Origin of the sequence: Streptomyces sp. NPDC087440 (assembly GCF_044744005.1) — a bacterium.
Lineage (GTDB): Bacteria > Actinomycetota > Actinomycetes > Streptomycetales > Streptomycetaceae > Streptomyces.
Genome location: NZ_JBIUXN010000010.1, coordinates 1 through 228,075, shown reverse-complemented (window position 1 = coordinate 228,075; position 228,075 = coordinate 1). Strand labels below are relative to the sequence as shown.

Here is a 228,075-nt window from a genome sequence, read left to right as displayed (position 1 = left end):
CCACCGTCTGGGCGAGCAGCGCGTCCCCGACCCCGAGCGCCTGCGTCGCGGTCAGTAGCATCGCCAACTCCCGTGCGGCTGCGACGGATTCGTCCGCGACCGGCAGTGCGTCCCCGGCGCCCTCCACCGCGTACAGCCGCCGCGCCGTGTCCGCCGACACCCGCAGCTCCCCGCCCGCCGAGCCCATCCGCGTACCCAGTACGAAGACGGCCTCCGCCGCGTCCGCGTCCAGCGCGTACCCGCCCTCCTCGGCCAGCGTCACCACCGCCTCACCGGCGGCGATCCTCGGCAGCCACTCCTTCGCCAGGCCTGGCGAGTCGGCCAGCAGCACCGCCGCCGCAGCGGTCTCGACGTACGGACCGGGAACAGCATGCCGCCCCAACTCCCGGAAAGCGAGGACGAGTTCGACGGGCAGCAGTCCCACCCCGTCGTACGTCTCGGGGACGGCCAGTGCGAAGACCCCGGCCTCCGCGACCCGCCGCCACACCTCCAGGCCAGGGCCGTGGTCCCCAGCCTCCCAGGCCCGTACAACGGCCGGCGTATCGGCGGCGGTGAGCATCGCGTCCAGCGAGCGGGCGAAGTCGGCCTGCTCGCGGGTCAGCAGGAAGCGCATCAGCGACGTCCCTTCGGCAGGCCGAGCAGGCGCTCGGCGATGATGTCGCGCTGGATTTCGTTCGTACCGGCGTAGATGGGCCCGGCGAGCGAGAAGACGTACCCCTCGGCCCACTCGCTCTCCGCCAACTCCCCGTCCGCACCCAGCAGTTCGAGCGCGGTCTCGTGCAGGGCGATGTCGTACTCGGACCAGAAGACCTTGTTCAGGCTGGACTCCGCACCGATGGTCTCCCCGGCGGCGAACCGCGAGGCGTTCGTCCAGGTGAAGAGCTGGTACGCGCGTGCCCCGACGACCGCGTCCGCGACCCGGTCCCGTACCGCCGTGTCCGCCGGATCGCCGTGCGTGCGCCAGTCGGCGGCGAGGCGGTCGGCGGCGGCCAGGAAGCGGCCGGGGGAGCGGAGCATCAGCCCGCGCTCGTTGCCGGTGGTCGACATGGCGATCCGCCAGCCCTGCCCGACTTCGCCGATCACGTCCGCGTCGGGCACGAACACGTCGTCGAGGAAGAGTTCGGCGAAGGCGGGCTTGCCGTCGAGGCGGCCGATCGGCCGGACGGCGACGCCCGGCGCGCGCAGGTCGAACATCAGGTACGTCAGCCCCCGGTGCGGCCTGTCCGCGTCCGGGTCGGTGCGGAAGATACCGAAGGCGCGATCGGCGAAGGCGGCCCGCGAGGACCACGTCTTCTGTCCGGAGAGCAGCCAACCCCCCTTCGTGCGTACGGCAGTTGAGCGCAGCGACGCCAGGTCGGACCCCGACTCGGGCTCCGACCAGGCCTGCGCCCAGATGACCTCGCCGGTCGCCATCGACGGCAGTACCCGGGCCCGCTGTTCGTCCGTCGCGTGGTCGAAGAGGGTCGGGGCGAGGAGGTTGATGCCGTTCTGCGAGACCCGGCCGGGGGCGCCCGCCGCGAAGTACTCCTCCTCGAAGATCAGCCACTGGAAGATGTCCGCGCCCCGGCCCCCGTACTCCTCGGGCCACGACACCACCGACCACCGGTCGGCGGCCAGCCGCGCCTCCCACGCCCGGTGGGCGGCGAAACCCTCCTCCGTCTCCAGGGAGGGGAGGGGCTCGGCCGGGACATTGGCCGCCAGCCAGGCCCGGGCCTCGGCCCGGAAGGCGTCCTGCTCGGCGCTGAAGTCGAGATCCACGGCGCTCAGCCCTCCGCCTTCTGCCGCGAGGCGTTCTTCATGGCCGCCACGTCCATCCCGCCCAGCGAGTCCTTCGCCGTCTCCGCGTTGTGCGCGTGCGCGAGGTGGTGCAGCCCGAAGACGGAGTCCATGCCGGTGTGCAGGCCCTGGAGGTCCTCGGCCTGGTTGACGGCACGCTTGGTGAGGGCGAGCCCGAGGCGCGGCATCTCGGCGATCTTCTCCGCCAATTCCCGCGTACGGTCGGCCAGTTCGGCCCGCTCCACGACCCGGTTGACCATCCCGACCTCGTACGCCCGCCGGGCGCTCATCCGGTCCCCGGTGAACAGGAACTCCTTCGCGATGCGCGGCGGCATCACCCACGGGTGCGCGAAGTACTCGACACCCGGAATCCCCATCCGTACCACCGGATCGGCGAAGAAGGCGTCCTCCGAGGCCACGATCAGGTCGCACACCCACGCGAGCATCAGCCCGCCCGCCACGCACGCGCCCTGCACCGACGCCACCACCGGCTTCGGCAGCTCGCGCCAGCGGCGGCACATCCCGAGGTACACCTCGGACTCGCGGGCGAAGCGGCTCTCCGCCCCCGCCTTGTCCGAGTGGCCCCACCACAGGCCCGCCTTCCGCTCGAACGGGAGGTGGGCGTCGCGCTCGGGGGTCCCGATGTCGTGCCCGGCGGAGAAGTGCTCGCCGGACCCGGCCAGCACGATCACCTTGACCTCGTTGTCCTCCGAGGCCCGGTAGAAGGCGGCGTCCAGGGCGTAGGTCATGGCGGAGTTCTGGGCGTTGCGGTAGCGCGGCCGGTTGAGGGTCACGTACGCGACCGGGCCCCGGCGCTCGTACAGAACGGGCTCAGAGCCTTCGGGGGCAGCGGTCGTACCGGACGTGTCGGGCGTCTCGGCTGTCATGGCGGAACCATCCTTCCCTAACAAGTGTTTGGTAGGTTAACGTACGGCCATGAGCAGCGTCGAGGAGTTCCGCACCGAGATCCGGGACTGGCTACGGGAGCAACTCAGCGGAGAATTCGCCGGGTTGAAGGGCAGGGGCGGACCCGGCCGCGAACACGAGGCCTTCGCCGAGCGCCTCGCCTGGGAACGCCACATGGCCGCCCACGGCTGGACCTGCGTCGGCTGGCCGAAGGAGTACGGCGGCCGGGGCGCGAGCGTGGAGGAGCAGATCGCCTTCCACGAGGAGTACGCGCTTGCCGACGCCCCCGCCCGCGTCAACCACATCGGCGAACAGCTCCTCGGCCCGACCCTCATCGCGTACGGCACCGAGGAGCAGAAGGCCCGCTTCCTGCCGCCGATCGTCGCGGTCGAGGAACTCTGGTGCCAGGGCTACAGCGAGCCCGACGCGGGCTCCGACCTCGCGAACGTCCGCACCCGGGCCGAGCGCGACGGTGACACGTGGCGGGTGAACGGCCAGAAGATCTGGACCTCCCTCGCCCACGAGTCCCAGTGGTGCTTCGTCGTCGCCCGCACCGAACCGGGCTCCCGCCGCCACGCGGGCCTCTCCTACCTCCTGGTCCCCATGGACCAGCCGGGCGTCGAGGTCCGCCCCATCGTCCAGCTCACCGGGACCTCCGAGTTCAACGAGGTCTTCTTCGACGACGCCCGCACGGACGCCACGCACGTCGTCGGCGGGGTCGGCGACGGCTGGCGGATCGCGATGGCCACCCTCGGCTTCGAACGCGGCGTCTCCACCCTCGGCCAACAGGTCGGCTTCGCAAGGGAGTTGGACGGCCTGGTGGCGCTGGCCCGCCGCACCGGAGCGCTCGCCGACCCGCTGATCCAGGACCGTCTCGTACGCGCCTGGACCGGCCTGGAGGCCATGCGCGCCCATGCCCGACGCGGCGACGTGTCACCGTCCGTGGCCAAGAACCACTGGGCGCGCTGGCACCGCGACCTCGGCGAACTGGCCATGGACGTCCGGGGCGCGGCCTCCCTGCTGGCCGAGTCCGGACCGTACGAACTGGACGACTGGCAGCGCCTGTTCCTCTTCGCCCGCGCCGACACCATCTACGCGGGCTCCGACGAGATCCAGCGCAACATCATCGCCGAGCGCGTGCTCGGTCTTCCCAAGGAGGTACGGGCGTGAGCACAGCTCCCGCGTACGTGAAGGGGCACGGGCTCCTCGACGGCCGCAGCGCGGTCGTCACCGCCGCCGCCGGGGCCGGGATCGGCGGAGCGACCGCGCGCCGCTTCCTGGAGGAGGGGGCCAGGGTCGTCATCGGCGACGCGCACGCCCGGCGGCTCAAGGAGAGCCACGAGGCGCTGGCCGAGGAGTTCGGGGCGGAGCGCGTCGCGTCGCTGCCCTGCGACGTGACCGACGAGCAGCAGGTGGGCGCGCTCTTCGCGCTCGCCGAAGACACCCACGGCCGCCTCGACATCGTCGTGAACAACGCCGGGCTCGGCGGCACCGCCGACGTCGTCGACATGACCGACGAGCAGTGGTCGAAGGTGCTGGACGTGACCCTGGGCGGCACCTTCCGCTGCACCCGGGCGGCCCTGCGCTCCTTCAAGTCCGCAGGTCGAGGCGGCGTGATCGTCAACAACGCGTCCGTCATCGGCTGGCGCGCCCAGGCCGGACAGGCCCACTACGCCGCCGCGAAGGCGGGCGTCATGGCGCTCACCCGGTGCGCGGCGATCGAGGCGGCGGAGTTCGGCGTACGCATCAACGCGGTGTCCCCGAGCCTGGCGATGCACCCGCACCTGGTGAAGGTGACCACGCCCGAACTGCTGGAGGAGCTGACCGCGAAGGAGGCCTTCGGCCGGTACGCGGAGCCGTGGGAGGTGGCGAACGTCATCGTCTTCCTGGCGAGCGGCTACTCCTCGTACATGACGGGCGAGACGGTCTCCGTCAGCAGCCAGCATGCGTGAGCGGGGCCCCGCCGGGTGCGGCCGCTGCCGGACAATGAGCGGGTGCCTACCAACAAGAAGCCCCAGGTGACCGCGTCCCCCCAGCGCCGCCGTGAACTCCTCGACACCGCTGCCGAGGTGTTCGCCGCGCAGGGGTACAACGCCACCACCGTCCGCAAGATCGCCGACGCGGCGGGCATGCTCGCCGGCAGCCTCTACTACCACTTCGATTCCAAGGAATCGATGCTCGACGAGATCCTCTCGACCTTCCTGACCGAGCTGTGGGAGGGGTACGACACCGTGCTCGCCGCCGACCTCGGCCCCAGGGAGACCATCGAGGCCCTCGTCACCGAGTCCTTCCGGGAGATCGACCGGCACCGCGCCGCCGTCGCCATCTACCAGAAGGAATCGCGCCACCTTTCCGCGCAGCCCCGCTTCCACTACCTCGCCGACTCGCAGACCAAGTTCGAGAAGGCGTGGCTGGGAACGCTGGAGCGCGGAGTCGCCGACGGGGTCTTCCGGGACGACCTCGACATCCGCCTCACCTACCGCTTCGTGCGCGACACGGTGTGGGTGGCGGCGTCGTGGTACCGGCCCGGCGGACAGCACAGCCCCGAGGAAATCGCCCGCCAGTACCTGTCGATGGTGCTGGACGGGATCGCCGTACGCACCGAATAACTCTCGTGATCTGGAGAAGTCGTCATGGCTGAGGCCTACATCGTTGAAGCGGTACGCACCCCCGTCGGCCGGCGCAAGGGCGGCCTCGGCGCCGTCCACCCGGCGGACCTGGGCGCGCACGTCCTGAAGGCCCTGGTCGAACGCTCCGGCGTGGACCCCTCCCTGGTCGATGACGTCGTCTTCGGCTGCCTGGACACCGTCGGCCCGCAGGCCGGTGACATCGCCCGTACGGCATGGCTGGCGGCCGGACTCCCGGAGGAGGTGCCGGGCGTGACCATCGACCGCCAGTGCGGCTCCTCCCAGCAGGCGGTGCACTTCGCCGCGCAGGGCGTGATGTCCGGCACCCAGGACCTGGTCGTCGCGGGCGGCACCCAGAACATGACGCAGATCCCGATCGCCTTCGCCTCCCGGCAGGCGGCGGAACCGCTCGGCCTGATGGAGGGCCCCTACCGGGGCTCGGAGGGCTGGCGCGCCCGGTACGGCGACGCGCCCGTCAACCAGTTCCACGGGGCGCAGTTGATTGCGGACAAGTGGGGGATCTCGCGGCGTGACATGGAGGAGTTCGCCCTGCGCTCGCACCAGCGGGCGCTGCGGGCGATCGACGAGGGTCGCTTCGAGCGGGAGACCGTGGCGTACGGGGATGTGGCCGTTGATGAGGGGCCGCGTCGGGACACCTCGCTGGAGAAGATGGCGGGCCTCCAGCCGGTGATGGAGGGCGGCACGATCACCGCCGCGTGCTCCTCGCAGGTGTCCGACGGGGCGGCGGCGATGCTGATCGCCTCGGAGCGGGCGGTACGGGAGTACGGGCTCACCCCGCGCGCCCGCATCCACCACCTGTCGGTGCGGGGCGAGGACCCGATCCGGATGCTCTCCGCGCCGATCCCTGCCACCGCGTACGCCCTGAAGAAGACCGGCATGTCGATCCACGACATCGACCTGGTCGAGATCAACGAGGCGTTCGCGCCGGTGGCGCTGGCGTGGCTGAAGGAGACGGGCGCGGACCCGGAGCGGGTGAATGTGAACGGCGGCGCGATCGCCCTCGGGCACCCGCTGGGTGCGACCGGGGTGAAGCTGATGACGACGCTGCTGCATGAGCTGGAGCGGACGGGTGGGCGGTATGGGCTCCAGACGATGTGTGAGGGGGGCGGGCAGGCCAACGTGACCATCATCGAGCGGGTGTAGCTGGCGGTTCCCCGGTGCGGGGTGGCGGGTGGTCGCCGTTCCTGCCGGGGGCGCTGCCCCCGGACCCCCGGTTTGTGCCCCTGCCCCGCCCCTCCACCTAAAGCGCTCGCCGCGCGGCTGGGTGGGGGGCTGGCGTTTTGCGCAGTTCCCCGCGCCCCTTACGGGGCGCGGCCATTCATTCAGCCCGTCCGGCGTTTGAGGACGCGCGGGCGCAGCCCGTGCAGGGGTCCGGGGCTTGCCCCGGCATGAACAGCAACCCACCCACGCCCCGCAGGGTTTAGGTGAAGGGGCGGGGCTGGGGCGAAAACACCCCCGTACCAGGTGCGGCACAGACAGGGGCCCGCCCCCAGGGGCCACAAAGCACCGGGGACGGACCCGGACCGTAGGACCAACAGGGCAGGAATCACCCATGAGTTGGGATGCAGAGACCGACGTCCTCGTCATCGGCTTCGGCGGCGCCGGCGCCTCCGCCGCCATCGAGGCCGCCGACTCCGGCGCACGAGTCGTCGCCGTCGACCGCTTCTTCGGCGGCGGTGCCACCGCCCTCAGCGGTGGCGTCGTCTACGCGGGCGGCGGCACCCGCCCCCAGCGCGAGGCCGGGATCGAGGACAGCGTTGACGCGATGTTCGCGTACCTGAAGGAGGAGGCGCAGGGGGTCGTCTCCGACACCCTCCTCCGCGACTTCTGCGAGAAGAGTTCCGGGAATCTGGACTGGCTGGCCTCGCACGGGGCCGAGTACGAGGGCAGCCTCTGCCCCTTCAAGACCAGCTACCCCACCGACGACTACCTCCTCTACTACTCCGGCAACGAGCAGTTCCCGCCCTACAGCGACGCCGCCGCCCCCGCCCCCCGGGGACACAGGACCAAAGCGAAGGGGCTCGCCTCCGGGAAGGTGCTCTTCGGGCACCTCGCCGAAGCCGCCCGTGCCCGGGGTGTACGTCTCGTGCCGCAGACCCGGGCCGAGCGGCTGGTCGTGGAGGACGGGCGGGTCGTCGGGGCCGAGGTCCGGCAGCTCACCGGGGCCGCCGCCCGCGCCCACCGGGCCCTCTCCCTCGCCCTGGGCAAGGGCAACAACTACGCCCCCGACGCCACCGGCCCCCTCAACAAGGCCGTCGAGCGGCTGGAGCGGGGCGGACGCCTGGTCCGGGTCCGCGCCCGGCGCGGGGTCGTCGTCACCGCGGGCGGGTTCGTGTTCAACCGGGACATGCTGGCTGCCCACGCTCCGGACTTCCTCCCCGGCCAGGCGCTGGGCACCATCGGCGACGACGGGTCGGGGATCCGGCTGGGGGAGGGGGCGGGAGGAGCCTCCGCCCACCTCGACCGCGTCTCCGCCTGGCGGTTCTACTCCCCGCCCGTCACCCTCGGCCGCGGCCTCCTCGTCGACCGCAAGGGGCAGCGCGTCTGCAACGAGCTGCTCTACGGGGCCGCCGTCGGCGAGCGCATCGTCAGCGCCCACGAAGGACAGGCGTATCTCCTTGTCGACAAGGCCGTCCTCGACCGGGCCTGGAAGGAGATGGGAACCCAGACCGTCTTCTTCCAGAAGGCCCAGATGGGGTACCTCTTCACGGTCGGGCACAAGAAGGGGCGGACGGCTGTCGAGGCGACGGCCGGATTCGGCGTCGACCCGGTCGGCCTCGCCCGCACCCTCGACACCTACAACGCCGCCGCCCGCGCCGGGACCCCCGACCCCCTCGGCAAGCCCGCCGCGTATGTCCAGGCCCTCGACCACGGGCCGTACTACGCCTTCGACTGCTCGCTCGACACGTCGATGTTCTACCCCATGCCCATGATCACGCTGGGCGGCCTGCGCGTGCACGACACGAGCGGGCGGGTGCTGCGGGAGGACGGGACCGAGATCGAGGGGCTGTACGCGGCCGGGCGCAGCGCCGTCGGAGTGTGCTCGCACGCGTACGTCAGCGGGCTGTCCATCGCGGACGCGGTGTATTCCGGTCGGCGGGCGGGTGAACATGCGGCGGCCCAGAAGGGGCGATAGGCCGTGCGGCGCCTGACCGGGCGACTTTCGCCGCGCGCCTGGCGCGGGGGCGTGCTACGGTAGGCGAGTTGCAGTTTTGGTACCCATGAACTTTATGTGCGCCTGACGAGAACTTCGGCAGGCGCACATTTGTTTTTCCGGTCATTGCCGGTTTCCGGCTCTCCGGATGGGGTCATTGCGGCGACGAGGAATTCGTAAAGTGCGGATTTCCGGCTCTGCCCCTGTTTTAGGAGATAAAAATGGCTACTGGCACCGTGAAGTGGTTCAACTCGGAAAAGGGCTTCGGCTTCATTGAGCAGGACGGCGGCGGCGCCGACGTCTTCGCCCACTACTCCAACATCGCCACCTCGGGCTTCCGCGAGCTCCAGGAAGGCCAGAAGGTTTCCTTCGACGTCACGCAGGGCCAGAAGGGCCCGCAGGCGGAGAACATCGTCCCGGCCTAGTCTGCCCGGACGCGCGAAGCCTCGAGCCGGGGCCCGCACCGTGAAGGTGCGGGCCCCGGCTTGCGTTGCGTTCGCGCAAGCTCGCGGAACGCGGTCGTATTCCGCGACCGGCTTCCACCCCCTTGGGTGTCCCCAGGAAGAAGGCATTTACTGCATGACCCGTTTCGAACGATCCTCCTCCGAGCGCACCGGCCGTCCGGCGCGCAACCGACCGTCGAGTGCCGCCCCGTCCCGGGGCCGCGGCAAGGCTTCGACGAAGAATTCCGGCAAGGGCCCCGCCCGCCGGTCCACGCCGCCCCAGGGTGAATTCGCACTGCCGGAGACCATCACCCCCGCGCTGCCGTCGGTCGAGGCTTTCGAAGCGCTGGACATGCCCGCCGCACTCCTCAAGACGCTCGCCGCGCAGGGGGTGACGGAGCCGTTCCCGATCCAGGGCGCGACCCTCCCGAACTCGCTCGCCGGCCGGGACATCCTGGGCCGCGGCCGCACGGGCTCCGGCAAGACGCTGGCCTTCGGCCTGGCGCTGCTGGCCCGCACCGCCGGACGCCGCGCCGAGCCGCACGCGCCGCTCGCGCTGGTCCTCGTACCGACGCGCGAGCTGGCGCAGCAGGTCACGGACGCGCTCACCCCGTACGCGACCTCCGTCAACCTGCGCCTCACCACGGTCGTCGGCGGCATGTCGATCACCAAGCAGGCGAACGCGCTGCGCCGTGGCGCGGAAGTCCTCGTCGCGACCCCCGGCCGCCTCAAGGACCTCATCGAGCGCGGCGACGCCCGCCTCGACCAGGTCGCCATCACCGTCCTCGACGAGGCCGACCAGATGGCCGACATGGGCTTCATGCCGCAGGTCGTGGCGCTCCTCAAGCAGGTCGAGCCCGGTGGCCAGCGGATGCTCTTCTCCGCGACCCTCGACAAGAACATCGACAAGCTCGTCAAGATGTTCCTGACCGACCCGGTCGTGCACTCCGTCGACCCGTCCGCCGGTGCGGTCACGACGATGGACCACCACGTCCTGTACGTCATGGACGAGACCGAGAAGAAGGCCGTCGCGGCGCGGATCGCGGCCCGCGAGGGCCGCGTGATCATGTTCGTGGACACCAAGCGTGCCGCTGACCGCTTCGCCAAGCGCCTGCTCTCCGCGGGTGTCTACGCGGCGGCCCTGCACGGCGGCCGGTCCCAGCCGCAGCGCAACCGCACGCTGGAGCAGTTCAAGAACGGCCAGGTCACGGCACTCGTCGCGACCAACGTCGCGGCGCGCGGCATCCACGTCGACGACCTCGACCTGGTCGTCAACGTCGACCCGCCGACCGACCACAAGGACTACCTCCACCGGGGCGGCCGCACGGCCCGCGCGGGCGAGTCCGGCGTCGTCGTCACGCTTGTCCTCCCGGAGGAGAAGCGCGAGATGACCCGCCTCATGAGCGATGCGGGCATCACGCCGCACACCGCGCGCATCAAGTCCACGGACGAGGAACTCTCCACCATCACGGGCGCCCGCGAGCCGTCCGGCGTCGCGGTGGTCCTGGAGGTTCCGACCCCGGTTCAGCAGCAGCCCGCCAAGCGCCGCCCGTCCTCCTCCTCGGACGGCCGCAGCCGCACGCGCGGTCGCCGCGGCGGCGGCTCGTCCGCCTCGTCGGGCTCGGCGACGACCCCGGGCGCCCGCCCGTCCCGCCCGTCCCGCGGCGCAGCCCCGACGGGCGGCCAGTCCCGCACGGGCGGCCAGTCCCGGACCGGAGGCCAGTCCCGCTCCGGCGGCGGCCGTACGGGCGCGGGCCAGGGCCAGTCGGGCGGCCAGCGCCGCTCGGGCGGCGGCCAGGGCGGTCGCCGCCCCGCGGCCTAGCCGGCCCTCCGCACCAGCCACAGCCCCGCACCCCTGTCAGGGATGCGGGGCTGTGTTGCACGTGCGGCTCCGCCGCGCCTTCAGGGGCGCGGGGCTGTGTTGCACGTGCGGCTCCGCCGCGCGGGCGCGCCCTTCAGGGGCGCGGGGAACTGCGCGACCAGCCACGACACACCTGCACGGAATCGTGCAATCGCCGCGCGGCGAGCGCTTTAGGGAAAGGGGCGGGTCCGGGGCCTCTTCTGCCCGAGCCGGGCGGGGCTGACGTGTCCGGTACGGGGGTGGGCCGGGGCCCCTTTGGACGTGTGCCCGGCACTGGGGCGGGCCAAGGGGCGGCACCGGGCTGGGCCGGGAGCGGGAGGGGCCGCCCCCTTGCCCGCCCGTCCCGCCCCCGGGGGGCGGCCCCGCCGCCCAAGGGGGCTACGGGGGGGGAAGCGGGGGAGGGCGGCCCCGCCGCCCAAGGGGGCTGGGGAGAGGGTGGGGAGGGGCGGCCCCGCCGCCCAAGGGGGGCTGGGGGGTGTCCCCGGACCCCAGCCACCCCGACCCCCGGGGATCAGTGCGTCAGGTGGGCCTGGAGGCGGGACAGAGCCCGGTGGTCCAGGCCCAGGCCCTTCTTCAGGTAGCCGTCCAGCGACCCGTACCGCGCACGCACCTCCGCCAGCGCCCTGTCCAGGTACTCCGAGCGCACCTCCTGGAGCGGAATCAGCAGATCCGGGTTCTGCATCATCCCGGCCTGCTTCAGCCCGTCCCGGACCTTCTTGTCCGCCGCCGCCCGGATCGTGTTCGACGCCAGGTAGTCCTGCCGTGCCGTCTGCTCCGGCACGCCGAGCGCCCGCAGCAGCACGTACGTCGTCCACCCCGTACGGTCCTTGCCCGAGGTGCAGTGGAAGAGGACGGCCGAGCGGGACGAGGCGTTCGCGATGTCCCGGAAGGTGGCCGCGAACTGCGCCGTGTTCGCCGGATCGCTGATCAGCGTCCCGTACACCTTCTTCATCAGGTCGGACCCCTTGGTCCCGCCCAGCGCCGCCTCCTGCTTCACCGGGTCCCTGGTGGCGATGGCCGCCATCATCTGCCCGTACAGCCCGCTGTCGTTGACCGGGCGAGCCGTCACCGCGAGCCCGGCCGGGAGCCGGTCCTGGCCGTCGTACTGGATCTCCACCGGCACCCGGTAGTCGACCACCTTGCCGAGCCGCAGCCCCGCCAGGGTCACCAGGTCCGGGTCGGTCAGCTTGCCGAGCGCGTCCGCACGGTAGACGAGGCCGTGCCGCACCGTGTCCCCGCCGTACGTGCGGTACCCGCCCACGTCCCGGACGTTGACCGCGCCCTGGAGCGGGATCTGCCGGATCGTGTTCGCGTGGTGGTGCCGGGAGTGCGACGTGCTGCCGGGGTGCGTGCCGTGCGCCGGGGACTGTGCGACGGCCGGGGCCGACAGCGCGCCGAGGGCGAGTGCGCCCACGGCCGCGCCCACGGCAACTCGTGTCCGATTGCGGCTCATGCGGTCAACTCCTGTACGAGAAAAGAGGGTTCACCCTGGTGTCGGCAGGGCGTGGTGCGCGTGCAGCCGTGCGAGAGCGATCTCCGCCTCCGCCATGACACGTGCCACTAGCTCGGCACAACTCGGCAGATCCTCGATCAGGCCCGCCACCTGCCCCGACGCCATGACGCCGAGGTCGGTGCGACCGTCGACCATCGAAGCTTTCAGCAACATGGGGGTATTGGCGGCCAACAGAACCTGACTCCAGGACAAACTCTTGCCGTGCTTCATGGCGAGGCCGTCGCGGACCATCTGCGGCCAGCTCAGCCCGGAGATCTTCTTGAAGGACGCCGCCCGCACCACTGCCTGTGCCAGCGCCCTCGCCCGCCCGGACTTCTCCAGGGCCGCCACCAGCTCCGAGCGGAGCATCCGGTGGGGCAGTCCGTCGACGGCGGTCGTGACGGTGACGTCCTTCACCGTCGCCGCCAGGTACTTCGCCTTCACCGCGTCCGGCACGGTGGAGTCCGAGGTGAGCAGGAAGCGGGTGCCCATTGCGACACCGGCCGCCCCGTACGCGAGCGCGGCGACCAGCCCGCGCCCGTCGTGGAAGCCGCCCGCCGCGATCACCGGGATGTCGACCGCGTCCACAACTTGCGGCAGCAGGACGGTCGTTGCCACATCACCGGTGTGCCCGCCGCCCTCGCCGCCCTGCACGATGACCGCGTCCGCACCCCACGCCGCGACCTTCTCCGCGTGCCGCCGCGCCCCGATCGAGGGGACCACGACGACGCCCGCGTCCTTCAGCTCGGCGATCAGTTCCTTCGACGGGGCGAGCGCGAAGGACGCCACCTTCACGCCCTCGTCGATGATGATCCGTACGCGCTCCCGGGCGTCCCCGGCGTCCGCCCGCAGGTTCACGCCGAACGGCGCGTCCGTACGGGACTTGACCTCCCGCACCGCCGACCTCAGCTGCTCGACGGTCATCGTCGCGGAGGCGAGGATGCCCAGCGCCCCGGCGTTCGCGGTCGCCGACACCAGGCGCGGCCCCGCCACCCACCCCATGCCGGTCTGCACGAGGGGGTGCCGGACCCCGACGAGCCGGGTGAACGCGGTCTCGATGGTCCGGGACTCGCTCATACGGGCTTCACCTCCCGGTCGCGCGTCCCCTTCGGGTCGATGACCTCGCGGATCAGCCGCAGCTCCTCGGCGGTCGGTTCGCGGGTGTACGGAACGTCCTCGGCGACCTCCAGCGCGAAGCCGGTGGCCTCGCGGACCTCGTCCACGCTCACGCCCGGGTGCAGCGAGGCCAGCCGCATCGTGTGGTCCGGGGTCTCGAAGTCGAAGACGCCGAGGTTGCTGACCACGCGCGGCAGCCGGTGGTAGCGGGTCGCTGCCGGACCGGCCGCCGCCGCGCTGTCGTACCCGACCCCGCAGATCATGTCGACCTTCTCCACGAAGACCCGCGTGGAGTGCTTCGGCACCCAGTAACTCGTCGGATTGTTCAGGGTGTTGACCGGCGCACCCCGCACCCCCAGCAACTGCCGCGTGGGCCGTTCCCAGTCGCCGATGCAGGAGATGTTCTGGTTGCCGAACCGGTCGATCTGGCTGGCGCCCATCATCACGTGCCGCTTGCCGCCGGTGACCATGGTCAGGTGGTGGCGGTACGGCAGCCAGCCCTCCGTCGTCCCGTCCAGGCCGACGAGCAGGGCCTCGCCGTCGGTGAGGAGCAGGTCGGGGGAGAAGGTGCGCTTGGCGAGGCGGGCGCCGATGCCGGGGATCAGGCCCATCGGGCTGGCCAGCACCTCGCCGTTGTCGCGCCAGGCCTCGGCGCAGGCGACGACGCAGTATTCGGCGCGGGTCACGGTGGAGGTGGGGGTTTCGGTGCTCACTTCGACTGCTCCTCGTGCCAGGTCTTGACCGCGGTCTGGTACGCCGACTCGTCCTCGCCGGAGAGGAAGCGGGCCGAGAACTCGGGCCAGGGGGTGGTCGCGTACAGCTTCTGGAAGGCCTCGTCGCGCCCGTAGTCGGGCGTGCAGGTGGTGAAGTGCGCGCCGTTCGGGGTCTCCACGACGCCTGTCACGGAGGTGCGCTTCAGCAGGAGCGACTGCGGGGCCGCCTCCTTCGTCAGCTCGGCCGTGTCGACAATGCGCTCGCAGGAGACGTACGCCGCGTCGGCGGCCTCGCAGAAGAGGTCGTCGAAGTAGGGGTCGGGGCCCAGGTACTGGCCGTTGCCGAGCCGGTCCGCGCGGTTCATGTGGACCAGGGCCGCGTCCAGGCGCAGGGCGGGCATCGCGACGAAGGTCTCCCCGTCGTCGTACGGCGAAGTGACCGTACGCAGCTGGGGGTTGACCCGCATGACGTCGGAGCCGATGCCGGCCCGGACGGGCAGGAAGGGGAGGCGGTTCGCGGCGGCGTGCAGCCCCCACATGAACATCGCCTCGTCGACCTCGGTCAGCTCGAAGGCGCCCTCCTGGCGGGCGGTGCGGAAGTGCGGCTCCAGGGCGATGGAGTCGAGCGTCGCGAACGCCGTGACCAGCTTGCGGATCTTCCCGGCGGCGGCGAGGAGACCGACGTCGGGGCCACCGTACGAGACGACGGTCAGGTCGGTCAGGTCGCTGCGCAGGATCGCGCGGACCAGGGCCATCGGCTTGCGGCGCGAGCCCCAGCCGCCGATGCCGATCGTCATCCCGCTGCGCAGGCGGGAGACGACCTCTTCGGGGGTCATCGTCTTGTCGGTCACTTGCTCTTCTCCTTGCCGAAGTCGTTCCGTACGCGGTCGGCGGTGCCGCTGAGGTTGGCCTCGAAGGTGAAGCCCTGCTCGAAGCGGTAGCTGCGGCGGACGTCCACGGGGTCGATGCCGTTGATGGCGGCCTTCGCGAGCCGGATGAGATACCCGTCCTTGAGGGCGATCTCGCGCGCCAACTCCAGTGCGGCGCCAGGGAGTTCGTCGCGTGGTACGACCTTCCACACCGACCCGTGGTGGTGCAGCTCCTGCGCGGTGGCGGTGCGCGAGGTGTAGTACAGGGCGCGCATCAGGTGTTGCGGGACGAGCCGCGAGAGGTGGGTGGCCGCGCCGAGCGCGCCCCGGTCCAGCTCGGGCAGGCCGAAGGTGGCGTCGTCGGAGGCGACGATCGCGTCCGCGTTGCCGACGAGGCCGATCCCGCCGCCCAGGCAGAACCCGGCGACGGCCGCGACGACCGGCACCTCGCACTCGTACACGGCGGCGAAGGCCTCGGCGCAGCCGCTGTTCGCACCGATCAGCGCCTGGTGGCCGCCCCCTGCGGCACTCTCGCGCTGCATCTCCTTGATGTCGACGCCCGCGTTGAAGCCCCGGCTGCCGGGCGGGGTGGTCAGGACGACGCAGCGCACGTCGGGGTCGCGGCCCGCTTCTCGTACCGCGTCGGCCAGGTCGTACCAGCCCTTGACGGGCAGGGCGTTGACCGGCGGGAAGTCGACGGTGACGACGGCGATGCCCTTTTCCGGGCGGGAGGTGGAGACACCCATGAACTGATCAGCTACCTTTCCACCAAACATTTGTTAGGTGCTTGTCGTGTAGGGAAGGTAGCAGCGAATGGAACTCGACGGGAGGGTCGCCGTCGTCACAGGCGGTACCCGGGGCGTCGGCGCGGGCATCGCGCGGGCTCTCCTGGAGGCCGGTGCACAGGTCGTGGTCTGCGCGCGGAGGCCGCCGGACGAGGTGGTCCAAGCGGGCGGCAGGAAGGCCGAGTTCAGGCCGGTCGACCTGCGGTCGGTGGATGCCGTGGAGGAGTTCTTCGCGGGCGTGGTCACGACGTACGGACGCCTGGACGTGCTGGTCAACAACGCCGGAGGCGGCCCGTACCGGCTGCTTGAGGAGGGCGGGGCGCAGCGGCACGCGAAGGTGGTCGAGCTGAATCTGATCGCCCCGATGAACGCCTCGCTCGCGGCGTACCCGCACCTCAGGGCGGCGCGCGGCTCCATCGTGATGATCGGCAGCGTGAGCGCGACGCGCCCCTCCCCGGGGACCGCCGCCTACGGCGCGGCGAAGGCCGGTCTGGACAATCTGGCCCGGTCGATGGCCGTCGAATGGGCCCCGGAGGTACGGGTCAACACGCTTGTCCTCGGCATGGTGCGCACCGAACTCGCCCACCTCCACTACGGCGACGAGGAGGGCCTGGCGGCGGTCGCGCGGACGATCCCGGCGGGCCGGATGGCCGAACCGGCGGACATCGGGAACGCGGCCGTCTTCCTCGCCTCGTCCCAGGCGGCGTACGTCAACGGGGCGTCGCTGCTGGTGCACGGGGGCGGGGAGCGGCCCGCCTTCCTGGACGCCGCGAACGTCAACAAGTCCGACTCTGAGAGGAACTGACATGGGTATCGCCGAGGGACGCGTCGTGGTCGTGACCGGTGCGGGACGGGGCCTGGGCCGCGCCCACGCCCTGGCCTTCGCCGCCGAGGGAGCAAAGGTCGTCGTCAACGACCTGGGCGTGAGCGCGGACGGGGCGGGAGCCTCGCAGAGCCCGGCGGAGGAGGTCGTCGCGGAGATCCGCGCGGCGGGCGGCGAGGCGGTCGCGCACGGCGGCGACATCGCGACGACCGAGGGCGCGGCGTCGCTGATCGAGACGGCAGTGTCGACGTTCGGCGCCATCGACACCCTGGTCAACAACGCGGGTTTCCTGCGCGACCGGATGCTGGTCAACCTGGACGAGGACGACTGGGACGCCGTCATGCGCGTCCACCTCAAGGGCCACTTCCTCCCGCTGAAGCATGCGGCGCAGTGGTGGCGGGCGGAGGCGAAGGCGGGCCGTCAGCGGGCGGCCCGGGTCGTCAACACCAGCTCCGGAGCAGGGCTGTTGGGGAGTGTCGGGCAGGGCAACTACTCCGCCGCGAAGGCCGGGATCGTCGGCCTGACGCTGGTCGCCTCCGCCGAGATGGGCCGGTACGGGGTCCAGGTCAACGCCCTCGCGCCGGCGGCCCGCACCCGGATGACGGAGTCGACCTTCGCGGACACCATGGCCGCGCCCGGCGAGGGCGCCTTCGACGGGATGGCCCCCGAGAACGTCTCGCCGCTGGTGGTGTGGCTGGGCTCGGACGGCTCCGAGGGCGTCACGGGCCGGGTCTTCGAGGCGGAGGCGGGCCGGATCACGGTGATGGAGGGCTGGCGTCCGGGCCCGACGGCCGACAAGGGTGCACGGTGGACCCCGGCGGAGGCGGGGGAGACGGCGACGAAGCTGCTGGCGCAGGCGGAGCGGCCGCAGGCGGTGTACGGGGCGCGGTAGGGGTCGCCGGGCCCTTGGGGGCGATGGTGCACGTCGAGCCGTCGGCGGGCGTTACCACCGCGTACTCGTGGTACGTGCGCCGGAAGCGGGTGTGGCCGGTCTCGCCCGCGTGGGTGAACTGCCAGGCGGCGACGCCCATCGGGGTTGCGCCCGTGCCGGACGCCGCCCCGCAGTCGGCCTCGTCCCCGGACACGCACACCGCTTCGTACTCGGGCTCGGAGAGCGGGTCGGGCGCGATGCGGTAGGGGACGAAGCGCATCGTCGTGCGGGGGGTCATCACCGGCCCCCGAACATGCGGCGCTGACGGTTGTACTCGGCGACGCGTTCGCTCAACTCCGTGAGGGTGGTGGGGGGTTCGGAGTGGTCCGGGTCCTCGCCGCCGTCCGGGGCGGGGGAGGTGGTCGGCTCGTGGGGGACGTGCAGGGCCCCTTCGGTGCCGTACTCGGCGGTCAGTGCGGCGAGCCAGGCGCGGGCGATGCTGGGCATGGGTGGCTCCTCTCCGTAGTGGGTTCACTACTGGGGGGATTCAGCGTGACGCGCGCTGGGCATGCCTTCAACTTGCGATCCACGCACGGGGAGTTGGGTGGGATGTCATGAACCGCAAAGACCTGGAACCGGCCAGCTCGCCTGCTGCGGCGTACGGCGAACGTTTACGCACTCTGCGGGACGAACGTGGCTGGACGCAGGACGAACTCGCCGTTCGCATGGGTTACTCGGGGACGCATATCTCGGCCGTGGAAACTGGTCGCCGATCCCCAACTCCCCGCTTCTCGCACAGTGCCGACAAGGCCTTCGGGACCGGCAATCTCTTCGAGCGCCGGGGGCAGTCCGTACGCAACACCTCCCTGCTGGAGGGGTTTCCGGAGTACCTCGCGCTAGAAGTCAAGGCGGTGGAGATCAGGCTCTTCGAGCTGGGGATCATTCACGGCCTTCTCCAGACCCCGGCCTACGCAGAGGCCATCACCAGAGGCTCGGTACGGCGGGGGGCGATCACCGAACAACAGGCGGAGGAGCGCCTGACTCTGCTCGCGGAACGGCAGGCGTCGATGGAGCGGACGCCGTCGCCCTTCATCCACGCGGTGCTTGATGAGAGCTGTCTCATGCGTCCGGTAGGTGGAGCGCGCGTCATGGCCGACCAGATGGACCGGCTTCTGGCCTTTGCCGAACTGCCGACCACTGTGCTGCAAGTGGCTCCGTACTCGCTCGGTGAACGGCGGTCCTTCGACCGGCCTGCAACGCTAGTCACGCTCACCGATCGCAAGGTGATCCTCTACACCGAGTCCGCTCAACGAGGCCATCTCGAAAGGGAAAGTGCGTTCGTGACGCCGATGCTGACGGCCTACCATCAGCTTCAGGCCGAAGCGCTTTCCCAAGCGGAATCCGTGGCCATGATCCAACAGTTCCGAAAGGGCGCACCGTGACCGAACCGCAGTTCTTCAAGTCCTCCTACAGCAGCAACGGAGGTCAGTGCATTGAGGTCGCGGCCAACCTCGCCGTCTCGCACGGCGTGGTTCCGGTTCGCGACTCCAAGACCCCCGGCGGCCCCACCCTGGGCCTGACTGCCCCTGCCTTCTCCGACTTCATCACCGGCATCAAGTCGGGCGACTTCCAGCCCCGTTGAACGAACAGACCCGCCGCCCCGCACCCCGCGCGGGCGGCGGTCTCGTTTCGGCGGCCTTCGGCCCCTAGGATCGGCCGCACTCCGAAGCGTCCGGAAGGGGAGCCCGATGGCCGAGTCCCAAGCCCTCCGCTGGTACAAGTCCTCGTACAGCAGCAATGGCGGCGACTGCGTCGAGGTCGCGACCGACCTCGACGCCTCGCACGGCACCGTCCCCGTCCGGGATTCCAAGGTGCTGGATGGACCAGTCCTCCGCCCGACCGTCCACGCCTTCTCCGCCTTGGTCACCGGCATCAAGTCGGGCGATCTCCAAGCCCGTTGAGCAAGGGCCTCGGCCCCTACTGCGCGACCCCCCGCTTAAGGCGCTCCACCACGTTCAGGAACACGTTGATGTTGCTGATGTCGCGCGTGCTCGCCCCGTCGCCGACCGAGCGCTTCCTGGCGTCGTTGAAGTACAGCTTCCCGTCGTACGACCAGTAGTTGGCGACATCCGTCCACGCGGCCGTGCGCTTTCTGCCCGTCACGCCGTTCCGGTCCACCGTGAACGCCCCGAACTGCACGCTCTCGCCGCGTTCGATCCGCGCCAGGACGGACGGAAGCTGCGTCTTCGTGATGCCCTCCTGGATGTAATTGCCCCAGTCGCCCGGGAAGACGAACGGGGCCCCGCTCAGCACCTCGGTGATGCCGTGCAGCTGCTTGTCGCCCTTGAGGAAGGTGCGGCCGCCGGGACCGATGCTGACCCCCACGCCTGCCGAGTCGATGAGGGTGTAACGGGAGTCCTTGGTGGTGCCGTTGACCGTACGGCGGTACTCCAGGACGCGGGTGTCCGCCCAGCTGCGCGTGACCTCGAAGCCGACCCGGTTGTCGGTGATGACCACCCCATGCGCGTAGAGGTAGAGGCGGCAGTCCTTCCACTTCTTGTAGCCCAGGCCCCGGTACGGGACGTACGTCCAGCCCGACCACTGCCCCAGGTTCGCCTGCGCGGCGAGGGCGGCGGCGGAAGGGGTGGGTGGTTCGGTCAGATCCGGCTTCCATGCCATGCGGTCGGTTCCCCCTGCGTCGGTAGAGGCTTGGGTGCGCCCCAACTCGTCTGCATCGCAAGGTAATTCAGCTGTCGAACAGATGGTGTTGATTCGGCGAAGATCCCGCACCGGCCTCGGTGCGGGATCTCGCGCGGGCTGCTCAGAGCGAGCTGAGGCCCATCGTCAGTCCGCCCGCCGCGCAGACGATCCAGCCGTACGCCGGGCGCCACAGCACACTCGTCGCGAGCGCCGCCGACGCCGGGACGAACGCGCCGAGGAAGGCCAGCGTGACGAGGGTGCCCCACCTCGTGTCGGCTCCGGTGACGAGCCATCCGACGGCGGCCGCCGCCAGGGCCGCACCCAGGTGGACGTACCGGACATCGCTCAACTGGGGCCACTGGCTGGGGCGTTCGCGTCGGCGGTGCACGAGCCGGTAGCGCAGCATGATGCCGAGCTCCGCGAGCAGGACCACGGTGGCGACGGTATTGGCGAGCATCACGGTCCTCCCGCTCAGAACTTGCAGTTCTTCTTGATCCCGTCGATGCCCATCAGCGTGCCGATCGCCTTGCGCACCGACGGGGTCATCTTGCGGCGCTTGGAGTAGTTGTAGATCAGCTTCGCGGTCTTCTTGAAGCCCATCCGCTTGGCCAGCCGGATCGCGGTGACCACACGCATCGTCGACCCGGCCGGGGTGAAGCCGAGGACGATGGGGGAGACCCCGTACACGGCGCACTTGGTGATCTTCTTGGTGGTGGACCACCAGGACGGGTCGATCACGATCGGGAAGGCGCTGTTGGCGTCGAAGTCGACCTGCTGGACCAGCTTCTTGCCGACGACCTTGTAGCGGGTCGGGATGTCCTTGCCGTTGGCGTCCTTCGCCCACGGCGCGTCGAAGAAGCCCGCCGCGTCCTTCTTCGGGGCCTGCGTCGGGTCGTCGTCGCCCTCCGCGTACAGCGAGACGGAACCGTCCTCGTGCGAGACGGCCTTCATGCCCGCCGGGACGACGAAGCCCGTCTCGTACTCGCGCGGGGCGGACGCGTTCTTGAGGATGTGCAGGGTGCGGGAGCCGCCGTCGGTGGTCGGCTGGACGACCGTGTCGACCGGGCCAGACGAGGTGTAGACGACGTTGCCGCCGACCCGGACGCCCTTGGCGCTGCCCTGCGGGATGGTCAGCTTGGCGGGCATGTCGGCGTTCTTGATGTCGATGACGTCGTTCTTGCCGTCCCACGGGATGGAGACGGTGTTCTCCTCGGTCGCCGCGATCGACGCGTACGTGCCGTCGGAGGCGGTCGCGGCCGTGATGTCGGCGGCGTCGGAGTAGAGATTGGCCAGGCCGAGCGAGGTCTCGGCGGCGGAGGGCTTCCACGCGGTGTCGACGGTGAAGCGGACCGGGGCCGACCAGCCGTTGGCGTAGTGGGTGCCGTCGTAGGCGGTGGTGCGGAAGCTGTACGTACGGCCGTTGACCAGCTTGCCCGCGGGGACCTTGAGGGTGGAGGTGCTGTTGGAGGGGACGGCCGGGGCGTTGAACATCCCGACGACCGTGCCCGTCGAGGTGTCCGTGATCTCGTACGTGCCGGTGACCGTGTCGTCGCCGTTGCTGTCCGTGGCGGAGAAGCGCAGCGTCGGGGTGGTGGAGTTGACCTTGAAGATGCCGCCCTGGGAGATGAACGGGGTGCCGGCCTGGAGGTTGGTGCCGTTCGACGGGCGGTAGTTGTAGGTGACTTCGAGGGTCGGGATGCGGTTCTGGTCCGGGGACTCGGAGGAGTAGAAGCGCTTCCAGGCGTACGTGTCGGACTCGCTGGCGGCCTTCAGGCCGATCGAGCCGGTGGTCGCCTTCGCCGACGACCAGGTCTGCGCGAGCTTGGTGATGTCGGCACTCACCCAGCCCTCGTTGTTGCAGGTGGCCGACTTGGTCTGGGTGGAGGTGGCGATCTTCTCCTTGAGCGCGGGCTGCTTGGTCCAGCGGGTGTTCTTGTCCGCCGGGTCCGCCGCCCACACCTCCCAGCCGCGCTTCTCGCACGACCACGAGTGGTAGTTCCACATCTTCAGGGTCGCCTTGGAGACCAGGGAGTCGGCGAAGTTCGAGGTGCGGAAGGTGAGGTAGGAGCGGGCGGTGCGCTTGGTGGTGCCCGCGTGGTCGCCCGGCCAGCCGAGCTTCAGGTCGGTGCTGGCGGACTGGTCCTTGGTGTCGCCGCCCTGCACGAAGGTGTCGAAGAGGACGTCGAGGGCGTCCGCGGCCGGGTCGATGGTCACCGGGTACTGGGTCTTCGGGTCGGCCAGCCAGGCCGCGTCGGGCGTGAGGGTCAGCTCGACGGTGTTGCCGCGCTGGGCGATCTTCAGGTCGATCGCCTTGGTGTTCGTACGCTCCAAGGACTTCGCGTCGACGGCCGAGTCCCACATCACCGGTGCGGGCATCAGGGCCAGCTCCTCGCCCGCCGCGTCGGTGAAGGTGACGGAACCGTCCGGGTTCTGGGTGGCCCGCACGCCGTCGGGGACCGTCATGGGGAGGACCATCGGGGCACCGGCGCCGCCCTCGGGGGCCCTGTGCAGCTTGAGGAACTGCTCGAATCCGGTGCGGGTGGACTCCACGATCAGGTCACCGCCGGGCACGGCGTTCTTGTACGTGGCGACATTGCCCTGCAACTCCGGTGCGGGCAGGCCGCCCTTCCACTGCACGGCCATCCGGTCCTTGCCGCTGCCCAGAGTGACCAGGTCGCGGGCCAGCGAGGCGGGGGCGTTCGCGGCGGCCTCGACGGAACGGGGGAGCACGCCGCCCTTCCCGGCGAGACGCAGGCCCTGGGGGTGCGCCTTCGCGGCGACCTTGCCGTCCTTGGCGGCCGCGAAGTCCGCGTCGACGTCGACCCACCTGCCGCCCTCGATCATGCGGACGGGGCCGGAGGCCATCTCGCGGGTGAGGGTGCCGTCGGGGTTGGCGTACACGGTGTCGGTCTCGGTGCGCATCTGGAGCACCTCGACACGGTGGTTCTGCACGGCGGCGGCCACCTGAGCGGCCTCGACGCTCTCCGCCTCCCTGACGGGGTTGGCGCGGAAGGCGGCGAGTGCGTCGTCCTGCGCCTTCTTCCCGTCCTTCTCCTCCTGGGCCAGCTCCTTCTCCAGGTCGGCGATCAGCCGATCGAACTCGGCCGCCTCCGGGTCCTCGACCGCCGCCGGGGCCTTGGGCTCGGCGATGGCGTGCGGGGTGGTGACGAGGACGGCGCTCGCGGTCAGCAGTGCGATGCCCGCGGTGGCGGTGCGCCAGGTGTACTTCACGTGATGACTCCAGATCCGGGTTCGGACGCGTCAGGACATGTCGGTTCACCCGACCGGGCTTCGTGGGCCTGGGGTCGGGGCCGAGTGGGGGTGGAGGGGGCCTTGTCGGCGCGGCGGGGCCCTGGTGACGTGGGCAGGGCCCTCGTTCCGGTGTGGGCGGGGCCCGTTGACGTGGTGGGCCCCGGCCGACATGACGCCGACATGGCAGGGCGATGCACCCGGTCCTCCGTCGCACCGGGGGTATCGCCTTGATCAACTCCGGGTTCATGGAACCGCTTGGCGATCTTGAATAAAAGGGACCTTTGACCTGTCCATTACTCAAACTTGGTGATATGGGGGCGGGATCGGCGCGCGAGGACGAAACCGCCGGGCCTTCCCGGCCCGCCGATATCGACTGGATGCGGACGCCGCCCCGGTGGTGGGATGGCCCGATGAACGACCTCTCTCCCACCCTTGACCTGGGCGACTACGCCACGACCCGCACCCCGTGGGACGACCCGGACTGGCAGCGGCAAGCCCTCGCCTGGGCGGAGCGGGCGGTGGCGGACGCCGGGCTCCGGGAGGACACCGGTCGGCGGCGCGGCGTACGCATCAGGCCCTGGTCGGTACTCGTCCGCATCCCCCTGCGGGGCGGCGGCAACGCCTGGTTCAAGGCGAACCCGCCCGCCTCCGCCTTCGAGGCCGGACTCGGCGAGGCGCTCGCGCGGTGGGTGCCGGAGCACGTCCTGCACCCGTACGCCGTCGACGCCGGGCGGGGGTGGGCGCTGTGGCCGGACGGCGGCACCCTGTTCGCCGACGTGCTCGACGGTGCGGGTGAGCCCGACCCCCGTGCGTGGGAGGAGCCCCTGCGCCAGTACGCAGCGATGCAGCGCGCCCTGATTCCGTACGCGGACAGGGCGGAGGCCCTGGGGGTGCCGAGCCTGCGGACGGGTGCGCTGGTCGAGACGTACGAGCGCATGGTGGGCCGGTGCGCCGGGCTGGACGGGCGGGAGCGGGCGGACCTGCTCGCCAAGGTTCCCCAAGTCGCGGACTGGTGTGCGGAGTTGGCGGGGTTCGGTGTGCCCGATGCGCTCGACCACTCCGACCTGCATGAGAACCAGGTCTTCGCCCCGAGTGCCGGGCACCCCGACCGGTACGCCTTCTTCGACTGGGGGGACGCCGTCGTCGGGCACCCCTTCGCCAGCCTCCTGGTCAACACCCGCGTCGCCCACGGCCGCTTCGGCGCCGCCGCGCTGCCGCGTCTGCGGGACGCGTACCTGGAGCCGTGGACCGGCGACGGTCTCACCCCTGCGGAACTGCGGCGCGCGGTGAGCCTGGCGTGTCGGCTGGGCGCGGTGTCCCGGGCGGGCGCCTGGGGCCGACTGTTCCCCGGGGCCACGACGGGCGCGGACGAGGGCACGGACGCGGCGCGCTGGCTGCGGGAGCTGTTCCGGGAGCCGCTGCTGTAGGGGGGCGGACCCCTGCTTGCCCCTCACCTGACCGCACTCGGCCCCCACCGGCCCCCACCGGCCCCCACCGGGCTCCGCCCGTCCCCGCCCCCCCGCCGGTACACCCGGACCCCGCCCGTTCCGCCGGGCCGTGCCGGGGCGCGGGGGTCGGACAGGGGCTCGGCGAGGTCCCCGGGGCGGGGTCCCACCGGCCACGGGACCGACGGGTCCCAGGCCCGCATCGGAGCGCCGGGTCTCGCCGGGCCATGTGCGTGTGGGGCGGACGGGGTCTCGGGGAGGCTGCGGGGGACGGGGGCCCGGCGGCCCACACCGGAGCGGCGGTTCCCGCCGGCCATATGGGTCCCTGCCGGTCCCGGTCGGCTGGCCCTACCAGCCCCACCAGCCCCACCGGTACCACTCGGACCCCGCCCGTTCCGCCGGGCCATGCCGGGGCGCGGGGTCGGACGGGGGCTCGGGGAGGTTGCCGGGGCGGGGTCCCACCGGCCCATGCGGGTGCGGCGGGCCCGCCAGTCCCGCCGGGCGCTACCCGGGCCCACCCGTCCCCCGCGGGTTAGTGCCTGGGCCCTGTACGTCCCGGCGGGCGCCCCCCCCGGGGCCCACCCGTCCCCCGCGGGTTAGTGCCTGGGCCCTGTACGTCCCGGCGGGCGCCCCCCCCGGGGCCCACCCGCCCCCCGCCGGTTACCGCCCGGGCCCTGCTCGTCCCGCCGGACGCCACTTGGGCCCACCCGCCCTCCGTCGGTTACCGCCCGGGCCCCGTACGTCCCACCGGAGCGGCGGGTATCACCGGTCCCGCCGGTTACCACCCGGGCCGTGTACGTCCCCCCCGGGCCCGCCGGGCCGTGGCCCGGGCGCGAGGGTCGGACAGGGGCGCGACGAGGTCGCGGGAGGCGGGGAATCGGGGCTTCGGCAGGTGCCGGTCGGGCTTTCCCGGTCAGTGGGAATTGGCTCTCCCGGGCCGTCGCCGGTCGCCCTTAGCCTCGCCGGAACGCACCGCCCCACCGCCCTGGAGGACCGCCCCCATGCTCGACGACCGCCGGAGGCTGGAGGCCGCGGAGCTGCTGCGCTCCGCCGAGCACAGTCGTACGCCCGTACCGCCCCTCGCCGCCAGCGATGCATTCGCGGGGATCTCCACCGAGGACGCGTACGAGATCCAGCTCCTCAACATCCGGCACCGGACCGCCGCCGGAGCGCGCATCACCGGCCACAAAGTGGGGCTCTCGTCCCCCGTGATGCAGCAGATGATGGGCGTCGACGAGCCCGACTACGGGCACCTCCTCGACGACATGGAGCTGCACCAGGACCGGCCCGTGCCCGCCGCCCGCTACTGCGCGCCCCGTGTCGAGGTCGAGGTCGGCTTCGTGCTGGGGGACGACCTGCCGGGGGAGGGCTGCACCGTGGCGGATGTCCTCGCGGCGACCGAACTCGTCGTACCGGCCATCGAGTTGATCGACAGCCGGATCGCCGACTGGAAGATCGGCATCGCGGACACCATCGCGGACAACGCCTCGTCGGCGGGTTATGTGATCGGCGAGGGGCGCGACCCGCGCGAGCTGGACCTGCGGGCCATCGACGCCACCCTGCGGTGCGGTGACGAGTGGATCACTGAGGGGCGCAGTGACGCGGTCCTCGGAGACCCCGCCGCCTCCGTCGCCTGGCTCGCCCGCACCGTCGCCCGCTTCGGCGTTCCGCTGCGCAAGGGGCACGTGGTGCTGCCGGGGTCCTGCACGCGCGCCGTCGACGTGGTCGCCGGCCGGACCTACACCGCCGAGTTCTCCGGACTCGGCTCCGTCTCCCTCTCCTTCAGCTGAGGAACGTACGCGATGAACCGTGAAGCCCCCGCCCCCACCAGGAAAGCCACCGCTGCCATCGTCGGCTCCGGCAACATCGGCACCGACCTGCTCTACAAGCTCCAGCGCTCCGAGCACATCGAGCCACGCTGGATGATCGGCGTCGACCCGGTCAGCGAAGGCCTCGCCCGCGCACGCAAGCTGGGTGTCGAGGCCAGCCACGAGGGAGTGGACTGGCTCCTCGCGCAGGACGAGAAGCCGGACATCGTCTTCGAGGCGACCAGCGCGTACGTCCACCGGGCCAACGCCCCGCGCTACCGCGAACTCGGCATCAAGGCGATCGACCTCACCCCCGCCGCCGTCGGCCCCGCCGTCGTGCCGCCCGCGAACCTCACCGCGCACCTCGACCAGGACAACGTCAACATGATCACGTGCGGGGGGCAGGCCACCATTCCCATGGTGTACGCCGTCTCGCGGGTGGTGCCGGTCGCCTACGCGGAGATCGTCGCGTCGGTGGCGTCCGTCTCCGCCGGGCCCGGGACCCGGGCCAACATCGACGAGTTCACCCGCACCACCTCGCGCGGCATCGAGGAGATCGGAGGTGCGGAGCGGGGCAAGGCGATCATCATCCTCAACCCCGCCGACCCGCCGGTCATCATGCGCGACACCGTCTTCTGCGCCGTCCCCGAGGACGCCGACCGCGAGGCGATCATCGCCTCCGTGAAGCAGGTCGCCGAGGACGTCGCGACGTACGTGCCCGGCTACCGGCTGCGCACCGAGCCGCAGTTCGACGAGCCGTCCGCGATGAACGGCGGCATGGCACGCGTCGCGATCTTCCTGGAGGTCGAGGGGGCGGGGGACTTCCTGCCGCCGTACGCAGGCAACTTGGACATCATGACCGCCGCCGCCACCAAGGTCGGCGAGGAGTTCGCGAAGGGGATGCAGGCATGACCGGCACCGGCAGGACGTACACCGCGAGCGCGACCGGGACGTACTCCGACGCCCTCGACATCCGCATCACCGACTCCTCGCTGCGCGACGGCTCGCACGCCAAACGCCACCAGTTCACGGGCGAGGACGTACGGAACATCGTCGGCGCCCTGGACGGGGCCGGGGTGCCCGTCATCGAGGTCACGCACGGCGACGGCCTCGGCGGCTCCTCGTTCAACTACGGGTTCTCCAAGACGCCCGAGCAGGAACTCATCAAGATCGCCGTCGACACGGCCCAGCAGGCGAAGATCGCCTTCCTGATGCTGCCGGGGCTCGGGGTGAAGGACGACATCCGCGCCGCTCACGGCAATGGTGGCTCGGTCTGCCGGATCGCCACCCACTGCACCGAGGCCGACATCTCCGTCCAGCACTTCGGGCTGGCACGCGAGATGGGCCTGGAGACGGTGGGCTTCCTGATGATGGCCCACTCGACCACCCCCGAGAACCTCGCCCAGCAGGCGCGGATCATGGCGGATGCCGGATGCCAGTGCGTGTACGTCGTCGACTCGGCCGGCGCGATGGTCATGGACGACGTCACCGACCGGGTCGCGGCACTCGTCGCGGAGCTCGGAGCGGACGCCCAGGTCGGCTTCCACGGGCACGAGAACCTCGGGCTCGGCGTCGGGAACTCGGTGGCCGCCGTCCGCGCGGGCGCCCTCCAGATCGACGGCTCCACACGGCGGCTCGGCGCCGGGGCCGGAAACACCCCCGTCGAGGCCTTCGCCGCGGTCTGCCAGAAGATGGGCATCCGTACCGGCGTCGACGTACTCAAGATCATCGACGCGGCCGAGGACGTCGTACGGCCGGTCATGGACGACGAGTGCCTGCTCGACCGGATGTCGCTGATGATGGGCCACGCCGGGGTCTACTCCAGCTTCCTCAAGCACGCCTACCGGCAGGCCGAGCGCTACGGCGTCTCCGGGGCCCAGATCCTCCTCCGCGCGGGCGAGCGCAGGCTCGTCGGCGGCCAGGAGGACCAATTGATCGACATTGCCGTCGAACTGGCGGCAGAATCCAGCCAGTCGCCGAACGCGATCATCAAGTAGGGGGAGAACCATGTCTGTTCAGCCCGACGTGTCGCAAACATCCGCTGTGGCGCAGCAGCCCGGCCTGTCGCAGCAGTCCAACGCCGCGCCGCAGTCCAACGCCGCGCAGCAGTCCGACGAGGAAGTCCGCGTCATCGAGGCGGCCGCGCTGCCCACCCGCTTCGCCCGCGGCTGGCACTGCATCGGCCTCGCCGAGGAGTTCCGCGACGGCAAGCCGCACGAGATCCAGGCCTTCGGCACCAAGCTGGTCGTCTTCCAGGGCGAGGACGACGGCGAACTCCACGTCCTCAACGCCTACTGTCCGCACATGGGCGGCAACCTCGCCCACGGCACCGTCAAGGGCGACGCCGTCGCCTGCCCCTTCCACGACTGGCGCTGGTCCGGCAACGGCAAGTGCGCGGGCATCCCGTACGCCCGCCGCGTCCCCCCGCGCGCCAAGACCCGCGCCTGGCCGACGCTGGAGCGCAACAAGCAGCTGTACGTGTGGAACGACCCGGAGGGCTCCAAGCCCACCGACAACATCACCATCCCCGAGATCGAGGGCATCCACGGCCCCGAGGCGGGCGAATGGAGCGACTGGTCCTGGAACGCGCTGCGCGTCGACAACTCCAACTGCCGCGAGATCGTCGACAACGTCGTGGACATGGCGCACTTCTACTACGTGCACTACGCGTTCCCCGAGTACTTCAAGAACGTCTTCGACGGGCACGTCGCCACCCAGTACATGGAGTCCTCGCCGCGCCCCGACATCGACCTGGGCACGCTCTCCGCGTCCGGCGGGCTGCGCTCCGACGCCTCGTACTACGGGCCGTCGTACATGATCGACAAGCTGTGGGCCGACGTGGGCGGCGGGCTGGAGATGGAGTCCGTCCTCATCAACTGCCACTACCCCATCGACGAGAACAGCTTCATGCTGATGTACGGGGCGATCGTCAAGAAGCTCCCCGGCATGACCGACGAGCAGGCCTCCCAGGCGGCCCGGGCCACCTCGGAGGGACTCGCCGTCGGCTTCGAGCAGGACGTCGAGATCTGGAAGAACAAGACCCGGATCGACAACCCGCTGCTCACCGAGGAGGACGGTCCGGTCTACCAACTGCGGCGCTGGTACGAGCAGTTCTACGTGGACGCCGCCGACGTCAAGGACGAGATGGTCCGGCGCTTCGAGTTCGAGATCGACACGACCCGGGCGAACGAGGCGTGGCGGGCCGAGGCCGAGGCGAACATCGCCGCGCGGAAGGCGGCGGAGGCCCAGCTCGCAGCCGGGGCCGGTGCTGCGGGGGCCGGGGCCGGTGCCGCCGGGGCCGGTGTTGAGGGGGGCGGTTCGTGATGCGTGCGGTGGAGTGCGGGACCTGTGGGAATCAAGTCCTGTGCGAGAAGTTCAGTCCCGCCCACACCCAGGTGCAGTGGACCGACGAGGCCGCCGAGGTCTGTCCCCGGATCAGGGAGAAGGTCGCGGCCGGGGTACTCAGCGCCCGGGTGCGGTCCTGCGGGGAACTCCGGGACTCCATCGACGCCGCCGTGGCCTTGGGGCTGCTGGAGGTGGGCGGGGCATGAGCGGGTCCGTGACGGTACGGGTGGCGGAGGTCGTACGGGAGACGGACGACGCCGTGTCGCTCGTGCTGGACGCACAACTTCCGTACACCCCGGGCCAGTTCCTCACGGTGCGCATCCCGGGCGGCGCCGCCCGGTGCTACTCCCTGGCCAGCTCCCCGCACACCGGGGAGCCCATGAAGGTCACGGTGAAGAGGGTGGCCGGCGGACGCGGCTCCGGCTGGGTCTGCGAGGAGGTGGCGGCGGGCGACGAGCTGGAGGTGCTCCCGCCCGCCGGCACCTTCACCCCGGCCGACCTGGACCGCGACGTGGTCCTGGTCGCCGGGGGCAGCGGCATCACACCGTGCATGTCCATCCTCAAGTCCGTGCTGACCGCGGGGCGGGGGAGCGTGGTGCTCCTGTACGCCAACCGTGACCAGGGGTCGGTGATCTTCCGGGACGAGCTGTGGGGGCTGGCCGAGGCCTACCCCGGGCGGCTCGCGGTCGTGCACTGGCTGGAGTCGCTGCAAGGGCTGCCCACGGCACGGATGCTGGGGGCGGCGCTCGCCGCGTACGCCGCGCGGGACGCGTATCTGTGCGGGCCCGCCCCGCTGATGGACGCCGCCGAGGAGGCGTTGCGGGGGGCGGGGGCGCGGGTCGTGCACCGGGAGAAGTACTTCTCGCTGGCCGACGACGTGTTCGACCGGGAGCCGGTCGCGGTCGCCTCGGACGGGTCGTACGTCGCCGGGGTCTCGCTGGACGGCGAGGCGCACGAAGTGGGGTGGGCCGAGGACGTTCCGCTGCTCGACGCGATGCTGGCGGCGGGGCTGGACGCGCCGTTCTCCTGCCGGGAGGGGGCGTGCAGTGCGTGCTGCTGCCGGGTGGTGTCGGGTGAGGTGAAGATGCTGCGCAATGACGTGCTGGACGAGGAAGACCTGGCAGAGGGCTATGTGCTGGCCTGTCAGACGGTGCCGCTCAGCGCCCGTGTGGAGATCACCTACGAGTAGGGGGAGGGAAGTGAACGTCCGGGGAATTCGCGGGAGTTCGCGTTGACCCCGGTCCGCTCTACGCGCATCAATGAGGGCATGCGAATCCCCCCACGAATGGCCCCGCGCATCGCCGGCGTCGGCGCCGCCTTCGCCCTCACGTCCGCACTCCTGGCGGGCGGCGCGGTCGCCGCACCGGCCCCCGCCGCCCTCGCTCCGGCCACCCTCGCCTCCCCGCAGGTCAACGCGGTCGGCGACATCTGCTACTCGAAGCTCCCGGCCCAGGCGCACGACACCCTGGACCTCATCGAGAAGGGCGGCCCCTACCCGTACGAGCAGGATGGGACCGTCTTCAAGAACCGCGAGGGCGTCCTCCCGAGCCAGAGCAACGGGTACTACCACGAGTACACGGTCGTCACCCCGGGCGCGCCCACGCGCGGCGCGAAGCGCATCGTGACGGGTGACAAGGCGCAGGAGGACTACTACACCGGCGACCACTACAAGACGTTCGACCTCGTCAAGTACGGCTGCTGAACAGGCTCTTCAGGTACCGGTTGCGGCCGGGTCGGTCCCGCACCACCGGTTGCGGCCGGGTCGGTCCCGCACCACCGGTTGCGGCCGGGTCGGTCCCGCACCACCGGTTGCGGCCGGGTCCGTACCGCATCCACCGGCCGCGACCCGGTCCGTCCCGCACCTCTCGCCGCGGCCCGGTCCGTCCTACATCCACTCGCTGCGGCCCAGCCACCCCATCATGTTGTCCATCGCCTGCTCCGACATCCGGTGCTCCGGCGCGGGCGGCAGCACCGGGGTGGCCTCGGCCGCACGGATCCGGGCCCGCCCCGGCCCGTACAACTCCCGCCAGACCGCCCGCGAACACGCCAGCACCGCCGGTGCCAGCCGCTCCAGTTCGCGGTGGGCCGTCGCACCCCCCTTGCACGACACCGAGATCGCGGCCACCGCCCGCCCCGCCCCGCGCAGCGGAGCCGCCACGCACGCCACTCCCCTGAACGCCTCCTCCCGGTCGAAGGCCAGCCCCCGGTCCCGGGCCGCCGCCAACTCCTGGCGCAGCGACGCCGGTCGGACCAGCGTCGAGGGGGTTCGCGGCCGCAGGCCCGCCGCGATCACGTGCTCCGCCGCGTCCGGTTCGCTGAAGGCGAGGACCGCCTTGCCCGCGGCCGTGCAGTAGGCCGGCATCCGGCCGCCCACCCGTGACGGCACGCTCGTGTCGTCGAGGCCGCCGATCCGCTCCAGGTAGACCACCTCCGTGCCGTCCAGCACCGAGAGGTGGACGAGGTGGCCGGTCTGCTCGTGCAGGGCGTGCAGGCGGGGGAGCGCGGCGCGGCGCAGCCGGTTGTGGTGCGAGGCGAGCGCGCCCAGTTCCAGCATGCGCATGCCCATCCGGTAGTCCCGGCCCTCCCGGTCCAGCCAGCGCAGGCCGACCAGTTGGTCGAGGATGCGGTGCGCGGAGGAGCGGGGGATGCCCGAGCGCCGTACGACCTCCGTGAGGGAGAGCCGGGGCTCCGGCCCGTCGAACGCGCCGAGCACCTTCGCGGCCTTCTCCAGCAGGGAGAGCGGCTGTTCGGCGGGCGGCTGCCCCTGGGCGGAATGCTCAGCGGTTGCACGTGTCATCATCTCGGCGAACGTCGCGTGCTCGGGCATGAGATCAGTCATCAGAGGAACCCCTGTGTGCGGTACGCATCCGCGACATTGCGGACGTGCGGGCGGCCTTGGAGCGACCCTGTCACGGGGTTCGCTCCGGGGGGAAGGGGTCGTACTGAGGTATTTCGTTTCGGCATACGTCGGAGGGGGTGGGGGTGATTCCCGGCCGGGGTCCCGGGCGGTGCCCGGCCGGGGGCCGGGACCGTGCCGAAACCCCCTCCCACCGCCCTTCCCGCTCAGTGGGAACCCGGTATTTCGTGCCCGAACCACGCGGCGTACGTTCTGGCCACTCCACTCGATCCCGCACATCCCGAGAGGCGACACGCATGGGTGACGAAGCAGTTCTCGAAGTCCTCGCGGCGGTCCGCGCACTGGCCCCGACGCTGCGCGAGCGCGCCGCGGAGGCCGAGGCAGAGCGCAAGGTCCCCGAGGCCAGCATCAAGGAGCTGGAGGCCACCGGCTTCTTCCGCCTCCTCCAGCCCAAGCGCTACGGCGGCCACGCCGCGCACCCGGCGCTCTTCTACACCGCCGTCAAGGAGATCGCCAAGGCCTGCGGCTCCACCGGCTGGGTCGCCTCGGTCGTCGGCGTCCACCCCTGGCACGTCGCCCTCTACGACGTCCGCGCCCAGGACGAGGTGTGGGGCGAGAACCCGAACACCCGCATCAGCTCCTCGTACGCCCCGACCTGCACGGTCACCCCTGTCGAGGGCGGCTTCAAGATAACCGGCGCCTGGCACTTCTCCTCCGGCTGCGACCACGCCGACTGGGCCCTGCTCGGCGGCATGATCAAGGACGCCGAGGGCCGCCCGGTCGACATGCGGACCTTCCTCGTCCCGCGCAGCGACTACACGATCAACGACGTCTGGGACACCGTCGGCCTGCGCGGCTCCGGCTCCAACGACGTCGTCTGCGAGGACGTCTTCGTCCCCGAGCACCGCGCCCTGAGCTTCGGCCCGGTCACCGCCCTGAAGACCCCCGGCCAGGAGGTCAACCCGGAGCCCCTCTACAAGCTCCCGTACGCCTCCGTCTTCACCACCACCATCTCCACCCCGATCGTCGGCATCGCCGAGGGCGCCTACGAGGCGTACGTCTCCGCCACCCGCGAGCGCTTCCGCGTCTCCTACGGCCAGCAGGTCTCCGAAGACCCCTTCGCCCAGGTCCGCATCGCCCGCGCCGCCAGCGACATCGACGCCTGCTGGCTCCAACTGGAGCGCAACATCAGCGATCTGTACGACCTGGCCGTGCGCGGTGCGGAGATCCCGATCGAACTGCGCACCCGCACTCGCCGCGACCAGGTCCTCGCCACCGAGCGCTCGGTCGCCGCCGTCGACCTCCTGATGGAGAACGCGGGCGGCAGCGCCATGCGCAACAAGGCCTCCAACGTCGTCCAGCGTGCCTGGCGCGACGCCCACACCGGCCGCGGCCACGCCGCCAACGACCCCGAGCGCGCGCTCGTCCTCTTCGGCCAGGGAGCCCTCGGCCTCGACATCCAGGACACGATGCTGTGAGCACCACCGACCTGACCTACGCGTCCACCTCCCGCACCGCCAAGGCCGCCGGCCTCACCCTGCACTACCACGAGGCCGCACCCGCCGACGCGACCGCCGAAACCCCCGTCGTGATCATGCTGCACGGCGGCGGCCCCGGCGCCTCCGGCTGGTCCAACTTCGGCGCCAACCTGCCCGTCTTCGCCGAGCACTTCCGCACCCTCCTCGTCGACCAGCCCTGCTACGGCAAGTCCGACAAGCCGGAACTCGACAAGGACTTCTTCTCCTACGCCGCCGACGCCGTGGCCGCCCTGATGGACGAACTCGGCATCGACCAAGCCCACTTCATCGGCAACTCGCTCGGCGGCGGCACCTCCACCAGGATGGCCCTCAACCACCCGGACAAGGTCGCCAAGCTGCTGCTGATGGGTCCCGGCGGCATCTCGATCAACCTCTTCCACGCCGACCCCACCGAAGGCATCAAGCGGCTCTTCGAGTTCAGCGGCTCGGCCACGCCGACCCGCGAACAGATGAAGACCTTCCTCACCACCCTCGCCTTCGACCCGGCCATCGTCACCGACGAGCTGATCGACGAGCGGTACGCCCAGGCCACCGACCCGGAGGCAGCCCTCGGCAACGCCCGCATGGGCGCCTCCTTCGCCAGGTGGCCCGAGGACACCATGCTCTGGCGCGAGGCCCACCGCATCGGCCAGCCCACGCTGCTCACCTGGGGCCGCGAGGACCGGGTCAACCCCCTCGACGGCGCACTGCTCGCCCTCAAGGCCATCCCCAACGCCCGCCTGCACGTCTTCCCGCACTGCGGCCACTGGGCCCAGCGCGAGCAGGCCGACGAGTTCAACCGCCTGGCGATCGACTTCTTCACCCACTGACCGTCACTGTCGCCACCGCCCACCCCCGTTCCTCTCCGATCCGACGCCTCGAAGGGCCGCCAACTCCCATGGACATCCGCGCTCTTGGCTACCTGCGCCTCGAAACCACCAAGCTCGACGAGTGGCGCACCTACACCCTCGACATCCTCGGCATGGTCGAGGCCGAAGGCTCCACCGAGCAGCAGCTGAACCTGCGCATCGACGACCGCAGCCACCGCTTCCAGATCGTCTCCGGCGAGAGCGACCGCCTGCTCGCCGCCGGGTTCGAGGTCGCCAACGCCGCCGCGCTCGCCGCCACCGCCGCCGAACTGGAGGCCGCCTCAGTCGTCGTCAAGCAGGCCGACGCCGCCACCCTCGCCGAGCGCCGCGTCCAGGGCCTCATCCACCTCCAGGACCCCAGCGGCAACCCGCTGGAGATCTTCTGGGGCCAGGCCCAGGACCACAGCCCGCTCGGCACCCCGTACGGCAACCGCTTCGTCACCTCGACCCCGAAGGCCGGCAACCTCGGGCTCGGGCACGTCGTGGTCCCCGCACCGGACACCGAGGAGACCCTGGCGTTCTACGAGAACGTCCTCGGCTTCCAGCTGCGCGACTCGATGAAGCTGCCGCCCGTGGCCGTGCCCACCGGCACGCCCGGCCAGGACTTCTACACGATGCACTTCCTCAGCCCCAACCGCCGCCACCACAGCCTGGGCCTCTACCCGGGCGCGCTGCCGCCCGGCATCGTGCACTTCATGGTCGAGCTGGAAACCCTCGACGACGTCGGTTACTGCCTGGACCGCATGCAGAAGGCCGGAGTGCCGATCGCCTCCTCTCTCGGCCGTCACTCGAACGACCACATGGTCTCCTTCTACGCCCAGGCGCCGGGTGGCTTCCAGGTCGAGTACGGCTGGGACGGACTGATCGTCGACCCCGCCGACTGGGTGGCGAAGGAAATGACCTCGGACAGTTTCTGGGGCCACCAGTGGAACGGCTGACGGGCCACCCCTCCACTGATCACCTCGTACCGGAAGAACGGCCGGGAGCCGCAGGGGAGTTCCCGGCCTCCCTCACCCCTTCGGGTGAACCGACCGACCGGGACCGGGACGCCACGAGCGTCCCGGCCGGTCCGGCCGGACCTGCGGCAGGCACGTCCGCCGAGGAGGGCCCGGCCACCGGCACGTCCGCCGAGCAACGTCCGGCCACCGGTCCGGCCCCCGGACCCGGCCCGGCCGCCGGGGACCTCCCCGTCGACCCCGCCCGCTTCCGCGACGTGCTGGGACGTTTCGCCAGCGGCATCACCGTCGTCGCCGCCCTCGACGAGGACGGCGCCCCGGTCGGCCTCGCCTGCCAGTCCTTCGCCTCGCTCTCCCTCGACCCGCCGCTCGTCCTGCTCTGCGTCGGCAAGGACTCCAGCAGCTGGCCCAAGGTCGAGCGGGCCCGCCGCTTCGGCGTGAGCATCCTCGCCGACGACCAGAGCGACACCTGCGCCGCCCTCGGCCGCAGGGGCCCCGACAAGTTCGCCGGGGTCGCCTGGGAACGCACCCCCAACGACGCGGTCCGCATCAAGAACGCGCTGGCCACGGTCGATTGTGAGCTGTACGCCGTCCACGAGGCGGGTGATCATTACGTGATCACCGCCCGCGTCCTCGACCTGGACGCGCGCCCCGACGGATCGCCCCTGCTCTACTTCCGCAGTGACTACGCCACCGGAGTGTTCACATGACCGATTCTCCGTCGACCGACTCCCCGGAGACCTCGGTGTCCCCGGCCTGGGACCACACCTACGACGTCGTCGTGGTCGGCTCCGGAGCCGCCGGGATGGCCGCCGCCCTCACCGCACGCCTGCGCGGCCTGAGCGCCCTCGTCGTGGAGAAGACCGACAAGTACGGCGGCTCCACCGCCCTGTCCGGCGGCGCGATCTGGGTGCCCACCAACTTCCACCTCGACGAGGCGGGCCTCGGCGACACCCGCGACAAGGCCCGCGCCTACCTCGACGCCACCGTCGGCGACCGCATACCCGAGGCCCGCAAGGAGGCCTACCTCGACCACGGGCCGCGCATGGTCAAGGAGTTCCACGACCGCACCGACGTGCAGTTCATGTACACCCCCGGCTACTCGGACTACTACCCCGAGGCCATGGGCGGCATGGCGCAGGGCCGCTCCATCGAGCCCCGCATCGCCGACCTGAAGAAGCTCGGGCCGCTCGCCGCCGACATGCGCCGCGCGGGCCTGCCCACGTACGGGCTCACCATCACCTCGTACGACTTCCGCTACGTCAACATGATCAGCCGCACCTGGGCAGGCCGGAAGGCCTCCGTCCGCGTCGGCGCACGTGCCGCGAAGGCCCTGGTCACCGGCAAGAAGCTGCTCTCCCTCGGCGAGGCGCTGATCGCCCGCCTGCGGCTGTCGCTGGACAAGCACGGCGCGGACCTGTGGCTGTCGGCCCCGCTGACCGCCCTCGTCCGCGACGAGGACGGCGGCCGGGTCACCGGCGTACGCGTCACCCGCCACGGCAAGGAGGTCTCCGTACGCGCCAAGGGCGGTGTCGTCCTGGCCTCCGGCGGGTTCTCGCACAACCAGGAACTGCGCGAGAAGTACCTCCCGGCACCCACGTCGAGCGCCTGGACGCACGCCTCCGAGGGCCAGGTCGGCGACGCACTGCGGCTCGGCGAGGAACTCGGCGCGGCCACCGACCTCCTCGACAAGGTGTGGGGCGCCCCGTCGGTCTGCCCGCCCGGCGAGAACTCCTTCTTCCTGGTCGCCGACCGGGGCATCCCCGGCATGGTCATCGTCAATGCGGCGGGGGAGCGGTACGCCAACGAGGCCGCCCCCTACCACCAGTTCGTCGACGCGATGTACGAGGCGAACCGCGAGGACGCCACGACCGTCCCGTCCTGGCTGATCCTGGACGCCCGCTCCAAGTCCCGGTACCTCTTCGCCGGACTCTTCCCCGGCCAGCCCTTCCCCAAGTCCTGGACACAGACCGGGTTCCTGAAGCAGGCCGCCACGATCGAGCAGCTCGCGACGCTCATCAAGGCCCCCGAACTCCCCTCCTCCGTACGGCGCTTCAACCGTTTCGCCGACGCGGGCAAGGACGAGGACTTCGGACGCGGGGACAGCGTGTACGACCGCTACTACGGCGACCCCACGCTCCCCAACCCCAACCTCGCCCCGCTGGAGAAGGGCCCCTTCTACGCGATCCCGGTCCACCCCGGCGACATCGGCACCAAGGGCGGCCTGGTCACCGACACCGAGGCACGGGTGCTGCGCGAGGACGGCTCGGCCATCGCGGGCCTGTACGCCTCCGGCAACTGTTCGGCGGCCGTCATGGGCGAGACCTACCCCGGCCCCGGCGCGACCATTGGCCCCGCCATGGCCTTCAGCTGGGCGGCGGTCAACGACATCGCCACGGTCATCGAAGCCGCGGCGACGTCCACTCCAGACGCCGCCTGACCTTTTCATCCTGTACGTGGACGAGCGCGTCCCGCGCGATCCGGTGGGCGGGGGACCCCGGCTCCCCGTCCACCAGCACGCGCCACAGCGCACTCACGGCCCGGGGGTCCTGGCACGCAGCCAACCCCCGGGCCGCTTCGGCATACACGGGATCACCGACGGCAAGGGCCCCCCTCCCCTCGCCACCCCCTGTGGCCACGCCACTTCCCACCCCGTCCCCCTCGGCCGCGCCGCTTTCCGCCCCGCCCCCCTTGGGCGGCGGGGCCGCCCCCCGGGGGCGGGACGGGCGGGCAAGGGGGGCGGCCCGCTCGGCGCCGGGCGCGCCCTGCTCCGCCCCGGCCCACCCCGCGCCACCCGCACCGACCTCCTCCGCCCCGCCGCGCCCCAGCGCCCCCGCACCCACCTGCTCCGCCAAGACCTCCCGTACCGGATCACTCACCACACCGTTCTCCACCGCCCGGGCCAACCCCTCCACCGCCGCCCCCCGCACCCCGAGATCCCCGTCCCGCGCCAACACGATCAGCGCATCCACCGCCGGTTCGGCAAACCCCACCCGCCCGAGCGCCCTCGCCACCCTCTCCCGCACCCCCGCATCGGGATGCCCCACCCTCCCCAGCACCCCCACCGCATCCCCGTGCCGCCCGAGCGCCCGCACCGCCGCCCGCGTCAAGCACACCGACCCCTCCCGCGCCGCCAATTCACGCAACAGCGGCACCGCCGCATCCCGCGCCCCCACCCTCGCCAGCACATCCGCTGCGAAGGTTTGGTGGAGGAAGCCCGAGGGAGTCGTGTCCCGCGCACACCACGAACGGGCCGCCCGGAACGTCTCCTCGTCCGCCCGCTGCCACAGCGCCGCCACCGCCTCCCGCCAGTCGTTGCCCTCCGGATTCCCCGACCGGACCGCCCGCTCCACCAGCTCCGCTGCGGGCGTGCGCACCCCGACCACGCACTCCAGGCGCGTGACCACGGCCGCATGCCCCGTCTGCTGCTCCTCCGACGCCACGGGTATCCCGTCCCGCAACAGCTCCACCACAAGCGTCGTGCCGCCCTCCTCCACCACCCGCCGCGCCGCGAACGCGTCCCCCTGACGCACCCCGTACAGCTGTTGCAACCGTCGCCTCACCGCATGCTCCACGTCACTTTCCAGCCACCCTCGCGCCTCCGCGAGTGCCGCCTTCCGGTCCACCGCCCGATGCCGCAACAACGCACGCACCGTCGCCGGGGAACCGCGCCGCGCGGCCAGCACCAGCGCCGACTCGCCGCCAGGACCCGGCAGATCGGGGTCGGCCCCGTGCGCCAGGAGCTCCGCCACCGTTGACGCGTGACCCCGGCCCGCCGCCCAGGTCAGCGCCGTGAAGCCGTACTCCTCACGCAGGTCCGGGCGCGCACCGGCCGCCAGCAGCGCCCGTACGACCTCGGTGTGGCCGCCCACCGCCGCCGCGCACAGCGGCAGATCGCCGCCCTCGGGGCCGCACGCGCGGTCCGGGTCCGCGCCCGCCGCGAGCAGGGAACGCACTGTGCCGGGGCGGTCGTTCACCGCCGCCGCGTACAGGGCGCTCGTTCCGTCGAAGTCCGTGGCCTCCGCGGGGACGCCCGCCCGAAGCAGTCGTACAACAGCGTCGTCCTCGCCACCGTGCACAGCCTCGAACAGGTCCCGCAGGCCCGCTGTCGGGTCGTGGTCCATCCTTCGACCCTACGCGGACCGCCGACCGTTCCCGCAGGTCAGGGGCTGTGTGGGCGAGAGTGACGAACGAGTCAGGTGTCGCAGGACAGCACCGTGCGGCACAGCCCGCAGCGGGCCCGCAGCGCACCGCGCACCGGCACCCGCAGCCGCTGGTGACAGGTCGGGCAGGGGAACGAGACGCGCAGGGACGCCGGCCGGCCCTCGAAGGCGTACGGGGCGAGCGGGCCCGGGGTGCCCGAGCCGCCGTTCTCCAGGGCGTGCCGACGGTCCTTGCCGTACCGGTGCCGGGCCAGCCGGCCCGCCTCCGCGAGCGGTGGCTGCCGGGTGTCGCGCAGCGCCTGCGCCATGCCCTTCGTGTACGCCGTGTACGCCTCCGCGCTGGTGAACCAGGGCGCCGGATCCTCCCCGAACAGCAGCGCCCGCTTGGCCAGCACGTACCCGAACTCCTCCGGCGTGAGATACCCCAGCTTCTGGCTGGAGGCGCCGTCCTGCCGGAAGGCGTCCAGCAGCAGCCAGCCCGCACCGAGATACGTGGTCACCGTGTCGGTGAGGATCTCGTTGTCGCGCGTACCCGGCAGCGAGAGGCCCAGGCGGTGCAGCAGGACGTGCGTGATCTCGTGCGCGAGGGCGGCGCCGATGTCGCGGCGGTGGTCCAGGAAGCGCTCGTTCAGCTCGATGAAGTACTCCGGGCCCGCGGTCAGTTCCACCCCGGCCGCATGCTCCATCTTCCGGTAGCTGACGATCATCCGGGCGTCGGGCAGCCGCAGGTGGGCGACCAGGGTGCGCGCCACCTCCTGCGCCCCCAGGTGCGGATCGTCCTGCACAGAGAAGGCGACGTCCGCCGGGAAGACGCTGGGCACGTACGCGTGCACCCCGTCCTCGCCGATCCGCCGGTACAGCGCGGTCAGCGACCTGCGCACCGTGTCCAGATGCGGGAAGCCGTGCTCGATCTCGCTGCCGGTGCTCATCTGCGCCCCCAGATCACTGCTGCCGGACGTCCGGCACGCGCTGGCCGAAACGGAACCCTTGTCGGCCCTCGGACCAACTCCACATAATCCAACAGCGCGTTGACGGGCTCATGCCAGTGCTGCGTCGGTGTGTGCTCTGCCCTGTGCCTCGTGCTCCGCCGTGTGCTCCGTGCAGCGCGCTTCCCTCTCAACCCCCCACTGAAAGGCACTCCGTTGAAGAACGTACTCCGTGCCGTCAAGAGATCCGCTGTCATAGGCGCCGTCGCCCTCGCCGCGATCAGCCTCCAGCCCGCGGGCGCCTCCGCGGGAACCACCGGGACCTCCGGCACCCAGCCCGTCGTCGGAGGAACGCGCGCCGCCCAGGGCGAGTTCCCGTTCATGGTCCGCCTCTCCATGGGCTGTGGCGGCGCGCTCTACGCCAAGGACATCGTCCTCACCGCCGCCCACTGTGTCGACGGCTCCGGCAACAACACCAGCATCACCGCCACCGCGGGCGTCGTGGACCTCCAGAGCTCCAGCGCCGTCAAGGTGAAGTCCACCAAGGTCCTCCAGGCCCCCGGCTACAACGGCGACGGCAAGGACTGGGCGCTCATCAAGCTGGCCAAGCCGATCAACCAGCCCACGCTGAAGATCGCCACCAACACGTCGTACAACTCCGGCACCTTCACCATCGCCGGCTGGGGCGCCAACCGCGAGGGCGGGGCCCAGCAGCGCTACCTGCTCAAGGCCCAGGTCCCGTTCGTCTCCGACGCCTCCTGCAAGTCCTCCTACCCCACCCTGATCGCCGGTGAGGAGATCTGCGCCGGATACACCCAGGGCGGCACGGACACCTGCCAGGGCGACTCCGGCGGCCCCATGTTCCGCAAGGACAACGCGGGCGCATGGGTCCAGGTCGGCATCGTGAGCTGGGGCAACGGCTGCGCCCGCCCGAACTACCCGGGCGTCTACACCGAGGTCTCCACCTTCGCCTCGGCCATCGCCAAGGCCGCCTCCACGCTGTAACGCTGGCGCTGGGCGGGGGGACGGGTCGTGCAGCCCCCCGCCTCGCACCGGTGCGTCGTCGGGTTGCTGCCACTGATGGGGCTACGCCCCTTGCCCCCTGCACGGGCTGCGCCCGCGCGTCCTCAAACGCCGGACGGGCTGATATGCCTGGCGCAGGCTGGGGTGCTGGCTGATGCGCTGGCGCGCCCCTGAAATGCCGCCCGAAGGGCGGGCATTTCAGGGGCGCGGGGAACTGCGCGACCAGCCACGACGCACCCGCACGGAACCGTTCACAGCCCCGCAGGGTTACGGGAAGGGGCGGGTAGGGGAGAAAACCCGCCCCGGCACCGGGTGCCGACCCAGTCCCGCCCCGCCCCGCGCCCCAAGCGGCCCGCGCCCCAAGCGGCCCGCCCCCTACGCCACCACCCCCGTCACCCCACCCTCACCCCCCTCAACCTCCAGCACCCACACCTCATTCACCCCGTCCCTCACCACCGCCCCCGGCACGAACAACACCCCCTGCGGCCCGGCCCCCGGCCAATACCGCCCCAGGCAGAACCCGTTCACCCACACGAACCCCCGCCCCCACCCCTCCAACTCCAGCCCCGCATCAGCACCCTCCGCCACCGTGAAGCCCCCCACGTACAGCCCCGCCACCACCCCCACCGGCAGCGGACCCGACCCCGCCTTCCGCACCGCCCCCGCATCCTCGAAGGCATCCAGGCGCAGCCCCCGGGACCGCACCCCGTGCAGATACTGCCGCTCGTGCAGGACACCCCCCGTCAGCCCCTTCGGCTCACCCACCCGGGGGCCGTAGTTGACCCGCCCCAGCGACTCCACCCACAGGTCCACCGTCGCGGGCCCGGCCACCGGCTCGGGAAGGTAGGCGTCCTCCGCCGTCAGCGCACCGGCGCGCACACCGTCGACGTACACCTCCGCCCGGTCCCGCAGCCCCCGCACCCCCAGCGGGTACGGTCGCCGCGGACCCGGCACCTCCACCCGGTACCGGACCAGGCCCCGCCCCACCCCCAGCTCCTCGAAGGTCGCCGGAACACCCCGCTCCGTCTCCTCGCCGCCCAGCGCGTCCAGTACGTCCTCCAGCGGCGCCCAGCCCGTGAAGTCCACCCGCGCCGGTCCCGGCAGCCGCGCGGGCGGGGCGGGCACCTCGGGCAGCGGACCCTCCGCGTACGCGGCCAGGACCTCCCGGAAGCGCCAGAACTTCTCCGTCGGACGCCCCCACTCGTCCACCGGCGCGTCGTAGTCGTACGACGTGACCGTCGGCTGGAGCTCGCCGCCGTGCAGCTCACCGGCCCGGTTCGCCCCCGCCCAGCCCGCGAAGTTCGTACCGCCGTGCGCCATGTACAGGTTCACCGAGGCCCCGCACTCCAGGATCTCGCGCAGCGCCCGCGCCGCGTCGTCGGCATCCCGTACGACACCCTCCGTACCCCAGTGGTCGAACCACCCGCACCAGAACTCCATGCACATCAGCGGCCCGGACGGCTGGTGGCGGCGCAGCGTCGCGAACGCCTCCCGCGCCCCCGAGCCGAAGTTGGCCGTCGCGAGGACCCCGGGGACCGAACCGCCCGTCAGCATGTGGTCCTCCGGGCCGTCGGAGGTGAACAGGGGCACCGTCACACCGACTTCGCGCAGGAAGCCCGCGAGGTGCGCCAGATAGGCCGCGTCACAGCCGTAACTCCCGTACTCGTTCTCCACCTGCACCATCAGGACCGGACCGCCCCGCGTGATCTGCCGCTGAACCACCTGCGGCAGCAGCCGCCGGAACCACCGCTCCACCTGCCCCAGATACGCCCCGTCGCGCGTGCGCACGCGCGTGCCGAGCGGACCGGTCAGCCAGTGCGGCAGCCCGCCGTTCTCCCATTCCGCGCAGATGTACGGACCCGGGCGCACGATCGCCCACAGCCCGGCCTCCGCCGCCGCGTCCAGGAACCGGCCCAGCGCCTCCACGTCGTGGAACCGGCCCGGGTCCGGCTCGTGCAGGTTCCACGGGGCGTACGTCTCCACACAGTTGAGGCCCATCGCCCGCAGCATGCCCAGCCGGTGGGCCCACGCCGACTCGTGCACCCGGAAGTAGTGCAGCGCCCCGGACAACAGCCGCACCGGCCGCCCGTCCAGCAGAAAGTCCTGGTCACCCACCGTGAAGTCAGCCACGGGCCCCGCCCATCTGAGTCGTTCGGACATCGTCCGGACCGCGTCCGGAAATCGTCGGCAAGGCACACACCCTCCCCCCTGGCGGGCGAGCCGGTCCATGGACAAAGATCAACAGAAGTTGGACGGTTGGGCAGAGGACCAGGACAGGTTCAGGACAGGTTCAAGACAAGTTCAGGCCGGGATCAGGCCGAGGCGAGGACGAGGGACGCGGATGTACCACACCTGGATGCGCTACTTCACCCCCAGTCCCACCCACCACAAGCTGGGCCTGGTCTGCCTCGGCGTCGGCCTCCAGCACGGCGCCCTGCCCACCGTCGGCCCCCGCACCCTCGACCACCACGTCGCCGTCGTCATCAGCGCGGGCAGCGGATGGTTCCGCGGCGCGGACGGACGGCGTACGACCGTCACCGCACCCGCACTGCTGTGGGTGACCCCCGGAGTGCCCCACCACTACGGGCCCGACCCGGACACCGGGTGGGACGAGAGCTTCGTCGACTTCACCGGGCCCGCCACCGCGACGTACACCGAACTCGGCTACATAGAGCCCGACCGGCCCGTCGTGCCCCTCGCCGACACGGCAGGCGCCCGGGCCGCCGTCAGCCGCATCGCACGGGCCGCCCGGCGCGGGAACCCACTCCTGGAGGTCGAGACCGGGGCCGCCGTGCACGAACTGCTGGTCGCCCTGCGCAGAGCGCGCGCCGACCTCGGCGCCGACGGCGACCCCGTCCTCGCCGCCCTCGCCCGCGACGCCTTCCAGCCGCTGTCCGTCGCCGAACACGCCTCCCGGCACGGCATGACCCCCGCCGAACTGCGCAACGCGGTACGGCGCGGCGCCGGTTGCAGCCCCAAGGACTACCTCCTGGGCATCCGGCTCGGCCGCGCCAAGGAACTCCTCGCCGCCACCGAACTCCCCGTCGCCGCGGTCGCCCGCCGGGTCGGGTACGACGACCCCGCCTACTTCTCCCGGCTCTTCACCCGGCGGGTGGGCACCGCCCCGGTCCGCTTCCGCGAGCAGCAGGGGCGCACCGTCCCCGGTGGCTGGAGCAATCAGATCCCGCATCCCGAACATCCCCCGACGATCCCCACGTGATCGTCGTAAGCTGCTTGACCATGACCACCAGTACCCCCGATCCCGCGGCTCCCGCCGGTCCGGCCGGACCCGTCGACCCGGCTGTACGGGCGGAGCTCGACCGGCTCCGCGACAGCATCGACAACATCGACGCGGCCGTCGTCCACATGCTCGCCGAGCGCTTCAAGTGCACGATGCAGGTGGGGCACCTCAAGGCCGAACACCACCTCCCACCGGCCGACCCGGCCCGCGAGGCCCGCCAGATCGCGCGGCTGCGGGGGTTGGCGGAGTCCGCCAAACTGGACCCCGCGTTCGCCGAGAAGCTCCTCAATTTTGTGATCGCGGAGGTCATCCGGCACCACGAGCAGATCGCGGACGCGCCTACGGAGTGACGGGGGGGCTCGGTCCCGTGCGGGGCGTTGGCTGAGGTGTTGCACGTGCGGGTGCGTCGTGGCTGGTCGCGCAGTTCCCCGCGCCCCTGATGGCATGCCCTCCGGGCAGCCATAGCCCCCCGCGGCGGAGCCGCCTCCTCGGGCTCCGCCCCTCGCCCCCTTCCCCCTCGCCCCCTTCCCCCCCCGCCCCCTTGGGCGGCGGGGCCGCCCCCCGGGGGCGGGACGGGCGGGCAAGGGGGCGGCCCGCCCGACTCCGGCCCGCCCCCGTTCCGGCCCTCTCGCCGCCGGGGCAGCCCGGCACCGGCCCGAGGTCAAGCCCCCCGCCGGACGCACGTCCAGAGGGGCCCCGGCCCGCCCCCGTACCGCACGCAGAGCCCCGTAGCCCCGGAGCCCCCCTGGAAAGGGCCCGCATCGGCGACCATGTCCCCATGCCCGTACTGACACGCCCCGAAGCCCAGACCCGCGCCCAGCTCATCCACGCCCGCCGCTACACCGTCGACCTCGACCTCACCCAGGGCGACGACACCTTCGACTCCCGCACCGTCATCCACTTCACGGCCCGCACCACCGGCGACACCTTCCTGGAGCTCAAGCCCGCCACCCTGCGCTCCATCACCCTCGACGGGCACCCCCTCGACCCCGCCGACCTCGCCGACAACCGGTTCCCCCTCACCGGCCTCACCCCCGGCGACCACGAACTCCGCATCGACGCCGCCATGCGCTACTCCCGCACCGGCGAAGGCATGCACCGCTTCACCGACCCCGCCGACGGCGAAACGTACGTCTACACCCAGCTCTTCCTCGACGACGTCCAGCGCGTCTTCCCCGCCTTCGACCAGCCCGACCTCAAGTCCGTCTTCGAGGTCTCCGTCACCGCCCCCGAGGGCTGGAGCGTCGCCGCCAACAGCGTGCCCGCAGCACCCGCGACCGACGGGCGGCACACCTTCGCCCCCACCCCCCTCATCTCCACCTACCTCGTCGCCGTCATCGCCGGCCCCTGGCACACCCTCCGCACCGAACACGCCGGCCTGCCCTTCGCCCTGCACTGCCGCCGCTCCCTCGCCCCCCACCTCGACCGCGACGCCGACGAAATCCTCGCCGTCACCAAGAACTGCTTCGACCGCTACCACGAGAAGTTCGACGAGCCCTACCCCTTCGACTCCTACGACCAGGCCTTCGTCCCCGAGTTCAACGCGGGCGCCATGGAGAACCCCGGACTCATCACCTTCCGCGACACCTACGTCTTCCAGTCCGCCGTCACCGACACCCAGCGCCAGTCCCGCGCCACGACCATCGCCCACGAGATGGCCCACATGTGGTTCGGCGACCTCGTCACCCTCCAGTGGTGGGACGACATCTGGCTCAACGAGTCCTTCGCCGAGTACATGGCCTACCAGGTCCTCTCCGAGGCCACCCGCTTCAAGGACACCTGGACCGCCTTCGCCATCGCCCGCAAGACCTGGGGCTACGACGCCGACCAGAGCCCCTCCACCCACCCCGTCGCCCCCGACCCCGAAGCCGTCCCCGACACCGCCACCGCACTCCTCAACTTCGACGGCATCTCCTACGCCAAGGGCGCCTCCGCGCTGCGCCAACTCGTCTTCTGGATGGGGGAGAAGGACTTCCTCGCCGGTATCAACACCCACTTCACCCGCCACAAGTTCGCCAACGCCACCCTCGCCGACCTCCTCGACAACCTCGCCACCGCCACCGACCGCGACGTCCACGCCTGGGCCGCGTCCTGGCTCCGCACGACCGGCGTCGACACCCTCACCCCGACCGTCACCGACACCGACGCCGGCTGGACCCTCGACATCACCCACACCGGCACCCGCCCGCACCGGATCACCGTCGGCGCGTACGACCAGGACCTGGTCGACGCCGACACCCTCGTCCTGCGCGAACGCCACGAACTCGACGTCCCCGCAGGGGAGTCCGAAGCCCCCGCAGGGGAGTCCGAAGCCCCCGCGCCCCGCCCCGGGCGGCGGCCCGCCCTGCTGCTCCTCAACGACGGCGACCACACCTACGCCAAGGTCCGCCTCGACCCCGACTCCTGGAACACCGCCCTGCGCTCCCTCGCAGGCCTCCCCGACGCCCTCACCCGAGCCGTCGTCTGGAACGCCGCCCGCGACATGGTCCGCGACGGCCAACTCCCGCCCACCGCCTACCTCGACGCCGCCCGCGCCCACCTCCCGCACGAGAGCGACCTCTCCGTCGTGCAAGGCGTCCTCGCGTTCGCCTCCCAGCAGATCGCCGACCGCTACCTCCGCCCCGACGACCGCCCGGCCGCCCTGACCACCCTCACCGACCTCTGCCGCGACCTCATGCGCCGCACCGAGGACGGCAACGACCCGGGCCTGCGCCTGGTCGCCGTACGCCACTTCATCGACGCCGCGAGCCAGCCCGACAGCATCCAGGACTGGTACGACAACGACAGCGTCCCCGGCGGCCCCCTCCTCGACCCCGAACTCCGCTGGAGCATCCTGAACCGGCTCGCCGTACTCGGCGCGACCGACGACGCGGCCATCGCCCGCGAACTCGCCCGCGACCCCAGCGCCACCGGCGAACAGGGCGCCGCCCGCTGCCGGGCCGCCCTGCCCACCCCCGAGGCCAAGGCAGCCGCCTGGGACCGCCTCTTCACCACCGACGACCTCTCCAACTACCTCTTCACCGCCACCGCCCAGGGCTTCTGGCAACCCGAACAGACCGACCTCCTCGCCCCGTACGTCTCCCGCTACTACCCGGCGGCCCAGGCCCTCGCGGAACGCCGCGGGCCCGCCATGGCAGAGGCCGCCGGAACCCACGCCTTCCCCGCCTACGCAGCAACCCCCACCGCACTCGCCCTCGGCGAATCAGCCCTCGCCACGGCCCCCCTCACCCCGGCCCTGCGCCGCAAACTCACCGACCAACTCGACGCCCTGTCCCGCGCATTGCGCATCCGCGCCACCGCCTGAGTACGGGTTACTACCGGGGCTCCGCCCCTCGCCCCCTGCCCGGGCTGCGCCCGCGCGTCCTCAATCGCCGGACGGGCTGAGGTGCCTGGCGCGGGCTGTGCGCTGACCCGCGGGCTGTGACGCTGGCGCGCCCCTGCTATGCCGCCCGAAGGGCAGGCATTCAGGGGCGCGGGGAACTGCGCGACCAGCCACCCACCCACCCGCACGGAACCGTGCAACTGCCCCGCAGGGTTACGGGAAGGGGCGGGTAGGGGAGAAACCCGCCCCGGCACCGGGTGCCGCCCCGACCGAGCCCCCGCGCAGCACCCCACCAAGCCCCCGGGCACCGCCCCACCCCGGGCCCCGCGCAGCACCCCACCCGGGCACCGGGTTCCGACCCGCCTCGGGCCCCGCGCAGCACCCCACCCGGGCACCGGTTGCCAACCCGCCCCCACCCCACCCCCCCCCGGGAACTCCGCACGCCCCCCACCCCCCTATACCAGCGCCCCCACCCCCAACCCCCCTCCCCACCACCCCCGTACCACTTTCGAGTTGCGCTCGTTGTCCACTCCGGACACCCACCCCCATCCCTGTACACCCTGGTGTGCCCGCACCCCGCACCACACCACCCCCGAAGGACCCGCATGAGCGCGCCGCCGTCGGCACACCCCCCGGCACACCCCCCGGTACAAAGCCCCACCCACACCCCCCTCGCCGGCGGCCCCACCGGCCCCCCCGCCCTGCGCCCCCTCCTCGGCACCGTCCTCACCGCCCTCACCACCGGCGCCTCCGACCGCCCCGGGCCCCTCCCCGCCGGCGGCCCCGCCCGCACCACCGCCCAGCTCAACAAGGCCGCCCAGCCCCTCTTCCCCGACACCGGCACCGGGCCCCACGAAGCGCTGCGCACCCTCGTGCACGCCCTCGCCGCAGGCGCCGCCGACCCCGCCCACCCCCACTGCGCCGCCCACCTGCACTGCCCACCCCTCGCCGTGGCCGTCGCCGCCGACCTCGCCGCCTCCGCGCTCAACCCCTCCATGGACTCCTGGGACCAGGCCCCCGCCGCCTCCGCCCTGGAAGAAGCCCTCACCCGCACCCTCGCCGCCGAGGTCTTCCCCCAAGCCCCCCACCCCGACACCCTCATCACCACCGGCGGCACCGAGTCCAACCAACTCGCCCTCCTCCTCGCCCGCGAAAAACACGGCGGCCCCGTCCAACTCGTCGTCGGCGCCAACGCCCACCACTCCCTGACCCGCGCCGCCTGGCTCCTCGGCCTCCCCGAACCCGTCGTCGTACCCGCCCCCAACGGCACCCTCGACCTCGCCGCACTCGACGAAGCCCTCACCCACCTCCACCACCCCCTCCTCGTCGCCGCCACCGCAGGCACCACCGACACCGGGCAGATCGACCCCCTCCCCGACATCGCCGACCTCTGCCAACAGCACGACGCCGACCTCCACATCGACGCCGCCTACGGCGGACCCCTCCTCCTCAGCCCCGCCCACCGCCACCTCCTGCACGGCCTCGACCGCGCCCACACCATCACCCTCGACCTGCACAAACTCGGCTGGCAACCCGTCGCCGCCGGCATCCTCGCCGTAGCCGACTCCACCGCCCTGCGCCCCCTCGCCCACCAGGCCGACTACCTCAACGCCGACGACGACACCGACGCCGGAATCCCCGACCTCCTCGGCCGCTCCCTGCGCACCACCCGACGACCCGACGCCCTCAAGATCGCCGTCACCCTCAAGTCCCTCGGCCGCGACGGCTTCGCCGAACTCCTCGAACGCACCCTCGCCGCCGCCCGCCTCCTCGCCGACCGCATCGAGAAACACCCCGGCCTGGAGCTCTACGACCGCCCCACCCTCACCACCGTCCTCTTCCGCCCCACCGACGCCACCGACGACGACGTCGCCCACCTGCGCCGCACCCTCCTCACCGAAGGCCGCGCCGTCCTCGGCCGCACCCACGCAGCAGGCCGCCTCTGGCTCAAAGCCACCCTCCTCAACCCCCACACCACCCCGGAAGACCTGGACGCCCTGCTCGACCTCACCTGCACCCACCACACCCCCGCCCACCCCGAAAGGCCCCACCACCGATGACCGCCGACCAGCCCCCGCAGGCCCCCCAGCCCCCTCAGCCCGACCAGCCCCACGACCTCGTCGGCATCGGCATCGGCCCCTTCAACCTCTCCCTCGCCGCCCTCGCCGACGGCATCCACGGAGGCCTGAAGACCGCCTTCTACGAACAGCGCCCCACCTTCCACTGGCACCCCGGCCTCCTCATCGAAGGCGCCACCCTCCAAGTCCCCTTCCTCGCCGACCTCGTCACCCTCGCCGACCCCTCCAGCCCCTGGACCTTCCTCAACTACCTCCGCGACCGCGAACGCCTCTTCCCCTTCTACTTCGCCGAGCGCTTCCACATCCAACGCACCGAATACGACGCCTACTGCCGCTGGGTCAGCGAAAGCCTCACCGGCCTCCACTTCGGCCACCAGGTCGACGCCGTCCGCTGGAACCCCGAACGCACCGCCTTCGAAGTCGACTACACCCAACTCGACACCGACGGCGAAGCCGAAGCCCTCGGCCGCACCTACACCCGCAACCTCGTCCTCGGCGTCGGCACCGCCCCCTTCGTCCCCGAACCCCTCAAACCCCTCGCCGAAGCCCCCGGCGTCCCCGTCCTGCACTCCGCCGACTACCTCCCCAACCGCGAACGCCTCATCAACGCCGAACACGTCACCGTCATCGGCAGCGGCCAATCCGGCGCCGAAGTCTTCCTCGACCTGCTGCGCGCCCGCCCCGTCGGCCGCGAAAAACTCACCTGGCTCGCCCGCACCGAAGCCATCGCCCCCATGGAATATTCCAAACTGGGGCTGGAGCACTTCACACCCGACTACACCCGCTACTTCCACGCCCTCCCCGAAGGCGTACGCGACGAACTCCTGCCCCGCCAATGGCAGTTGCACAAGGGCATCGACGCCGACACCATCGCCGCCATCCACGACGAGCTCTACCGCCGCACCCAGAACGGCGGCTGGCCCGACGTCACCATCACCCCCGGCGTCCACGTCCGCACCGCAGGCCGCGTCGCCACCACCAAGGTCGAACTCCACCTCGAACACAACCAGCAGGGCGCCCGCTCCCGCCTCACCACCGACGCCGTCGTCCTCGCCACCGGCTACCGCGAACGCCCCGTCGACCGCATCCTCGCCGCCCTCGACCCCTACATGAAGCGCGACAAGTCCCAACGCGCCCGCGTCGACGAACACCAACGCCTCGTCCTCGACCCCGTCGTCTCCGGCAACGTCTACGTCCAGAACGCCGAACGCCACACCCACGGCGTCGGCGCCCCCGACCTCGGCCTCGCCGCCTGGCGCAGCGCCGTCATCCTCAACCACCTCACCGGCACCGACGCCTACCCCCTCCCCGCCCGCACCGCCTTCACCACCTTCGGCCTCAACACCCCCGCCCGCCCCATGCTCCCCAGCCAGCGCGAAGGCCTCGTCAAGCTCAAGGTCTGACGGTACGAAAAGGGGCCGCGCCCTCCTTCGAAGGAGGGCGCGGCCCCATCACGTACAGCAAAAACCTAGAACACCGGCGTACCGTCCCGCGTCAGCTTCCAGTCCACCGAAGCGAACGACGTCGGATCCACCGTCCCCTTCGCCTTCACCCACGTGATGATCGTGTTCCGGATCTCCTCCGAATTCGCCCACAGCTGCTTCGCCGACGCGATGTGCGGGAACGCACCACCACCGCTCGCCCGGTAGTTGTTCACCGCGAACACGAACTCGGCCTTCTCGTCCAGCGGCTTCCCCCCGAACGACAGCTTCACGATCCGCGAACCCTTCGGCTTCGCGATGTCGATCTCGTACGTCAGACCCGACACGACGTCGTAGTTGTAGTCCGGGGTGTTCTCGGCGTTCGTCAGCTTCGCCGTGTCCACCGGACCACCCGCAGGCGTCTGCACGTAGTACTTCGCCGAATACTCCAGGTACTCCTTGATCTGCGCACCCGTCAACAGCCGCGCCTCCAGCGTGTTCTCGAACGGGTACAGACCCGCCGCATCCTTGATCGTGATCTGCCCGGCCGGGACCGACGCCGTACGCGAGAAACAGGACGCCTGCGAGAGCACCGGCAGCGCCGCGTACTGCCCGCCCGCCAGAGCCGCCTTCACCGTCTCCACCTGCACCAGGTTGATCAGGTCGATCAGCGGCTCGTCCTTCCACGCCGCCTCCGCCGTCGTCATCGCCGCCGTCGACGTGCCGATCACCTGGTTGACGTACGCGACGACCTTCTTGTGCTCGTCACTGAGCATCCCGGTGATCCGCGGGTCCTCGGCGACAGTGTTCGAGTTCAGGACGCTCGCCTGCACCTTCTCCACCGCCCAGCCGCCCTTGCCCCACACCAGCTGGAAATCGAACCGGGTCAGCCGCTGACCCCACTTCAGAGGCTCCGACAGGACGACCTTCTTGCCGGTCTTCTTGTTCTCGACGAAATACTCCGGGATCTCCGTGTGCGCGTGCCCGACCAGGATCGCGTCGATGCCCGGGACCTGCTCCGCCACCAGACCGGCCGCGTTCTCCACGTACGGAAGCTGGTCACCGTACGACGACGTGCCCGACGAACCCGAGTGCGCCGAGACGATCACCACGTCGGCACCCATCGACCGCAGCTTCGGCACCCACTTCGCCGCCTGCTCCTCCAGCCCCGGGAACACCATCTTCCCCTGCACGTTCTGCTTGTCCCAGATCGCGATGCCCGGGTTGGTGAGACCGAGCACGGCCACCTTCACATCACGGCCGTGCGGCGTGCGCAGACGGTGCATGCTGTACGGACGGAACGCGGGCCGCAACGTCTTCGCATCCAGCGCATTCGCACCCAGCAGCGGGAAATCGCACTGCTCCTCGAACTTCCGCAGCACCGGAATTCCGTAATTGAATTCGTGATTGCCGAGCGCCGCCGCGTCATAGCCGATCTTGTTCATCGCCTGCGCCATCGGATGCACCGGACCGCGCTTCGCCGTGATCGGGTCGACCTTGGCGTAGTAGTACGACAACTGGGTGCCCTGAATCGTGTCGCCCGCGTCGATCAGCAGCGTATTGCGGCGGCCCTTCTCCTGGCGCACCGCATTCACCAGCGTCGAGATCTTCGCCAGACCCACGTCGTTGTGCGCCTTGTCGTCGAACTCCTTGTCCGTGAAGTAGTCCCAGTTGAAGACATTGCCGTGCAGGTCCGTCGTCCCCATCACGGTGAAGGAGTACCGCTTCGGCGGCCGGCCCGGACCCTGACCGCCGTGCCCATGACCGCCATGACCGTGCCCGGCGGCCTCCGCGGACCCCGCGACACCGCCCGCCAGCGCCACACCGGCACCCGTCGCAGCGGCCTGCCCCAGAAACTTCCGCCGATTCAGCGGCATTTGAACTCCTTCGTCCACACAGCGATCCCTGCGCTGCCCATGCACAACGCGCGTAGATTCTGACCCACACCCGCCCAACGCGACACCCCTGACAGGTTTCGATCCGGTGACTCCCCGATGTCACACCCGGATGCCACAGTGGACCTACGCCACCGACCCGTGCGCGCACACCGACCGACCACGCGTGCACGCACGACCACCGCGTACGCCACCGACCGGCGCGTGCACGACGAGTACGCCGCCGACCTGCACGCGTACGCCAACCCAGGGAGCCCCCGCATGACCACCGGCATCCCCACCGCCACCGCCCCCTACGGCACCCCCGACGCACCCCGCGTCGCCGTCCGCGGCGAAGCCCGCCTCGAAGTCGACCCCGACCTCGCCCGCATCGGCATCACCGTCAGCGCCCGAGGCACCGACCGCCGCGCCGCCCTCGACGACCTCACCCGCCGCAACGCCGCCGTCCTCGACCTCATCAAGACCTACGGCGACGCCGTCGAAAAACTCGAAACCGGCTCCTTCTCCATCAACCCCGAACTCGCCCGCAAGGGCCGCGGCGAACACGTCCGCGCCTACCACGGCCGCGTCCACGTCACCGCCGAACTCGCCGACTTCACCGCCCTCGGCGAACTCACCACCCGCCTCTCCGACCTCGAACTCACCCGCGTCGACGGCCCCTGGTGGAAACTCCGCCCCACCTCACCCGTCTACGCCCAGGCCCGCACCCAGGCCGTCCACGAAGCCGTCGCCCGCGCCCGCGCCTACGCCGAAGCCCTCGGCACCCACCTCGTCGCCCTCCTCGAACTCGCCGACGACGGCAGCGAAAGCTCCCCGATGGACATGGCCGTCGGCTACGGCGGCGGCCCCCTCATGCGCTCCGCCGTCGCCGCCGAATCCGCCCCCGCCCTCGACCTCGAACCCCAGCGCCAGACCGTCTACGCCCACGTCAACGCCCGCTTCACCATGGCCCCGCCGCAACTCTGAACACGAACACGGGAATTGCTCATCAGAGCACCCCCGCGCACAATTCAACACTTGTCAATAACCTTTCATGCAAAGGTTGTTGAGTAGTCACGCAACGCCAATTACCTACCCGCCGGTAAGCCCTAGGCTCGGAGGTATGCGCCGAGCAAAGATCGTCTGTACCCTGGGCCCCGCCACCGACACATACGACCAGATCAAGGCCTTGGTCGAAGCCGGAATGGACATCGCCCGCTTCAACCTCAGCCACGGCACCTACGCCGAACACGAGGAGCGTTACCAGCACGTACGGAAAGCGTCCGACGAAACCGGCCGCAGCGTCGGCATCCTCGCCGACCTTCAAGGCCCGAAGATCCGCCTCGGACGCTTCCGCGAAGGCCCCGTACTCCTTGAACGCGGCGACGAGTTCACCATCACCGTCGAACCCATGGAAGGCGACCGCCACACCTGCGGCACCACCTACGACGGCCTCAACACCGACGTCACCACCGGCGAACGCATCCTCGTCGACGACGGCAAGGTCACCCTCGAAGTCACCTCGGTCGACGGACCCCGCGTCCACACCAAGGTCATCGAAGGCGGCATGGTCTCCGACCACAAGGGCCTCAACCTCCCCGGCGTCGCGGTGTCCGTCCCCGCCCTCTCCGAGAAGGACATCGAAGACCTCCGCTGGGCCCTCAACATCGGAGCGGACATCATCGCCCTCTCCTTCGTCCGCAGCGGCCGCGACATCGAAGACGTCCACCGCGTCATGCGCGAGGAGGGCCGGAAGGTACCCGTCATCGCCAAGGTCGAAAAGCCCCAGGCCGTCGACAACATCGACGACATCGTCGCCGCCTTCGACGGCATCATGGTGGCCCGGGGCGACCTCGGCGTCGAGATGCCCCTCGAACAGGTCCCGATCGTCCAGAAGCGCGCCATCAAGCTGGCCAAGCGCAACGCGAAGCCGGTCATCGTCGCCACCCAGATGCTCGACTCCATGATCGAGAACTCCCGCCCCACCCGCGCCGAGGCCTCCGACGTCGCCAACGCGGTCATCGACGGCACGGACGCGGTGATGCTCTCGGGCGAGACCAGCGTCGGCAAGTACCCCATCGAGACCGTCCGCACGATGTCCCGCATCGTGGAGGCAGCGGAAGAAGACATCCTCGCCAAGGGACTCCCTGCGTTGACGGAGCGGAACAAGCCCCGCACCCAGGGCGGTGCGGTCGCCCGCGCGGCGGCGGAAATGGGCGACTTCCTCGGCGCTAAATTCCTCGTCGCCTTCACCCAGTCCGGCGACACGGTCAAGCGCCTCTCCCGCTACCGCTCGCCCATCCCGCTCCTGGCCTTCACGCCGGAACCCTCCACCCGCTCCCAGCTGAACCTCACCTGGGGCGTGGAGACCTTCCTCGGCCCGAAGGTGGACTCGACGGACGAGATGGTGGCCCAGGTGGACGAGCAGCTGTTGCGGATCGGCCGCTGCCAGAAGGGCGACGTGGTGGTCATCACGGCGGGCTCCCCGCCCGGCGTCCCCGGCTCGACCAACCTCGTCCGCATCCACCACATCGGCGAGGACGACAGCCCCAAGTAGGGCTTGCTGGCTAGTATTTGGGCCCGACGTGGGCGTCCATCAGAGCGACGGACGCCCGTCGGGCCACGGAGATGTTGTATCGATTGCCGTGCCGGGTGCAGTCCTTCCACTCGATCCCGAGCTTGTCGAGTGTGTCGGTGTAAAGCCGAAGGATGTCGCTGGAAACGTTGGTGAACATGTAGCGCGGGTACTCGTACCGCTTCCGCTCACCGCCTACAAGGCGGGTAGTCCAGTTGATGTTCCGGCAGCCGTCGGAGTGGATGAGGCCACGGATGAAGGGCCAGGGGTGCTCATCGACGATGTCCTGTTGCCACTCTTCGAGGGCGATGAGGCGCTCGTGCTTCTTGCCGGGGCCGTGCTGGGGGAACATGCAAGTCCAATGGACGGTGTATGACTTGACCTCGACGCAGCCCTGCTTCTGACGGCGACCTGCACCATGGAGTGGCATCACGGCGAGGATGGCCGCTTCAGCCGCCTCGATCAGGCCGGGCCACGCGTCACCGCAGTAGATGGACAGGTGGCGCTGGCGAGGCTTCGAGACGATGTGACCGTCGCCGAGATAGAGGCCAAGGAGGTACGAGTACGCCTCGCGGTCGAAGGTGCGACCCGTGCACATGGGGCAATCGGTGGGTTGCTCGTAGAGTTCGCCACGCTTCTTGCGGTCCTCGGACCTCCACCAACCGACCGTCCCGCGTGGGACATTGAGCCGTTCGGCTACGACTTGATTGCTGACGCCTCGGCGCATAAGTGCGACCGCTTCTTCGCGGATCGAAGGGCTGTGCTGCTCCATGCCGGGAGCGTTGCGTGTCATCGATCACATGGAAGAGGCATCGAAGATCTGTTCACCGGGAAGAGTGAAGATCGCCAATTCGATTGCGACCTTGGAATCGAAGGTAAAGTGCCCTGGGTGGGATTCGAACCCACGCTGTCGGTGGTTTGAGCACCGTGTCTCTTCCGCTGGACTACCAGGGCTGGCTTCACTTCAAAGGTTAGCGGAGACCCGCTGTGTCTCAAACATACAGGAGATAGGTACGCTCGTGGGAGCTGTATCTGCCCTGGATCAAGGAGCCCCGTGACCACCCCCGAGTCGCCCCAGCCGCCCGTCGCCGACGACGACAAGTCGCACGTTCCGCCGCTGACGACCCGCGTCGTCATCGCCGAGGACGAAGCCCTCATCCGGCTCGACCTCAAGGAGATGCTGGAGGAAGAGGGCTACTCGGTCGTCGGCGAGGCCGGAGACGGCGCGACCGCCGTCGAGCTGGCCCGGGAGCACAAGCCGGACCTGGTGATCCTGGACGTGAAGATGCCCGTGCTGGACGGCATCTCCGCAGCGGAGAAGATCGCCGCCGAGTCCATCGCCCCGGTCCTCATGCTCACCGCGTTCTCGCAGCGCGACCTGGTCGAGCGGGCGCGGGACGCCGGGGCCATGGCGTACCTCGTGAAGCCGTTCAGCAAGAGTGACGTCGTTCCGGCGATCGAGATGGCCGTGTCCCGGTTCGCGGAGCTGAAGACGCTGGAGAACGAGGTCGCGGACCTCACCCTGCGCCTGGAGACGCGGAAGCTGGTGGACCGGGCGAAGTCGATCCTCCAGACCCAGTACGGGCTGACGGAGCCCGCCGCGTTCCGGTGGATTCAGAAGACGTCGATGGACCGTCGGCTGTCCATGCAGCAGGTTGCTGAGGCGGTCATCGAGGACGCCGAGGAGAAGAAGCAGGCGGCCAAGGAGCAGTAGGCGGGCCGCAGGGGTACGTGAAGGGGCCCGCCCCGCACTGTGACAGTGCGGGGCGGGCCCGTTTTCGTACACGAAGGGTGATCAGTCCTCGCCGAGGTACGCCTTGCGGACGCTCTCGTCGTGGAGGAGGTGTTCGCCCGTCCCGGAGAGGACGATCTTGCCGATCTCCATGACGTGGCCCTGGTCGGCGAGGGAGAGCGCCGCCTGGGCGTTCTGCTCGACGAGGAGGATCGTCGTGCCGCTGGCGCGGAGCTCGACGATGGTCTCCATGATCTTCTGCATCATGATCGGGGAGAGGCCCATGGAGGGTTCGTCGAGCATGAGCAGCTTGGGCTGGGACATGAGGGCGCGGCCCATGGCGAGCATCTGTTGTTCGCCGCCGGAGAGGGTGCCTGCGGCCTGCTTGCGACGTTCGCCCAGGATGGGGAAGAGGTCGTAGGCGCGCTGGATGTCCTTTTCGATGCCTGCCTTGTCGGTGCGGAGGAACGCGCCGAGCTGGAGGTTTTCGGTGATGGTGAGCCGGGGGAAGATGTGGCGTCCCTCGGGGGAGTGGGCGAGGCCCATGGCGACGATCTTGTGTGCGGGGATGCCGTCGAGGGGTTTGCCGTCGAAGCGGATGCTGCCGCCGGAGGGCTTGAGGAGGCCGGAGAGGGTGCGCAGGGTGGTGGTCTTGCCGGCGCCGTTGGTGCCGATGAGGGTGACGACCTGGCCTTCTTCGACCTGGAAGGAGATGCCCTTGACGGCTTCGATCTTGCCGTAGGCGACGCGGAGGTCCTCGACCTCCAGGAGGGCGGTCACGGGGTGTCTCCTTCGGTGCGGTCCGTGCGGGTGGTGCTGGCCGCTTCGGCCTGGGCTTCGGCGGCTTCGACTTCGGCGGCTTCTTCGGCGCCGGGGGCGCCTTCGAAGGGGGTGCCGAGGTAGGCGGCGATGACGCGTTCGTCGCCCTGGACGACCTCGGCGGTGCCCTCGACGAGTTTTTCGCCCTGGACGAGGCAGGCGACGCGGTCGGAGAGGTTGAAGATGAAGCGCATGTCGTGCTCGATGACGAGGACGGCGATGCCCATGTCGCGGATGGCGAAGACGAGTTCTTCGGTGGCCCGGGTTTCTTGGGGGTTCATGCCGGCGGTGGGCTCGTCGAGGAGGAGCAGGCCGGGGTCGCTGGCGAGGGCGCGGGCGATTTCCAGCTTGCGTTGTTCGCCGTAGGGGAGGTTGCGGGCGAGGTGGTCGGCTTTGTTTTCGAGGCCGATGAACGCCAGGAGTTCCATGGCGCGGTCGTGTGATTCCTTTTCGGCTTTCTTGAAGCCGGGGCCGCGCAGGAGGGCTGACCAGAGGCCTTCTTTGGTGCGGGTGTGGCGGCCGACGAGGACGTTTTCCAGGACGGTCATGTTGGCGAAGAGCCGGATGTTCTGGAAGGTGCGGGCGATGCCTGCCTGGGTGACGAGGTGGGGTTTGGGCGGCAGGACGGTGCCCTTGTAGGTGACGGTGCCCTCGGTGGGGACGTAGAGGCCGGTGAGGCAGTTGAAGAAGGTGGTTTTTCCGGCGCCGTTGGGGCCGATGAGTCCGACGATCTCGCCTGCGTTGACGGTGAGGTTGACGTTGCGTACGGCGGTGAGGCCGCCGAAGCGCATGGTGACGCCGCTGGCGTCGAGGACGGTCTGGCCGGTGGCCGCGGTGTCGGTGGTGGCTGTGGGAGTTGCCATGGTGTTCACGCCCCCGCCTTCGTGATGCCGACGCCGGTGCCGACGGTGGGTTGGTCGGGTACGTCGAGTTGGTCGGTTTCGTGGTATTCGAGCTGGGCGCGCCGGTTGGCGATGAGGCCTTCGGGGCGGAAGCGCATCAGCACGATGAGGGCCAGGCCGAAGCCGAGGAGTTGGTATTCGGCGAGGAATTGCAGCTTGGCCGGGATGAGGTAGAGGAGTGATGCGCCGAGGAGGGGTCCGGTGATGGTGCCCATGCCGCCGAGGATGACTGCCGCGAGGAGGAATGCGGAGTTGGGTGGTACGGGTCCGGCGAACTGGTAGGTCTCGGGGACGACGGTGGTGGTGACGTGGGCCTGGACGGAGCCGGCGAGGCCTGCGAGGGCTGCGCCGAGTGCGAAGGCGATGAGTTTGACGCGGAAGCCGTTGATGCCCATGGCGGTGGCGGCGGTTTCGTCTTCGCGGATGGCGACCCAGGCGCGGCCGATGCGGGAGTTTCCGGCTCGGCGGAAGACGAGGACGACGATGACGGTGGCGATGAGCATCAGCAGGAAGTAGTTGGTGAACTTGCTGATTTCGATGCCGAAGAGGGTGTGGGTTTCGCCGAAGTTGTAGCCGAAGATTTTGATCGGCGGGACGTTGGCGACGCCGTTGGGGCCGTTGGTGACGCGGGGTCCGGTCTGGCCGTCGAGGTTGTTGACGGTGAGGCGGAAGATTTCGCCGAAGCCGAGGGTGACGATGGCGAGGTAGTCGCCGCGCAGGCGCAGGGTGGGGGCGCCGATGAGGACGCCGAAGATGAGGGAGACGAGGGCTCCGAGGAGCGCTGCTGCCCAGAAGGGGAATTCGATCTTGAAGACGGAGGAGGTGGCTCCGGAGACGAGGGCGGCGGTGTAGGCGCCGACGCCGAGGAAGGCGACGTATCCGAGGTCGAGGAGGCCTGCGAGGCCGACGACGATGTTCAGGCCCAGGGCGACGGTGGCGAAGATGAGGATGTTGACGCCGATGAGCGTGAAGGTGTCGGTGCTCTGGGTGAAGGGGAAGGCGACGGCGGTGGCGATGGCGCCGGCCATGGTGACGCCGCGGTGTTTGTAGGTGAGTTCGGTGAGGCGGGAGAGGAGTCCGGCCTTGCCGAGGGCGGCTGCGGCGAAGACGAGGGTGATCAGGAAGCCGATGAAGAGTTCGGAGTCTTCGGCGTCGACGCCGTAGGCGATGATGCCGAGTCCGGCGGCGAAGACCGCGATGATGATGAGGATTTCGGCCCAGGAGGGGAGTTCCTTGGGTCGCTTGGGCTTGCGGGTGACGGTGCCGAGGCGGATGTACCGGGCGAGTGCGTAGAGGACGACGCCGAGTACGACGGTGAGGAAGTAGTTCCACTTCGGCAGTGAGGCCTGGGTCTTGCGGTCGAGCGGTAGGCCGAGGGTGCCGACGAAGGCGGCGAGGGAGGCCAGGAGGGCGAGGAAGCCGCCGGGGTCGAGGTGGTTGACGCCGCCGAGTTGGACGGCGATGGCGATGCCGGTGAACCAGGCGGTGGCCATGGTGCCGAGGGCCAGGAGGGCGACGGCGTTGTTGCTGCCGGAGGGGTTGAGCCAGCCGAGTCCGCGCAGGCCGTAGCCGGTCATGGCGTACAGGAGGGTGAGGAGTCCGCCGACGAGGACGACGGTTTGCAGGCCGGCGGGGCTGCCGTAGTAGGTGAGGTCTCCGGGGAACTCGTCGGTGTAGGTCCAGGCGAGGAAGGTGGAGACGACGGTGAGGACGGCGCCTGCGGCGGTGAGGTGTCGTGCGGCGGTGGTGGGCAGGGGGATGACGGGGGTGACTTCGGTGGTCGCCGTCGCCTGCGTTTCCGCGGTGTTCTTGGTGAGGTCTGTGGTCATGGTGGTCACGCCCTGTCCGCTACGCGTTCGCCCAGCAGGCCCTGGGGTCGGAAGAGGAGGACGAGGATGAGGAGGGCGAAGGCCCAGACGTCCTTCCAGCTGCCGCCGCCGAATGTGCTCATGCCGGGGATGTCGGCGATGTAGGCGGTGGCGAGGGATTCGGCGACGCCGAGGACGAGGCCGCCGACCATGGCTCCGTAGATGTTGCCGATGCCGCCGAGGACGGCTGCGGTGAAGGCTTTGAGGCCGAGGATGAAGCCCATGTTGAAGGTGAGCTGGCCCTTGCTGAGGCCGTCGGCGGTGGCGGCGACGGCGGCGAAGGCGGCGCCGATCGCGAAGGCCATCACGATGATGCGGTCGGTGTTGATGCCCATGAGCTTCGCGGTGTCGCGGTCCTGGGAGGTGGCCTGCATGGCGCGTCCGCTGCGGCTCTTGGAGACGAAGAGGCCGAGGATGAACATGCAGACGGGGGCCGCGATGAAGACGAAGAGGTCGGCGCGGTCGATGGCGAGGCCGTCGAAGATCTTGAAGGAGGGTCCGGTGAACTCGGGGAAGTTCACGGCCGCCTTGGCGCCGGGGAAGAAGCCCCAGACGAGTTGCTGGAGGACGATCGAGAGGCCGATCGCGGTGATGAGGGGTGCGAGTCGCGGTGCGCCGCGCAGGGGTCGGTATGCGAAGCGTTCCGCGGCTGTGGCGACAGCCACGGAGACTATGGCTCCGCCTATGAGCATGAGGGGCAGGGCCACCACGAGAGATGTCCCGTCAGGGAGTATCTGGTACGTGATGAGGGCGCCGAAGCCCCCGACCATGAAGATCTCGCCATGGGCGAAGTTGATGAGCTGGACGATGCCGTAGACCATGGTGTACCCGATGGCGATGAGGCCATAAAGGGCACCGAGGGCAAGGCCGTCGACCAGCTGTTGCGGCAGTTCGTGCACCGCAGGGCCTCCGATGAGCGTGTCGGATATGACACCGCGCGAGGGCGCTGTTTGCGTCCTCGCGCGGTCTGTTCGGTCAGTGCGGGGAGTGCTGGTGGGTCAGTCGTTGAACGTGTCGCTCTTGATGGAGGCCCAGGCGCCGTTCTTGACGCCGTAGACCGTGAGCTGCTTGTTCGTGGTGTCGCCGTATTCGTCGAAGGAGACCTTGCCGGTCACGCCTTCGAAGGAGACCTTGGACATGGCTTCGACGACCTTGGCGCGGGCGTCGTCGGGGAGCTTGCCGTTGTTGGCCTGCACGACTGTTTTGACGGCCTGGATGATGGACCAGGCGGCGTCGTAGGAGTAGCCGCCGTAGGCCGCGTAGGGGTCCTTGTAGCCGCCGGCCTTGTAGTTGGCGATGAAGGCCTTGGCGGTGGTGAGCTGTTCGACGGGGTAGCCGACGGAGGTGGCGAGGTCGCCGTCGTTGGCCTGGGCGGAGGCCTTGATGAAGGCGGGGTCGTAGATGCCGTCGCCGCCCATGAGGGGGATGTTGGCTCCGGCCTTCTTGATCTGGTCGGAGAGGAGTCCGCCTTCGGGGTACTGGCCGCCGAAGAAGACGGAGTCGGCGCCGGAGGACTTGACCTTGTTGGCGGTGGTGGAGAAGTCCTTCTCGTCCTTGGTGACGTGGTCGGTGTCGGCGACGGTGCCGCCGAGCCGCTTGAATTCCGCGGAGAAGATGGAGGCGAGGCCGACGCCGTAGGTCTGCTTGTCGTCGACGACGAAGACCTTCTTCTTCTTGGCGTCGTTGAAGAGGTACTGGGCGGCGAATTTGCCCTGGATGACGTCGGTGGTGGCGGTGCGGAAGTACGTCTTGAAGGTGCGCTTCTTCTCGCCCTTGCCCCAGTTGTCGCCCTGGCTGAGCGAGGGGTTGGTGTTGGCGGGGGAGACCTGGACGAGGTTGCCGGACTCGAAGACGCCCTGCATGGACTGGGCGACGCCGGAGTTGAGGGGGCCGACGGCGCCGAGGACGTCCTTGTTGCCGACGAGCTTGGTGGCGTTGGCCTGGCCGGAGGCCGGGATCGCCTGGTCGTCGAGGGCTTCGATCTTGAACTCGACGCCGGGGACTTCCTTGTTCTTGTTGGCCGTCTTGGCCGCGAGGTCCACGGAGTTCTTGATGCCCTGGCCGAGGGCGGAGAGGGAGCCGGTGAGCGGCGCGTCGACACCGATGATCACGGTGGTCGTCTTGCCCGATCCGCTGCCACCGCTCTTGCCGTCGTCACGCGAGGAGCAGGCGGTGAGGGTGAGTGCTCCGGTGGTGAGCACGGTGGTGAGTATGAGCAAGGAACGGTGTCGCACGGTGAATCCTTTCCCTGGCGCGGCCTCCTCAGCTGAGGTGCCGTGGCGCTGGCCGGGCCGAACTGGGGCGTGGTGATGGGGCATTGGAAAGACTGTTCTTGCCAGGTGCTGGCAGTCGCTTGCAGTCGTGCCCGACGGCGCGGTGACTGGCCGTGACTCTAAGCGCAGGTGAAGGACTCGGGGAGCAGGTAGCGGCAGGATGTGACTGTCTTGTTATGCCGTGGCGAGAGCTTGGTGCCCAAGTGGGGGCAGAACGGTCTTTTGGTCGCGGTGGCTGTTTCTCGCATGGTGAGAACTGGCAGTTCCGCTAAGGGGCTTGGGGTGATCTTGGTACTGACCGGGGGCAGAGCAAAGTGAGTGCCTGTTCCAGGTATTCGGCGTATGCGGTGCCGAAGGCGTAGCCGATGCGTTGCTCCGCCCGGCCGTTACTCACCGTGATGTCGAAGAGGGGGTGGGAGGCGTTTCGTGGCACGCGGTCACAGCTCTGGACGGTGATGCGCAGGACGGTCCTGTGGTCCTGCCCCGGACGCACGGTGAGCGGCGGCGAGGGGTTCGCGTGGAGGGTGAAGCCGGTGTAGGGCGGGCGGATGTTCTCGATGACGAGCGGCTTGTCGGGGGCCCCGTCGTCGAGGTGGAACCTGATCCGGAAGGCGAAGCTCCGGCTCCGGGTGTCGACGGGGCCGGCCGGTCCCTGGTAGTCGATCCGGGTGATGAGCCCGGGTACGGGAATGACCTCGGGTTCCCGGGAGGGCGGCTGTCCGAGCGCGACGACGAGGGCGAGCAGCGCGCCGGCCGCGAGGGCGGTGCGGCGCAGGGCGCGGTGCCAGGGGCGCTCCCGGTCGCCCGCGGTGTGGACGAGCGTCTCGTACGGTCGGACGTGGCCCGGGGCGGGGGGTGGGGTGAACCAGGGGCTGTCCTCGCCGCCGCCGGGCTCCACCGGGCCGATGCCGCTCATGGTGTGTGCCGGGTGGGGGTGCGGGTGTCCTTGGCGGCGGGGGTGCGATTGCCGGTGTCGCCGGTGCCGTTCATCGGGGCGGGCGCCAGGTGGGTGTCACCTGTTCGGTGGGGTCGCGCCAGTTCTCGGAGCTGCCCGTGGCGCCCTTGGTCTGCTCGCACTTCTGGCGGACCCTGCGGTCGGCCAGGCGTTCGGCGGCGGCGGTGCCGTTCTTCTTCTGCTCGGCGCGGGCCTCGGTGAGGACGGCTTCGTGGAGTTCGTACTGCTCGTTGGACAGGCCCTTCTGCTCCCAGTCGATGCCGGCCCACTTGTTGCCCCTGAGGGCCTCCTTGACCCAGTACCCGACGAGGGAGGTGCAGAGGTCGGCGGGGGTCTGGGCGGTCGGGGACGCGGTGGGGGCGGGGGAGTTGGTGGTGCGTGCCTCGGGTGTGTCCGGGGTGCTGCACGCGGAGGCGCAGACGAGTGCGGCGAGGGTGCTCGCGGCCCGGTTTCGGTGAAGGTGCATGCGACCTGAACTCACCTGTCCAGGCTAGGTGTTGGGGGAATTCCCGGCTACGGGGCGGACGGGGGCGGGGAGTTGGTGCTGTCTGTCGTGTGGCCCTCTGGTGCGGGAGGGGTGGGGGCGGTGGAATGTGCGGTGCGCTTCGCGCGTGACCGCACGTTCCCCGCAGCCCTGGAGGCCGGCACGATGGCGAGACCGACCGGAAGACGTACCAACTCCCTTCGTACGGTACGGAAATGGGGTATGGCGGCCCTTGCCGCGTCCCTCCTGACCGCGTTGCCCACCCCGGCCGCCGCGCAGGACCCCGAGCCCGCGCCGAAGGCCGCGAACGGTCTGAGGATCGTGAACAACGAGACGCAGCCGGTGTTCTCCCGTGCCGACGCCGTCTACCAGCAGGTCGACGTGGAGGCCGAGACCGACAGCGACCGTGACGGCAGGCGGGACACGATCCGGATGCGGATCCTGCGCCCCAAGGAGACGGACGCCGGGCTGAAGGTCGCCACGATCATCGAGGCCAGCCCGTACTGGGGCGGCGGCCCGGACGTCCCCTTCCACAACGTGGACCTGGACGGCGACGGACTGCCGCTGGGCAAGCGGCTGGGGGAGTCCCGGCAGCCGTCCCTGGCGGCGGCGGCCCCGGTGACGTACGGCGGCTACTACGACAACTACTACCTGCCGCGCGGTTACGCGGTCGCCGAGGTCGACAACGTCGGCTCCGGCAAGGCGACCGGCTGCTCGACCTCCGGCGGGCGCAACGAGACCCTCGGCGCGAAGGCCGCCGTCGACTGGCTGGCCGGGCGGGCCAAGGGCTGGGACGTGGACGGGAAGCCGGTGAAGGCGACCTGGTCGACGGGCAATTCGGCGATGATGGGAATCTCGTACAACGGCACCCTGCCCACCGCCGTGGCGACGACCGGGGTGAAGGGCCTCAAGGCGATCGTGCCGATCTCGGGCATCTCGTCCTGGTACGACTACTACCGGGCGAACGGCGGGGTCGTCGCGCCGGGCGGCTATCAGGGCGAGGACACCGACATCCTCGCCAAGGGCGTCAACAGCCGCAGCAATCCGGAGGTGTGCGCCGCGGTCCATGACGAGCTGACCGCCCGGCAGGACCGGGAGACGGGCGACTACGGGCCGTTCTGGAAGGAGCGGGACTACCTGAGGGACGTCGGGAAGATCAAGGCCGGTGTCTTCGTCGTGCACGGCTTCAACGACTGGAACGTCAAGACCAAGAACTCCGTGCAGCTGTGGGAAGCGCTGAAGAAGCACGGTGTGCCGCGCAAGATGTGGCTGCACCAGGGCGGGCACAGCAACCCGATGCCGATGCGCATGGAGGAGTGGCTGCGGCAGACCCACCAGTGGTTCGACTACTGGCTGTACGGGTTGAAGAACGGCGCTCTGGACGAGCCGAAGGTGGACGTGGAGCAGGCCGACTTCACCTGGAAGCGGCAGTCGGAGTGGCCGGCGCGCGGCACCCGGGAGCAGACGCTGCGGCTGAACGCGGGCGGGAAGCTGTCCTCGTGGCCGGGGCTGCCGGTCAAGGAGTCGCTGACGGACGCGGGGCGCACGGTGAGGGCCGAGCAGCTGGTGGCGGCGCCCGAGGGGAAGAACCCGAACCGTCTCGCGTACACGACGGACGCGCTGACGAAGGACCTGCGGGTCAACGGGGTGCCGGAGCTGTCGGTGGTGGCGTCGCTGAAGGGCACGTCGCCGTATGTGACGGCGCTGCTGGTGGACTACGGCACGGACACCCGGGCGACGTCGGGCATGGTCGCGGACACCTCGCAGCCGCCGGTCTGCTACGGGCAGGGCGTTCCGGGGGACACGGGGTGCACGTACCGGACCAGGCACCGTACGGAGAGCGCCGACTTCAAGATCGTCTCGCGGGGCTGGCTGGACGTCCGCAACCGGAACTCCCTCTCCCGTCAGGACAAGGTCGTGGAGGGCCGGGAGTACGCGCTGAGGTGGGGGATGCAGCCGCAGGAGTACGTCTTCAAGAAGGGGCACCGCCTGGGTGTGGTGCTGGTGTCGACGGACTTCGACCACACGCTGCGTTACCCGGCCGGGACGACGATGTCGGTCCGGGCCGGGTTGAGCAGTGTGACGCTGCCTCTCAGCCCGTGACCGCGCCCGGGTCGATCTCGCGGAGCATGCAGGTCAGGCGGGCCGTGCAGACCCGCTTGTCGTCCTCGTCGGTGATGACGATCTCGTAGGTCGCCGTGGAGCGTCCGCGGTGGACGGGGGTGGCCGTGCCGGTCACCCGTCCGCTGCGGGCGCTGCGGTGGTGGGTGCAGTTGAGGTCGACGCCGACGGCGAGCTTCTTGCTGCCGCCGTGCAGCATGGCGCCGACCGAGCCGAGGGTCTCGGCGAGGACGGCGGAGGCGCCGCCGTGCAGCAGCCCGTACGGCTGGGTGTTGCCCTCGACGGGCATGGTGCCGACGACGCGGTCCGCGGAGGCCTCGACGATCTCGACGCCCATGCGGGTGCCGAGGTGTCCGGCGGAGAACATCGAGACCAGGTCGACGCCGAGTGCGGCGTACTCGTCGACGACTTCCTGCGGGAACTTCGCGGTGGACTGCTCGCCCATGGGCCAGGCTCCGTTCGAGGTGCGGGGATGTGCGTGACCGGGTGGTCCGGTGGCTAAGCGAACGCTCAGACGGTCGGTGATTGTTCCAGACGTACTACTACGGACTTGCTGGCGGGGGTGTTGCTGGTGTCCGCGGTGGCGTCCAGCGGCACCAGGACGTTCGTCTCCGGGTAGTAGGCGGCGGCGCAGCCGCGGGCGGTCGGGTAGTGCACGACGCGGAAGCCGGGTGCGCGCCGTTCGACGCCGTCCTTCCACTCGCTGATCAGGTCGGTGTACGAGCCGTCCGCGAGCCCGAGTGCCGCCGCGTCCTCGGGGTTGACCAGGACGACGCGGCGGCCGTCCTTGATGCCCCGGTAGCGGTCGTCGAGGCCGTAGATGGTGGTGTTGTACTGGTCGTGGGAGCGCAGGGTCTGCAACAGCAGCCGCCCCTGGGGGAGTTCGGGGTACTCGACGGGGGCGGCGGTGAAGTTGGCCTTGCCGGTGGTGGTCGGGAAGCGGCGTGCGTCGCGGGGGCCGTGGGGGAGGGTGAAGCCGCCGGGCCGGGCGACGCGGGAGTTGAAGTCCTCGAAGCCGGGGACGACGCGGGAGATCCGGTCGCGGATCGTGGCGTAGTCCTGCTCGAACTCCTCCCAGGGCGTGGCCGACTTGGTGCCGAGGGCGGCGCGGGCCATGCGGGCGACGATGGCGGGCTCGGAGAGCAGGTGCTTGCTCGCGGGCGGCAGGTTGCCGCGCGAGGCGTGCACCATGCTCATCGAGTCCTCGACGGTGACGAACTGCTTGCCGCTCTTCTGTACGTCCTTGTCGGTGCGGCCGAGGGTGGGCAGGATCAGCGCGCGGGTGCCGGTGACGACGTGCGAGCGGTTGAGCTTGGTCGACACGTGCACGGTGAGGCGGGCCCGGCGCATGGCGGCCTCGGTGACGAAGGTGTCGGGGGTGGCGGCCACGAAGTTGCCGCCCATCGCGAAGAAGACCTTGGCGTCGCCGTCGCGCAGCGCCTGGATGGCGCGGACCACGTCGTACCCGTGGTGGCGGGGCGAGGTGATGCCGAATTCCTTGTCGAGGGCGTCGAGGAAGGCGGGCGCGGGCCGCTCGAAGATGCCCATGGTGCGGTCGCCCTGGACGTTGGAGTGGCCGCGCACCGGGCAGACTCCGGCGCCGGTGCGGCCGATGTTGCCGCGCAGCAGCAGGAAGTTGACGACTTCGCGGATGGTGGGCACGGAGTGCTTGTGCTGGGTGAGGCCCATCGCCCAGCAGACGATGGTGCTCCGCGACTCCAGGACCATGCGCAGGGCGGCCTCGATGTCGGCGCGGTCCAGGCCGGTCGCGGTGAGCGTCTCGTCCCAGTCGGCGGCCTGCGCGGCGGCGGCGAACTCCTCGTACCCGTGGGTGTGTTCGCGGACGAACAGCTCGTCGACGGCGCCCGGGGTGTCGAGGATCAGCTTGTTGAGGAGGCGGAAGAGGGCCTGGTCGCCGCCGAGGCGGATCTGGAGGAAGAGGTCGGTGAGGGAGGTGCCCTTGAGCATGCCCTGCGGGGTCTGCGGGTTCTTGAAGCGCTCCAGGCCGGCCTCGGGCAGCGGATTCACCGAGATGATCTTCGCGCCCGCGTGCTTGGCCTTCTCCAGGGCGGTCAGCATGCGCGGGTGGTTGGTGCCCGGGTTCTGCCCGGCGACGATGATCAGCTTGGCCTTGTGCAGGTCGTCGAGGGAGACGCTGCCCTTGCCGATGCCGATGGTCTCCGTGAGCGCGGAGCCGGAGGACTCGTGGCACATGTTGGAACAGTCGGGCAGGTTGTTCGTGCCGAACTCGCGGGCGAAGAGCTGGAGCAGGAACGCCGCCTCGTTGCTGGTGCGGCCCGAGGTGTAGAAGACGGCCTCGTCGGGGGAGGAGAGCGCCTTCAGCTCCGTGCCGATCAGCTCGAAGGCACGCTCCCAGGTGACCGGTACGTACGTGTCCGAGCCCTCGTCCAGGAACATCGGCTCGGTGATGCGGCCCTGCTGCCCGAGCCAGTACCCGCTGCGCCCGGTGAGGTCGGAGACCGGATGGGCGGCGAAGAAGGCGGGGGTGACGCGGCGGACGGTGGCCTCCTCGGCGACCGCCTTCGCGCCGTTCTCGCAGAACTCCGCCGTGTGCCGCTTGTCCTCCTCCGGCCAGGCGCAGCCGGGGCAGTCGAAGCCGTCCTTCTGGTTGACCTTCAGCAGGGTGCGGGCGGTGCGCACCGTGCCCATCTGCTGGTGGGCCATGGCGAGGGTGTGCGCGATGGCGGGCAGCCCGGCGGCGGCGTGCTGGGGGGCCGCGACCTGCGGTGCGTCCTGGACCGGGTCCCCTACGGGCGGCTTGGCTGCCATGGCGCTCCCCTTCGAGCGGTGGATCTTCGTACCGGAGTCTGACCTCTTCGATCCTGTCACGGACCACTGACAGTGAGTACGTCAGGGGAGGGGCGGGAGCGGCACGCGGACCGGAATGTCAGTGGCGCCGCCTAGGATCGGGGGCGTGGCAAAAACAGCAGCGAAGACCGCAGACAAAACCCCTGAGACCGCCGGGGTCCGTCCCCGCCTGCTCCTCATGGACGGGCACTCCCTGGCCTACCGTGCGTTCTTCGCGCTGCCCGCGGAGAATTTCACGACCGCGACCGGCCAGCCGACGAACGCCATCTACGGCTTCGCGTCGATGCTGGCGAACACCCTGCGTGACGAGGCGCCCACGCACCTCGCGGTGGCGTTCGACGTCTCCCGCAAGACCTGGCGCTCCGAGGAGTTCCCGGAGTACAAGGCGAACCGTTCCAAGACCCCCGACGAGTTCAAGGGGCAGGTCGAGCTGATCGGCGAGCTCCTGGACGCGATGCACGTGGACCGCTTCGCGATCGACGGTTTCGAGGCCGACGACGTGATCGCCACGCTCGCCACCCAGGCCGAGGCCGCCGGGTTCGACGTGCTGATCGTCACCGGCGACCGGGACTCCTTCCAGCTGATCACCGAGCACGTCACGGTGCTGTACCCGACCAAGGGCGTCTCCGAGCTGACCCGGTTCACCCCGGAGAAGGTCGAGGAGAAGTACGGGCTGACCCCGCAGCAGTACCCGGACTTCGCGGCGCTGCGCGGCGACCCGTCCGACAACCTCCCCGGCATCCCGGGTGTCGGGGAGAAGACCGCCGCGAAGTGGATCAACCAGTTCGGTTCGTTCGCGGACCTGGTGGAGCGCGCCGAGGAGGTCAAGGGCAAGGCGGGGCAGAACTTCCGCGACCACCTGGACGCCGTGAAGCTCAACCGCAAGCTCACCGAGATGGTGCGCGACGTGGAGCTGCCCAAGACGCCGGCCGACCTGGAGCGCGCCCCGTACGACCGGGACGCCGTGGCCGGTGTCCTGGACGTCCTGGAGATCCGCAACCCGTCGCTGCGCGAGCGCCTGTACGCGGTGGACCCGGGGGCCGCCGAGGAGGAGGCCGCCGCCCCGGCCGCCGGTCTTGAGCTGGACGGTTCGGTGCTGGGCACCGGCGAGGTCGCCCCGTGGCTGGACGCGCACGGCGCGCAGCCGCTGGGCGTGGCCACGGTGGACACCTGGGCGCTGGGCACGGGCTCGGTCACCGAGATCGCGCTGGCCGCGGCCGACGGTGCCGCCGCCTGGTTCGACCCGGCGCAGCTGGACGAGGCGGACGAGAAGGCCGTCGCCGCCTGGTTCGCCGACGTACGGCGCCCGAAGGTCCTGCACAACGCCAAGGGTGCGCTGCGGGTCCTGCCGGAGCACGGCTGGTCCCTCGAGGGCGTCACCATGGACACCGCGCTCGCCGCCTACCTGGTCAAGCCGGGCCGCCGGTCCTTTGCGCTGGACGCCCTGTCGGTGGAGTACCTGGGCCGCGAACTGGCTCCGGCCGCCGCTGCCGAGGGGCAGCTCGCGTTCGGTTCCGAGGAGGACGAGCGGGCCGAGGCGGACGCCCTCATGGGGCAGGCCCGCACCATCCTCGACCTGGGTGACGCCTTCTCCCAGAGGCTGAAGGAGGTCGGCGCGGCCGAGCTGCTGCACGACGTGGAGCTGCCCACCTCGATCCTGCTGGCCCGCCTGGAGCGGCACGGCATCGCCGCCGACCGCGCCCACCTGACCGCCATGGAGCAGCAGTTCGCGGGTGCGGTGCAGCAGGCGGTGACCGAGGCGCACGACGCGGCGGGCCGCGAGTTCAACCTGGGTTCGCCCAAGCAGTTGCAGGAGATCCTCTTCGGCGAGCTGGCGCTGCCCAAGACGAAGAAGACCAAGACCGGTTACACCACGGACGCGGACGCCCTGGCGTGGCTGGCGGCGCAGACCGAGCACGAGCTGCCGGTGATCATGCTGCGCCACCGTGAGCAGGCCAAGCTGCGGGTCACCGTCGAGGGCCTGATCAAGACGATCGCCGCCGACGACCGCATCCACACCACCTTCAACCAGACGGTGGCCGCGACCGGACGCCTGTCCTCCACCGAGCCCAACCTGCAGAACATCCCGGTCCGCACGGACGAGGGCCGCGCGATCCGCCGCGGCTTCGTCGTCGGCGAGGGCTACGAGTGCCTGATGACGGCCGACTACAGCCAGATCGAACTGCGCGTGATGGCGCACCTGTCGGAGGACGAGGGCCTCATCGAGGCGTTCAAGTCGGGCGAGGACCTGCACACCACGGTCGCCTCCCAGGTGTTCGCCGTGGAGCGCTCGGCGGTCGACGCGGAGATGCGCCGCAAGATCAAGGCCATGTCGTACGGCCTGGCCTACGGTCTGTCCGCGTTCGGCCTCTCGCAGCAGCTGAACATCGACGCGGGCGAGGCGCGCGGCCTGATGAACACCTTCTTCGAGCGGTTCGGCGGGGTGCAGGACTACCTGCAGCGCGCCGTCGAGGAGGCCAGGGCGACGGGGTACACGGAGACGATGCTGGGCCGTCGCCGCTACCTCCCGGACCTCAACAGCGACAACCGGCAGCGCCGCGAGATGGCCGAGCGGATGGCGCTCAACGCCCCCATCCAGGGCACCGCCGCCGACATCGTCAAGGTCGCCATGCTGAACGTCGACGCGGCGCTGGAGAAGGCCGGGTGCTCCTCCCGGATGCTGCTCCAGGTGCACGACGAAATCGTGCTGGAGATCGCCAAGGGCGAGAAGAAGAAGGTCGAGGAGATCGTCCGCCGCGAGATGGCGGGCGCCGTCGAACTGCGGGCCCCGCTCGACGTGTCGGTGGGCTTCGGCGACACCTGGGAGTCCGCGGCGCACTGACGCGGTGCGGGCTCCGGGGCCCGGCCCCGTGCGCGATCAGTGCGATCGGGTACGGGACCGGGCCTTGGCCGTGTGCGGCTCCCCGGCGTCCGGTGCGGCCGCCGACCGCCACCGGCCCGCCACCACCACGTACAGCACGAGCCCCACCAGCAGTCCCGCGCCCGCGCCGAAGCAGATCGTGGGGATGTAGTCGAACGGCCGCAGCGGCACGGTCTGTTGGGCCTGCCAGCGCAGGCACCGCAGTGCCGCGCCGAGCACCGCGCAGCCGCCGAGCAGTGCCAGTGCGACGCCCCGCTGATGCCGCTCCCACCGGGGTACGCCGTCGGGCGGGGCCCCCGCCTGCCGCCGCAGCGCCGTCACCAGGAACCAGCAGAGCCCGGCCGCCGCCAGCGCCGAGGACCCGTACTGCGCATAGGTGTAGAGAGGGAATCCGGCGTACACGTTCCCGAGCACCGGGAACAGCTCCATGCCGAGCCGTCCGGGATGGGTGAACAGGTCCCACCCCACATGGGTCACCGACCCGACCACCGCCGACAGTACGAACGCCGCCACCAGCGACGGCGATACGGCGTCCCAGCGCGCCCCGCGCACCAGGGCGTGCACGCGCCCCTGCCACCGTCGCGGCAGCAGTGCCACCAGCGGTTCCCGCGAGCGCACCCACAACAGCACCAGCAGCGCCGTGCACAGCACGTCCGCCGTGACGATGCCCGGGGCCGAGTGCGTGAAGGAGCCGAAGGACATGCCGTACGGCAGGAGGGACGCCAGGAAGTACGTCAGGTCCGGTGCGAAGGAGCCCGCGACGAGCGCCGACGGCAGGAAGGGGCCGCGTCCGGTGCCGTCGCGGCGGACGCCCGGCAGGACAGCCGCGGCATGGCTGAGCGTGAACGGCATGGGGTCCCCCCTCGGGCACAGCGTGTTCACATCTGATCGATGACGTTCAGTATGCGGGACTGCGGTGACGGGACTTTCTGGGGATACGAAAGTGTCGAAGAGGTGAAAACCGTTCAGATGCCTGTGTTCCGGGGCCAAGAGTTGTCGTAGTGTCACGTGGGTCGTCGCGCTGGGGAGCGCGTACCGCCGCCGATGGGGAGGGACCAGTCGTATGGCTGCACAGTTCGGTCGTCGCTTGCGCAAAGGAGCGACCACGACAGCGGTGGCGGCGATAGCCGTGGCCGCCCTGTCCGCGTCACAGGCTCCCGGGGCCGCCGGGACGACCTACGACGGACAGACGGCCGGCGCGAAGCCGGGACCGGAGTCGGCGGCCACCGGCAACTCCCCGTACTACACGGACCTTCCGCCGCTCGTCACCCCCGGCGCCCCCGAGACCGGCATCGCTCTGCCGGGCACGGGCAACGGGGCGGTCGCCCCGGACGGCACCGTCGAGGCCGGTCTGCCCGCGACCGTCCTGGACGCGTACAAGAAGGCGCAGGCGGCCATCGAGGCCGCCGACCCGTCCTGCCGGATGCCCTGGCAACTCCTCGCCGCCATCGGCAAGGTGGAGTCCGGGCAGGCGCGCGGCGGCCAGGTCAACGCCCAGGGCGACACCCTCAAGCCGATCCTCGGCCCGGTCCTCAACGGCATCGGCTTCGCCAACATCAAGGACACCGACAAGGGTACCTACGACGGCGACAGCACGTACGACCGCGCGGTCGGCCCGATGCAGTTCATCCCCTCCACCTGGGCCCGCAACGGCAAGGACGGCAACGGGGACGGCAAGAAGGACCCGAACAACATCTACGACGCGGCACTCGCCGCCGGGCACTACCTGTGCGCGGGCTCCCGGGACATGACGAACCCGAAGGACCGCGAGAGGGCGATCCTCAGCTACAACCAGTCGCGCGAGTACCTGCGGACGGTCCTGTCCTGGTACGACTTCTACAACCGCGGCACCCACACCGTCCCCGACGGCACCGGCGTCCAGCCCTCCACCCCGCAGCCCGACAGCCACACCCGGACGCCCACCGGCAACGGCACCGCCCCGCCCGCGCCGCCGACCCCGGGCGCCACCAAGCCCGGCACCAAGCCGGGACCGACCACCCCGCCGACCGCGCCGAACGGCGCCGCGGGTCTCAAGGCCGTCGGCGTCACCAAGCTGACCGCGGTGGCGGGCGACGACTTCGCGGACCGGCCCGGTGTGCAGGTGCTCGACAAGGCCGGCAAGCCCGTCGCGGGCGCCAAGGTCGAGTTCCTGATCGTGGGCGCCACCGAGGCCCGCTTCCCGGGCAACGCGCTGCGCACCACCGTCACCACCGACAAGAACGGCCTGGCGACCGCGCCGGTGCTCGCCGCGGGCGGCAGGGCGGGCGCGTTCGTCGTCCGCGCGGCGACGCCGGGCGCACCGGCCGCAGAGTTCTGGGCGACCGTCACGGCCAAGGAGGCCCCCGCGCCGAAGGCCGACGCGCTCACCCGCACGTCCGCCGCCGCGCTCAAGGCCGAGGCGGGCGAGGCGTTCGCCGGGGCCGTCGAGGTCAAGGCCACCGCCGACGGCAAGGCGCTCAAGGGCGCCAAGGTGTCCGCCGTGATCGTCGGTACGAAGGGCCCGTACTTCAAGGCCGCCGACGGCACCGCGGTGCGCACCGTGGGCGGGCTCGTCACGGCCGCGGACGGCACGGTGGCGCTGCCGAAGCTGTACGCGGGGACGACGGCCGGGTCGTACGTGCTGCGCATCGTCGCCGACGGGGTGGCGCTGAATGTGCCGGTGACGGTCACGGCCGCGCCCACGACCCCGCCGACCACGCCGCCGACCACTCCTCCGACGACGCCTCCCACGACGCCGCCGACCACGCCTCCGACGACTCCGCCCACGACGGAGCCCACCAAGGAGCCGACGAAGACGCCGACGACGCCTGCGACGAAGTCGCCGGGGACCGGCGCGAGCCCGTCCGCGTCGACCTCCGCGTCGTCGTCGCCGAAGCCGTAGCCCGGGAAGGGCGGGGGGAGAGGCCGGGAAGTTCCGGCCCCTCCCCCCTTCTTCTGTTTTCCGTGCCGCTTCGGTGTTCGGTGTTCCCCTCTCGTGCTGCCGTTGCTACGGTGCCCCCTCCCTGACGGAACGTCAGAAACCTTCTACCGGGAGGGAGTCGGGACATGCGTGCCCTCATCGCCGCAGCCGTGGGACTGGCCGCCGCGTTCGCCCTGGTCCTCACGATCACGGCGATCGGCGCCCCGTCCGGCGAGACCTCGCCGAAGCCGCTGCTGACCACCGTCCCGGCACCCACGAAGTAACGGGGGCGGCAGACGATGCGACGCAAAGCCGGACTGGTCCTGCTCGCCCTCGCGGTGTTCTTCACCGCCCTCGCACCGCTGATGCGGTGGTACGCGTTCCCGCGCCTGGCCAAGATCCCGCCCAGCCAGTACCAGGACATGGTCCTGGAGGCGAAGCCCGCGACCCTCCTCGACTACGCCACCATGAAGCCGAAGAAAGTCGACAAACTCACCGTCGTGCAGACCCTGAAGGGCAACGTCGAGGAGTCGGAGCGGATCGAGAAGACCGCCGGGCGGGACGTCGTGGTCTGGGACGCCCTCTCCTTCATCGCGGGACCCGACGGGAAGATGGTCTCCACCATCCCCGAGCGCTACATCTTCGACGCGCACACCCAGGACCCCGTGCACGCCACCGGGGAGATGGTCGACGGGGACCCGGTGCAGCGGCGCGGCATCGAGTTCAAGTGGCCGTTCCTGACGGAGCAGCGCGACTACGAGTACTTCGACGCACGCGCCCGCGTCACCGCACCGATCCACTACAAGGGGACACAGGAGTTCCGGGGGCTGGAGGTCTACTACTTCGAGCAGACCATCCCGTGGACCAAGGTGCCCTACCCGAAGAAGATGCCGCTGCCGGGGATCGACTCCACCAAGCTGGAGAAGCAGACCGGGACGAGCATGTGGTACACGACGAAGCGGATGTTCTGGATCGACCCGGTGACCGGGGCGCCGGTGAACGGTGAGGAGATCCACCAGGAGGAGATGCGGGGCGGCAGCCTGCTCCAGGGACAGGAGAAGGTGACGGCGTTCGCCGGGCACGTGAAGATGCGGGCGGACTACGTCGACTCGACCCTCGCCCTCGTCAAGTCCAACCGGACGCTGGTCCTGCTGCTGACGTCCTACCTCCCCTGGGGCTTCCTGGCCCTCGGCCTCGCGCTCCTGGCCCTGTCGCTCTGGCTGGAAGCCCGCAGTCGTCGGCCGGCGCCTTCCCCGGTCGCGGCCGAGCCGCCGGTGTCGGCGCCACTGGGTTAGTACGGGGCCGGCACCCCGCTGAGGTCGTACGGAGCACCGGTGCCGGTGCTCCGTACGAGCGCCGGTGCTGGTGTCGCTTTGTGGCGCCGGCACCGGTCCCGGTGCTTCCGCCGGGAGCCCCGGGCAGAAGCACCCCGGCTATTGGGGTGCCCGTGCCTTCGTGTAGCGGGTGGCCACCGCCGCGCCCGGATCCTCCGGCCACGGGTGCTTCGGGTAGCGGCCCCGCAGCTCCGCCCGCACGCCCCGGTACCCCTCCCGCCAGAACGACGCCAGGTCCGCCGTCACCGCGACCGGCCGCCCCGCCGGTGACAGCAGATGCACCAGCACCGGAACCCCGGGAAAGCCCTGGGCGACCCCCACCCTCGGTGTCTGCGACAACCCGAACATCTCCTGGAGCTTCACCGCCAGCACCGGCTGCTCGCCGGAGTAGTCCACCCGGATCCGCGACCCGCTCGGCACCTCGATCCGCTCCGGCGCCAGTTCGTCCAGCCGGGTCGCCTCCCCGGTCGCCCACGGCAGCAGCCGGTTCAGCGCCTGCCCCGCCTCGATCCGGCCCAGGTCCGCCCGCCGCCGCGCCCGCGACAGCTCCGGCTCCAGCCACTGACCGGCGCACTCCACCAGCGCCCCGTCCGCCACGTCCGGCCACGGCGCCCCCAGTTCCCGGTGCAGGAACGCCAGCCGCTCCCGCAGCCCCTGGGCGTCCCGCGTCCACCGCAGCAGCCCGAGCCCCTCCTTCCGCAACCCCTCCACCAGCGCCGAGCGCACCTGCTCCCGGGGCACCTCCTGCAACGGCCGTACGGTCAGCTCCACCGCCCCCAGCGCCTCCACCTGCCGGGCCACCACGTCGCCGCCCTCCCAGCGGACCTCCTCCCGCACCCCGTACAGGTGCTCCGCCGCCACCCGCGCGGTGTCCTCGTCGAGCACCGCCGCCAGCCGTACCCGGGCCGACGCCGCGTGCGCCGGACGGTCCGCGACCGCCACCGCCAGCCACGGCGCACTGCGCAGCCGCGACCCCTCGCCCACCTCGGCACCGGTGCCGGAGGCCATCAGGAACGCCCCCGCGCCCCGCGCCCGCGCCACCCGCTCCGGGAACGCCAGCGCCGCCACCAGACCCGCAGCGGCGTCGTCCGCCGGCGCCGGCGAACCGTCCCCGCCCACCCCCGACGCCAGCCGCCGCGTCTCCTGCTTCCAGCGCGCCCCGTACGCGTCGTTGCCGCGCCGGGCCGCCCGCCACGCCTCCGCCAGGTCGTCCCCGTACTCCCGGGGCGGCTCCTCGCTCAGCAGCGCCACCAGCTCCGCCGCCCGCCGCGCCCCGATCTCCCGGGCCCCGTCCAGCAGGGCACGGCCCAGGCGCGGATGCAGGCCGAGCCGCGACAGCCGCACACCCCGGTCCGTGGCCCGCCCCGCCTCGTCCACCGCGCCGACCGCCGTCAGGACCTCCCGGGCCGCCGCCATCGCGCCCGCCGGGGGAGCGTCCAGGAGGGCGAGGCCCGAGGCGTCGGGGTCGCCCCAGCAGGCCGCCTGGAGGGCGAATGCCGCCAGGTCGGCCACCTTGATCTCCGGGTTCGGGAAGGCGGGCAGCCGGCCCTGCTCGGCCTCGTCCCAGCACCGGTACACCGTGCCCGGCGCCTCGCGCCCGGCCCGCCCCGCGCGCTGCCGTGCCGCCGCACGGGACGCCCGTACGGTCGTCAGCGCGCTCAGTCCCCGGGCGTGGTCGGTACGGGGCTCACGCGCCAGCCCGCCGTCCACGACGACGCGCACCCCCGGCACGGTCAGGCTCGACTCCGCCACCGACGTCGCCAGCACCACCCGGCGCCCGGCGGAGGAACCCGCCAGCACGGCGTCCTGCACGGCGGCGGGGGCCCGCCCGTGCACCTGGAGCACCTCCGCTCCGACACCGCTCAACTGGCCCGCCACACGGGCGATTTCGCCCACCCCCGGCAGGAAGCACAGCACGTCGCCCTCGCGTTCGGCGAGAGCCCTCCGTACCACCGACGCCACGTGTGACAACAGCGCCGGATCAACACGCATCCCGTGCGGCGGACGCACCGGGCGCACGGGCGGCGCCCACACCGTCTCGACGGGGTGTGACACCCCCTGCGCCTCCACCACCGGTGCGTCGCCCAGCAGCTGCGACCAGCCCGCCGCGTCCGTCGTCGCGGACGCGGCCACCAGCCGCAGCTCCGGCCGCAGGGCCGCCCGTACGTCCAGGAGGAAGGCGGCGACGGTGTCGGCGTCGAGGTGCCGCTCGTGGCACTCGTCCAGCACGACGACGTCGACGCCGGTCAGCTCCTGGTCGCGCTGGAGCCGCTGCAGCAGCACACCGGTCGTGACGACCTCCACGACGGTGTCCGCGGACACCGTGCGCTCGCCGCGCACCGTGACACCGACCCGCTGCCCCACACGCTCGCCCAGCAGCCACGCCATCCGCCGCGCCGCGGCCCTGGCGGCGATCCTGCGCGGCTCCGCGACGACGACCCTGCGCACAGGGCCGCCGCCCACCAGGCTCGCCAGCACCAGCGGCACCAAGGTCGTCTTGCCGGTGCCGGGCGGCGCGCACAGCACCGCCGTACCGTGCGCGTCGAGCGCCTCCACGAGGGCGGGCACCGCGGTGCGTACGGGCAACTGGTCGAGGGCTTCGCTACGGATCACCCCCACAGTGTCGTACGGGCCCGGGGCGCCGCCCCGTGCGTGCCCCGCCTCAGTCCCGCTCGCACACGAAGATCGCCGAGCCCGGGATGAGGTTCCCGCGCAGCGGGGACCAGCCGCCCCACTCCGAGCTGTTCCACGCGGGCCACTCCGGCTCCACGAGGTCCACCAGCCGGAAGCCCCCGGCGACGACGTCACGGACGCGGTCCCCGAGCGTCCGGTGGTGCTCGACGTACACCGCACGCCCCTGCTCGTCCTGCTCCACATAGGGGGTGCGGTCGAAGTACGAGGCGGAGACCGACAGCCCCTCGGGGCCCGGCTCGTCCGGGAAGGCCCAGCGGATCGGGTGCGTCACCGAGAACACCCAGCGCCCGCCCGGCCGCAGCACCCGGTGCACCTCGCGGAACACCTTCACCGGGTCCGCGACGAAGGGCACCGCCCCGTACGCCGAGCACGCCAGGTCGAAGGAGCCGTCCCGGAACGGCAGTACCCCGGCGTCGGCCTGCACCAGCGCCACCCCGTCCTCGCCGCCGCCGATCCGCAGCGCGTGCTGGAGCTGCCGGTGCGAGAGGTCGACGGCGACCGGGCGCGCGCCCTGCTTCACCAGCCAGCGCGAGCACTGTGCGGCGCCCGCGCCGATCTCCAGCACGTCGAGCCCCTTGAGGTCCTCCGGGGGGCCCAGCAGCTCCGCCTCCACCTCGTCGAGGCCCTCGGGGCCCCACACGAAGCGGTCGTCGCCCAGGAACGTTCCGTGGTCGATCTGGTACTCGTCGGCGTTGCGGTCCCACCAGCCCCGGCTGGCCCGGCTGCTCTCCGCCTCCCCGGCATCACGGCGGGTGGCCTCGGGCTCCGTGTCGTCCTGGAGCTCCAGGGCGTCGAGGGAGGCCGCGTCGGAGGAGTTTTCGTCGTGGATCATTGCGCCCGTCTGAATAGTCTGAGTAGGCTCCGCCGGAACCCCTCCCGGGTACGGCCCGAAGGGTCGGCCGGGACGAGATCGAGGGGGAGCGGGAAGCCCATTGTGGCCTCGCCGAACCCGAGTTGTGCCGGGTATGGGGCGTTCCGCCCCGGGTGTGTGCCTTCGCGCATTGACCCTGCCCGGCAGCCCCCGTATGCTACAAGTTGCGCTGCGAGCCTGCGCGCCTCAGACCTAGCAGGCCGCGCTCGTATCTGTATGTATGTCTCCTCGGTTTTCGAGGCGCCATCCGGTTGTTTTCCGGCTCGGTGCTTCTTCGGCTGTCCGGCTTCTGCAGAGCGACAGGCTCACGGCGTAGCAGTACCTACGATTTCTGTCCGTACCGGAGCCCTTTCCCACATGACGAGCAGCACCGAGACCACCTCTACCACCCCGCAGGTAGCGGTCAACGACATCGGTAACGAGGAAGCCTTCCTCGCCGCGATCGACGAGACGATCAAGTACTTCAACGACGGCGACATCGTCGACGGCGTCATCGTGAAGGTCGACCGGGACGAGGTCCTGCTCGACATCGGTTACAAGACCGAAGGCGTCATCCCGTCCCGCGAGCTTTCCATCAAGCACGACGTCGACCCCAACGAGGTCGTCGCCGTGGGCGATGAGATCGAGGCCCTGGTTCTCCAGAAGGAGGACAAGGAAGGCCGTCTCATCCTGTCCAAGAAGCGTGCGCAGTACGAGCGCGCCTGGGGCACGATCGAGAAGATCAAGGAAGAGGACGGGATCGTCACCGGCACCGTCATCGAGGTCGTCAAGGGTGGTCTCATCCTCGACATCGGCCTCCGTGGCTTCCTGCCGGCCTCCCTCGTCGAGATGCGTCGTGTCCGCGACCTCCAGCCCTACGTGGGCAAGGAGCTCGAGGCCAAGATCATCGAGCTGGACAAGAACCGCAACAACGTGGTCCTGTCCCGCCGTGCCTGGCTCGAGCAGACCCAGTCCGAGGTGCGCCAGACGTTCCTCACGACCCTCCAGAAGGGTCAGGTCCGCTCCGGCGTCGTTTCCTCGATCGTCAACTTCGGTGCCTTCGTGGACCTGGGTGGCGTCGACGGTCTCGTGCACGTCTCCGAGCTCTCCTGGAAGCACATCGACCACCCGTCCGAGGTTGTCGAGGTCGGCCAGGAAGTCACCGTCGAGGTCCTCGACGTCGACATGGACCGCGAGCGTGTCTCCCTGTCGCTGAAGGCGACGCAGGAAGACCCGTGGCAGCAGTTCGCCCGTACGCACCAGATCGGCCAGGTCGTCCCCGGCAAGGTCACGAAGCTGGTTCCGTTCGGTGCGTTCGTCCGCGTCGACGAGGGCATCGAGGGTCTGGTCCACATCTCCGAGCTGGCCGAGCGCCACGTGGAGATCCCGGAGCAGGTCGTCCAGGTCAACGACGAGATCTTCGTCAAGGTCATCGACATCGACCTTGAGCGTCGCCGGATCTCGCTGTCGCTGAAGCAGGCCAACGAGTCCTTCGGTGCCGACCCGGCCTCGGTCGAGTTCGACCCGACGCTGTACGGCATGGCTGCCTCGTACGACGACCAGGGCAACTACATCTACCCCGAGGGCTTCGACCCCGAGACCAACGACTGGCTCGAGGGCTTCGAGACCCAGCGTGAGGCGTGGGAGGGCCAGTACGCCGAGGCGCAGCAGCGCTTCGAGCAGCACCAGGCCCAGGTCATCAAGTCCCGCGAGGCCGACGAGGCCGCTGCCGCCGAGGGTGCTGCCGCTCCGGCCGCCGCCGGTGGCAACGCCGGCGCCGGTATCTCGGGCGGTTCCTACTCCTCGGAGTCGGACGACAACTCCGGCGCCCTGGCGTCGGACGAGGCCCTGGCCGCGCTCCGCGAGAAGCTGGCGGGCGGCCAGAGCTGAATGCTCTGACCCTCACCGGTCGCGAGGCCGCCTGACCGTCATCCTGTGACGGCCGGGAGCCGAACTGGCTGAACGACAAGGCCCGTTCCCCTTCGGGGGAGCGGGCCTTGTCGTGTGCCCGGGCCCGGGAGCGTTTCCCCCCGCGTAACGCATGGAAACGTGTGGGATACAGCTAAGTCGTACGGACCGAAACAATCCATTGCCAGGATGCCGGGGTCTTCAAGATCACGGAGTGAGAGGGGCCTGGCGCGATGGCAGAGGCAGGGGTACGGGGAGGAAGCCGCCGGAGCTTCCTGAAGCAGGTCGGCGCGGCCGGCGGCGCGGGCGCCATGTTCGCCACGATGGGCGCGCTGGGGCTCGCCCCCACGGCTGCCGCCGACGCCCGCGAGCCCGCCTTCCGGGCGCCCCGCAGCGGGGACTTCACGCTGAAGGGCAGGGGCGCGGCGAAGGTCGTCGTCGGCGGCGGCATCGCCGGGCTGGCCTCGGCGTACGAACTGGGCAAGGCGGGCTACGACTGTACGGTCCTGGAGGCCCGGGACCGCAGCGGCGGACGCAACTTCACGGTGCGCGGAGGGGACGTCACCGTGGACGTCGACGGGGTGCGCCAGCACGCGCGCTTCAGCGAGGGCCAGTACATGAACGCCGGCCCCGGACGCATCCCGCAGTGGATGGTCACGATGGACTACTGCCGCGAACTCGGCGTCCCTCTTGAGGTGTTCACCAACACCAACGCCAACGCCTACCTCTACAACGAGAAGGCCGGAATGAAGGCCCCGGTGCGCTACCGCACCGCCAAGGCCGACGTCTACGGGTACGTCTCCGAACTGCTCGCCAAGGCCACCGACAAGGGCGCCCTCGACAAGGAGATCACCCGCGCCGACCAGGAGCGCCTGATGGAGTTCCTGAAGGACTACGGCGACCTCGGCGAGCGCATGACGTACAGCGGCAGCGAGCGCAGGGGATTCACGGTCGACCCGGCGGAGGCGGGTGTGCCGGGGGTGCGGCTGGGCGGGGTGCCGTCCGCGTCGGAGGTGTTCGCGAGCGGCGTCGGACGCTACTTCTCCTTCGAGTTCGGCTACGACCAGGCGATGCTGATGTTTCAGCCCGTCGGCGGCATGGACCGCATCCCCAGGGCGCTCGCGCGGGCCGTCGGGGTGCACCGGATACGCACCGGGGCCGTCGTCACGAAGATCACCGACCGTGCCGACGGCGTGAGCGTCACATACACGCACGGCGGGCGCACCGAGCGTATCGAGGCGGACTACTGCATCGCCGCCCTGCCGCCCAACATCCTCGCCAAGACCGCCCACAACCTGGGCGGGGCGGTGCAGAGCGCACTGGAGGCCTGCAGGACGTTCTCCGCGGGCAAGATCGGTCTGGAGTACAAGAGCCGCTGGTGGGAGTCCGACCACCGGATCTACGGCGGCATCACCGAGACCGACCTCGACCTGTCGCACATCTGGTACCCGTCCTACGGGCACCACGGCAGGCGCGGGCTGATCGTCGGCTACTACAACTATGGTGCGCAGGCGGACGCGTACGCGAAGCTGTCGCCGCAGGCGCGGATGGAACGGGCCGTCGCCCAGGGCGTCAAGATCCACGGCGAGAAGTACCGCACCGAGCTGGCGGCGCACCTCTCGCACCACTGGCGGCAGACACCGCACCTGGAGACCGCCTGGCACTCCCTGGCGGGAGGCCCGGACGCCCCGGTGTTCGCGCCCCTGAACAAGGCGGCGGGACGCGTGTACTTCGCGGGCGACTACCTCAGCCACACCGACGCCTGGCAGCACGGGGCGTTCACCTCGGCGCGCAAGGCGGTGGGGGCGCTGCACGCGCGCGTGCTGGCCTGAGCCGTCCCGGTTTGCGTGATCTTGGTGCGGTTCCCGTTCGTCGGCTTGTCCACTCGTATGAGGGAAGGGGGCGTGGGAGGGAATGCCCACGCCCTGCGGCACGTTCTTCCCTGTGAAACGCGAGGAGGTAGCGGGAATCGTGCTTGATCCGCAGGGTTTGTACGCATGGGAGCCGAAGGGGCTGGCCGTCGTCGACATGGCGCTGGCCCAGGAGTCGGCCGGACTTGTCATGCTCTACCACTTCGACGGCTACATCGACGCGGGGGAGACCGGCGACCAGATCGTCGAGAAGCTGCTGGACACACTGCCGCACCAGGTCGTGGCGCGCTTCGACCACGACCGGCTGGTGGACTACCGGGCACGCCGCCCCCTGCTGACGTTCAAGCGTGACCAGTGGTCGGACTACGAGACGCCCTCGCTCGAAGTGCACCTGGTGCAGGACGCCACGGGCGCCCCGTTCCTGCTGCTCTCCGGGCCCGAGCCGGACGTCGAGTGGGAGCGGTTCTCGGCGGCGGTGCGCCAGATCGTGGAGCGCCTGGGGGTGCGCCTCGCGGTGAACTTCCACGGCATCCCGATGGGCGTCCCGCACACCCGCCCGGTGGGTCTGACCCCGCACGGCAACCGCACCGACCTGGTGCCGGGGCACCGCAGCCCGTTCGACGAGGCGCAGGTGCCGGGATCGGCGGAGTCGCTGATCGAGTTCCGGCTGACGGAGGCGGGCCACGACGTCCTCGGCGTCGCCGCACACGTGCCGCACTACGTGGCGCGCTCCGCCTACCCGGACTCGGCGCTGACCGTCCTGGAGGCGATCACCGCGGCCACCGGCCTGGTGCTGCCCTCGGTGGCGCACGCGCTGCGCACGGAGGCGCGGCGCACCCAGGACGAGATCGACCGCCAGGTCGGCGAGGGCGACGAGGAACTGGTCGCGCTGGTCCAGGGACTTGAGCACCAGTACGACGCGGTGGCGGGCGCGGAGACGCGCGGCAGTCTCGTCGCGGAGGCCAAGGATCTGCCGTCGGCGGACGAGATCGGGCTGGAATTCGAGAAGTTCCTCGCCGAGCGGGAGGGCGACCTGTAGGTCGTGGAACGGGCGCTCTAGGCTGCCGGTCATGCTGAAAGTGGGCCTGACCGGCGGTATCGGCGCCGGCAAGAGTGAAGTGTCGCGGCTGCTCGCGTCGTACGGCGCGGTCGTCGTCGACGCCGACAAGATCGCGCGTGAGGTCGTCGAGCCCGGGAGTCCCGGGCTCGACGCCGTGGTGGCGGCGTTCGGCAAGGACGTCCTGACGGCGGACGGTGCGCTGGACCGGCCCGCGCTAGGGGCGATCGTCTTCGCCGACCCGGAGAAGCTGAAGGTCCTGAACGCCATCGTGCACCCGCTGGTCGGCGCGCGCTCCGCCGAGCTGGAGCAGGCCGCGGCCTCCGACGCGGTCGTCGTCCACGACGTACCGCTGCTGACGGAGAACGCACTGGCGCCGCTGTACGACCTGGTGGTGGTCGTGGACGCGTCCCCCGAGACACAGCTGGACCGGCTGGTGCGGCTGCGCGGGACGACCGAGGCCGATGCGCGGGGGCGGATGGCGGCGCAGGCCACGCGCGAGCAGCGGCTCGCCGTCGCCGACCTGGTGATCGACAACGACGGGCCGCTGGAGGCGCTGGAGCCCCAGGTCCGCAAGGTCTGGCAGGAGCTCAGGGAGCGTGCGGGGCTGGGGAGTTAGTCCCCGCTGTTTCTCGTACGGGACGGGGTGCCGCCAGGTTGTTTCTCGTACGGGACGGGTGCCGCCTGGCTGATTCTCGTACGGTGCCGGGTGCCGCTTGTGGAGTGCGGCGCCCCGCATTCACGCGTCCAGTGTCGCCGCCTCGCGCATGGTGGCCGTCAACTCGCCCCGCAGCCGGGCGAATTCCGGTGTGGCGCGCAGGGCCGCCGGGTCCGTGTCCGGGGTGCGGGGCAGGTCCACGGCGAGTTCGGAAACGATACGGCCGGGGCTGCCCGGCGGCGCCGCCATCACCAGTACCCGCGTGCCGAGCAGCACCGCCTCCTCCGCCGAGTGCGTCACGAACAGCACCGTGGTGCCGGACGCCGCCGCGAGGGTGCGCACTTCCTCCTGGAGGCGCTCGCGGGTGAGCGCGTCGAGCGCCGCGAACGGCTCGTCCATCAGGAGCAGCCGCGGCTCGCCCGCCAGCGCGCGGGCGATCGCCACACGCTGCTGCTGGCCGCCCGACAGCTCCCAGGTGCGCCGCCCCGCCTTGCCCGCGAGACCGACCCGCTCCAGCAACTGCGCCGTCCGGGCGGCACGCTGCTCGCGCGGGACGCCGTGCCGGGCGAGCGCGAAGGCGATGTTGCCGCCGACCGTGCGCCAGGGGAACAGGCGCGGCTGCTGGAAGACGATGCCGGTGCCGCCGCCGGGGACGGGAGCGGAACCCCGTACCAGAGCAGTGCCCTCCGAGGTCCGCTCGAAGCCCGCCACGACCCGCAGCAGGGTCGTCTTGCCGCAGCCGGAGGGGCCCACCAGGACGGTGAACTCGCCCTCCGCCAGGGCCAGCGAGACACCTTCGACGGCGGTCGTCAGGGAGCGCGCGTTGCGCCCGTACCGGACGGTGACGTCCTCCAGCACCACGGGTGGGTGCACGGTCGCGGTCTCAGCCTGCGGCACGGTTCAACTCCTCGACGGCGAGCGCCTTCTGGAAGTCGGCGAGCGGCGGTACCGCGTCCACGGCCTTCTGCCCCTTCAGGAAGGTGGCGGCGTCCCGGAGGTTGGCGGCCAGCTTGCCGGGTGCGCCGGGGCGGCCCAGGTAGTCGGCGCCCGTCTGCTCCTTCGCCGTGAGCAGTACCAACTGCTTCAGCTGCCGCTGTGCGTCGGCGGGCGAGACGTTGAGCTCCTTGCCGATCGACGCTGCGGCCTTCGCCGGGTCGGACTTGGCCTGCTGCACGGCCTGGTCCTGCGCCTTGAGCCAGGCGGTGACGATCTTCGGGTTCTCGTTCGCGAAGGCGTCGGTGACGATGCCGAGGTCGGCGGTCGGCTTGCCCGCGTCGGCCACCTTGCGGCTGGTGGTGAGGACCGTGCCGTCCTTGGTGAGTTCGTCGAGGGTCGGGGTCCACACGTACGCGGCGTCGATGTCCCCGCGCTTCCACGCGGCGAGCGCGTCCTGCGGCTGGAGGTCGAGCACCTGGACCTTGTCCGCGGGGACGCCCGCCGCCTTCAGGGCGGCCAGCAGCGAGTAGTGCGAGGTCGAGCCGAAGGGGGTGGCGACCTTCTTGCCCACGAGGTCCTTGACGGTGCTGATGCCCTTCTTCGCGACGAGCGCCTCGTTGTCGCCGATCAGGTCGTGGATCCAGAGCACCTTGTACGGGATGTTCAGCGGCGCGGAGAGGCCCTTGGTGACGGGGCTGGAGCCCGCGAGCCCCAGGTCCACCGAACCGGCGATCACCGCGGTGTTCACGTCGCCGCCGGAGTCGAACTTGACCCACTTCACCGAGACGTCCGGCAGGGCCTTCTCCAGCAGGCGCTGGTTCTTCACGACCAGGTCGGCGTTGGGTATCGCCTGGTAGGCGATGCGCACGACGGTCTTGCCCGCCGCGTCCGTGCTGCCCGCGCTCTCGGCGCCGCCGAAGCCGCAGGCGGTCGCGGTGACGGCGGTGAGCGCGGCAGCGGCCGCCAGGAGGGCGGTGCGGCGGCCGGGGAGGTGCTGGGACATGACGGGGCTCCGGTGGGTGTGGGTGGGCTGGGTGGTGGTCACTTGCGGCCTCGCCAGGGCACCAGGGCGCGTTCGAGGCCCTTGAGGAGGGCGTCGAGGAGGATGCCGGACAGGCCGATGGCGATGATGCCGACGATGACGACGGCGGTCTGGTTGTAGCGCTGGGCGTCGCGGATCATGCCGCCGATGCCGGGGACGCCGTTGATGGTCTCCGCCGCGACCACGGAGGTGTACGCGACGCCGACGGCGATGCGCACCCCGGTGAGGATCTCGGGGAGCGCCGAGGGCAGCCGTACCGACAGCAGCAGCGACAGCGGTCCTGCGCCCAGGGCGCGGGCCGCCTCTATGAGGTGCTCGGGAACCGTCCGTACGGCGGCCGCGGTGGCCGCCGCGATCGGTGGCAGGGCGGCGATGATCAGCAGCCACACCTTCGGGGACTCGTCGATGCCGAACCAGATGACGAGCAGCGAGAGGTACGCGAGCGGCGGCAGCGTCCGCAGGAACGTCACGGCGGGTTCCAGGACGACGGCGATCGGGCGGACCGCGCCGATGAGCAGCCCGAGCGGCACCCCGGCGAGGACCGCGTAGGCGGTGCCGATGCCGATGCGGCGCAGGCTCACCCCCAGATGCTCGATCAGGAGGTGGCCGCTCTGCCCGCGCACCCCGTCGTGGACGGTCGAGGACTGCACGAACTGGTGCCACACCTCACCGGGCGAGGGCACCAGGACACGCGGCCAGATCTCCGCCGCGACCACCAGCTGCCAGGCGCCCAGCAGGACGGCCAGGGCGACCAGGCGCAGGGCGGCCCAGCGCAGGGCGGCGAAGCGGGGGGTGGTGCGAGGGGCCGCGGGCACGGGTGGGGTGACGGCGGGCTTCTCGGGGGCGGCGGTGAGGGTCATGCGCCTGCCGCCTCTATGTGGTGTGCGTTTTCTGCCGGGCGTACGTTTTCGCCTGCGGCCTCTTTGCGGTGCGCGGGAGCGTCCGCCGCGTCCACGAGTGCGCGCAGCCGGGGTGCGACCTCCTCGCCGACCCGGTACGCCTCCTCCAGGTGCGGGTAGCCGGAGAGGACGAACTCGTCGACGCCGAGCGCCCGGTACTCGTACAGGCGCTGCGCCACCTCCTCGTGCGAGCCGACCAGGGCGGTGCCCGCCCCTTCCCGTACGAGACCGATGCCCGCCCAGAGGTTGGGGGCGATCTCCAGCTTCGCGGCGTCGGCGCTGCCGCCGTGCAGGGCAGCCATCCGGGCCTGTCCCACGGAGTCCATCGCCGCGAACCGGGCCTGGCTCTGGCGCACCGCCTCCGGGTCGAGGCGGGACAGGATGCGGTCGGCCTCCGCCCACGCCTCCGCCGCGGTGTCCCGGGCGATGACGTGCAGCCGCAGCCCGAACCGCAGCGACGCGCTCTCCCCGCGCACCGCCTCCGTCTTCGCCCGCAGCCGTGCGATGCGCTCGCCGATCGCCGCCGGCGGCTCGCCCCACAGCAGTTGTACGTCGGCGTGCCCGGCGGCGACGTCCTCCGCCGCCGGGGAGGCACCGCCGAAGTACAGGGGCACGGGGTGCTGCACGGCGGGGTCGACCAGGCGGGCGCCCTCCAGCCGGAAGTGGGCGCCCTCGTGGTCGGCGTCCCTGCCCGCCAGGAGGGCGCGCAGGGCGGCCATCAGCTCGGCGGTGCGGGCGTACCGCTCGTCGTGCGCCAGGTGGTCCCCGTACGCCCGCTGCTCGACCGGGTCGCCGCCGGTGACGACGTTCAGCCGCAGCCTGCCGCCCGCGAACCTGCGGAACGCGTCCGCCTGCTGGGCCAGCAGTGTGGGGCTGGCGAAACCGGCCCGGAAGGCGACCAGGAAGCCGATGTCGGTGGTGTGCTGGGCGAGGGCGGCGGTGAGTATCCACGGGTCCACGCAGCCCAGGCCCACGGGCGTCAACAGCGAGTGGAAACCGGCCTGTTCCGCGGCCCGTGCCACCTGTGAGAGGTATCCGATGTCGGCGGGGCGCCGGGTCGCGGCATCCGTGCGCCCCTGCACGGCGGTGACGCCGCCGGGGTCGCGGCCGTCGCCGCCGGTGGGCAGGAACCAGTGCAGCAGGGGCTGTCGCGGAGCGCCGGAAAGAGCGCCGGGTGTGGTGCCGGGCGCGGCTGCGGGCACGGTGCTGGGCATGGGGAGACCTCTGGAGGCAGGCAGGGGACGGCGCCGTGGCGCACAGGTGCGACAGGGAGCCGTACGGAAGGGAAGCAAGGGGGACGGCAGGGGCGTGACGGAACGGCGCCTTCAGGGGAAGGCGTTCACGCGGTGTGCGGGGCCGTCACTGCGGAGCGGGGCGTCCGCCCGTGCGGGAGAGTGGCTGAACGGGTGTCAGCAGCCGTGGTGACGGCAGGAGATGGCCCGACAGAGCATGGTCGAGACACGCAGCAGATCCACGTGACGACGCGATACGAGAACAGGGGCCATGCCCGCATCTTCGCCGCCGGGGGCGCCGCGTCACAACCGAGGTCCGCATGGTGGATGAGGTCGTCTCGAAATGTGGATGTGATGGTCGGGGGGTGCGGGCCATGATGGGTGTTCCAGTGGGGGCGAGAAGGGGAGGGGCGGCCGTGAAGGACGTACGGGAAGTGCTGCGGGGCGACGCGGAACTGGCGGCGTGGCTGGACGAGTTGGAGGCGCTGGAGGGGCCCGGTTTCGGGGCCGGGCTGCCGGAGGGGGAGGAACTGCCCGAGGTGCTCCTGGACCTGGCGGTGCCGCACGAGGACGTCAACCCGCTGGTCGCCCTGCGGCGCACGACGGCCGAGGACCCGGGATGGCGATGGCTCCTGGAGCGCTGCGTCCACGGCCTGGTGCGCGACATGGGCGTGCCGGGAGGCGGCGTGACGCTCCCGCTGCTTCCGGCGCTCCCGGAGCCGTACGGGGCGGCGGGTCGGTACTTCGCGGTGAACGTCTTCGTCGCGATGCTCCCGCACGCACGCGCCCACCACCGCGCGCTGGGTATCAGTGACGAGGACTCCCGGCGCACGCTGGCCGACCTCGGGCGCAACATGGCGGTGCACCGCAGGCGCCACGGCGAGGGCGGGCTGTCCGTGCCGGACTGGATTCGGCTGCACTTCCGCGGCGAGATCTTCCAGCTGGGACGGCTGCAGTTCCAGCGGACCGAAGTGCTGGGGCGGGCCGGAGCCTGTCTGGAGGAGGCCGGGCGGCCCGGCCGGACCGGTGACCCCTGCCTGAGCATCCACGTACCGGACTTCTCCGGTCCGCTCTCGCCGCGCGCCTGCGCGGCGTCACTGGCGCGGGCCCGCGCCTTCTTCCCCCGCCACTTCCCCGGCGAGCGGTACGAGATCGCCGTCTGCGAGTCCTGGCTGCTCGACCCGCAGTTGCGCGACCGGCTGCCCGAGGGGTCGCGCATCCTGCGCTTCCAGGACCTGTTCGAGCGGATCGTGCCGAGGGAGGAGGTGTACGACACGGGGACCGTCCGCTTCGTCTTCGGCGACCCCGACCTCCCGGTGCCCGGGCTGCCCCGGCGCACCTCGCTGGAGCGTGCGGTGGGGGACCACCTGCGCGCGGGCGGGCACTGGTACGGCGGCGTCGGAACCCTCACCCTCTGACGCCGAGCGGGTGTCCTCGCCCTCCGACGGGCGTCGTTGCCGCACGGTGCTGTTCGCTCCGACTCCGGCGGGAGAGCATGGACCCCTCGACAGGGAGGCGGGGGGATGGGCGGGACCTCTGGAGGGGGCCGGGTGCCCGCCCGGTGGAGCGAGATCGTGCGCGAACGCCGCGGCACCGGGCGGACGTTGTTCGCCGACGGCACCCTCACGGCGACCGACATCCACTGCTGCGAGGACCGCACGGGGTTCGTGGGACCCGGCCGCGAGGACATGTACGGCGTCGCGCTGACCCGGGCCGGGGGATACCTGCGCAGGGTGAACGGCGAGGAGTTCTTCGTCGACGTCACCGGCGGCTATCTGCTGCGGCCGGGCGACGAACACCACATCGCCCATCCCGCAGGATCGGGGGATCGTTCAACGATCCTCCAGGTGGATGTCCGGTACTTCGCCGACCGTTTCGACCGCCGCCCCCGCGCACCCCGTCTGCCGGGTGTTCGCGCCGTCGCCGTGGACGGTGCGACCGACCTGCGGCACCGGGCGTTCGTCGCGGCCGCCGGCAGGGGAGCCGATTCCTTCGAACTGACCGAGCGGGCCCACGCGTTGCTCGACGCGGTCGCGGGTGCGGCCGGGCAGTGGGCCGTGAGCGGCTCCTGCGGCCCGGCGACGGCCAGGGCGCACCGCAGGCTCGCCGCCGACGCCTGCGCGGCCCTGACGGCGCACCCGGAGCACCTACCCGCCCTCACCCTCGACGAGCTGGCCCGCACGGTGGGCGCGTCTCCGCACCACCTCAGCCGGGTCTTCCGCGCCGTCACCGGCAGCACCCTGACCGCCTACCGCAACCAGGTGCGCGTACGGGCCGTACTGCACGCCCTGACGGAGGGCGGACCGGGGCTGCGCGCGCTGGCCGCCGCGCACGGGTTCGCGGACCAGGCGCACCTGACCCGGGTGGTGCGCCAGTACACCGGGGCCGTGCCCAGTTCCGTACGGGAGGAACTGGCACCCGTACAGGCAGCCAGAACGACGTCCGCAAGGGCATCCGCACAGGCACGACGCGCGCTCATCGAGCACGAATCTTCAACGCGGACGCCGCGCGGCGGCCCAGGATGAGAGCGACCCCAACGACCTTCCGCCGGGAGTGACCCATGCCTGCTCTCACCCGTGTGTGCACAGCGACCGCGGCCGCGGTCTTCGCCCTGGTCTCCTGCGTCGGTTCGGCACCCCCGCAGAGTGCGCCCCCGGCCCCACCGGCACTGGAGAACGCGCACCCCTGCCCCGGCGTCGACAAGGCCACCTGCTCGGAACTGCTGGTGCCCCTGGACCGCACCCGGCGCAAGGGCGTCCTGAAGCTGCGGGTCGCCGCCTCGGACAACGTGGGCGCACCCCGGGGAGTGCTGCTCTTCCTCACCGGAGGGCCGGGGCAGCCGGGCGTGGAGTACCTCAAGAAGGTGCGCGAGGGACTGCCCCGGGCCGTCGCCGACTACCGCCTCGTCATGATCGACCAGCGGGGCACGGGAGGCACCGCCCTCGACTGCCCGCAGCTCCAGCAGGAGGTCGGCGGCAGCGACACCGTGCCGCCCACGCGAGCGGCCGTGCGCGCGTGCGCCCAGCGGCTGGGGGAGACGCGCAACCACTTCACCACCGCCGACACCGTCGCCGACCTCGACGACCTGCGCCGGGCGCTGGGCGTCAAGCGGTGGAGCCTGGACGGGGTCTCGTACGGGACGTTCACCGCGGGCCAGTACGCGCTGACGCACCCCCAGAACGTCAACCGGCTCGTCCTGGACTCCGTGGTCCCCCTGGACGCGGCCGACGGCCTCTACACGGCGTCGCTGCGGCACGCGGCAAAGGTACTGCGCAGCGCCTGCCGGGAACAGTCCTGCGGCTACGACCCGGCGGCCGACCTGGCGAAGGTCATCCGCAGGGACGGCAACGGCGTCGGCGTCTTCAACCTGCTCGTCACCGCCAGCATCATCGACGCCCCGCTGAAGAACCCGCGCTACGGCATCCTGGGCGCACTCCACACGTCGGCGGCGGGAGACACCGGGAAACTCGACGCACTGGTGAAGGGGTTCGCCGAACCGGACGGATCCTCCCCGAAGGAGTTCAGCTCCGGACTGCACGCCGCGACCCTGTGTGCCGACACACCCTTCCCGTGGGGGAACGCGGCGACGCCGGAACGGAAGCGGGCCGCCGCCCTCGACCGTGCGGTGCGGGGGCTCAAGGAGCGCGAGGTCTGGCCGTTCGAGGCGCGCACCGCCGCCGGGCAGGGCATCGCGCAGACCTGCCTGCACTGGCCCGTGTCCCGCGCGCTGAACGCGGCGGACGACTACCGGGTGCTCAAGGCTCCGGTCCTGCTCCTCCAGGGCGACCGCGACCTCTCCACCCCGCTGCCGTGGGCCAAGGAGGTCGCGTCCCGCCTGCCGCAGGCCGAACTGGTCGTCCTCAAGGGGGCGGGCCACTCGACGCAGCTGCGGGTGCACGAGGGGGCGGAGTCGGGAGCGAAGGCCGCGGAGAGTTTCCTCTTGAGGTGACGTGCTGCCCCCGGTGCGTGCGGCGGGCCTATGTTGGGCCTGAGTCACACGAAGAAGCGACGACGCACAGCACTTCGGGCAACACATCAAGCAGCACGTCAAGGGGGCGCGGTGGAACCGGAACTGGTGGCATTGGCGACAGCGGGGGCGACCACCCTGGTGCAGCAGATGGCCACGGACGGTTGGGCGCAGGTGCGCGGCCGGATCGGCCGATTCCTCTCGCGGGGCAACGGGGCGGCGGAGGAAGAGGCGATCCGGGGCGAACTGGAGACCACCAGGAGCGAACTCACCGCGGCACTGGCCGAAGGTGACGAGCAGCTGGCGGCCGACCTGGAGGGCGCCTGGCGGCTGCGCATGCGCCAGACCCTCGCGGCGGACCCCAGGGCGGCGGACGTGCTGCGGGAGATCCTGGCGGAACCGAGGCCGGTGGAGGAGGTCCGAGGGGTGCGGATCGGGTCGGTCCACAACGACAACTCCGGCACGGTCGAGAGCCATGCGATCTTCCAGGCCGGACACATCGGGTCGGTGACGACCGAGGCGCCGGGGCGAGGGCGCGGCTGAGGCCGACGGGGGAGGGGCGGGGCGGCGGGCCGAGCCGCGAGAGGCGGCGACGGCCGGGCCCGCCTGTTTGCCCCGCTCGCTCGCGAGGGGGGATGGTCCAGCAGCCCCGCGTGCTCGCGAGGGGGATGGCCCGGCCGCCCCGCCTGCTCCTTCACCGCCCCGTTTTTCCGCGGGCCCGGTTCTGCGGCACGCCCGCCCGTTGGCCTCCGGCACCCACCTTTCCGCGCGCGTCCGTTCCCTTCGCGCCCCGGTCTCGTGTCCCCGGTCCGTCCGGGCCCGTGGTCTTCTGCGCGTGCCTGCCCCGTCCGGGGCCCGGACCTCCACACCGGCGGCCCCTGTGCGGTGTGGACGTGGGCCGCGTTGTCAGACCCCACCCGTAGACTCGCAAATCCACGAAGGAACCCTGCGCCCACCTGCGCAGACACACACCCGGAGGGGAGGCGCGGCCGCCATGACCGTTCCGTACGCACCGTCGCGGGCCGGCCTCGGGCCGGGCGCCGCCGGTGCTCTCGACGCGGTGCGTTTCCCGGTCGACACAGCCGCCCTCTACCTCCCCGCGACCCTGCCCCGCGACGCCCGCATCGCCCTGTGGGCCCCCGACGGGCCTCCGCCGCCCGGGGCCGAGGACACCCTCACCGTCGTCCGCCGTCAGGGCGCGGTCGTCCGTACGCGGAAGGTTCCTGCGCGGCTCCTTCCGCTCGCCGACGCGCTGCCCCTGCTCGTCGCCGCCCGGCACTCCCCGACAGCCCACCCCGCCGCCCGCTGCTGGGGCGCCGCCGCCCTGCACGCCCTGCACCTCGTCGCGCGCGGGCTGCTGCTGCCGGGCCTCACCCCGGGCGACCACGACGCCTGGCGGGCCGGGCCGCCGGACGCCGCCGACATCGCCCAGCTGCGCGCGATCGCCGCCGCGCTGCCGCCCGAGGGGTACGCCGCACCGCTGCCCGGCCGCACCCCGCTCCAGGTCCCCGACCCCGCCCACCTGGTGCGGTCCTTCGTCGACGCCGTCGCCGACGTCCTGCCCCGGACGCCCGCCGCGGCCCTCGCCTTCGGGGCCCCGTACGCCGCGTCCGAAGCCCAGCACCTGCCGCGCCTGCGCGAGTGGGCCGCCGAGGTCGCCGCCGGGGCGGACGCGGGGGTGCGCGTCTCGCTCCGGCTCGACCTGCCGGTGCACGGCCTCTTCGACTCCCACGAGGAGGACGCCGAGGACGGCCGCGGGTCGCGGCCGCGCCGCGCGGGCGCCGCCGTCGTCCAGGTGCACAGCCTCGCCGACCCCACCCACCTGGTCGACGCCGCCGACCTCTGGTCCGGCGACGGCGGCGAGTCCTTCGGCCCCCGCGCCCGCGTCGACACGGTGCTCGCCCTGCGCCGCGCCGGACGCGTCTGGCCGCCGCTCGCCCGCCTCCTGGAGCAGCCCGTCCCCGACGTACTGGCGCTCTCCGACGAGGAGTTGTACGACCTCCTGGGCGCGGCGGCGCACCGGCTGGAGGCCGCGGGGGTGACCGTCCACTGGCCCCGCGACCTGGCCCGTACGCTGACCGCCACGGCGGTGGTGCGCCCCGCACCCGGCTCGGCCACCGACGGCACGCCCTTCTTCGACTCCGAGCACCTCTTCGCGTTCAGCTGGCAGCTGGCCGTGGGCGGCGAGGAGCTCACCGAGGCCGAGATGGACGCCCTGGTGGAGGAGCACCGTCCGGTGGTGCGACTGCGTGACCAGTGGGTGGTGGTCGACCCCGCGCTCGTACGCAAGGCACGCAAGCGGCAGTTGGGGCTGCTGGACCCGGCCGACGCCCTCTCCGTCGCCCTCACCGGCACCGCGGAGATCGACGGCGAGCGGGTCGACGCGGTGCCCGTGGGAGCGCTGGCCGCCCTCCGCGACCGGCTCGCGCGCGGCGGCGCCGACACCCTTCCCCAGCCGCCCGCCCTCCGGGCCACCCTGCGCGACTACCAACTCCGGGGCCTGGCCTGGCTCGACCTGATGACCTCGCTCGGGCTCGGCGGCTGCCTCGCCGACGACATGGGCCTCGGCAAGACGATCACCGTGATCGCCCTCCACCTGCACCGTACGGACGCCGCCCGCCCGGCCCCCGGCACCCGTACGGCCCCCACGCTGGTGGTCTGCCCCGCCTCCCTCCTCGGCAACTGGCAGCGCGAGATCGAACGCTTCGCCCCCGGCGTGCCCGTCCGCCGTTTCCATGGCACGACCCGCACGCTCGACGAGCCCGCCGCCGAGGGGCTGTTCGAGGCGGCCGGCACCCGTGCCGAGGACATCTCGCCCGATTCCCGCCCGTACGACGGCGGCTTCGTCCTCACCACCTACGGCACCATGCGCACCAGCGCCGCCCAACTGGCCGCGCACGGCTGGAACATGATCGTCGCCGACGAGGCCCAGCACCTGAAGAACGCCCGCTCCTCCACCGCCAAGGCCCTGCGCACGATCCCCTCCCCGGCCCGCATCGCCCTCACCGGCACCCCCGTCGAGAACAACCTCTCCGAGCTGTGGGCCCTGCTGGACTGGACGACCCCGGGCCTCCTCGGCCCCCTCACCTCCTTCCGCGCCCGGCACGCCCGTGCCGTCGAGGGCGGTGAGGACCCGGAGGCGGTGGAGCGCCTCTCGCGCCTGGTGCGCCCCTTCCTCCTGCGCCGCAAGAAGTCCGACCCGGGCATCGCCCCCGAACTGCCGCCCAAGACCGAGACCGACCACCCCGTCTCCCTCACCCGCGAACAGGTCGCCCTCTACCAGGCCGCGGTGCACGAGACGATGGCCGCCATCGAGACCTCCGAGGGCATCGCCCGGCGCGGCCTGATCATGAAGCTGCTGACCTCCCTGAAGCAGATCTGCAACCACCCCGCGCAGTACCTCAAGGAGGACCCGGCCCGCCTCGCCGCCGCCCGCTCCGGCAAGCTGGCCCTCCTGGACGAGCTCCTCGACACGATCCTCGCCGAGGAGGACTCCGTCCTGATCTTCACCCAGTACGTGAGCATGGCCCGGCTGCTCTCCCAGCACCTGGCCGCCCGCGCCGTCCCCGCCCAACTCCTGCACGGGGGAACGCCGGTGGCGCAGCGGGAGGAGATGGTCGACCGTTTCCAGTCCGGCGAGGTGCCCGTCTTCCTGCTCTCGCTCAAGGCCGCCGGTACCGGCCTCAACCTGACCCGCGCCGCCCACGTCGTGCACTTCGACCGCTGGTGGAACCCGGCGGTCGAGGAGCAGGCCACCGACCGGGCGTACCGCATCGGTCAGACCCAGCCCGTCCAGGTCCACCGCCTGATCGCCGAGGGCACGGTCGAGGACCGCATCGCCGAACTCCTTGCCGCCAAGCGGTCGTTGGCGGACGCCATCCTCGGCTCCGGTGAGGCCGCCCTCACCGAACTCACCGACCGTGAACTCGCCGACCTCGTCTCCCTGCGCAGGCCGTCATGACCCCACGCCGCTCCCACCCCGAACTCAACGGCATCCGGCACGCGCAGGCCGCCGCGGGCCCGGACGACCCCCGGGAAGACCTCCGGAACGAGACCCCGCCCGCGAGCCCCGACGCGGAGCCCCCGTCCCCCGAGCAGCCTCCGCAGCCTCCGCCCCGCAGCGCTGCCGCCGAGGCCGCACGGCAGGCTCTGCGCGCCTCGCGGGCCGCCGCGGACGAAGCCCGGCGCGCCGCGCGCCCCGCAGCCGAGCCCCCGACCGCCGACGCCCCTCCGTCCGCCGCGCAGGCCGCCCGGCAAGGCATCCGCCGCACGAAGCCCCGCCGGGGCAGTACACGGCCGACGACGAGCCGCGACAACCGCCCGAACCTGCCGCCCCCGGACATCGACTCCCCTCCGACCGCGAGGCACGCCCTCCGCGACGCGGCGTCCGACACAGCGCACCCCGAGGCCGAGGCGCACCCGGTGGCCACCGAGGAAGAGCCCCCGCCGACGGCACACCACGGCACCCACCCGACCCCGCCCACCCCGCAGGACGCCGACCAGGCCGCACGCCAGGCCGTCCAGGCCTGGCTGACCCCCGCAGCCGACGCCCGCACCCCGGACGACCTCCACACCGCGGGCGGGGCCCGGGTCCCGGCCGACGCCCGTACCCCGGACGACTTCCTCGCCTCGGAACGTGCCCGCACCCGGGCTGACGCGCGTACCCCGGACGACCTCCACACCGCGGACGGTGCTCGCACCCCGGCTGATGCCTGCGCCTCAGACGACCTCGACGCCTCGGAACGTGCCCGCACCCGGGCTGACGCCCGCACTCCGGACGGCCTCCGCGCCTCCGATGGTGCCCGTGCCCCGGCCAACGCCGGCACCCCGGCCAACGCCGGCACCCCGGCCAACGCCGGCACCCCGGCCGACCCGCGCACCGAGGCCGAGGCCCCCATTCCGGGCAGCCCCCACCCCGCAGCCCGGCCCGCACATCGCGGCACCCGGCCCGCTCCGGCTGTCCCTCAGCCTCACCGGCTCGGGGCCCGGCCTGCCGTCGCTGCTCGGGCTGATGCCGACCCCGCCTCCGTCACCCCGGCCGACATCGACCCCGTTTGCGCCACCCCGGCCGACACCGACCCCGCTTCCGCCACCCCGGCCGACGTCGACCTCGCCTTCGCCGACCCGGTCGAAGCCCACCCCGCCTTCGGCGCCCCGGCCGACGTCCGCCCGGTGTTCCGGCCCCCGGCCGACGCCCGCCCCGCCCCCGCCCCCGCCCGCCCCGCCCCCGCCCCCGCCCGCCCCGCCCCCGCCCCCGCCCACCCCGCCTTCGGCGCCCCCGCCCACCCCGCCTTCGGCGCCCCCGCCGACGCCCGTCCCGCGTCACGGGGCACCCAACCCACCCTCCCCGCCCCCGACGACCCGCACCCTGCGCGGCGCGGAACCCAGGCGTCCGCCCCGGCCGGGGGCCCCGTCGGTGAACGGCGTCGGACCTTTCCGCCCGCCCCCGAGGCGACCGGCCCCGCCGTCACCTGGTGGGGCAAGGCATGGGTGGCCGCCCTGGAGGATCTGTCCCTCGACCCCGCCCGTCTCGCCCGCGGCCGCGCCTACGCCGACGCGGGTCACGTCGACACCATCACGGTCACCCCGGGCCGGGTCGTGGCGTACGTACGGGGCAGCCGCGCCCGCCCCTACCGGGCCGAACTCCGGCTGCGCACCCTCGCCCCGGAGGACTGGGACGTGTTCCTGGACGCGGCCGCCGCCGACCCCGCCCACCTGGAGTCCCTCCTCGCGAAGACGGTTCCGCAGGCCCTCCTCGACCCGGGCTCCCCGCTCGCGGACATCCCCCTCCTGCCCGCCACCGCCGGCGACCTCCTGCCCTCCTGCACCTGCCCCGACGCGGGCCGCCCCTGCAAACACGCGGCGGCCCTCTGCTACCAGGTGGCCCGCATCGTCGACGAGGACCCCTTCGTCGTCTTCCTGCTACGCGGCCGCGATGAACGCGAAGTCCTCGACGCCCTCGGCCACCGCAACGCCACCCGCACCGCCACGGAATCCCGCACGCCCCCGCCGGTCCCCGCTCTCCCCGCCCGCGAGGCCCTCGCCCGCCCCCTCGGCGAACTGCCCCCGGCCTTCCCCCCGCCCCCGCACCCGGGCGCGCCGCCCTCCTACCCGCCGCCGTACATCCGCGACGCCCCCGACCCGCTGACGCTGGACCACCTCGCCACCGACGCCGCGCACCGCGCCCACACCCTGCTCACCACCGGCACGGACCCGTTCGCCCCGCTCACCCCCTGGCAGGACGCGGTCCGTATCGCCGCTGCCCAGCCCGGCTCCGGGCTGACCGCGTCGACGCGCTCCCTCTACACCTCGCTCACCCGGGCCCTCGGCCGCACCCCCACCGAGCTGGCCAAGGCCGTCGCCGCCTGGCGCCAGGGCGGCCCCGAAGGGCTCGCCGTCCTGGACACCCCCTGGGACCCGCCGGCGGGCCCCTTCGACCGGGCCCGCTCCACCCTGCTCGTCCTCGGCCTCAACTTCCGCCCCACCCGCAACCGCCTGACCGCGGGCCGCTTCCAGCTCCGCCACGGCCAGGACGACGCCCTCTGGTACGGCTACGTGTGCGAGACGGGCACCGACGACTGGTGGCCGGAGGGACAGCCGGGCCCGGACCCCGTCGACGTACTGAACCGCCTGTGCGGCACCTGACCCCCGCAGCGCCGCGCGCCGCGCACCACGGAATTCCGCCGCCGCCTTCGGCCTGACGACCTCGGGTGATGAGGGCGGGGCGGAGTTGGTCGCGCCCACCGCGAGGCAGGGCGAAGGGGGGGCGCCTGGTGATGCGTCCCCAGGGCGAGGAGAGCGCCGACGCAGTGGTGCCCGAGGGTCTGGTGGGGAAGCTGCCGCGAAACGTCCCGCCCTGCCGATGACCTTCGCCCCTGGTTGCCGTCCAGGTCCGGACAGATCCTTGGGAGGTTGCCCGCCCCCTGCCCGGAGTGTCTCCTCATGACCGCCACCAGCCCTGCCTTCGTCGCCCGCTGGGAGCAGCGCTCACTGCCCTGGCTGACGCTCCTGGCGGTCGTGTCGCTCGCGGTCTTCGTCATCACTGCCGCGACTCCGCACCCGCCCGCCGCATGGAGGGTGGTCGACTACGGGATCTGGGCCGTCTTCGTCGGGGACTTCCTGCTGCGACTGGCCCTGGCCCCGCAGCGGTGGCAGTTCCTGCGCCGCAATCCGCTCGACCTGCTGGCCCTGCTGCTCCCGTCCGTACGGGCCCTGCGGCTCCTGTCGATCCTCGGCCGACTGTCCGTCGTCGCCGGACGCGGCCGGGCCGAGCGGATGATCGCCTCGACGGGCGTGGTCGTCGCGGTCGTCGTCGTGGCGCTGGCCGCCGCCGTCCTCTCGGAGGAGCGGGGCGCCACCGGGGCGAACATCACCACGCTCCCCGACGCCCTGTGGTGGGCGATGACGACCATCACCACCGTCGGGTACGGGGACCTGGCCCCCGTCACACCCACCGGGCGGGCCTTCGGCGCGGTCCTGATGGTCGTCGGCATCGGCGCGATGGGCACGGTGACTGCTGCGGTCGCGTCCCGACTGGTGCAGGCACGGGCGGCGGATGCGGAGGCGGAAGGGGCAGCCGCAGGTGCCGTCGGGCAGTTGCGGGCCCTGGGGGAGCTGTACCGGGAGGGCGTGCTGACTCCTGACGAATTCGCCGTGAAGAAGCGGGAGTTGCTCGACCGCTGGTGAGTTCTTCGCGCAGAGCCGGAACCCGGCGAGGCCGCCCCCGTCGAATCGCCGTCCTGGCTGTGTGCGCGTCGCGCTTCTCAACCCCCCGACGTCGTCACCTCGCCCTTCGTCTCCGGGGCCCACGCCACCGACGCCAGCGTCCCCAGCAGTAGGACGCCCGCCAGCCAGTACATCGACCAGCTCAGGCCCAGCGACTCCAGGCTCACCGGCAGGACGAACGTGCCGACCGCCGAGGCGATGCGGCTCGTGCCGTTCAGGAAGCCGACGCCCGTCGCACGCAGGTGGGTCGGGTACAGCTCGGCGGGATAGACCTGGGTGAGGTTGGAGGCGCCCGCCATCACGAAGGTGTAGACGAGGAACGGGATCATCAGGGCCGCCGTGGAGGCGTGGGTCAGGGCGCCCACCAGGGCGAGCGCGACCGTCATGATCGCGAAGGTGGAGATGACCAGGGGGCGGCGGCCCGTGCGTTGCAGGAACCACAGGCCGCAGATGCCGCCGGTGAGGAGGAAGAGGTTGAGGAGGAGGTTCTGGAGGTCGGCGTCCTCGACGTCCAGGGCCAGCAGGATCGTCGGCATGAAGGTGTAGATCGCGAAGTACGGGAGGACCTGCGCGCTGTAGAAGACCAGCCCGAACCAGGTGCGCCGGGACTGCCCGGGGGCGAAGAGCTCCCGATAGGCGGAGGCGGAGGTGGTCGAGGAGGTGGGGGGTGCGGGGGCCTCGCCCAGTTCGCACTTCAGGTAGCGGGCGGCGATGTCGCGGGCCTCCTGCGTGCGGCCCTGGCTGGCCAGCCAGCTCGGGGACTCCGGGGTGCCGATGCGCAGCAGGAGGACCAGGGCGGCGGGGAGCGCGCCGGTCGCCAGCAGGACGTACGCCGCGTGCTCCGTACCGCCGAGCCACGTGCCGAGGATGCCCGCGAGAACGTAACCGACCGTCCACATCACGGTGAGCGAGCCCAGCAGGAGGCCGCGCAGCCGCCGGGGGACGAACTCCGAGAGCATCGTGGGGCCGACCGCGTAGTCCGCGCCCAGCCCGAAGCCGATCAGCACGCGCAGGATGAAGAGGACCGCCGGGTCGTGCGCCCAGAACTGGAGGGCGGACGCCACGGTGATGAGGACGAAGTTGTAGATGTACAGCTTCTGGCGGCCGATGACGTCACCGACCCGGCCCAGCACGATGCTGCCGAAGAACAGGCCGATCAGGGCCGACGCGCCCAGCAGCCCCTGCCAGACGCCGGACAGGTGGCGGGCGTCGGTCAGGGTGGTCAGGACCGCGCCGATCATGCCGAGCGCGTACCCGTCGGAGAAGTTCGCGCCGAAGGTCGTGGCGGTGATGCGCAGGTGGAACGGGCGCAGGGGCGCGGCGTCGAGGGAGGGAGCGAGGTCCGAACCGTCTCGGGCAGGGGCCGATCCGTTTCGGGCGGGGTCCGACCCTCCTCGGGGGCGCGGTGCGGCAGGGGTGGGCATCGGCTGGGACCTCGCCTTGTGTCGGGGAACAGTCATCCTGCCCCGGTACGCCCGTTTATCCCGGGACCTCAGGTGTCTCGGGGGGATCGGGGAGCGCAGGTGTCTCAGTGAGGGCCCGGGCCTCGGCGGCCGTCCGCCATTCCGTCAGGACCGCCTCGATCGCCGGGCCCACCCGCCCCCGCGCCTCGTGCCTCGGCACGCCCGCCATCAGCAGCGCGTCGTACGGGGTGTCCACATGGCGCACCGAGGCGCGGACCGCCGCCGTGACCGCCTCCTCGTCCAGGGCTCGGCCCGCCGCGCTGCGGCCCACCCGGCCGCTGCCCCGCTGCGAGGTGTGCGCGGCGACGGCATGGGCCCGGTCGGGCGGGCAGGACGGGAAGCGGGCCAGGATCGCGGTGGTGAAGGCCGCCGTGAAGGTGAGGTCCTCGGCCGCGCGGCGGGCCGCGTCACGGTCGCGGCGGCGCGCACGGGCCTCCGCGTCGGCGAGGCACGCGGACTCGGCGAGGGCCAGGGCGGCCTCCTCGACCAGCAGCCCCTGGCGCTCGTAACGCTTGCGGCGCCTGTTGTGGCGGACGACCACCGCCCACAGCGAACTGGCCTCCCGCGCCCGGCGGGTGAGGGCCGCGTCGCCGCGCGGGAGGAGGACGAGGTGGCCCAGGTCGGCGCAGTCCAGGCAGCGCGGGGCGTTGTATTCGAGGATGTGCAGGGGGAGCGGGCCCCGGCGGCAGTCCGTGCAGTGCCGCCGCTTGAGGGGTTCGACGACCACGAGGTTCATGGGGAGGGGATACCCCGGTTCGGCGCTGCTTCGTCGCTGTCAGGTCGTACGGTGTCACCTTCAGGTCGTACGGTCCCTCACCGCCCGGCGGGCAGCGCGTGCCCCTCCGCCCCCGCCAGCGCCCTCGCCAGCCTGTCCCGCGCCTCGCTCTGCGCCGCGATCCGCGCGTCCAGCACGGCCAGCCGGTCCCGCGCGATCCGCAGCTTCGCCTCCGCGGGCTCGGCGGCCAGCACATCGCCGTCCAGGCACGGGGCGAAGTCCTGGACGTCCTCCAAGGTCAGCCCCACGTCGAGGAGTTGGCGGATGTTGCGTACGCGGACGACGGACCGCTCCGGGTCGTAGGTCCGGTAGCCGTTCGCCTCGCGGCGGGAGGTGAGCAGGCCCGCCTGCTCGTAGTGCCGCAGGGCGCGCGTGCTCGCCCCCGTCGCCCGCGCGAGTTCCCCGATGCGCATGTGCCGCCCCCCGGTGCCGTATCGCCACCGGGAGTAGATCACGTACGCCGTCGGCGGCTCACGCCACCACCGCACCCCCGTCCACCGGCAGCACCACCCCCGTCACGAAGGACGCCTCCGGCGCCGCCAGCCGGGTGATCGCCCAGGCGACCTCCTCGGGGCGGCCGATCCGGCCCAGCGGAGTGTGCGCCACCTGCCAGTTCCGTACGGCGGCCCGCTCGTCCGGCGTCAGCCCCCGGTGTTCGCCGATCGGGGTGTCGACCGCACCCGGCGCGACCGCCACCACCCGGATGCCGCGCGGCGCGAGCTCCACCGCCCAACTGCGGGTGAGGAGTTCGAGCGCGGTCTTGGACGCTGCGTACACGGAACTGCCCGGCCAGGCGCGCTGACCCACCGACGTGCTGACGTTCACCACGACGCCGCCGCGCTCCCCGAGCGCGGGCAGCGCGGCCTGCGTCAGCAGCACAGGGGCGACCAGGTTCGTCGCGAGCTGCGCCTCCACACCGGCCCGGGTGTAGGTGCCCAGCGACCCTTCGCCGACGATCCCGGCGTTGTTGACCAGGACGTCCAGGCGTCCGTACGTCCCGACCGCCTCCCGTACGAGAGCTTCCGCGGCCCCTTCCTCCGTGATGTCGGCGGCCAACGGGGTGATCAGGGAAGGGTGTTGGGCGGCGGTCTCCGTCAAGGGGGCCGTCCTGCGTCCTACGGCGACGACCCGCGCGCCCTGCGCCGCGAAGGCGTGGGCGGTGGCCCGGCCGATGCCGGTTCCCGCTCCGGTGACGAGGACGACGCGCTGTTCCGTGGAGGTGTTCATGCGGGTGATGGTCCAACCCTGACGCCAGTGGCAAGGTCAAGCGCACCCCCTCCGGGGAGGCCGCCCCGCCCCGGACCGGCGATGATGGACGCGTGCAGTTTCTACCGATCACCTGGGGACGCCTCGCCGGACGGCTCGCCCGGCACCTCGACGGCCTGGAGCCCTCCGACGGCAGCCCCTGGCTGAAGGTCGGCGTCGACGGCGCGCCCGCCGCGCGCACCGGGGAGCTGGTCGGACCGCTCGCCGAGGCCCTGCGCGACCGGGGGCGCGTCGTGCACGAGGTCGACACGCACGGCTTCCTGCGGTCCGCCTCGCTGCGTTTCGAGTACGGGAAGCAGGACCCGGACACCTACTTCGACGGGTGGTTCGACACCGGCGCCCTGTGGCGCGAGGTCTTCGGCCCGCTGGAGGCCGGGGGCACCGGGCGGGTGCTGCCCGACCTCTGGGACCCGGTCACCGACCGCGCGACGCGCAGCCCGTACGCCCAACTCCCGCCCGGCGGAGTGCTGTTGATGCACGGGCCGCTGCTGCTCGGCCGGTGGTTCCCGTTCGACCTGACGGTGCACGTGCGGCTGTCGCCGGGGGCGCTGGAGCGCCGTACCGCCGAGAGCGAGCGGTGGACGCTGCCCGCCTTCGTGCGGTACGAGGCGGAGACCGCCCCCTCGGAGGCCGCCGACGTGGTCGTACGGGCCGACGACGCCCGGCATCCGGCGTGGACCGGGCTGCCGGGCGACGGGGAGTAGGGCCCCGGCTTCGTGCCGCCGGGTCAGACGGGGCGGACTCCGTTCAGCGCGCCGTGCGGGTCCAGGACGTACTTGCGGCTCGCGCCCTGGTCGAACTCGGCGTAGCCGCGCGGGGCTTCGTCGAGCGGGATCACGGTGGCGTTGACCGCCTTCGCGATGTGCACGCGCTCGTGCAGGATCGCCATCGAGAGCGCCCGGTGGTACTGCATGACCGGGCACTGACCGGTGGTGAAGCTGTGGCTCTTGGCCCAGCCGAGCCCCAGGCGCACCTTGAGCGTGCCGGTGCGGGCGTCCTGGTCGACGCCGCCGGGGTCGTCCGTGACGTACAGCCCGGGAATGCCGAGCGCGCCGCCCGCGCGGGTGAGCGTCATCAGCGAGTTGAGGACGGTGGCCGGGGCCTCCTCGGCGTCCGGGCGGCCGTGCGCGCGGGCCTCGAAGCCGACCGCGTCGACCGCCGCGTCCACCTCGGGCTCGCCCAGGATCTCGGCGATCTGGTCCTCGACCCGGCCCCGGGTGAGGTCGACGGTCTCGCAGCCGAAGCTCCGCGCCTGGGCGAGGCGTTCGGCGTTCAGGTCGCCGACGATGACGACGGCCGCGCCCAGCAGCTGGGCGGACGCGGCGGCCGCGAGCCCGACCGGGCCCGCCCCGGCGACGTACACCGTGGACCCCACGCCCGCACCCGCCGAGACCGCGCCGTGGAAGCCGGTCGGGAAGATGTCCGAGAGCATCGCCAGGTCGAGCAGCTTCTCGCGGGCCGCGTCGCGGTCCGGGAAGGGGAGCAGGTTGAAGTCCGCGTAGGGGACCATCACGTACTGGGCCTGGCCGCCCACCCAGCCGCCCATGTCGACATAGCCGTAGGCGGCGCCGGGGCGGGCCGGATTGACGTTGAGACAGATGCCGGTCTTGCGTTCCTTGCAGTTGCGGCAGCGGCCGCAGGCGATGTTGAAGGGGACCGAGACGATGTCGCCGGTCTCGATGAACTCGACGTCGGGGCCGCGCTCGATGACCTCGCCGGTGATCTCGTGGCCGAGGACCAGACCCTCGGGGGCGGTGGTGCGGCCGCGCACCATGTGCTGGTCGCTGCCGCAGATGTTGGTGGCGAGGACCTTGAGGATCACCCCGTGCCGGCAGACGCGGCCGACGTTGTCGGGGGCGACACCGGGGCCGTCGCGCAGTTCCAGTGCCGGGTGGTCGATGGTGGTGACTTCGACGGCGCCGGGCTTGAGGTACGCGACGGCCTTGTTGCCCGTGCTCGTGCTGCCCGTGCCTGTGCTCGTGGTGCCTGTGGTCATGGTGCACCCGCCTCTTCGGCTCGTGTCGCAAAGTGTCGCCACAGGTGCGTCGAACAGGTGCGTGGTCACGTGTGGCGAGGACCGTTCGCTGTGCGCGCTGTGGAGTCTGCACCCGCATGGCGGGACCGGCCAGACTCCGGGCGAAACGGGGCGAAGAGGCGGGCGGGGGTTCCGGTTGGAGCGTTGCTCACCGGGTCTGCGGGCGGGGCCTGCCGGTGGCGGCGGTCACCTGTGGTTGCGGTTACCTGTGGCTGCGGCCGCGGTTGCCGGACTTGACGCTGGCCAGGGCCGCGACGCCGATCGCCGCCAGACCGATCTGGATGAGCCACTCGATCCAGTCGATGCCGTTGGTGTCGTTGACGCCGAGCGCCTTGGCGATCGCCGCGCCCGCCAGCGCCGCGAGGATGCCGACGATGATGGTCCACAGAATGCCGATCTTCTGGCGGCCCGGGACCACGAGCCTGCCGAGGACGCCGATGATGATGCCGATCACGATCGCGCTGATGATGCCCGAAATCTCCATGGCAGCAGCTCCCTGGCTGTAGCGCACTGTAAGGATGGTGCCCTTCCTGTGCCCGGAGTGCGCCGGAGCACGCACCGCCACGACGGACGGTTTGCGTCCACTTGCGTCGGGCCTGGTCGCAGAGGGGTACAACGGCACCGCTAAGGTGACCGGCCATGACGACAATTGATCAACTTCCCGCCTCCTTCTCCGTGCACATTCCGGACGCCGAGCTGGAGCCCGAGCCGCTCGACCCGGAGCAGATCGTCTCCGGTACGCCCGAGGTCACCGGCAAGGTGCTGTGGGAGTCCCCGGACGGCCAACAGCTGCGGGGCATCTGGCAGATCACGCCCGGCGTGGTGACCGACACCGAGGCCAACGAGCTCTTCGTCGTGGTCAGCGGTCGCGCCACCGTCGCGGTGGAGGGCGGCGCGACCCTGGAGATCGGTCCGGGCGACGCGTGCGTGCTGCGCGAGGGCGACCGTACGACGTGGACGGTCCACGAGACGCTGCGCAAGGCGTACCACATCAGCCTCTAGACAGGCCTGTGGACCGGCCTCTGGACCGGCCTCTGGACCGGCCTGTGGATCGGTCTTTGGATCAGTCTCTAGACCGGTCTCTGGATCGGCCTGTGGATCAGCCTCTGGTTCACGCCTTGCTCGTACGAGCCGTGACCAGCGCCAGCGCCGCCATCGGCACCAGCAGCAGGGCGCCGGCCGCGTTCAGCCACCCGTAGCCCGCCTGCGCGACGATCAGCCCGGCGGCCGCCCCGCCGACGGCCGCCGCGGAGCTCATCGTCAGGTCCGACAGACCCTGCACGGCGGCGCGGGCGGGCTGCGGCACGGAGTCCGTGAGCAGCGCGGAGCCCGAGACGAGCCCGGCGGACCAGCCGAGGCCCAGCACGAAGAGTCCGGCGGCGGTCTGCCCGTGGCTGCCGCCGGAGGTGCCCGCGAGCAGGGCGGCGAGCGAGAGCAGCCCGGCCGCCAGCCCGATCACCGACAGCCGCCCGAGCCGGTCCGCGAGCCACCCCATGACCGGCGAGAACGCGTACATCCCCGCGATGTGGCCGCTGATGACCAGCCCCACCAGTTGCAGCCCGGCGCCGTGGTGGCCCAGGTGCACCGGCGTCATCGTCATGATCGACACCATCGCGGTGTGCGTGACGGCGACCGTCACCAGCGCCAGCCGGGCCCGCGGGGACGCCTTCACGGCGGCGATGCCCGCCTTCAGCGAACGGCTCGCGGCCGAATGGTCCTCCTGCGGGGACAGTTCCCGCGCGGTCAGCAGCGGGTCCGGGCGCATCAGGACGGTGACGACGATCCCGGTCACCAGGAAGATCCCGGCCGCCCACACGAACGGCGCCGCCGTCACGGGCAGGGACGTACCGGCGAAGGCGCGCCCGGCCGGCGCCGCGAGGTTCGGGCCGAGCACCGCGCCGATGGTGGTGGCCCAGACCACCGTGGAGATGGCCCGGCCCCGCCGCTCGGGGGAGGCCAGGTCGGCGGCGGCGAACCGGGCCTGGAGGTTCGCCAGCGAAGCCGCGCCGAACCCGGCCATGCCGAGCAGCAGCAGCGGGAAGCTCCCCAGCAGGGCGGCCACCACCACGACCGCAGCGCCGAGCGCGCCTATCAGGTACGCCAGAGTGAGCCCGGGCCGCCGTCCGCGCGCCGTCATCAGCGAGGCCAGCGGCACCGACAGCACGGCGGTACCGACCACGGAGGCGGTCGGGGCTAGCCCGGCGTAGGCCTCGCTGCCCGCGATCTCGGTGGCCAGGACAGGCGCGAGGGTGATGCCGATGGGGACGCCGAGACCGCCGAGTATCTGGCTGGTGACCAGGACGGCGGTGGTGCGCCGCTGGAGCGCGGGCAGCTCGGCGGCGGTCACCGCGGGCACGGGGGCGGGGGCGGGGGCGGCCGGGTCCGCCGGGGTCGCGGGGTCCGCCGGGTTCAGCGGATTCGCCGGAGGCGGGGCCACCGGCGCGATGTCCGCGACCAGGCCCCCGGCGGCCGGGTCGGAGTCACCGGTGTCCGGTGCGCCCTGCGCCGGAGGGCGTCCGGTGCCTGTGTCCCCGGTGTCGTCGGAGCGGTCGTTCCTGTCCGTGGTGCTCACTTCGTACACGCCTCTCCGCAGGGGCCGACCGGGTCGGGGGCCGGGGAGGCGACGGTCACGCGAACGGGGCCGAATATGTACGTGTACTTGTCAAGGGATGTCGTCACCGCCGCAGTGTGCCAGCCCGCACCCCCCAGGGCACCAGATAATCGCGCCCCGCGCACCCCTGCTCCGGAGCAGGTTCATCGGGACCGGGCCCCACCCAGTACCGGGCCCCACCCAGGACCGGGCCCCCACCTCAGAACAGCGGCTCCGGCAACACCCCCTCCAGCGCCAGCAGCACCCGCTTCGTCTCCAGCCCGCCGCCGAATCCGCCGAGCCCGCCACCGCTCTCCACCACCCGGTGGCACGGCACCACCACCGGCAGCGGATTCGACCCCATCGCCGCCCCGACCGCCTGCGCCGCCCCGGGCTGGCCCACCCGGTGCGCCAGGTCGCCGTACCCGACGACCGCCCCGTACGGCACCCCGTCGTTCAGCTCGCGCAGCACCTGGCGGTTGAACCCCGAGGTCAGCGACCAGTCCAGCGGCAGGTCGAACCGGCGCAGCGTGCCCGCGAAGTACGCCGCGAACTGGCGCACCGGCTCGGCCAGCCGGCTCGACGCCGGTATCGGCTCCGCCACCTCGACCAGCTCGGCGCCCAGCCGCGACGCCAGCGTCTCCAATGCCCGTGCCCGGACCTTCTCGTCCGCGTGGAAGACCACGCTCACCAGCCCGACGTCGGTCGCGGCCAGCAGCAGCGGGCCGATGTCGCTGCCGATCACGGCCCACTCCACACAACTCGCCGAAGGCGTTTCGCTGTTCACGCCCCCCACGGTACGACCGGGCACTGACAACGGGCCCCGCACCTGCGAAGGCGCAGGTCAGCCCCGCATCGCCGCCCGCACCACGTCCGGCCGGTTGCTGATCACACCGTCCACCCCGAAGCCCTTGACCTTCTTCGCGCTCGCCGAGTCGTCCACGGTCCAGGTGCTCACCCGCAGCCGCTGCCCGTGCGCCCCCTTCAACTTGTGCACGGCCGCCACGTACTGCTTGCTGAGCGTGGTGTGCTGCGGGTTGATCTGGTCGGTGTACGCCGCGTACTTCGGCAGGTCGGCCACCTTGGGCGTGCCCAGGAACCCGGTGACCAGGCCCGTGTGCTGCTGGTGCACGGACCGGAGGCTCGCCGCGTCGAAGCTCTGCACCACCAGCCGCGAGCGCACGTGCGCCGCGTCCAGCCACCCCTGTGTCCGCAGCACCCTGAGGATGTCCTTCTCGATGCCCGGGTAGAGCGCCGGGTTCTTGACCTCCATCAAGAGCTTCTGCTGGTTGTGGTCCACCCGCTGGAGGTACTGCTTCAGCGTCGGCACGCGCGCGCCCGCGTACGCGGGGCCGAACCAGCTGCCCGCGTCCAGCCTGCGGATCTCCGCAGCCGTGAAGTCCTTGACCTTCCACGGGGCACGCTTCGGGAAGACCTGCTCCACATTGGTCGTCCGCGCCAGGCTGTCGTCGTGGACGATCACCAGCTCGCCGTCCTTGGTGCGCTGGACGTCGTTCTCCACCCAGTCGACCGCGAGCCGGTGCGCCCTGTCGACGGCGGCCAGGGTGTTCTCCGGGGCGTACCCGGAGGCACCCCGGTGGGCGATGACGAAGGGGGCGGCTGCCGGGGCGCCCGCGGGGGCGGCCGGAGGCTGTACGACACCGGCGGTCCCGCCCGCGAGAGCGGTCAGGGTCGCTGTGACGGCGAGGGTGAGCATGGATCTCTCCTTGCGCGAGAGGACGACTCGGGCGACCGAGCGTGACAGCTGCGCGCCAACGTGGAACAGGTGCGGAATGGCCATGCGGTGAACGATGTGACACGTGCGCCCATCACGCCGTGTGACAGATCCGGTACACAGCCGCACTTCGGCCGATCGTGTGTCGACCGCATCCGAAACGTCCCGGCCCCCCTTTCCTCCGCCCCGGAGTCCGATCACCACGTGAGTGTCAGTGGTGGGTCGTACGGTGGTTGCATGCGGCCCGTTTCCAAGATCGAACGTACGGTGGCGCCTTTCGAGGTCGTCAGTCCCTACCAGCCCAGCGGTGACCAGCCGGCGGCCATCGCCGAGCTGGAGAAGCGCATTCGCGCGGGGGAGAAGGACGTCGTCCTGCTGGGTGCGACCGGCACCGGCAAGTCGGCGACGACCGCCTGGATGATCGAGAAGCTCCAGCGCCCCACGCTCGTCATGGCACCGAACAAGACCCTGGCCGCCCAGCTGGCGAACGAGTTCCGCGAGCTGCTGCCCAACAACGCCGTCGAGTACTTCGTCTCGTACTACGACTACTACCAGCCCGAGGCGTACGTCCCGCAGTCGGACACCTACATCGAGAAGGACTCCTCGATCAACGAGGAGGTCGAGCGACTGCGCCACTCCGCGACGAACTCGCTGCTCACCCGCCGCGACGTCGTCGTGGTCGCCTCCGTCTCCTGCATCTACGGCCTCGGCACGCCGCAGGAGTACGTGGACCGCATGGTCTCCCTCAAGGTCGGCGACGAGATCGACCGGGACGCCCTGCTGCGCCGCTTCGTGGACATCCAGTACAACCGCAACGACGTGGCGTTCACCCGCGGCTCCTTCCGGGTGCGCGGCGACACCATCGAGATCTTCCCGGTGTACGAGGAACTGGCCGTCCGCATCGAGATGTTCGGCGACGAGATCGAGGCGCTGTCCACGCTGCACCCGCTCACCGGCGAGGTCATCAGCGAGGACGACAGCCTCTACGTCTTCCCCGCCAGCCACTACGTGGCGGGACCCGAGCGCATGGAAAAGGCGATCAACGGGATCGAGAAGGAGCTGGCGGACCGCCTCGCCGAGCTGGAGAAGCAGGGCAAGATGCTGGAGGCCCAGCGGCTGCGCATGCGCACCTCGTACGACCTGGAGATGCTCCGCGAGATCGGCAGCTGCTCCGGCGTCGAGAACTACTCGATGCACTTCGACGGCCGTGAGCCCGGCACCGCCCCGCACACCCTCCTCGACTACTTCCCCGAGGACTTCCTGCTGGTCCTCGACGAGAGCCACGTCACGGTGCCGCAGATCGGCGCGATGTACGAGGGCGACGCCTCCCGCAAGCGCACCCTGGTCGACCACGGCTTCCGGCTGCCGTCCGCGCTGGACAACCGCCCGCTGAAGTGGGAGGAGTTCCAGAAGCGGATCGGCCAGACCGTCTACCTGTCGGCCACCCCGGGCACGTACGAACTCTCGCGCGGCGACGGCTTCGTGGAGCAGATCATCCGCCCCACCGGACTGGTCGACCCGGAGGTCGTCGTCAAGTCCACCGAGGGCCAGATCGACGACCTGGTGCACGAGATCCGCAAGCGCACCGAGAAGGACGAGCGCGTCCTGGTCACCACGCTCACCAAGAAGATGGCCGAGGACCTCACCGACTACTTCCTCGAACTGGGCATCCAGGTCCGGTACCTGCACAGCGACGTCGACACGCTGCGCCGCATCGAGCTGCTGCGCGAACTGCGGGCGGGCGAGTACGACGTCCTGGTCGGCATCAACCTGCTGCGCGAGGGCCTCGACCTGCCCGAGGTGTCCCTGGTGGCGATCCTGGACGCCGACAAGGAGGGCTTCCTGCGCTCGGGGACCTCCCTCATCCAGACCATCGGCCGCGCGGCGCGCAACGTCTCCGGCGAGGTCCACATGTACGCGGACCGGATCACCCCGGCGATGGCCAAGGCGATCGACGAGACCAACCGCCGCCGCGAGAAGCAGGTCGCGTACAACACGGAGCACGGCATCGACCCGCAGCCGCTCCGCAAGAAGATCAACGACATCGTCGCGACGATCGCCCGCGAGGAGGTCGACACCGAGGAGCTGCTCGGCACCGACTACCGCAAGCCCAAGTCCGGCAAGGACGCCAAGGCGCCGGTCCCGGCGCTCGGCGGCAAGGCGGCGAAGGCCGCGAAGTCCGCCAAGGGCAAGAAGGGCACCGAGGTCCTCACCGACCGCCCGGCCGCCGAACTGGCCCAGCAGATCGAGGAGATGACCGACCGGATGCGGGCCGCCGCGGCGGAGCTCCAGTTCGAGGTGGCCGCCCGGCTGCGCGACGAGGTCGGCGAACTCAAGAAGGAGCTGCGCATGATGAGGGAGGCGGGACAGGCGTGAGCGCGGTGCCCGGTGGAGTGTTGCAGGAACGACACAAAACGCACCGGGGTTGCGACCGCGTCCGGCGGACTGCGTAGGGTGCTGACAACCGCACACACGGGCGGTGCAGGGGTTTGTGGAGAGGGGTAGCGCGTGACGGTCAACATGACCAAGGGCCAGGCCATCAGCCTGCAGAAGAGCGACGGGGGAACCCTGACCGCGGTGCGGATGGGGCTCGGCTGGCAGGCGGCCCCGCGCCGCGGTCTGTTCGGCAAGCGCACCCAGGAGATCGACCTCGACGCGTCGGCGGTCCTGTTCGCCGACAAGCAGCCGGTCGACGTCGTCTTCTTCCGCCACCTGGTCAGCGACGACGGTTCCGTGAAGCACACCGGTGACAACCTGGTCGGCGGCGCGGGCCAGGGCGGCGACGACGAGGCCATCCTCGTGGACCTCCAGCGCGTCCCGGTGCACATCGACCAGATCGTCTTCACGGTGAACTCCTTCACCGGCCAGACCTTCCAGGAAGTGCAGAACGCGTTCTGCCGCATCGTGGACGAGACCAACGGCCAGGAGCTGGCCCGCTACACCCTCGACGGCGGCGGCCAGTACACCGCCCAGATCATGGCCAAGGTCAGCCGCGCGGGCGCGGGCTGGCAGATGACCGCCCTCGGCAACCCGGCCAACGGGCGCACCTTCCAGGACCTGATGCCGTCGATCCTGCCGCACCTCTAGGCGACGACGGACCCAGCAGTACCGCAGCTCCCGGAGGCAGCAGGCCGCCGGGAGCTGCACCGCATTCACGTGACAGGCACGCACGGCGGACAGACCGCGCACATCGACGGTGGGGGAGACAGACGATGACGGCCGAGCTGGTCCGGGGGCAGAACCATCCGTTGCCCCAGGCCCGTCTGGAGATCCGGATCTCGGCCGGCCAGCCGGTCGTCGCCGGAGCCACGCTCGTCGACGAGCACGGCACCGTACGGGGCACGGAGTGGGTCGCCCACCCCGGCGCCCACCAGCTCCCCGGCCTGGAGGTGTCCCGGCAGGCCGCCGCCGACCACCGCCTCGCCGTCGACCTGGGGGCGATCCCGCAGGAGGCGCACCGGGTGAACGTCCTGCTGGCGCTGCCCACCGCCGTCGGCTTCCCGGCCCGCTTCGGCGCGGTCGCCGCCCCCTTCGTCGCCGTCACCGGGCTCGACGGCGACGAGGTCGCCACCTTCACGCTGACCGGCCTGGACGCCGAGTCCGCCGTCGTCGCGCTGGAGCTCTACCGCCGCCAGGACGCCTGGAAGGTACGGGCCGTCGGCCAGGGGTACGCGGGCGGCCTCGCCGAACTGCTCGCCGACCAGGGCCTGCCGCAGGCGGGCGCGCTCGCCACCGCCATCCAGGACGCCGTGGGCCGCGGCCTGGCCCGCTCGGTGGCCCCGCCGCCGCCCCGCACCGCCGAGGGCGACCGGTCCCGCCACACCGCCCGCCAGGGTGCGGCCGCCCAGGACGGCGTACGGGGAAACCTCGCCGGTGGCGGGACCGTCGCCGGTGGCGGGGCCGCGACGCCGCATCAGGACGCCGAGCCCGCTCCCGTGCACGCGCCGGAAACACCCCAGCCGCAGGCCCCGGGCCTGCCCACGCAGCCCCCCGCCCCACAGGACCCGCAGCCGACCACGCCCGCCGCCGCCCCCGCCCCCGGCGGCCCCATCGACTACAGCCACCCCCGCCGCCGCAAGCAGCCCGCGGCCGCCGCCACCCCGCCCCCGGCCGCCCCGTCGACCCAGGCCCCGCCCACCCAGCCGCCGCCGCGCCCCGAGCCGTCCGGGCCCGGGCAGCCGTCGCGGCCCGTCGCGGGCGACGCCTCCGGCTGGTCCATGGAGGAGCGGCTCTACAACCAGGTCTGGGGCATGTTCGAGGACCTGGCCCGCACGGCGGCCGCCTACCGCAGCGCCGTCGACTTCGCCGAGTCCCGGATGGAGCAGGAGCTCGACAAGGTCCTCTCCGACCCGCGCAGCCGCATCGGCGGCACCGGTGACGCGGCCCGCGAGGCCGCCCGCGCCAAGCGCGACGCGCTCGTCGAGCAGGCCCGTGCCGTCCTGGACCGCGACATCGCCCAGCTCGTCGCCGAGTCCGAGGTCGTCGAGCCCGCGCTGCCGCCCGCCTTCGCCCGCTGGGACAACCCCGCCTGGCACGCCTACAAGGTGCCGATGGAGATCCCGATGGCGCTGCGCATCGGCGACCTGCACCTGCCCGAACGCCCCGACCTGCACATTCCGCTGCTGGTGCGGCTGCCGCTGGAGCGCGGGCTGTGGATCGACGCGGGCCGCACCGGTTCCGAGGCCGCGATGATGATGGACACCGACCAGCTGCGCCGGGTCGCCCTGGACACCGCCGTCGCACACGCCGCCCGGCTGCTCGGGGCCTACCCGGCGGGCGAGTTCACCGTGCACGTCATCGACCCGGCGGGCGCCGCTGCCGCCGCGCTCGCACCGCTGGTCAAGTCCGGGGTGCTGGCCTCGCCGCCGGCCGTGGGCGCGCAGGGGGTGAGTGCCGTGCTGGGGAGGCTCACCGAGCGCGTGGACCTCGTACAGATGGCGATCAGGGCGGGTGCGTCGGACGCGCTGCCGCCGCACCTGGACACGGCCGAGCAGTTGCTCATCGTCAACGACTTCCCGCACGGCTTCGACGACCGGGCCGTCACCCAATTGCGCTATCTGGCGGACGAGGGTCCGTCCGTCGGTGTGCACCTGATGATGGTCGCCGACCGGGAGGACGCGAACGCGTACGGCCCGGTGCTGGACCCGCTGTGGCGTTCGCTGCTGCGACTGACCCCGGTACCCGACGCACACCTCGCCGACCCGTGGGTGGGCCACGCCTGGACGTACGAACCGCTGCTGGCGCCGCCCGGGAGCCAGGTGCTGTGGAACGTGCTCAGCCAGGTGGCGGCGGCCAGGAGGGCCTTCGGCCGCTGATCGTACCGCCTCATTAAGCGCCACTGACCTGCGCTTTTGGGAATCGTTTACCTTTTCCTTTACCTGTTCTTGGTGTTTCGGGTACTCTCGTGAGAGCGGAGGGGAGTACTCCCGGCCTGCGATGTACCCGTCAATACGGACCGCCATCGGTCCCGGGGCATCGGCCCGGCGCACGCCAGACGGCGGCTCGGGTGGAAGAGACCTCCGGCAGCGACGACGCTGATTGAGTTGCCGTAGCTATCTGCCGGAGGCGCAGTGGACGTTTCATTGAACACCTGGATCTTCACCATCCTGGCCCTCGCGGCCCTGATCGCGGTGGACTTCTTCATCGGGCGCAAGCCGCACGACGTCTCGACCAAGGAAGCGGGCATCTGGACGGTCGTCTGGATCGCCCTGGCCGTGATCTTCGGCCTCGGTCTGCTGGTGTTCGGCGAGGGCAAGGCGTCCGGCGAGTTCTTCGCGGGCTTCATCACCGAGAAGTCGTTGAGCGTCGACAACCTCTTCGTCTTCGTCCTGATCATGGCGAAGTTCTCGGTGCCCTCCCACCTCCAGCAGCGGGTGCTGCTGATCGGCGTACTGATCGCCCTGGTGCTGCGTGCGATCTTCATCGCCGCCGGTGCCGCGGTCATCGCGAACTTCTCGTGGGTCTTCTACATCTTCGGCGCGTTCCTCATCTACACCGCCTGGAAGCTCGTCCAGGAGGCGCGTGCCGGTGAGGAGGCGGAGGCCCCCGAGGACAACGCCCTGCTGAAGAAGATCGAGAACAAGTTCGGCGTCGCCGACCAGTACCACGGCACGAAGCTCTTCATCCAGAGGAACGGCAAGCGCATCCTGACGCCGCTCATGGTCGTCATGCTCGCCATCGGCATGACCGACGTGCTGTTCGCCCTGGACTCGATCCCGGCGATCTTCGGCCTCACCCAGGACCCGTACATCGTCTTCACCGCGAACGCCTTCGCGCTGATGGGTCTGCGCCAGCTGTACTTCCTGATCGGCGGCCTGCTCAAGAAGCTGGTCCACCTCAGCTACGGCCTCTCCGTCATCCTCGGCTTCATCGGCGTCAAGCTGGTGCTGCACGCACTGCACGAGAGCGGCGTGAGCGTCCCCGAGATCTCGATCGCGGTCTCGCTGTCCGTCATCTGCGCCGTCCTCGTCATCACGACGATCACCAGCCTGATGGCGAACAAGAAGCGGGAGGCGGCGGAGGCCGCCAAGGAGGACAAGGCTCCGATCGAGTCCTGACCCGAGGGCTCACGAACCCGAGGACTCACGAACCCGAGGGTTCACGCAGACGTGGAGGGGACGGCGTGCATGCCGTCCCCTCCACTTTTCTGTGCGTACGGCATTCTGTGCTTACGGCCGTCCCTCGCGCTCCAGCTCCTGCGCCGGTACGAGACCGGGCACCCGGGGCGCCTCCTGCGGCTCGATCAGGCGCGAGCGGAAGCCGTCCACACCGACCGGCACGTCCCCGTCGAGGGTGATGCGGCGGACCACCCGGGGCAGGTCGTCGTAGTCGTTGACCGCGTAGTGCTGGGTGGCGCGGTTGTCCCAGATCGCCACGTCGCCGACCTGCCACTGCCAGCGCACCAGGTTCTCCGGGCGCTCGACGTACCGCTGGAACAGGTCGATCAGCGCCCGGCTGTCGGCCGTCGGCAGCCCGGCGATCCGCTGCACGAAGTTGCCCAGCAGCAGCGTGCGCTCCCCGGTCACCGGGTGCACCCGCACCACCGGGTGCTCGGTGCGGAACGTCGTCGAGACGAACACCTGCCGGAACAGCTTCGCCACGGCTTCGTCCGACACTCCCGAGCGCCGGTCCGCGATGCGTTCCGCGTAGTCGTAGTCGTTGCTGTGCACGGCGCGCAGCGAGTCGGCGAGCGTGCGCAGGGGGATCGGCAGGTCGTCGTACGCGGCGGCCGTGTTCGCCCAGATCGTGTGCCCGCCGCGCTCCGGGATCTCCAGCGCGCGCAGGATCGACGCCTTGGGATACGCCGGTACGAACGTCACGTCCGTGTGCCACTGATTGGCCCGTACGCCCTTGGTGGCGTCCAGCTCGAAGACGTACCGCCCGTCCGCGGAGGGCACCGTCGGGTGCGAGACGGGGTGTCCGAGGCGACGCGCGAACTCCTCGTGCGCGGTGTCGTCGAGGTGCCCCTGGTCCCGGAAGAAGAGCACCTTGTGGGTGTAGAGAGCCTCCTCCAGGGCGGTGAGCGTCGCCTCGGACAGGTCGCCGGACAGGGTGACACCGTGGACGACGGCGCCGATCCTGCCCGACACAGGGGTGAGGTCAAGGGCGTTCAGTGTGCTGGTCACGGGCGTGCTCCTCCGTACGGAACGGGAACTGACCGGGTGGCGGGCGTCGCACGGACGCACAGAGGCGGCAGCGGGCGGGTGGCGTCCCGCTGCCGCCCGTTCATCGTGGCGCGCCGTCGTTGCCGCACTGTGGCGGCGGCATGAAAGCCCTCTGAAGGCCCCTCTCGCACGAAGGCCCCTCTCGTACGACGCCGGGGGGACCCGGAATCAGGCCGGTGCAGCCCCCCGCGCCTCGGCCTCCGCCGCCCGCACCGCCGCCGGACGCGTCTCCGGCAGCAGGGCGAAGCAGCCCAGGCTGACCACCGCCATGCCCGTCAGGTACGCCGCCACGCCCCACGGCGGGCCCTCCCCGGAGGACGACACCGCCGTCGCCACGATCGGCGTGAGAGCGCCGCCGAACACCCCGGCGAGGTTGTAGCCCAGCGCCGCACCGGTGCACCGCACCTGCGGCGCGTACAGCTCCGGCAGGTACGCGCCGATCACCGAGAACATCGAGGCGAACGACAGCGACCCGCCCAGGAAGCCCAGGAACATCAAGAGCGGCTGCCCGGTCGCCAGCAGCGCCATCATCGGGAAGGTCCACAGGGCGCTGAGCGCACACCCGACCAGGCACATCGGCCGCCGCCCCACCCGGTCCCCGAGCACCGCCGCCAACGGAATCAGGGGCCCCTTGAGCACCACGGCCGCCATGACGCAGCCGAGCATCACCGTGCGGTCGACGCCGAGGTGCTCGGTGCCGTAGGCCAGCGACCAGGTCGACATCGTGTAGACCAGCGCGTATCCGAGGGAGAGCGCCCCGGCGGTCAGCAGCACCAGCCGCCAGTGGTCGCGCACCACCTCGGTGAACGGCGCGCCCGCGCGCTCGCCCGTGGCCGCCATCTCCTTGAAGTCGGGGGTCTCCTCCAGGGAGGACCGCAGCAGCAGTCCGGCGGCGGCGAGCACGCCGGCCGCCCAGAACGGCACCCGCCACCCCCACGAGGTGAACTGCGCGTCGGTGAGGCCCGCCGACATCGCCAGCATCACGCTGTTCGCCAGCAGGAATCCGATCGATGGGCCGGTCTGCGGAAAGCTGGCCCACAGCGCCCGTCGGTGCGCGGGCGCGTGCTCCGCGGTGAGCAGCACCGCCCCGCCCCACTCGCCGCCGAGCCCGAGCCCCTGGAGGAAGCGCAGCAGGATCAGCAGCACCGGCGCGAGGATGCCGATGGAGTCGTACGTGGGCAGACAGCCGACCGCCACCGTCGTCGCCCCGGTCAGGATCAGCGACGAGAACAGCACGGGTCTGCGCCCGAAGCGGTCGCCCACGTGTCCGAAGACGACCGCGCCGACGGGCCGGGCGACGAAACCCACGCCGAAGGTGCCGAAGGCCGCCAGGGTGCCCGCCAGGGGTGAGAAGGAGGGGAAGAAGAGGGGGCCGAGGACGAGGGCCGCGGCCGTGCCGTAGATCGCGAAGTCGTAGAACTCGATGGCTGTTCCGGCGAGCGAGGCGGTCGCGAGCCGGAGCATGGAGGGGCTGCCCGGACGGGCCGGTGATCGTGAAGCATGCATGCGGGCGTCGTTACCCGATGCGCCACGCCCTCAAGGGGTGCGCCGCACTAGTCGTACCGACTCACCGGGAAAGATCACCCGGACAGGCCCTCCCCCGTGAGCCCTCACTGCAGGGGCAGCGTGAACTCGTGCCGCTGGTCCCAGCGTTGGCCGGTCACCAGCGTCACCTTGCCGGTCTTGAGGCCGTACACCACGGACCACTGGGTGTGCGACTGCGCGACGGTGCGCAGCAGCCCCAGCGAACTGTCCGTGTTCAGTGCTCCCTTGGCGGCGTTCAGGGTCTTCGTGGCGGCCCCGTAGCGGCGGTCCTCCAGGCGTTTCGCGGCAGGGGTGTCGGCGAAGGTGAAGTTGACCGCGCCGTTCCACGGTCGGCGGCCGCGTTCGGCGACGACGACCTTCCCGCCGACCAGTTCCACCACCGCCGAGTCGCCGGTGGCGTCGGCGAGGAAGTAGTGCAGCGGGGGACTGTCGGTGAAGTCCAGTTCGTACGCGTCGAAGAGGGTGAGTGCCTCCGTGACGGTGGCCGCCTTGTCGAGGACGATGCGCTGGATGCGCGTACTGCCCACCTTGGTACGGCCCTTGGGCCCCTCGGCGCGGTCCACGGAGGCGAAGCCCATCGCCAGGCCCTTGCTGTTCATGCCGTCGAAGGGCAGCAACGGGGCCTGGAGCAGGCCCCGTTTGCCGCGCGGGGTGGTGAAGTCGGCGGCGGAGGTCAGCCCGAGGTAGGTGGTGTCGACGACGGACACCGAGGCGTAGCCGTCCGGGGGAGTGGTGAACAGCAGCAGCGCCGGGCCGTGCTGCCAGTCGAAGTTCCGCGCGAACTGCGGGTCCTGCTTGTTGCCGCCGGCGAAGAACAGCGAGCAGCCGAAGCCCGCCTGCGGCGGCACCTTGACCTCACCCAACCGGTTGTAGTCGCCCTCGAAGCGCAACTGCCACAGCGGATGGCCGTCCACCTGGCGCAGCGATGTCAGCGTGGCCGCGTCGCGCGCGGACAGCTGCCCGGCGGACGCCGACGGATGTGCGCCGGGATTCTTCCCGGACGTGCCCGGGTCCGAGCACCCGGACACCAGGAGGGCCAGGGCGAGGAACGGGACGGTGGCGGCAGCGGCGGCGCGGGACTTCTTCATGGCGGGGCCCTCCCTTTCGTCCACTGTCCCCGAGGAACAGCGGCGTCCGGGAGGGCCGTGCGGTCACGAGTGCGTGACGGCCGTGGACGTGCGTGTGCGGGCCTACCAGCCGCGCTCGCGCCACTCCGTCAGGTGCGGGCGCTCGTCACCGAGCGTGGTGTCGTCGCCGTGCCCCGGGTAGACCCAGGACTCGTCCGGCAGCGGTGCGAAGACCTTCGCCTCCACGTCGTTCAGCAGCGAGACGAAGGCGTCCGCGTCGCCGAAGGTGTTGCCGACGCCGCCGGGGAAGAGGCAGTCACCGGTGAACACGTGCGGGTGGCCGTGCGGGTCGTCGTACACCAGGACGATGCTCCCCGGGGTGTGCCCGACGATGTGCCGCGCGGTCAGCTCCACGCGCCCCACCCGCACGGTGTCGCCGTCCTCCAGGAGGGTGTCGGTGGGCACCGGGATGCCCTCCGCGTCGTACCGGCCGGCCAGCGTGCGCGCACCGGTGGCGGCGACCACCTCGGCGAGCGCCTGCCAGTGGTCGCCGTGCCGGTGAGTGGTGACGACGGACGCGATCGAGTCGTCACCGATCAGCGACAGCAGGGTGTGCGGCTCGGCCGCCGCGTCGATCAAGAGCTGCTCACCGGTGTCCCGGCAGCGCAACAGATACGCATTGTTGTTCATCGACCCGACGGCGACCTTCGAGATCATCAGGTCCTTGAGCTCGTGCACATCCGCCGGTCCGCCGACCTTCACCGCTCCGCTGTACGTCATACCGCGCACCCTATAGCGGCCGTTACAGCGGCGGCAGTACGGGGAGATCCCCGCCGGTGACGGTGAGCGCACCGCCGTCGCGACGGCCCGCGAGCCAGCCCAGGAGGTCGGCGGAAGCACCAGTGACGGTGACAGCGTCGCCGTCCTTGCGCCCGGTGGTCCACTGCCGGCCGTCGGCGGCGGTGAGGGTCGCCGCGGTCACTGCCGCGTTCCCGGCGAAGCGGTCCGCGAGGAAGGCGATCTCGCGCCCGGTGAACTCCTCGGAGAGGTCCTCCAGCTCGTACCCGATCCCGAGGTCCACGTGGTGCAGCTCGATCTCGATCAGCCGCCGGAACGGAATCCGCGACGCCGCGTCCATGACGCCGTTGCGCAGCTCCACGGTGCGGCTCCAGTCGTCGTACGTGTCGGCCGCGCGCGCGAAGTCCTCCGCGGTGGTGCGGACGTCGTCGATCTGTACGTCCAGGGGGCGCGGGGCGTCGCGCGCGATGTCGGCGTCGCGGGCCTCGCCGCTGACGTACATGGGGCGACCGGCGAGGACATTCTGGAGGGCGTCGGAATTGCGGGCGAGGTGGGCCAGCACATGTCCGCGGCTCCAGCCGGGCAGCCGTGACGGTTCGGCGACGGCGGCGTTGTCCAGCGTGGCCGCGGCGGTGAGCAGACGGTTCGTGGCGTCGCTCAGCAGGGCCAGATCGTGCACATGATCATTCATGAGGCAGACGATAGGCCGCCGCGCAAGACGCAGCCACTCGTTCGGGTGAAGCACATGCCATCTGGCCACAAATCGAATGTACGTGCTATACGCTCGAAGGGAACATCCGAGCCCGGGGATACCGTTGGACAGGGAGCGGTGCCCGAGGCTCGGCGACCGCTCTGTACGACCGTGTTGCACGACCTCGTGTCCGTGGCACTCCACCTCAGCAGCCTGCTTCTCAGCACCTGCTTTCTTCTCCAGAAAGGTGCGAACCGGCGTGGCCGACCGTCTCATCGTTCGTGGCGCTCGCGAGCACAACCTCAAAAACGTCTCGCTCGACCTCCCCCGCGACTCCCTCATCGTGTTCACGGGGCTCTCCGGTTCGGGCAAGTCCTCCCTCGCGTTCGACACGATCTTCGCCGAGGGGCAGCGCCGCTACGTCGAGTCGCTCTCCTCCTACGCGCGGCAGTTCCTCGGCCAGATGGACAAGCCGGACGTGGACTTCATCGAAGGTCTCTCGCCCGCCGTCTCCATCGACCAGAAGTCGACCTCGCGCAACCCGCGCTCGACGGTCGGCACCATCACCGAGGTCTACGACTACCTCCGTCTGCTCTTCGCCCGCATCGGCAAGCCGCACTGCCCCGAGTGCGGCCGTCCGATCGCCCGGCAGTCCCCGCAGGCCATCGTCGACAAGGTCCTGGAGCTGCCCGAGGGCAGCCGCTTCCAGGTGCTCTCGCCGCTGGTGCGCGAGCGCAAGGGCGAGTTCGTCGACCTCTTCGCGGACCTCCAGACCAAGGGCTACAGCCGTGCCCGGGTCGACGGCGAGACCATCCAGCTGACCGAGCCGCCCACGCTCAAGAAGCAGGAGAAGCACACGATCGAGGTGGTCATCGACCGCCTCACCGTGAAGGAGAGCGCCAAGCGCCGCCTCACGGACTCCGTGGAGACCGCCCTCGGGCTCTCCGGCGGCATGGTCATCCTCGACTTCGTCGACCTCGACGCGGACGACCCCGACCGCGAGCGGATGTACTCCGAGCACCTGTACTGCACGTACGACGACCTGTCGTTCGAGGAGCTGGAGCCGCGCTCCTTCTCCTTCAACTCGCCCTTCGGCGCCTGCCCCGACTGCTCCGGCATCGGTACGCGCATGGAGGTCGACCCCGAGCTGATCGTCCCCGACCCGGACAAGTCCCTCGACGAGGGCGCCATCCACCCCTGGTCGCACGGACACACCAAGGACTACTTCGCCCGCCTGGTCAATGCCCTGGCGAGCGAGCTCGGCTTCAGCACGTCGATGGCGTGGGCGGGCCTGCCGCAGCGCGCCAAGAAGGCCCTGCTGTACGGCCACAAGACGCAGATCGAGGTCCGCTACCGCAACCGCTACGGCCGCGAGCGCGCCTACACCACCTCCTTCGAGGGCGCGGTGCCGTTCGTGAAGCGGCGGCACGCGGAGTCCGACAGCGACTCCAGCCGCGAGCGCTTCGAGGGCTACATGCGCGAGGTGCCCTGCCCCACCTGTGAGGGCACGCGCCTCAAGCCGCTGATCCTCGCGGTCACGGTGATGGAGAAGTCCATCGCCGAGGTCTCCTCGATGTCGATCAGCGAGTGCGCCGACTTCCTCGCGCAGCTCACGCTGAACGACCGCGACAAGACGATCGCCGAGCGAGTGCTCAAGGAGGTCAACGAGCGACTGCGGTTCCTGGTCGACGTGGGTCTGGACTACCTGTCGCTGAACCGCCCCGCAGGCTCCCTGTCCGGCGGCGAGGCCCAGCGCATCCGGCTCGCCACCCAGATCGGGTCCGGTCTGGTGGGTGTGCTGTACGTCCTGGACGAGCCGTCCATCGGTCTGCACCAGCGCGACAACCACCGCCTCATCGAGACGCTGGTGCGGCTGCGCGACATGGGCAACACGCTGATCGTCGTCGAGCACGACGAGGACACCATGAAGGTCGCCGACTGGATCGTCGACATCGGCCCCGGCGCCGGTGAGCACGGCGGCAAGGTCGTGCACAGCGGCTCCATGAAGGGCCTGCTGGCCAACAAGGAGTCCATCACCGGCCAGTACCTGTCGGGCAAGCGCGCCATCCCGACGCCGGACGTACGCCGTCCCGTCGACCCCTCGCGGCACCTCACGGTGCACGGGGCGCGGGAGAACAACCTGCGGGACATCGACGTCACCTTCCCCCTCGGCGTCCTGACCGCCGTCACCGGCGTCTCCGGGTCCGGCAAGTCGACGCTGGTCAACGACATCCTCTACACACACCTGGCGCGCGAGCTGAACGGTGCGCGCAGCGTCCCGGGCCGCCACACCCGGGTGGAGGGCGACGAACTCCTCGACAAGGTCGTGCACGTCGACCAGTCGCCGATCGGCCGCACCCCGCGGTCCAACCCGGCGACGTACACCGGTGTCTTCGACAAGATCCGCAAGCTGTTCGCGGAGACGACCGAGGCGAAGGTCCGGGGCTACCAGCAGGGCCGGTTCTCCTTCAACGTCAAGGGCGGCCGCTGCGAGAACTGCTCCGGCGACGGCACCATCAAGATCGAGATGAACTTCCTGCCGGACGTCTACGTCCCGTGCGAGGTGTGCCACGGCGCGCGCTACAACCGCGAGACGCTCGAAGTGCACTACAAGGGCAAGAACATCGCCGAGGTGCTCAACATGCCGATCGAGGAGGCCCTCGACTTCTTCGAGCCGGTCACCTCCATCGCCCGCTACCTCCAGACCCTGAACGAGGTCGGTCTCGGGTACGTGCGCCTCGGGCAGGCCGCGACCACGCTCTCCGGCGGTGAGGCGCAGCGCGTCAAGCTGGCCGCCGAGCTCCAGAAGCGGTCGTCGGGGCGGAGCGTCTACATCCTGGACGAGCCGACCACCGGTCTGCACTTCGAGGACATCAGCAAGCTCATCAAGATCCTGGAGGGGCTTGTCGAGAAGGGGAACTCGGTGATCGTCATCGAGCACAACCTCGACGTCATCAAGACCGCCGACTGGGTCGTGGACATGGGTCCCGAGGGCGGCAAGGGCGGCGGCCTGGTCGTCGCCGAGGGCACGCCGGAGGAGGTGGCGGGGGTGCCTGCCAGCCACACCGGCAAGTTCCTGCGGGACATCCTCGACCCCAGCCGGATCAGCGACGCGACCCCGGCGGCCGGACGCAAGAAGGCCGTGGCCCGCAAGACGGCGACGAAGACGGTCGCCGCGACCAAGGCCGTCGCCGCCAAGAAGACGGCCACGAAGGCAGTGAGCCGCAAGACGGCCGCCGCCGAACCGGCCGCCAAGAAGGCCACGGCGAAGAAGGCCACGGCCAAGAAGGCCGCACCCGCGAAGGCCGCACCGGCGAAGAAGGCCACGGCGCGCACCCGAAAGGCCTAACGGCCCGAGGGCCCGGAGCCCGAGCCCGTACAGCCGGAACGGCACCCGGCAAGGCCTGAGGCCGACCGCCGAAGGACCCGGCGCCGACCGCGCAAGGAAGCGGGCCGGAACCCTCCTCACCAGGGGGTTCCGGCCCGCACTGCGTGCGGGTGCCGCACCTCTTAGGGTGACCGGCGGGGGGACCGTCGCACGAAGGGCAGTCCCGGACATGCAGATACGCACCACGGCCACCGGTGTCGCCGGTACGGTCCTCCTCCTCGCCGGAACGGTGGTCGCCACCGGCCCCGCCACCGCGGCGGACACCCCCGACCTCACCCGCTTCTACGAGCAGAAGCTCACCTGGGGCGACTGCAAGGCCGAGGAGGTGCCCAACGGCGGCACCGCCCTCAAGGGCATGGAGTGCTCCCGCCTGACCGTCCCGATCGACTACGGCAAGCCCGACCTCGGCACGATCGCCCTCGCCGTCGGCCGCTACCGCGCCACCGGGGCGGACGGCGACCGCAAGGGCTCCCTCGTGTTCAACTTCGGCGGCCCCGGCGCCTCCGGCGTCACCACGCTGGCCGAGGCCAAGGACACGTACAAGAGCCTGGGGAAGCGGTACGACCTGGTGAGCTTTGACCCCCGGGGGGTGGGGCGGAGTTCGCCGGTCACCTGCGGCAAGGAGGCCGAGGAGGAGCTGGAGGAGGGCGACGGCGCCCCGCAGACGCCGCCCGCGGGCCGGCAGATCGACGCCGACGCGCTGGTCAAGGAGGCCAAGGACATCGCCGCCGCCTGTGCCCGGCACACCGGCAAGCTGCTGCCGCACGTCGGCACCATCAACGTCTCCCGCGACATGGACGTCCTGCGCCAGGCACTGGGCGACGAGAAGCTGAATTACATGGGCATCTCGTACGGGACCCGGCTCGGGTCCGTGTACGCGTCCCAGTTCCCGGACCGCTCCGGACGCCTCGTCCTGGACGCCGTGGACACCCTCACCGAGAACTCCCGGGTCTCCGGCCTGAACCAGGCCCGCGCCTTCCAGCGGGCCTTCGACACCTTCCTGGCCACCTGCGCCGAGCAGTACACGGCGGACTGTCCGCTCGGCGGTACGGTCAAGGACGCCACCCGCGCCGTGGACCGGGTCGTCGCCTCCCTCACCAAGGCCCCGCTCAAGGCCGAGGACGGCACCGAGTTCGGCGTGGCGGAACTGCGCGCCGCCATGAGCACGTCGATGTACGTTCCCCAGGCCTGGGGCGCGCTCGCGTTCGGCATCGCGGAGATCGACAAGAACCGCGACCCCGCGATCCTCGCCGAGCTCAACGACCTCGCCGACCAGCCCGGCAACGGCGACGAGGCCATCCTCGCCGTCAACTGTGCCGACGACCCGGACCGTACGCCCGTCACCAAGGAGGAACTCGCGCAGATCGAGAAGGAGTTCACCCAGGCCTCCCCGGACTTCGGCCGCGACATGATGGGCGGCGCGATCTCCTGCACCGGCTGGCCCGCGGGCTCCGACTACGTCCGCACCGTGGAGAACGTCAAGGCCCCCAAGATCCTGCTGATCGGCACCAAGGGCGACCCCGCCACCCCGTACCGGTGGACCGAGGAGACCGCGCGGCGGCTCGGCAACGCGGTCGTGCTGCGCTACGACGGCGAGGGACACGGTGCGTACGGCAGCTCCCCGTGCATCCGTGAGAAGACCGACGCCTACGTGCTGGACGGCGTGCTCCCGGACGACGGGACCTCCTGCCCCGCGGTGTCGCCCGGCGTGCCGGACGAGGAGCTTCCGGACACCCTCCCCGGGACCTGACGCGCCCGCGTCAAACCAGGTCGGGCCGGGGTCCGGCCGGGGTCCCGCCCCGCTCCGACGCGCTCCCCGGCGCACCGGCCCCGCCCGCCCCACAGGTATCGTCAAGGCGGCATCGCGCCCCGCCGCACGCGGCCGCGCGGAGCCGTCGCCCACTCGCACCGCACCCGTGGAGAGCCCCATGTCCGGCATCCCGTCCGCCGCCCGCCGCACCGTCCTCAAGGGCGTCGCACTCGCCGGGGCCGCCGGGCTCGGCGCCGCCGCCTGCTCCACCGAGTCCAAGCTCGGGCACGCCCAGACGCCGACCCCGACCGCCCCGGTCGACCTCGGCGACCCGGCGGCGGTGCCGGTCGGCGGCTCCAAGCTGTACAGGGAGCAGCGGGTGATCGTGAGCTGCCCCAAGAAGGGCGAGTACAAGGCGTTCAGCGCCCAGTGCACCCACGCGGGCTGCGAGCTCGACCGGGTCGAGGGCAACGAGGGCAACTGTCCCTGCCACGGCAGCCGCTTCGACACCACCACCGGTCAGGCCCTCAAGGGCCCCGCCACCGCGCCGCTGCCCGCCGTCCCGGTCAAGGTCAAGGACGGCAAGCTGATCGCGGGCCCGGACGCCTGAACCGGTCACCCGCAGCTGCCGGAACCGGTCACCCGCAGCTGCCGGAACCGGTCACCCGCAGCTGCCGGAACCGGTCACCCCACAGCCGCCTGAACCGGGCACCACCGGTCACCGTCCGGTGGGTCGAACCGATCAGAAACGGTCAGGGAGCTAGTCCCAGTCCCAGTCGACCCCCAGAATCCCCGGCCGCACCCCCTGCTCCACGAAGTGCACCGTGCCGTGCCGCCCGCTCAGCGTCAGGTCCTGCCGCGCCGCCCTCGGCGCCCCGGCCGACGACTGGGCGAAGCGGCGGCACCGCACCGGCAGCGCCCGCTCGTCGAAGCGCACCTGGAGCAGGTACTGCCCGCCCGCGAAGCTGAAGCCGCGCAGGTACTCCACGCAGGGCCCGCCGGTGCCGTCCTCGAAGCCGTACTCGAAGAAGTACGTGTCCCCGGCCCGCAGCCGCGCGTCGAACAGCATCTCCGCCACGACGAGCCCGGTCTCCCGGTGCCACCGCACCCGCCCGGTGCGGCAGTTCTCCCCGGCCCGCACCGCCACCCGGGACGGATCGCAGCCCGGGTCGCCGTGATGCACGGCCAGATAGCGGTCGACGCCGTCCCGGTGCGCCCGGACCACGTGCTGGGAGTCGCGCCCCACCAGCTCCCGGTCGGGCCCGATCCGTACGCGCTCGTGATGGCCGACCGTGTGCAGGCCGCCGTCGACCGGTGACTCCAGCTCCGCCAGCAGCATCTCCACCGACCCCGACGCCTCCACCAGCGCCCGGTACGAGCGGCCCTGCGGGCGCTCGCCGTCCGCCCCCGCGCCCTCCGCCACCAGCAGCCGGATCAGCGACTCGGCGGGCAGCCGCAGCACGTCCTCCAACTCCCGCACCGCGCGCAGCGATTCGGGCCGCTGCGGACGGCGCGCCCCCTGCTGCCAGTAGCTGAGGCTGGTCACCCCCACCGTGATGCCGCGCCCCGCCAGGTGGTGGCGTACGCGCTGCAACGGCAGCCCGCGCAGTTGCAGCGCCGCCCGCAGCGCCAGATGGAAGGGCCCGGTCCGCAGCAACTGCTCCAGGTCGGCTTCCCCGGGGGCGCCGTCGTCGGTGTCCGGTGTCGGGTGCTGCCGCATCACGGCTCCTCCGCTGGCAGTGAACGTTCACGGAGGCACACCGCGCCGGCGCGCCGCCGTCGGCGAAGCGGGCTGGTGGACGGGAGGGGTCCGTTCACATCCGGGCCACCGCGTTCACAGCTCCGCGTCACCCCGCATTGAAGCGTGTTGACCTGCACTCGACAACACCCGATGCTCCTCAACAGCGTCCGGACGCGCTCCTCCACTTCCCCAAGCTCTCAACTTCGTTCGAGCAGGGGATACCCCACCACCCCCCGCCTCGGGAGGAACGCGATGCGCGATCGAAGCGACACCCGTCCCCGCACGACCCTCAGACGGCTCTCCCCGGCCGTCCTGACCGCCGCCCTGCTGCTCGCCGTCCCCACGGCGACGGCGACCGCCGCCCCCGCCGACGACCGTCCCGCCGCCGCAGCCGAGCAGCAGCCCGCCGCCGCGCCCCTGCTGGCCGCCAAGCGGCTGAACATCACCATGCAGGCCCAGGAGAAGACCAACTGGTGCTGGGCCGCCTCCGGCAACACCATCGCCACCTGGTTCGGCCGCACCTACAGCCAGAACCAGTTCTGCAACGCCGCCTTCAACCGCAACCAGAACACCACCTGCCCCAACAACCAGGCCACCCTGGGCAACGTCCAGACCGGCCTGAGCTGGGCGGGCATCAACCCGGGCTCCTACGTCACCGGCTGGCTGCGCTACCCGACCGTGCAGACCGAGATATCCGCCAACCGCCCGATAGAGACCCGCATCCAGTGGTCCAGCGGCGGCGGTCACATGCACGTCCTCTACGGCTACGACACGGCCAACAGCTGGGTCTACTGGGGCGACCCGTGGCAGACCAACAGCCGCTACAACTGGGCCTCGCACGACTGGTACGTCAACAACAACGAGTTCTCCTGGACCCACTCGCTCTACAAGATCGGGGCGTGACGCCATGACACTCCACGCCAAGGCCCCCCACACCAAGACCCTCAGAGCAGCCGCCCTCGCGGCCGTCACCGCCACCCTGCTGCTCGGCGCCGCCGCCGAGGCCACGGCCGACGAGACCCCCGCCGCCAAGGCCCACCAGGCGGCCACCGCCCCCACCACCCTCGACACCCTGTCGCGCTTCTTCGCCCGCGACGGAGCCGTCGCCCGCAGTGCGGCCGCACCCCGGGTGCAGGACGCCACCGTGCCGGTGCACACGCTCTCCGCCGACTTCGTCGCCGGCAAGAAGGGCGCTGCGGCCAGCAAACTCGACTTCATGGCCACCACCGCCGTCGCCTCCGACGGCCAGAGGGCCTCCCTGTGGATGGCACCCCACGACGGTGCGTGGAAGGTCGTGAACATCGCCACCGGCGACGACGAGACCCGCTACGCCAGTGCCGGTGCTCGCGCCCTCCCCGGCGGCACCGTCTTCCGCGAGCCCCAGATCGACGCCTGGTACGTCCACGACGCCACCCGGGTGCTGCCGCTCGACGAGGACGCCACCCGCGCCGTCGGCGCCAAGGGCACCACCCTCGCCGCCTACCAGAAGCGCGTCCACGCCGCGTACGCCGACAAGCTGCCCGGCACCGCCTACGCACAGCAGGGCAAGGCGGGCGGCTACGGCGCCGCCGCCGAGGAGAGCGCCTCCGGGGAGAGCGCCTCCGACAGCGGCAGCAAGGCCGCCCCCGTGGCCGCCGGGGGAGCGGCCGTGCTCCTCGCCGCCGCGGGCTTCACCGTCGTACGACTGCGCAAGCGCACGCAGCAGTAGCAGTCACCGCACCACAGTCGGGGGGGGGCCCCCCCCCCCCCCCCCCCCTCCTGCCCCCCCCCCCCCCCCTCCCCCTCCCCCCCCCCCCCCCCCACCCCCCCCACCCCCGCCCCCACCCCCCCACCCCCGGGGGGGGCCGCGGGGGGGGCGGTGCTCCGCGCCGCGGGGGGCTTCCGGGTCGTACGCGGGCGCAAGCGCACGAAGGGGTGGGGGCCCCCCCCCCCCGGGGGGGGGCCCCCCCCCGGGCCCCCCCGACTGTCAGTGCCCGCAAGTAGGCTTCACCCATGGCAGATCCCTCCAGCTACCGTCCCAAGCCGGGCCAGATCCCCGACTCGCCGGGGGTCTACCGCTTCCGCGACGAGCACCGCCGGGTGATCTACGTCGGGAAGGCCAAGAGCCTGCGCCCGCGGCTGTCCTCGTACTTCCAGGACCTGGCCAACCTCCACCCCCGTACGCGCACGATGGTCACCACCGCCGCGTCCGTGGAGTGGACGGTCGTCTCCACCGAGGTCGAGGCGCTCCAGCTGGAGTACTCCTGGATCAAGGAGTTCGACCCCCGGTTCAACGTCAAGTACCGCGACGACAAGAGCTATCCGCACCTCGCGGTGACGATGAACGAGGAGTTCCCGCGCGTCCAGGTGATGCGCGGCCCCAAGAAGAAGGGCGTGCGCTACTTCGGTCCGTACGGCCACGCCTGGGCGATCCGCGAGACCGTCGACCTGATGCTCCGCGTCTTCCCCGTGCGCACCTGCTCCGCCGGTGTCTTCAAGCGCTCCGCCCAGATCGGCCGCCCCTGCCTGCTCGGCTACATCGGCAAGTGCGCCGCCCCCTGCGTCGGCAAGGTCACCCCCGAGGAGCACCGCGAACTGGCCGAGGACTTCTGCGACTTCATGGCCGGCCGCACCGGCACCCACCTCCAGCGCATCGAGCAGCAGATGATGATCGCCGCCGAGGACATGGAGTACGAGAAGGCCGCCCGCCTGCGCGACGACATAGAGGCGCTGAAGCGGGCCCTGGAGAAGAACGCGATCGTCTTCAACGACGCCACCGACGCCGACCTCATCGCCCTCGCCGAGGACGAGCTGGAGGCCGCCGTGCAGATCTTCCACGTCCGCGGCGGACGCGTGCGCGGCCAGCGCGGCTGGGTCACCGACAAGGTCGAGAACGTCGACACCTCCGGCCTGGTGGAGCACGCCCTCCAGCAGCTGTACGGCGAGGAGAGCGGCGAGGCGGTGCCCAAGGAGGTGCTCGTCCCCGCGCTCCCCGAGGACACGGCCGCCGTCAACCAGTGGCTGACCGCCAAGCGCGGCTCCAACGTCTCGCTGCGCATCCCGCAGCGCGGCGACAAGAAGGACCTCATGGCGACGGTCCAGCGCAACGCGCAGCAGTCCCTGGTCCTGCACAAGACCAAGCGCGCCTCCGACCTGACCACCCGCTCGCGCGCCCTGGAGGAGATCGCCGAGGCCCTCGGCCTGGACGGCGCCCCCCTGCGCATCGAGTGCTACGACATCTCGCACCTCCAGGGCGACGACGTGGTGGCCTCCATGGTGGTCTTCGAGGACGGCCTGGCCCGCAAGAGCGAGTACCGGCGCTTCGAGATCAAGAGCTTCGAGGGCCAGGACGACGTCCGCTCCATGCACGAGGTGATCACCCGGCGCTTCAAGCGGTACCTCTCCGCCAAGGAGAAGACCGGCGACCTCATGGGCGGCGAGATCCCCGAGGAGCAGCTCCAGGAGGACGACGGCCGGCCCAAGCGCTTCGCCTACCCGCCGCAGCTCGTGGTGGTCGACGGCGGGCAGCCGCAGGTCGCCGCGGCCCAGCGGGCCCTGGACGAGCTGGGCATCGACGACGTCGCCGTCTGCGGCCTCGCCAAGCGCCTCGAAGAGGTCTGGCTGCCCGACGAGGACGACCCGGTGGTCCTGCCGCGCACCAGCGAGGGCCTCTACCTCCTCCAGCGGGTTCGTGACGAAGCCCACCGCTTCGCCATCACCTACCAGCGCAGCAAGCGGGCCAAGCGCTTCCGTGCGGGGCCCCTGGACGACGTACCGGGCCTGGGCGAGACCCGCAAGCAGGCACTCGTCAAGCACTTCGGTTCGGTGAAGAAGCTCCGATCCGCCACAATTGATCAGATCTGCGAGGTTCCGGGGATAGGCCGCAAAACGGCCGAGACCGTCGCCGCGGCCCTCGCAGCGGCGGCTCCGGCCGCACCCGCCGTGAACACGGCGACAGGAGAGATCATTGAGGACGACGAGGCAACCGCACCCGCGGCCACCCCGTCGGAGAACGGGGGAAGCACACATGACCCAGCAGAGCAGCCCAGAGCCTGACCGAGGCCCTGCACCGGGCCCCGCACCGGGCCAGGACACCGACCGAGACGGAGCACACGTGAGTACGGGCACCACGCGGGAGACCGCCGAGGCCGCCGAGACGCCCATCCCCGAGCTGGTCATCATCTCCGGCATGTCCGGGGCCGGCCGCAGCACCGCCGCGAAGTGCCTGGAGGACCTCGGCTGGTTCGTCGTCGACAACCTGCCGCCCGCGCTGATCCCCACCATGGTGGAGCTCGGCGCCCGCTCCCAGGGCAACGTCGCCCGCATCGCCGTCGTCGTCGACGTCCGCGGCCGCCGCTTCTTCGACAACCTCCGCGAATCCCTCGCCGACCTCGACGCCAAGGGCGTCCACCGGCGCATCGTCTTCCTGGAGTCCTCCGACGACGCCCTGGTCCGCCGCTTCGAGTCGGTCCGCCGCCCGCACCCCCTCCAGGGCGACGGCCGCATCACCGACGGCATCGCCGCCGAGCGCGACCTGCTGCGCGAGCTGCGCGGCGACGCCGACCTGGTGATCGACACCTCCAGCCTCAACGTCCACGAACTGCGCGCCAAGATGGACGCCCAGTTCGCCGGGGACGAGGAGCCGGAGCTGCGCGCCACCGTCATGTCCTTCGGCTACAAGTACGGCCTGCCCGTCGACGCCGACCTCGTGGTGGACTGCCGCTTCCTGCCCAACCCGCACTGGGTCCCGGAGCTGCGCCCCTTCACCGGCCTCAACGAGGAGGTGTCGGGCTACGTCTTCAACCAGCCCGGCGCCAAGGAGTTCCTCGACCGCTACACCGAGCTCCTCCAGCTCATCGCCACCGGCTACCGCCGCGAGGGCAAGCGGTACGTCACCATCGCGGTCGGCTGCACCGGCGGCAAGCACCGCTCGGTCGCCATGTCCGAGAAGCTGGCCGCCCGCCTGTCCACCGAGGGCGTCGAGACCGTCGTCGTCCACCGGGACATGGGGCGCGAGTGACCAACCGCACCGTCCGGCTGCACCGCCTGCGCAGGGTCACCTCCGCGCTCGGCAGTGAGCCCTCCCCGCGCGCCGCACGCGGCAGGCGCGGCGCCACGCCCAAGGTCGTCGCCCTCGGCGGCGGCATGGGCCTGTCCGCCTCGCTCACCGCGCTGCGGCGCATCACGGGCGACCTGACCGCCGTCGTCACCGTCGCCGACGACGGCGGCTCCAGCGGCCGGCTCCGGGAGGAGCTGGGCGTCCTGCCCCCCGGCGACCTGCGCAAGGCGCTCGCCGCGCTGTGCGGGGACGACGAATGGGGGCAGACCTGGTCCCGCGTCATCCAGCACCGCTTCGAGTCCAAGGGCGACCTGCACGAGCACGCGGTCGGCAATCTGCTGATCGTCGCCCTGTGGGAGCAGCTCGGCGACCACGTGCAGGCCCTGGACCTGGTCGGCAAGCTCCTGGGAGCGCACGGCCGGGTGCTGCCCATGTCCGCGGTCCCGCTGGAGCTCCAGGCGCTCGTACGCGGCCACGACCCCGAGCGACCCGACGACGTCGACACCGTGCGCGGCCAGGCGACCGTCGCGCTGACCCCCGGCGAGGTGCAGTCGGTGCACCTCGTACCGCACGATCCGCCGGCCGTTCCGGAGGCCGTGGCGGCGGTTCGTGACGCCGACTGGGTGGTTCTCGGACCCGGTTCCTGGTTCTCCTCGGTGATCCCCCACCTGTTGGTCCCAGAACTGCTCGATGCCCTGGTGGAGACCAAGGCGAGGCGGATTCTGTCCCTCAATCTCGCGCCCCAACCGGGCGAAACCGAGGGCTTTTCACCGCAACGTCATTTGGAGGTTTTGGCCCGACACGCCCCTAAACTCGCCTTCGACGTGGTGCTGGCCGACCAGGCCGCCGTGCCCGACCTTCCCGAACTCGCCGATGCCGCCAAACGGCTCGGTGCGACGGTCGAGCTGGCGCCGGTGGCCCGGCCCGACGGAGCCCCCAAGCACGACCCGGAGCTCCTGGCAGCCGCGTACGACCGTATTTTTCGGATGCATGGAAGGATCGGCCCATGGCGATGACGGCAGCGGTGAAGGACGAAATCTCCCGGCTCCCCGTCACCCGGACCTGCTGCAGAAAGGCAGAGGTCTCGGCGATCCTCCGGTTCGCGGGCGGCCTGCACCTGGTGAGCGGGCGCATCGTGATCGAGGCGGAGCTGGACATCAGCTATGCGGCACGCAGGCTGAAGAAGGACATTCTGGAGATCTTCGGGCACAGCTCGGAGCTCGTGGTGATGGCCCCCAGCGGTCTTCGCCGGGGTTCGCGCTATCTCGTACGGGTCGTGGCGGGCGGCGATCAACTCGCACGCCAGACCGGCCTCGTGGACGGCCGCGGACGCCCCATCCGGGGACTTCCCCCGCAGGTGGTCTCGGGGGCCACCTGTGACGCCGAGGCGGCCTGGCGCGGGGCCTTCCTCGCGCACGGCTCCCTCACCGAGCCGGGCCGCTCGTCCTCCCTGGAGGTCACCTGCCCCGGCCCGGAGGCCGCGCTCGCACTGGTCGGCGCGGCCCGCAGGCTCTCCATCGGGGCCAAGGCCCGCGAGGTGCGCGGCGTGGACCGGGTCGTCGTACGGGACGGCGACGCGATCGGCGCCCTGCTGACCCGGCTCGGCGCGCACGAGTCGGTACTGGCCTGGGAGGAGCGGCGGATGCGCCGCGAGGTCCGCGCCACCGCCAACCGGCTCGCCAACTTCGACGACGCCAACCTGCGCCGCAGCGCCCGCGCCGCCGTCGCCGCCGGTGCCCGCGTGCAGCGTGCGCTGGAGATCCTCGGCGAGGAGGTGCCCGAGCACCTCGCCGCGGCGGGCCGCCTGCGCATGGAGCACAAGCAGGCCTCGCTGGAGGAGCTGGGCGCGCTCGCCGACCCGCCGCTCACCAAGGACGCCGTCGCGGGCCGCATCCGCCGCCTGCTCGCCATGGCGGACAAGCGGGCCCAGGACCTCGGCATCCCCGGTACGGAGTGCAACCTCACCGAGGACATGACCGAGGAGATCGAGGAGGAGATGGCCAAGGGCCTCGCCGCCTCCCTCGCCAACAGTGCCGCCCTCGCCGACAACGGGCCCCTGAGCGGCAACGCGCCGAGCAACCTGACGGGCAGCATGACCGGGACGATGACGCCGGGCATGGCCAACGGAATGGCCACGAGCCTGTAGTCCGCAGGGCCCCTGTGCTGCGGAATTCATGACTCCGCCACAACTAGCCGCCCCTGGCGCCCCATTGGGTGTCAGGGGCAGCTTGTTGTGTTGCTGATGTGCTCTTGACGTGACCATGAATGGTCATGATTCTGACGTCTGTTCACTCACGTGACAGACAACAGCAAGGGGGGCACATGAGACGCAGAGCGAGATCGATCCTCGCCGCATCTTCACTGCTGATAGCCGGGATCGCCGGGGGCACAGCGATACCCGTGGCCCAGGCGCAGCCCGCCGGGGACGCCGCCCGGGGCGGCGACGACATCTCCGTGTGGAACGCCACGGTCACCCAGGCCCAGGTGCCGCTGCTGCTCAAGGCGGGTACCGACGCCCACGAGCTCAGCGAGCGCGTCCCGGCCAAGGGCACCGCCACCGTCGAGCTGATCCTCACCCAGAAGCAGGCCGCCGAACTGCGCACGCAGGGCGTCTCCATCAGCGAGCGCAAGGTCTCCGCCGCCGCGGCGCGGGCCGCCGCGGTCCCCGGCGACGGCGTGTTCCGTCCGTACAGCGGAAAGGGCGGCCTCCAGGAGGAGTTGCTGGCCACCGCGCAGAAGTACCCCGGGATCACCAAGCTGGTCAGCATCGGCAAGACGGTCCAGGGCAAGGACATCCTCGCTCTCAAGCTCACCAAGAACGCGAAGAAGTCCGCCGACGGCTCCAAGCCCTCGACGCTGTACATGTCCAACCAGCACGCGCGTGAGTGGATCACCCCGGAGATGAACCGGCGGCTGATGCACCACTACCTCGACAACTACGGCAAGAACGCGCAGATCACCAAGCTGGTCGACTCCAGCGAACTGTGGTTCCTGCTGTCCGCCAACCCGGACGGCTACGACTACACGTTCACCAGCACCGACGACAACGTCCGGCTGTGGCGCAAGAACCTCCGCGACGTCAACGGCAACGGCACCATCGAGTCCGGCGACGGCATCGACCTCAACCGCAACTTCGCCTACAAGTGGGGTTACGACAACGAGGGTTCGTCCCCCGACACCACCGACGAGACCTACCGCGGCGCGGGCCCCAACTCCGAGCCCGAGACCAAGGCGCTCGACGCGTTCGAAAAGCGCATCGGCTTCAAGTACGCGATCAACTACCACTCGGCCTCCGAGCTGCTGCTGTACGGAGTGGGCTGGCAGGTCGCCACCAACACCCCCGACGACGTGGCCCTCAAGGCCCTCGCCGGCACCCCGGAGAACTCGGCCGTCCCCGGCTACTACCCGCAGGTCTCCTCGGAGCTGTACACCACCAACGGCGAGGCCGACGGCCACGCGGGCAACGTCAACGGCATCAAGATGTTCACGCCGGAGATGACCACCTGCGAGACGGCCTCCCGGATCGACCCGAACGACCGCTGGAAGCCCGAGGACTGCCTCTCCGGCTTCAACTTCCCCGACGACGAGAAGCTGATCCAGCAGGAGTTCGCCAAGAACATCCCGTTCGCGCTCTCCGTCGCCGAGACGACGCTCACGCCCGACCAGCCGAAGTCCTCCGTCGGCATCGACGCCCCGGACTTCACGCTGGACCCGTTCACCGTCTCCTACGCCCGCGACAAGGACCAGGAGATCAACGTCACGGTCCGCAAGTCGGTGCGTGACAAGGAGCTCAAGTACCGCGTCAACGGCGGCGCGGTGCACGACCAGGCGCTGAAGGCCTGGGACGGCGGCCTGCGCTACGGCGACGAGGACAACACCTACTTCGACGACTACCGGGCCAAGGTCCAGGACGGCAAGCCGGGCGACAAGGTCGAGGTCTGGTTCACCGGCGAGACGAAGGCCGGGAAGCCGACCTCCAGCCAGCACTTCACCTACACGCTCGCCAACACCCCCAAGGCCGCCCACCTGGTGGTCGCCGAGGAGGGCGCGCCCGCGACGCAGGTCCAGAAGTACGTCGACGCGCTGAAGGCCAACGGCCGCTCCGCCACCGTCTGGGACGTCGCCACGCAGGGCGCCCCGCACCCGCTGGGCGTCCTCGGCCACTACGACGCGGTGGTGCACTACACCGGCGCCTCCGTGCCCGGCGGCCCGACCCAGCTCGCGCTGCGCTCCTACCTCAACGAGGGCGGCAAGCTGGTCGAGGCCGGTGAGAAGGCGGGCGGCGAGGCCAAGCTCGGCCCGGCCGACACCGACGACTTCAGCCAGTACTACCTGGGTGCCTACGGCCGGGTGAACAGCCCCGGCGCCACCGGTCTCGCCGGTTCCGGCGGCCTGTCAGGGGTCACCACCCCGCTGACCGGCGCCCCCGGCAACCCGCTGGACACCGCGGGCTCCTACCTGGTCACCTCGGACTCGCTCCCGGCGGCGCAGTTCCCGCAGTTCAAGAGCGCCCAGGCGGGCCGCTACACGGGCATCAACAACCCGTACGCCCCCTACGAGGGCCAGGGCATGGCCTCGGCGGTCAGCACCAACAGCAACTGGAAGCGCCTCACCCGCACCGTGGACCTCACGGGCGTCACCGCGGCCGACCAGCCGAAGCTGAAGATGGCGCTCAACTGGAACACCGAGCCCGCGTACGACCACGCCCTGCTGGAGGCGCACACCACCGGCGCCGAGGACTGGACGACGCTGCCCGAGGCGAGCGGCCTCACCAAGAACGCCGTCCCCGCCGAGTGCGAGGCCGGGTTCTTCATCCGGGCCCACCCGTTCCTCACGCACTACCTGACCCAGGGCGCCGACGGCTGCACCGCGAGCGGTTCCAGCGGCCAGTGGAACAGCTTCACCGGCACCTCCTCCGGCTGGAAGCAGGTCTCCTTCGACCTGAGCGCCTACGCCGGCAAGAAGGTCGAGCTGTCGCTGTCGTACGTCACCGACCCGGGCAGCCTGGGCCGCGGCGTCTTCGCCGACAACGCACGGATCAGCGTCGGCGGCGTCGACCAGGCCGTGGACGGCTTCGAGGCGGGCCTCGGCGCCTGGGCCCCGTCCGCGTCGCCGGCCGGCAGCCCGCCGGTCGTCGGCCCGTGGGCCCGTACCGGCGAACTGTTCGCCACGTACGCGGCGGTCACCACCCGTGACACCGCGCTCCTGGGCTTCGGCCTGGAGCACGTGCCGGACGCCAAGCAGCGCGCCACGCTGCTGGAGAAGGCCCTGAAGAGCATCAAGGGCTGAACACCGACAGCGTCCGGAGCCGACCCTTCCGGTCACGCTGAGTAATACGGACAAAGGTCCCGGCGGCCCGTACTACCCGCTTCACTACTGGGGAGTACGGGCCGCCGCGGTGTGTTCCGGCCACGGCGCGGCCGTACTCGATGCGGCGGGTTGGTCTACGGAGAGGTAGGGTCGACAGCGGTCGGGGACATCCCATTCAAGCTCGCCGTGGCGTCGAAACCCCGGCGTACCAACGAGGAGATCGGTTCGTGACGATCCGCGTAGGCATCAACGGCTTCGGCCGCATCGGGCGCAACTACTTCCGGGCGCTGCTGGAGCAGGGTGCGGACATCGAGATCGTGGCTGTCAACGACCTGGGTGACACCGCGACCACCGCGCACCTTCTGAAGTACGACACCATCCTGGGCCGCCTCAAGGCCGAGGTGTCGCACACCGAGGACACCATCACCGTCGACGGCCACACCATCAAGGTGCTGTCCGAGCGCAACCCCGCCGACATCCCGTGGGGCACGCTGGGCGTCGACATCGTGATCGAGTCGACCGGTATCTTCACCAAGAAGGCCGACGCCGAGAAGCACATCGCCGGTGGCGCGAAGAAGGTCCTCATCTCGGCTCCGGCCAAGGACGAGGACATCACCATCGTGATGGGCGTCAACCAGGACAAGTACGACGCGGCCAACCACCACGTCATCTCCAACGCCTCCTGCACCACCAACTGCGTGGCGCCGATGGCGAAGGTTCTCGACGAGAACTTCGGCCTGGTCAAGGGCCTGATGACGACGGTCCACGCGTACACCAACGACCAGCGCATCCTGGACTTCCCGCACTCGGACCTGCGTCGCGCCCGCGCCGCCGCCGAGAACATCATCCCGACCACGACCGGTGCCGCCAAGGCCACCGCGCTGGTCCTCCCGCAGCTCAAGGGCAAGCTCGACGGCATCGCCATGCGCGTGCCGGTCCCGACCGGTTCGGCCACCGACCTGGTCGTCGAGCTCGGCCGCGAGGTCACCAAGGACGAGGTCAACGCCGCGTTCAAGAAGGCCTCCGAGGACGGCGACCTGAAGGGCATCCTCTACTACACCGAGGACCCGATCGTCTCCTCCGACATCGTGAGCGACCCGGCGTCGTGCACCTTCGACTCGTCCCTGACCATGGTCCAGGACGGCAAGACGGTGAAGATCCTCGGTTGGTACGACAACGAGTGGGGCTACTCCAACCGTCTGGTCGACCTGACCGTCTTCGTCGGCGGTCAGCTCTGATCAGCAAAGCTTGAGAGCATCAAGATGTGAGCGACAGGGCTCGGGCAGCGCAATGCGGCGCTGTGCGAGCCCTGTGGCCTGTCCAGCCCTTCTGAGGAGCCGTACTTCATGAAGACGATCGACGAACTCATCGCCGACGGTGTGACCGGCAAGCGGGTCTTCGTCCGCGCCGACCTCAACGTGCCGCTCGACGGCACCACGATCACCGACGACGGCCGCATCCGCGCCGTCGCCCCGACGATCGCCAAGCTCGCCGCCGCGGGCGCACGCGTGATCGTCGCCTCGCACCTGGGCCGCCCCAAGGGCGCCCCGGACCCGGCGTTCTCCCTCGCCCCGGCCGCAACCCGGCTCGGCGAGATCCTCGACGCCGAGGTCGCCTTCGCGACGGACACGGTCGGCGAGTCCGCCCGCGCCACCGTCGACGCGCTGACCGACGGCCAGGTCGCGGTCATCGAGAACCTGCGCTTCAACGCCGGTGAGACGTCCAAGGACGACGCCGAGCGCGGCGCCTTCGCCGACGAGCTCGCCTCCCTCGCCGACCTCTACGTCGGCGACGGCTTCGGCGCGGTGCACCGCAAGCACGCCTCGGTCTTCGACCTCCCGGCCCGCCTGCCGCACGCCGCCGGCGACCTCATCGCCACCGAGGTCGGCGTCCTGAAGAAGCTCACCGAGGACGTCAAGCGCCCGTACGTCGTCGTCCTCGGCGGCGCCAAGGTCTCCGACAAGCTCGGCGTGATCGACCACCTGCTGGAGAAGGCCGACCGCATCCTGGTCGGCGGCGGCATGGCGTACACCTTCCTCAAGGCCCAGGGCCACGAGGTCGGCATCTCGCTGCTCCAGGAGGACCAGATCCCCACCGTCCTGGAGTACCTGGACCGGGCGAAGAAGAAGGGCGTCGAGTTCGTCCTGCCGGTCGACGTGCTGGTCTCGGCGGAGTTCCCCGACCTCAAGGGCAAGACCCCGGCCAACCCGTCCACGGTCGCCGCCGACGCCATCCCGGCCGACCAGGAGGGCCTGGACATCGGCCCCAAGACCCGTGAGCTGTACGCTGCCAAGCTGGCCGACGCCGCCACGGTCTTCTGGAACGGACCCATGGGCGTCTTCGAGCACCCCGACTACGCCGGTGGCACCGCCGCCGTCGCGCAGGGCCTGCTCGACAGCAGCGCCTTCTCGGTCGTCGGCGGTGGCGACTCCGCCGCCGCGGTCCGCATCCTCGGCTTCGACGAGAACGCGTTCGGCCACATCTCGACCGGCGGCGGCGCAAGCCTCGAATACCTGGAAGGCAAGACCCTGCCCGGCCTTGCCGCACTGGAGGACTGATCCCTAGATGAGCACCACCCGTACCCCGCTGATGGCGGGCAACTGGAAGATGAACCTCAACCACCTCGAGGCCATCGCCCACGTCCAGAAGCTCGCCTTCGCGCTGGCCGACAAGGACTACGACGCGGTCGAGGTCGCGGTCCTGCCGCCCTTCACCGACCTGCGTTCGGTGCAGACCCTGGTCGACGGCGACAAGCTGAAGATCAAGTACGGCGCCCAGGACCTCTCGGCGCACGACTCCGGCGCGTACACCGGTGAGATCTCCGGCGCGATGCTGGCGAAGTTCAAGTGCTCCTACGTGGCGATCGGCCACTCCGAGCGCCGCCAGTACCACAACGAGACCGACGAGGTCGTCAACGCCAAGGTCAAGGCCGCGTACAAGCACGGCCTCACCCCGATCATGTGCGTCGGCGAGGGCCTGGACGTCCGCAAGGCCGGCCAGCAGGTCGCGTACACGCTGGCCCAGGTCGACGGCGGCCTCAAGGACATCCCGGCCGAGCAGGCCGAGTCCATCGTCATCGCGTACGAGCCCGTCTGGGCGATCGGCACCGGTGAGGTCGCCACGCCCGAGGACGCGCAGGAGGTCTGCGGGGCCATCCGCGGCCGTCTCGCCGAGCTGTACTCGCAGGAGCTGGCCGACAAGGTCCGCATCCAGTACGGCGGTTCCGTCAAGTCCGGGAACGTCGCCGCGATCATGGCGAAGCCGGACGTGGACGGTGCGCTGATCGGCGGCGCGGCGCTGGACGCCGACGAGTTCGTCAAGATCGTGCGTTTCCGCGACCAGTAGTCGGCCGCGGCAGCTGCCGGTATTACCGGCAGTGAGTAGGCCCTCGGGCCGATCCGTCGTACTCTGACGGGGGTCGGTGGCTCGCCACCGGCCCCCGTTGCTTTTGCCTGGTTTGTCTGATCCGAGGAAGTTGGTCCAGCCGTGGTTATGGGGTTCTCGATCGCCCTGATCGTATTCAGCCTGCTGCTGATGCTGCTGGTTCTGATGCACAAGGGGAAGGGCGGCGGCCTCTCCGACATGTTCGGCGGCGGCATGCAGTCGTCCGTCGGAGGGTCCTCGGTCGCCGAGCGCAACCTCGACCGGATCACCGTGGTCGTGGGGCTCGTCTGGTTCGCACTCATCGTGGCGCTGGCGCTGCTGATGAAGCTCGACGGCTGACGCGCATCGTCCGGTACGACGCCGGGATCGCGGCCTATCATGGGCAGGCGTCCCGGCGTCGGGGTGTAACTCCCGTCACTGGACGCGCGTTGGGCCTCATGCAGACTGCAGACTGGGCGCTCGCCGCGGGGCAGTAGGACACAGCCCCGCAGCACATCACGCAGGGAGTTACGACCGTGGCAAGTGGCAACGCGATCCGGGGAAGCCGGGTCGGAGCGGGGCCGATGGGCGAGGCCGAGCGCGGCGAGTCCGCACCCCGCCTGCGCATCTCCTTCTGGTGCTCCAACGGGCACGAGACACAGCCCAGCTTCGCCAGCGACGCGCAGGTCCCGGACACCTGGGACTGTCCGCGCTGTGGATTCCCGGCCGGCCAGGACCGGGACAACCCCCCGGCTCCGCCGCGCACGGAACCGTACAAGACGCATCTCGCCTACGTGCGGGAGCGGCGCAGCGACGCGGACGGCGAGGCGATCCTCGCGGAGGCGCTCGCCAAACTGCGGGGCGAGATCTAGGAATTGCGGCGAGGGCCGGACACCGTGAGGTGTCCGGCCCTCGCTGTTTCTGCCTGCTGTCGAGCTGATATCGAGTGTTTCTGCTGGTCAGCGCGATTGTCAGTGGTACCCCTTACGGTCTTTCCATGATCTGAACGGCAGGATCGGAACGGCTCGGCTCACGGGGGCAGTTGTGACAGCGGTGCAGGCGGTGGAGGCGCGGGCGCCCGCGTGGCGCGGGGGGTTCGGACGGCTGTGGTCGGCGGCCGTCGTGTCGAAGTTCGGCGACTCGCTGCGCACCGCAGCGATGCCGCTGCTGGCCGCGACGCTGACGCGGGACCCGGTGCTGGTGGCGCTGGTCAGCGCGTGCGGATTCCTGCCGTGGCTGCTGTTCGGGCTGCTCGGCGGGGCGGTCGCGGACCGGGTCGACCAGCGGCGGGCGATGTGGGCCGTGGACGCGGTGCGCGGGGTGCTGATGGCGGGCTTCGCGGTGGCCGTCGCGCTGGGGCACGCCTCGATCGCCCTGCTCATGGTGGTGGCCTTCGCCCTCACCACCCTCCAGACGCTCTTCGACAACGCGGCGACCGCCCTGCTGCCGTCCCTGGTGCCGACGACGGCACTGGGCTCGGCCAACGCGCGGCTGATGACCGGGCAGCAGGTGGCCGGTACGTTCCTGGCCGCCCCGCTGGTGCCGGTGCTGCTGATCCAGGGGCCCTCCGTGCCGTACGCCGCCGACGCGGTCACCTACGTCGTCGCCGCCGTGCTGATCGCCTCGCTGCGGGTCCCGGCACCGGAGCGGGCGCCGCGCCCTGCGGGCAGCACCCTGCGCGGGGACATCGCGGCCGGGCTGAAGGTGCTGTGGGCGGACCGGCAGCTGCGCGGCCTGTGCACCGCGACGACCCTGGGCAACATCGGGGTCGGCGGGCTCATCGCGACCCTGGTGCTGCACGTCACCGGCTGGCTGGACGCCGGGCAGAGCGGATTCGCGGCGGCGATCACCGCGTACGGCGTGGGCAGCGTGGCGGGCGGGCTGCTGGCCGGACGGCTCGCCACCCGGCTCGGGCGGATACGCAGCGTGTTCCTGGCCGGTCTCGTCCAGACCGCCGCACTGGTCGTCCTGGGCACGGTGCGGGAGCTGTGGGCGGCGGTCGCGGCGATGGCGGTGTTCGGACTGATGGGCATCGTGTGGAACGCCAACCAGACGACGCTGATGCAGGAGCGCAGCCCGGCGGCCATGCTGGGACGGGTCAGCTCGGCCTTCCGGACGCTCGCCGTCGCGGGAGCCCCGCTCGGCGCGCTCCTCGCGGGGCTCACGGCGGCCGCCCGGGGGCTGAACACCCCCGCCCTGATGGCAGCCGTACTGATGGGGCTGGCCGTTGCCGCACTCGCACCCCTGATCAATTAAGTTGGGGAAGCAGCGGGGGATGCATGCGGATACGAGTAGAAGTGGGCTGATGTCCGAGATGAACGCGATGGATTCGAAGAACGGCCGCACCAGGCTGAACCAGCTGCCCGAGTGGGCGGCGCTGGGCAAGCACCGGGAGCAGCTGGGCGACGCCCACCTGCGCGAGCTGTTCGCCGCCGACCCGGCCCGCGGCACGGGTTACACGCTCCAGGTCGGCGACCTGTACCTCGACTACTCCAAGCACCTGATCACCGACGAGACCCTCGGCCTGCTGCGCGGGCTGGCCAGGGCCACCGGCGTCGCCGAGCTGCGGGACGCCATGTTCCGCGGCGAGAAGATCAACACCACCGAGGACCGCGCCGTCTTGCACACCGCGCTGCGCGCCCCGCGCGGCGCCGTGATCGAGGTCGACGGCGAGAACGTCGTCCCGGCCGTGCACGCCGTCCTCGACAAGATGGCCGCCTTCGCCGACAAGGTCCGCTCGGGCGAGTGGACCGGGCACACCGGCAGGCGCATCAAGACGGTCGTCAACATCGGCATCGGCGGCTCCGACCTCGGTCCCGCCATGGCGTACGAGGTGCTGCGCTCCTTCACCGCCCGCGAGCTGGACTTCCGCTTCGTGTCCAACGTGGACGGCGCCGACCTGCACGAGGCGATCCGCGACCTGGACGCCGAGGAGACGCTCTTCATCGTCGCCTCCAAGACGTTCACGACGATCGAGACCATCACCAACGCCACCTCCGCCCGCAACTGGCTGCTGGCGCAGCTCGGCGGCGACGCCTCCGCCGTCGCCCGGCACTTCGTGGCGCTGTCCACCAACGCCGAGAAGGTCGCCGACTTCGGCATCGACACGGCCAACATGTTCGAGTTCTGGGACTGGGTCGGCGGCCGCTACTCCTACGACTCGGCCATCGGCCTCTCGCTGATGATCGCCATCGGCCCGGACCGCTTCCGCGAGATGCTCGACGGCTTCCACCAGGTCGACGAGCACTTCCGCACCGCTCCCGCCGAGGAGAACGCACCGCTGCTGCTCGGCCTGCTCGGAGTCTGGTACGGGGCCTTCTTCGACGCGCAGGCGCACGCGGTCCTCCCGTACAGCCACTACCTGTCGAAGTTCACCGCCTACCTCCAGCAGCTCGACATGGAGTCCAACGGCAAGTCCGTGGACCGCGACGGCAACCCCGTCGACTGGCAGACCGGACCGGTTGTCTGGGGCACCCCGGGCACCAACGGGCAGCACGCGTACTACCAGTTGCTGCACCAGGGCACCAAGGTCATCCCCGCCGACTTCCTCGGCTTCGCCCGCCCGGTCGCCGACCTGACCGCCGGCCTGGAGGCCCAGCACGACCTGCTGATGGCGAACTTCTTCGCCCAGACGCAGGCGCTCGCCTTCGGCAAGACCCCGGAGGAGGTACGGGCCGAGGGCGTCGCCGAGGAGCTGGTGCCGCACAAGACCTTCCGCGGCAACCACCCCACGACCACGATCCTCAGCGACGAGCTGACGCCGTCCGTGCTGGGCCAGTTGATCGCGCTGTACGAGCACAAGGTGTTCGTCCAGGGCGCGATCTGGAACATCGACTCCTTCGACCAGTGGGGCGTCGAGCTGGGCAAGGTCCTGGCGAAGAAGATCGAACCGGTGCTGACCGGAGCGGAGAAGGGCGAGGCGCTCGACAGTTCGACCGCTGCTCTGGTGGGCAAGTACCGTACGTTGCGAGGCCGTTGAGGTCGACCGGCTGAGGGGTGAGGGGTGACGGTGACGGGGACCGGAGCGGGCACGGGGGCGGTACGGCTGAGACCGCCGCGCAACAGGTTCGACCGCAGGGTCGTCCCCTGGTGGCGGGTGCAGTGGCTGCTCCTCGTCCTGTCGCCGGTCCTCGTCCTGGTCCTGCTCGGGGTGCTGATCGGACCGGCCAGGTTCTGGCTGTTCCTCCCCGCGGTGGTGATCGCCGTGCCGGGGCTGCTCGCCGCGCTGTTCCTGCCCGTGTGGTGGTACCGGGTGCACCGCTGGGAGGTCACGGACGCGGCGGTGTACGTCCACACCGGGTACTTCTGGCAGGAGTGGCGCGTCGCGCCGATGTCGCGGATCCAGACCGTGGACACCGTGCGCGGGCCGCTGCAGCAGGCCTTCGGGCTGGCCACCGTCGTCGTCACCACCGGGTCCGCCAAGGGCGCCGTCAAGATCGAGGGGCTCGACCACGAGGTCGCGGCCGAACTCGCGGAACGGCTCACCGAGATCACCGGGGCGACCCCCGGGGACGCGACATGAGCGGCACGCGGGCGAACGGGGACGGGCCGTCCACGGACGGGGTGCCCGCCGAGGTGCCTGCCGAGGTGCCCGCGGACGGTGCGGACGCCGCCCCGGCCCCGGGCACCCCCGCCGACGTGCCCTGGCAGAAGCTGGACCGACGTACGGTACTCATCTCCTCGCTCCTCATGGGCGGCATCGCCTTCAGCGGCGGCGTGCCCACCTTCGTCGCCCTCGTGGTCCCTTTCGGGGCGGCCAGAGCGCTCGGCTGGGTGCTCGGCGGGGCAGCCCTGTTCATCCTCGGCAGCGCGGGCCTGGAGTACCTCCGCTGGCGGCACACCCGCTACCGGATCGGCCCCGAGCGGGCCGAACTGCACACCGGGCTGCTGCTGGTGAAGCGCCGGTCGCTGCGCCGGGAGCGCATCCGCACCGTCGACCTCACCGCCCACCCGCTGCTGCGGGTCCTCGGCCTGGTCAAGGTGCGCATCGGCACCGGGGAGCACAGCGCCGGGGGAGCGGACTCCATCCTCCAGATCAACCCGGTCACCCGGCAGGAGGGCGACCGGCTGCGCCGCGAGCTGCTGAGCCGGGCCGCCCAGCAGGACGACGGCGAGAACGTCGACGGCAGGCTCGCCACCCTGGACCCCCGCTGGATCAAGTACGCGCCGGTGTCCTTCGCCGCGCCCCTCCTGGGCCTCGCCGCGGGCGGCGCGGTGATGCAGGGCAGCGAGTGGTTTGGGCTCCAGGCGAAGGTCATCGAGTGGGTCGGCGACCTGTTCGAGGGGGCGGCCGTGCTCTGGATGATCCTCACGCTGGCCCTGGTGCTGCTGGTCGCGGGGGTCGTCGGAGCGCTGGGGCTGTTCGTCGAGATGTGGTGGGGGTACCGGCTGGACCGCGAGCCGGGCGGGACGCTGCGGGTGCAGCGGGGGCTGTTCACCTCCCGGTCGATCTCCATCGAGGAGCGACGGCTGCGCGGGGTGGAGGTGCTGGAACCGCTGGGCATCCGGCTGTCCGGCGCGGCCAGGGTGGACGCAGTGGCGACCGGCCTCGCGGAGACCGAGACCGACCAGAAGACGGACCGCAAGACCCTCGTCCCGGCAGTGCCCCGTCCGGTGGCGGACGCGGTGGCCGCACGCGTGCTGCGGGAGCCGGTCTCTCCCACGTCGGCGGTACGTCTGCGGGCGCACCCGGTGGCGGCGCGCGGGCGGCGGCTGCGGTGGGCGCTCGGCTCGGTGCTCACCCTGGTGGCGGTGCTCCTGCTGCTGGGCGTGTTGCTGACACAGGTGCTGGTGTGGGTCGCGGGGGCGGCAGCGGTGCTGCTGCTGCCGGTGGCCGCGCTGCTGGCGGTGGACGCGTACCGCTCCCTGGGGCACGGGCTGACGGGCGCGTACCTGGTGGTGCGGTCGGGGTCGGTGCGGCGGGCCACGGTGGCGCTGCGGCGCGACGGGGTGATCGGGTTCACCGTGAAGCAGTCGGTGTTCCAGCGGAGGAAGGGGCTGGTCACGGTGACGGCCACGACCGCCGCCGGGACCGGGGCGTACTCCGCGTACGACGCGGGGCAGGCGGAGGGGCTGGAGTTCGCCGCGGAGGCGGTGGAGGGGCTGCTCGGCCCGTTCCTGGAGCGGGACCCGGACAGCACGCCGCAACACGCGTAAAAACGCCGACGCACCGCGGCCCGGCCGTTCCCCTGGTGAGGGACGGGCCGGGCCGCGGTGCGTGAGGAAGGTCAGGCCGAGGACGGGGGGTAGAGGGACCTCGGGAGTTCCGATGCCGCCGACGTGTCCAGCAGCCAGAGTGTGCGGGCACGGCCGTACGCGCCCGAGGCCGGGGCCTGGATCTCGCCGGGGCCCGAGAGGGCGATGGCCGCGGCCTTCGCCTTGTCCTCGCCCGCCGCGAGCAGCCACACCTCGCGGGCCGCCCGGATCGCCGGGAGGGTGAGCGAGATACGGGTCGGCGGGGGCTTGGGGGCGCCGTGCACACCCACCACCGTCCGCTCCGTCTCGCGCACCGCCGGGTGCTCCGGGAAGAGCGACGCGACGTGCGTGTCCGGGCCGACACCCAGCATGAGGACGTCGAAGGTGGGGACCCGGCCGTGGTCCTCGGGGCGAGCGGCCGCCGCCAGTTCGGCCGCGTAGGCCTCCGCCGCCGAGTCCGCGTCGTCGAAGCCCGCGTCCGACGCGGGCATCGCGTGCACCCGGGCCGGGTCCAGCGGGACCGCGTCCAGCAGGGCCTCGCGGGCCTGCGTGTAGTTGCGCTCCGGGTCGTCGGCCGGGACGTACCGCTCGTCGCCCCACCACAGGTCCAGGCGCGACCAGTCGATCGCGTCCCGGGCCGGGGAGGAGGCCAGCGCCGCCAGGAGACCGTTGCCGTTGCGGCCACCGGTGAGGACCACCGACGCCGAGCCGCGGGCGGCCTGCGCGTCGACGACCTTCGTGATGAGCCGGGCCGCCGCGGCCTGCGCCATCAGCTCCTTGTCCCGGTGCACCACCAACTGCGGTGAGCTGCTCATCACTTGGCGGCCGCCTTCTTGGCGGGCGCGGCCTTCTTCGCCGGAGCGGGCTTGTCCGCAGCAGCGTCCTCGCCCGTCTTGGAAGCCTCCGCCTCCGCCTTCTCCACGACCGCACCCAGCCGGTCCACGCCGAACTTCAGCGCCGACGCATAGGTGTCGTCCGGGTCCAGGCGGCGCAGTTCCTCGGCCAGCAGCTCCGAGGTCTCGCGGCGCTTGAGCGCCACCGCGCGGTCCGGCTGGCCGTTCATGCACAGCGTGGCCAGCGAGCCGTCGGCGCGGTCCAGGACGATCGGGCCGTCCTCGGTCTCCATCCGTACGGCCGTCAGACCGGGACCGGCGGAGAGGGTGCGCTTGACCGGCACCGAGAGGCGGTCCGCCAGCCACATGGCCAGCAGCTCGCAGCTCGGGTTGAACTCCTCGCCCTCCACCTCGACCGAGGTGACCTTGGTGGGCAGCTGGTCGAGCGCGGCCGCCAGCATCGAACGCCACGGGGTGATGCGGGCCCAGGACAGGTCCGTGTCGCCCGGCGTGTAGTTCTCGCTGCGGGCCGTCAGCTCGTGGATCGGCTGCTCGGCGGCGTACGTGTCGGTCACGCGGCGCTGGCCCAGGGCCCCCAGGGGGTCCTTCGCCGGGTCCACGGGACCGTTCACCGGCCACCAGACGACCGTGGGGGCGTCGGGCAGCAGCAGCGGCAGGACCACCGACTGGGCGTGGTTGATGACCTCGCCGTACAGGCGCAGCACAACCGTTTCACCGGTGCCCGCGTCGGCGCCGAGCCGCACCTCGGCGTCCAGGCGCGCCTTCGAGCGGTCGCGCGGCGAGCGCGAGAACCGCTTGACGACGACCAGGGTGCGCGAGGGGTGCTCGCGGGACGCGTCGTTCGCCGCCTTGAGGGCGTCGTACGCGTTCTCCTCGTCCGTCACGATGACGAGGGTCAGCACCATGCCGACGGCGGGGGTTCCTATGGCCCGCCGTCCTTGCACGAGTGCCTTGTTGATCTTGCTGGACGTGGTGTCCGTCAGGTCGATCCTCATGGCCGGCGCCAGCTCCGTCCGTCTCGTGCGAGCATTTCGTCCGCCTCGACCGGGCCCCAGGTGCCGGACGCGTACTGCGCGGGCTTGCCGTGGGTGTCCCAGTACTGCTCGATCGGGTCGAGGATCCGCCAGGACTGCTCGACCTCTTCGAGGCGCGGGAACAGGTTGGCGTCGCCCAGGAGCACGTCCAGGATCAGGCGCTCGTACGCCTCGGGGCTCGACTCCGTGAAGGACTCGCCGTACGCGAAGTCCATCGACACGTCCCGGATCTCCATCGAGGTGCCGGGCACCTTGGAGCCGAAGCGCACGGTGACGCCCTCGTCCGGCTGGACGCGGATGACGATCGCGTTCTGGCCGAGCTCCTCGGTGGCGGTGTGGTCGAAGGGGGAGTGCGGGGCGCGCTGGAAGACGACCGCGATCTCCGTGACCCGGCGGCCGAGGCGCTTGCCGGTGCGCAGGTAGAACGGGACGCCCGCCCAGCGGCGGTTGTCGATCTCCAGCTTCACGGCGGCGTAGGTGTCGGTCTTCGACTTGGGGTCGATGCCGTCCTCCTGGAGGTAGCCGACGGCCTTCGCGCCGCCCTGCCACCCCGCCGCGTACTGGCCGCGCACGGTGTCCCGGCCCAGATCCCGGGGGATCTTGACCGCGCCCAGCACCTTGGACTTCTCCGCCACCAGCGCGTCCGCGTCGAAGGAGGCGGGCTCCTCCATCGCGGTCAGGGCCAGGAGCTGGAGGAGGTGGTTCTGGATGACGTCGCGGGCCGCGCCGATGCCGTCGTAGTACCCGGCCCGGCCGCCGATGCCGATGTCCTCGGCCATGGTGATCTGCACGTGGTCCACGTACGACCGGTTCCAGATCGGCTCGAACATCTGGTTGGCGAAACGCAGCGCCAGGATGTTCTGCACCGTCTCCTTCCCCAGGTAGTGGTCGATGCGGAAGACCTCGTTCGGCGGGAAGACCTCGTGGACGATCCGGTTGAGCTCCTGCGCGGAGGCCAGGTCGTGCCCGAAGGGCTTCTCGATGACGGCGCGCCGCCAGGAGTTCTCCTTCTGGTCCGCCAGCCCGTGCTTCTTCAGCTGCTGGACGACCTTGGGGAAGAACTTCGGCGGCACCGACAGGTAGAAGGCGAAGTTGCCGCCGGTGCCCTGCGCCTGGTCCAGCTCGTGGATCGTCGACTTCAGCGTCTCGAACGCCTCGTCGTCGTCGAAGTCGCCCTGGACGAAGCGCATGCCCTGGATCAGCTGCTGCCAGACCTCCTCGCGGAACTCCGTGCGCGCGTGCTCCTTGACCGCGTCGTGCACGACCTGCGCGAAGTCCTCGCTGGCCCAGTCGCGACGGGCGAAGCCGATGAGCGAGAAGCCCGGCGGCAGCAGGCCGCGGTTGGCCAGGTCGTAGACGGCGGGCATCAACTTTTTACGGGACAAATCGCCCGTGACGCCAAAAATGACCAGGCCCGACGGCCCCGCGATGCGCGGGAGCCGTCGATCCTGTGCGTCACGCAGCGGATTGCTGCTGGACAAGGTTTTAGCCCTCCGAAGGAGCGAGGCGCTTGAGCTCGGCCTCGGTCGACTTGAGCAGGTCGTTCCAGGCGTCCTCGAACTTGGAGACGCCCTCGGTCTCCAGCAGCTCCACGACGTCGTCGTACGCGATGCCCAGCTTCTCGACGGCGTCGAGCTCGGCGCGGGCCTGCTCGTACGTGCCCGCGATGGTGTTGCCGGTGATCTCGCCGTGGTCGGCCGCGGCCTCCAGGGTCGCCTCCGGCATGGTGTTCACCGTGCCCGGGGCCACCAGGTCGTCGACGTACAGCGTGTCCTTGTACGCGGGGTCCTTGACGCCGGTCGAGGCCCACAGCGGCCGCTGCTTGTTGGCCTGCGCCTTGTCCAGGGCCGCCCAGCGGTCGGAGGAGAAGACCTCCTCGTACGCCTGGTAGGCCAGGCGGGCGTTGGCCAGCGCGGCCTTGCCCTTGAGGGCCTTGGCCTCGTCCGTGCCCAGGCCGTCGAGGCGCTTGTCGATCTCGGTGTCCACGCGGGACACGAAGAAGGAGGCCACCGAGTGGATCTTGGAGAGGTCCAGGCCCGCGGCCTTCGCCTTCTCCAGACCCGCCAGGTAGGCGTCCATGACCTCGCGGTAGCGCTCAAGGGAGAAGATCAGCGTGACGTTGACGCTGATGCCCTTGCCGATGACCTCGGTGATCGCCGGCAGACCGGCCTTCGTCGCCGGGATCTTGATCAGCGTGTTGGGGCGGTCCACCAGCCAGGCGAGCTGCTTGGCCTCGGCGACCGTCGCCCGGGTGTTGTGCGCCAGGCGCGGGTCGACCTCGATGGAGACCCGGCCGTCCTGGCCCTGCGTCGCGTCGAAGACGGGGCGCAGGATGTCGGCGGCGTCACGGACGTCCGCCGTCGTGATCATCCGGATGGCTTCCTCGACGGTCACCTTCCGGGCGGCGAGGTCGGTCAGCTGGCCCTCGTAACCGTCGCCGGAGGAGATCGCCTTCTGGAAGATCGACGGGTTGGTGGTGACGCCCACGACGTGCTGCTGGTCGATCAGCTCGGCGAGGTTGCCGGAGGTGATCCGCTTGCGCGACAGGTCGTCGAGCCAGATCGCAACGCCCTCGTCGGAGAGGCGCTTGAGTGCGTCTGTCATGAGTTCTGCATCTCCTAGATCGTTGTACGAGCGTCAGCGCTGGGCGGCGGTGATCGATTCCCGGGCGGCGGCCGCGACGGCCTCGCCGGTGAAGCCGAACTCCTTGAAGAGGACCTTGCCGTCGGCCGAGGCACCGAAGTGCTCCAGCGAGACGATCCGGCCCGCGTCACCGACGTACTTGTGCCAGGTCAGACCGATACCGGCCTCGACCGCGACACGCGCCTTCACGGACGGGGGAAGGACGCTGTCCCGGTACCCCTGGTCCTGCTCCTCGAACCACTCCACGGACGGCATCGACACGACACGCGTCGGGACGCCCGCGGCCTGGAGCTCCTCGCGCGCCTCGACGGCGAGCTGGACCTCGGAGCCGGTGCCGATGAGGACGACCTGGGCGTCTGTGCTCTGGCCGTCGGCCGCTTCGGCCTCGAACAGCACGTAGCCACCGCGCGCGGCGTCCTCGTTGCGCTCGTACGTCGGCACACCCTGGCGGGTCAGCACCAGGCCCGTCGGGGCGCCCTTGCCGAACACCTTGGTGTACCGCTTCAGGATCTCGCGCCAGGCGATGGCGGTCTCGTTGGCGTCCGCCGGGCGGACGACGTTGAGGCCCGGGATCGCGCGCAGCGAGGCCAGGTGCTCGACCGGCTGGTGGGTCGGGCCGTCCTCGCCGAGGCCGACCGAGTCGTGCGTCCACACGTACGTCACCGGCAGGTGCATCAGCGCGGACAGGCGCACCGCGTTGCGCATGTAGTCGGAGAACACCAGGAAGGTGCCGCCGTAGATGCGGGTGTTGCCGTGCAGGGCGATGCCGTTCATCTCGGCGGCCATCGAGTGCTCGCGGATGCCGAAGTGCACGGTGCGGCCGTACGGGCTGGCCTCCGGGAGGGGGTTGCCCTCGGGGAGGAACGACGAGGTCTTGTCGATCGTCGTGTTGTTGGAGCCCGCGAGGTCGGCCGAGCCGCCCCACAGCTCGGGGATGACCGCGCCCAGCGCCTGGAGCACCTTGCCGGAGGCCGCACGGGTGGCGACGCCCTTGCCGGTCTCGAAGACGGGGAGCTTCTCCTCCCAGCCCTCGGGCAGCTCGGCGGCGGCGATGCGGTCGAACTCGGCGGCGCGCTCCGGGTTGGCGGTGCGCCAGGCGGCGAAGCCCTTCTCCCACTCGGCCTTGGCCTCACGGCCCCGGTCCAGCGCCTTGCGGGTGTGCGCGATGACCTCGTCGGAGACCTCGAAGGTCTGCTCCGGGTCGAAGCCGAGGACGCGCTTGGTGGCCGCGACCTCGTCGTCGCCGAGCGCCGAGCCGTGCGCGGCCTCGGTGTTCTGCGCGTTCGGGGCGGGCCAGGCGATGATCGAGCGCATCGCGATGAAGGACGGCTTGTCCGTGACGGCCTTGGCCGCCTGGATCGCGTTGAACAGCGCCTCGGGGTCCAGGTCGCCGTCCGGCTTCGGGGCGACGCGCTGGACGTGCCAGCCGTACGCCTCGTACCGCTTCAGCGTGTCCTCGGAGATCGCGGTCTCCGTGTCGCCCTCGATCGAGATGTGGTTGTCGTCCCACAGCAGGACCAGGTTGCCGAGCTTCTGGTGCCCGGCCATGGAGGACGCCTCGGCGGAGATGCCCTCCTGGAGGCAGCCGTCACCGGCGATGGCGTAGATGAAGTGGTCGAACGGGGACTCGCCCGTCGCCGCCTCGGGGTCGAACAGGCCGCGCTCGTAGCGGGCGGCCATCGCCATGCCCACCGCGTTGGCGACACCCTGGCCCAGCGGACCGGTCGTGGTCTCGACGCCGACCGTGTGCCCGTACTCCGGGTGACCGGGGGTCTTGGAGCCCCAGGTGCGGAACGACTTGAGGTCGTCCAGCTCCAGGCCGAAACCGGCCAGGTAGAGCTGGGTGTAGAGCGTGAGGGACGAGTGGCCCGCGGAAAGGACGAAGCGGTCGCGGCCGGTCCAGTCGGCGTCCGCCGGGTCGTGCCGCATCACCTTCTGGAAGAGGGTGTACGCGGCCGGCGCCAGGCTCATCGCCGTACCCGGATGGCCGTTGCCGACCTTCTGTACGGCGTCCGCGGCCAGGACGCGGGCGGTGTCTACGGCCCGCTGGTCCAATTCGGTCCACTCAAGGTCTGTGGTGGTCGGCTTGGTGCTCACCCTGGGTCAGGGCTCCTCTCCACAATGTTTAGGTCCCGGTGACTGTTCGCCGCACCGGGCGTTGTCGAGCCTACCCCCGCAGGAACGCGCAAAATTTCGAGTCCACGCCGTGGAAATACGCGGTGTCTCAGACCAGAGTGCGCGTGCGGGAGGGGGTTCGCCTCCCGGCGAACGCATTTCCGTATACATCCGGACACTACTCCGCAGGTGCCCCGTCCCGCGGGTTGTTCACGGTCGGCCCAACACGACCCCACCCCGGCGAAGGGCGACGTATGGGCAACGTCTAGAGTGGCGTGGTACGCGCAAGTCTTTACCGGGCCTTCACGCCCGGAGCTTGCTTCGGGAATTCATCGTCAGGGGTGTGCGTGACGGCCGTCGAGTCCCGACCCGCAGGGGTCGCTTCGACTCCCAGCCCGGGGGGCCATCGGCCGACCGGAGCCCGGGTCAAGGCGTTTGTTGCACTGACCAAGCCGAGGATCATCGAGCTCCTGCTGATCACCACCGTTCCGGTGATGTTCCTGGCGGAGCAGGGTGTCCCCGACCTGTGGCTGGTGCTCGCCACCTGCCTCGGCGGATATCTCTCCGCCGGTGGCGCGAACGCGCTCAATATGTACATCGACCGCGACATCGACGCGCTGATGGACCGCACGTCGCAGCGTCCGCTGGTCACCGGGATGGTCAGTCCGCGCGAGTGCCTGGTCTTCGGCATCTCGCTCGCGGTGATCTCCACGCTCTGGTTCGGGCTGCTGGTCAACTGGCTGTCCGCCGCGCTGTCGCTGGGCGCGCTGCTCTTCTACGTCGTCGTCTACACGATGATCCTGAAGCGCCGCACCGCGCAGAACATCGTCTGGGGCGGCATCGCCGGCTGCCTGCCGGTCCTCATCGGCTGGTCCTCGGTGACCAACTCGATGTCGTGGGCGGCGGTCATCCTCTTCCTCGTCATCTTCTTCTGGACGCCGCCGCACTACTGGCCGCTGTCGATGAAGGTCAAGGACGACTACGCCCGCGTCGGCGTGCCGATGCTGCCGGTGGTCAAGGGCAACAAGGCGGTCGCCAAGCAGATCGTGGCGTACAGCTGGGTCATGGTCGCCGTGTCCCTGCTGCTCCAGCCGCTCGGCTACACCGGCTGGTTCTACACGATCGTCGCGGCCGTCACCGGCGGCTGGTGGCTCTGGGAGGCGCACGGTCTCCAGGCCCGCGCCAAGGCCGAGATCACGGGCGCGAAGCTGAAGGAGATGCGGCTGTTCCACTGGTCCATCACCTATGTCTCGCTGCTGTTCGTGGCCGTCGCGGTGGACCCCTTCATCCGCTTCTGAGCCCTGCGGCTCCCGACGGGCGGGACACGTGGTCAAGGCCACGTGTCCCGCCCGTCGCCAGTTTCGCTACTCGTCGGTAGCATCCTGCTCATGGCAGACACCACGCAGGCAGAGCGGCCCACGGAGAAGTCGGCGACGCGCAGGACGGCGAAGCTGGCCAAGCAGATCACCGCCTTCGCCGGTGCACACGGCGGCGCCGAGGGCCAGCTCGCGTACATCGGGCAGCGCGGCACCCGCATCGTCCTGGTCGGCGACGACGGCGCCTGGGGCGACCTGGTGGCCCCCACCTACGACGTGGCGAAGGCGGCCACCGAGAAGGCCGGGATCACCGTCCACGAGGACTTCGACGGCGAGTTCGCCGCCAAGGTCGAGACGGGTCCGTACGAGTGGAAGCGGATGGCCGGGATCCAGCTCGGCGGCTCCCCGAACAAGCGCTAGGAACAGGCCCGCCCGCGGTACCCGGGGCGGGCCTCACCCGTTAGGCCCCGTGGAAGCGTCACACGCGTCACGCCACCCACAGGGAGTCCCGATGTTCGTCACCCCGCCGTCCCTGGTGGACCACTACTGCCACGGCGTGCTCCGCACCGAGCTGGGGCTCGGCACCTTCGAGGCGCACCTGGGCCGCACGCCCGCGCCGCCCGCCCCCGGCACCACCTTCTTCGACACCCAGACGGGCTTCGCGGTACGTCGCTGGTGCCCGCCCCTGCTGGACCTGGAGCCGCACTGCCCGCCCGCGCGCTACCTGGCCCGGCGCCGCGAACTGGGCGTCCTGGAGGCAGGACGGCGGCTGTTGCGCGGCACCGGGATCGCCGCCTACCTGGTCGACACCGGGCTCCCCGGAGACCTCACCTGCCCCCAGGAGCTGGCCGTCGCGGGCGACGCCGAGGCGCACGAGATCGTACGGCTGGAACTCCTCGCCGAGCAGATCGCCGACACCTCCGGCACCGCCGAGGGCTTCCTCGCCAACCTGGGCGAGGCCATGCACGCCGCCACCAGGACCGCCGTCGCCTTCACCTCCGTGGCGGGGGTACGGCACGGGCTCGCCCTCGCGCCGCACCCGCCCGGGCCGGGCGAGGTGCGGGGGGCCGCCGGGCGGTGGCTGGCGGGGCGCCGGGCCGGAGGGCGGCTGTCCGACCCCGTACTCCTGCGGCATCTGCTGTGGAACGCGGTCAGCTGCGGGCTGCCGCTCCAGCTGCACGTGGCCGGGGACCCGGAGCGGCTGACGGAGTTCGCGGCGGCGAGCGCCGGGCTCGGGACGGACCTGGTGCTGCTGCACGACTACCCGTACCACCGGCACGCGGCGCACCTGGCGGGCGTCTTCCCGCATGTGTACGCGGACCTGGGGCCCGCCCTCTCGCACACCGGGGCGGGGGCGGCCGCCGTGCTCGCGGAGATGCTGGAGCTGGCGCCGTTCGGGAAGGTGCTGTTCTCCAGCGGGGCGCGCGGGCTGCCGGAGCTGCACGTGGTGGGGGCGCGGCTGTTCCAGGAGGCGCTGGGCCGGGTGCTCGGCGGGTGGGTCGCCGAGGGCGCCTGGTCGAAGCCGGACGCGGAACGGGTCGCCGGGATGATCGCGTCGGGGAACGCGCGGCGGGTGTACCGGCTGACGTGAGGGGCGTACGTACGCAGAAGGAGGGCCCGGGATCTCGTCCGGGCCCTCCTTCTGCGTACGCGTACGGTCAGGCGCTCGCCGGCACCTGGTCCGCGGGGGAGTCCACCACGGGCTCCGGGGTCTCCACCGGGCGCTCACGCAGGCTCAGCAGCAGGCGGATCACCGCGATCCACATGAGGGAGGACAGCAGCATGTGCACGGCGACCAGGATCTCGGGGACCTGCGTGAAGAACTGGACGTAGCCGACGGCGCCCTGGGCGACCAGCACGATCAGCAGGTCGCGGGAGCGGTGACGGGTGTCGTCCGGCGCGTCGACCATGCGCAGCACCAGGAACATCGCGATGGCCAGCGCGCAGACCACCCACGCGGCGGCGGCGTGGAGGTGCGCGGCGTCCGTCCAGTCCCACGGCATGCGCGGCACCTCGCTCTTGTCGCCCGCGTGCTTGCCGGAACCGGTCACCGAGGTGCCCAGCACGATCAGTACGGCGGTGACCGCGACGATCGCCCAGCCCAGCTTGCGCACCGGGCGCGGCACGCGCGGGATGGGGGCGCCGTCGCCCTCGCGGGTGCGCTGCCAGACGGTGACGGCGACCGCGAGGAGGGCGTTGGCGGCCAGGAAGTGACCGGCCACCGTCCACGGGTTCAGGCCCATCCACACGGTGACGCCGCCGACGATCGCGTTGCTCATGACCAGCCAGAACATCACCCAGGAGAGCCGGGTGAGGCTGCGCCGCCACGGCTTCGTGGAGCGGGCCGCGATGATCGCCCAGCCGACGGCCGCCGACAGGATGTACGTCAGCATGCGGTTGCCGAACTCGACGTACCCGTGGAAGCCCTGCTCGGGCGTCACGATCAGGCTGTCGGACGTGCACTTGGGCCAGGTGTCGCAGCCGAGACCGGAACCGGTCAGCCGGACCGCGCCGCCGGTCACGATGATGAGGACGCTCATCACGACGGCCGACATCGCGGCGCGCTGGAGCGTACGGGGCGTGGGCGTCCATCGCTGGGCGATGAGGGCGAGGGGGGTCAACACGGCAACCATCGTAGGCCGGTGCTTGTGCGAGTTTTCACGAGGGGGGCGGTGGAGAGCTGTGATGTCACTCGCAACCATCCTTCGCGGCTACTCCCAGCGGAAGAACTTCGCCGCCGCGCCCAGGCCCAGGACCGCCCACACCGCGAGGACGCCGAGGTTGCCCCAGGGCATCGACGCGCCGTGCTGGAGGACGTCGCGCAGGCCGTCGGAGAGCGCGGAGATCGGCAGGAGGCCGAGGACGTTCTGCACGGCGTCGGGGAACTTGTCGAGCGGGACGATGACCCCGCCGCCGACCAGCAGCAGCAGGAACACCAGGTTCGCGGCGGCGAGCGTCGCCTCCGCCTTCAGCGTGCCCGCCATCAGCAGCCCGAGCCCGGAGAAGGCGGCGGTGCCGAGGATCAGGAGGAGCAGTACGGAGACCGGGTTGCCCTGCGGCGACCAGCCCAGCCCGAAGGCGATCGCGGTGAGCAGGACGACCTGGAGCACCTCGGTGACCAGTACGGACAGCGTCTTCGCGGTCATCAGCGCCCAGCGCGGGAGCGGCGAGGTGCCGAGCCGCTTCAGGACGCCGTACCGGCGCTCGAAACCGGTGGCGATGGCCTGGCCGGTGAACGCGGTCGACATGACGGCGAGCGCCAGGATGCCGGGGGCGAGGAAGTCGACGGACTTGCCTGCTCCCGTGTCGATGATGTCCACGGCCGAGAAGAGGACGAGCAGCAGCGCCGGGATGATCACCGTCAGGAGGAGCTGCTCGCCGTTGCGCAGCAGCATCTTCGTTTCGAGGGCGGTCTGCGCCCCGATCATCCGGCCGAGCGGGGCCGCTCCCGGCATGGGGGTGTAAGGGGCGGTGCTCATGGGCGCAGGTCCTTACCGGTGAGCTCGAGGAAGACGTCTTCGAGGGTGCGGCGCTCGACCGAGATGCCGTCCGGCATCACGCCGTGCTGGGCGCACCAGGTGGTGACCGTGGCCAGCAGCTGCGGGTCGATCTTGCCGCTGATGCGGTACGTCCCCGGGCTCAGCTCCTCCGCGAGGGTGTCGGCGGGGAGGGCCTTGAGGAGGGACGTCATGTCGAGGCCGGGGCGGCCGGTGAAGCGCAGGGTGTTCTCGGCGCCGCCGCGGCACAGTTCGGCGGGGGAGCCCTGGGCGATGACCTTGCCCGCGTTCACGATCGCGACGTCGTCGGCGAGCTGCTCGGCCTCGTCCATGAAGTGCGTGGTGAGGATGACGCTCACGCCGGACGCGCGGAGTTCCTTGACGAGGTCCCAGGTGGAGCGCCGGGCGTGCGGGTCCAGGCCCGCGGTCGGCTCGTCCAGGAAGACCAGTTCCGGGCGGCCGACGACGGCCATCGCCAGCGCGAGGCGCTGCTGCTGGCCGCCGGAGAGCCTGCGGTAGGTCGTACGGCCGCAACTGCCGAGCCCCAGGCGGTCGATGAGCGCGTCCACGTCGAGCGGATGGGCGTGCAGCTTGGCCATGTGGCGGAGCATCTCGTCGGCGCGGGCGCCGGAGTAGACGCCGCCGGACTGGAGCATCACGCCGATGCGCGGGCGCAGCTTCGCGGCGTCGGCGACCGGGTCGAGGCCGAGCACGCGCACGGTGCCCGCGTCGGGCTTGCGGTAGCCCTCGCAGGTCTCGACGGTGGTGGTCTTTCCGGCGCCGTTGGGGCCGAGGACGGCGGTGACGGTGCCGGAGGCGACGGTGAGGTCGAGGCCGTCGACCGCGGTCTTCGATCCGTACCGCTTGACCAGGCCGGTGACCTGGACGACGGGCTCTTGTGACATGGGAGCGAGTCTAGGCGGCGGGGGGAAAGGATTCGGCAGGGGGCGGAGGTCCCGGGGGCGGGGAGCCGGAGGGCCTGCGACAGGTGACCTTTTCGGTCGGAAAGGGTTACCGGCCGGTCATAACGTCGACAGCGTGATCAGCATCGCGGAGAACGTCGAGGAGACCGCCCAGCAGGCCGTGCACAAGGCGCACGGGCTGAGGCGTCCGTCGGGCTATCTGATCTCCGCGCTGCTGGCCGGGGCGTACATCGCGGTGGGGGAGGTGCTGCTGCTCACCGCCGTGTCCCCGCTGGTGGCGGCGGGCTCGCCGTGGGTGCGGCTGGTGGAGGGCGCGGTGTTCCCGATCGCGCTGACGCTGGTGATGTGCACGGGGGCGCAGCTCTTCACGTCGAACGTGCTGGTGATGCTGGTGGGGGCGTTCACCGGGCGGACCGGGCGCCGGGCGCTGGCGGGCACCTGGGCGCTGTGCCTGGTCGGGAACCTGCTGGGGACGCTGGGGCTCGCCGCCATGGCGCACGCCGCCGGGGTGACCGCGGCTTCCGGGCCGCGGGCGATGCTGCACGAGATGCTGGCGGCGAAGAACGCGCTCGACGGGGGCCAGCTCTTCTGGCGGGCCGTGCTGTGCAACCTGCTGGTGTGCCTGGGGGTGTGGATGTACTTCCGGATGCGGGGCGAGGTGGCGAAGATCCTGGTGCTCTGGCTGCCGGTGCTGGTGTTCGTGGCGGCGGGCTTCGAGCACTGTGTCGCCGACATGGCCCTGTACGCGCTCGGGCTCTTCGAGGGCTTCTCGACCCCGGGCGAGCTGCTGCGGAACCTGGTCTTCACCGTGCCGGGCAACATCGTGGGCGGAGGCCTGCTGGTCGGCGGCCTGAACTGGTACGTGAGCGGGGCGGTCCGCTCGGGGTGACCGCCTGCGCCTCCGGAGGGGGGCGGGCCCCGTTTTCCATGGCCCCCACAGGGGCCTCACCGGGGGAGTACCCCCAGGTCACACGCGTTCGGAGGGTGCCTCCGGATTGCCTCGCCGGTGATCGTTTCCGCAGGTCAGCTTAGGTTTACCTAAGTGATGCAGTCCACCGATCTTGGTCAAGATCCGGGTTGTCACGCTCAGAAGAATTACGCAACAATGGCGTTGTGAAATACGAAGGCGAGGTCCCCCAGGCGGACGTCGCGACCGGTGAGCGGTCCACCCGCAACCGCGTCGCGCGCTCCATCCTGGACCACGGCCCGTCGACGGTCGCCGACCTGGCGAAGCGCCTCGGCCTCACGCAGGCCGCCGTGCGCCGCCACCTCGACGCGCTCGCCGCCGACGACGTGGTGCAGGCGAAGGAGCAGCGGGTGTACGGCGCGCGTACGCGCGGACGGCCCGCCAAGGTCTTCGCCCTCACCGACTGCGGCCGGGACGCCTTCGACCAGTCGTACGACAAGCTCGCGGCCGACGCCCTGACCTGGATCTCCCGGGCGGCCGGCGGCGGCGAGCAGGGCGAGGCGGCCGTCACCGCCTTCGCCCGCGCCCGGATCGCCGCGCAGGCCCACGCGTACCGCGAGGCCGTCGAGGCCGCGCCCCCCGAGCAGCGCACGGAGGCTCTGGCAAGGGCCCTGAGCGCCGACGGGTACGCTGCTACGGCGCGTAGCGCACCGGTCGGAGAGCAGCTGTGCCAGCACCACTGCCCTGTCGCCCACGTCGCCGAACAGTTCCCGCAGCTCTGCGAGGCGGAGACGGAAGTCTTCTCCGCGCTGCTCGGCACGCATGTTCAGCGGCTGGCCACCATCGCCCACGGCGACGGGGTCTGCACGACGTACATCCCCAAGACCGCACATTCAGCATCAGCAAGCACGGCCGGGAGGAACCCCGCATGACTCTCCCTATCGAGGAGACTGCCCACCCCGAACTCGAGGGCCTGGGTACGTACGAGTTCGGCTGGGCCGACTCCGACGCGGCAGGCGCCGCGGCCAAGCGCGGCCTGTCCGAGGCTGTCGTTCGCGACATCTCATCGAAGAAGAACGAGCCCGAGTGGATGCTGAAGCTGCGTCTCAAGGGCCTGCGCCTGTTCGACAAGAAGCCCATGCCCAGCTGGGGCTCGGACCTGTCGGGCATCGACTTCGACAACATCAAGTACTTCGTGCGCTCCACCGAGAAGCAGGCCGCTTCCTGGGAAGAGCTGCCCGAGGACATCAAGAACACGTACGACAAGCTCGGCATCCCGGAGGCGGAGAAGCAGCGCCTCGTCGCCGGTGTCGCGGCCCAGTACGAGTCCGAGGTCGTCTACCACCAGATCCGTGAGGACCTGGAGGAGCAGGGCGTCATCTTCGTCGACACCGACACCGCGCTGAAGGAGCACGAGGAACTCTTCAAGGAGTACTTCGGCACCGTCATCCCGGTCGGCGACAACAAGTTCGCGTCGCTGAACACCGCCGTGTGGTCCGGCGGTTCGTTCATCTACGTGCCGAAGGGTGTCCACGTCGACATCCCGCTCCAGGCCTACTTCCGTATCAACACGGAGAACATGGGCCAGTTCGAGCGCACGCTGATCGTCGTCGACGAGGACGCCTACGTTCACTACGTCGAGGGCTGCACCGCGCCGATCTACTCCTCGGACTCGCTGCACTCCGCCGTGGTCGAGATCATCGTGAAGAAGGGCGGCCGCTGCCGCTACACGACGATCCAGAACTGGTCGAACAACGTTTACAACCTGGTCACCAAGCGCGCCGTGGCGTACGAGGGCGCGACCATGGAGTGGGTCGACGGCAACATCGGCTCCAAGGTCACGATGAAGTACCCGGCCGTCTACCTGATGGGCGAGCACGCCAAGGGCGAGACCCTGTCCATCGCCTTCGCGGGCGAGGGCCAGCACCAGGACGCGGGCGCCAAGATGGTGCACCTGGCGCCGAACACGTCGTCCAACATCGTCTCGAAGTCCGTGGCGCGTGGCGGCGGTCGTACGTCCTACCGCGGTCTCATCGAGATCGGTGAGGGTGCGCCGGGCTCCAAGTCCAACGTGCTGTGTGACGCGCTGCTGGTCGACACCATCTCCCGCTCGGACACGTACCCGTACGTGGACGTCCGCGAGGACGACGTGTCCATGGGCCACGAGGCGACCGTCTCCAAGGTCTCCGAGGACCAGCTCTTCTACCTGATGAGCCGCGGTCTGACCGAGTTCGAGGCGATGGCGATGATCGTGCGCGGCTTCGTCGAGCCGATCGCCAAGGAGCTCCCGATGGAGTACGCCCTGGAGCTCAACCGGCTGATCGAGCTGCAGATGGAGGGGTCGGTCGGTTAACACCGGCCAACTCCCGTCAGCGGCAACCGACTTCTTGATCCAGAGAGAGAGCTACACGACAGCCATGGCTGAGGCTCAGAACATCCCGGTGGGTTCGACCACTGCCGGTTCCATCGCGGTGGCCGCGGAGTCCACCGTCGCCACCCGCATGAGCGCGCCGCCGTCCTTCGACGTGGCGGACTTCCCGGTGCCGCACGGCCGCGAGGAGGAGTGGCGGTTCACCCCGCTCGCCCGTCTGCGCGGTCTGCACGACGGCACCGCCGAGGCCGGCGGCGAGCTGACCGTCCAGGTCGACGCCCCCGAGGGCGTCACCGTCGAGACGGTCGACCGCACCGACGCCCGCCTCGGCAGGGCCGGCACCCCCGTGGACCGCGTCGCGGCCCAGGCGTACAGCTCCTTCGAGAAGGCCTCGGTCGTCTCGGTGCCCAAGGAGGCCGTGCTCACCGAACCGATCCGCGTGTCGGTGCAGGGCGGCGGCGGTACGGCCTACGGCCACCAGGTCTTCGAGCTCGGCGCGTTCGCCGAGGCTGTCGTGGTCATCGACCACACCGGTGACGGCGTCCTCGCCGCCAACGTCGACTACGTGCTCGGCGACGGCGCGAAGCTGACCGTCGTGTCCGTCCAGGACTGGGACGACAAGGCCGTCCACGTGGCGCAGCACAACGCGCTCGTCGGCCGCGACGCCTCGTTCAAGTCCGTCGTCGTCACCTTCGGCGGCGACGTGGTCCGCCTGCACCCGCGCGTGACGTACGCCGGTCCCGGCGGCGAGGCCGAGCTGTTCGGCCTGTACTTCACGGACCAGGGCCAGCACCAGGAGCACCGCCTCCTGGTCGACCACAACGTCCCGAACTGCAAGTCCAACGTGGCCTACAAGGGCGCCCTCCAGGGCCAGGACGCGCACGCCGTGTGGATCGGCGACGTCCTGATCCAGGCCGCCGCCGAGGGCACGGACTCGTACGAGATGAACCGCAACCTGGTGCTGACCGACGGCGCGCGCGTCGACTCGGTCCCCAACCTGGAGATCGAGACCGGCGAGATCGCCGGAGCGGGCCACGCCTCGGCGACCGGCCGCTTCGACGACGAGCAGCTCTTCTACCTCCAGTCCCGCGGCATCCCCGAGGACGAGGCCCGCCGCCTGGTCGTCCGCGGCTTCTTCGCCGAGCTGGTCCAGCAGATCGGAGTCACGGACGTCGAGGAGCGCCTGCTCGCGAAGATCGACGCGGAGCTGGAGGCTTCGGTCTGATGGCGTTCGTGAAGGTGGCGTCGCTGAGCGAGCTGGAGACCGACACCCCCAAGCGGGTCGAGGTCGACGGCACGCCGGTGTCGCTCGTCCAGACCGAGGGCGAAGTCTTCGCGATCAACGACATCTGCTCGCACGCGAACGTCTCGCTGTCGGAGGGGGAGGTGGAGGACTGTGCCATCGAGTGCTGGTTGCACGGCTCCAGCTTCGACCTCCGCACCGGCAAGCCGTCCGGTCTTCCCGCGACGCGCCCCGTCCCCGTTTACCCCGTAAAGATCGAAGGGGACGATGTGCTCGTCTCCGTCACCCAGGAGTCCTGAGTACCCCATGGCAACGCTTGAAATCCGCGACCTGCACGTCTCCGTCGATGTCGAGAACGGCACCAAGGAGATCCTCAAGGGCGTCGACCTGACCGTGAAGCAGGGCGAGACCCACGCCATCATGGGCCCCAACGGCTCCGGCAAGTCCACCCTCGCGTACTCGATCGCGGGTCACCCCAAGTACACGATCACCAGCGGCACCGTCACCCTCGACGGCGAGGACGTCCTGGAGATGTCCGTCGACGAGCGCGCCCGCGCCGGCATGTTCCTGGCCATGCAGTACCCGGTCGAGGTCCCCGGCGTCTCGGTGTCCAACTTCCTGCGTACGTCGGCCACGGCGCTGCGCGGCGAGGCCCCCAAGCTGCGCACCTGGGTGAAGGAGGTCAAGTCCGCGATGGAGCAGCTCCAGATGGACCCGTCCTTCGCCGAGCGCAACGTCAACGAGGGCTTCTCCGGTGGTGAGAAGAAGCGTCACGAGATCCTCCAGATGGAGCTCATGAAGCCGAAGATCGCCATCCTCGACGAGACGGACTCCGGTCTGGACGTCGACGCCCTGCGCCAGGTCTCCGACGGCGTCAACCGCGTCCGCGAGACCGGTGAGGTCGGCACGCTGCTGATCACGCACTACACGCGCATCCTGCGCTACATCAAGCCGGACTTCGTGCACGTCTTCTCGGCGGGCAAGATCGTCGAGTCCGGTGGCCCGGAGCTGGCCGACCAGCTCGAGGCCGAGGGCTACGAGAAGTACACGAAGGGTGGCGTCACCGCGTGACACAGTTGCCGGGCCTCCTCGACACGGACGCGATCCGCAAGGACTTCCCCCTGCTGGACCGCATCGTCCACGGGGACAAGAAGATCGTTTACCTGGACTCCGCTGCGACCTCGCAGAAGCCGCGCCAGGTGCTCGACGCGCTGAACGAGTACTACGAGCGGCACAACGCGAACGTGCACCGCGGTGTGTACACGGTCGCCGAGGAGGCCACGGCGCTGTACGAGGGCGCCCGCGACAAGGTCGCCGCCTTCATCAACGCGCCGAGCCGCGACGAGGTCATCTTCACGAAGAACGCCTCGGAGTCGCTCAATCTCGTCGCCAACATGCTGGGCTGGGCCGACGAGCCCTACCGCGTGGACCGCGAGACCGAGATCGTCATCACGGAGATGGAGCACCACTCCAACATCGTGCCGTGGCAGCTGCTCTCGCAGCGCACGGGCGCGAAGCTGAAGTGGTTCGGGCTGACCGACGACGGCCGCCTCGACCTCTCCAACATCGACGAGATCATCACCGAGAAGACGAAGATCGTCTCCTTCACGCTGGTCTCGAACCTGCTGGGCACCGTCAACCCGGTCGAGACGATCGTGCGCCGCGCGCAGCAGGTCGGCGCGCTGGTCTGCATCGACGCCTCGCAGGCCGCCCCGCACATGGTGCTGGACGTACAGGCCCTCCAGGCCGACTTCGTGGCCTTCACCGGTCACAAGATGGTCGGCCCGACGGGCATCGGCGTCCTCTGGGGCCGCCAGGAGCTGCTGGAGGACCTCCCGCCGTTCCTCGGTGGCGGCGAGATGATCGAGACCGTGTCGATGCACTCGTCGACGTACGCTCCGGCGCCGCACAAGTTCGAGGCGGGTACGCCCCCGATCGCGCAGGCCGTCGGCCTCGGCGCGGCCGTGGACTACCTCTCGGCGATCGGCATGGAGAACATCGCGCGCCACGAGCACGCGATCACCGAGTACGCGGTCAAGCGCCTCCTGGAGGTGCCCGACCTGCGGATCATCGGTCCGGCGACGGCGGAGGACCGCGGCGCCGCGATCTCCTTCACCCTCGGCGACATCCACCCGCACGACGTGGGCCAGGTCCTGGACGAGGAAGGCATCGCGGTCCGCGTGGGACACCACTGCGCGCGCCCGGTGTGCCTCCGCTACGGAATTCCTGCCACCACGCGAGCGTCGTTCTATCTGTACTCCACACCCGGCGAGGTCGACGCTCTGGTCGACGGCCTGGAGCACGTACGGAACTTCTTCGGTTAAGGGCTGGGGATCGTGAAGCTGGATTCGATGTACCAGGAAGTCATCCTGGACCACTACAAGCACCCGCACGGGCGTGGCCTGCGCGACGGCGACGCCGAGGTGCACCACGTCAACCCCACCTGCGGCGACGAGATCACGCTGCGGGTGAAGTACGACGGGGAGCGCGTCGAGGACGTCAGCTACGAGGGGCAGGGCTGCTCCATCAGCCAGGCCAGCGCCTCGGTGCTGAACGACCTCCTGGTCGGCAAGGACCTCGACCAGGCCCGCAAGATCCAGGAGACCTTCCTGGAGCTGATGCAGTCCAAGGGCACCATCGAGCCCGACGACGCGATGGAGGAGGTCCTGGAGGACGCCGTCGCGTTCGCCGGGGTCTCGAAGTTCCCGGCCCGGGTCAAGTGCGCCCTGCTGAGCTGGATGGCATGGAAGGACGCGACCGCCCAGGCCCTGGGTGAGAGCGAGAAGAAGGAGAAGTCGGCATGAGCGAAGAGACCCTGACGACCAAGCCGGCCTCCGAGGAAGAGGTCCGCGAAGCCCTGTACGACGTGGTCGACCCCGAGCTGGGCATCGACGTCGTCAACCTGGGCCTCATCTACGGCATCCACGTCGACGACGCCAACATCGCGACCCTCGACATGACGCTCACCTCGGCGGCCTGCCCGCTGACCGACGTCATCGAGGACCAGGCCAAGTCGGCCACCGAGGGCATCGTCAACGAGCTCAAGATCAACTGGGTCTGGATGCCGCCGTGGGGCCCGGACAAGATCACGGACGACGGCCGCGAGCAGCTGCGCGCGCTCGGCTTCAACGTCTGAGATCCAACGTCCGAGATTCAGGTCTGAGATTCACGTCTGAGTTTCGCCGTACGTCAGGGGCCTGGCGTACGTACGGCTGTGCCCCCGGTGCTCCTCGCGAGCGCCGGGGGCACAGCCGTTTCTCAGTGCTGCGGGGGCGGGCCGTAGGCAGCCTCGGCGAGGCTGGGGGCCAGGTTCTCGCGGCGGATGCGCTGGTCCACGTACAACAGGCCGATGGCCAGTTGGGGGAAGAAGGTCGTGACGATCTGGCTGACGAAGCTGCCGAGGAGGGTGAACAGCAGATAGCCGCCCATGGACAGGAATACCTGCACCACGGCGGCGTCCTCGCCCACCTGCGAGGTGAGGCCGAGGCCGGGGATCATCGAGAACAGGCCCAGGAAGCTGAACGGCACCTGGATCAGCGAGCTCGCCACCATCGCCATCGCGTACACCAGCAGCGAGATCCCGAAGATCCGCCACCAGGAGCCCTTCACCAGCCGGGCCGAGCGGCGCAGCGCCTGCATCGGGCCCGCCGCCTCGAAGACGGCGACGGAGGGGGCCAGGCTGAAGAGGACCCACAGCCAGATCATCAGCGGCACCAGCAGGAGGCCGAGGCCGAGCCCGACACCGGCCAGGATCTTGGCGAGGTCGCCGCCCTGGTGCTCCACGGCCGCGACCATCAGCGCGACGTACCCGGTCGTGAACAGGGCCATCACCAGGAACGCGGCCAGCCACGGCAGCGCCAGCGTGCCCAGGACCGCCGGAGCACGGCTGATCGCCCTGCGCCACACCACGCCGAAGGTGGTCGGGCGGCCGAGCACCGCCTCCTGGAGCGCGGCGGGCGACGCCGCCTGCGTCATGGCGGTCGCGAACATCATGCACACCATGCCGACGACGGCCACCAGGCCGAAGCCGACGGCCAGCGAGATCACCTCCGAGGCGAGCGCCGCGTTGTCGTCGGCGCGGTCCGCGCGCTCCAGCGCGTCGAAGGTGTCCAGGTGGGCCCAGATCCCCAGGGCCACCGCCCCGGCCGTGACCAGCAGGGCCGCGCCGTACGACAGCACGGCCGTGCCGATCAGCGGCTTCCAGTGACGGCCGAAGGCGGAGAACGTGCCGCCCAGGACATCACTGACCGCGAGCGGGTGCAGCGGGATCACCCCCGGCTGCGGCGGACGCGGGGGAGGCGGGGCCCAGCCGCCGCCCCAGCCGGGGCCGGGAGGGGGGCCTTGGTGGGGGCCGCCGGGGTGTGTCACTGCGTGCTCCGGGTGTCTTGGACGGTCAGGGGCGATGGGGGGTCACCGTATCCGGGTTCGTAGGATCTGCGGAATGGTGGACAGGGGCAGGGAACGGGCCGAGGACATTGCCGGGCTGCGGAAGAAGATCGCGGCGTACGAGCGGATCGCACCGTACGCCGACGAGATCGTGGCCATGGCGGAGTACGGGATCGCGCTGAAGGAGACAGAGGCCGCCGTCTTCAGCCGGGTGGGAGGGGAGCCGGAACTGCCGGAAGGCGTCGGGTGGCCCGGTGAGGCGGACGGGTCGGGGCTGCCCGGCGGGGCGGACGGGTCGGGGCTGCCCGAGGAGGCGGACGGGTCGGGGCGTTGCTTCGTCGCGCAGTTCGACCTGGCGGAGCTGGCCGGGGCGGACGTGATGGGGGCGCTGCCGGGGAAGGGGCTGCTGTACCTCTTCGTGGCGGACCCCGAGTTCTGCGCGGCGGGCACCACGCCGTGCCGGGTGCTGTACTTCCCGGACGCGGAGGCCGCGCGGACGCGGGAGGTGCCGAGCCCGCCGGAGGAGCTGGAGGACGAGGCCGACCGGGAGTTCGCCGAGGACGGGCCCTACCTGGACGAGCCGTACTGCGTCGTCGCCGTCCGCGCGCTGACCGTGCCCGCCCTGCTGGGGACGGCGCTGGCCGAGCGGGGCGTGTTCGGAGCGGAGGAAGAGGAAGAGGGAGAGGAGGACGAGGAGGAGGGGCCGCTCGACCTGACTCCGTACCCGTGGGAGGAGATCGACGCGGAGGCGTACCACCTGACCGTGGGCCCGGTCGAGTGGTACGACATGCTCGGCCATCTGGACGAGCACGAGGAGGACGTACGGCTGAACTGCGCGGTCGACTTCCTCGGCGTCCCCGGCACGAACGGGCGGGCGGGCCGGGATCTGTCCCTGGGGGACGGTGAGCAGGACCCGCGGAGCGTCTTCGGGCAGTGGTGCGCCGTCCCGGGCAACCTGGAGGCGCTGCGGCGCGAGCGTGACGAATGGGTTCCCCTGTTCGAGCTGGGCGCGCAGCCGGGCCTCGGCAGCCCCCTCTACTTCCTGGCCCGGCGCACCGACCTGGCCGCCGGGGACTTCAGCCGGGTGTGGGCGCACTCGACACAGTGGTGACGGGGAGCGTTCTGCTCCGGGCCCTTTCGTCCTAGGTTGTGGCCCAACAGCCGTGCCGTCGAAGGGCGTTGCCATGACACCACCGCCTGCTGTCCCGGTCGTCTCCCTGTCCGCCGACCATCTCTCCGGCGCGGTCGGCGCCACCGCCGACCCGACCGTGCGGGTCCTGATCTCGCAGGCCGGGGCGGACCCCGCCGACCTGTCCGTCGTGGCCGTCGCCTCCTCCGACTCCCGGGTCGCGGGCGCGGGCGACGTCACCGTGCGGGGGCGCGGCGCCGAGCGGGAGGTGGCGGTACGGGCCCGGGGGCGCGGCCTGTGCGACCTCACCCTGCGCGTCACCGGGCTCGGCGGACTGCACGGCACCGCCGTCCTGCGCTACGCCGCGTCGGGGCCGGTGCAACACGCCGCCGACACCCGGTACTTCACCGGCGCGTCCGACGCGTCGGCGGCCGTCGACGTGGGCGGCGGCCATCTCGTCATCGCCGACGACGAGTCCAACACGCTGCGGCTGTACGCACGCGGGGCGTCCGGCGGGCCGCTGCGCACCTGGGACTTCGGGGAGCGGCTCGGGGCACGCAAGGAGATCGACATCGAGGGCGTGGCCCGGGCCGGGGACACCGACGCCGTGTACTGGCTGGGCTCGATGTCCAACAGCAAGGAGGGCAAGCTCCGCCCGGACCGGTCGCTGCTCTTCCGCACCCGGGTACGGGGCGCGGGCTCCGGCGCCGAACTGCTGCTGGACGGCTCCTACCGCGACCTGCGCGCCGACCTGATCGCCTGGGACGAGTCCCGGGGCGGTGAGCTGGGCTTCGCGGCGGGCGCGGCCGAGGGGCGCGGGCCCAAGCGGATCGACGCGTTCAATGCGGAGGGCTTCGAGTTCGCCCCCGGCAGCACGACCGTCGCGTACATCGGCTTCCGGGCGCCGCTGGTGCCGGCGAAGGCGGGCGGCGCGGCCCTGCTCGTACCCGTACTGAACGTGGCGGAGCTGGTCGAAGGGGTGGCGGCGCGGGCCGCGTTCGGCGAGCCGGTGCTGCTCGACCTGGACGGGCTCAGCATCCGCGACCTGCGCCGCAACTCCGCCGACCAGTACCTGATCGTCGCCGGTTCGTGGGCGGCCGACGACAACTCCGACCCGTACGCCCTCTACGCCTGGGACGGGCAGCCGGACCACGGGGCGGCCCGCGTGATGGACCTGCCGACGGGCGACCCGGGCGGCTGGGAGTGCGTCGTGGAGGTGCCGGACCTCGACGTGCCGGGCGCACGCGTGCAGGTGATCGCGGACTGCGGCTCGGCGGACTGGTACGGGACCGGGGTGGCGGCCAAGGACCTGCCGCAGCAGGCGTGGCGGAAGGCGCGGGCGGTGACCTTCACGGTGACGGAGTAGCGGGCTTCCGGGGCGTCCGGGTCTGTGCGGCGGCCTGGTGCAGGGCAGGGGCCGCCTGCTCGAAGTAGCGCTGGAGCACGCGGAGTTCGTCGGGTGTGAAGGCGGCGAGGACCGTGCCGATGTGCTCGCGCACCGGGCCCAGCGAGTCGCTCACCTGCTGTGGCGTCAGCGGCACCGCCTCGACCCCGACGCGGCGGCGGTCGTCGGGGTCGGGGACCCGGCGGGCCCAGCCGTTGCGCACCAGACGGTCGACCAGGCGGGTGGTCGCGCTCTGGGTGAGGCCGATCCGGGTCGCGAGCGCGCCGGTGGTGAGGGGGCCGGAGCGCTCCAGCACGTTGAGGGCGTGGAAGTCGGTGGGGTTCTGGCCCAGGGCGTCGGCGGCGGCCTGCCCGCTGAGGGTCGTGGCGGTGAAGTAGGGGCGGTAGGCGTCGCGCAGGGCGCGGGGCAGGGGGTCGGGGGCGGTGTCGGTCACGGCTGCTCGCTTCCTTCGGGGGCGGGGGCGGGGGCGGGGACGGGGGCGGTGCCGCCGTGCGACGGACCCCTTGCCCATTGCTTGCGCACGTGCATATATTGCATGTGTGCAAGCAACCTTAACCCGCGCCCCCGGGCGAACCCAAGGACTCAAGGAGCAGCCGTGAACATCACGCAGCGCACCACCGACGAGACCGCCGTCCGCGCCCACTTCGAGCGGAACCGGCTGTCCTGGGCCGACACCGCCGCCTTCGGCGCGACCTTCACCGAGGACGCCGACTATGTCACCTTCTTCGGCGGCCGGATGCGCGGCCGGACCGCCATCGAGGAGGGCCACCGGGGCCTGTTCGATGGCGTGTTGAAGGGCTCCCGGCTCTACGCCGAGATCGACTCCGTGACCTTCCCCGCCCCGGACGTCGCCCTCGTCCACTCGCGCGGCGCGGTCCTCAAGGGCAAGCAGACCAAGCCCTCCGCGCGGGCGCTCTCCGTCCAGACGTACGTGCTGGTACGGGACCCGGGCGCCGACGGGGAGTGGCTGATCCGCGCCTTCCAGAACACCCGCAGCCGCCCGCGCGTCGAGGCGCTCAGCAACTGGCTGGCCGACCGCTTCGGGCCGAAGGCCGCCGCGTAACCGCCGAAGTGCGCCGGGGGGCGCTGGACCCTGTGTCCTGCCGGGTGGGGCGCACTGGGCGGGGGTGCTCAGGAGCGCCGTGCACTCGTGACTGCGGCGAGTGCGGACCGTACCCCTTCTTCGATGTCCGTGGTCGCGGGGATCGCGGCGAGAACCGTACGGTCCCGGGCCACCACCAGTGTCGTGCGCCGCAGCCGGGTCACTCCGCCCGCCTCGAAGAGCGGAAGGCCGAGTGCGTCCGCGAGGGCGAGGTCCGCGTCCGAGAGCAGCGGGAAGCGCAGCTGCTCCTTGGCGGAGAAGTCGCGCTGCTCGTGCGGGAGTTGGGTGGAGATGCCGTGGACCGTGGCGCCCGCCGCCGTGAAGAGGGCGCGTTGGTCGCGGTATGTGCACGACTGGCGCGTGCAGCCCTTCGCGCCCGGGATTCCGGCCCAGTCGGACGGGTAGGCGGCGGCGTCGGCGTACGCGCCCGGGAAGCAGTAGAGCACCGTGAACGGGGTGTCGGCGGCGACCGGGTCGCGGCGCGTGCCGTCGGGCGCGGTGAGCAGCAGGTCCGGGACGCGGGCGCCGCGCAGGGCGTGGACGCGTTCGGATTCGGTGGTTGTCGATTCCCGCACGGGACCCCTCGCTTCGGGCGTTAAGGCTTTGACCTTGCGGAAGCGAGAGTGCCATAGTCAGTTTTGAAAAGGAACTGACTGGGGGGCGCGGCATGCTGGGCACGTTCAAGGGCATACCGAGGGCGGTGTGGATGCTGGCGTTCGGCATCTTCTTCAACGCCGTGGTCGCCTTCACCTTCCTCTACCTCTTCGTCTACCTGACGGACGAGCGCGGGCTGACGGTCCCGCAGGCCGGTGTCCTCAGCGGGATCGGCGGGATCGGCCTGGTCGCGGGCAACTTCACGGGCGGCTGGTTCGGGGACCGGTTCGGGCACCGCAGGGCGCTGTTGTGCGCGGCGGTGCTCTCCGGTGCCACGCTGGTGCTGCTGCCGCTCATCCCGGTCGCCGCGCTGTACGGGCTGCTGCCGCTGTGCAACTACGCACAGGGGGCCGTCCGGGCCTGCAACTCGGCGCTGGTCGCGGTCACCGTGCCGGACGCGGTGCGCAGGCAGGGGTTCGCCGTGATGCGGGCGGCGAGCAACGCCGGGTTCACCGTGGGGGCGCCGCTCGGGGCGCTGGTCGCCGGTTCGTTCTCGTACACGGCGATCTTCGTGGCGGACGGCGTCGGGACACTGCTGTTCGCGCTGTACGCGGCGCGGGTGCTGCCCGCGCGCGGCCGGACCCGGCAGAGCGCCCCGGCGGAACACGGGGTCTGGCGGGAGCTGCGGGCGCGGCCCGCCGTCGTGGTGCTGCTCGTCGCGAGCTTCTTCGCGGACATCGTCTACCGGCAGCTCTTCTCGACCTTTCCGGTCTTCCTCGGCGACCACGGCCACACCACCCAGGTGTACGGGTGGCTGTTCGCCATCAACGGCGGCGTGATCCTGCTGCTGGAGCTGCCCGCCGCCGCCGTCCTGCGCAAGCGCTCCCCGCTGGCGATCGTCGGGATCGGGCTGATGCTGGTCGGGCTGGGGTACGGGCTGCTGATGCTCGGGTCGGGGATCGCGATCGCGGCGGCGATGCTGATGCTGCTGACCTTCGGCGAGATCCTCTACAAGACTCCGGCCAACGCGTACGTCGCCGACCAGGCGCCCGCGCACGCGCAGGGCACGTTCCAGAGCCTGTACGCGGGGGTGTCGGTGAGCGGTGTGGTGCTGGCGCCGCCGCTGGGCGGGGCGCTGTACGCGGCGGCGCCGGGGCTGTTGTGGCCGCTGTGCACCGGGGTGGCGGTGCTGGCGGGGGCGGCGGTGGTGGGGGCGGGGAGGCTTTCGGCGGGGCGGGGGCATGTGGGGGGTGGTGCGGCTGCGGGGGACCGGCTGTCCGGGGGTGGCGTGGCTGCGGAGGGTGCGTCACCCGGAGGCGATGTGCCGGTGGAGGGTGGGCCCTATGTGGGCGGCGCGCTTCCGGAGGGTGGGCCTTCCGCAGGCGGTGCGCTTCCGGAGGGTGGGCTTTCCGCGGGCGGTGCGCTTCCGAAGGGCGGGCTTTCCGCAGGCGGCGCGCTTCCGGAGGGCGAGACCGGTTCGCCCGCGCGGGCCGCCGCCGGTTAGGTTTCCTGTCATGACCGATACGACTGCTTCTCGCACCACCGGCGCCGTCGCCGCCGGACTCGCCACCCTCGCCGCCGACGGCACCGTCCTCGACACCTGGTTCCCCGCCCCCGAGCTCGTCGCCGAGCCCGGTCCGGCCGGAACCGAGCGCCTCACCGCCGAGCGCGCCGCCGAACTCCTCGGCGCCTCCGCCCCCAAGGCGCTGGGCCCCGACGCCCGCCGTGGCGTCCAGGTCGTGGCCGTCCGTACGGTCATCGCCTCCCTCGACGACAAGCCGCTGGACGCCCACGACGCGTACCTGCGCCTGCACCTGCTCTCGCACCGCCTGGTGCAGCCGCACGGCCAGAACCTGGACGGCCTCTTCGGCCTCCTCGCGAACGTCGCGTGGACCTCGCTGGGCCCGGTCGCCGTGGACTCGATCGAAGAGGTGCGGCTGAACGCGCGCGCCGAGGGGCTGCACCTTCAGGTGACCTCGGTCGACAAGTTCCCGCGCATGACGGACTACGTCGCGCCGAAGGGCGTCCGGATCGCCGACGCGGACCGGGTGCGGCTCGGTGCGCACCTGGCGGCGGGGACGACGGTCATGCACGAAGGGTTCGTGAACTTCAACGCCGGGACGCTCGGCACCTCGATGGTCGAGGGGCGCATCTCGGCCGGTGTCGTGGTGGGCGACGGCTCCGACATCGGGGGTGGCGCGTCCACGATGGGCACGCTGTCCGGTGGCGGCAACGTCCGGATCACCATCGGTGAGCGGTGCCTCGTCGGTGCGGAGGCCGGGGTCGGGATCGCGCTCGGCGACGAGTGCGTGGTGGAGGCGGGGCTGTACGTCACCGCCGGGACGCGGGTCACGATGCCGGACGGGCAGATCGTGAAGGCGCGGGAGCTGTCGGGGGCGTCGAACATCCTGTTCCGGCGGAACTCGGTTTCCGGGGCGGTCGAGGCGCGGCCGAACAATGCGGTGTGGGGTGGGCTGAACGAGGTGCTGCACAGCCACAACTAGGCGTGGCCGGCGGTACGGGGGCGGGGCCGGGCCTTGGCTGCGGGCCCTGCCCGGTGCCGGGGCTGGGCGGGGGCTCCCGGGGTGGGCCGGGAGCGGGAGGGGCCGCCCCCTTGCCCGCCCGTCCCGCCCCCGGGGGGCGGCCCCGCCGCCCAAGGGGGCTAGGGGGAACGGGGAAGGGGGCGGCCCCGCCGCCCAAGGGGGCTAGGGGGGAGCCGGGGCCCTACTGGTAGTTGAAGCGGGCGATGGGGCCCAGGAGTTCGCGTTCCTCGTAGGCGAAGTGGGAGAGGAGCGTGTCGCTCAGGAGGTCCAGGGTGTCGCGGAGCGGGGTGAAGTCGCCCGGGTGCGTGACCAGGTGGATCAGGGCCTTGTCGACGTCCTCCAGGAGGCCGTGGATGGCGAGGTGTTCGGCGTTCAGCCGGTCGAGCACCGGGGTCAGGTCCTGCTGCGCGGCCGCCAGGTAGGGAAAGATCGAGTCCGTCTCCATGGTGTGGTGGCCGGTCATGCCCAGGCACTGCTTCTGGCAGATGCCGCCCAGTGCCCAGTTGTTCGCCCGGATCGCCATCCGGTTCAGGTCGTCGCGGGCGTCGGCGATGGACCGTACGCCCTCCTCCACCTGGCGCAGCGTCTCGCGGACCTGCCGCATCTCCCTGCGGTACATGTCGTGCATCTCGCGGAAGTGCTTCGCGGCGGCCAGTTCCCGGGAGCCGAAGACCGCCGAGTCGTCGGGCTCGGGCGCGCTGGGGCGGGTCGGCTCGTCCAGCACCGAGCGGTCGCTGAGCCGCTCGGCGGGCGGGGAGGCCGGGACCAGCCCGGTGCGTCGGGTCAGCCAGAACTCGTCGGTGTCGCTCATGGCCCATATGAAACCCGAATGTGGTGGTTCGCGCCGCTTGTGGCGGGAGGGGATCGCTCAGCGTGACCTCTGGGCCGTACGAGTGGTTAAGCCGATCATGAATCAGCCGATCATGCGCACGGCCCTCGTCGCCGCCGCAGCCCTCGCCCTCCCGGTCCTCGCCGCCCCCGCCGCGCACGCCGACGAGACGCACGAGAACGCGCACAACGCCCCCCGGGTGTCCCTGCTGAACACCGGGCAGATTGACGACCCCCTGGAGGATGTGCTGGAGCATGCGGCGGTCCTCGGGCGGACGTACGTGGTGGAGGGGGCGGAGGCGCCCGATCAGTCCTGACGCGTCAGCTCCTCGTACGCGGCCAGCAGCCCGTCGACCACCTCGGTGGCGGCGGGCTGCAGCGGTTCGCGGACCGGACCGGCGGGCAGCCCGGTCGCGTTCAGGAGGGCCTTCGCGGTGACCGTGCCGGGCAGGCCGGACGCCATCATCAGCTCGGAGAGGGCGAGGGTGCGGTGGTGCAGGCGGGTGGCCGCCGCCACGTCGCCGCGCGCGTACGCGTCCAGGGGGGCCCGCATCGCCTGCGGGGCGACGTTCGCGACCGTGCTGATGAAGCCCGTGCCGCCGACCGCGCGCAGCGGCAGGTTCGTCTCCTCGCAGCCCGAGTAATAGGCGAGGTCCGTGCGGGAGAGGACCTTCGCGCTGCCCAGGAGGTCGTACGCGCAGTCCTTGACGCCCACGATGCGCGGGTGGTCCGCCAGCCGGAGCAGGGTCTCGACCTCGATGCGCACACCGGTGCGGCCGGGGATGTCGTAGAGCACGACCGGGATGCCGACCGCGTCCGCGACCCGGCGGAAGTGCGCCTCCAGGGCCGCCTGCGGGGGGCGGCTGTAGTACGGGGAGGCCACCAACAGGCCGTCGGCGCCCGCGTGTTCGGCCGCGCGGGCCAGCTCCACGGTGTGCGCGGTGTGCGCGGTGCCGACCCCGGTGAGCAGGGGGACGTCCGGGCCGACCGCCTCGCGCACCGCCCGCAGCAGGGCGGTCTTCTCGGCGTCGGTGGTGGTGGGGGACTCGCCGGTGGTGCCGTTCAGGACCAGGCCGTCGCAGCCGCCGACGGAGACGAGGTGGTCGGCCAGCTTCTGCGCGCCGGTCAGGTCGAGGGTGTCGCCGGTGGGCGAGAACGGCGTGATCATCGCGCAGAGGGCGCGGCCGAGGGCGGCGGGGGTCGTCATGGGTGCAGTCTCGGGCGTACGCACTGTTCAGGTCCACTTAGAACTTCTCCGCTCGAAAGGTAAGCGGACGTGGACGGTCGTTCCGGATCTGGCATGATCCCGGCAGGGCGGGGTTCGGGGTGCGGGATGGTCGCGCGGGGTCAGGGGAGTGGTGGAGTGGATTTCCGTACGGGTGCGAAGTGGGGCGCGGCGGCGCTGTTCGGGGCGCTGGTGCTCACCGGCTGCGACGGCTTCCTGGTCCCTTCGGGCGAGGGGGAGCAGCGGCCCACGCGGAGCGCCGGGACGCCGTCGCCCTCGGCCACCCCGACGGCCCCCGCCCGGCCGAGCGCGCCGCCGCAGGGCGTGGCGCCGCCCGCCGGGGCGACGTACAGCCCGCCGGTCACGCACGACTGCTACGCCGGGGTGCGGGTGGACATGGGCGAGATCCAGGCGGCCCTGTCGCACCGGTCGGCCGAAGTCACCCTCACCAACTGCGGCAACGTGCCCTACAAGCTCTCCGGCCGCCCCGATGTGCGGGCGTTCGCCGCCGACGGCCGGGTCCGTGACATCGAGGTGGACGTCCGGGAGGAGGGCAAGCGGGCGGACGCGGTGGTGATGCTGCCGCCGGGCGGGGTGGCGTACTCGCGGCTGGACTGGCGGCCGTACGACGGGGTCGAGAAGGCGCAGGCGCTGGAGATCGCGGCGGGTCCCGGCTTTCCGGCGCGCAGCTTTGCGCTGGAGGGTGATGTGCAGATGGTCGACGCTTTCGACGTGACGCCGTGGGCCGTGGCGCGGCCGGAGTGAGGCAGCCGCTGGAGGCGGTTTCCCCGTGCAGGGGGCGTTGGGTTTCGGTCCCGTGCGGGTGTGTCGTGGTTGCTCGCGCAGTTCCGCGCGCCCCTGGAGCCCGCTGCGGGACGCGGACGGTGTGGTGCGCCCCGAAGGCGCAGGCAACCCGCTTGACCTCAGGCGTGCTTGAGGTTTCAGGATGATCTCCGAAGCGCTCGGGGGAGGTCCGGGCGCGGGAGCGAGGAGGCCGTCATGGCCGTAGCAACCGTCAACGCCCGTCCGGACCTGATGCGTTCGGGCGTCGGCGTCGTCAAGGTCAGTACCTGGGACGTGGGATCGCCGGAAGGTCAGCGGGCCGCCGTCGACGCGATCGAGAAGGCGTGGCTGTCGCGCGAGTGGCCCGAGCGGGGGCCGCTGTCGTACAGCGTGTACGTCGGCGAGGACGGCCGGACGCTGCTGCACTACAGCCAGTGGGCGAACGAGGGCGCCTACCAGGCGTTCTTCGCCCGGGGGCGCGACGAGCGGAACGACGAGATCGACGCCGCCGTGCCGGGGGTGCGGCGGCTCGGGCTGCACGCGTACGAGCTGTACCGCAGCAGTGTCACCGCGGGCGACGACCGTCTGCCGGGCAGTGTCGCCGTCGTCGAGGTGGACTTCGAGGCGCCCGACCCGGCGCGGGCGCGGGAGTGGGTGGACACCGTCTTCGCGGCGTCCGACGCCGGGGGAGGGGCGGGGGACGGCGGGCTCTCCGCGCACTTTCACGTGGGCGCCGACGGATCCCGGGTCCTGAACTTCGCCGAATGGGTCGACGCCGCCTCGCACGCCGCGATGATGAACGCGCCGGGGGAGACCCCCGAGGCGTGGCGGCGCGTCCATGAGTTCCCCGGGGTGACGACCCGTCACATACGGCGCTACACCCCCGCGTTGAGCTTCAGTGCGGGGGCGTAACACCTGAAGGGCACTACGGGCGGAAGCGGAGCACCTGCGGGTCGTGGTCGCTGTTCTGGTCGGCGAACTCCGCGTTGATGTGCACGCTGTCGTACGCGAAGTCGTCGATCGCGGGGCTCGTCAGGATCTGGTCCAGGACCTGGGTGTTGCCCTGGAAGACGTAGGAGTAACGCTCCGAGCGGGGCAGGGACTTCACGGCGGCGCGCAGGGCCCCGCCGTCCGTGAGGGCCTTCGTCGTCGCGGAGAACTCGAAGTCGTTGATGTCGCCGAGGACCAGGACGTTCGCCCTGCGGTCCGCCTTCAGGACGCCCTTGACGAAGGTGTTCACCGTCTGCGCCTGCTGGAGGCGGCGGACCTCCGAGGAGCGGACCGGCGGCTGGTGGTGCGAGGTCAGGGCCTCGTCGCCGCCCTTGGAGCCGAAGTGGTTGGCGATCACGATCACCGGCTCGCCCCGGAAGCGGAACTCGGCCGCGAGGGGCTTGCGGCTGTCCGTCCAGGCGGCGTTCGCCGGGTCGATGCGGCCGGGGGAGAGGGTGAGTGCCGCGTCCCGGCCCGAGCGGACGACGCCCGTGGCGGTCGTGGCGTCGCCGCCCGGGCGGTGGGTGAAGGAGACCCGGGCCGGGTTGTAGAGGAAGACCTGGCGGATGTTGCCGCCGGGCTCGCCGCCGTCCTTGTTGTTCTCCGGGTCGACGGAGGTCCAGGAGTACGCCGGGCCGCCCGCCGCGACGATCGCGTCCGTGAACTTCTTGACCGTGGCGGCGCTGCTCACCGTGCCGTCGTTCTTCGCGCCGTTGTCGTCCTGGATCTCCTCCAGGGCGACGATGTCGGGCGAGGCGAGGTTCTCCACGACCGCCTTGGCGAGGGCGTCGAACTTCTCCTGCGGGTCGGTCGGGTCGAGGTTCTCCACGTTGTACGTGGCCACGGCCAGTTCGCCCTTGCCCTGCTTGCGGGTCTTCTCGCGTTGCAGGCCCCGGTCGACGACCTTGCCCAGGGACTGGGCGGTGAGCGTGTAGCCGCCGTACTGGTTGAAGTCGAGCGGGCCGGTCGCACCGCCGGACAGCACGTCGCCGACGTTCGCCTTCGGGAACGGCTGCTGGGCGAGCGGGGCCAGCTGCTGGATCTGTATGCGGCCGGTGTTCTGGGCGGCGTACGAGCCGTAGACGGTGCCGCCGCGGCGGTTGTCGTTCTCCTGCGGCTTGACCGTCACCCACAGCTCGGCGTGCGCGTCGGTCGCGCCGACCACGCGGGAGGTGCCGACGCGGACGTTCTGGCCCTCCAGGGACTCGTAGTAGTCCAGGGCGTAGCGGCGCGGGTTCAGGGTCAGGCCGTTGATGCTGCCGCCCGCCGCCGGGTCGCCGTCCGGGGTGTAACGCGAGGGCACGGTACGGGAGGTGATGAGCACCGGTGCCGGGACCGCGTTGCCGGAGGACAGGACCGTCACCGTCGGCTTCGAGAGCTGGGTGAGGGACTGGTTGCCGGAGTTCAGGCCGCCCGGGACGTACTCGGTGACCGTGCCCGACACCTTCACCGCGTCGCCGACCGCCACGGTCGGGTTGGAGGAGGTGAAGACGAAGACGCCCTCACTGGTGGCGGCGTTGCCGTCGCCCTTCGGGTCCTGGAACCAGAAGCCCTTCGAACCGTACGTACGGACTCCCGTGATGATGCCCTCGACGTCGGCGACCTGCTTGCCGGCGAGCGGGGAGACCCGGGTGGAGCCCTGGATGTCGTGGATGCGGACCGGGGCGGCGGCCGCGTCGTCGGCGGAGGCGGAGCCTGCGGCAGAAGCGGTGCCGGTGAGCAGGCCCGCGGCGAGGGCCGTGGTGAGGAGGGTGGCGACCGCGGTGGTTCTCGGCAGGGAGCGGGACGTCATCAAAGGACTCCGAGGGTGAGGGCAGCTGTGCGCGGACGACGGAGGTCCGCGCGGAAGAGTTCTACGCGCGTCAATCTCTTTCCTGCGCACGGGTGTTGTCAAGGCTCCGCGAACGAGCGGACGGTGCACAAAACCTGACGGGTACATGAACCCCATGGGACCGGTGCAAATACGTCTACGCTGGGGGCCGCTCCACCCCCTTTTGCCCCACGTGCGTCACCGAGGAGAACCCCCAGATGTCCGAAGACCGCCCCACCCTGCCGCCGGTGCGGCTGCACTCGGACGCGGAGCTGGCGCGGGACGCGCTGGCCGCGCCGCTGTTCGCCCGCGCCGTCACGCTCGCCCGCTGGGCCTCGCCCGACACCCGGGTCGGCGCGGGCGGCGAGCTGGTGGAGGAGCAACTCCCGGACGCCGCGGCCCTGTTGAAGCTCGGCCCGGACGACGGGGTGGAGGACGAGGAGGACGCCGCCGCGTACGCGAGCGAGGCCTGGCGCACGGCCGTCGACACCGGGCTCGTGGACATCGCCGACCCGGAGGACCCCGAGGCGGAGGGCGCGTACGGCACGGCCGCGCCCGGCGAGGCCCTCGCCGTGGTCGCGGGCGGCAGCCCGCAGGACGTCCTCGGGCTGTGGCTGGAGGCCTTCGAGACGGCCTTCGCCGACGCCACCGCCCCCGTGCTCGACGACCTCGGCGCGATCCTCGGCGACGACGGCGAACTCGACTTCGAGGCGCTCGACTGGGACCCGCAGCAGGAAGCGGAATTCCTGGAGGCCGTCCTCGGCAACCTCTACCTGCTCACCGTCTCCGAGGGCGGCCCCGAGGACGGCTGGGTGCCGCTGCCGGCGCTGGCCGCCTCGATGATCGTGCCCGACGACATGGGCGAGCCCACCGATGACGTACTGGAACAGGTCTCCGACGCGATGATGCGTCTGGACGACCAGTTCCGGGTGCTGGAGCCGGTGGGCCTGGTGGCGTACCGCCCGGTGGACGAGGCGCTGATGGCGGAGGAGCCCGCGGACGCGCCCGCCGTCCCGGACGAGCTCGACGAGGACGACGTCGCCCGGTACGGGATGGTGCGCCTGACCCCGCTCGGCCTCTACGGCGTACGGGCCCGGATGCTGGAGGCCGGGGTGGACGCCCCCGCCGTCGGCGACCTCGCCGACAAGGGCGCCGACGTCCTCCTGGACTCCCTCGCGTACTACCCCGAGCAGGCGGGACGCGCCGAACTGGAGCAGTGGCTGGCCCGGCGCGAACCGGCCGCCGCCGCCGAGGAGTTGCTGTCCGCCGCCCGGGGCGAGGACCCCGGTGCGCCGCTGCGCAGGCTGCGCTGCCAGCAGGGTCTCTCGCTGGTCGACGCCGCGGCGGAGCCGTCGGTGCGGGCCGTCCTGGACGACCGGGAGCTGGGCGGCCTGGCCCGGGTCTGGCTCGCCGAGCGGGGCACGGCGGACGTGCCCGTGCCGCCGGAGGAGATGGTCTTCTGGCTCGCCGTCGACACCATCGCCGCCCAGCTGGACGCCGACGGGGAGACACCCGAGCTGGAGGAACTGGTGGTGGGCCTGGTGGGCCAGCACACCGGATTCCTGGACTCCGCCTGGCGGGTGGACCACCCGGCGACGGCCGCGGTGCTGGAGGCGATGGGGCGGCTGCACCCCGAGAAGAAGATCGCGAAGGAAGCGAAGAAGGCCGCCTTCAAGGCCCGCTCGCGGACGGGCGCGTAGGCGGCTGCCGACCGCAGGTTGTCCTGAACTGCCCCCGGGTGCACGGCACTCGGGGGCAGTCCCGTGCCCGGGGCATGTGCCCGTTGCCGCAGGCCGGGAGGGGATCGCGTGGTTCCGGGTGGCTGGAAGAAAACGGCGCACTGGGGGCGCATCCTGACCGGTTCGCGCTCCCTTGTGTTGGGTATCGGTTGGATGCCGCAGGGTGTGGCGTACCTCCGAGGGCTGTGCGCCGGCCGAGAGGCAGATGCAGATGACGATGGCCCCGGCCCATGGACCCCCGCCGTGGGACCGGTAGCGGAAGGGCCTCGTCGTCCCTCCCCCTGTACGGCTGTTCGGCGCTCCGGTGTCCCGTCGGGTCCGTCCCGGTCGGGCCCGGGCCGCCCGTCCGCCGCTCGCCCACGGGCGCTCCCGCGCGCGCGAGCGGCCCGGCGCGAATCCCCCCGCGCACCCGTGTCGTCCACGGCCCCGAGAAGGACTCCTCCATGACGCCCGCCACCGCAGGCCCGGCCCTCATCGGCCGGGCGGGTTTCGACCCCGGCCAGGTGCCCCAGTACTACACCCGCAAGACGTCCGACATCCTGCACAAGTACGGGCCGGGACCCCGCACCCACTTCCACGTCGGGATGTTCGGTCCCGGCGAGCACCCGCAGACCACCGTGGCGCAGCGGGTCGTCAAGCGCCGCATCCTCGCCGCCCAGGAGGCCGTGCTGGCACATGCCGCCGACCTGTGGGACGTGGCGTCCGCGCCGCCCGAAGCCCTCCTGGACGTCGGCTGCGGGCTCGGCGGCGGCTCGCTGTTCTGGGCGCAGGAGTACGGGGCCCACGTCACCGGGCTCACCGTCACGCCCGACCACATACCGGTGATAGAGGACTTCACCCGCAGGGCGGGCGCCCAGGGGCAGGTCACCGCCGTGCTGGGCGACGCGCACCAGTGGGACCGGGAGCGGGCGTTCGACGCGGCGGTGGCGATCGAGAGCTCCGGCTACATGGACCGCGAGCGGCTCTTCGCGGTGATGGCGAAGACCTTACGGCCGGGCGGCTGGTTCGGCATCCAGGAGCACTTCCTGTGCCGCCCGGAGTGGACGGACTTCGTCGACGGCTACTACCGCACCCGGCTGGGCACCCTCACCGAGTACATCGCGGCGGCCCGCGCGTCGGGCTTCGAGCTGGAGGTGGACGAGGACATCACCGACCGGGTCGCCGAGTTCTGGGTGCAGTCGATGGCGTGGACGACGGCGGAGATCGAGGGCATCGACCAGGGCCGCGGCTCGCCGATCGCCCGGGAGCGCCTGGTCGAATCGGCCCTCGCGCACGGCACGTTCTACCGGGTCTGGCGCGACCACGCGCTGGAGACCCGCCTCCTGCTCTTCCGTCTGACGGGCGGCCCGACCCCGTCCCCGGCACCGCCGCAGAGCGCGCCGCAGCACACCGGAGCCCCGGTCCCGGGCGACGACGCACCGGGCGCGGGCAACGGCCCCACCGGGCACGGGTCCGCCGGGCGCGAGGCCGCCGGGCACGGGTCGGCGGGACGGGGCGGGCCCTCCCGCACCGGCGAGACGCCGGGGCGAACCGGCGCGCCATCCGGTCGCACGGGGAGCGCGGACGCGGGTTCCGGCCGTACGGGACGGGGGCCCACGGGGTCCGGAGGCTCGGGGTCCGCAGGCGCGGGGTCGGGGCGTACGATCCCGGAACGCACCGCACCGGGCGAACGCACCGCACCGGGCCGCACGGCACCGGGCCGCACCGCACCGGAGACCGCCGACCCGGCAGCCGGACGTACCGCATCCGCATCCGCATCGGCGCCCGACGCCCCGGGGCGCACGAGCGGGACCCGCAGGGTGCCGGCCTCCGCCGAGGGTCCGGGCCACATCTCGGCCCAGGGCTCGGGTCGTACCCCTGCCGAGGGCGCGGGCCGCGCCCCGGCCCAGGGCTCGGGCCGTACCCCTGCCGAGGCTTCGGGCCGCGCCCCCGCCCAGCCCCCGGCCCGCACCCCCTCCGCCGCGTCCGGCCGCACTCCCGACCCCGCGTCCGGCCGTGCCCCCGCCCCCGCCGTGCCGGTGGCTCCCCGGGCCGGGGAGGTCGCCGCGCAGCGGTTCGGGCGGACTGCGGCCGATGCGGCGCGGCGGGGGGCGACCGGGCCCCGGTCCGCGCTGGGGGAGAGCCTGCCGCCGTTCTACTGCCCGCTCCCCGATCCCGGCGTCCACCCCGACGCCGAAGCGCTCGGCACGCACGCCCTCGCCTGGGCCGACCAGTACGACCTGTACCCGGACGCCACCGAACGGGCCTGGGCGCAGGCCATCCACAACCCCGACTTCGTCTGCCGGGCCATCCCGCACGGCGACGCCGAGACCCTCCTGCTCTTCATGGAGTGGAACTACTGGGCGTGGGCGGTCGACGACTGGCAGGACTCCGGAAGTGCCGCCGGGCGCACCGCAGTTGTCGTCGACCACGGCCAGCGGGTGCTGCGCGCCCTGGAGGCCCCCGGCTCCGGCCTGCTGCCGCCCGGCGCGCTCTCCGCCGCCCTGGACGACCTCGTGACGCGGACCCGTGCCCGGTTCACCCCCACCCAGTTGCACCGGCTGACCACCGGCACCCGGGATTGGCTCGCCGGAGTCGCCGGGCAGACCGCCAACACCGAACGCGGCCGGATGCCCTCCCTCAACGACTACGTCGCCCAGCGCGTCTCGGTGAACGGCACCCGCTTCTCGCTCGCCTTCAGCGAGGTGGCGAACGGGATCCACCTGCCGTCGGACCTTCAGTTCTCCCCGCCCGTACAGGCGTTGACGGACGCCGCCGGGTTCATCGTGAGCTGCGACAACGACCTCTTCTCGTACGCCATGGACGACCACCTCGCCCCGCCCGCCCAGAACCTGGTCAACGTCCTCGCGAGCGCGCGCGGCCGCGCCCCGCGCGACGTGCTCCCCGAGGCGGTGGTCCTGCGGGACCGGGCGATGACGTACTTCGCCACCCGGGCCGACCGCCTGATCGCCGGTCGCAGCCACCCCGAACTCCCGCGCTACCTCCAGGCGTTGGAGACGTACGTCGCCGGGTGCATGCGGTGGATGAGCGACGCCCCCCGGTACGCCAGCCCCCGCAACCGGCACCCGCTGCCGGTCCGCGGGGCCTCGTACGGCATCACCGTCACCGACCGCCCCGCACCCGGCGGCGAACAGGACGGACCGGTGCCCGGGCTGCCCGCGCTGGACTGGTGGTGGGAGCAGGAGTGAGACACGGGTACGGGCCCGGGGTGTGCGCCCCGGGCCCGTACGACAAGAACTGACGTGACGTCAGATCTGGTACAGCGTCGTGTGGTTGAAGGAGGACGACGCTCCGTCGAAGCCGTACGTGCCGCGGTAGGACGGCGGGTTCTGGTACTGGCCGACGATCGTGATGGTGTTGGCGCAGGAGCCCTGACCGGCCCGCTTGGCGTCCAGCCGCAGCTGGTTGCCGATCGAGCCGCCCGTGATGTCCCACGGCGCCCCGCAGATCCCGGAGGTGATGCGTCCGCCGGTGACCGTGAACGGGGAGGTGTTCGGGTTGATGCGCAGTTCCATCTCGAACGTGGTCGCGCCGTTGTTGAGCTGGAGCTTCACGGGCACCGTGAGGGCCTCGGCCGACACGTCCGTGAGCGGGGCGAACGCCTCGTCGCGGGTCTTGACCTCGGCGCCCTGCGCGTTCAGGTAGCGGTGCTCGCGGCGCTGCTCGGACTCCGCCTTGGAGGACTTGCGTGACTGGGTGGTCATGGTGGTGGACCTTCCTTCCGCCGTGAGGCAGGCCGTCAGGCCAGCTGCTCGGCGATCTCGACGCGCAGCAGCGCGCGCACGTGCTCGATGTGGTTGGCCACGGTGACGACCTGGGACCCGGCGAAGAGCAGACCGACGGCGACGTTGTCGAGCGAGGTGACCAGCGAACCGGAGTCGCCGCCCGCCGAGATGTTCGTCGTGAGGATCTGGTCCTTGAAGCGGGCGGTGCCCGCCGTGCCGTAGTTGACGTCGATGGTTGCGTCGGTCGCGATGACCCGGCCGAAGCTGATGTTGGTGGTGCGGCCGGTCTTCTTCACCCGGTCGCCGACCGCGATGTTGGTCCGCCGCCGCCAGGCCCTGGGCGCGCCGCTGAAGTACTGCTCACGGGTCGCGTCCTGGAAGTCGACCGCCGCCAGCGCCGCGTCGACGATGTTGTTGTGCCGCTCCAGCGGGATCTGCGGGGCGAACTGGATGCTGATGAAGCGGTCCAGCGTGCCGATGGTGTCCGCGGGGGCCCGCCCGCCGTCGAAGAAGCCCGGCTGCACGACGGGGCTGCCCGCGGGCGCGCGGTTGGAGTCGGCGAGCACGTGGTTGTTGCTGAGGATGTAGAACTTCGCGGGCGTGCCCAGGCCCGCCGCGGGCGGATCGGTGGTCGCGCCGGGCAGGAAGTCGTACACGACGCTGCCGAGCGTGCCCGCCGTCACCTGCACGTTGCCGACGGAGATGCCGGAGGGGGCCGGACGCATCCGGCGCTTGAGGAGCTGCGGTTCGAACGTGCCGAGCCCGCCCGCCTCTTCGAGCATCGGCTGCCCCAGCATGCCCGACTGCTCGCTGACGCTGCCGTCGGAGCGGTACTGGTCCTGCTCGTGCGCGCCCTTGCGCTGCTGGCCGCGCTGCTGGAAGCGCTGCGCGGAGACGTGGCCGACCGCCACGACGTCGGTGGGAGTGCCGTCGTCCATCGTGCGCGGAATGACGTCGCGCTCGGGGAGCATCGACTCGGGAACCTTCTGGTTCACGAGCACGAGCACCGCGGGCTCGCCCGTCGGCTCGCCGTTGGTCCACTTCACGCCGTGGCCGAAGCCGACGACGTTGGCGAGCGGAGACTGCGGGCGCAGGAAGTCCGACAGCGCCTGCTGGCGCGAACTGTCGCTGATCTGCCCGCCGGTGGGTCCTCGCATCATCTCGGGCTGGCTCACGCCAGACCACCTCTTCCCCGGTGAGTGTGTGGGGTGCGTGTGTTGTACGGAGGGGTGCCTGTGGCATGCGGGTGCGCGAAAGAGGGCGCGAAGCGGTACGGGTGCGAGGAGCGTGCGCAGGGGTCCGGCGCCGGACCTCTGGTCAGAACTCCTCGGGGTCGTCCTGGGCCTCGACGTCGCCGATCGCCACGACACGCACGGGCACGCCTTCGAGCGAGCCGGGCACCACGTCGGTGGAACGGAGTCCGTCGCGGGAGACGATCCGCGTCACGAAGACGACGATCACGTCCTCGCCCGAGTACTCGTCCCGCCCGGTGCTGACTCCGGTCACATTGGCCAGCTGAAGCAGCCGGCTCTCATGGAGGTCACGGGCCTGCCTGGCATCCACATGGCTCGCCCCCTCGCGGTCGCTGTCACCGCCGGGGGCTTCCCCCGACCCCGGCCGGTACGGCATGTCTATTGCCGCCGACACCGGGGGTCAAGGCATTCCGCATGAAATCTTGGGAAGAGAGGTGATCTGCCCCAGTCGACCTTGTTTCTGCCGGTACAGACCTCAAGTCCGCAGGTACGAAGCCCCATTGAGGTCCAGCACGGTGCCCGAGGCCCACTCGGCGGCGGGCGAGGCGAGCCACAGCACGCCCTCCGCGATCTCCTCCGGTTGTGCCACCCGCCCGAACGGACTCTGGGCCACGATCGCCTCGCCCTCGGCCCCCGACAGCCGGTGCGCCACGCGTTCCGTCGCGAAGAACCCGGGGGCCACGGACGCCACCGCGATGCCGTGCGGGGCCAGGTGCACGGCCAGCGACTGCCCCAGCGCGTGCACGGCCGCCTTCGTCGCGCCGTACGCCGGGTGGTCGGGCTCGCCCCGGAACGCGCCGCGCGAGCCGACGTTGACGATCCGCCCGCCGGTGCCCTGCGCGATCATGCGGTGCGCGGCGAGGTGGCTGAGGTTCGCCGTCGCGAGCAGGTTGACGCAAACGTGCTGTTGCCAAGCCGCCGCCCAGTCCTCGTACGCCGTGCCGTCCAGCGGGTGCGGGGTGTTCACGGCCGCGTTGTTGACCAGTACGTCGATCCCGCCGAGCCCCTCGGCCGCCGCGTCGGCGACCGCCTTCGCCCCCTCGGGGGTGGTCAGGTCGCCGCCGGTCAGCAGGTGCCCGCTGCCCTCCAGGGACGCCAGGGTCTCCTCGGCCTCGGCGCGCCGGGAGCCGAAGTGCACGGCGACCCGGTCCCCGTTGGCGGCGAAGGCGCGGGCGAGGGCACGCCCGAGACCGCGGGACGCGCCGCTGACCAGGACGCGGCGGCTGGTGGAGGGGAAGGGGGGCATGGCGGGCCTCTCGGTGGTGCGGGTCCGTGCGCGGCACGGGGTACGGGCTACGGGGTACCTCCGACGATCATGCACCCCGGGCCGACGGCCGGTCAGACCCGGTTCACCGCCTGCACCGTGCGTTTGTCCAGGCGGGCGTACCAGCCCGAGCCGTCCGCCGCCAGCTCGCTGATCGGGCCGGACGCGGTCCAGGTACGGGCCGGGGCGCCGGTGGTGAGGTCGTACGCCGTGCAGGCCGCACCCGTCGCGGCGTACACCCGGTTCCCCGCGACCACGGGCGGCAGCGAGGCCCCCGCACTGCCCGCGCGCTCCCACCGCGTCGCACCGTCGGCGAGCCGCACCGCCCGCACGGCACCCGGGCCGGGACGGTGCAGCAGCAGACCCCCGGCGACCGGCGGGGCGTGCCCCGCGCCGCCGGGCAGCGGCCGCCAGGTCGACTCCAGGCCGGTGCTCGGCACGCTCCACCGCCGCTTCCCGGTCGCCGGGTCGAAACCGGTCACCTTCCCGGCGGCGTGCGCGAGGCCCGTCCCGCCCACGCACGCGAGCGCGCTCGCTCCCGCCCCGGGACGCAGCCCGAGCGAGGGGCCCGCGAGGTGCGCGCCGCTGCGGACGTCGAGCACGTGCAGGACGCCCGACGCGGTCAGCAGGTGGAAGCGGCGGCCGTCCGTGCCCGTGGCGACCACGGGTCCCTCGACCCGGGGCTGCTCCCACAGGACACGGCCGTCGGAGGTGTCGTAGCAGGTCACCGGCGTCGGCTCGGGTCCGGTCAGCAGCAGCGCGCGCCCGGCGAGCACGGGGCGCCCCCGGGGCGGTGCCGCATCGACCTGCCAGGAGGGCCCGGCGAGCTCCTTGTTGGCGCTCGTCGTGTACGACACCACTCCCGCCGCCACACCCACGAACCACCCGGGGGCCACCTGCCCGAGCCCCGCCACCCGCACCTTCGCGCCGTCCGCCGGCGCGAGCCCGGTGTCCGTCAGCTCGGGGGCCACCAGCACCCCGCCCACCACACCCCACAGCCGGGGCACCTCGCCCCGGCTCCCCGCCGACCAGCGCACCGCCCCGTCCGCCGCGCCGAGGGCGTGCACCGCGCCCTGCGTGGAGCCGTAGCCGTCCGAGCCGTGCGCCAGCAGCACGCCCGCCGCACCGCCCGGCAGCAACACCCCGTCCACCAGGCCTTCGTCGGCGGTACGGGACCACCGCAGCGCCCCCGGGGCCCGCGACCCGGCGGTCAACTTCCAGTCCGGGGAGGGGGGTTCCTCCGCCCGCGCCCCGAAGGCCCGCACCCCGGCCCACACCGCCAGGCCCACGGCCCCGCTCCCGGCCGCACCGAGCAGGGCCCGGCGGCCGACGGTCCGGCGCCGGGACCGCACAGAGGGCACGTCCGTCCTCACGGCAGGCACGTCCGCCCTCACGGAGGGAGTGCCCGCCCTCGCGGAGGGCAGGTCCGCCGGGCGTCTCTCCGGGACCGCGTCCCGCGGCTCCGCGTCCCGTGGTTCCGCCTCCCGCACCAGCGCCCCCACCGCCCCCTCCCGCCACCACAGCGGAGCCCCCGGCTCCTTCAGCGCGGCCAGCACCTCGGGGACCCCCGGGCGGCGGTCCGGGTGCCGGTCGAGACACCGGCGCACCACCTCCCGTACCTCCCACGGCACGCCGTCCAGCTCCGGCGCGTCGTGCACCGCCCGGTACAGCAGCACCGCCGCACCCGCCCGCCCGAACGGGCCCTCGCCCGTCGCCGCGAACACCAGCACCGCACCCAGCGCGAACACGTCCGCCGCCGCCGTGACCTCCGCGCCCTCCACGATCTGCTCCGGTGCGATGAAGCCCGGCGTGCCGATGATGTCCTCCGCCGAGGTCAGCGCGGAGTGCGGCGAGCCGGTCAGCCGGGCGATCCCGAAGTCGATGACGCGCGGCCCGTCCGCCGTGACCAGCACGTTCGACGGCTTGAGGTCCCGGTGGACGATCCCGGCGGCATGGATCGCGGCCAGCGCCTCCGCGAGGGCCGCACCACAGGCCCGTACCGAAGGAGCGGGCAGCGGACCGGCCTCGGCGACGGTGCGGCGCAGGGTCACCCCCGGCAGGTACGCGGTCGCCAGCCACGGCACCTCCGCGTCCGGGTCCGCGTCGAGCACCGCCGCCGTGTACGCCCCGGTGACCGCACGCGCGGCGGCGGCCTCGCGGCGGAACCGCTCCCGGTAGTGCGGCTCGGCGGCCAGGTGCGCGTGCACGGTCTTCACGGCGACGAGCCGGCCCCCGGCCGTCCGCCCCAGGAACACCTGCCCCATCCCGCCCGCACCGAGCCGCTCCAACAGCCGTATCCGGCCGAGGCGGTGAGGGTCGCCGGGCAGCAGCGGACCGCTCACGCCGCCTCCGGGCCGCGCAGCGTCAGCAGGGTGCGGTCCACGCACAGGTGGAGGAGGCCGCCGCCCGCCGCCGCCCGCACCCGGCTCATCCGAGCCACCGGCACCGCCCACGCCAGCCTGCCCGTCCGGGCGTCGAGCGCGTGCACACCCCAACCGGTCGAGCGGCGGGCCGGGTCGGCGGACCGGGACGGGTCCGACCCCGACGCGTAGAGGAGCCCGTCCGCCACCAGCGGCGGGACCCCGGCGGTGTCGTCGAGGCGGCGCACGTCCGTGCGCACCCACAACTGGTGGCCCGTCGCCGCGTCCAGGGCCCGCAGATCGCCCCAGTCACCGGTGTGCACCAGGCCGTCCGCCGCCGTCGGGGTGATCGTCGCCTCGCTGCCCACCGGGCGCGACCAGCGCCGCTCGCCGGTGGCGAGGTCGACGGCCGCGACCGCCGCCGGGCCGGGGTAGTGCCGCACCCCCGTGGAACCCGGGTGCGCCTCCGGGTGCGCGGAACCGCCCGGGATCTCCCGCTCCGGGGTGCCGTCGCGGTCGCGCAGGACGACCAGCGGGCCGTCGGCAGGTTCGCGGACCGTCACCGGGCGTTCGGAGGTGGCGACCGCGAGACGGCCGCCGTGCTGGTGGACGGCGGACACGCCCGTCACCGTGCCCGCCCGGTGCCACAGCGGCCTGCCGTCGCGCGCGTCGAACCCGTACGCCCGCCAGCGCCTGCCCGGCTCCGTGCGCCGCTCCCACAGGGTGTCCGACGCGGCGTACGTGACCAGGCAGACCACCGAACCGTCCGCCGTCACATGCGCCGACTGGCCCTCCCGCTCGCCGGCGGACGGGTTCGGGGCGTCGCGCCGGAAGGGATTCATGACCAGGCCCCGGGTCTCCCAGCGGCGCGCCCCGGACGCCGCGTCCAGCGCCAGGACTCCCGGGCCCAAGGAGGGCCGTCGCAGCACGTACACGGCGTCGCCCAGCGGCCGCACCCCCTGGACGTCCGTGTCCTCCAGCCGCCACCGCACCTCGCCGGACGCCGCGTCGAAGCAGGTCAGCAGGCCGGTCGTACGGACGTAGAGCGCGTCGCCGTGCCGCAGCACCTCGCCGCCGTACGCCGGTGAGGTGGCCAGGTCGCGCGACCAGACCGTACGGCCCGCCGTCCACGCGAGGGTCCCCTGCTCCGGCTCCGGCGACCGCACCCCGTCGTCCAGCAGCAGCACGGCGGCCGTGGTCGAGCCCCCCACGGCGGTCACGGCCGCCCCCGCCCAGGCGAGGAAGCGCCGCCGGTGCGGCGGATGCGGCGGTACGTCGCAGGGGGCGTCCGGCGCGTCCCCCGTGCCTTCCGCGCCCGGCGTCCGGAAGGCCGCCGGGACCTCGTCCTCCCACTCCTCCTGGGCCGCGACCAGCTCCGCCGTCGCCTCCTCGTGCTCCCGTACGAGACCGGCGACGGGCTCCTCCTCCCACCACGGCAGCGCGGCCGCCCGCCCGGCACACCACTCCAGCGCCTCCGCGACGGTGGGCCGGTCACCCGCGTCCAGTGCGAGACACCTTCGCAGGAACACGTCCCACTCCGCGTCCGGCACCCCCAGCAGGCACGGCGGCTCGTGCAGGGTGCGGTGCAGGACCTGCGGGGCGGTGCCCGAACCGTACGGATTGCGGCCCGTGCTCGCCAGCACCAGCAGCGCCCCGAACGCGAACACGTCGGCGGCGGGCCCCACTTCGCCCCCACGGCCCAACTGCTCGGGCGCGATGAAACCGAGCGTGCCCACCAGCTCGCCCGTGCCGGTCAGCGGCTCCCCGCTCTCCTCCGCCGCACCCTTCGCCAGACCGAAGTCGAGGATCTTGGGGCCGTCGTGGGTGACGACCACGTTCGCGGGCTTGAGATCCCGGTGCACCAGCCCCGCCGCGTGCACCGCCGCCAAGGCCTCGGCGAGCGCCGCACCGAGCGTGCCGAGCGCCGCCGAGTCCAGCGGCCCGAGCGCGCTGATGACGTCCACCAGGGACGGCCCGGCACAGAACTCGCTGACCAGCCACGGCAGTTCGGCCTCGGTGTCCGCGTCGAGCACCGCCGCCGTGAACACGTCGTCCACCGCCCGCGCCGCCGCCACCTCCCGGCGGAACCGCTCCCGGAAACGGGCGTCGGACGCCAGCCGGGGATGCAGGGTCTTCAGCGCGACCAGCCGCCCCGCCGGGGAACGCGCCAGCTCCACGCGCCCCATGCCGCCCTCCCCGAGCGGTGCGACGACGTGGTACCGACCCGGATACCGTTCCGAACCGGTCGACCCGGCTTCGGACGCTGCGGCTGACATTCGCTCGGCTCCCCTCCCGCTCGCCCGGACGGCGCCGGACGCTGATTGCGACGCCCCAGGTGGGGCGCACGGTTGCGCGGGGGCACCTGCTGTGACGTAACGCACCGGGCGATTAATGCTTGGCGCGGGTGGGGGACGTACTCCTAGAGTCGGTGACGTGCCCAGGTGCGCAGGCAGGACCTACTTCCGATGGAGGTTCCTGGGGGAAATTCCGGCAGCCTTTTGTGCCGCTATCCCTCGGTGCCTGTGAAATCCCTGGTTCCGCCGCATCGGAACTCTGGGCATGCGCTTTTGTGCACCTCCCGGTGCGCGGGCAACGGCTACTTCTCCGCCGGAAATCAACGCCGTTCGCCGCTTCTGACCTCGGGAGGCCCTTGCAGACAAGGTAATGCGGGGGAATTCACCATGGCTCGTTTCACCACGCGTGCCGCGAAGGCACGCGGTCCCGTTTCGCCCGTGACCACGACCGGCGTGACCACGACCGGGCGGACGACCGTCAACCACCAGGGCGGCACGGGACACCTCCGCGACGCGAAGTCGGAGCTTTTCCTCCTGTCGGTCGCCAACTTCGTCTCACAGAGCACCTTCTACGAGACCGGGGAGGCCCGCGACACCCGCTTCGCGACCCTCGTGCGCGAGCTCGCCGTCAGTGACCCCGCGTGGACGGCCGGACTGCTCGGCTGGCTGCGCGGCGAGGGGCAGCTGCGCACCGCGTCGGTCGTCGGCGCCGCCGAGTACATCAAGGCGCGCCTCGACGCGGGGGAAACGGACGGGCCGACGAACCGCAGCGTCGTCGCCTCCGTCCTCCAGCGCCCCGACGAGCCCGGTGAACTCCTCGCGTACTGGACCGCGTTGTACGGCCGCGCGATCCCCCAGCCCGTCAAGCGCGGCGTCGCCGACGCCGTCCAGCGGCTCTACAGCGGAAAGGCGCTGCTGAAGTACGACACCGCCTCCCGGGGGGTTCCGCTTCGGCGACGTCCTCAACCTGGTGCACGCCTCGCCCGACCCCGCCAAGCCGTGGCAGGGCGAGCTGTTCCAGTACGCCCTGGACCGCCGCCACCACCCCGAGACCGCCGTGCCGCCCGCGTCGAACCGGACGCTGACCGCACACCGCGCGCTCATGGAACTGCCGGTGGCGGAGCGGCGCGCCCTCCTGGGCGCACCGGACGCGGCCGAGCGGCTGGCCGGGGCGGGCATGACCTGGGAGTCCCTGGCCGGGTGGCTCCAGGGGCCGCTGGACGCGCAGGCCTGGGAGGCGATGATCCCGTCGATGGGCACCATGGCGCTGCTGCGGAACCTGCGGAACTTCGACGAGGCAGGCGTCTCGGACCGGGTCGCGGCGGGTGTCGCGACGAAGATCTCCGACCCCGAAGTCGTCGCGCGGGGACGGCAGTTCCCCTTCCGCTACCTCGCCGCGTACCAGCACGCGCCGTCGCTGCGCCGGGCGTACCCGCTGGAGCGGGCGCTCGGCCACGCGCTGGCCAACGTGCCCTCGCTCCCGGGTCGCACGCTTGTCCTGATCGACCGGTCGGGCTCGATGTTCTGGTCGCGGGCCTCGGAGCGGTCGAAGCTCAGCCGGGCGGACGCGGCGGCGGTCTTCGGCACGGCGCTCGCGCTGCGGGCCGAGTCGGCGGACCTCGTCGAGTTCGGCACGGACAGCCGTCCGGTGACGTACGCGAAGGGGGAGTCGGTGCTGAAGGTCCTTCAGCGCTTCGGCGACCTCGGCGGCACCCGCACCGCGGCCGCCGTCCGCGAGCACTACGACGGCCACGACCGGGTGCTGATCGTCACGGACGAGCAGAGCGCCGCCACACACCGCGACGATGTGTTCGAGCCCGTCCCGGCCCATGTGCCCGCGTACACCTGGAACCTGGAGGGGTACGCGACCGGTCACGCTCCGTCCGGCACGCCCGGCCGCCACGCCTTCGGCGGGCTGACCGACGCAGCCTTTCGGATGGTTCCCCTCCTGGAGTCGGGGCGGTCCGCGAACTGGCCGTGGCAGGCCTGACGAGGGAAGGGTCCCGGGGCGGGCGGGGAACGTGCGACGGGGCGGGCGGGAGTGCCTGCCGGGAGACGGGCATGGCATCTGGCCTCCGGTGGGCGCATACTGAAGGTAATGACAAAGCCAGCCGGAGCCCGGCGACACCTGCCGTCCAGTCCCTTCAACGTCCCGGCCCCGGCCGCCCCGCCCATTGAGAACTACGAGGTGGGAGACCGGGTTTCGCATGATCAATTCGGACTCGGAAGAGTCGTGGGAGTCGAGGGTGACCTCGCCGTGCTCATCGACTTCTCCGGACGTCAGGGGCGGATCCTCAGCCCCTACTCCAAGTTGACCAAGCTCTGAGCCCCCGCGGCTCCGGGAAAACGCCTCCGCCCCGTACTCCGATCATCACGATCGGGATACGGGGCGGAGGCGTTCCGGTTGCGTCGGCACGGGGAGAGAACGGGAAATCGGACCCTACGAAACGGGTTCCGTCGCGTCGTCGCGCATCGCGGCCGCCCACTCGACGAGAAGCAGTTCGTACTCCTCCGAGGGCCAGGCCCCGTCCGTCGTCTGCGCGTCCACGAGGCGGCGGATCGCCGCGTTCGTCTGGTCCGCACCGGAGGCTTCGGGCCCCGAGGGGTCCGGGCCGGGGGCGGACGGAGAGATGGTGGACATGCCTTCCAGGCTACGTCCGGGCCTCCCCGGCCAAACCCCTCCCGCACGTGGCATCCGTCACGCACCCGCCCTCTGTGTCCCCATGCCTTCCTTCCGCCCCTACAGTGCCTGGGCCGCGGGCTTCACCATGCCGCGTACCGTGCGGGACTTCACGAAGTCGCCCATCGCGGTCATTTCCCATTCGCCGCTGAACTGCTTGATCAGCTTGGCCATCATGACGCCCGTCTGCGGCTCGGCGCCGGTCAGGTCGAAGCGGACCAGTTCCTCGCCGGTGGCGCCGTCGATCAGACGGCAGTAGGCCTTGGCGACCTCGGTGAACTTCTGGCCGGTGAAGGAGTTCACCGTGAAGACCAGGCCCGTGGCCTCCGCCGGGATGCGGCCGAGATCCACCACGATGACCTCGTCGTCGCCCGCGCCCTCGCCCGTGAGGTTGTCGCCGGAGTGCTTGATCGCGCCGTTCAGGATGGACAGCTTGCCGAAGTAGCAGCTGTCGATCATCTTGCGGTTGCCGTCGTAGGCGATGACCGAGGCGTCCAGGTCGATGTCCTTGCCGCGGAACGCCGGCTCCCAGCCCAGGCCCATCTTGACCTGCGAGAGCAGCGGGCGGCCGCCCTTGACCAGGGAGACCGTCTGGTTCTTGGTCAGGCTCACCCGGCCCTTGTCCAGGTTGATCTTTCCGGCGCCCAGCGGCGGGGCGGCGGGGGCCGCCGGGGCCGGGGGAGCGGCCGGAGCCGCCGGGGCGGCCACCCGCGGGTCGTACGACGGCACGGGCGCCGACGGCGGGGCGGCCGGGGTCTGCGGGGCCGGGGGCGCCACGGGGGCGGCCGGGGCCTGCGGGGCGGCCGGGGCGGCGGGCTCCTCGACCGAGACGCCGAAGTCGGTGGCGATGCCCGCCAGCCCGTTGGCGTAGCCCTGGCCGACCGCGCGGACCTTCCACGCGCCGTTGCGGCGGTAGACCTCGACGACCACCAGGGCGGTCTCCGCGCCCAGTTGCGGCGGCGTGAAGGTCGCGATCACGGCGTTGTCGTCGGCGCCGCGCACCGTGGCCGTGGGCTCGATGCCCTGGAAGGTCTGGCCCGCGGCGTCCGGGCTCGCGGTCACCACGACCCGCTCGATGCCCGGCGGCAGCGCGCCCGTGTCCACCAGGATCGCGTCCGGGGCCGTGCCGCCGCCCGAGCGGTAGGTCACGCCCGGCCCGGCGGGCTGGTTGTAGAAGATGAAGTCGTCGTCGGAGCGCACCTTGCCGTCGGCGGTGAGCAGCAGGCCCGACACGTCGAGCCGCACCGGGGCGGCGACGTCCACGGCCACGCGGGCGGTGGGAAGCGGAATGTTCGAGCCAGGGGTCATTGCGGTCATGTACCGGGTAACGACCGGGGGCGCTTTGCCGTTCCCTTACCCGCGAAGAATGTGCGCCCGCCGCCCGGACGGCCCAGCGCGGGCCCCTGAGCTGCGGTGTCCGGTGTGCTCAGCGGTTGCGCGGATGGTTGCGGGCCATGCGCTCGTTGCCGAACTTGTACGCCCCCGTCCAGCGGGCCATGACCAGCTGCTCGTCGCCGCTCATCACCTCCGCGAGGAACTTCTCCGCACGGCTTCCGCGCAGGGTGGAAGCGGCCCGCTGGTGGTGGGTGATGACGACCGTGCCGTCGCCGCGCTGCTCGTATCGGAATCCGTGGGGCCTGGGCATGAGCGCAATGATGAGCAGCGGAAACCGCCCGCGCGAGTGAATTTAGACGCAAGAGCCTCCGTCGGGGTGACGGCCCGGTCCTACCCTGGCGCCCGTGCACACCTTCCGGTCCGCCGACCTCGACGAGACGCGTCGGGCGATCGGCGAGAGTTTCTACACCACTCGTATCGACCCGCTGGGTGAGCCGGGCGTCTTCGAATCCCGGATCGACACCGCGCAGGTCGGCTCCCTCACCGTCGGGGACCTCGTGCTCGGCGCCGATCTGCGGATGCGTTTCGGGGAGCTGGGCCACTACCACGTCAACGTCCTGCTGGGCGGCACCCTCGCCTGGCGGCAGCGGGGCCGGGCCGAGGCGGTCGCCACCCCGCAGCGCGGCTGTGTCCTCGACCCCGAGTCCGTCACCCGCATCGACCACTGGAGCAGGGACTGCCGCCTGCTCGCCCTGAAGATCGAACCGGACGCCCTGCACCGCCAGTTGGAGCTGCTGCTCGACCGGAGCCTGCGCGGGCCCGTCGACTTCGTGCCCGACATCGACGTCTCGCGGGGCGCCGGACGCAGCTGGGCGCGGCTGATGTCCTGGGCGGTGGAGGAGGCCCGCGACACCGAGGGCCTGCCCGGCCACGCGGTGATGGCCGCACCCCTCCAGGAGGCCCTGCTCAACGGGCTGCTGCTGGCCGCCGACCACCCCTACCGGGAGGAACTGGCCGCCCCCGCGCCCCCGTTGCGCCCCGCCCCCGTCAAACGCGTCCTCGACCTCATCCACGCGCACCCCGAACACGCGCACACCGCCGCCTCGCTCGCCGCCGTCGCCCAGGTCGGTGTGCGGCGCCTCCAGGAGGGCTTCCGGGAGCACCTGGGGACGACCCCGACCGCGTACCTGCGCGGCATCCGGCTCGACCGGGTGCGCGCGGACCTCGCCCGGGCGGCGCGGGACGGGGCCGCCGGGACCACCGTCGCCGACGTCGCCTTCCGGTGGGGCTTCGGGCATCTGGGCCGGTTCGCGGCGGCCTACCGGGCCCGGTTCGGCGAGAGCCCCTCCCACACGCTGCGGCATCCGGGTTCGTCGCGCGACGACGTCCGCCCGGGTTCGCCGCGCAAAGCGGACGAGGGCCGCGCGGAGCGGATCGTGCCGTTCCGTCGGGCCCTCTAGGTTGTGCCGTATCGCGGGCGCGCTCGCTCTTTTCCGGTTCCCCCCGGTGGGTTCGTCGGCGATGTTCACCGGCCGGTCCCGGGAGCGCAGGGCGCGGGAGGCCCCGCGGTTCCGGGCCCGGCCGTCCCGTTCCTCGGGGCGGCCGGGCCCACGATCCGGCTAGTAGGGCCACTGCGGCGGGTCGGTGCAGAAGGACCCGCCCAGGAAGTCGTGCTCCGGGTCGCCCGGAGCCGGTTCCCCGTGCTCGGCCAGCAGCTTCTCCGCGTACTGCTCCGAGTCGTCCTGCGGCTCGTACCCCAGCGCCCGCGCCGTCGACAGGTCCCAGCACAGCCGGGTGTTCGCCGAGGACCCGTACACCACCGTGTGCCCGACGTGCGGCGCGGTCAGGGCCGCGTCGAAGAGCCGGGCGGCGTCGCCCGGGCTCAGCCACATCGCCAGCATCCGCACCGTCGACGGCTCCATGAAGCACGCGCCGACGCGCACCGACACCGTCTCCAGGCCGTCCCGGTCCCAGTACAGCTGCGCCAGGTCCTCGCCGAACGCCTTGGACAGCCCGTAGAAGGTGTCGGGGCGGTGCGGGGCGTCGGCCGGGACGAGGGGGCCGCGCGGCCCCGGCATCGGGGTGAAGCCGACCGCGTGGTTGCTGGAGGCGTACACGATCCGGCGCACGCCCTCCTCGCGGGCCGCCTCGTAGAGGTTGTACGTGCCCTCGATGTTGGAGCGGAGGATCTTCTCGAAGGGGGCCTCCAGCGAGATGCCCGCCAGGTGCACGATCGCGTCCACCCCCTCGACGGCCTCCCGCAGCGCGTGCTTGTCGCCGAGGTCGGCGGTCACGGCCGTCGGTTCGCCCTCGATGGGCGTCGCGTCGAACAGCCGCAGCTCGTACCCGTACGCCGGGAGCAGGCCCCGCATCAGGGTGCCGATGCCGCCGGCCGCGCCGGTGAGCAGGAGAGTGCGGGAAGCAGCGGGCATGGGAGGGGCTCCTCAAGGGTTCCGCGACGGTGCGCCGGTGGGGGCGGCGACCGTCGCGACGCTAGGGAGCGGGGTGCGGCCGCGTCAAGTAATGGCCGCAGTACGGCGGTTCGTGCTACAGCCGCCCGACTCGGTCGAATGCGGGACCGAAAGCGAGCGCGAGTGCCGTGGCGACGCCCGCCGCCCCCGCCGCCGCCAGCACCCAGCGGTGGTCCAGCACCGCGACCAGCCCCGAGCCGAGCGCGATGGCGGCCGTCATCGGCCCGTACACGAGGGTCGTGGCGGTCGCGGAGGTACGTCCCAGGAGCGCGTCCGGTGTCTGCCGCTGCACCGCCGTCAGTGCCACGATCAGCACCCACGGCAGCCCGAGCCCGATTCCCGCGCTGCCCGCCAGCACCGCCGCGTCGTACGGCAGTACGCGCAGCGCCGTCGACACCGCGAACAGCGCGATGCCCGCAGCGGCCAGTACCCGCTCCGGCATCCGGCGCAGCAGCGGTCCGGCGAGGACGCCGGTGAGGACGGTGCCCGCGCCCTGGACCGCGTACAGCACCCCGAGGTAGGCGGGGGAGCGGCCGAGGCCCGTGTCGACCACGGCGAAGATCATGGCGCTGCCGAGGCCGGAGAGCACCATCGTCGCGGAGGCGGCGAGCACCAGCGGTCGCAGGACCGGTGAGCGCCACAGATACCGGGCCCCGTCCGTCCAACGTCCTTCCGTACGGGGCGGCTTGGCGTCCTCGCGCACCCGCAGCAGCGCGATCAGCCCGGCCGCGAGGACGAAGGTGAGGGCGTCCAGGAGCGCCACCGGCAGCCCGCCGAACCGGGCGAAGAGCGCCGCCCCGGCCAGCGGCGCGAGCAGCTTGGTGCCCTCCTGGGCGGTCATCCGCAGCCCGTTGAAGTCGCCCAGCAGCCGCTTGTCGACAGCGGTGGCGACCAGCGCGGACTCGGCGGCGTCGGTGAGCGTCCCGGCGACCCCGTACAGGACGAGCACGCCGAACAGGATCCCCACCCGGTCCGCCGTGTCGACGGTGACGAGGGAGGTGAGCAGGAGCGCCGTCGCGAGGTTCACGGCGATCAGCAGCGGGCGGCGGCGGAACCGGTCGGCGACCGCGCCCAGCAGGGGACCGGCCAGCACCGGCAGCCACATGCAGAAGGTGGTGAGCGCGGCCAGGGAATCGGACCCGGTGAGGTCCTTCACCCAGATCCCGGCGGTCAGCCACAGGGCCGTGGTGCCGAAACCGGACACCACGACCACCGACAGGAAGAGCGACGCGTTGCGGTCCCGCAGGACGCGCGGCCGAGGCTCGGCGGTCTCTCTGGTCTCTGTGGTCACTGCCGGGTCCGCCTTCGTTCCGTCCGGGTGGGGGCGGGGCCAGCGTGGCAGCGCGGGCGGCTCCGGCGGATCGGGAAGGTGCCCTAGATTCCGGGCTCCCGGGGTCCTTAGATCCCTGTGCAGATCCCTGTGCCCGGCCGGATCTCCGCCTCGCCGTCCGGCAGCCGGCCGCTGCGGATGGTCGTGAGCGTCGACCTCCCCCCCCCGCTGACATGGGAGTTCGCAGAAATTCTGAAGAACTTCGGCCCGTTTCGATGAGTTTCCCGACCGCTTCGGGTCTTCCCTTCGTCGCTGCCGCGACGGCCCCAGCGCCGTCGCGACGGCCTCAGTGCTGCCGCGTCGGCGTCACCGCCGCCCGTCGCGGCTCCGGGACGCTCCAGGAGAGGGACCTTGATGACGACCACCACGACCGCCGCCCCCACCGCCGTCGTGTTCGACCTCGGGCCGGCGGCCCGCCGTCTCGTCCGGCTGCTCGACGGGGTGTCCGAGCGGGGGCTCGAAGGGCCCACGCCCTGCGCCGAGTTCTCCGTACGGGACCTCCTCGCCCATCTCGTCCACCTGACGGCGGGGTTCCACGAAGCCGCCCACAAGCGGCCCGAGCCCCCGGCCGGGCCCGGGCTCCCGGCCGACTGGCGGCACCGGCTGCCCCGGCAGCTCGCCGCACTCGTGGAGGCCTGGCAGCGGCACGACTCCTGGGCCGGGACCACCGCCGTCGGCGGGACCCCGCTGCCCGCCGGGGTCGCCGCGCAGATCGCCCTGAACGAACTGGTGCTGCACGGCTGGGACCTGGCCCGCGCCACCGGCCGCCCCTTCACCTGCGACCGGCCGAGCCTCCAGGTGGTGTACGCCCTGCTCGCCCCGGAGGCGGACAATCCGGCGCGAGCCCCCCTGTTCGGCCCGGTCGTGGACGTACCGGACGGATCGTCGTTCCTGGACCGGGTGGTGGGGCTGGGCGGGCGGGACCCCCAGTGGTCCCCGGTGGCACGGGAGTTCGCCACGGAGTACGCATAGCGGACATCGGAAACCGATCAAGGGGCCGAGGGGGCTGCCGACGGGCGGACTGCCGTGCATACGATGCGGAGCCGCGGCGCATACATCCCATGCGTCACCATCCGCCCGAGGGGAATCAGCGTGCGCACGAAGGTACTTCCCGCCCTGTTCTGTGCCGGACTCATAGCCACGACCAGCGTGCTCGCCGGGAGTGCCGCCAGCGCGGCACCCAGCGGCAGCTCCGCCGTCGCCCAGGACGCCACCATTCGCGAGCAGCTGGAGAAGATCCCCGGCCTGCGGATCGTCTCGGAGACGCAGAAGGAGGGCCGCCCCTTCTTCACGCTCATGCTGAGACAGCCCATCGACCACGCCAAGCCGTGGCGCGGCAGCTTCGAGCAGCAGTTCACCCTGTGGCACAAGGCCGAGACCGCCCCCGTCGTGCACTACACCGGCGGCTACACGCTCTCCTCCGGCACCCGCGAGATCACCACCCTCCTCGGGGCCAACCAGATCAGCGTCGAGCACCGCTTCTTCGGCAAGTCCGTGCCCGCCGGGAAGACCGACTGGAGCAAGCTCACCATCCAGCAGGAGGCCGCCGACGAGCACAACATCGTGCAGGCCATGAAGCGCATCTACAAGGCGAAGTGGCTGGGCACGGGCGCCAGCAAGGGCGGCATGACGCAGACCTACCACGAGCGCTTCTACCCGCAGGACCTGGACGCCGTCGTCGCGTACGTGGCCCCCAACGACGCGGACAACCGCGACGACCGGGTCTACGACACCTTCTTCGCCACCGTCGGCACCCCGGAGTGCCGCACCGCCCTGGACGCCGTGCAGCGCGAGATGCTGGTCCGCCGCAAGACGATCCTCCCGCTCTTCGAGGCCACCTCCAAGGAGCAGGGCCTCACCTTCCAGCAGCTCGGCTCCACCGACCGCGCCTACGAGTTCTCCGTCCTGGACCAGGTCTGGAACTTCTGGCAGTCCGGCTCGTACACCAACTGCCCGACCGTGCCGGACGCCAAGAAGGCCACGGACAAGGAGCTGTACGACTGGTCGCTCGGCCACGGCCTGTCGATCTACTCCGACGCCGACGCGGGCCCCGAGGGCTCCGGCCCCTACTACCGTCAGGCCGCCGCCCAACTGGGCTGGGCCGACCTGAAGTTCAAGCACCTGCGCGACGTCCGCAACTACCCGGACATCTACCAGCCCAACTCCCTGCTCCCCGCCGACATGCGCACCCGCTACAGCGGCTGGGACGCCAAGGACGTCGACCGCTGGGTCAACAAGAAGGGCCAGCGGATGATGTTCGTCTACGGCCAGAACGACCCGTGGAGCGCCGAGCGCTACCGCCCCTCGAAGCGCGACTCGCACCTGTACGTCGCCCCGAACTCCAACCACGGCGCCCTGATCTCCAAGCTGGTCCCGGAGCAGCGCGCCGAGGCGGAGGCGACGGTCAAGCGCTGGGCGGGCGTGAAGTAGCCCGTTCGGGAAGGGAGTTGAGCGCTGCGAGGGCTGCGGCGCCCAACTCCTCGTCGTCCGGCACGGAACGCCAGTTGCCGTGCCGCACGGGGCGCTCGTCGGCCGCGACGATCCGCTCCAGCACGGGCCGCGCCTGCCGGACGGCGTCCGGGCCGATCTCCGCCAGGTGCCGTACGGCGACGGCCATGGCGGGATCGGCGCTGCGGCCGGGCACGGCGAGGGGCCCGAGCGCGCCCAGCACCAGGGGGACGGCCTCGTCGGTCTCGCCGGTGATCCGCCACAGCGCGTACCCGGTGGTCATGGGCAGCCAGCTCTCGGTGTACGCGGGGAGCGAGGCCCGCAGCCGGTCGGCGTACGGGGCGGCTGCCGGGCCGAGTTCGGCGAGGAACGCGGCGGGCTCGTGGGGCACGAACCGCCCGTCCAGGTCCGGCAGGAGCACGGCCAGCGCGGGACCGGGGTCGCCGGTGAGCCGCCAGTACGCGCGGGCCACCATGCGGGCGGCGTAGGGCTGCTGGTCAGGTGCGTCGACCAGGGCGCGCAGCCGGTTGTGGTCCAGTGCGGCGGCCTGCGGGCCGATCGCGGCGAGTGCGGTGAGCGCCCAGGGGCCGGCCTCGGTGTCCAGCAGTGCGAGCAGCTCGGGGAGCGCGGGCGCGGCCGCCGGGCCCCACGTCTCCAGGGCCCGGCACAGGCAGCGGCGTACGTCGAGGCTCGCCGCGGCGGCCAGCCTGTGGCGCAGGGCGGGCAGCAGGGCGTCCGCGTGCGCGACGAGCGGGGCCAGCACTTCCTGGAGGTCCAGTTCGTACGTCCACCAGCCGTCGGCGTGCGTCTGGTGCGTGGCGAACCCGAGCCGCTCTCCGGCCAGCCGCTCCGCCACCGGGCCGACCGCCCGGACGTCCCCGAGCCGGGCGAGCGCCCACAGGGCGGTGTCCCGGGCCCGCAGGGGAGCCTGCCTCGCGCGCCGGGCGGCCCGTTCCTCCCGGCCGCGCGCCGGTGCTTCGCCTCCCGCCCCTCGGGCCGCGCCGTCCCCTTCGGCGGCGCTCGCCGCCGCGGCCGTGCCGTACAGCTCCGCCAGTGCGTCCGCCCACGGGCGGGCCGCCTCGCCGCACATGCCGAGCACCCGTGCGGCGAGGTGCCGGTTCTCCGGCTCCGCGTCCGGCAGCAGCGCGGCCACGTCCGGCAGCAGGACGGGCACCGAGGAGCGCCACCGGCTCAGTACCGACGCCGCGCACCGCAGGCCGACGGTCCGCCGCCCCGGCTGCGGGGAGGCGAGCAGCGTCCGGGCCAGCCCGGTGCGGCCCTCCCGGTCGGGGCCGAGCGCGTTGACCAGCCATTCCAGCAGGCCGGCCGGAGACGCGAAGTCCCAGCCCGCGCACGCCTCTTCGTCCAGCTGGGACACCCGCAGCGCTTCCGCCACGACGGACGTCAGTTCCGGGTCGGGCGCGTCGGGGGAGGCCAGGCACAGCCTGACGGCGGCCGCGAGGCGCTCCAGCGGGGCCCGGCGGCTCAGCGCCGCCCGCCGCAGCCTTCGTACCGACTCCTCCGTGCGGCCCGGCCGTCCCGCGAACACCCCGAGCGAGTCGACAAGCGCGATGCGGGTCGCGGGGTCGCTCTCGCGCTCCAGGGCCGCCCACAGGGCCTCCGCCGTGCCCGGGTCCGCATACCGGAGCGGGAACAGGCACTCCCGGCGCATCGCCGGGTCCGGGTCCTCCAGCAGACGCAGGAGTGCCGGAACGGCTGTTGCCCAGGCGGCCTCCCAGCCCGGGTCGCGGAACCGTTCCCGGCAGTCCGCGCCCGCCTGCGCCAGCTTGCCGGTCAGGGCGAGGAGCTCGGCGCGCACCGTGACCGCCGGGTCCGCCGCCAGCGCGACGAGGAAGGGCAGCAGGGGAGGTGCGGCCGAGCAGATGTGCCCGCCCTGGTGGTAGACGGAGACGCGCAGCTCGTCGACGGCCAGGGCCGCACGGTCCGGCACCAGTGCGTCCCGGACGTGCGCGGGCACGTCGGCGGCCGCACCGTACGCATGGCTCAACGAGGCCCAGTCCACGTCGTCGAGCCCGGCCAGTGCCGGATGCGTGCGGTCGTCCACCGAAGCCCCCTGGGTCAGCGGGCGGCTCACCCGCCCAGTGCGGCCTTCATGGTCTTCTGTGCGACCGGCGCCGCCAAACCGTTTCCGCTGACCTCCGAGCGGGCCGCGCCCGAGTCCTCGATCAGGACCGCCACCGCGACCTCCTTGCCGGTGGTCCGGTCCTTCGCGTACGAGGTGAACCAGGCGTACGGCGTCTTGCTGTTCTGCACGCCGTGCTGGGCGGTGCCGGTCTTGCCGCCGACCTCCGCGCCGGGGATCCGCGCGTTGGTGCCGGTGCCGTCCTCGACGACGGTGACCATCGCGCTGCGCAACTGCTCGGCGGTGCGCTCGGAGACGACGCGTTTGCTGTCCGCGCCGTCCGGGTGCTTCTCCAGCACGTCGCCGCCCGCGCTGGTCACCTCCGACACCATGTGCGGGGCGGGCAGCTCACCGTTGTTGGCCAGGGCGGCGGAGACCATCGCCATCTGGAGCGGGGTGGCCGTGACGTCGAACTGGCCGATGCCCGTCAGCGCGGTCTGCGCCTTGTCCATGCCCTTCGGGTACACGCTCGCGTACGCCCGTACCGGCACGTCCAGCTTGTCGGTGTTGAAGCCGAACTTCTCCGCCATCGCCTTCACCTTGTCCTGGCCCAGGTCCACGGCGAGCTTCCCGAAGACGTTGTTGCAGGAGAACTTGAGGGCGGTGCGCAGTGTGGCGTTCTCGCACGGCGCGGACCGGTTCTCGTTGTTCAGGGGCGTGCGCGTGCCGGGCAGGGTGTACGGGTCGGGGCTGTCGGTCGGGGTGTCCACCGAGTCGTACAGGCCGTTCTCCAGCGCGGCCGACGCGACGACCAGCTTGAACGTGGAGCCGGGCGGCAGCGGCTGGCGCATCGCCCGGTTGGTCATCGCCTTGTCCTCGTCGTCGCCGGCCGTCAGCTTCTGCCAGGCCTCGCCGTCGTGCGAACCGGTGATCGTGGAGGGGTCGTACGACGGGGTGCTGACCATGCCGAGGATCCGGCCGGACTTCGGGTCGATCGCGACGACCGCGCCCTTCTTCGTGCCCAGCGCCTCGTACGCGGCCTTCTGGACGGCCGGGTCGATGGTGGTGACGACGTTGCCGGGGCGGGTGTGCTTGCCCTGGAGCAGGTCGGCGGGGTTCTTCAGACGGGTGTCCGTGCCGTCGAGGATCTTGCTGTAGATGCCCTCCAACTGGGTCGACCCGTACACCTGCGAGGTGTAGCCGGTGACGGGCGCGTAGAGCGGCCCGTCGGTGTAGGTGCGCTTGTACCGGAGGTCTCCACCCTCCGTCTTCACCGATCCGGTGACCGGCGAACCGGCCACGATGATGTTCCCCAGCGGGTTCGCGTACTGCTTCACGATGTTCCGCCGGTTGTCCTTGTCGTCTGCGAGCGCCTTGCCCTGGTAGGCCTGCACCCATGTCACCCGCACCAGCAGCGCGAGGACGAGCAGCAGGCAGAACACGGCGGTGTGCCTGATCGTCTTGTTCATCCTGCTGGGAAGGACGAGCGGGGTTCGGACGGGAGTTCCGATCTGTGGTGGTTCTCATCCATTCTTCAGGTGCGGAGGCCGGGTGGCGGTGACCGCCGGTGCCGCTCAGCGGGGCTGGATGTAGCCCGTCTCGTACGCCAGGATCACGGCCTGCGTACGGTCCCGGGCCCCCGTCTTCGCGAGGACCGCGGCCACGTGGGTCTTGGCGGTGGCCGCGCCGAAGCCGAGGGCGGCGGCGATCTCCGCGTTGGTGAGGCCCTTGGCCATCAGCCGCAGCACCGCCGCCTCCCGCTCGGTCAGCCGGGCCGCCCACACCGGCGGGGCGGCCGCCCTGCCCCGGCCGTACTCGGCGGCCAGGGAGCGCACCGCCGCCGGGAAGAGGAGGCTGTCGCTGCGGGCGACCAGGCGCACCGCCCGCACCAGGTCGTCGGCGGCCGCCCGTTTCAGCAGGAACCCGGCCGCGCCCGCGCGCAGCGCCTCGTACACGTAGGCGTCGTTCTCGAAGGTGGTGACGACGACGATGCGGGGCGGGGCGGGGAGCGTGGCGAGGATCTGCTCGGTGGCGCGGATGCCGTCGATCTCCGGCATCCGCACGTCCATGAGGACGACGTCGGGGCGCAGGGCGCGCACCACCGACACCGCTTCCGCGCCCGTCGCCGCCTCGCCGACGACCGCCAGGTCGGGTTCGGCGTCCAGGATGACCCGCAGGGCGGTGCGGACCATGCGTTCGTCGTCGGCGACGACCAGGCGGACGGGAGTGCCCAGGGTTTCGGGCGTGGTGGTCATCGGGGGCCTCTCTCGGGGTGGTCGGCCAGCGGCAGCCGGGCGGTGAGCCGCCAGACCCCGGCGGACTCGTGCGGGCCGGCCTCGGTGCGGCCGCCCAGCAGCACGGCCCGTTCGGCCATGCCGTGCAGGCCCCGGCCGCCGCCGGGGCGTACCGGGGCGGGGTGCTCCGGCAGGGGGTTCTCCAGAACGATCTCCAGCTCCCGGCCCGCGGCGACCGCGAGACGCAGCGAGACGGGGCGGGCGCCGCCGTGCCGCAGCGCGTTGCTCAGGCCCTCCTGGACGATCCGGTACGCCTCCCGCGACACCGCGCCGGGCACCTTCGCCAGGTCCTCGTCGCCGTCCCCGGTGCGCGTCACCGGGACACCGCTGCGGGCGAGCAGACCGCCCAGGGCGTCGAGGGCGGGCCCGGTCTCCTCGTCGGGGGCGTCCTCGCCGCGCCGCAACACGCCCAGCACGGCGTCGAGTTCGCCGACCGTGCGCCGGGTGGTGTCCTCGATCGCGGCGAGTGCCTCCCGTACGAACTCCACGTCGTCGGCCCGCCCGCTGTCCAGGACCTTGCGGGCGGCCCCCGCCTGGAGCGTCACCGCGCTCAGCGCGTGCCCCACCGAGTCGTGCAGCTCGCGGGCCAGCCGGTTGCGTACGGCGAGGTCGGCGGCCCGGCGCTCCGCCGCCGCCAGCCGGTCGGCCGGGGTGGGCCCGAGCAGCACCGGCGCGCACCGGGCCAGCAGTGCCGAGGCCGCCGCGCTCGCCACGGCCAGCAGCAGCATCGACACCACCCCGGCCAACGGGCTCAGCGCCCGCACCCACGGCTCCTCGAAGAACGTCGGCATCCCGAGCCAGGAGCCCCGCAGGGCGGGCACGAACGGCAGGGCGATCAGTACGCATGCGAAGGGCGTCAGCGCCAGCGACGCCCCGCTGACGATCCCGCCGAGCGCCAGGTGCAGGGTGAACCACCCCGCCGTCCGCACCCGCGCCGCCCGCGTCCTGGCCGGACCCTCCGGGAAGCCGTCGCCCCGCGCCGGGGCCAGCCCCAGGGAGCGGATCGTCGCCACCGACAAGGGCCTGGCCGGGGCCAGCAGCCCGAACACGGCGACCAGCGGCAGCACCGCCGCGAACGCGGCGAACTGCCCGGCCACCGACAGGAACGCGCTCCTGCCCCCGGTCAACGGGCCCACGGCCACGGTCCCCAGGAGGTGGAACGGCATCAGCAGCGCCCCGCCCACCACCAGGTGGAGCCAGCCGAGCCGGGCCGACCGCCCGAACAGCCATGTCCGCAGGACCCGTTGCTGTGTCATCCCGCGTGCTCCCGCTGCCGCCTCAACCGGGCGAACAGGGACGTGCCGCCCACCAGGGCGAGGAGGCCGACGATCACCTGGACAGCGTAGGTCAGCAGGTCCGTGAGCGGGGCCCGGTCCGCGCCCCCGACGATGCTCCCGGTGGCCAGCATCCAGCCGCCCCAGCAGCCCAGCACCCCCGTGCCGGTCCAGGCCACCGCCAGCGCCGCCCGCAGCGGGGTCCGGCCGCCGCGCCGCAGCGCGAGCATCAGCAGCCCGGCGACGGCGGCCAGGGCGAAGAACCCGTGCACCCCGGAGACCAGCCGGGCGTCGGCGGTGAGCCGGTTCCCGGCCGAGCTGCCCGTGCAGGCGGCCAGCAGGTGCGGTACGGAGCAGGCGGCGGCGAGCACGGCCGCGGCCAGGCCGGTGGCCCGGGGCAGGCCGTCCGGGCGCGGCAGCCCGGCGACCGGCCCCTGCCACAGGTGCCCCCAGCGCTCCTTCGCGTACCGGACGAACAGGGCTCCCAGCGCGAGGCCCTGGAGGATGAACCCGCCGTACACCACGGCGAACACCCACGCGTCGAGGAAGGCCGCCTCGCCGGGCGGCGTGATGCCGGAGGAGCCGCCGAAGAGGAGTTGCAGGGGGAAGCCCGCCATGATCGGGGCGAGCAGCCCGGTCGCCGCCCACATCGGCAGCGCCAGCAGCGGGGCGGGCGTCCGGCGGCCCCAGGCCTGGGTCAGCAGCAGGGCCAGGACGACGACGGCGGCGTCCATCAGGACGGTCACGGAGTTGGCGACGGCCATCAGCGTCGGCTTGTCCAGGAGGGCGCTGCCGTGGGGGATGCCGAGCCGGCCGCCCGCGATCCAGCTGACCTTGAGGGCGAGGTAGGGCACGCAGGCGACGACCGCCAGGGCGCGCAGGGCCCGGACGGCGGGGGAGGGCGGGGGGCTGAGGCGGGACGCGGGGGCGGTCCGGGCGGGGCCGGGGCCGGTCTGGGCGGGCGGCGTGAGCGGTGTCCTGGTCATGCCTCCACGCTCCCGTCCCGTCCGCCCCGGCACCTCCTGCTCCCGGGGGAACCGCCTCCGCCGCGCGGGGGAGAGGACCCACCGGGTATCCCGGTATCCAGGCCACTGGGTATCCGGCATCCGGCACCCGCACCCGGCATCCGGCATCCGGCACCCGGTCCATCGGGGCCACTGGGCTGCCGGGCTAGCCGGGTCGCCCGGCACCCTGGCCACCTGGCCCGCCGGGGTACCCAGGCCACCGGGTCACTCGGCACCCGGGCCACCCACCACCCTGGCCACCGGGCGACCGGGCCCGCTGGGTCACTAGGCACTTTGGCCACCGGGCCACCGGGCCACCGGGCCACCGGGCCACCGGGTCACCCGGCACCCGGGTCACCGGGCCCGCCGGGTCACCCGGCACCCGGGTCGCCGGGCCCGCCGGGTCGCCCGGCATCCGGGCCAGCGGGCCACCGGACTTGCCGGACCCGCCGGGTCACTCGGCCCGCCGAGTCACCCGGCACCCTGGCCACGGGGCCACTCGGCACCCAAGCCGCCAGGTCGCCCGCCACCCAGGCCACCGGGCCCGTCGGGTCGCCCGGCATCCGGGCCAGCGGGCCACCCTGGCCGCCGGGCCCATCCGGGCTCGCCGGGCCCATCCGGTACCCAGGCCACGGGGCCACTCGGCACCCAGGCCGCCAGGTCGCCCGCCACCCAGGCCACCGGGCCCGTCGGGTCGCCCGGCATCCGGGCCAGCGGGTCACTTTGGCCACCGGGCCCGTGAGGTCGCCCGGCATCCTGGCCTCCGGGCCAGCGGACCACCCGGGCCACCGGACCCGCCGGGTCACTCGGGCCGCCGGGCCGCCGGGCCGCCGGGCCGCCGGGCCCGCCGGGTCACCCGCCACCCGGGCCACCGGGCCTGCCGGGTCACCCGGCACCCTGGCCACGGGGCCACTCGGCACCCAGGCCGCCAGGTCACCCGCCACCCAGGCCACCGGGCCCGCCGGGTCACCCGCCACCGGGGCCACCGGGCCTGCCGGGTCACCCGGCACCCTGGCCACGGGGCCACCCTGCACCCAGGTCACCGCTCCACCCGGGCCCACCCGGCCCGCCAGGGCACCGGCCTCAGGTGTCGAGTCGGAAGACGGCCTCCTCGATCTCCGTCCCGCGCGCGTTCGCGTACCCCTTCTCCCGGTGCGAGAGCACGAACCCGCACTTCTCCATCACCCGCACCGACGCGACGTTGTCCGTCGCCACCCGCCCGTACAGCGGCCGGTCGGGCACCAGGGCGAGCAGGGCCCGCAGCGCACGGGTGGCCAGCCCGTGGCCCCAGTGTTCCCGGCCGATCCAGTACGTGATCTCCCGCTCCTCCGGGCCCCCGAACACGGCCGCGTTCCCGACCACCACCTCCGCCCCGTCCTCGGTGTGGCCCACCACGGTCCGCGCCACCACCCGCGGATCGTTGCGGACCCGCCGCCAGTGCGTCGCGAAGTGCTCGCGGTCGGCGGGGTCCTCGGCGGTGAAGGCGGCCATCTCGACGGCCACGGCGTCGTTCATCTGCTGGAAGAAGACGGGGAGGTCGCCGTCCCGGACCTCGCGCAGAGAGATCCGCAGGGTCGTCGACTGGTGGGACTCGGGATGCGAGGGAAGCACAGGGGTCCTCCGGCGGACGGCGGGGCGGGGCGGGGCGTGCTGCGGGGCGGACTGCTCCCGGCGGCGGGCCCCGCAGGCTATCGAACAGGAGAGCGGTGAGGGCGGGAATGCGGAAGGCGGCGGCGCGGTTCCTCCTGTTGTTGACGCTTGTACATGGATGAGACCGGGAGAAGAAGCCCCATGACCACCCCCGCCGCCGCCCCCCTGCGCGTAGAGATCTGGTCCGACATCGCCTGCCCCTGGTGCTACGTCGGCAAGGCCCGCTTCGAGAAGGGCCTGGAAGCCTTCGCGCACCGGGACGGCGTCGAGGTCGTCCACCGCTCCTTCGAGCTCGACCCGAACCGCGCCAAGGGCGACGTCGAGCAGGTCGTCGACATGCTGGCGAAGAAGTACGGCCGTACGCCCGAGCAGGTGCGCGCCATGGAGGAGACCGTCGCCTCCAACGCGCACGCCGAGGGACTGGAGTACGTCACCGAGGGCCGCGACAACGGCTCCACCTTCGACATCCACCGCGTCCTGCACCTCGCCAAGGAGCGCGGCCTGCAGAGCGAACTCCTCGACCTGGCCTACCACGCCAACTTCGCCGGGACCGAGTCCGTCTTCGACGACGAGGTACTGGTGGGCCTCGCGGTACGGGCGGGGCTTGAGGAAGCGGAGGTGCGGGCGGTGCTGGCCGACCCGGCCGCGTACGCCGAAGCGGTGCGCGCCGATGAGCGCGAGGCGGCCGAACTCGGGGCGAACGGCGTGCCGTTCTTTGTCTTCGACCGCCGCTACGGGGTCTCCGGCGGGCAGCCCGCCGAGGTCTTCACACAGGCGCTGGAGCAGGCCTGGCAGGGTCGTGCGCCGCTGCAGACGATCACGACGGCGGCCGAGGGCGAGACCTGTGACGTGAACGGCAACTGCTCCTGAACAGTTGGTTGTTGAGCTGCCGGGCCGGTGGATCGCGGACCGCGAAACGGTGTGGACGGGGAGGCGGGGGCGGGGCAGAGTTCCCGTATGACCACTTCTCCCCGCCCCGCCCCCGCCTCCGTCGACTCCGCCCTCGCGCCCGGTGAGTTCGCGCCGGACGGGACGTATCTGAACACCTCCGCGTACGGACTCATGCCCCGCCGCAGCGTCGAGGCCGTCAAGGAGGTCGCCGAGCGGAACGCCCTGGGCCTGCGCCCCGACGCGAGCTACGAGGCCATCGGCACCGCCCGCGCCGCCTACGCGCGGCTGGTCGGCGTCCCGGCGGAGCGGGTCGCCGTCGGCACGTCGGTCGCCGCGCTCACGGCGATGGTGGCGGCGGCGCTGGCCCCCGGGGCCGAAGTCCTGCTGCCCGAGGGCGAGTTCTCCTCGCTGGTGCAGCCCTTCGTGGCCCGGCCCGACCTGAAGGTGCGCTGCGTACCGCTCGACGAACTCGCCACCGAGGTGCGGCCCGAGACCGTGCTGGTCGCCTGGTCGGTGGTGCAGTCCGCCGACGGGCGGATCGCGGACGACGCCGCGATACGGGCGGCCGCCGCCGCGCACGGCGCGCGCACGCTGACCGACCTGTCGCAGGCGGCGGGGTGGCTGCCGGTCGACGCGGCGGCGTACGACTACACGGTGTCGGTGGGGTACAAGTACCTGCTGAGCCCGCGCGGGGTCGCCTTCCTGACCCTGACCGAGGAGGCCCAGGAGGTCACGCCGCCGACGCAGGCCGGGTGGTCGGCGGGCGAGGACATCTGGGCGAGCACCTACGGGCCGGTCGCCGAACTGGCGGCGTCGGCCCGGCGGTACGACACGTCGGTGCCCTTCCTGTGCTACGAGGGGGCGGCCCGTTCGCTGGCCCTGGTGGAGGAGGTCGGCGTCGGGGCGATCCGGGCCCACAACGTGGCGCTCGCGGACCGACTCCGTGCGGGACTGCGGGAGTTGGGGCATGCGCCGGTGGCGGCGGAGGGGTCGGGCATCGTCGCCGTGCCGGGGCTGGGGGAGCGGGCGCCGGGGCTGGAGCGGGCGGGGGTGCGGGTGTCGGCGCGGGCGGGGTACTTGCGGGTGTCCTTCCATCTGTACAACGGGGTGGGGGATGTGGAGCGGGTGCTTTCGGTGGTGGGGTAGGGGGCGGGGTGCCCCTTGCCGTGTCGGGTGTGTTCGGCTCTGCCCGGCCCGGGCAAGGGGGTCCCCAGCCCCGCCCCTTCACCTCAACCCGCGGGGGCTGTTGTGCGGTTTTGTGCGGGAGCGTCGTGGCTGGTCGCGCCCAGGCGGCGGAGCCGCACATCGGAACAGCCCCGCGCCCCTGGCGGTGGGGTGCTTGAGGGGTTAGGACCTGCGGGCTCGGGCTACCGCCACGCCGCCCAAAGCCAGCAGGAGGATGCCGCCGCCCACCAGGTAGGGGGTTGCTGAACTGCCGCCCGTTTCCGCCAGGTTGACCGGGTCGGCGGCCAGCGTCTGCGGCTTGGGGGCGGCGGGCGGGGCGGGGGCCTCCTTCACCGTGCGGACGTCCGGCACCGTGCAGGCCGTGGAGGCCAGGGTCACGACGCCCTCCACCTCCGCCACGTTCAGCTTCAGCGGATTCACCGACACCTTCAGCTCCAGGGCCGCCGCGGCCGCCTCCCGCGTCGTCGTGTGCGTCTTGGAGAGGGTCAGCGTCACCTCGCCCACCGCCGGGACCCGCACCCGCGTCACCCCGCCCGCCGTCAGCGTGACCCGCTTGCCCAGCACCGTCACCCGGCCCAGCGCGTTCGCCTCCGCCTCCGGGCGCGCCCCCGCGACGCACACCGAGCGGGAGGTGACCTTCTCGACCTCGATGAGGGAGAGCAGGGGCAGGCCCGGCACGTGCACCTTCGCCCGCGCCAACTCCGCGTGCGCCTCCGCCCGTTCGGCCCGCACGTCCGCCTTCGCCGTCGCCACGTCCGCCCGCAGCATCGACACCGGCTGCCCCTTGTCGACCCCGTCCACCGTCACCGTCAGTGCGGTCCGCGAGGCGGTGCCCGGGGCGCGGACCTCGTTGAGGGAGGTCTTCACCGGCACGTTCAGCGACTTGTTGAGCAGGGACACGTCCAGGCCCGCCGTCAGGACGGAGGCCTGCGCCGTGCCCTTGTCGTCGGTGGCCTGGGCGGGGCCCGCCGACAGGGCCAGCAGTGCCAGCGCGCCCGCGGCGGAGGCGAGTGCGGGCATGCGGGAAAGAGAGCTGTTCAAAGCGGTGGACCCCCACAGATGCATCACGTGAATCACGCGTGAACGACGCCGCCCGACCCGCGGCCGTCCGTCACGGGGGACACCGTGGCGGCCGCGGTCGGGCGACCGAGACAGGGGAATCCTTACGCACCGAGGGTGAATGAGGGGGCGCAGAGCGTGAGTTCACCCCAAGGGGTGGTTTTCGGGCGTGTGTTCGCTACGGGGGGTGCTGGGGGCACCGGAGGGCACGGGAGTTCGCTCCCGTCACCCCCGTCCGGGGGAGCGCCCATGAGGACGTACAACGACATCGCCCGCCCCCGCGTCACCCGCCCGTCAACACTCCAACACCCCGAGCCCGTCGCCGCGCCGCCCCTCACCGCCCGCCGCCCCCCGGGCATCAGCCCGACATCACCCGCCCGTTCACCACCACATGCCGCGGCGCCCCCAGTACCCGTACGTCCGCCCTCGGGTCCGACGCGTACACCACCAGGTCCGCCGGAGCGCCCTCCGTCAGACCCGGGCGGCCCAGCCACTCCCGTGCGCCCCAGGCCGTCGCGGCCAGCGCGTCCCGGGGCGGGATGCCCGCCGTGACCAGTTCGGCGACCTCGTCCGCCACCAGGCCGTGGGCGAGGGAGCCGCCCGCGTCCGTGCCGACGAAGATCGGGATGCCCGCGTCGTACGCCGCGCGCACCGTGTCGTACCGGCGGGCGTGCAGGTCCCGCATATGTGCCGACCAGCGCGGGAACTTCGCCTCGCCGCCGTCCGCCAGATGCGGGAAGGTCGCGATGTTGACGAGGGTGGGGACGATCGCGACGCCGCGCTCGGCGAAGAGCGGGATGGTGTCCTCGGTCAGGCCCGTCGCGTGCTCGATGCAGTCGATTCCGGCCTCGACGAGGTCGCGGAGGGAGTCCTCGGCGAAACAGTGGGCGGTGACGCGCGCCCCCAGCCGGTGCGCCTCCGCGATCGCCGCCTCGACCTCGCCGCGCGGCCAGCAGGGGGTGAGGTCACCGGCCTCGCGGTCGATCCAGTCGCCGACCAGCTTCACCCAGCCGTCGCTGCGCCGGGCCTCGGCCGCGACGTACGCGACCAGGTCCCCGGGCTCGATCTCGTGCGCGTAGTTGCGGATGTAGCGGCGGGTGCGGGCGATGTGGCGGCCCGCCCGGATGATCTTCGGGAGGTCGTCCCGGTCGTCGATCCAGCGGGTGTCGGCCGCCGAACCGGCGTCCCGGATCAGCAGCGTCCCCGCGTCCCGGTCGGTCAGCGCCTGCTTCTCGCTGGTCTCGGCGTCCACCGCCCCGTGCCGGTCGAGCCCGACGTGGCAGTGCGCGTCGACCAGGCCGGGCATCGCCCAGCCCTCCAGTGTCGTCAACTCCGTTGCGGCGGGCGGCCGTTCGTACGTGATGCGGCCGTCCACCGCCCACAGTTCGTCCCGTACGTCCTCGGGTCCGACCAGCACCCGACCCTTCACGTGCAGCACCTTGTGATCGCTCATTCCAGCACTGTACGAGGCACGGTACGAGGCCGGATGCGGCCTCAGTCGGCTGCGGCGGCGACCTTCGCGCGTCCGCCCAGCACCGCCTGCCCCGCGTCCCCGCGCAGCCGCAGCGCGCCCGCCGTCGCGGCCAGCGCCACCAGGGCGAGGAACCCGAAGGCGATCGGGTACGCGGCCTGCGCGCTCACCGCACCGCCCGCCCGCAGCGCCATCACGCCGACCGCGACACCGAGCCCCGCCATCAGCTGGTTGCCCGTCGCGGAGAGGGTGTTGGCGTCGCGCATCTGCTCCGCGGGCACGTCGCCGAAGGCGATCGTGAAGTAGCAGGTCAGACCCAACGAGCGGGACGCACCGCTCAGTACGGCGAGCACCGCGACCAGGGCGACGGGTGTGTCCGCCGTCAGGAAACCGCAGGCCGCCGATGTCGCGGCCAGGCCCACCGACGCCACCACCAGCAGCGTGCGGAAGCCGAACCGGTGCAGCAGCCACGTCGTCGCGGGCTTGATGCCGATGTTGCCGACGAAGACAAAGAGGACCACCGCCCCCGACTTCACCGCGCTCCACCCGAACACGTCCTGGAAGAGGAGGGGCAGCAGGAAGGGCACCGCCCCGACCACGATCCAGAAGAGCGAGCCGCCCGTCACCGCGGCCCGGAAGGTGGGCACGCGCAGGGTGCGCAGGTCGACCAGCGGGTGCCGGGTGCGCAGGAGGTGCCGTACGACCAGGACCAGCGCCAGGAGCGCGAGCGCCGTCACCGCGCCGATCCCGCCCCATGCCTGCACCGGCTCCGTCACCAGGTGTGCCGCCCAGGTGATCCCGCCGAGGCCGGCGCAGGTCAGCACCGTTCCGACGAGGTCCAGCGGCGGGGGAGTGCCGCGCTCGCCGGACGGGATCAGACGCCGGGTGACGAGAAGGGCGAGCAGCCCGAGCGGCACGTTGATCAGGAAGAGCCAGCGCCAGCTCGCGTAGGTGGTGACGATGCCGCCGAGCAGCGGGGCGACGACGGGTGCGACGAGCGCGGGCCAGACGATGAACGCCACCAGCCGCGGAATGTCCGGTTTCGCGGCCCTGCCCAGCACCACCAGGCGCCCGACCGGCACCATCATCGCGCCGCCCGCCCCCTGGAGGACCCGCAGCGCGACGAGCTGCCCGATGTCGGTGGCGGCGGCGCAGCCCAGCGAGGCGAGCGTGAAGACGGTGATGGCGCCCAGCATGACGCGCCGGGCTCCGAAACGCGCGGTCAGCCAGCCGCTGAGCGGAATGAGCACGGCCAGCGTCACGAAGTAGGCGGTGACCAGGAGACCGACGGAAGCGGGGGTGGTGTCCAGGGACGCGGCGATGGCGGGGGCCGCGGTCGACACGATGGTGCCGTCCAGGTTCTCCATGAAGTAGCAGCCCGCGACGAGTAGCGCGATGCTGCGTTGACGTGCGTCGATCATGACTCTCCGAGGGGAGGGTGGGGACAGTGGTCGGGCCCCCGCGGCCGTCGGGAGATCTCCATCGTCGGCCCGGAGAATGCTGACCACAAGTTCCGAATCGTCAATCTAGGATTGCGTTCCATGCAGCTCCCGGACCTGAACCTCCTCCCGGCCCTCGACGCCCTCCTGCGCAACGGCAGCGTCGCCGGAGCCGCCGCCGAGATGCGCGTCTCCGCCTCCGCGATGAGCCGCACCCTGGGGCGGCTGCGTCGGGTGGTCGGCGACCCGCTCCTCGTGCCTGCCGGGCGGGGGCTCGTGCTGACGGCCGCCGCGCGGGCGATGCGGCCGGGTGTGCGCTCCGCGCTGGAGACCGCTGCGGCGGCGCTCCAGCCGCCGCAGCCCTTCGAACTCGCCTCGCTGGAGCGGGAGTTCACCATCCGGTCCAATGACGGCTTCTGCGTCGAGATCGGCTCCGCGCTCGTCGCGTACGCCGCCGAGGCGGCCCCCGGCGTACGGCTGCGCATGCTGCCCGAGGGCGACGAGGACCCGGCCGACCTGCGGGACGCGGTCGACCTCGACGTCGGGGAGCTGCCTCCGCTGCCGCCCGACGTCCGCAGCAGTCCGCTGGGCGGCGGGGGCTATGCGGCGCTGGCCCGCAAGGGGGCTCCCTTCGCCGGGCGGCCGCTCACCGTCGAGGGGTTCGCGGCGGTCCCGCACGTCACCGTCTCCCGGCACGGCCGCGCGCACAGCGTCGTCGACGAGCGGCTGCACGCGCTCGGGCTCGCCCGGGACGTCCGGGCCACCGTGCCGACATACGGCGCGGCCTGCTTCATGGCGCTCGGCGCGGACGTGCTCGCGCTGGTCCCGGCCCGGTTCGCCGCGTACGCGGTGCGCGAGATGGCGCTGGTGGCCCTGGAGATCCCGCTGGAGCTGCCGCAGGGGGAGTTCGGGCAGGCCTGGCACCTGCGGGTCGACGCGGACCCCGCCCACCGGTGGCTGCGGGCAGCCGTCGAGCGGCTCGGCGGCCGAGCGGCCGGGGGAGCACCGGGGGGCAGGGGGCTACCCTCGGCCGAGTAAGGCCGAACACTGATCCGAAGAGAGCACCGCCGTGACCCTGAGCCTGCTGGACCTGCCCGCCCTCACCGCCGCGGACGTCGCGCGCATCGACCGCAAGGTCGCCGCCCTGCTGGGCACCGAGCAGGACGTCGTGATCATGCAGGGCGAGGCGCTGCTGCCGCTGGAGGCCTGCATCCGGGCCGGCGCGCCGCGCGGCTCGCACGCGCTGAACATCGTCACCGGTCCGTACGGTCAGACCTTCGGCAACTGGCTGCGCGACTGCGGCGCCACCGTGCACGACCTCGTCGTGCCCTTCCACGCGGCGGTCACCGCCGAGGCCGTGCGGGAGGCGCTCGCCGCCCACCCGGAGATCGGCTTCGTGTCCCTGGTGCACGCCGAGGCCGCCACCGGCAACACCAACCCGGTCGCTTCGATCGGTGAAGTGGTGCGCGAGCACGGCGCGTTGTTCTACCTGGACGCCGTCGCCTCGATCGGCGCGGAGCCGGTGCGCCCCGACGCGTGGGGCGTCGACCTGTGCATCATCGGCGCGCAGAAGGCGATGGGCGGCCCCGCCGGGGTCTCCGCCGTCTCGGTGAGCGCCCGCGCCTGGGAGCGCTTCGCCGCCAACCCGGACGCGCCCCGCGCCTCCTACCTCTCGCTCCTGGACTGGAAGGCGCGCTGGATCGACGGCGGCCGCAAGACGCTGATGTTCGCCCCCGCGCAGCTGGAGATGCTGGCGCTGGAGGCCTGCCTGGACCGCATCGAGGCCGACGGCCTGGACACCGTCATGGCGCGGCACGCGAAGGCCGCCGAGGCGACCCGGGCGGGCGCGCTCGCGCTGGGCGGCGGCATCGAGCCGTTCGTGTACGAGGCCGGGGCCGCGGCCCCCGTCGCCACCACGCTGCGCGTGACCGGCGGGCTCGACGCCGGTGAGGTCGTCGCCAAGGCCCTCGCCCTCGACCCGTCGGCGCCGCTGATCGCGGGCGGCGGAGAGCTCGCCGCCGAGATGATCCGGGTCAACCACTACGGCGCCGACGCCACCCGCGCGGCGGTGCTCGCCTCGCTGGAGGCGCTGGCCGGCGCGCTGACGGAACTGGGCGCCGCGGGCGTGGAGACCGCTTCTGCCCGCAAGGCCGTGACGGAAACCTGGCCGGGCGAATAATTCACAGGTAATTGTCGACGGGATTGCCGGGCATTCCCCGGAATTCATAGAAGTTCACAGAAAACGGGAAGCTGCTTATTCACCGCAGCTTCCCGTTTTCTTATGCCCGCTCCTCCGGGCCCTAAACGCCAAGATTTCGCAGTGGGTTCACAGATGTTTCGGACGTGTGACCGACCCCACATGCAAGGAGATTTGCCCGGAAATTACCGGGCAAATCGGCTTCATTTGCGACCGGTTCACCGGCGGCTCGCGCTCGCGCGATAACACGGAAAGCGCAATCAGCCAACCCCGTCCCTCCATGCATTTTTTGAATTCCCTCGGTAAATTTCATCGACATGACTGCCGCACAAGCAGACCCAGTAACCACGTCAGTTTTGGAGATCGACAGCCCGCGAGTGGAGGACGGAGCTGCGATCTGGCGCATTGCCCGCGACTCCAAGGTCCTGGACCTGAACTCCTCGTACAGCTACCTCCTGTGGTGTCGCGACTTCGCGACGACCTCGGTGGTCGCCCGCGACCGGCCCGGCGGCGACCCGATCGCCTTCATCACCGGGTACGTCCGCCCGGAGCGCCCCGAGACGCTGGTCGTCTGGCAGGTCGCGGTGGACGACGCGCACCGCGGCCGGGGACTCGCCGGAACGCTGCTGGACGCGCTGACCCTGAAGGTCGCCGCCAGCCACGGCGTCACCACCGTCGAGACGACGATCACGCCGGACAACGTCCCGTCCGACCGGTTGTTCACCTCGTACGCGGAGCGCCGCGGCGCGAACCTCGACCGCGAAGTCCTCTTCGACGCCGGGGTGTTCCCGGCCGACTCGGGCGAGAGCCACCTGCCCGAGGTGCTGTACCGGATCGCGCCGGTCGCGGCCTGAGCCGCAGACGCACCGCACCGCACCGTCCCGCCCGATGACGGCGGGACCCCCGAACTTCTTCTTCGTACACCCGCCCTCTCCCCATCCCAGGAGACCGCTGTGACCATTACGCCCCCCGCCCTGAGTGTTTTCGAAACCCTTGAGTCCGAGGTCCGGAGCTACTGCCGCAGCTGGCCCGCCGTGTTCGACCGCGCGCAGGGCTCGCGCATGTACGACGAGGACGGCCACACCTACCTCGACTTCTTCGCCGGCGCCGGGTCCCTCAACTACGGGCACAACAACCCCGTCCTGAAACGCGCCCTGATCGACTACATCGAGCGCGACGGCGTCACCCACGGCCTCGACATGGCGACGACCGCCAAGCGCGCGTTCCTGGAGACCTTCCAGAACGTGATCCTGCGCCCCCGTGACCTCCCGTACAAGGTGATGTTCCCGGGCCCGACGGGCACCAACGCGGTCGAGTCCGCGCTGAAGCTCGCCCGCAAGGTCAAGGGCCGCGAGTCGGTCGTGTCCTTCACCAACGCCTTCCACGGCATGTCGCTGGGCTCGCTCGCCGTCACCGGCAACGCCTTCAAGCGCGCCGGAGCGGGCATACCGCTGGTGCACGGCACGCCGATGCCGTTCGACAACTACTTCGACGGCCAGGTCCCGGACTTCCTGTGGTTCGAGCGCCTCCTGGAGGACCAGGGCTCCGGCCTCAACAAGCCCGCCGCCGTGATCGTCGAGACGGTCCAGGGCGAGGGCGGCATCAACGTCGCCCGCGCCGAGTGGCTGCGCGCGCTCCAGGAGCTGTGCCACCGCCAGGACATGCTCCTGATCGTCGACGACATCCAGATGGGCTGCGGCCGCACCGGCGCGTTCTTCTCCTTCGAGGAGGCGGGCATCCAGCCGGACATCGTCACCCTCTCCAAGTCGATCAGCGGCTACGGACTGCCCATGTCGCTCTGCCTGTTCAAGCCGGAGCTCGACGTCTGGGAGCCGGGCGAGCACAACGGCACCTTCCGCGGCAACAACCCGGCCTTCGTGACGGCCGCCGCCGCCCTCGACGCCTACTGGGCCGACGGCCAGATGGAGAAGCAGACCCTGGCCCGCGGCGAGCTGGTCGAGCGCGCGCTGCTCGCCATCGCCGACGAGAACGCCGAGGCCGGCGTCAGCTTCCGCGGCCGCGGCCTGGTCTGGGGCATGGAGTTCACCGACAAGGACCGTGCCACGGCCGTCTGCCGCCGCGCCTTCGAGCTCGGCATGCTCCTGGAGACCTCCGGCCCGCAGAGCGAGGTCGTGAAGCTGCTTCCGGCCCTCACCATCTCCGCCGAAGAACTCGACGAGGGGCTGCGCATCCTGGCGCGCGCGGTCCGCGAGACCGCCTGACCCCTCGCCGTACCCCTGTTGAACGAAACGTAAGAGAAAGGCTCAACTCACCGTGATTGTCCGCTCGTTCAAGGACATCGAAGGAACCGACCGCCATGTGAAGGCGAAGACCGGCACCTGGGAGAGCAAGCGCATCGTGCTCGCCAAGGAGAAGGTCGGCTTCTCCCTGCACGAGACGACGCTCTACGCGGGTACGGAGACCCAGATGTGGTACGCGAACCACATCGAGGCCGTGCTCTGCGTCGAGGGCGAGGCGGAACTCACCAACGACGAGACCGGCGAGACCCACTGGATCGAGCCCGGCACCATGTACCTGCTGGACGGCCACGAGCGCCACACCATGCGCCCGAAGACCGACTTCCGGTGCGTGTGCGTGTTCAACCCTCCCGTGACCGGACGGGAGGACCATGACGAGAACGGCGTCTACCCGCTGCTGACCGAGGAGGTCTGAGCCATGACCGACGTACTCACCAACCCCGCGAGCTCCACGACCGGCGACCTCTACCCGACGCGCGGTGCCACCGAGGTGACCACCCCGCGCCAGGACCCCGTCCTCTGGGCCCCGGACGCCGAGGGCCCGATCACGGCCGGTGACCTGTCCGGCTTCGAGCGGGACGGTTTCCTCACCGTCGACCAGCTCATCACGGACGAGGAAGTCTCCCTCTACCGGGCCGAGTTGGACCGCCTGGTCGCCGACCCGGCGGTGCGGGCCGACGAGCGCTCCATCATTGAGCCCACGTCGCAGGACGTACGGTCGGTCTTCGAGGTCCACAAGCTCAGCACCGTCTTCGCGCAGCTGGTCCGCGACCCGCGCGTGGTGGGCCGGGCCCGCCAGATCCTCGGCTCGGACGTCTACGTCCACCAGTCCCGGATCAACGTCAAGCCCGGCTTCGGCGCGTCCGGCTTCTACTGGCACTCCGACTTCGAGACCTGGCACGCCGAGGACGGCCTGCCGAACATGCGCACCGTCTCGGTCTCGATCGCGCTGACGGAGAACTTCGACACCAACGGCGGGCTGATGATCATGCCCGGCTCGCACAAGCACTTCCTGGGCTGTGCGGGCGAGACGCCGAAGGACAACTACAAGAAGTCCCTCCAGATGCAGGACGCGGGCACCCCGTCCGACGCGGCGCTGACCCGGATGGCCGACGCGCACGGCATCAAGCTCTTCACGGGGCGCGCCGGTTCGGCCACCTGGTTCGACTGCAACTGCATGCACGGCTCCGGCGACAACATCACGCCGTACGCCCGCAGCAACGTCTTCATCGTGTTCAACAGCGTGGAGAACACGGCGGTGGAGCCCTTCGCGGCCCCGGTCGCCCGCCCGGACTTCATCGGCGCGCGCGACTTCACGCCGGTGCAGTAGCCGGTGCAGTAGCCCTTGTCGCGTGTACGTCGTGGGGGGGGCCCCCCCCCGGGGGGGGGGGCCCCCCCCCCCCGGGGCGGGGGGGGGGGGCGCCCCGGGGGGGGGGCGGGGGCCCCCCGCGGGGGGGCCCCCGCCCAAGTGGGGGGGGGGGGGGGGGTGGTTGG

At 71.7% G+C, this 228,075-nt stretch carries 191 protein-coding genes, 1 tRNA gene and 3 pseudogenes (1 of these 195 only partly in view); 111 read left to right on the top strand and 84 right to left on the bottom strand.

Translation table 11 applies throughout. From position 1 onward, the window contains the following. The 3 genes in view from ACIO3O_RS21480 to ACIO3O_RS21470 are tightly spaced (at most 5 nt apart) and all read right to left on the bottom strand, a layout consistent with a single transcriptional unit that may run on beyond the window. Positions 1-613, bottom strand: partial view of an acyl-CoA dehydrogenase family protein gene (locus tag ACIO3O_RS21480; protein WP_401748158.1) — the 5' portion only. 329 nt of this gene lie to the left of the window's left edge; the window shows 613 of its 942 coding nt (coding positions 1-613); it begins with the start codon at positions 611-613; its stop codon lies off the left edge, out of view. Next, positions 613-1,758 carry an acyl-CoA dehydrogenase family protein gene (locus ACIO3O_RS21475; RefSeq protein ID WP_401748156.1) on the bottom strand — a complete coding sequence of 382 codons (1,146 nt, stop codon included), beginning with the start codon at positions 1,756-1,758 and terminating at the stop codon, positions 613-615. The genes ACIO3O_RS21480 and ACIO3O_RS21475 overlap by 1 nt, the downstream gene beginning before the upstream one ends. Positions 1,759-1,763: 5 nt before the next feature. After that, positions 1,764-2,663, bottom strand: a complete 900-nt coding sequence (locus tag ACIO3O_RS21470; RefSeq protein ID WP_401748153.1) for an enoyl-CoA hydratase — start codon at positions 2,661-2,663, stop codon at positions 1,764-1,766. Positions 2,664-2,712: 49 nt separating this feature from the next. Between ACIO3O_RS21470 and ACIO3O_RS21465 the strand changes: the two genes are divergently transcribed. The 7 genes from ACIO3O_RS21465 to ACIO3O_RS21435 all read left to right on the top strand — a co-directional run bounded on the left by ACIO3O_RS21465 (position 2,713) and on the right by ACIO3O_RS21435 (position 10,749). Then, positions 2,713-3,852 (top strand): acyl-CoA dehydrogenase family protein, encoded by a 1,140-nt coding sequence (locus tag ACIO3O_RS21465; protein WP_401748151.1) that lies wholly within the window; start codon positions 2,713-2,715, stop codon positions 3,850-3,852. Further along, on the top strand, positions 3,849-4,634 hold the full coding sequence (locus ACIO3O_RS21460) for an SDR family oxidoreductase (protein ID WP_401748150.1): 786 nt from the start codon (positions 3,849-3,851) through the stop codon (positions 4,632-4,634). The genes ACIO3O_RS21465 and ACIO3O_RS21460 overlap by 4 nt, the downstream gene beginning before the upstream one ends. A 42-nt stretch (positions 4,635-4,676) precedes the next feature. Next, a complete protein-coding gene (locus tag ACIO3O_RS21455) occupies positions 4,677-5,291 on the top strand; it encodes a TetR/AcrR family transcriptional regulator (protein ID WP_401748148.1) in 615 nt (204 codons plus the stop codon). A gap of 24 nt (positions 5,292-5,315) precedes the next feature. Next, positions 5,316-6,473 (top strand): acetyl-CoA C-acetyltransferase, encoded by a 1,158-nt coding sequence (locus ACIO3O_RS21450; RefSeq protein WP_401748145.1) that lies wholly within the window; start codon positions 5,316-5,318, stop codon positions 6,471-6,473. 409 nt (positions 6,474-6,882) lie between these two features. Then, positions 6,883-8,466, top strand: a complete 1,584-nt coding sequence (locus ACIO3O_RS21445) for an FAD-binding protein (protein WP_401748143.1) — start codon at positions 6,883-6,885, stop codon at positions 8,464-8,466. 239 nt (positions 8,467-8,705) lie between these two features. Beyond that, positions 8,706-8,909 carry a cold-shock protein gene (locus ACIO3O_RS21440; protein ID WP_003969786.1) on the top strand — a complete coding sequence of 68 codons (204 nt, stop codon included), beginning with the start codon at positions 8,706-8,708 and terminating at the stop codon, positions 8,907-8,909. A gap of 154 nt (positions 8,910-9,063) precedes the next feature. Then, on the top strand, positions 9,064-10,749 hold the full coding sequence (locus ACIO3O_RS21435) for a DEAD/DEAH box helicase (RefSeq protein WP_401748140.1): 1,686 nt from the start codon (positions 9,064-9,066) through the stop codon (positions 10,747-10,749). 550 nt (positions 10,750-11,299) lie between these two features. Here the strand turns inward: ACIO3O_RS21435 and ACIO3O_RS21430 are convergent. From ACIO3O_RS21430 to ACIO3O_RS21410, 5 genes are read right to left on the bottom strand one after another with little or no spacing between them, the layout of a single operon-like run. Further along, on the bottom strand, positions 11,300-12,241 hold the full coding sequence (locus ACIO3O_RS21430) for a tyrosine-protein phosphatase (protein WP_401748137.1): 942 nt from the start codon (positions 12,239-12,241) through the stop codon (positions 11,300-11,302). A gap of 30 nt (positions 12,242-12,271) precedes the next feature. Further along, on the bottom strand, positions 12,272-13,339 hold the full coding sequence (locus ACIO3O_RS21425) for an NAD(P)H-dependent flavin oxidoreductase (protein ID WP_401748273.1): 1,068 nt from the start codon (positions 13,337-13,339) through the stop codon (positions 12,272-12,274). A gap of 14 nt (positions 13,340-13,353) precedes the next feature. Continuing rightward, a complete protein-coding gene (locus ACIO3O_RS21420) occupies positions 13,354-14,109 on the bottom strand; it encodes a CoA-transferase subunit beta (protein WP_401748136.1) in 756 nt (251 codons plus the stop codon). Next, the gene (locus ACIO3O_RS21415; RefSeq protein ID WP_401748135.1) at positions 14,106-14,960 is read right to left on the bottom strand and encodes a CoA transferase subunit A; all 855 of its coding nucleotides are present in this window, start codon (positions 14,958-14,960) and stop codon (positions 14,106-14,108) included. Before ACIO3O_RS21415 ends, ACIO3O_RS21420 begins: the two co-directional genes overlap by 4 nt. Beyond that, positions 14,957-15,724, bottom strand: coding sequence for an enoyl-CoA hydratase family protein (locus ACIO3O_RS21410; RefSeq protein WP_401748132.1), 768 nt, complete (start codon positions 15,722-15,724; stop codon positions 14,957-14,959). Before ACIO3O_RS21410 ends, ACIO3O_RS21415 begins: the two co-directional genes overlap by 4 nt. A gap of 67 nt (positions 15,725-15,791) precedes the next feature. On the opposite strand from ACIO3O_RS21410, the gene ACIO3O_RS21405 reads away from it, so the two are divergent. Genes ACIO3O_RS21405 through ACIO3O_RS21395 form a run of 3 tightly spaced genes read left to right on the top strand, consistent with a single transcriptional unit; the run spans position 15,792 to position 17,723 of the window. After that, positions 15,792-16,568 carry an SDR family oxidoreductase gene (locus ACIO3O_RS21405; protein ID WP_401748130.1) on the top strand — a complete coding sequence of 259 codons (777 nt, stop codon included), beginning with the start codon at positions 15,792-15,794 and terminating at the stop codon, positions 16,566-16,568. 1 nt (position 16,569) lies between these two features. After that, the gene (locus ACIO3O_RS21400; RefSeq protein WP_401748128.1) at positions 16,570-17,478 is read left to right on the top strand and encodes an SDR family oxidoreductase; all 909 of its coding nucleotides are present in this window, start codon (positions 16,570-16,572) and stop codon (positions 17,476-17,478) included. A gap of 23 nt (positions 17,479-17,501) precedes the next feature. Next, on the top strand, positions 17,502-17,723 hold the full coding sequence (locus ACIO3O_RS21395) for a hypothetical protein (protein WP_401748126.1): 222 nt from the start codon (positions 17,502-17,504) through the stop codon (positions 17,721-17,723). Positions 17,724-17,754: 31 nt separating this feature from the next. On the opposite strand, the gene ACIO3O_RS21390 is transcribed toward ACIO3O_RS21395, so the two are convergent. Then, on the bottom strand, positions 17,755-17,964 hold the full coding sequence (locus ACIO3O_RS21390; protein WP_401748124.1) for a hypothetical protein: 210 nt from the start codon (positions 17,962-17,964) through the stop codon (positions 17,755-17,757). 107 nt (positions 17,965-18,071) lie between these two features. Between ACIO3O_RS21390 and ACIO3O_RS21385 the strand changes: the two genes are divergently transcribed. The 3 genes from ACIO3O_RS21385 to ACIO3O_RS21375 all read left to right on the top strand — a co-directional run bounded on the left by ACIO3O_RS21385 (position 18,072) and on the right by ACIO3O_RS21375 (position 19,418). Further along, positions 18,072-18,899, top strand: coding sequence for a helix-turn-helix domain-containing protein (locus tag ACIO3O_RS21385; RefSeq protein ID WP_401748122.1), 828 nt, complete (start codon positions 18,072-18,074; stop codon positions 18,897-18,899). Then, the gene (locus ACIO3O_RS21380; protein WP_401748119.1) at positions 18,896-19,099 is read left to right on the top strand and encodes a DUF397 domain-containing protein; all 204 of its coding nucleotides are present in this window, start codon (positions 18,896-18,898) and stop codon (positions 19,097-19,099) included. Before ACIO3O_RS21385 ends, ACIO3O_RS21380 begins: the two co-directional genes overlap by 4 nt. A 106-nt stretch (positions 19,100-19,205) precedes the next feature. Continuing rightward, complete coding sequence (locus ACIO3O_RS21375) at positions 19,206-19,418, top strand: DUF397 domain-containing protein (RefSeq protein ID WP_401748116.1); 213 nt, start codon at positions 19,206-19,208, stop codon at positions 19,416-19,418. Positions 19,419-19,434: 16 nt separating this feature from the next. Here ACIO3O_RS21375 and ACIO3O_RS21370 read toward each other — a convergent pair whose 3' ends face one another. The 3 genes from ACIO3O_RS21370 to ACIO3O_RS21360 form a co-directional block, all read right to left on the bottom strand. Then, complete coding sequence (locus tag ACIO3O_RS21370) at positions 19,435-20,136, bottom strand: DUF6585 family protein (RefSeq protein WP_401748114.1); 702 nt, start codon at positions 20,134-20,136, stop codon at positions 19,435-19,437. A 142-nt stretch (positions 20,137-20,278) separates the two neighbouring features. Continuing rightward, positions 20,279-20,614: a hypothetical protein gene (locus tag ACIO3O_RS21365; RefSeq protein WP_401748112.1), complete on the bottom strand. Its 336-nt coding sequence runs from the start codon at positions 20,612-20,614 to the stop codon at positions 20,279-20,281. Between the two features lie 14 nt (positions 20,615-20,628). Beyond that, the gene (locus ACIO3O_RS21360) at positions 20,629-23,388 is read right to left on the bottom strand and encodes a DNRLRE domain-containing protein (RefSeq protein WP_401748109.1); all 2,760 of its coding nucleotides are present in this window, start codon (positions 23,386-23,388) and stop codon (positions 20,629-20,631) included. Positions 23,389-23,819: 431 nt separating this feature from the next. On the opposite strand from ACIO3O_RS21360, the gene ACIO3O_RS21355 reads away from it, so the two are divergent. The 8 genes from ACIO3O_RS21355 (at position 23,820) to ACIO3O_RS21320 (ending at position 31,709) form a co-directional block, all read left to right on the top strand. Beyond that, on the top strand, positions 23,820-24,836 hold the full coding sequence (locus tag ACIO3O_RS21355) for an aminoglycoside phosphotransferase family protein (protein ID WP_401748107.1): 1,017 nt from the start codon (positions 23,820-23,822) through the stop codon (positions 24,834-24,836). Between the two features lie 1,019 nt (positions 24,837-25,855). After that, the gene (locus ACIO3O_RS21350) at positions 25,856-26,644 is read left to right on the top strand and encodes a 2-keto-4-pentenoate hydratase (protein ID WP_401748105.1); all 789 of its coding nucleotides are present in this window, start codon (positions 25,856-25,858) and stop codon (positions 26,642-26,644) included. A 12-nt stretch (positions 26,645-26,656) separates the two neighbouring features. After that, the gene (locus tag ACIO3O_RS21345; protein WP_401748103.1) at positions 26,657-27,574 is read left to right on the top strand and encodes an acetaldehyde dehydrogenase (acetylating); all 918 of its coding nucleotides are present in this window, start codon (positions 26,657-26,659) and stop codon (positions 27,572-27,574) included. Next, on the top strand, positions 27,571-28,659 hold the full coding sequence (gene dmpG / locus ACIO3O_RS21340; RefSeq protein WP_401748101.1) for a 4-hydroxy-2-oxovalerate aldolase: 1,089 nt from the start codon (positions 27,571-27,573) through the stop codon (positions 28,657-28,659). Before ACIO3O_RS21345 ends, dmpG begins: the two co-directional genes overlap by 4 nt. A 10-nt stretch (positions 28,660-28,669) precedes the next feature. After that, entirely contained in the window at positions 28,670-29,986 is a 1,317-nt protein-coding gene (locus ACIO3O_RS21335; protein ID WP_401748098.1) for a Rieske 2Fe-2S domain-containing protein, read from the top strand. Then, positions 29,986-30,213: a hypothetical protein gene (locus ACIO3O_RS21330; RefSeq protein WP_401748095.1), complete on the top strand. Its 228-nt coding sequence runs from the start codon at positions 29,986-29,988 to the stop codon at positions 30,211-30,213. The genes ACIO3O_RS21335 and ACIO3O_RS21330 overlap by 1 nt, the downstream gene beginning before the upstream one ends. After that, positions 30,210-31,196 (top strand): 2Fe-2S iron-sulfur cluster-binding protein, encoded by a 987-nt coding sequence (locus tag ACIO3O_RS21325; RefSeq protein ID WP_401748092.1) that lies wholly within the window; start codon positions 30,210-30,212, stop codon positions 31,194-31,196. Before ACIO3O_RS21330 ends, ACIO3O_RS21325 begins: the two co-directional genes overlap by 4 nt. A gap of 78 nt (positions 31,197-31,274) precedes the next feature. Beyond that, on the top strand, positions 31,275-31,709 hold the full coding sequence (locus ACIO3O_RS21320; protein WP_401748089.1) for a ribonuclease domain-containing protein: 435 nt from the start codon (positions 31,275-31,277) through the stop codon (positions 31,707-31,709). 183 nt (positions 31,710-31,892) lie between these two features. Here ACIO3O_RS21320 and ACIO3O_RS21315 read toward each other — a convergent pair whose 3' ends face one another. Further along, on the bottom strand, positions 31,893-32,846 hold the full coding sequence (locus tag ACIO3O_RS21315; RefSeq protein ID WP_401748088.1) for an IclR family transcriptional regulator: 954 nt from the start codon (positions 32,844-32,846) through the stop codon (positions 31,893-31,895). 314 nt (positions 32,847-33,160) lie between these two features. Between ACIO3O_RS21315 and hsaA the strand changes: the two genes are divergently transcribed. From hsaA to ACIO3O_RS21290, 5 genes are all read left to right on the top strand, one after another. Beyond that, positions 33,161-34,342 (top strand): 3-hydroxy-9,10-secoandrosta-1,3,5(10)-triene-9,17-dione monooxygenase oxygenase subunit, encoded by a 1,182-nt coding sequence (gene hsaA / locus ACIO3O_RS21310; protein WP_401748085.1) that lies wholly within the window; start codon positions 33,161-33,163, stop codon positions 34,340-34,342. Beyond that, positions 34,339-35,211, top strand: a complete 873-nt coding sequence (hsaD, locus tag ACIO3O_RS21305; protein ID WP_401748082.1) for a 4,5:9,10-diseco-3-hydroxy-5,9,17-trioxoandrosta-1(10),2-diene-4-oate hydrolase — start codon at positions 34,339-34,341, stop codon at positions 35,209-35,211. Before hsaA ends, hsaD begins: the two co-directional genes overlap by 4 nt. 68 nt (positions 35,212-35,279) lie before the next feature. Next, on the top strand, positions 35,280-36,188 hold the full coding sequence (locus ACIO3O_RS21300) for a VOC family protein (protein ID WP_401748081.1): 909 nt from the start codon (positions 35,280-35,282) through the stop codon (positions 36,186-36,188). Next, positions 36,176-36,916: a flavin reductase family protein gene (locus ACIO3O_RS21295; protein WP_401748079.1), complete on the top strand. Its 741-nt coding sequence runs from the start codon at positions 36,176-36,178 to the stop codon at positions 36,914-36,916. The genes ACIO3O_RS21300 and ACIO3O_RS21295 overlap by 13 nt, the downstream gene beginning before the upstream one ends. Continuing rightward, the gene (locus ACIO3O_RS21290) at positions 36,913-38,646 is read left to right on the top strand and encodes an FAD-dependent oxidoreductase (protein ID WP_401748076.1); all 1,734 of its coding nucleotides are present in this window, start codon (positions 36,913-36,915) and stop codon (positions 38,644-38,646) included. The genes ACIO3O_RS21295 and ACIO3O_RS21290 overlap by 4 nt, the downstream gene beginning before the upstream one ends. Here the strand turns inward: ACIO3O_RS21290 and ACIO3O_RS21285 are convergent. Both ACIO3O_RS21285 and ACIO3O_RS21280 read right to left on the bottom strand, forming a co-directional pair. Beyond that, positions 38,606-40,330 carry an ankyrin repeat domain-containing protein gene (locus tag ACIO3O_RS21285; protein WP_401748075.1) on the bottom strand — a complete coding sequence of 575 codons (1,725 nt, stop codon included), beginning with the start codon at positions 40,328-40,330 and terminating at the stop codon, positions 38,606-38,608. The two genes, ACIO3O_RS21290 and ACIO3O_RS21285, sit on opposite strands and share 41 nt — an antisense overlap. 71 nt (positions 40,331-40,401) lie before the next feature. Further along, positions 40,402-41,298 carry a hypothetical protein gene (locus tag ACIO3O_RS21280; protein ID WP_401748073.1) on the bottom strand — a complete coding sequence of 299 codons (897 nt, stop codon included), beginning with the start codon at positions 41,296-41,298 and terminating at the stop codon, positions 40,402-40,404. A gap of 213 nt (positions 41,299-41,511) precedes the next feature. Between ACIO3O_RS21280 and ACIO3O_RS21275 the strand changes: the two genes are divergently transcribed. Continuing rightward, positions 41,512-42,300, top strand: coding sequence for a S1 family peptidase (locus tag ACIO3O_RS21275; protein WP_401748070.1), 789 nt, complete (start codon positions 41,512-41,514; stop codon positions 42,298-42,300). Positions 42,301-42,693: 393 nt separating this feature from the next. Here the strand turns inward: ACIO3O_RS21275 and ACIO3O_RS21270 are convergent, their stop codons facing one another. Further along, positions 42,694-44,448: a beta-galactosidase family protein gene (locus tag ACIO3O_RS21270; protein WP_401748068.1), complete on the bottom strand. Its 1,755-nt coding sequence runs from the start codon at positions 44,446-44,448 to the stop codon at positions 42,694-42,696. A 211-nt stretch (positions 44,449-44,659) separates the two neighbouring features. On the opposite strand from ACIO3O_RS21270, the gene ACIO3O_RS21265 reads away from it, so the two are divergent. The 5 genes from ACIO3O_RS21265 (at position 44,660) to ACIO3O_RS21245 (ending at position 52,362) form a co-directional block, all read left to right on the top strand. Next, positions 44,660-45,538 (top strand): helix-turn-helix domain-containing protein, encoded by an 879-nt coding sequence (locus ACIO3O_RS21265; RefSeq protein WP_401748066.1) that lies wholly within the window; start codon positions 44,660-44,662, stop codon positions 45,536-45,538. Between the two features lie 20 nt (positions 45,539-45,558). After that, positions 45,559-45,909: a chorismate mutase gene (locus ACIO3O_RS21260; protein WP_401748064.1), complete on the top strand. Its 351-nt coding sequence runs from the start codon at positions 45,559-45,561 to the stop codon at positions 45,907-45,909. A gap of 428 nt (positions 45,910-46,337) precedes the next feature. Then, positions 46,338-48,863: an aminopeptidase N gene (gene pepN / locus ACIO3O_RS21255; RefSeq protein ID WP_401748061.1), complete on the top strand. Its 2,526-nt coding sequence runs from the start codon at positions 46,338-46,340 to the stop codon at positions 48,861-48,863. Between the two features lie 623 nt (positions 48,864-49,486). After that, positions 49,487-50,941 carry a pyridoxal phosphate-dependent decarboxylase family protein gene (locus ACIO3O_RS21250; protein ID WP_401748058.1) on the top strand — a complete coding sequence of 485 codons (1,455 nt, stop codon included), beginning with the start codon at positions 49,487-49,489 and terminating at the stop codon, positions 50,939-50,941. After that, positions 50,938-52,362 (top strand): lysine N(6)-hydroxylase/L-ornithine N(5)-oxygenase family protein, encoded by a 1,425-nt coding sequence (locus ACIO3O_RS21245; RefSeq protein ID WP_401748056.1) that lies wholly within the window; start codon positions 50,938-50,940, stop codon positions 52,360-52,362. The genes ACIO3O_RS21250 and ACIO3O_RS21245 overlap by 4 nt, the downstream gene beginning before the upstream one ends. Before the next feature lie 65 nt (positions 52,363-52,427). Here the strand turns inward: ACIO3O_RS21245 and ACIO3O_RS21240 are convergent, their stop codons facing one another. Continuing rightward, a complete protein-coding gene (locus tag ACIO3O_RS21240) occupies positions 52,428-54,257 on the bottom strand; it encodes a 5'-nucleotidase C-terminal domain-containing protein (protein WP_401748053.1) in 1,830 nt (609 codons plus the stop codon). A gap of 279 nt (positions 54,258-54,536) precedes the next feature. On the opposite strand from ACIO3O_RS21240, the gene ACIO3O_RS21235 reads away from it, so the two are divergent. Both ACIO3O_RS21235 and pyk read left to right on the top strand, forming a co-directional pair. Further along, a complete protein-coding gene (locus ACIO3O_RS21235) occupies positions 54,537-55,241 on the top strand; it encodes an SIMPL domain-containing protein (RefSeq protein ID WP_401748271.1) in 705 nt (234 codons plus the stop codon). 136 nt (positions 55,242-55,377) lie between these two features. After that, positions 55,378-56,811 carry a pyruvate kinase gene (pyk, locus tag ACIO3O_RS21230; protein WP_401748050.1) on the top strand — a complete coding sequence of 478 codons (1,434 nt, stop codon included), beginning with the start codon at positions 55,378-55,380 and terminating at the stop codon, positions 56,809-56,811. A gap of 10 nt (positions 56,812-56,821) precedes the next feature. On the opposite strand, the gene ACIO3O_RS21225 is transcribed toward pyk, so the two are convergent. Together ACIO3O_RS21225 and ACIO3O_RS21220 are read right to left on the bottom strand one after the other, a co-directional pair. Continuing rightward, positions 56,822-57,601, bottom strand: a complete 780-nt coding sequence (locus ACIO3O_RS21225; RefSeq protein WP_401748047.1) for a helix-turn-helix domain-containing protein — start codon at positions 57,599-57,601, stop codon at positions 56,822-56,824. A gap of 109 nt (positions 57,602-57,710) precedes the next feature. Next, positions 57,711-57,783 (bottom strand) — tRNA-Leu (locus ACIO3O_RS21220). 100 nt (positions 57,784-57,883) lie between these two features. On the opposite strand from ACIO3O_RS21220, the gene ACIO3O_RS21215 reads away from it, so the two are divergent. Next, positions 57,884-58,543 carry an ANTAR domain-containing response regulator gene (locus ACIO3O_RS21215; RefSeq protein ID WP_401748045.1) on the top strand — a complete coding sequence of 220 codons (660 nt, stop codon included), beginning with the start codon at positions 57,884-57,886 and terminating at the stop codon, positions 58,541-58,543. 81 nt (positions 58,544-58,624) lie between these two features. Here ACIO3O_RS21215 and ACIO3O_RS21210 read toward each other — a convergent pair whose 3' ends face one another. The 7 genes from ACIO3O_RS21210 to ACIO3O_RS21180 all read right to left on the bottom strand — a co-directional run bounded on the left by ACIO3O_RS21210 (position 58,625) and on the right by ACIO3O_RS21180 (position 65,844). Then, positions 58,625-59,341 (bottom strand): ABC transporter ATP-binding protein, encoded by a 717-nt coding sequence (locus ACIO3O_RS21210; RefSeq protein WP_401748043.1) that lies wholly within the window; start codon positions 59,339-59,341, stop codon positions 58,625-58,627. After that, positions 59,338-60,243, bottom strand: coding sequence for an ABC transporter ATP-binding protein (locus tag ACIO3O_RS21205; RefSeq protein ID WP_401748040.1), 906 nt, complete (start codon positions 60,241-60,243; stop codon positions 59,338-59,340). Before ACIO3O_RS21205 ends, ACIO3O_RS21210 begins: the two co-directional genes overlap by 4 nt. A 5-nt stretch (positions 60,244-60,248) precedes the next feature. Continuing rightward, positions 60,249-62,111, bottom strand: coding sequence for a branched-chain amino acid ABC transporter permease (locus ACIO3O_RS21200; protein WP_401748037.1), 1,863 nt, complete (start codon positions 62,109-62,111; stop codon positions 60,249-60,251). Positions 62,112-62,116: 5 nt separating this feature from the next. Then, a complete protein-coding gene (locus ACIO3O_RS21195) occupies positions 62,117-63,049 on the bottom strand; it encodes a branched-chain amino acid ABC transporter permease (protein WP_401748035.1) in 933 nt (310 codons plus the stop codon). 99 nt (positions 63,050-63,148) lie between these two features. Continuing rightward, positions 63,149-64,384 carry a branched-chain amino acid ABC transporter substrate-binding protein gene (locus tag ACIO3O_RS21190; protein ID WP_401748033.1) on the bottom strand — a complete coding sequence of 412 codons (1,236 nt, stop codon included), beginning with the start codon at positions 64,382-64,384 and terminating at the stop codon, positions 63,149-63,151. A gap of 307 nt (positions 64,385-64,691) precedes the next feature. Continuing rightward, positions 64,692-65,339 (bottom strand): hypothetical protein, encoded by a 648-nt coding sequence (locus ACIO3O_RS21185; RefSeq protein WP_401748030.1) that lies wholly within the window; start codon positions 65,337-65,339, stop codon positions 64,692-64,694. A 70-nt stretch (positions 65,340-65,409) separates the two neighbouring features. Further along, positions 65,410-65,844: a hypothetical protein gene (locus tag ACIO3O_RS21180; protein ID WP_401748027.1), complete on the bottom strand. Its 435-nt coding sequence runs from the start codon at positions 65,842-65,844 to the stop codon at positions 65,410-65,412. 240 nt (positions 65,845-66,084) lie between these two features. Here ACIO3O_RS21180 and ACIO3O_RS21175 point away from each other — a divergent pair, with 240 nt between their 5' ends. Continuing rightward, positions 66,085-67,965 carry a Xaa-Pro dipeptidyl-peptidase gene (locus ACIO3O_RS21175; RefSeq protein ID WP_401748024.1) on the top strand — a complete coding sequence of 627 codons (1,881 nt, stop codon included), beginning with the start codon at positions 66,085-66,087 and terminating at the stop codon, positions 67,963-67,965. On the opposite strand, the gene ACIO3O_RS21170 is transcribed toward ACIO3O_RS21175, so the two are convergent. Together ACIO3O_RS21170 and ACIO3O_RS21165 are read right to left on the bottom strand one after the other, a co-directional pair. Continuing rightward, positions 67,955-68,428 carry a PaaI family thioesterase gene (locus ACIO3O_RS21170; protein WP_401748022.1) on the bottom strand — a complete coding sequence of 158 codons (474 nt, stop codon included), beginning with the start codon at positions 68,426-68,428 and terminating at the stop codon, positions 67,955-67,957. The genes ACIO3O_RS21175 and ACIO3O_RS21170 overlap by 11 nt on opposite strands. A gap of 65 nt (positions 68,429-68,493) precedes the next feature. Further along, a complete protein-coding gene (locus ACIO3O_RS21165) occupies positions 68,494-70,773 on the bottom strand; it encodes an FdhF/YdeP family oxidoreductase (protein ID WP_401748019.1) in 2,280 nt (759 codons plus the stop codon). Between the two features lie 115 nt (positions 70,774-70,888). Between ACIO3O_RS21165 and polA the strand changes: the two genes are divergently transcribed. Beyond that, complete coding sequence (gene polA / locus ACIO3O_RS21160; RefSeq protein WP_401748016.1) at positions 70,889-73,654, top strand: DNA polymerase I; 2,766 nt, start codon at positions 70,889-70,891, stop codon at positions 73,652-73,654. A gap of 36 nt (positions 73,655-73,690) precedes the next feature. Here polA and ACIO3O_RS21155 read toward each other — a convergent pair whose 3' ends face one another. Continuing rightward, a complete protein-coding gene (locus ACIO3O_RS21155) occupies positions 73,691-74,545 on the bottom strand; it encodes a DUF4184 family protein (protein ID WP_401748013.1) in 855 nt (284 codons plus the stop codon). Positions 74,546-74,756: 211 nt separating this feature from the next. On the opposite strand from ACIO3O_RS21155, the gene ACIO3O_RS21150 reads away from it, so the two are divergent. From ACIO3O_RS21150 to ACIO3O_RS21140, 3 genes are all read left to right on the top strand, one after another. Beyond that, on the top strand, positions 74,757-76,574 hold the full coding sequence (locus tag ACIO3O_RS21150) for a lytic murein transglycosylase (protein ID WP_401748011.1): 1,818 nt from the start codon (positions 74,757-74,759) through the stop codon (positions 76,572-76,574). Positions 76,575-76,738: 164 nt separating this feature from the next. Then, the gene (locus ACIO3O_RS21145; protein WP_401748010.1) at positions 76,739-76,876 is read left to right on the top strand and encodes an SPW_0924 family protein; all 138 of its coding nucleotides are present in this window, start codon (positions 76,739-76,741) and stop codon (positions 76,874-76,876) included. A 15-nt stretch (positions 76,877-76,891) separates the two neighbouring features. Next, positions 76,892-77,887 (top strand): DUF3068 domain-containing protein, encoded by a 996-nt coding sequence (locus ACIO3O_RS21140; protein ID WP_401748007.1) that lies wholly within the window; start codon positions 76,892-76,894, stop codon positions 77,885-77,887. Positions 77,888-78,025: 138 nt separating this feature from the next. Here the strand turns inward: ACIO3O_RS21140 and hrpB are convergent, their stop codons facing one another. Next, the gene (gene hrpB, locus ACIO3O_RS21135; RefSeq protein ID WP_401748004.1) at positions 78,026-80,539 is read right to left on the bottom strand and encodes an ATP-dependent helicase HrpB; all 2,514 of its coding nucleotides are present in this window, start codon (positions 80,537-80,539) and stop codon (positions 78,026-78,028) included. A gap of 49 nt (positions 80,540-80,588) precedes the next feature. Then, entirely contained in the window at positions 80,589-81,452 is an 864-nt protein-coding gene (locus ACIO3O_RS21130; RefSeq protein WP_401748002.1) for a class I SAM-dependent methyltransferase, read from the bottom strand. Positions 81,453-81,848: 396 nt separating this feature from the next. Here ACIO3O_RS21130 and rpsA point away from each other — a divergent pair, with 396 nt between their 5' ends. From rpsA to coaE, 4 genes are all read left to right on the top strand, one after another. Beyond that, positions 81,849-83,360 (top strand): 30S ribosomal protein S1, encoded by a 1,512-nt coding sequence (rpsA, locus tag ACIO3O_RS21125; protein ID WP_389248160.1) that lies wholly within the window; start codon positions 81,849-81,851, stop codon positions 83,358-83,360. Between the two features lie 251 nt (positions 83,361-83,611). Next, positions 83,612-85,210, top strand: a complete 1,599-nt coding sequence (locus ACIO3O_RS21120) for a flavin monoamine oxidase family protein (RefSeq protein ID WP_401748000.1) — start codon at positions 83,612-83,614, stop codon at positions 85,208-85,210. Positions 85,211-85,349: 139 nt separating this feature from the next. Next, positions 85,350-86,288, top strand: coding sequence for a PAC2 family protein (locus ACIO3O_RS21115; RefSeq protein ID WP_401747998.1), 939 nt, complete (start codon positions 85,350-85,352; stop codon positions 86,286-86,288). Between the two features lie 31 nt (positions 86,289-86,319). Continuing rightward, positions 86,320-86,925 carry a dephospho-CoA kinase gene (gene coaE / locus ACIO3O_RS21110; RefSeq protein WP_401747996.1) on the top strand — a complete coding sequence of 202 codons (606 nt, stop codon included), beginning with the start codon at positions 86,320-86,322 and terminating at the stop codon, positions 86,923-86,925. 120 nt (positions 86,926-87,045) lie between these two features. Here coaE and ACIO3O_RS21105 read toward each other — a convergent pair whose 3' ends face one another. Genes ACIO3O_RS21105 through ACIO3O_RS21090 form a run of 4 tightly spaced genes read right to left on the bottom strand, consistent with a single transcriptional unit; the run spans position 87,046 to position 91,055 of the window. Beyond that, positions 87,046-87,861 (bottom strand): ABC transporter ATP-binding protein, encoded by an 816-nt coding sequence (locus ACIO3O_RS21105; protein WP_401747995.1) that lies wholly within the window; start codon positions 87,859-87,861, stop codon positions 87,046-87,048. Next, positions 87,848-88,903 (bottom strand): ABC transporter substrate-binding protein, encoded by a 1,056-nt coding sequence (locus ACIO3O_RS21100; protein WP_401747993.1) that lies wholly within the window; start codon positions 88,901-88,903, stop codon positions 87,848-87,850. Before ACIO3O_RS21100 ends, ACIO3O_RS21105 begins: the two co-directional genes overlap by 14 nt. Positions 88,904-88,941: 38 nt before the next feature. Further along, complete coding sequence (locus ACIO3O_RS21095; RefSeq protein ID WP_401747990.1) at positions 88,942-89,802, bottom strand: ABC transporter permease; 861 nt, start codon at positions 89,800-89,802, stop codon at positions 88,942-88,944. Then, entirely contained in the window at positions 89,799-91,055 is a 1,257-nt protein-coding gene (locus ACIO3O_RS21090) for an LLM class flavin-dependent oxidoreductase (RefSeq protein ID WP_401747988.1), read from the bottom strand. Before ACIO3O_RS21090 ends, ACIO3O_RS21095 begins: the two co-directional genes overlap by 4 nt. Positions 91,056-91,489: 434 nt before the next feature. Here ACIO3O_RS21090 and ACIO3O_RS21085 point away from each other — a divergent pair, with 434 nt between their 5' ends. From ACIO3O_RS21085 to ACIO3O_RS21055, 7 genes are all read left to right on the top strand, one after another. Further along, entirely contained in the window at positions 91,490-92,491 is a 1,002-nt protein-coding gene (locus tag ACIO3O_RS21085; protein ID WP_401747986.1) for an acyltransferase domain-containing protein, read from the top strand. Between the two features lie 105 nt (positions 92,492-92,596). Beyond that, positions 92,597-93,598: a helix-turn-helix domain-containing protein gene (locus ACIO3O_RS21080; protein ID WP_401747985.1), complete on the top strand. Its 1,002-nt coding sequence runs from the start codon at positions 92,597-92,599 to the stop codon at positions 93,596-93,598. A gap of 35 nt (positions 93,599-93,633) precedes the next feature. Further along, on the top strand, positions 93,634-95,022 hold the full coding sequence (locus ACIO3O_RS21075) for an alpha/beta fold hydrolase (RefSeq protein WP_401747983.1): 1,389 nt from the start codon (positions 93,634-93,636) through the stop codon (positions 95,020-95,022). 111 nt (positions 95,023-95,133) lie between these two features. Then, the gene (locus tag ACIO3O_RS21070; RefSeq protein WP_401747981.1) at positions 95,134-95,583 is read left to right on the top strand and encodes a hypothetical protein; all 450 of its coding nucleotides are present in this window, start codon (positions 95,134-95,136) and stop codon (positions 95,581-95,583) included. Positions 95,584-96,034: 451 nt separating this feature from the next. Next, the gene (locus ACIO3O_RS21065) at positions 96,035-99,001 is read left to right on the top strand and encodes a DEAD/DEAH box helicase (protein ID WP_401747980.1); all 2,967 of its coding nucleotides are present in this window, start codon (positions 96,035-96,037) and stop codon (positions 98,999-99,001) included. After that, the gene (locus tag ACIO3O_RS21060; protein WP_401747978.1) at positions 98,998-101,685 is read left to right on the top strand and encodes an SWIM zinc finger family protein; all 2,688 of its coding nucleotides are present in this window, start codon (positions 98,998-99,000) and stop codon (positions 101,683-101,685) included. The genes ACIO3O_RS21065 and ACIO3O_RS21060 overlap by 4 nt, the downstream gene beginning before the upstream one ends. 297 nt (positions 101,686-101,982) lie before the next feature. Then, complete coding sequence (locus tag ACIO3O_RS21055; protein WP_401747976.1) at positions 101,983-102,726, top strand: ion channel; 744 nt, start codon at positions 101,983-101,985, stop codon at positions 102,724-102,726. Between the two features lie 77 nt (positions 102,727-102,803). Here ACIO3O_RS21055 and ACIO3O_RS21050 read toward each other — a convergent pair whose 3' ends face one another. The 4 genes from ACIO3O_RS21050 to ACIO3O_RS21035 all read right to left on the bottom strand — a co-directional run bounded on the left by ACIO3O_RS21050 (position 102,804) and on the right by ACIO3O_RS21035 (position 106,230). Beyond that, positions 102,804-104,189 carry an MFS transporter gene (locus ACIO3O_RS21050; RefSeq protein WP_401747973.1) on the bottom strand — a complete coding sequence of 462 codons (1,386 nt, stop codon included), beginning with the start codon at positions 104,187-104,189 and terminating at the stop codon, positions 102,804-102,806. A 55-nt stretch (positions 104,190-104,244) separates the two neighbouring features. Then, the gene (locus ACIO3O_RS21045; RefSeq protein ID WP_401747971.1) at positions 104,245-104,964 is read right to left on the bottom strand and encodes a DUF2293 domain-containing protein; all 720 of its coding nucleotides are present in this window, start codon (positions 104,962-104,964) and stop codon (positions 104,245-104,247) included. A gap of 77 nt (positions 104,965-105,041) precedes the next feature. Beyond that, positions 105,042-105,416 (bottom strand): MerR family transcriptional regulator, encoded by a 375-nt coding sequence (locus ACIO3O_RS21040; RefSeq protein WP_401747968.1) that lies wholly within the window; start codon positions 105,414-105,416, stop codon positions 105,042-105,044. A 58-nt stretch (positions 105,417-105,474) separates the two neighbouring features. After that, positions 105,475-106,230 (bottom strand): SDR family NAD(P)-dependent oxidoreductase, encoded by a 756-nt coding sequence (locus tag ACIO3O_RS21035; RefSeq protein WP_401747965.1) that lies wholly within the window; start codon positions 106,228-106,230, stop codon positions 105,475-105,477. 92 nt (positions 106,231-106,322) lie between these two features. Between ACIO3O_RS21035 and ACIO3O_RS21030 the strand changes: the two genes are divergently transcribed. Then, complete coding sequence (locus ACIO3O_RS21030; RefSeq protein WP_401747963.1) at positions 106,323-106,973, top strand: uridine kinase; 651 nt, start codon at positions 106,323-106,325, stop codon at positions 106,971-106,973. Between the two features lie 23 nt (positions 106,974-106,996). Here ACIO3O_RS21030 and fdhA read toward each other — a convergent pair whose 3' ends face one another. Both fdhA and ACIO3O_RS21020 read right to left on the bottom strand, forming a co-directional pair. Continuing rightward, on the bottom strand, positions 106,997-108,265 hold the full coding sequence (gene fdhA, locus ACIO3O_RS21025) for a formaldehyde dehydrogenase, glutathione-independent (protein WP_401747960.1): 1,269 nt from the start codon (positions 108,263-108,265) through the stop codon (positions 106,997-106,999). A 241-nt stretch (positions 108,266-108,506) separates the two neighbouring features. Continuing rightward, a complete protein-coding gene (locus ACIO3O_RS21020; RefSeq protein WP_401747957.1) occupies positions 108,507-108,788 on the bottom strand; it encodes a GlsB/YeaQ/YmgE family stress response membrane protein in 282 nt (93 codons plus the stop codon). Positions 108,789-108,943: 155 nt separating this feature from the next. Here ACIO3O_RS21020 and ACIO3O_RS21015 point away from each other — a divergent pair, with 155 nt between their 5' ends. After that, positions 108,944-109,306, top strand: coding sequence for a cupin domain-containing protein (locus tag ACIO3O_RS21015; RefSeq protein WP_189821568.1), 363 nt, complete (start codon positions 108,944-108,946; stop codon positions 109,304-109,306). Between the two features lie 109 nt (positions 109,307-109,415). Here ACIO3O_RS21015 and ACIO3O_RS21010 read toward each other — a convergent pair whose 3' ends face one another. The 3 genes from ACIO3O_RS21010 to ACIO3O_RS21000 all read right to left on the bottom strand — a co-directional run bounded on the left by ACIO3O_RS21010 (position 109,416) and on the right by ACIO3O_RS21000 (position 112,611). Beyond that, positions 109,416-110,660, bottom strand: coding sequence for an MFS transporter (locus ACIO3O_RS21010; RefSeq protein WP_401748269.1), 1,245 nt, complete (start codon positions 110,658-110,660; stop codon positions 109,416-109,418). A 454-nt stretch (positions 110,661-111,114) separates the two neighbouring features. Then, positions 111,115-111,681: a methylated-DNA--[protein]-cysteine S-methyltransferase gene (locus tag ACIO3O_RS21005; RefSeq protein WP_401747954.1), complete on the bottom strand. Its 567-nt coding sequence runs from the start codon at positions 111,679-111,681 to the stop codon at positions 111,115-111,117. A gap of 57 nt (positions 111,682-111,738) precedes the next feature. Then, positions 111,739-112,611, bottom strand: a complete 873-nt coding sequence (locus ACIO3O_RS21000) for a glycerophosphodiester phosphodiesterase (RefSeq protein WP_401748267.1) — start codon at positions 112,609-112,611, stop codon at positions 111,739-111,741. Between the two features lie 255 nt (positions 112,612-112,866). On the opposite strand from ACIO3O_RS21000, the gene uvrB reads away from it, so the two are divergent. The 4 genes from uvrB to ACIO3O_RS20980 all read left to right on the top strand — a co-directional run bounded on the left by uvrB (position 112,867) and on the right by ACIO3O_RS20980 (position 119,186). Beyond that, on the top strand, positions 112,867-115,005 hold the full coding sequence (gene uvrB / locus ACIO3O_RS20995) for an excinuclease ABC subunit UvrB (RefSeq protein WP_401747951.1): 2,139 nt from the start codon (positions 112,867-112,869) through the stop codon (positions 115,003-115,005). A 132-nt stretch (positions 115,006-115,137) separates the two neighbouring features. Beyond that, positions 115,138-115,716: a TerD family protein gene (locus ACIO3O_RS20990; protein WP_401747949.1), complete on the top strand. Its 579-nt coding sequence runs from the start codon at positions 115,138-115,140 to the stop codon at positions 115,714-115,716. A gap of 125 nt (positions 115,717-115,841) precedes the next feature. Continuing rightward, positions 115,842-117,944 (top strand): TerD family protein, encoded by a 2,103-nt coding sequence (locus ACIO3O_RS20985; protein WP_401747947.1) that lies wholly within the window; start codon positions 115,842-115,844, stop codon positions 117,942-117,944. A gap of 255 nt (positions 117,945-118,199) precedes the next feature. Beyond that, positions 118,200-119,186 carry a TerC family protein gene (locus ACIO3O_RS20980; protein ID WP_401747945.1) on the top strand — a complete coding sequence of 329 codons (987 nt, stop codon included), beginning with the start codon at positions 118,200-118,202 and terminating at the stop codon, positions 119,184-119,186. Positions 119,187-119,297: 111 nt separating this feature from the next. Here ACIO3O_RS20980 and ACIO3O_RS20975 read toward each other — a convergent pair whose 3' ends face one another. The 5 genes from ACIO3O_RS20975 to ACIO3O_RS20955 all read right to left on the bottom strand — a co-directional run bounded on the left by ACIO3O_RS20975 (position 119,298) and on the right by ACIO3O_RS20955 (position 124,394). Next, positions 119,298-120,254, bottom strand: a complete 957-nt coding sequence (locus ACIO3O_RS20975; RefSeq protein WP_401747942.1) for a TauD/TfdA dioxygenase family protein — start codon at positions 120,252-120,254, stop codon at positions 119,298-119,300. 207 nt (positions 120,255-120,461) lie between these two features. Beyond that, the gene (locus tag ACIO3O_RS20970) at positions 120,462-121,757 is read right to left on the bottom strand and encodes an MFS transporter (protein ID WP_401748265.1); all 1,296 of its coding nucleotides are present in this window, start codon (positions 121,755-121,757) and stop codon (positions 120,462-120,464) included. A gap of 146 nt (positions 121,758-121,903) precedes the next feature. Next, a complete protein-coding gene (locus ACIO3O_RS20965; protein WP_401747939.1) occupies positions 121,904-122,926 on the bottom strand; it encodes a carcinine hydrolase/isopenicillin-N N-acyltransferase family protein in 1,023 nt (340 codons plus the stop codon). Positions 122,927-123,028: 102 nt separating this feature from the next. Further along, on the bottom strand, positions 123,029-123,685 hold the full coding sequence (locus ACIO3O_RS20960) for an MBL fold metallo-hydrolase (RefSeq protein WP_401747937.1): 657 nt from the start codon (positions 123,683-123,685) through the stop codon (positions 123,029-123,031). A 22-nt stretch (positions 123,686-123,707) separates the two neighbouring features. Continuing rightward, positions 123,708-124,394, bottom strand: a complete 687-nt coding sequence (locus tag ACIO3O_RS20955) for a maleylpyruvate isomerase family mycothiol-dependent enzyme (protein WP_401747936.1) — start codon at positions 124,392-124,394, stop codon at positions 123,708-123,710. Between the two features lie 259 nt (positions 124,395-124,653). Between ACIO3O_RS20955 and uvrA the strand changes: the two genes are divergently transcribed. The 3 genes from uvrA to ACIO3O_RS20940 all read left to right on the top strand — a co-directional run bounded on the left by uvrA (position 124,654) and on the right by ACIO3O_RS20940 (position 130,142). After that, the gene (gene uvrA / locus ACIO3O_RS20950) at positions 124,654-127,743 is read left to right on the top strand and encodes an excinuclease ABC subunit UvrA (RefSeq protein ID WP_401747934.1); all 3,090 of its coding nucleotides are present in this window, start codon (positions 124,654-124,656) and stop codon (positions 127,741-127,743) included. 208 nt (positions 127,744-127,951) lie between these two features. Beyond that, positions 127,952-129,532 carry an alpha/beta hydrolase gene (locus ACIO3O_RS20945; protein WP_401747931.1) on the top strand — a complete coding sequence of 527 codons (1,581 nt, stop codon included), beginning with the start codon at positions 127,952-127,954 and terminating at the stop codon, positions 129,530-129,532. A 178-nt stretch (positions 129,533-129,710) separates the two neighbouring features. Continuing rightward, positions 129,711-130,142 carry a Rieske (2Fe-2S) protein gene (locus tag ACIO3O_RS20940; protein WP_401747928.1) on the top strand — a complete coding sequence of 144 codons (432 nt, stop codon included), beginning with the start codon at positions 129,711-129,713 and terminating at the stop codon, positions 130,140-130,142. 150 nt (positions 130,143-130,292) lie between these two features. On the opposite strand, the gene ACIO3O_RS20935 is transcribed toward ACIO3O_RS20940, so the two are convergent. Next, positions 130,293-131,252, bottom strand: coding sequence for a hypothetical protein (locus tag ACIO3O_RS20935; protein WP_401747926.1), 960 nt, complete (start codon positions 131,250-131,252; stop codon positions 130,293-130,295). A 273-nt stretch (positions 131,253-131,525) separates the two neighbouring features. Between ACIO3O_RS20935 and ACIO3O_RS20930 the strand changes: the two genes are divergently transcribed. From ACIO3O_RS20930 to ACIO3O_RS20855, 16 genes and pseudogenes are all read left to right on the top strand, one after another. After that, on the top strand, positions 131,526-132,176 hold the full coding sequence (locus ACIO3O_RS20930; protein ID WP_401747923.1) for a papain-like cysteine protease family protein: 651 nt from the start codon (positions 131,526-131,528) through the stop codon (positions 132,174-132,176). A gap of 4 nt (positions 132,177-132,180) precedes the next feature. Continuing rightward, entirely contained in the window at positions 132,181-132,981 is an 801-nt protein-coding gene (locus ACIO3O_RS20925) for a hypothetical protein (RefSeq protein WP_401747921.1), read from the top strand. A gap of 284 nt (positions 132,982-133,265) precedes the next feature. Beyond that, positions 133,266-135,308, top strand: coding sequence for an excinuclease ABC subunit UvrC (gene uvrC, locus ACIO3O_RS20920; RefSeq protein WP_401747918.1), 2,043 nt, complete (start codon positions 133,266-133,268; stop codon positions 135,306-135,308). Continuing rightward, positions 135,280-136,272, top strand: a complete 993-nt coding sequence (gene rapZ, locus ACIO3O_RS20915; RefSeq protein ID WP_401747916.1) for an RNase adapter RapZ — start codon at positions 135,280-135,282, stop codon at positions 136,270-136,272. Before uvrC ends, rapZ begins: the two co-directional genes overlap by 29 nt. After that, the gene (yvcK, locus tag ACIO3O_RS20910; RefSeq protein ID WP_401747914.1) at positions 136,269-137,327 is read left to right on the top strand and encodes a uridine diphosphate-N-acetylglucosamine-binding protein YvcK; all 1,059 of its coding nucleotides are present in this window, start codon (positions 136,269-136,271) and stop codon (positions 137,325-137,327) included. The genes rapZ and yvcK overlap by 4 nt, the downstream gene beginning before the upstream one ends. After that, positions 137,318-138,298 (top strand): annotated as a pseudogene (gene whiA / locus ACIO3O_RS20905) (DNA-binding protein WhiA); the annotation flags it as partial. The gene yvcK and the pseudogene whiA, both read left to right, overlap by 10 nt. 335 nt (positions 138,299-138,633) lie before the next feature. Next, the gene (locus tag ACIO3O_RS20900) at positions 138,634-141,600 is read left to right on the top strand and encodes a M14 family zinc carboxypeptidase (protein WP_401747911.1); all 2,967 of its coding nucleotides are present in this window, start codon (positions 138,634-138,636) and stop codon (positions 141,598-141,600) included. Between the two features lie 248 nt (positions 141,601-141,848). Continuing rightward, complete coding sequence (gene gap / locus ACIO3O_RS20895) at positions 141,849-142,859, top strand: type I glyceraldehyde-3-phosphate dehydrogenase (RefSeq protein ID WP_401747909.1); 1,011 nt, start codon at positions 141,849-141,851, stop codon at positions 142,857-142,859. A 108-nt stretch (positions 142,860-142,967) separates the two neighbouring features. After that, on the top strand, positions 142,968-144,179 hold the full coding sequence (locus ACIO3O_RS20890; protein WP_401747907.1) for a phosphoglycerate kinase: 1,212 nt from the start codon (positions 142,968-142,970) through the stop codon (positions 144,177-144,179). Between the two features lie 7 nt (positions 144,180-144,186). After that, entirely contained in the window at positions 144,187-144,966 is a 780-nt protein-coding gene (gene tpiA / locus ACIO3O_RS20885) for a triose-phosphate isomerase (protein WP_401747904.1), read from the top strand. A 147-nt stretch (positions 144,967-145,113) separates the two neighbouring features. Beyond that, positions 145,114-145,344 carry a preprotein translocase subunit SecG gene (secG, locus tag ACIO3O_RS20880; protein WP_266656744.1) on the top strand — a complete coding sequence of 77 codons (231 nt, stop codon included), beginning with the start codon at positions 145,114-145,116 and terminating at the stop codon, positions 145,342-145,344. 224 nt (positions 145,345-145,568) lie between these two features. Beyond that, positions 145,569-145,856 (top strand): RNA polymerase-binding protein RbpA, encoded by a 288-nt coding sequence (locus ACIO3O_RS20875; RefSeq protein ID WP_019885342.1) that lies wholly within the window; start codon positions 145,569-145,571, stop codon positions 145,854-145,856. Positions 145,857-146,028: 172 nt separating this feature from the next. Next, positions 146,029-147,240, top strand: coding sequence for an MFS transporter (locus tag ACIO3O_RS20870; RefSeq protein WP_401747901.1), 1,212 nt, complete (start codon positions 146,029-146,031; stop codon positions 147,238-147,240). A 49-nt stretch (positions 147,241-147,289) separates the two neighbouring features. Further along, positions 147,290-148,963, top strand: coding sequence for a glucose-6-phosphate isomerase (pgi, locus tag ACIO3O_RS20865; RefSeq protein ID WP_401747899.1), 1,674 nt, complete (start codon positions 147,290-147,292; stop codon positions 148,961-148,963). Between the two features lie 30 nt (positions 148,964-148,993). Further along, positions 148,994-149,506 (top strand): PH domain-containing protein, encoded by a 513-nt coding sequence (locus ACIO3O_RS20860; protein WP_401747896.1) that lies wholly within the window; start codon positions 148,994-148,996, stop codon positions 149,504-149,506. Beyond that, a complete protein-coding gene (locus ACIO3O_RS20855) occupies positions 149,503-151,140 on the top strand; it encodes a PH domain-containing protein (RefSeq protein WP_401747893.1) in 1,638 nt (545 codons plus the stop codon). Before ACIO3O_RS20860 ends, ACIO3O_RS20855 begins: the two co-directional genes overlap by 4 nt. A gap of 71 nt (positions 151,141-151,211) precedes the next feature. Here ACIO3O_RS20855 and pgl read toward each other — a convergent pair whose 3' ends face one another. Genes pgl through tkt form a run of 5 tightly spaced genes read right to left on the bottom strand, consistent with a single transcriptional unit; the run spans position 151,212 to position 157,807 of the window. Continuing rightward, complete coding sequence (gene pgl / locus ACIO3O_RS20850) at positions 151,212-151,994, bottom strand: 6-phosphogluconolactonase (RefSeq protein WP_401747890.1); 783 nt, start codon at positions 151,992-151,994, stop codon at positions 151,212-151,214. After that, positions 151,994-153,028: a glucose-6-phosphate dehydrogenase assembly protein OpcA gene (gene opcA, locus ACIO3O_RS20845; RefSeq protein WP_401747887.1), complete on the bottom strand. Its 1,035-nt coding sequence runs from the start codon at positions 153,026-153,028 to the stop codon at positions 151,994-151,996. The genes pgl and opcA overlap by 1 nt, the downstream gene beginning before the upstream one ends. Beyond that, complete coding sequence (zwf, locus tag ACIO3O_RS20840) at positions 153,025-154,548, bottom strand: glucose-6-phosphate dehydrogenase (protein WP_401747884.1); 1,524 nt, start codon at positions 154,546-154,548, stop codon at positions 153,025-153,027. The genes opcA and zwf overlap by 4 nt, the downstream gene beginning before the upstream one ends. A 4-nt stretch (positions 154,549-154,552) precedes the next feature. Beyond that, complete coding sequence (gene tal / locus ACIO3O_RS20835; RefSeq protein WP_401747883.1) at positions 154,553-155,671, bottom strand: transaldolase; 1,119 nt, start codon at positions 155,669-155,671, stop codon at positions 154,553-154,555. 33 nt (positions 155,672-155,704) lie between these two features. Next, the gene (gene tkt / locus ACIO3O_RS20830) at positions 155,705-157,807 is read right to left on the bottom strand and encodes a transketolase (protein WP_401747881.1); all 2,103 of its coding nucleotides are present in this window, start codon (positions 157,805-157,807) and stop codon (positions 155,705-155,707) included. A 359-nt stretch (positions 157,808-158,166) separates the two neighbouring features. On the opposite strand from tkt, the gene ACIO3O_RS20825 reads away from it, so the two are divergent. From ACIO3O_RS20825 to ACIO3O_RS20815, 3 genes are all read left to right on the top strand, one after another. Next, complete coding sequence (locus ACIO3O_RS20825; protein WP_401747879.1) at positions 158,167-159,123, top strand: heme o synthase; 957 nt, start codon at positions 158,167-158,169, stop codon at positions 159,121-159,123. A 90-nt stretch (positions 159,124-159,213) separates the two neighbouring features. Beyond that, positions 159,214-159,561: a hypothetical protein gene (locus ACIO3O_RS20820; protein ID WP_401747877.1), complete on the top strand. Its 348-nt coding sequence runs from the start codon at positions 159,214-159,216 to the stop codon at positions 159,559-159,561. Between the two features lie 91 nt (positions 159,562-159,652). Continuing rightward, positions 159,653-160,732 carry an amidohydrolase gene (locus ACIO3O_RS20815; protein ID WP_401747875.1) on the top strand — a complete coding sequence of 360 codons (1,080 nt, stop codon included), beginning with the start codon at positions 159,653-159,655 and terminating at the stop codon, positions 160,730-160,732. Between the two features lie 67 nt (positions 160,733-160,799). Here the strand turns inward: ACIO3O_RS20815 and ACIO3O_RS20810 are convergent, their stop codons facing one another. The 3 genes from ACIO3O_RS20810 to ACIO3O_RS20800 form a co-directional block, all read right to left on the bottom strand. After that, complete coding sequence (locus ACIO3O_RS20810) at positions 160,800-161,774, bottom strand: heme A synthase (protein ID WP_401747872.1); 975 nt, start codon at positions 161,772-161,774, stop codon at positions 160,800-160,802. A 78-nt stretch (positions 161,775-161,852) separates the two neighbouring features. After that, on the bottom strand, positions 161,853-162,620 hold the full coding sequence (locus ACIO3O_RS20805) for an ABC transporter permease (RefSeq protein ID WP_401747869.1): 768 nt from the start codon (positions 162,618-162,620) through the stop codon (positions 161,853-161,855). Continuing rightward, positions 162,617-163,543: an ABC transporter ATP-binding protein gene (locus ACIO3O_RS20800; RefSeq protein ID WP_401747865.1), complete on the bottom strand. Its 927-nt coding sequence runs from the start codon at positions 163,541-163,543 to the stop codon at positions 162,617-162,619. The genes ACIO3O_RS20805 and ACIO3O_RS20800 overlap by 4 nt, the downstream gene beginning before the upstream one ends. Positions 163,544-163,676: 133 nt before the next feature. Here ACIO3O_RS20800 and ACIO3O_RS20795 point away from each other — a divergent pair, with 133 nt between their 5' ends. The 9 genes from ACIO3O_RS20795 to ACIO3O_RS20755 all read left to right on the top strand — a co-directional run bounded on the left by ACIO3O_RS20795 (position 163,677) and on the right by ACIO3O_RS20755 (position 171,218). Next, on the top strand, positions 163,677-164,450 hold the full coding sequence (locus tag ACIO3O_RS20795) for a formate/nitrite transporter family protein (RefSeq protein ID WP_401747862.1): 774 nt from the start codon (positions 163,677-163,679) through the stop codon (positions 164,448-164,450). Between the two features lie 224 nt (positions 164,451-164,674). Then, the gene (locus tag ACIO3O_RS20790; RefSeq protein WP_401747859.1) at positions 164,675-165,400 is read left to right on the top strand and encodes a helix-turn-helix transcriptional regulator; all 726 of its coding nucleotides are present in this window, start codon (positions 164,675-164,677) and stop codon (positions 165,398-165,400) included. After that, complete coding sequence (sufB, locus tag ACIO3O_RS20785) at positions 165,397-166,821, top strand: Fe-S cluster assembly protein SufB (protein ID WP_401747856.1); 1,425 nt, start codon at positions 165,397-165,399, stop codon at positions 166,819-166,821. Before ACIO3O_RS20790 ends, sufB begins: the two co-directional genes overlap by 4 nt. Before the next feature lie 64 nt (positions 166,822-166,885). Next, positions 166,886-168,064: a Fe-S cluster assembly protein SufD gene (gene sufD / locus ACIO3O_RS20780; protein ID WP_401747853.1), complete on the top strand. Its 1,179-nt coding sequence runs from the start codon at positions 166,886-166,888 to the stop codon at positions 168,062-168,064. Then, positions 168,064-168,381: a non-heme iron oxygenase ferredoxin subunit gene (locus tag ACIO3O_RS20775; RefSeq protein ID WP_189821526.1), complete on the top strand. Its 318-nt coding sequence runs from the start codon at positions 168,064-168,066 to the stop codon at positions 168,379-168,381. Before sufD ends, ACIO3O_RS20775 begins: the two co-directional genes overlap by 1 nt. A gap of 7 nt (positions 168,382-168,388) precedes the next feature. Further along, entirely contained in the window at positions 168,389-169,153 is a 765-nt protein-coding gene (gene sufC / locus ACIO3O_RS20770) for a Fe-S cluster assembly ATPase SufC (RefSeq protein ID WP_401747850.1), read from the top strand. Then, positions 169,150-170,406, top strand: a complete 1,257-nt coding sequence (locus ACIO3O_RS20765; RefSeq protein WP_401747848.1) for a cysteine desulfurase — start codon at positions 169,150-169,152, stop codon at positions 170,404-170,406. The genes sufC and ACIO3O_RS20765 overlap by 4 nt, the downstream gene beginning before the upstream one ends. 12 nt (positions 170,407-170,418) lie before the next feature. Further along, entirely contained in the window at positions 170,419-170,886 is a 468-nt protein-coding gene (gene sufU / locus ACIO3O_RS20760; RefSeq protein WP_401747845.1) for a Fe-S cluster assembly sulfur transfer protein SufU, read from the top strand. Further along, the gene (locus ACIO3O_RS20755; RefSeq protein ID WP_189821522.1) at positions 170,883-171,218 is read left to right on the top strand and encodes a metal-sulfur cluster assembly factor; all 336 of its coding nucleotides are present in this window, start codon (positions 170,883-170,885) and stop codon (positions 171,216-171,218) included. Before sufU ends, ACIO3O_RS20755 begins: the two co-directional genes overlap by 4 nt. Before the next feature lie 122 nt (positions 171,219-171,340). Here the strand turns inward: ACIO3O_RS20755 and ACIO3O_RS20750 are convergent, their stop codons facing one another. Next, positions 171,341-172,354 carry a hypothetical protein gene (locus tag ACIO3O_RS20750; RefSeq protein ID WP_401747844.1) on the bottom strand — a complete coding sequence of 338 codons (1,014 nt, stop codon included), beginning with the start codon at positions 172,352-172,354 and terminating at the stop codon, positions 171,341-171,343. 169 nt (positions 172,355-172,523) lie between these two features. On the opposite strand from ACIO3O_RS20750, the gene ACIO3O_RS20745 reads away from it, so the two are divergent. Then, positions 172,524-173,579 carry a DUF1963 domain-containing protein gene (locus ACIO3O_RS20745; RefSeq protein WP_401747841.1) on the top strand — a complete coding sequence of 352 codons (1,056 nt, stop codon included), beginning with the start codon at positions 172,524-172,526 and terminating at the stop codon, positions 173,577-173,579. 73 nt (positions 173,580-173,652) lie between these two features. Continuing rightward, positions 173,653-174,963 (top strand): hypothetical protein, encoded by a 1,311-nt coding sequence (locus ACIO3O_RS20740; protein ID WP_401747839.1) that lies wholly within the window; start codon positions 173,653-173,655, stop codon positions 174,961-174,963. Here ACIO3O_RS20740 and ACIO3O_RS20735 read toward each other — a convergent pair. Continuing rightward, the gene (locus tag ACIO3O_RS20735) at positions 174,947-175,435 is read right to left on the bottom strand and encodes a MarR family winged helix-turn-helix transcriptional regulator (RefSeq protein WP_401747837.1); all 489 of its coding nucleotides are present in this window, start codon (positions 175,433-175,435) and stop codon (positions 174,947-174,949) included. The genes ACIO3O_RS20740 and ACIO3O_RS20735 overlap by 17 nt on opposite strands. Positions 175,436-175,597: 162 nt before the next feature. On the opposite strand from ACIO3O_RS20735, the gene ACIO3O_RS20730 reads away from it, so the two are divergent. Continuing rightward, positions 175,598-176,065, top strand: a complete 468-nt coding sequence (locus tag ACIO3O_RS20730) for an SgcJ/EcaC family oxidoreductase (RefSeq protein WP_401747834.1) — start codon at positions 175,598-175,600, stop codon at positions 176,063-176,065. A 68-nt stretch (positions 176,066-176,133) separates the two neighbouring features. On the opposite strand, the pseudogene ACIO3O_RS20725 reads toward ACIO3O_RS20730, so the two are convergent. Beyond that, a pseudogene (locus ACIO3O_RS20725) lies at positions 176,134-176,670 on the bottom strand (redoxin domain-containing protein); the annotation flags it as partial. A 101-nt stretch (positions 176,671-176,771) separates the two neighbouring features. Between ACIO3O_RS20725 and ACIO3O_RS20720 the strand changes: the two are divergent. Continuing rightward, positions 176,772-178,202 carry an MFS transporter gene (locus tag ACIO3O_RS20720; RefSeq protein WP_401747832.1) on the top strand — a complete coding sequence of 477 codons (1,431 nt, stop codon included), beginning with the start codon at positions 176,772-176,774 and terminating at the stop codon, positions 178,200-178,202. 10 nt (positions 178,203-178,212) lie between these two features. After that, positions 178,213-179,202 (top strand): 2,3,4,5-tetrahydropyridine-2,6-dicarboxylate N-succinyltransferase, encoded by a 990-nt coding sequence (dapD, locus tag ACIO3O_RS20715; protein WP_401747830.1) that lies wholly within the window; start codon positions 178,213-178,215, stop codon positions 179,200-179,202. A gap of 220 nt (positions 179,203-179,422) precedes the next feature. On the opposite strand, the gene ACIO3O_RS20710 is transcribed toward dapD, so the two are convergent. Then, positions 179,423-180,052: a hemerythrin domain-containing protein gene (locus ACIO3O_RS20710; RefSeq protein WP_401747827.1), complete on the bottom strand. Its 630-nt coding sequence runs from the start codon at positions 180,050-180,052 to the stop codon at positions 179,423-179,425. Between the two features lie 97 nt (positions 180,053-180,149). Here ACIO3O_RS20710 and ACIO3O_RS20705 point away from each other — a divergent pair, with 97 nt between their 5' ends. Then, the gene (locus tag ACIO3O_RS20705; RefSeq protein WP_401747824.1) at positions 180,150-180,386 is read left to right on the top strand and encodes a hypothetical protein; all 237 of its coding nucleotides are present in this window, start codon (positions 180,150-180,152) and stop codon (positions 180,384-180,386) included. On the opposite strand, the gene dapA is transcribed toward ACIO3O_RS20705, so the two are convergent. After that, positions 180,377-181,276: a 4-hydroxy-tetrahydrodipicolinate synthase gene (dapA, locus tag ACIO3O_RS20700; protein ID WP_401747821.1), complete on the bottom strand. Its 900-nt coding sequence runs from the start codon at positions 181,274-181,276 to the stop codon at positions 180,377-180,379. The two genes, ACIO3O_RS20705 and dapA, sit on opposite strands and share 10 nt — an antisense overlap. A 156-nt stretch (positions 181,277-181,432) precedes the next feature. Between dapA and ACIO3O_RS20695 the strand changes: the two genes are divergently transcribed. Both ACIO3O_RS20695 and ACIO3O_RS20690 read left to right on the top strand, forming a co-directional pair. Further along, positions 181,433-182,059 (top strand): DUF4232 domain-containing protein, encoded by a 627-nt coding sequence (locus ACIO3O_RS20695; RefSeq protein WP_401747818.1) that lies wholly within the window; start codon positions 181,433-181,435, stop codon positions 182,057-182,059. Between the two features lie 234 nt (positions 182,060-182,293). After that, positions 182,294-182,989 (top strand): antibiotic biosynthesis monooxygenase, encoded by a 696-nt coding sequence (locus tag ACIO3O_RS20690; protein WP_401747815.1) that lies wholly within the window; start codon positions 182,294-182,296, stop codon positions 182,987-182,989. A 13-nt stretch (positions 182,990-183,002) separates the two neighbouring features. Here ACIO3O_RS20690 and ACIO3O_RS20685 read toward each other — a convergent pair whose 3' ends face one another. Further along, positions 183,003-184,859 (bottom strand): endonuclease/exonuclease/phosphatase family protein, encoded by a 1,857-nt coding sequence (locus tag ACIO3O_RS20685; RefSeq protein ID WP_401747813.1) that lies wholly within the window; start codon positions 184,857-184,859, stop codon positions 183,003-183,005. Positions 184,860-185,095: 236 nt separating this feature from the next. On the opposite strand from ACIO3O_RS20685, the gene ACIO3O_RS20680 reads away from it, so the two are divergent. Continuing rightward, positions 185,096-186,577, top strand: coding sequence for a hypothetical protein (locus ACIO3O_RS20680; protein WP_401747811.1), 1,482 nt, complete (start codon positions 185,096-185,098; stop codon positions 186,575-186,577). 482 nt (positions 186,578-187,059) lie between these two features. Beyond that, positions 187,060-189,804: a methyltransferase domain-containing protein gene (locus ACIO3O_RS20675; protein WP_401747809.1), complete on the top strand. Its 2,745-nt coding sequence runs from the start codon at positions 187,060-187,062 to the stop codon at positions 189,802-189,804. A gap of 60 nt (positions 189,805-189,864) precedes the next feature. Here the strand turns inward: ACIO3O_RS20675 and ACIO3O_RS20670 are convergent, their stop codons facing one another. The 6 genes from ACIO3O_RS20670 to ACIO3O_RS20645 form a co-directional block, all read right to left on the bottom strand. Beyond that, complete coding sequence (locus tag ACIO3O_RS20670) at positions 189,865-190,320, bottom strand: hypothetical protein (RefSeq protein ID WP_401747808.1); 456 nt, start codon at positions 190,318-190,320, stop codon at positions 189,865-189,867. A 35-nt stretch (positions 190,321-190,355) separates the two neighbouring features. Then, positions 190,356-191,516, bottom strand: coding sequence for a hypothetical protein (locus tag ACIO3O_RS20665; RefSeq protein WP_401747805.1), 1,161 nt, complete (start codon positions 191,514-191,516; stop codon positions 190,356-190,358). A gap of 142 nt (positions 191,517-191,658) precedes the next feature. Further along, on the bottom strand, positions 191,659-191,988 hold the full coding sequence (locus ACIO3O_RS20660; RefSeq protein ID WP_401747804.1) for a hypothetical protein: 330 nt from the start codon (positions 191,986-191,988) through the stop codon (positions 191,659-191,661). 81 nt (positions 191,989-192,069) lie between these two features. Beyond that, positions 192,070-192,840, bottom strand: coding sequence for an SDR family NAD(P)-dependent oxidoreductase (locus ACIO3O_RS20655; protein ID WP_401747801.1), 771 nt, complete (start codon positions 192,838-192,840; stop codon positions 192,070-192,072). 92 nt (positions 192,841-192,932) lie between these two features. Next, positions 192,933-195,200, bottom strand: a complete 2,268-nt coding sequence (locus tag ACIO3O_RS20650; RefSeq protein ID WP_401747799.1) for a protein kinase — start codon at positions 195,198-195,200, stop codon at positions 192,933-192,935. After that, positions 195,197-197,494, bottom strand: coding sequence for a PQQ-binding-like beta-propeller repeat protein (locus ACIO3O_RS20645; RefSeq protein WP_401747797.1), 2,298 nt, complete (start codon positions 197,492-197,494; stop codon positions 195,197-195,199). The genes ACIO3O_RS20650 and ACIO3O_RS20645 overlap by 4 nt, the downstream gene beginning before the upstream one ends. A gap of 405 nt (positions 197,495-197,899) precedes the next feature. Between ACIO3O_RS20645 and ACIO3O_RS20640 the strand changes: the two are divergent. Both ACIO3O_RS20640 and ACIO3O_RS20635 read left to right on the top strand, forming a co-directional pair. Further along, positions 197,900-199,502: pseudogene (locus ACIO3O_RS20640) on the top strand (TROVE domain-containing protein). A gap of 108 nt (positions 199,503-199,610) precedes the next feature. Beyond that, positions 199,611-199,838 carry a hypothetical protein gene (locus tag ACIO3O_RS20635; protein ID WP_185025425.1) on the top strand — a complete coding sequence of 76 codons (228 nt, stop codon included), beginning with the start codon at positions 199,611-199,613 and terminating at the stop codon, positions 199,836-199,838. Between the two features lie 114 nt (positions 199,839-199,952). Here the strand turns inward: ACIO3O_RS20635 and ACIO3O_RS20630 are convergent, their stop codons facing one another. The 3 genes from ACIO3O_RS20630 to ACIO3O_RS20620 all read right to left on the bottom strand — a co-directional run bounded on the left by ACIO3O_RS20630 (position 199,953) and on the right by ACIO3O_RS20620 (position 201,837). After that, on the bottom strand, positions 199,953-200,153 hold the full coding sequence (locus ACIO3O_RS20630) for a hypothetical protein (RefSeq protein WP_401747795.1): 201 nt from the start codon (positions 200,151-200,153) through the stop codon (positions 199,953-199,955). A gap of 99 nt (positions 200,154-200,252) precedes the next feature. Continuing rightward, entirely contained in the window at positions 200,253-201,500 is a 1,248-nt protein-coding gene (locus tag ACIO3O_RS20625) for a TerD family protein (protein ID WP_401747793.1), read from the bottom strand. Between the two features lie 118 nt (positions 201,501-201,618). After that, positions 201,619-201,837, bottom strand: a complete 219-nt coding sequence (locus tag ACIO3O_RS20620; protein WP_401747791.1) for a hypothetical protein — start codon at positions 201,835-201,837, stop codon at positions 201,619-201,621. 94 nt (positions 201,838-201,931) lie between these two features. On the opposite strand from ACIO3O_RS20620, the gene ACIO3O_RS20615 reads away from it, so the two are divergent. After that, positions 201,932-202,987: an AraC family transcriptional regulator gene (locus tag ACIO3O_RS20615; protein WP_401747788.1), complete on the top strand. Its 1,056-nt coding sequence runs from the start codon at positions 201,932-201,934 to the stop codon at positions 202,985-202,987. Between the two features lie 159 nt (positions 202,988-203,146). Here the strand turns inward: ACIO3O_RS20615 and ACIO3O_RS20610 are convergent, their stop codons facing one another. After that, on the bottom strand, positions 203,147-203,959 hold the full coding sequence (locus ACIO3O_RS20610; protein ID WP_401747786.1) for an NAD-dependent epimerase/dehydratase family protein: 813 nt from the start codon (positions 203,957-203,959) through the stop codon (positions 203,147-203,149). A 115-nt stretch (positions 203,960-204,074) separates the two neighbouring features. Beyond that, on the bottom strand, positions 204,075-205,289 hold the full coding sequence (locus tag ACIO3O_RS20605) for an MFS transporter (protein WP_401747784.1): 1,215 nt from the start codon (positions 205,287-205,289) through the stop codon (positions 204,075-204,077). A 393-nt stretch (positions 205,290-205,682) separates the two neighbouring features. Between ACIO3O_RS20605 and ACIO3O_RS20600 the strand changes: the two genes are divergently transcribed. Together ACIO3O_RS20600 and ACIO3O_RS20595 are read left to right on the top strand one after the other, a co-directional pair. After that, positions 205,683-206,300, top strand: a complete 618-nt coding sequence (locus ACIO3O_RS20600) for a TIGR03086 family metal-binding protein (RefSeq protein WP_401747781.1) — start codon at positions 205,683-205,685, stop codon at positions 206,298-206,300. Positions 206,301-206,420: 120 nt separating this feature from the next. Continuing rightward, positions 206,421-207,758, top strand: a complete 1,338-nt coding sequence (locus tag ACIO3O_RS20595) for a S28 family serine protease (RefSeq protein ID WP_401747779.1) — start codon at positions 206,421-206,423, stop codon at positions 207,756-207,758. Here the strand turns inward: ACIO3O_RS20595 and ACIO3O_RS20590 are convergent. The 6 genes from ACIO3O_RS20590 to ACIO3O_RS20565 all read right to left on the bottom strand — a co-directional run bounded on the left by ACIO3O_RS20590 (position 207,733) and on the right by ACIO3O_RS20565 (position 216,003). Further along, complete coding sequence (locus tag ACIO3O_RS20590; protein WP_401747777.1) at positions 207,733-209,871, bottom strand: hypothetical protein; 2,139 nt, start codon at positions 209,869-209,871, stop codon at positions 207,733-207,735. The two genes, ACIO3O_RS20595 and ACIO3O_RS20590, sit on opposite strands and share 26 nt — an antisense overlap. After that, positions 209,868-211,328, bottom strand: coding sequence for a peptidoglycan D,D-transpeptidase FtsI family protein (locus ACIO3O_RS20585; protein WP_401747775.1), 1,461 nt, complete (start codon positions 211,326-211,328; stop codon positions 209,868-209,870). The genes ACIO3O_RS20590 and ACIO3O_RS20585 overlap by 4 nt, the downstream gene beginning before the upstream one ends. A gap of 105 nt (positions 211,329-211,433) precedes the next feature. Continuing rightward, positions 211,434-212,114, bottom strand: a complete 681-nt coding sequence (locus ACIO3O_RS20580; protein WP_401747773.1) for a response regulator — start codon at positions 212,112-212,114, stop codon at positions 211,434-211,436. Further along, a complete protein-coding gene (locus ACIO3O_RS20575) occupies positions 212,111-213,409 on the bottom strand; it encodes a histidine kinase (RefSeq protein WP_401747771.1) in 1,299 nt (432 codons plus the stop codon). The genes ACIO3O_RS20580 and ACIO3O_RS20575 overlap by 4 nt, the downstream gene beginning before the upstream one ends. Beyond that, on the bottom strand, positions 213,406-214,413 hold the full coding sequence (locus ACIO3O_RS20570) for a hypothetical protein (protein ID WP_401747768.1): 1,008 nt from the start codon (positions 214,411-214,413) through the stop codon (positions 213,406-213,408). Before ACIO3O_RS20570 ends, ACIO3O_RS20575 begins: the two co-directional genes overlap by 4 nt. Positions 214,414-215,514: 1,101 nt before the next feature. Then, on the bottom strand, positions 215,515-216,003 hold the full coding sequence (locus tag ACIO3O_RS20565; RefSeq protein WP_401748262.1) for a GNAT family N-acetyltransferase: 489 nt from the start codon (positions 216,001-216,003) through the stop codon (positions 215,515-215,517). A 243-nt stretch (positions 216,004-216,246) separates the two neighbouring features. Between ACIO3O_RS20565 and ACIO3O_RS20560 the strand changes: the two genes are divergently transcribed. Together ACIO3O_RS20560 and ACIO3O_RS20555 are read left to right on the top strand one after the other, a co-directional pair. Beyond that, positions 216,247-216,951: a DsbA family oxidoreductase gene (locus ACIO3O_RS20560; protein WP_401748260.1), complete on the top strand. Its 705-nt coding sequence runs from the start codon at positions 216,247-216,249 to the stop codon at positions 216,949-216,951. A gap of 87 nt (positions 216,952-217,038) precedes the next feature. Beyond that, complete coding sequence (locus tag ACIO3O_RS20555; RefSeq protein WP_401747767.1) at positions 217,039-218,118, top strand: aminotransferase class V-fold PLP-dependent enzyme; 1,080 nt, start codon at positions 217,039-217,041, stop codon at positions 218,116-218,118. Positions 218,119-218,319: 201 nt separating this feature from the next. Here the strand turns inward: ACIO3O_RS20555 and ACIO3O_RS20550 are convergent, their stop codons facing one another. From ACIO3O_RS20550 to ACIO3O_RS20540, 3 genes are all read right to left on the bottom strand, one after another. Then, a complete protein-coding gene (locus ACIO3O_RS20550) occupies positions 218,320-219,177 on the bottom strand; it encodes an SCO1860 family LAETG-anchored protein (RefSeq protein WP_401747765.1) in 858 nt (285 codons plus the stop codon). A gap of 397 nt (positions 219,178-219,574) precedes the next feature. After that, on the bottom strand, positions 219,575-220,669 hold the full coding sequence (locus tag ACIO3O_RS20545; protein WP_401747762.1) for an amidohydrolase family protein: 1,095 nt from the start codon (positions 220,667-220,669) through the stop codon (positions 219,575-219,577). Positions 220,670-220,710: 41 nt separating this feature from the next. Continuing rightward, on the bottom strand, positions 220,711-222,108 hold the full coding sequence (locus tag ACIO3O_RS20540; RefSeq protein WP_401747760.1) for an MFS transporter: 1,398 nt from the start codon (positions 222,106-222,108) through the stop codon (positions 220,711-220,713). A gap of 120 nt (positions 222,109-222,228) precedes the next feature. On the opposite strand from ACIO3O_RS20540, the gene ACIO3O_RS20535 reads away from it, so the two are divergent. The 6 genes from ACIO3O_RS20535 to thpD all read left to right on the top strand — a co-directional run bounded on the left by ACIO3O_RS20535 (position 222,229) and on the right by thpD (position 227,911). Continuing rightward, entirely contained in the window at positions 222,229-223,164 is a 936-nt protein-coding gene (locus tag ACIO3O_RS20535; protein WP_401747757.1) for a LysR family transcriptional regulator, read from the top strand. Between the two features lie 31 nt (positions 223,165-223,195). Further along, the gene (locus ACIO3O_RS20530) at positions 223,196-224,305 is read left to right on the top strand and encodes a pyridoxal-phosphate-dependent aminotransferase family protein (protein ID WP_401747755.1); all 1,110 of its coding nucleotides are present in this window, start codon (positions 223,196-223,198) and stop codon (positions 224,303-224,305) included. A 335-nt stretch (positions 224,306-224,640) separates the two neighbouring features. After that, complete coding sequence (gene ectA / locus ACIO3O_RS20525; protein ID WP_401747752.1) at positions 224,641-225,177, top strand: diaminobutyrate acetyltransferase; 537 nt, start codon at positions 224,641-224,643, stop codon at positions 225,175-225,177. Positions 225,178-225,276: 99 nt separating this feature from the next. Next, a complete protein-coding gene (ectB, locus tag ACIO3O_RS20520; RefSeq protein WP_401747750.1) occupies positions 225,277-226,545 on the top strand; it encodes a diaminobutyrate--2-oxoglutarate transaminase in 1,269 nt (422 codons plus the stop codon). 52 nt (positions 226,546-226,597) lie between these two features. Next, entirely contained in the window at positions 226,598-226,996 is a 399-nt protein-coding gene (locus tag ACIO3O_RS20515; protein WP_189821483.1) for an ectoine synthase, read from the top strand. A gap of 3 nt (positions 226,997-226,999) precedes the next feature. Beyond that, a complete protein-coding gene (gene thpD, locus ACIO3O_RS20510; protein ID WP_401747747.1) occupies positions 227,000-227,911 on the top strand; it encodes an ectoine hydroxylase in 912 nt (303 codons plus the stop codon). Positions 227,912-228,075: the final 164 nt, after the last annotated feature.

What these genes read in the sequence shown, in the direction of transcription:
- ACIO3O_RS21470 (WP_401748153.1), bottom strand. Translation starts at nt 2,663, where the DNA reads ATGACAGCCGAGACGCCCGACACGTCCGGTACGACCGCTGCCCCCGAA.
- ACIO3O_RS21465 (WP_401748151.1), top strand. Translation starts at nt 2,713, where the DNA reads ATGAGCAGCGTCGAGGAGTTCCGCACCGAGATCCGGGACTGGCTACGG.
- ACIO3O_RS21450 (WP_401748145.1), top strand. Translation starts at nt 5,316, where the DNA reads ATGGCTGAGGCCTACATCGTTGAAGCGGTACGCACCCCCGTCGGCCGG.
- ACIO3O_RS21445 (WP_401748143.1), top strand. Translation starts at nt 6,883, where the DNA reads ATGAGTTGGGATGCAGAGACCGACGTCCTCGTCATCGGCTTCGGCGGC.
- ACIO3O_RS21440 (WP_003969786.1), top strand. Translation starts at nt 8,706, where the DNA reads ATGGCTACTGGCACCGTGAAGTGGTTCAACTCGGAAAAGGGCTTCGGC.
- ACIO3O_RS21435 (WP_401748140.1), top strand. Translation starts at nt 9,064, where the DNA reads ATGACCCGTTTCGAACGATCCTCCTCCGAGCGCACCGGCCGTCCGGCG.
- ACIO3O_RS21430 (WP_401748137.1), bottom strand. Translation starts at nt 12,241, where the DNA reads ATGAGCCGCAATCGGACACGAGTTGCCGTGGGCGCGGCCGTGGGCGCA.
- ACIO3O_RS21410 (WP_401748132.1), bottom strand. Translation starts at nt 15,724, where the DNA reads ATGGGTGTCTCCACCTCCCGCCCGGAAAAGGGCATCGCCGTCGTCACC.
- ACIO3O_RS21405 (WP_401748130.1), top strand. Translation starts at nt 15,792, where the DNA reads ATGGAACTCGACGGGAGGGTCGCCGTCGTCACAGGCGGTACCCGGGGC.
- ACIO3O_RS21400 (WP_401748128.1), top strand. Translation starts at nt 16,570, where the DNA reads ATGGGTATCGCCGAGGGACGCGTCGTGGTCGTGACCGGTGCGGGACGG.
- ACIO3O_RS21395 (WP_401748126.1), top strand. Translation starts at nt 17,502, where the DNA reads ATGGTGCACGTCGAGCCGTCGGCGGGCGTTACCACCGCGTACTCGTGG.
- ACIO3O_RS21390 (WP_401748124.1), bottom strand. Translation starts at nt 17,964, where the DNA reads ATGCCCAGCATCGCCCGCGCCTGGCTCGCCGCACTGACCGCCGAGTAC.
- ACIO3O_RS21385 (WP_401748122.1), top strand. Translation starts at nt 18,072, where the DNA reads ATGAACCGCAAAGACCTGGAACCGGCCAGCTCGCCTGCTGCGGCGTAC.
- ACIO3O_RS21375 (WP_401748116.1), top strand. Translation starts at nt 19,206, where the DNA reads ATGGCCGAGTCCCAAGCCCTCCGCTGGTACAAGTCCTCGTACAGCAGC.
- ACIO3O_RS21370 (WP_401748114.1), bottom strand. Translation starts at nt 20,136, where the DNA reads ATGGCATGGAAGCCGGATCTGACCGAACCACCCACCCCTTCCGCCGCC.
- ACIO3O_RS21365 (WP_401748112.1), bottom strand. Translation starts at nt 20,614, where the DNA reads ATGCTCGCCAATACCGTCGCCACCGTGGTCCTGCTCGCGGAGCTCGGC.
- ACIO3O_RS21355 (WP_401748107.1), top strand. Translation starts at nt 23,820, where the DNA reads ATGAACGACCTCTCTCCCACCCTTGACCTGGGCGACTACGCCACGACC.
- ACIO3O_RS21350 (WP_401748105.1), top strand. Translation starts at nt 25,856, where the DNA reads ATGCTCGACGACCGCCGGAGGCTGGAGGCCGCGGAGCTGCTGCGCTCC.
- ACIO3O_RS21345 (WP_401748103.1), top strand. Translation starts at nt 26,657, where the DNA reads ATGAACCGTGAAGCCCCCGCCCCCACCAGGAAAGCCACCGCTGCCATC.
- dmpG (WP_401748101.1), top strand. Translation starts at nt 27,571, where the DNA reads ATGACCGGCACCGGCAGGACGTACACCGCGAGCGCGACCGGGACGTAC.
- ACIO3O_RS21335 (WP_401748098.1), top strand. Translation starts at nt 28,670, where the DNA reads ATGTCTGTTCAGCCCGACGTGTCGCAAACATCCGCTGTGGCGCAGCAG.
- ACIO3O_RS21330 (WP_401748095.1), top strand. Translation starts at nt 29,986, where the DNA reads ATGCGTGCGGTGGAGTGCGGGACCTGTGGGAATCAAGTCCTGTGCGAG.
- ACIO3O_RS21325 (WP_401748092.1), top strand. Translation starts at nt 30,210, where the DNA reads ATGAGCGGGTCCGTGACGGTACGGGTGGCGGAGGTCGTACGGGAGACG.
- ACIO3O_RS21320 (WP_401748089.1), top strand. Translation starts at nt 31,275, where the DNA reads ATGCGAATCCCCCCACGAATGGCCCCGCGCATCGCCGGCGTCGGCGCC.
- ACIO3O_RS21315 (WP_401748088.1), bottom strand. Translation starts at nt 32,846, where the DNA reads ATGACTGATCTCATGCCCGAGCACGCGACGTTCGCCGAGATGATGACA.
- hsaA (WP_401748085.1), top strand. Translation starts at nt 33,161, where the DNA reads ATGGGTGACGAAGCAGTTCTCGAAGTCCTCGCGGCGGTCCGCGCACTG.
- ACIO3O_RS21300 (WP_401748081.1), top strand. Translation starts at nt 35,280, where the DNA reads ATGGACATCCGCGCTCTTGGCTACCTGCGCCTCGAAACCACCAAGCTC.
- ACIO3O_RS21290 (WP_401748076.1), top strand. Translation starts at nt 36,913, where the DNA reads ATGACCGATTCTCCGTCGACCGACTCCCCGGAGACCTCGGTGTCCCCG.
- ACIO3O_RS21285 (WP_401748075.1), bottom strand. Translation starts at nt 40,330, where the DNA reads ATGGACCACGACCCGACAGCGGGCCTGCGGGACCTGTTCGAGGCTGTG.
- ACIO3O_RS21280 (WP_401748073.1), bottom strand. Translation starts at nt 41,298, where the DNA reads ATGAGCACCGGCAGCGAGATCGAGCACGGCTTCCCGCATCTGGACACG.
- ACIO3O_RS21265 (WP_401748066.1), top strand. Translation starts at nt 44,660, where the DNA reads ATGTACCACACCTGGATGCGCTACTTCACCCCCAGTCCCACCCACCAC.
- ACIO3O_RS21260 (WP_401748064.1), top strand. Translation starts at nt 45,559, where the DNA reads ATGACCACCAGTACCCCCGATCCCGCGGCTCCCGCCGGTCCGGCCGGA.
- pepN (WP_401748061.1), top strand. Translation starts at nt 46,338, where the DNA reads ATGCCCGTACTGACACGCCCCGAAGCCCAGACCCGCGCCCAGCTCATC.
- ACIO3O_RS21250 (WP_401748058.1), top strand. Translation starts at nt 49,487, where the DNA reads ATGAGCGCGCCGCCGTCGGCACACCCCCCGGCACACCCCCCGGTACAA.
- ACIO3O_RS21245 (WP_401748056.1), top strand. Translation starts at nt 50,938, where the DNA reads ATGACCGCCGACCAGCCCCCGCAGGCCCCCCAGCCCCCTCAGCCCGAC.
- ACIO3O_RS21240 (WP_401748053.1), bottom strand. Translation starts at nt 54,257, where the DNA reads ATGCCGCTGAATCGGCGGAAGTTTCTGGGGCAGGCCGCTGCGACGGGT.
- ACIO3O_RS21235 (WP_401748271.1), top strand. Translation starts at nt 54,537, where the DNA reads ATGACCACCGGCATCCCCACCGCCACCGCCCCCTACGGCACCCCCGAC.
- pyk (WP_401748050.1), top strand. Translation starts at nt 55,378, where the DNA reads ATGCGCCGAGCAAAGATCGTCTGTACCCTGGGCCCCGCCACCGACACA.
- ACIO3O_RS21225 (WP_401748047.1), bottom strand. Translation starts at nt 57,601, where the DNA reads ATGGAGCAGCACAGCCCTTCGATCCGCGAAGAAGCGGTCGCACTTATG.
- ACIO3O_RS21205 (WP_401748040.1), bottom strand. Translation starts at nt 60,243, where the DNA reads ATGGCAACTCCCACAGCCACCACCGACACCGCGGCCACCGGCCAGACC.
- ACIO3O_RS21200 (WP_401748037.1), bottom strand. Translation starts at nt 62,111, where the DNA reads ATGACCACAGACCTCACCAAGAACACCGCGGAAACGCAGGCGACGGCG.
- ACIO3O_RS21185 (WP_401748030.1), bottom strand. Translation starts at nt 65,339, where the DNA reads ATGAGCGGCATCGGCCCGGTGGAGCCCGGCGGCGGCGAGGACAGCCCC.
- ACIO3O_RS21180 (WP_401748027.1), bottom strand. Translation starts at nt 65,844, where the DNA reads ATGCACCTTCACCGAAACCGGGCCGCGAGCACCCTCGCCGCACTCGTC.
- ACIO3O_RS21175 (WP_401748024.1), top strand. Translation starts at nt 66,085, where the DNA reads ATGGCGGCCCTTGCCGCGTCCCTCCTGACCGCGTTGCCCACCCCGGCC.
- ACIO3O_RS21170 (WP_401748022.1), bottom strand. Translation starts at nt 68,428, where the DNA reads ATGGGCGAGCAGTCCACCGCGAAGTTCCCGCAGGAAGTCGTCGACGAG.
- ACIO3O_RS21165 (WP_401748019.1), bottom strand. Translation starts at nt 70,773, where the DNA reads ATGGCAGCCAAGCCGCCCGTAGGGGACCCGGTCCAGGACGCACCGCAG.
- polA (WP_401748016.1), top strand. Translation starts at nt 70,889, where the DNA reads ATGTCAGTGGCGCCGCCTAGGATCGGGGGCGTGGCAAAAACAGCAGCG.
- ACIO3O_RS21155 (WP_401748013.1), bottom strand. Translation starts at nt 74,545, where the DNA reads ATGCCGTTCACGCTCAGCCATGCCGCGGCTGTCCTGCCGGGCGTCCGC.
- ACIO3O_RS21150 (WP_401748011.1), top strand. Translation starts at nt 74,757, where the DNA reads ATGGCTGCACAGTTCGGTCGTCGCTTGCGCAAAGGAGCGACCACGACA.
- ACIO3O_RS21145 (WP_401748010.1), top strand. Translation starts at nt 76,739, where the DNA reads ATGCGTGCCCTCATCGCCGCAGCCGTGGGACTGGCCGCCGCGTTCGCC.
- ACIO3O_RS21140 (WP_401748007.1), top strand. Translation starts at nt 76,892, where the DNA reads ATGCGACGCAAAGCCGGACTGGTCCTGCTCGCCCTCGCGGTGTTCTTC.
- ACIO3O_RS21130 (WP_401748002.1), bottom strand. Translation starts at nt 81,452, where the DNA reads ATGATCCACGACGAAAACTCCTCCGACGCGGCCTCCCTCGACGCCCTG.
- rpsA (WP_389248160.1), top strand. Translation starts at nt 81,849, where the DNA reads ATGACGAGCAGCACCGAGACCACCTCTACCACCCCGCAGGTAGCGGTC.
- ACIO3O_RS21120 (WP_401748000.1), top strand. Translation starts at nt 83,612, where the DNA reads ATGGCAGAGGCAGGGGTACGGGGAGGAAGCCGCCGGAGCTTCCTGAAG.
- coaE (WP_401747996.1), top strand. Translation starts at nt 86,320, where the DNA reads ATGCTGAAAGTGGGCCTGACCGGCGGTATCGGCGCCGGCAAGAGTGAA.
- ACIO3O_RS21100 (WP_401747993.1), bottom strand. Translation starts at nt 88,903, where the DNA reads ATGTCCCAGCACCTCCCCGGCCGCCGCACCGCCCTCCTGGCGGCCGCT.
- ACIO3O_RS21095 (WP_401747990.1), bottom strand. Translation starts at nt 89,802, where the DNA reads ATGACCCTCACCGCCGCCCCCGAGAAGCCCGCCGTCACCCCACCCGTG.
- ACIO3O_RS21090 (WP_401747988.1), bottom strand. Translation starts at nt 91,055, where the DNA reads ATGCCCAGCACCGTGCCCGCAGCCGCGCCCGGCACCACACCCGGCGCT.
- ACIO3O_RS21080 (WP_401747985.1), top strand. Translation starts at nt 92,597, where the DNA reads ATGGGCGGGACCTCTGGAGGGGGCCGGGTGCCCGCCCGGTGGAGCGAG.
- ACIO3O_RS21075 (WP_401747983.1), top strand. Translation starts at nt 93,634, where the DNA reads ATGCCTGCTCTCACCCGTGTGTGCACAGCGACCGCGGCCGCGGTCTTC.
- ACIO3O_RS21065 (WP_401747980.1), top strand. Translation starts at nt 96,035, where the DNA reads ATGACCGTTCCGTACGCACCGTCGCGGGCCGGCCTCGGGCCGGGCGCC.
- ACIO3O_RS21060 (WP_401747978.1), top strand. Translation starts at nt 98,998, where the DNA reads ATGACCCCACGCCGCTCCCACCCCGAACTCAACGGCATCCGGCACGCG.
- ACIO3O_RS21055 (WP_401747976.1), top strand. Translation starts at nt 101,983, where the DNA reads ATGACCGCCACCAGCCCTGCCTTCGTCGCCCGCTGGGAGCAGCGCTCA.
- ACIO3O_RS21050 (WP_401747973.1), bottom strand. Translation starts at nt 104,189, where the DNA reads ATGCCCACCCCTGCCGCACCGCGCCCCCGAGGAGGGTCGGACCCCGCC.
- ACIO3O_RS21045 (WP_401747971.1), bottom strand. Translation starts at nt 104,964, where the DNA reads ATGAACCTCGTGGTCGTCGAACCCCTCAAGCGGCGGCACTGCACGGAC.
- ACIO3O_RS21040 (WP_401747968.1), bottom strand. Translation starts at nt 105,416, where the DNA reads ATGCGCATCGGGGAACTCGCGCGGGCGACGGGGGCGAGCACGCGCGCC.
- ACIO3O_RS21035 (WP_401747965.1), bottom strand. Translation starts at nt 106,230, where the DNA reads ATGAACACCTCCACGGAACAGCGCGTCGTCCTCGTCACCGGAGCGGGA.
- fdhA (WP_401747960.1), bottom strand. Translation starts at nt 108,265, where the DNA reads ATGACCACAGGCACCACGAGCACAGGCACGGGCAGCACGAGCACGGGC.
- ACIO3O_RS21020 (WP_401747957.1), bottom strand. Translation starts at nt 108,788, where the DNA reads ATGGAGATTTCGGGCATCATCAGCGCGATCGTGATCGGCATCATCATC.
- ACIO3O_RS21015 (WP_189821568.1), top strand. Translation starts at nt 108,944, where the DNA reads ATGACGACAATTGATCAACTTCCCGCCTCCTTCTCCGTGCACATTCCG.
- ACIO3O_RS21000 (WP_401748267.1), bottom strand. Translation starts at nt 112,611, where the DNA reads ATGCTCACCCTCGCCGTCACAGCGACCCTGACCGCTCTCGCGGGCGGG.
- uvrB (WP_401747951.1), top strand. Translation starts at nt 112,867, where the DNA reads ATGCGGCCCGTTTCCAAGATCGAACGTACGGTGGCGCCTTTCGAGGTC.
- ACIO3O_RS20985 (WP_401747947.1), top strand. Translation starts at nt 115,842, where the DNA reads ATGACGGCCGAGCTGGTCCGGGGGCAGAACCATCCGTTGCCCCAGGCC.
- ACIO3O_RS20970 (WP_401748265.1), bottom strand. Translation starts at nt 121,757, where the DNA reads ATGCTCCGGCTCGCGACCGCCTCGCTCGCCGGAACAGCCATCGAGTTC.
- ACIO3O_RS20965 (WP_401747939.1), bottom strand. Translation starts at nt 122,926, where the DNA reads ATGAAGAAGTCCCGCGCCGCCGCTGCCGCCACCGTCCCGTTCCTCGCC.
- ACIO3O_RS20960 (WP_401747937.1), bottom strand. Translation starts at nt 123,685, where the DNA reads ATGACGTACAGCGGAGCGGTGAAGGTCGGCGGACCGGCGGATGTGCAC.
- ACIO3O_RS20955 (WP_401747936.1), bottom strand. Translation starts at nt 124,394, where the DNA reads ATGAATGATCATGTGCACGATCTGGCCCTGCTGAGCGACGCCACGAAC.
- ACIO3O_RS20945 (WP_401747931.1), top strand. Translation starts at nt 127,952, where the DNA reads ATGCAGATACGCACCACGGCCACCGGTGTCGCCGGTACGGTCCTCCTC.
- ACIO3O_RS20940 (WP_401747928.1), top strand. Translation starts at nt 129,711, where the DNA reads ATGTCCGGCATCCCGTCCGCCGCCCGCCGCACCGTCCTCAAGGGCGTC.
- ACIO3O_RS20935 (WP_401747926.1), bottom strand. Translation starts at nt 131,252, where the DNA reads ATGCGGCAGCACCCGACACCGGACACCGACGACGGCGCCCCCGGGGAA.
- ACIO3O_RS20930 (WP_401747923.1), top strand. Translation starts at nt 131,526, where the DNA reads ATGCGCGATCGAAGCGACACCCGTCCCCGCACGACCCTCAGACGGCTC.
- ACIO3O_RS20925 (WP_401747921.1), top strand. Translation starts at nt 132,181, where the DNA reads ATGACACTCCACGCCAAGGCCCCCCACACCAAGACCCTCAGAGCAGCC.
- uvrC (WP_401747918.1), top strand. Translation starts at nt 133,266, where the DNA reads ATGGCAGATCCCTCCAGCTACCGTCCCAAGCCGGGCCAGATCCCCGAC.
- rapZ (WP_401747916.1), top strand. Translation starts at nt 135,280, where the DNA reads ATGACCCAGCAGAGCAGCCCAGAGCCTGACCGAGGCCCTGCACCGGGC.
- ACIO3O_RS20900 (WP_401747911.1), top strand. Translation starts at nt 138,634, where the DNA reads ATGAGACGCAGAGCGAGATCGATCCTCGCCGCATCTTCACTGCTGATA.
- ACIO3O_RS20890 (WP_401747907.1), top strand. Translation starts at nt 142,968, where the DNA reads ATGAAGACGATCGACGAACTCATCGCCGACGGTGTGACCGGCAAGCGG.
- tpiA (WP_401747904.1), top strand. Translation starts at nt 144,187, where the DNA reads ATGAGCACCACCCGTACCCCGCTGATGGCGGGCAACTGGAAGATGAAC.
- secG (WP_266656744.1), top strand. Translation starts at nt 145,114, where the DNA reads ATGGGGTTCTCGATCGCCCTGATCGTATTCAGCCTGCTGCTGATGCTG.
- ACIO3O_RS20875 (WP_019885342.1), top strand. Translation starts at nt 145,569, where the DNA reads ATGGGCGAGGCCGAGCGCGGCGAGTCCGCACCCCGCCTGCGCATCTCC.
- pgi (WP_401747899.1), top strand. Translation starts at nt 147,290, where the DNA reads ATGTCCGAGATGAACGCGATGGATTCGAAGAACGGCCGCACCAGGCTG.
- ACIO3O_RS20855 (WP_401747893.1), top strand. Translation starts at nt 149,503, where the DNA reads ATGAGCGGCACGCGGGCGAACGGGGACGGGCCGTCCACGGACGGGGTG.
- pgl (WP_401747890.1), bottom strand. Translation starts at nt 151,994, where the DNA reads ATGAGCAGCTCACCGCAGTTGGTGGTGCACCGGGACAAGGAGCTGATG.
- opcA (WP_401747887.1), bottom strand. Translation starts at nt 153,028, where the DNA reads ATGAGGATCGACCTGACGGACACCACGTCCAGCAAGATCAACAAGGCA.
- tal (WP_401747883.1), bottom strand. Translation starts at nt 155,671, where the DNA reads ATGACAGACGCACTCAAGCGCCTCTCCGACGAGGGCGTTGCGATCTGG.
- ACIO3O_RS20820 (WP_401747877.1), top strand. Translation starts at nt 159,214, where the DNA reads ATGGCAGACACCACGCAGGCAGAGCGGCCCACGGAGAAGTCGGCGACG.
- ACIO3O_RS20815 (WP_401747875.1), top strand. Translation starts at nt 159,653, where the DNA reads ATGTTCGTCACCCCGCCGTCCCTGGTGGACCACTACTGCCACGGCGTG.
- ACIO3O_RS20810 (WP_401747872.1), bottom strand. Translation starts at nt 161,774, where the DNA reads ATGGTTGCCGTGTTGACCCCCCTCGCCCTCATCGCCCAGCGATGGACG.
- ACIO3O_RS20805 (WP_401747869.1), bottom strand. Translation starts at nt 162,620, where the DNA reads ATGAGCACCGCCCCTTACACCCCCATGCCGGGAGCGGCCCCGCTCGGC.
- ACIO3O_RS20800 (WP_401747865.1), bottom strand. Translation starts at nt 163,543, where the DNA reads ATGTCACAAGAGCCCGTCGTCCAGGTCACCGGCCTGGTCAAGCGGTAC.
- sufB (WP_401747856.1), top strand. Translation starts at nt 165,397, where the DNA reads ATGACTCTCCCTATCGAGGAGACTGCCCACCCCGAACTCGAGGGCCTG.
- sufD (WP_401747853.1), top strand. Translation starts at nt 166,886, where the DNA reads ATGGCTGAGGCTCAGAACATCCCGGTGGGTTCGACCACTGCCGGTTCC.
- ACIO3O_RS20775 (WP_189821526.1), top strand. Translation starts at nt 168,064, where the DNA reads ATGGCGTTCGTGAAGGTGGCGTCGCTGAGCGAGCTGGAGACCGACACC.
- sufC (WP_401747850.1), top strand. Translation starts at nt 168,389, where the DNA reads ATGGCAACGCTTGAAATCCGCGACCTGCACGTCTCCGTCGATGTCGAG.
- ACIO3O_RS20755 (WP_189821522.1), top strand. Translation starts at nt 170,883, where the DNA reads ATGAGCGAAGAGACCCTGACGACCAAGCCGGCCTCCGAGGAAGAGGTC.
- ACIO3O_RS20745 (WP_401747841.1), top strand. Translation starts at nt 172,524, where the DNA reads ATGGTGGACAGGGGCAGGGAACGGGCCGAGGACATTGCCGGGCTGCGG.
- ACIO3O_RS20740 (WP_401747839.1), top strand. Translation starts at nt 173,653, where the DNA reads ATGACACCACCGCCTGCTGTCCCGGTCGTCTCCCTGTCCGCCGACCAT.
- ACIO3O_RS20720 (WP_401747832.1), top strand. Translation starts at nt 176,772, where the DNA reads ATGCTGGGCACGTTCAAGGGCATACCGAGGGCGGTGTGGATGCTGGCG.
- dapD (WP_401747830.1), top strand. Translation starts at nt 178,213, where the DNA reads ATGACCGATACGACTGCTTCTCGCACCACCGGCGCCGTCGCCGCCGGA.
- ACIO3O_RS20710 (WP_401747827.1), bottom strand. Translation starts at nt 180,052, where the DNA reads ATGAGCGACACCGACGAGTTCTGGCTGACCCGACGCACCGGGCTGGTC.
- ACIO3O_RS20705 (WP_401747824.1), top strand. Translation starts at nt 180,150, where the DNA reads ATGAATCAGCCGATCATGCGCACGGCCCTCGTCGCCGCCGCAGCCCTC.
- dapA (WP_401747821.1), bottom strand. Translation starts at nt 181,276, where the DNA reads ATGACGACCCCCGCCGCCCTCGGCCGCGCCCTCTGCGCGATGATCACG.
- ACIO3O_RS20690 (WP_401747815.1), top strand. Translation starts at nt 182,294, where the DNA reads ATGGCCGTAGCAACCGTCAACGCCCGTCCGGACCTGATGCGTTCGGGC.
- ACIO3O_RS20685 (WP_401747813.1), bottom strand. Translation starts at nt 184,859, where the DNA reads ATGACGTCCCGCTCCCTGCCGAGAACCACCGCGGTCGCCACCCTCCTC.
- ACIO3O_RS20680 (WP_401747811.1), top strand. Translation starts at nt 185,096, where the DNA reads ATGTCCGAAGACCGCCCCACCCTGCCGCCGGTGCGGCTGCACTCGGAC.
- ACIO3O_RS20675 (WP_401747809.1), top strand. Translation starts at nt 187,060, where the DNA reads ATGACGCCCGCCACCGCAGGCCCGGCCCTCATCGGCCGGGCGGGTTTC.
- ACIO3O_RS20670 (WP_401747808.1), bottom strand. Translation starts at nt 190,320, where the DNA reads ATGACCACCCAGTCACGCAAGTCCTCCAAGGCGGAGTCCGAGCAGCGC.
- ACIO3O_RS20655 (WP_401747801.1), bottom strand. Translation starts at nt 192,840, where the DNA reads ATGCCCCCCTTCCCCTCCACCAGCCGCCGCGTCCTGGTCAGCGGCGCG.
- ACIO3O_RS20645 (WP_401747797.1), bottom strand. Translation starts at nt 197,494, where the DNA reads ATGTCAGCCGCAGCGTCCGAAGCCGGGTCGACCGGTTCGGAACGGTAT.
- ACIO3O_RS20635 (WP_185025425.1), top strand. Translation starts at nt 199,611, where the DNA reads ATGACAAAGCCAGCCGGAGCCCGGCGACACCTGCCGTCCAGTCCCTTC.
- ACIO3O_RS20630 (WP_401747795.1), bottom strand. Translation starts at nt 200,153, where the DNA reads ATGTCCACCATCTCTCCGTCCGCCCCCGGCCCGGACCCCTCGGGGCCC.
- ACIO3O_RS20625 (WP_401747793.1), bottom strand. Translation starts at nt 201,500, where the DNA reads ATGACCCCTGGCTCGAACATTCCGCTTCCCACCGCCCGCGTGGCCGTG.
- ACIO3O_RS20620 (WP_401747791.1), bottom strand. Translation starts at nt 201,837, where the DNA reads ATGCCCAGGCCCCACGGATTCCGATACGAGCAGCGCGGCGACGGCACG.
- ACIO3O_RS20610 (WP_401747786.1), bottom strand. Translation starts at nt 203,959, where the DNA reads ATGCCCGCTGCTTCCCGCACTCTCCTGCTCACCGGCGCGGCCGGCGGC.
- ACIO3O_RS20600 (WP_401747781.1), top strand. Translation starts at nt 205,683, where the DNA reads ATGACGACCACCACGACCGCCGCCCCCACCGCCGTCGTGTTCGACCTC.
- ACIO3O_RS20585 (WP_401747775.1), bottom strand. Translation starts at nt 211,328, where the DNA reads ATGAACAAGACGATCAGGCACACCGCCGTGTTCTGCCTGCTGCTCGTC.
- ACIO3O_RS20580 (WP_401747773.1), bottom strand. Translation starts at nt 212,114, where the DNA reads ATGACCACCACGCCCGAAACCCTGGGCACTCCCGTCCGCCTGGTCGTC.
- ACIO3O_RS20575 (WP_401747771.1), bottom strand. Translation starts at nt 213,409, where the DNA reads ATGACACAGCAACGGGTCCTGCGGACATGGCTGTTCGGGCGGTCGGCC.
- ACIO3O_RS20570 (WP_401747768.1), bottom strand. Translation starts at nt 214,413, where the DNA reads ATGACCAGGACACCGCTCACGCCGCCCGCCCAGACCGGCCCCGGCCCC.
- ACIO3O_RS20555 (WP_401747767.1), top strand. Translation starts at nt 217,039, where the DNA reads ATGACCACTTCTCCCCGCCCCGCCCCCGCCTCCGTCGACTCCGCCCTC.
- ACIO3O_RS20550 (WP_401747765.1), bottom strand. Translation starts at nt 219,177, where the DNA reads ATGCCCGCACTCGCCTCCGCCGCGGGCGCGCTGGCACTGCTGGCCCTG.
- ACIO3O_RS20545 (WP_401747762.1), bottom strand. Translation starts at nt 220,669, where the DNA reads ATGAGCGATCACAAGGTGCTGCACGTGAAGGGTCGGGTGCTGGTCGGA.
- ACIO3O_RS20540 (WP_401747760.1), bottom strand. Translation starts at nt 222,108, where the DNA reads ATGATCGACGCACGTCAACGCAGCATCGCGCTACTCGTCGCGGGCTGC.
- ACIO3O_RS20535 (WP_401747757.1), top strand. Translation starts at nt 222,229, where the DNA reads ATGCAGCTCCCGGACCTGAACCTCCTCCCGGCCCTCGACGCCCTCCTG.
- ectA (WP_401747752.1), top strand. Translation starts at nt 224,641, where the DNA reads ATGACTGCCGCACAAGCAGACCCAGTAACCACGTCAGTTTTGGAGATC.
- thpD (WP_401747747.1), top strand. Translation starts at nt 227,000, where the DNA reads ATGACCGACGTACTCACCAACCCCGCGAGCTCCACGACCGGCGACCTC.